Annotated in this window: 183 protein-coding genes; 71 read left to right on the top strand and 112 right to left on the bottom strand. The window is 49.9% G+C overall.

The window, feature by feature from the left end:
- The first annotated feature begins 34 nt into the window (after positions 1-34).
- Together hisS and BM202_RS00890 are read left to right on the top strand one after the other, a co-directional pair.
- The gene (hisS, locus tag BM202_RS00895) at positions 35-1,411 is read left to right on the top strand and encodes a histidine--tRNA ligase (RefSeq protein WP_093822590.1); all 1,377 of its coding nucleotides are present in this window, start codon (positions 35-37) and stop codon (positions 1,409-1,411) included.
- Between the two features lie 84 nt (positions 1,412-1,495).
- Complete coding sequence (locus BM202_RS00890) at positions 1,496-3,469, top strand: KUP/HAK/KT family potassium transporter (RefSeq protein WP_093822589.1); 1,974 nt, start codon at positions 1,496-1,498, stop codon at positions 3,467-3,469.
- A 74-nt stretch (positions 3,470-3,543) separates the two neighbouring features.
- Here the strand turns inward: BM202_RS00890 and cobA are convergent, their stop codons facing one another.
- Both cobA and BM202_RS00880 read right to left on the bottom strand, forming a co-directional pair.
- Positions 3,544-4,296 carry a uroporphyrinogen-III C-methyltransferase gene (cobA, locus tag BM202_RS00885; protein ID WP_093822588.1) on the bottom strand — a complete coding sequence of 251 codons (753 nt, stop codon included), beginning with the start codon at positions 4,294-4,296 and terminating at the stop codon, positions 3,544-3,546.
- A 78-nt stretch (positions 4,297-4,374) separates the two neighbouring features.
- Positions 4,375-6,519 carry a nitrite/sulfite reductase gene (locus tag BM202_RS00880; protein WP_093822587.1) on the bottom strand — a complete coding sequence of 715 codons (2,145 nt, stop codon included), beginning with the start codon at positions 6,517-6,519 and terminating at the stop codon, positions 4,375-4,377.
- A 750-nt stretch (positions 6,520-7,269) separates the two neighbouring features.
- Here BM202_RS00880 and BM202_RS37035 point away from each other — a divergent pair.
- Positions 7,270-8,022 carry a hypothetical protein gene (locus BM202_RS37035; protein WP_093822586.1) on the top strand — a complete coding sequence of 251 codons (753 nt, stop codon included), beginning with the start codon at positions 7,270-7,272 and terminating at the stop codon, positions 8,020-8,022.
- 96 nt (positions 8,023-8,118) lie between these two features.
- On the opposite strand, the gene BM202_RS00870 is transcribed toward BM202_RS37035, so the two are convergent.
- A complete protein-coding gene (locus BM202_RS00870) occupies positions 8,119-8,367 on the bottom strand; it encodes a hypothetical protein (protein ID WP_093822585.1) in 249 nt (82 codons plus the stop codon).
- 40 nt (positions 8,368-8,407) lie between these two features.
- Here BM202_RS00870 and BM202_RS00865 point away from each other — a divergent pair, with 40 nt between their 5' ends.
- A complete protein-coding gene (locus tag BM202_RS00865) occupies positions 8,408-9,472 on the top strand; it encodes a tetratricopeptide repeat protein (RefSeq protein ID WP_093822584.1) in 1,065 nt (354 codons plus the stop codon).
- A gap of 4 nt (positions 9,473-9,476) precedes the next feature.
- On the opposite strand, the gene BM202_RS00860 is transcribed toward BM202_RS00865, so the two are convergent.
- The 4 genes from BM202_RS00860 to menD all read right to left on the bottom strand — a co-directional run bounded on the left by BM202_RS00860 (position 9,477) and on the right by menD (position 14,055).
- Positions 9,477-10,253 (bottom strand): hypothetical protein, encoded by a 777-nt coding sequence (locus BM202_RS00860; RefSeq protein ID WP_143100612.1) that lies wholly within the window; start codon positions 10,251-10,253, stop codon positions 9,477-9,479.
- An 84-nt stretch (positions 10,254-10,337) separates the two neighbouring features.
- Complete coding sequence (locus tag BM202_RS00855) at positions 10,338-10,859, bottom strand: DinB family protein (protein WP_093822582.1); 522 nt, start codon at positions 10,857-10,859, stop codon at positions 10,338-10,340.
- Between the two features lie 79 nt (positions 10,860-10,938).
- On the bottom strand, positions 10,939-12,096 hold the full coding sequence (locus tag BM202_RS00850) for an acyltransferase family protein (protein WP_177236478.1): 1,158 nt from the start codon (positions 12,094-12,096) through the stop codon (positions 10,939-10,941).
- A 228-nt stretch (positions 12,097-12,324) separates the two neighbouring features.
- A complete protein-coding gene (gene menD, locus BM202_RS00845; protein WP_093822580.1) occupies positions 12,325-14,055 on the bottom strand; it encodes a 2-succinyl-5-enolpyruvyl-6-hydroxy-3-cyclohexene-1-carboxylic-acid synthase in 1,731 nt (576 codons plus the stop codon).
- Positions 14,056-14,261: 206 nt separating this feature from the next.
- Here menD and BM202_RS00840 point away from each other — a divergent pair, with 206 nt between their 5' ends.
- Genes BM202_RS00840 through trmB form a run of 3 tightly spaced genes read left to right on the top strand, consistent with a single transcriptional unit; the run spans position 14,262 to position 17,159 of the window.
- On the top strand, positions 14,262-15,206 hold the full coding sequence (locus BM202_RS00840) for an energy transducer TonB (protein ID WP_093822579.1): 945 nt from the start codon (positions 14,262-14,264) through the stop codon (positions 15,204-15,206).
- The gene (locus tag BM202_RS00835) at positions 15,206-16,492 is read left to right on the top strand and encodes a bifunctional folylpolyglutamate synthase/dihydrofolate synthase (protein ID WP_093822578.1); all 1,287 of its coding nucleotides are present in this window, start codon (positions 15,206-15,208) and stop codon (positions 16,490-16,492) included. Before BM202_RS00840 ends, BM202_RS00835 begins: the two co-directional genes overlap by 1 nt.
- A gap of 4 nt (positions 16,493-16,496) precedes the next feature.
- Positions 16,497-17,159 (top strand): tRNA (guanosine(46)-N7)-methyltransferase TrmB, encoded by a 663-nt coding sequence (gene trmB, locus BM202_RS00830; protein ID WP_093822577.1) that lies wholly within the window; start codon positions 16,497-16,499, stop codon positions 17,157-17,159.
- Between the two features lie 87 nt (positions 17,160-17,246).
- Here the strand turns inward: trmB and gap are convergent, their stop codons facing one another.
- Positions 17,247-18,242, bottom strand: a complete 996-nt coding sequence (gene gap / locus BM202_RS00825; protein ID WP_093822576.1) for a type I glyceraldehyde-3-phosphate dehydrogenase — start codon at positions 18,240-18,242, stop codon at positions 17,247-17,249.
- A gap of 1,174 nt (positions 18,243-19,416) precedes the next feature.
- Between gap and BM202_RS00820 the strand changes: the two genes are divergently transcribed.
- The gene (locus BM202_RS00820) at positions 19,417-20,232 is read left to right on the top strand and encodes a 2,3,4,5-tetrahydropyridine-2,6-dicarboxylate N-succinyltransferase (RefSeq protein WP_093822575.1); all 816 of its coding nucleotides are present in this window, start codon (positions 19,417-19,419) and stop codon (positions 20,230-20,232) included.
- A 170-nt stretch (positions 20,233-20,402) separates the two neighbouring features.
- Positions 20,403-20,894: a helix-turn-helix transcriptional regulator gene (locus BM202_RS00815; protein ID WP_093822574.1), complete on the top strand. Its 492-nt coding sequence runs from the start codon at positions 20,403-20,405 to the stop codon at positions 20,892-20,894.
- Between the two features lie 545 nt (positions 20,895-21,439).
- Here the strand turns inward: BM202_RS00815 and BM202_RS00810 are convergent.
- The 5 genes from BM202_RS00810 to BM202_RS00790 form a co-directional block, all read right to left on the bottom strand.
- On the bottom strand, positions 21,440-22,897 hold the full coding sequence (locus BM202_RS00810) for a tetratricopeptide repeat protein (RefSeq protein ID WP_093822573.1): 1,458 nt from the start codon (positions 22,895-22,897) through the stop codon (positions 21,440-21,442).
- 155 nt (positions 22,898-23,052) lie between these two features.
- The gene (gene gyrA, locus BM202_RS00805) at positions 23,053-25,566 is read right to left on the bottom strand and encodes a DNA gyrase subunit A (protein ID WP_093822572.1); all 2,514 of its coding nucleotides are present in this window, start codon (positions 25,564-25,566) and stop codon (positions 23,053-23,055) included.
- 286 nt (positions 25,567-25,852) lie between these two features.
- Positions 25,853-26,302 carry an RES family NAD+ phosphorylase gene (locus tag BM202_RS00800; protein ID WP_093822571.1) on the bottom strand — a complete coding sequence of 150 codons (450 nt, stop codon included), beginning with the start codon at positions 26,300-26,302 and terminating at the stop codon, positions 25,853-25,855.
- 3 nt (positions 26,303-26,305) lie between these two features.
- Complete coding sequence (parS, locus tag BM202_RS00795) at positions 26,306-26,689, bottom strand: type II RES/Xre toxin-antitoxin system antitoxin (RefSeq protein WP_093822570.1); 384 nt, start codon at positions 26,687-26,689, stop codon at positions 26,306-26,308.
- A gap of 71 nt (positions 26,690-26,760) precedes the next feature.
- Positions 26,761-28,332 carry a hypothetical protein gene (locus BM202_RS00790; protein ID WP_093822569.1) on the bottom strand — a complete coding sequence of 524 codons (1,572 nt, stop codon included), beginning with the start codon at positions 28,330-28,332 and terminating at the stop codon, positions 26,761-26,763.
- A gap of 204 nt (positions 28,333-28,536) precedes the next feature.
- On the opposite strand from BM202_RS00790, the gene BM202_RS00785 reads away from it, so the two are divergent.
- Both BM202_RS00785 and BM202_RS38035 read left to right on the top strand, forming a co-directional pair.
- Positions 28,537-29,115, top strand: a complete 579-nt coding sequence (locus BM202_RS00785; RefSeq protein WP_093822568.1) for a DUF4142 domain-containing protein — start codon at positions 28,537-28,539, stop codon at positions 29,113-29,115.
- Between the two features lie 56 nt (positions 29,116-29,171).
- The gene (locus BM202_RS38035) at positions 29,172-29,516 is read left to right on the top strand and encodes a hypothetical protein (RefSeq protein WP_245776470.1); all 345 of its coding nucleotides are present in this window, start codon (positions 29,172-29,174) and stop codon (positions 29,514-29,516) included.
- An 11-nt stretch (positions 29,517-29,527) separates the two neighbouring features.
- Here BM202_RS38035 and BM202_RS00775 read toward each other — a convergent pair whose 3' ends face one another.
- A complete protein-coding gene (locus BM202_RS00775) occupies positions 29,528-29,962 on the bottom strand; it encodes a hypothetical protein (RefSeq protein ID WP_093822567.1) in 435 nt (144 codons plus the stop codon).
- Positions 29,963-30,537: 575 nt separating this feature from the next.
- On the opposite strand from BM202_RS00775, the gene BM202_RS37030 reads away from it, so the two are divergent.
- On the top strand, positions 30,538-30,693 hold the full coding sequence (locus tag BM202_RS37030; protein WP_177236477.1) for a hypothetical protein: 156 nt from the start codon (positions 30,538-30,540) through the stop codon (positions 30,691-30,693).
- Positions 30,694-30,759: 66 nt separating this feature from the next.
- On the opposite strand, the gene BM202_RS00770 is transcribed toward BM202_RS37030, so the two are convergent.
- The 10 genes from BM202_RS00770 to lpxK form a co-directional block, all read right to left on the bottom strand.
- Positions 30,760-31,113, bottom strand: a complete 354-nt coding sequence (locus BM202_RS00770) for a hypothetical protein (RefSeq protein WP_093822566.1) — start codon at positions 31,111-31,113, stop codon at positions 30,760-30,762.
- Between the two features lie 116 nt (positions 31,114-31,229).
- Positions 31,230-32,237, bottom strand: coding sequence for a glycosyltransferase family 2 protein (locus BM202_RS00765; RefSeq protein WP_093823550.1), 1,008 nt, complete (start codon positions 32,235-32,237; stop codon positions 31,230-31,232).
- A gap of 85 nt (positions 32,238-32,322) precedes the next feature.
- Positions 32,323-33,612: a glutamate-1-semialdehyde 2,1-aminomutase gene (hemL, locus tag BM202_RS00760; RefSeq protein ID WP_093822565.1), complete on the bottom strand. Its 1,290-nt coding sequence runs from the start codon at positions 33,610-33,612 to the stop codon at positions 32,323-32,325.
- Positions 33,613-33,693: 81 nt separating this feature from the next.
- Positions 33,694-35,469 carry an outer membrane protein assembly factor BamD gene (gene bamD, locus BM202_RS00755; protein ID WP_093822564.1) on the bottom strand — a complete coding sequence of 592 codons (1,776 nt, stop codon included), beginning with the start codon at positions 35,467-35,469 and terminating at the stop codon, positions 33,694-33,696.
- Positions 35,470-35,590: 121 nt separating this feature from the next.
- The gene (yidC, locus tag BM202_RS00750) at positions 35,591-37,444 is read right to left on the bottom strand and encodes a membrane protein insertase YidC (protein WP_093822563.1); all 1,854 of its coding nucleotides are present in this window, start codon (positions 37,442-37,444) and stop codon (positions 35,591-35,593) included.
- Between the two features lie 111 nt (positions 37,445-37,555).
- Positions 37,556-39,286 carry a CTP synthase gene (locus tag BM202_RS00745; RefSeq protein ID WP_093822562.1) on the bottom strand — a complete coding sequence of 577 codons (1,731 nt, stop codon included), beginning with the start codon at positions 39,284-39,286 and terminating at the stop codon, positions 37,556-37,558.
- A gap of 400 nt (positions 39,287-39,686) precedes the next feature.
- On the bottom strand, positions 39,687-40,343 hold the full coding sequence (locus BM202_RS00740; RefSeq protein ID WP_093822561.1) for a gluconate 2-dehydrogenase subunit 3 family protein: 657 nt from the start codon (positions 40,341-40,343) through the stop codon (positions 39,687-39,689).
- A gap of 5 nt (positions 40,344-40,348) precedes the next feature.
- Positions 40,349-42,094 carry a GMC oxidoreductase gene (locus BM202_RS00735; protein ID WP_093822560.1) on the bottom strand — a complete coding sequence of 582 codons (1,746 nt, stop codon included), beginning with the start codon at positions 42,092-42,094 and terminating at the stop codon, positions 40,349-40,351.
- 137 nt (positions 42,095-42,231) lie between these two features.
- Positions 42,232-44,241 carry a putative porin gene (locus tag BM202_RS00730; RefSeq protein WP_093823548.1) on the bottom strand — a complete coding sequence of 670 codons (2,010 nt, stop codon included), beginning with the start codon at positions 44,239-44,241 and terminating at the stop codon, positions 42,232-42,234.
- Between the two features lie 51 nt (positions 44,242-44,292).
- A complete protein-coding gene (lpxK, locus tag BM202_RS00725; RefSeq protein WP_093822559.1) occupies positions 44,293-45,357 on the bottom strand; it encodes a tetraacyldisaccharide 4'-kinase in 1,065 nt (354 codons plus the stop codon).
- 84 nt (positions 45,358-45,441) lie between these two features.
- Here lpxK and BM202_RS00720 point away from each other — a divergent pair, with 84 nt between their 5' ends.
- From BM202_RS00720 to BM202_RS00710, 3 genes are read left to right on the top strand one after another with little or no spacing between them, the layout of a single operon-like run.
- Complete coding sequence (locus BM202_RS00720; RefSeq protein ID WP_093822558.1) at positions 45,442-46,554, top strand: o-succinylbenzoate synthase; 1,113 nt, start codon at positions 45,442-45,444, stop codon at positions 46,552-46,554.
- A gap of 15 nt (positions 46,555-46,569) precedes the next feature.
- Entirely contained in the window at positions 46,570-48,084 is a 1,515-nt protein-coding gene (locus BM202_RS00715; RefSeq protein WP_093822557.1) for a helix-turn-helix domain-containing protein, read from the top strand.
- Between the two features lie 13 nt (positions 48,085-48,097).
- A complete protein-coding gene (locus BM202_RS00710) occupies positions 48,098-48,472 on the top strand; it encodes a hypothetical protein (protein WP_093822556.1) in 375 nt (124 codons plus the stop codon).
- A gap of 104 nt (positions 48,473-48,576) precedes the next feature.
- On the opposite strand, the gene BM202_RS00705 is transcribed toward BM202_RS00710, so the two are convergent.
- The 5 genes from BM202_RS00705 to BM202_RS00685 form a co-directional block, all read right to left on the bottom strand.
- Entirely contained in the window at positions 48,577-49,182 is a 606-nt protein-coding gene (locus tag BM202_RS00705; protein WP_093822555.1) for a hypothetical protein, read from the bottom strand.
- A gap of 87 nt (positions 49,183-49,269) precedes the next feature.
- Positions 49,270-50,724 carry a TolC family protein gene (locus BM202_RS00700; protein WP_093822554.1) on the bottom strand — a complete coding sequence of 485 codons (1,455 nt, stop codon included), beginning with the start codon at positions 50,722-50,724 and terminating at the stop codon, positions 49,270-49,272.
- A complete protein-coding gene (locus BM202_RS00695) occupies positions 50,699-53,899 on the bottom strand; it encodes an efflux RND transporter permease subunit (RefSeq protein WP_093822553.1) in 3,201 nt (1,066 codons plus the stop codon). Before BM202_RS00695 ends, BM202_RS00700 begins: the two co-directional genes overlap by 26 nt.
- Positions 53,900-54,013: 114 nt before the next feature.
- A complete protein-coding gene (locus tag BM202_RS00690; RefSeq protein ID WP_093822552.1) occupies positions 54,014-55,159 on the bottom strand; it encodes an efflux RND transporter periplasmic adaptor subunit in 1,146 nt (381 codons plus the stop codon).
- A 171-nt stretch (positions 55,160-55,330) separates the two neighbouring features.
- Positions 55,331-55,735, bottom strand: a complete 405-nt coding sequence (locus tag BM202_RS00685; protein WP_143100611.1) for a hypothetical protein — start codon at positions 55,733-55,735, stop codon at positions 55,331-55,333.
- A 208-nt stretch (positions 55,736-55,943) separates the two neighbouring features.
- Here BM202_RS00685 and BM202_RS00680 point away from each other — a divergent pair, with 208 nt between their 5' ends.
- The 3 genes from BM202_RS00680 (at position 55,944) to BM202_RS00670 (ending at position 58,444) form a co-directional block, all read left to right on the top strand.
- Positions 55,944-56,474, top strand: a complete 531-nt coding sequence (locus BM202_RS00680) for a GNAT family N-acetyltransferase (RefSeq protein ID WP_093822550.1) — start codon at positions 55,944-55,946, stop codon at positions 56,472-56,474.
- A 54-nt stretch (positions 56,475-56,528) separates the two neighbouring features.
- Positions 56,529-57,227: an SDR family NAD(P)-dependent oxidoreductase gene (locus BM202_RS00675; RefSeq protein ID WP_093822549.1), complete on the top strand. Its 699-nt coding sequence runs from the start codon at positions 56,529-56,531 to the stop codon at positions 57,225-57,227.
- A gap of 215 nt (positions 57,228-57,442) precedes the next feature.
- Positions 57,443-58,444, top strand: coding sequence for a type I glyceraldehyde-3-phosphate dehydrogenase (locus BM202_RS00670; RefSeq protein ID WP_093822548.1), 1,002 nt, complete (start codon positions 57,443-57,445; stop codon positions 58,442-58,444).
- A gap of 132 nt (positions 58,445-58,576) precedes the next feature.
- Here BM202_RS00670 and BM202_RS00665 read toward each other — a convergent pair whose 3' ends face one another.
- The 7 genes from BM202_RS00665 to BM202_RS38025 form a co-directional block, all read right to left on the bottom strand.
- A complete protein-coding gene (locus BM202_RS00665; RefSeq protein WP_093822547.1) occupies positions 58,577-58,822 on the bottom strand; it encodes an Atu4866 domain-containing protein in 246 nt (81 codons plus the stop codon).
- Positions 58,823-58,894: 72 nt separating this feature from the next.
- Positions 58,895-59,746, bottom strand: coding sequence for an oxidoreductase (locus tag BM202_RS00660; protein ID WP_093822546.1), 852 nt, complete (start codon positions 59,744-59,746; stop codon positions 58,895-58,897).
- A gap of 16 nt (positions 59,747-59,762) precedes the next feature.
- A complete protein-coding gene (locus tag BM202_RS00655; protein WP_093822545.1) occupies positions 59,763-60,602 on the bottom strand; it encodes an SDR family NAD(P)-dependent oxidoreductase in 840 nt (279 codons plus the stop codon).
- An 82-nt stretch (positions 60,603-60,684) separates the two neighbouring features.
- Positions 60,685-61,587, bottom strand: coding sequence for a helix-turn-helix domain-containing protein (locus tag BM202_RS00650; RefSeq protein ID WP_093822544.1), 903 nt, complete (start codon positions 61,585-61,587; stop codon positions 60,685-60,687).
- A 104-nt stretch (positions 61,588-61,691) separates the two neighbouring features.
- Positions 61,692-63,443, bottom strand: coding sequence for an outer membrane beta-barrel family protein (locus BM202_RS00645; RefSeq protein ID WP_245776469.1), 1,752 nt, complete (start codon positions 63,441-63,443; stop codon positions 61,692-61,694).
- Positions 63,440-63,838 carry a TonB-dependent receptor plug domain-containing protein gene (locus BM202_RS38030; RefSeq protein ID WP_245776468.1) on the bottom strand — a complete coding sequence of 133 codons (399 nt, stop codon included), beginning with the start codon at positions 63,836-63,838 and terminating at the stop codon, positions 63,440-63,442. The genes BM202_RS00645 and BM202_RS38030 overlap by 4 nt, the downstream gene beginning before the upstream one ends.
- On the bottom strand, positions 63,808-64,143 hold the full coding sequence (locus BM202_RS38025) for a carboxypeptidase regulatory-like domain-containing protein (protein ID WP_245776467.1): 336 nt from the start codon (positions 64,141-64,143) through the stop codon (positions 63,808-63,810). Before BM202_RS38025 ends, BM202_RS38030 begins: the two co-directional genes overlap by 31 nt.
- Before the next feature lie 268 nt (positions 64,144-64,411).
- Here BM202_RS38025 and BM202_RS00640 point away from each other — a divergent pair, with 268 nt between their 5' ends.
- Complete coding sequence (locus tag BM202_RS00640; RefSeq protein WP_093822543.1) at positions 64,412-64,594, top strand: helix-turn-helix domain-containing protein; 183 nt, start codon at positions 64,412-64,414, stop codon at positions 64,592-64,594.
- A 20-nt stretch (positions 64,595-64,614) separates the two neighbouring features.
- On the opposite strand, the gene ggt is transcribed toward BM202_RS00640, so the two are convergent.
- Positions 64,615-66,357: a gamma-glutamyltransferase gene (gene ggt / locus BM202_RS00635; RefSeq protein ID WP_093822542.1), complete on the bottom strand. Its 1,743-nt coding sequence runs from the start codon at positions 66,355-66,357 to the stop codon at positions 64,615-64,617.
- Positions 66,358-66,762: 405 nt separating this feature from the next.
- Positions 66,763-69,045: an aconitate hydratase gene (locus BM202_RS00630; protein WP_093822541.1), complete on the bottom strand. Its 2,283-nt coding sequence runs from the start codon at positions 69,043-69,045 to the stop codon at positions 66,763-66,765.
- Positions 69,046-69,354: 309 nt separating this feature from the next.
- Here BM202_RS00630 and BM202_RS00625 point away from each other — a divergent pair, with 309 nt between their 5' ends.
- Positions 69,355-69,828: a CHRD domain-containing protein gene (locus BM202_RS00625; protein WP_093822540.1), complete on the top strand. Its 474-nt coding sequence runs from the start codon at positions 69,355-69,357 to the stop codon at positions 69,826-69,828.
- A gap of 184 nt (positions 69,829-70,012) precedes the next feature.
- Here BM202_RS00625 and BM202_RS00620 read toward each other — a convergent pair whose 3' ends face one another.
- The 3 genes from BM202_RS00620 to BM202_RS00610 form a co-directional block, all read right to left on the bottom strand.
- Entirely contained in the window at positions 70,013-70,921 is a 909-nt protein-coding gene (locus tag BM202_RS00620; RefSeq protein WP_093822539.1) for a Nif3-like dinuclear metal center hexameric protein, read from the bottom strand.
- A gap of 106 nt (positions 70,922-71,027) precedes the next feature.
- Positions 71,028-71,498 (bottom strand): Hsp20/alpha crystallin family protein, encoded by a 471-nt coding sequence (locus BM202_RS00615; protein WP_093822538.1) that lies wholly within the window; start codon positions 71,496-71,498, stop codon positions 71,028-71,030.
- A 60-nt stretch (positions 71,499-71,558) separates the two neighbouring features.
- Positions 71,559-71,825, bottom strand: a complete 267-nt coding sequence (locus BM202_RS00610; RefSeq protein WP_093822537.1) for a hypothetical protein — start codon at positions 71,823-71,825, stop codon at positions 71,559-71,561.
- Between the two features lie 468 nt (positions 71,826-72,293).
- Here BM202_RS00610 and BM202_RS38895 point away from each other — a divergent pair, with 468 nt between their 5' ends.
- A complete protein-coding gene (locus tag BM202_RS38895) occupies positions 72,294-73,094 on the top strand; it encodes a CHRD domain-containing protein (protein WP_093822536.1) in 801 nt (266 codons plus the stop codon).
- 98 nt (positions 73,095-73,192) lie between these two features.
- Here BM202_RS38895 and BM202_RS00600 read toward each other — a convergent pair whose 3' ends face one another.
- The 6 genes from BM202_RS00600 to allB form a co-directional block, all read right to left on the bottom strand.
- Positions 73,193-74,425, bottom strand: a complete 1,233-nt coding sequence (locus BM202_RS00600) for a M20 family metallo-hydrolase (RefSeq protein WP_093822535.1) — start codon at positions 74,423-74,425, stop codon at positions 73,193-73,195.
- A gap of 32 nt (positions 74,426-74,457) precedes the next feature.
- A complete protein-coding gene (gene uraH / locus BM202_RS00595) occupies positions 74,458-74,793 on the bottom strand; it encodes a hydroxyisourate hydrolase (protein WP_093822534.1) in 336 nt (111 codons plus the stop codon).
- Complete coding sequence (uraD, locus tag BM202_RS00590) at positions 74,790-75,296, bottom strand: 2-oxo-4-hydroxy-4-carboxy-5-ureidoimidazoline decarboxylase (RefSeq protein ID WP_093822533.1); 507 nt, start codon at positions 75,294-75,296, stop codon at positions 74,790-74,792. The genes uraH and uraD overlap by 4 nt, the downstream gene beginning before the upstream one ends.
- A 100-nt stretch (positions 75,297-75,396) precedes the next feature.
- On the bottom strand, positions 75,397-76,143 hold the full coding sequence (gene allE / locus BM202_RS00585) for a (S)-ureidoglycine aminohydrolase (RefSeq protein ID WP_093822532.1): 747 nt from the start codon (positions 76,141-76,143) through the stop codon (positions 75,397-75,399).
- A gap of 9 nt (positions 76,144-76,152) precedes the next feature.
- Positions 76,153-77,451 carry an allantoate amidohydrolase gene (locus BM202_RS00580; protein ID WP_093822531.1) on the bottom strand — a complete coding sequence of 433 codons (1,299 nt, stop codon included), beginning with the start codon at positions 77,449-77,451 and terminating at the stop codon, positions 76,153-76,155.
- Entirely contained in the window at positions 77,411-78,787 is a 1,377-nt protein-coding gene (allB, locus tag BM202_RS00575; RefSeq protein ID WP_093822530.1) for an allantoinase AllB, read from the bottom strand. The genes BM202_RS00580 and allB overlap by 41 nt, the downstream gene beginning before the upstream one ends.
- A 65-nt stretch (positions 78,788-78,852) precedes the next feature.
- Between allB and pucL the strand changes: the two genes are divergently transcribed.
- The gene (pucL, locus tag BM202_RS00570) at positions 78,853-79,698 is read left to right on the top strand and encodes a factor-independent urate hydroxylase (RefSeq protein WP_093822529.1); all 846 of its coding nucleotides are present in this window, start codon (positions 78,853-78,855) and stop codon (positions 79,696-79,698) included.
- An 81-nt stretch (positions 79,699-79,779) separates the two neighbouring features.
- Here pucL and BM202_RS00565 read toward each other — a convergent pair whose 3' ends face one another.
- Positions 79,780-80,382 carry a CDP-alcohol phosphatidyltransferase family protein gene (locus tag BM202_RS00565; protein ID WP_093822528.1) on the bottom strand — a complete coding sequence of 201 codons (603 nt, stop codon included), beginning with the start codon at positions 80,380-80,382 and terminating at the stop codon, positions 79,780-79,782.
- A gap of 49 nt (positions 80,383-80,431) precedes the next feature.
- Positions 80,432-80,917: a GNAT family N-acetyltransferase gene (locus BM202_RS00560; RefSeq protein WP_093822527.1), complete on the bottom strand. Its 486-nt coding sequence runs from the start codon at positions 80,915-80,917 to the stop codon at positions 80,432-80,434.
- Between the two features lie 280 nt (positions 80,918-81,197).
- Here BM202_RS00560 and BM202_RS00555 point away from each other — a divergent pair, with 280 nt between their 5' ends.
- A complete protein-coding gene (locus BM202_RS00555; RefSeq protein WP_093822526.1) occupies positions 81,198-84,275 on the top strand; it encodes a SusC/RagA family TonB-linked outer membrane protein in 3,078 nt (1,025 codons plus the stop codon).
- Positions 84,276-84,286: 11 nt separating this feature from the next.
- Positions 84,287-85,972 carry a RagB/SusD family nutrient uptake outer membrane protein gene (locus tag BM202_RS00550; RefSeq protein WP_093822525.1) on the top strand — a complete coding sequence of 562 codons (1,686 nt, stop codon included), beginning with the start codon at positions 84,287-84,289 and terminating at the stop codon, positions 85,970-85,972.
- Between the two features lie 105 nt (positions 85,973-86,077).
- Here BM202_RS00550 and BM202_RS00545 read toward each other — a convergent pair whose 3' ends face one another.
- A complete protein-coding gene (locus BM202_RS00545) occupies positions 86,078-86,752 on the bottom strand; it encodes a DUF429 domain-containing protein (RefSeq protein WP_093822524.1) in 675 nt (224 codons plus the stop codon).
- A gap of 192 nt (positions 86,753-86,944) precedes the next feature.
- On the opposite strand from BM202_RS00545, the gene BM202_RS00540 reads away from it, so the two are divergent.
- A complete protein-coding gene (locus tag BM202_RS00540; RefSeq protein WP_093822523.1) occupies positions 86,945-87,811 on the top strand; it encodes a helix-turn-helix domain-containing protein in 867 nt (288 codons plus the stop codon).
- 110 nt (positions 87,812-87,921) lie between these two features.
- On the top strand, positions 87,922-89,100 hold the full coding sequence (locus BM202_RS00535; protein ID WP_093822522.1) for an epoxide hydrolase family protein: 1,179 nt from the start codon (positions 87,922-87,924) through the stop codon (positions 89,098-89,100).
- A 209-nt stretch (positions 89,101-89,309) separates the two neighbouring features.
- Here the strand turns inward: BM202_RS00535 and BM202_RS00530 are convergent, their stop codons facing one another.
- Together BM202_RS00530 and BM202_RS00525 are read right to left on the bottom strand one after the other, a co-directional pair.
- Positions 89,310-90,278 (bottom strand): XdhC family protein, encoded by a 969-nt coding sequence (locus BM202_RS00530; RefSeq protein WP_093822521.1) that lies wholly within the window; start codon positions 90,276-90,278, stop codon positions 89,310-89,312.
- On the bottom strand, positions 90,241-92,547 hold the full coding sequence (locus BM202_RS00525) for a xanthine dehydrogenase molybdopterin binding subunit (RefSeq protein ID WP_093822520.1): 2,307 nt from the start codon (positions 92,545-92,547) through the stop codon (positions 90,241-90,243). The genes BM202_RS00530 and BM202_RS00525 overlap by 38 nt, the downstream gene beginning before the upstream one ends.
- 299 nt (positions 92,548-92,846) lie before the next feature.
- On the opposite strand from BM202_RS00525, the gene tkt reads away from it, so the two are divergent.
- Both tkt and tal read left to right on the top strand, forming a co-directional pair.
- Positions 92,847-94,898 carry a transketolase gene (tkt, locus tag BM202_RS00520; RefSeq protein WP_093822519.1) on the top strand — a complete coding sequence of 684 codons (2,052 nt, stop codon included), beginning with the start codon at positions 92,847-92,849 and terminating at the stop codon, positions 94,896-94,898.
- Positions 94,899-94,954: 56 nt separating this feature from the next.
- Positions 94,955-96,061, top strand: a complete 1,107-nt coding sequence (gene tal, locus BM202_RS00515) for a transaldolase (protein WP_093822518.1) — start codon at positions 94,955-94,957, stop codon at positions 96,059-96,061.
- Between the two features lie 108 nt (positions 96,062-96,169).
- Here the strand turns inward: tal and BM202_RS00510 are convergent, their stop codons facing one another.
- From BM202_RS00510 to BM202_RS00465, 10 genes are all read right to left on the bottom strand, one after another.
- Positions 96,170-97,594, bottom strand: a complete 1,425-nt coding sequence (locus BM202_RS00510) for an FAD binding domain-containing protein (protein WP_093822517.1) — start codon at positions 97,592-97,594, stop codon at positions 96,170-96,172.
- A gap of 136 nt (positions 97,595-97,730) precedes the next feature.
- Complete coding sequence (locus tag BM202_RS00505; protein ID WP_093822516.1) at positions 97,731-99,083, bottom strand: uracil-xanthine permease family protein; 1,353 nt, start codon at positions 99,081-99,083, stop codon at positions 97,731-97,733.
- Between the two features lie 68 nt (positions 99,084-99,151).
- A complete protein-coding gene (gene preA, locus BM202_RS00500) occupies positions 99,152-100,420 on the bottom strand; it encodes an NAD-dependent dihydropyrimidine dehydrogenase subunit PreA (RefSeq protein ID WP_093822515.1) in 1,269 nt (422 codons plus the stop codon).
- An 81-nt stretch (positions 100,421-100,501) separates the two neighbouring features.
- Positions 100,502-101,857, bottom strand: coding sequence for an NAD(P)-dependent oxidoreductase (locus tag BM202_RS00495; RefSeq protein WP_093822514.1), 1,356 nt, complete (start codon positions 101,855-101,857; stop codon positions 100,502-100,504).
- Positions 101,858-101,926: 69 nt separating this feature from the next.
- A complete protein-coding gene (locus BM202_RS00490) occupies positions 101,927-102,793 on the bottom strand; it encodes a nitrilase-related carbon-nitrogen hydrolase (protein ID WP_177236476.1) in 867 nt (288 codons plus the stop codon).
- Positions 102,794-102,907: 114 nt separating this feature from the next.
- A complete protein-coding gene (hydA, locus tag BM202_RS00485) occupies positions 102,908-104,290 on the bottom strand; it encodes a dihydropyrimidinase (RefSeq protein WP_093822512.1) in 1,383 nt (460 codons plus the stop codon).
- Positions 104,291-104,356: 66 nt separating this feature from the next.
- Positions 104,357-105,877, bottom strand: a complete 1,521-nt coding sequence (locus BM202_RS00480; protein ID WP_093822511.1) for an NCS1 family nucleobase:cation symporter-1 — start codon at positions 105,875-105,877, stop codon at positions 104,357-104,359.
- Positions 105,878-105,973: 96 nt separating this feature from the next.
- A complete protein-coding gene (locus BM202_RS00475) occupies positions 105,974-107,017 on the bottom strand; it encodes a nucleoside hydrolase (protein WP_093822510.1) in 1,044 nt (347 codons plus the stop codon).
- A 112-nt stretch (positions 107,018-107,129) separates the two neighbouring features.
- Positions 107,130-108,479, bottom strand: a complete 1,350-nt coding sequence (locus BM202_RS00470) for an aminotransferase class III-fold pyridoxal phosphate-dependent enzyme (RefSeq protein WP_093822509.1) — start codon at positions 108,477-108,479, stop codon at positions 107,130-107,132.
- 43 nt (positions 108,480-108,522) lie between these two features.
- On the bottom strand, positions 108,523-109,980 hold the full coding sequence (locus BM202_RS00465; protein ID WP_093823547.1) for a CoA-acylating methylmalonate-semialdehyde dehydrogenase: 1,458 nt from the start codon (positions 109,978-109,980) through the stop codon (positions 108,523-108,525).
- Positions 109,981-110,088: 108 nt separating this feature from the next.
- Between BM202_RS00465 and BM202_RS00460 the strand changes: the two genes are divergently transcribed.
- The 3 genes from BM202_RS00460 (at position 110,089) to BM202_RS00450 (ending at position 113,816) form a co-directional block, all read left to right on the top strand.
- Positions 110,089-110,559: an Lrp/AsnC family transcriptional regulator gene (locus tag BM202_RS00460; RefSeq protein WP_093822508.1), complete on the top strand. Its 471-nt coding sequence runs from the start codon at positions 110,089-110,091 to the stop codon at positions 110,557-110,559.
- A gap of 172 nt (positions 110,560-110,731) precedes the next feature.
- The gene (locus tag BM202_RS00455; RefSeq protein ID WP_245776466.1) at positions 110,732-111,793 is read left to right on the top strand and encodes a family 43 glycosylhydrolase; all 1,062 of its coding nucleotides are present in this window, start codon (positions 110,732-110,734) and stop codon (positions 111,791-111,793) included.
- A 139-nt stretch (positions 111,794-111,932) separates the two neighbouring features.
- Complete coding sequence (locus BM202_RS00450; protein ID WP_093822507.1) at positions 111,933-113,816, top strand: heparinase II/III domain-containing protein; 1,884 nt, start codon at positions 111,933-111,935, stop codon at positions 113,814-113,816.
- Positions 113,817-113,906: 90 nt separating this feature from the next.
- Here BM202_RS00450 and BM202_RS00445 read toward each other — a convergent pair whose 3' ends face one another.
- Positions 113,907-114,284, bottom strand: a complete 378-nt coding sequence (locus BM202_RS00445; RefSeq protein ID WP_177236475.1) for a DUF4349 domain-containing protein — start codon at positions 114,282-114,284, stop codon at positions 113,907-113,909.
- 286 nt (positions 114,285-114,570) lie between these two features.
- On the opposite strand from BM202_RS00445, the gene topA reads away from it, so the two are divergent.
- Positions 114,571-117,237, top strand: a complete 2,667-nt coding sequence (gene topA, locus BM202_RS00440) for a type I DNA topoisomerase (protein ID WP_093822505.1) — start codon at positions 114,571-114,573, stop codon at positions 117,235-117,237.
- Between the two features lie 111 nt (positions 117,238-117,348).
- Here the strand turns inward: topA and BM202_RS00435 are convergent, their stop codons facing one another.
- Complete coding sequence (locus BM202_RS00435) at positions 117,349-117,921, bottom strand: hypothetical protein (protein ID WP_093822504.1); 573 nt, start codon at positions 117,919-117,921, stop codon at positions 117,349-117,351.
- Between the two features lie 299 nt (positions 117,922-118,220).
- Between BM202_RS00435 and BM202_RS00430 the strand changes: the two genes are divergently transcribed.
- The 3 genes from BM202_RS00430 to BM202_RS00420 all read left to right on the top strand — a co-directional run bounded on the left by BM202_RS00430 (position 118,221) and on the right by BM202_RS00420 (position 121,825).
- Complete coding sequence (locus tag BM202_RS00430; protein WP_093822503.1) at positions 118,221-120,506, top strand: glycoside hydrolase family 20 protein; 2,286 nt, start codon at positions 118,221-118,223, stop codon at positions 120,504-120,506.
- A gap of 111 nt (positions 120,507-120,617) precedes the next feature.
- Positions 120,618-121,325 (top strand): SIR2 family NAD-dependent protein deacylase, encoded by a 708-nt coding sequence (locus BM202_RS00425; RefSeq protein ID WP_093822502.1) that lies wholly within the window; start codon positions 120,618-120,620, stop codon positions 121,323-121,325.
- 71 nt (positions 121,326-121,396) lie between these two features.
- A complete protein-coding gene (locus tag BM202_RS00420; protein WP_143100610.1) occupies positions 121,397-121,825 on the top strand; it encodes a hypothetical protein in 429 nt (142 codons plus the stop codon).
- A gap of 35 nt (positions 121,826-121,860) precedes the next feature.
- Here the strand turns inward: BM202_RS00420 and BM202_RS00415 are convergent, their stop codons facing one another.
- The 5 genes from BM202_RS00415 to BM202_RS00395 form a co-directional block, all read right to left on the bottom strand.
- Positions 121,861-122,433, bottom strand: coding sequence for a chemotaxis protein CheB (locus BM202_RS00415; RefSeq protein WP_093822500.1), 573 nt, complete (start codon positions 122,431-122,433; stop codon positions 121,861-121,863).
- Positions 122,415-123,224: a CheR family methyltransferase gene (locus BM202_RS00410; RefSeq protein ID WP_093822499.1), complete on the bottom strand. Its 810-nt coding sequence runs from the start codon at positions 123,222-123,224 to the stop codon at positions 122,415-122,417. The genes BM202_RS00415 and BM202_RS00410 overlap by 19 nt, the downstream gene beginning before the upstream one ends.
- Positions 123,225-123,233: 9 nt before the next feature.
- The gene (locus BM202_RS00405) at positions 123,234-123,599 is read right to left on the bottom strand and encodes a response regulator (protein ID WP_093822498.1); all 366 of its coding nucleotides are present in this window, start codon (positions 123,597-123,599) and stop codon (positions 123,234-123,236) included.
- A gap of 90 nt (positions 123,600-123,689) precedes the next feature.
- Entirely contained in the window at positions 123,690-127,319 is a 3,630-nt protein-coding gene (locus BM202_RS00400) for a response regulator (protein ID WP_093822497.1), read from the bottom strand.
- Between the two features lie 40 nt (positions 127,320-127,359).
- Positions 127,360-128,928, bottom strand: a complete 1,569-nt coding sequence (locus BM202_RS00395) for a sensor histidine kinase (protein WP_093822496.1) — start codon at positions 128,926-128,928, stop codon at positions 127,360-127,362.
- A gap of 354 nt (positions 128,929-129,282) precedes the next feature.
- Here BM202_RS00395 and BM202_RS00390 point away from each other — a divergent pair, with 354 nt between their 5' ends.
- The gene (locus BM202_RS00390; RefSeq protein WP_093822495.1) at positions 129,283-129,615 is read left to right on the top strand and encodes a hypothetical protein; all 333 of its coding nucleotides are present in this window, start codon (positions 129,283-129,285) and stop codon (positions 129,613-129,615) included.
- Between the two features lie 213 nt (positions 129,616-129,828).
- The gene (locus BM202_RS00385; RefSeq protein ID WP_093822494.1) at positions 129,829-130,191 is read left to right on the top strand and encodes a hypothetical protein; all 363 of its coding nucleotides are present in this window, start codon (positions 129,829-129,831) and stop codon (positions 130,189-130,191) included.
- A gap of 11 nt (positions 130,192-130,202) precedes the next feature.
- On the opposite strand, the gene BM202_RS00380 is transcribed toward BM202_RS00385, so the two are convergent.
- Together BM202_RS00380 and BM202_RS00375 are read right to left on the bottom strand one after the other, a co-directional pair.
- Positions 130,203-130,622 (bottom strand): hypothetical protein, encoded by a 420-nt coding sequence (locus tag BM202_RS00380; protein WP_093822493.1) that lies wholly within the window; start codon positions 130,620-130,622, stop codon positions 130,203-130,205.
- A 209-nt stretch (positions 130,623-130,831) separates the two neighbouring features.
- Positions 130,832-132,433, bottom strand: a complete 1,602-nt coding sequence (locus tag BM202_RS00375) for a CehA/McbA family metallohydrolase (RefSeq protein ID WP_177236474.1) — start codon at positions 132,431-132,433, stop codon at positions 130,832-130,834.
- 146 nt (positions 132,434-132,579) lie between these two features.
- Between BM202_RS00375 and BM202_RS00370 the strand changes: the two genes are divergently transcribed.
- Both BM202_RS00370 and BM202_RS00365 read left to right on the top strand, forming a co-directional pair.
- Positions 132,580-133,116, top strand: a complete 537-nt coding sequence (locus BM202_RS00370) for a DUF2911 domain-containing protein (protein ID WP_093822492.1) — start codon at positions 132,580-132,582, stop codon at positions 133,114-133,116.
- A 262-nt stretch (positions 133,117-133,378) separates the two neighbouring features.
- A complete protein-coding gene (locus BM202_RS00365) occupies positions 133,379-133,846 on the top strand; it encodes a protein-tyrosine phosphatase family protein (protein ID WP_093822491.1) in 468 nt (155 codons plus the stop codon).
- A 52-nt stretch (positions 133,847-133,898) separates the two neighbouring features.
- Here the strand turns inward: BM202_RS00365 and BM202_RS00360 are convergent, their stop codons facing one another.
- The 5 genes from BM202_RS00360 to BM202_RS37025 form a co-directional block, all read right to left on the bottom strand.
- Positions 133,899-135,674, bottom strand: coding sequence for a DUF885 domain-containing protein (locus BM202_RS00360; protein WP_093822490.1), 1,776 nt, complete (start codon positions 135,672-135,674; stop codon positions 133,899-133,901).
- A gap of 149 nt (positions 135,675-135,823) precedes the next feature.
- Positions 135,824-136,714: an FHA domain-containing protein gene (locus BM202_RS00355; protein WP_093822489.1), complete on the bottom strand. Its 891-nt coding sequence runs from the start codon at positions 136,712-136,714 to the stop codon at positions 135,824-135,826.
- A 39-nt stretch (positions 136,715-136,753) separates the two neighbouring features.
- Complete coding sequence (locus BM202_RS00350; protein ID WP_093822488.1) at positions 136,754-140,719, bottom strand: FtsW/RodA/SpoVE family cell cycle protein; 3,966 nt, start codon at positions 140,717-140,719, stop codon at positions 136,754-136,756.
- 244 nt (positions 140,720-140,963) lie between these two features.
- Complete coding sequence (locus BM202_RS00345; RefSeq protein ID WP_093822487.1) at positions 140,964-141,506, bottom strand: hypothetical protein; 543 nt, start codon at positions 141,504-141,506, stop codon at positions 140,964-140,966.
- 58 nt (positions 141,507-141,564) lie between these two features.
- On the bottom strand, positions 141,565-141,711 hold the full coding sequence (locus tag BM202_RS37025; RefSeq protein ID WP_177236473.1) for a hypothetical protein: 147 nt from the start codon (positions 141,709-141,711) through the stop codon (positions 141,565-141,567).
- A 239-nt stretch (positions 141,712-141,950) separates the two neighbouring features.
- Between BM202_RS37025 and BM202_RS00340 the strand changes: the two genes are divergently transcribed.
- Positions 141,951-142,376 (top strand): response regulator, encoded by a 426-nt coding sequence (locus BM202_RS00340; protein WP_093822486.1) that lies wholly within the window; start codon positions 141,951-141,953, stop codon positions 142,374-142,376.
- A 202-nt stretch (positions 142,377-142,578) separates the two neighbouring features.
- Positions 142,579-145,179 carry a Kelch repeat-containing protein gene (locus BM202_RS00335; protein WP_143100609.1) on the top strand — a complete coding sequence of 867 codons (2,601 nt, stop codon included), beginning with the start codon at positions 142,579-142,581 and terminating at the stop codon, positions 145,177-145,179.
- Between the two features lie 74 nt (positions 145,180-145,253).
- Here the strand turns inward: BM202_RS00335 and BM202_RS00330 are convergent, their stop codons facing one another.
- From BM202_RS00330 to BM202_RS00280, 11 genes are all read right to left on the bottom strand, one after another.
- Positions 145,254-145,715: a putative quinol monooxygenase gene (locus tag BM202_RS00330; protein ID WP_245776465.1), complete on the bottom strand. Its 462-nt coding sequence runs from the start codon at positions 145,713-145,715 to the stop codon at positions 145,254-145,256.
- Positions 145,716-145,760: 45 nt separating this feature from the next.
- Entirely contained in the window at positions 145,761-146,318 is a 558-nt protein-coding gene (locus tag BM202_RS00325) for a carboxymuconolactone decarboxylase family protein (protein ID WP_093822484.1), read from the bottom strand.
- Positions 146,319-146,330: 12 nt separating this feature from the next.
- Complete coding sequence (locus BM202_RS00320) at positions 146,331-146,876, bottom strand: (R)-mandelonitrile lyase (RefSeq protein WP_245776464.1); 546 nt, start codon at positions 146,874-146,876, stop codon at positions 146,331-146,333.
- A gap of 31 nt (positions 146,877-146,907) precedes the next feature.
- Positions 146,908-147,465, bottom strand: a complete 558-nt coding sequence (locus BM202_RS00315) for a DapH/DapD/GlmU-related protein (protein ID WP_093823537.1) — start codon at positions 147,463-147,465, stop codon at positions 146,908-146,910.
- Positions 147,466-147,472: 7 nt separating this feature from the next.
- A complete protein-coding gene (locus BM202_RS00310) occupies positions 147,473-147,868 on the bottom strand; it encodes a (R)-mandelonitrile lyase (protein WP_093822483.1) in 396 nt (131 codons plus the stop codon).
- Between the two features lies 1 nt (position 147,869).
- Positions 147,870-150,110 carry a xanthine dehydrogenase family protein molybdopterin-binding subunit gene (locus tag BM202_RS00305; RefSeq protein WP_093822482.1) on the bottom strand — a complete coding sequence of 747 codons (2,241 nt, stop codon included), beginning with the start codon at positions 150,108-150,110 and terminating at the stop codon, positions 147,870-147,872.
- Positions 150,111-150,112: 2 nt separating this feature from the next.
- Positions 150,113-151,162, bottom strand: a complete 1,050-nt coding sequence (locus BM202_RS00300) for an FAD binding domain-containing protein (protein WP_093822481.1) — start codon at positions 151,160-151,162, stop codon at positions 150,113-150,115.
- Positions 151,159-151,803 (bottom strand): (2Fe-2S)-binding protein, encoded by a 645-nt coding sequence (locus tag BM202_RS00295; RefSeq protein WP_093822480.1) that lies wholly within the window; start codon positions 151,801-151,803, stop codon positions 151,159-151,161. Before BM202_RS00295 ends, BM202_RS00300 begins: the two co-directional genes overlap by 4 nt.
- A 97-nt stretch (positions 151,804-151,900) precedes the next feature.
- Positions 151,901-152,944, bottom strand: a complete 1,044-nt coding sequence (locus BM202_RS00290) for an NAD(P)-dependent alcohol dehydrogenase (protein ID WP_093822479.1) — start codon at positions 152,942-152,944, stop codon at positions 151,901-151,903.
- A 115-nt stretch (positions 152,945-153,059) separates the two neighbouring features.
- The gene (locus tag BM202_RS00285; RefSeq protein ID WP_093822478.1) at positions 153,060-153,938 is read right to left on the bottom strand and encodes a helix-turn-helix domain-containing protein; all 879 of its coding nucleotides are present in this window, start codon (positions 153,936-153,938) and stop codon (positions 153,060-153,062) included.
- Between the two features lie 165 nt (positions 153,939-154,103).
- Complete coding sequence (locus tag BM202_RS00280; RefSeq protein ID WP_093822477.1) at positions 154,104-154,628, bottom strand: DUF4269 domain-containing protein; 525 nt, start codon at positions 154,626-154,628, stop codon at positions 154,104-154,106.
- 370 nt (positions 154,629-154,998) lie between these two features.
- Here BM202_RS00280 and BM202_RS00275 point away from each other — a divergent pair, with 370 nt between their 5' ends.
- The 11 genes from BM202_RS00275 (at position 154,999) to BM202_RS00225 (ending at position 173,542) form a co-directional block, all read left to right on the top strand.
- The gene (locus BM202_RS00275) at positions 154,999-155,589 is read left to right on the top strand and encodes an RNA polymerase sigma-70 factor (RefSeq protein ID WP_177236472.1); all 591 of its coding nucleotides are present in this window, start codon (positions 154,999-155,001) and stop codon (positions 155,587-155,589) included.
- Between the two features lie 134 nt (positions 155,590-155,723).
- Positions 155,724-156,986, top strand: coding sequence for a FecR family protein (locus BM202_RS00270; protein WP_093822475.1), 1,263 nt, complete (start codon positions 155,724-155,726; stop codon positions 156,984-156,986).
- 181 nt (positions 156,987-157,167) lie between these two features.
- Entirely contained in the window at positions 157,168-160,656 is a 3,489-nt protein-coding gene (locus BM202_RS00265; protein WP_093822474.1) for a TonB-dependent receptor, read from the top strand.
- A gap of 45 nt (positions 160,657-160,701) precedes the next feature.
- Complete coding sequence (locus BM202_RS00260; RefSeq protein ID WP_093822473.1) at positions 160,702-162,234, top strand: RagB/SusD family nutrient uptake outer membrane protein; 1,533 nt, start codon at positions 160,702-160,704, stop codon at positions 162,232-162,234.
- Between the two features lie 297 nt (positions 162,235-162,531).
- Complete coding sequence (locus BM202_RS00255; RefSeq protein ID WP_093822472.1) at positions 162,532-164,454, top strand: SGNH/GDSL hydrolase family protein; 1,923 nt, start codon at positions 162,532-162,534, stop codon at positions 164,452-164,454.
- 161 nt (positions 164,455-164,615) lie between these two features.
- Positions 164,616-166,724 carry an outer membrane protein assembly factor BamB family protein gene (locus BM202_RS00250; protein ID WP_093823535.1) on the top strand — a complete coding sequence of 703 codons (2,109 nt, stop codon included), beginning with the start codon at positions 164,616-164,618 and terminating at the stop codon, positions 166,722-166,724.
- 66 nt (positions 166,725-166,790) lie between these two features.
- Positions 166,791-167,705, top strand: coding sequence for a hypothetical protein (locus BM202_RS00245; protein ID WP_245776463.1), 915 nt, complete (start codon positions 166,791-166,793; stop codon positions 167,703-167,705).
- Positions 167,706-167,750: 45 nt separating this feature from the next.
- The gene (locus BM202_RS00240) at positions 167,751-169,115 is read left to right on the top strand and encodes an enolase C-terminal domain-like protein (protein WP_093822471.1); all 1,365 of its coding nucleotides are present in this window, start codon (positions 167,751-167,753) and stop codon (positions 169,113-169,115) included.
- Between the two features lie 125 nt (positions 169,116-169,240).
- Positions 169,241-170,518, top strand: a complete 1,278-nt coding sequence (locus tag BM202_RS00235) for a glycoside hydrolase family 99 protein (protein ID WP_093822470.1) — start codon at positions 169,241-169,243, stop codon at positions 170,516-170,518.
- Position 170,519: 1 nt separating this feature from the next.
- Positions 170,520-172,085, top strand: a complete 1,566-nt coding sequence (locus BM202_RS00230; protein WP_093822469.1) for a glycoside hydrolase family 43 protein — start codon at positions 170,520-170,522, stop codon at positions 172,083-172,085.
- A gap of 179 nt (positions 172,086-172,264) precedes the next feature.
- Positions 172,265-173,542 carry an MFS transporter gene (locus BM202_RS00225; protein WP_093822468.1) on the top strand — a complete coding sequence of 426 codons (1,278 nt, stop codon included), beginning with the start codon at positions 172,265-172,267 and terminating at the stop codon, positions 173,540-173,542.
- Positions 173,543-173,602: 60 nt separating this feature from the next.
- On the opposite strand, the gene BM202_RS00220 is transcribed toward BM202_RS00225, so the two are convergent.
- Entirely contained in the window at positions 173,603-175,483 is a 1,881-nt protein-coding gene (locus BM202_RS00220) for an aldolase/citrate lyase/malate synthase family protein (protein ID WP_093822467.1), read from the bottom strand.
- A 52-nt stretch (positions 175,484-175,535) separates the two neighbouring features.
- Complete coding sequence (locus tag BM202_RS00215; RefSeq protein ID WP_093823531.1) at positions 175,536-176,696, bottom strand: YncE family protein; 1,161 nt, start codon at positions 176,694-176,696, stop codon at positions 175,536-175,538.
- Between the two features lie 231 nt (positions 176,697-176,927).
- Here BM202_RS00215 and BM202_RS00210 point away from each other — a divergent pair, with 231 nt between their 5' ends.
- The gene (locus BM202_RS00210) at positions 176,928-177,275 is read left to right on the top strand and encodes a hypothetical protein (protein ID WP_143100608.1); all 348 of its coding nucleotides are present in this window, start codon (positions 176,928-176,930) and stop codon (positions 177,273-177,275) included.
- Positions 177,276-177,461: 186 nt separating this feature from the next.
- Here the strand turns inward: BM202_RS00210 and BM202_RS00205 are convergent, their stop codons facing one another.
- From BM202_RS00205 to BM202_RS00195, 3 genes are all read right to left on the bottom strand, one after another.
- Positions 177,462-179,486 carry a beta-L-arabinofuranosidase domain-containing protein gene (locus BM202_RS00205; protein WP_093822465.1) on the bottom strand — a complete coding sequence of 675 codons (2,025 nt, stop codon included), beginning with the start codon at positions 179,484-179,486 and terminating at the stop codon, positions 177,462-177,464.
- Positions 179,487-179,549: 63 nt separating this feature from the next.
- Positions 179,550-181,529 carry a glycoside hydrolase family 127 protein gene (locus BM202_RS00200; protein ID WP_093822464.1) on the bottom strand — a complete coding sequence of 660 codons (1,980 nt, stop codon included), beginning with the start codon at positions 181,527-181,529 and terminating at the stop codon, positions 179,550-179,552.
- Between the two features lie 103 nt (positions 181,530-181,632).
- Positions 181,633-182,877: an exo-beta-N-acetylmuramidase NamZ family protein gene (locus BM202_RS00195; protein ID WP_093822463.1), complete on the bottom strand. Its 1,245-nt coding sequence runs from the start codon at positions 182,875-182,877 to the stop codon at positions 181,633-181,635.
- 91 nt (positions 182,878-182,968) lie between these two features.
- Between BM202_RS00195 and BM202_RS38655 the strand changes: the two genes are divergently transcribed.
- Positions 182,969-183,091 (top strand): hypothetical protein, encoded by a 123-nt coding sequence (locus BM202_RS38655; RefSeq protein ID WP_262507652.1) that lies wholly within the window; start codon positions 182,969-182,971, stop codon positions 183,089-183,091.
- Between the two features lie 86 nt (positions 183,092-183,177).
- On the top strand, positions 183,178-184,032 hold the full coding sequence (locus tag BM202_RS00185) for a DUF2911 domain-containing protein (protein ID WP_093822461.1): 855 nt from the start codon (positions 183,178-183,180) through the stop codon (positions 184,030-184,032).
- 81 nt (positions 184,033-184,113) lie between these two features.
- On the opposite strand, the gene BM202_RS00180 is transcribed toward BM202_RS00185, so the two are convergent.
- The 6 genes from BM202_RS00180 to BM202_RS00155 form a co-directional block, all read right to left on the bottom strand.
- Complete coding sequence (locus BM202_RS00180; protein ID WP_093822460.1) at positions 184,114-185,883, bottom strand: prenyltransferase/squalene oxidase repeat-containing protein; 1,770 nt, start codon at positions 185,881-185,883, stop codon at positions 184,114-184,116.
- A 175-nt stretch (positions 185,884-186,058) separates the two neighbouring features.
- Positions 186,059-187,678, bottom strand: coding sequence for a RagB/SusD family nutrient uptake outer membrane protein (locus BM202_RS00175; protein WP_093822459.1), 1,620 nt, complete (start codon positions 187,676-187,678; stop codon positions 186,059-186,061).
- A 20-nt stretch (positions 187,679-187,698) separates the two neighbouring features.
- Entirely contained in the window at positions 187,699-191,112 is a 3,414-nt protein-coding gene (locus tag BM202_RS00170; protein WP_177236470.1) for a SusC/RagA family TonB-linked outer membrane protein, read from the bottom strand.
- 9 nt (positions 191,113-191,121) lie between these two features.
- Positions 191,122-192,117 (bottom strand): FecR family protein, encoded by a 996-nt coding sequence (locus BM202_RS00165; RefSeq protein ID WP_093822458.1) that lies wholly within the window; start codon positions 192,115-192,117, stop codon positions 191,122-191,124.
- A 46-nt stretch (positions 192,118-192,163) separates the two neighbouring features.
- On the bottom strand, positions 192,164-192,847 hold the full coding sequence (locus BM202_RS00160; RefSeq protein ID WP_093822457.1) for an RNA polymerase sigma-70 factor: 684 nt from the start codon (positions 192,845-192,847) through the stop codon (positions 192,164-192,166).
- A gap of 120 nt (positions 192,848-192,967) precedes the next feature.
- A complete protein-coding gene (locus BM202_RS00155; RefSeq protein WP_093822456.1) occupies positions 192,968-195,133 on the bottom strand; it encodes a glycoside hydrolase family 20 zincin-like fold domain-containing protein in 2,166 nt (721 codons plus the stop codon).
- A gap of 305 nt (positions 195,134-195,438) precedes the next feature.
- Between BM202_RS00155 and BM202_RS00150 the strand changes: the two genes are divergently transcribed.
- Both BM202_RS00150 and BM202_RS00145 read left to right on the top strand, forming a co-directional pair.
- Positions 195,439-198,579: a SusC/RagA family TonB-linked outer membrane protein gene (locus BM202_RS00150; protein WP_093822455.1), complete on the top strand. Its 3,141-nt coding sequence runs from the start codon at positions 195,439-195,441 to the stop codon at positions 198,577-198,579.
- A 35-nt stretch (positions 198,580-198,614) separates the two neighbouring features.
- Positions 198,615-200,153: a RagB/SusD family nutrient uptake outer membrane protein gene (locus BM202_RS00145; protein ID WP_093823527.1), complete on the top strand. Its 1,539-nt coding sequence runs from the start codon at positions 198,615-198,617 to the stop codon at positions 200,151-200,153.
- 156 nt (positions 200,154-200,309) lie between these two features.
- Here the strand turns inward: BM202_RS00145 and BM202_RS00140 are convergent, their stop codons facing one another.
- A complete protein-coding gene (locus BM202_RS00140) occupies positions 200,310-201,038 on the bottom strand; it encodes an NUDIX hydrolase (protein WP_093822454.1) in 729 nt (242 codons plus the stop codon).
- 216 nt (positions 201,039-201,254) lie between these two features.
- On the opposite strand from BM202_RS00140, the gene BM202_RS00135 reads away from it, so the two are divergent.
- From BM202_RS00135 to BM202_RS00110, 6 genes are all read left to right on the top strand, one after another.
- Positions 201,255-202,139 (top strand): alpha/beta hydrolase, encoded by an 885-nt coding sequence (locus BM202_RS00135; protein ID WP_093822453.1) that lies wholly within the window; start codon positions 201,255-201,257, stop codon positions 202,137-202,139.
- 44 nt (positions 202,140-202,183) lie between these two features.
- On the top strand, positions 202,184-203,029 hold the full coding sequence (locus tag BM202_RS00130) for an alpha/beta hydrolase (RefSeq protein WP_394333775.1): 846 nt from the start codon (positions 202,184-202,186) through the stop codon (positions 203,027-203,029).
- 27 nt (positions 203,030-203,056) lie between these two features.
- A complete protein-coding gene (locus BM202_RS00125) occupies positions 203,057-205,096 on the top strand; it encodes an alpha/beta hydrolase domain-containing protein (protein WP_143100607.1) in 2,040 nt (679 codons plus the stop codon).
- A gap of 7 nt (positions 205,097-205,103) precedes the next feature.
- Positions 205,104-206,399, top strand: coding sequence for a CitMHS family transporter (locus tag BM202_RS00120; RefSeq protein ID WP_093822450.1), 1,296 nt, complete (start codon positions 205,104-205,106; stop codon positions 206,397-206,399).
- A 109-nt stretch (positions 206,400-206,508) separates the two neighbouring features.
- Positions 206,509-207,831, top strand: a complete 1,323-nt coding sequence (locus BM202_RS00115; RefSeq protein WP_093822449.1) for an acyclic terpene utilization AtuA family protein — start codon at positions 206,509-206,511, stop codon at positions 207,829-207,831.
- Positions 207,828-208,139 carry an AtuA-related protein gene (locus BM202_RS00110; protein ID WP_093822448.1) on the top strand — a complete coding sequence of 104 codons (312 nt, stop codon included), beginning with the start codon at positions 207,828-207,830 and terminating at the stop codon, positions 208,137-208,139. The genes BM202_RS00115 and BM202_RS00110 overlap by 4 nt, the downstream gene beginning before the upstream one ends.
- 5 nt (positions 208,140-208,144) lie before the next feature.
- Here the strand turns inward: BM202_RS00110 and BM202_RS00105 are convergent, their stop codons facing one another.
- The 3 genes from BM202_RS00105 to BM202_RS00095 form a co-directional block, all read right to left on the bottom strand.
- The gene (locus BM202_RS00105; protein WP_093822447.1) at positions 208,145-208,681 is read right to left on the bottom strand and encodes a hypothetical protein; all 537 of its coding nucleotides are present in this window, start codon (positions 208,679-208,681) and stop codon (positions 208,145-208,147) included.
- Positions 208,682-208,852: 171 nt separating this feature from the next.
- Positions 208,853-209,791, bottom strand: coding sequence for a hypothetical protein (locus tag BM202_RS00100; protein WP_093822446.1), 939 nt, complete (start codon positions 209,789-209,791; stop codon positions 208,853-208,855).
- Positions 209,792-209,976: 185 nt separating this feature from the next.
- The gene (locus tag BM202_RS00095; protein WP_093823525.1) at positions 209,977-211,875 is read right to left on the bottom strand and encodes an AAA domain-containing protein; all 1,899 of its coding nucleotides are present in this window, start codon (positions 211,873-211,875) and stop codon (positions 209,977-209,979) included.
- Positions 211,876-212,034: 159 nt separating this feature from the next.
- Between BM202_RS00095 and BM202_RS00090 the strand changes: the two genes are divergently transcribed.
- The 3 genes from BM202_RS00090 (at position 212,035) to BM202_RS00080 (ending at position 214,082) form a co-directional block, all read left to right on the top strand.
- Entirely contained in the window at positions 212,035-213,039 is a 1,005-nt protein-coding gene (locus BM202_RS00090) for an N-acetylmuramoyl-L-alanine amidase family protein (protein WP_245776462.1), read from the top strand.
- A gap of 106 nt (positions 213,040-213,145) precedes the next feature.
- Positions 213,146-213,460, top strand: coding sequence for a hypothetical protein (locus BM202_RS00085; protein WP_093822445.1), 315 nt, complete (start codon positions 213,146-213,148; stop codon positions 213,458-213,460).
- A gap of 184 nt (positions 213,461-213,644) precedes the next feature.
- The gene (locus BM202_RS00080; RefSeq protein WP_093822444.1) at positions 213,645-214,082 is read left to right on the top strand and encodes a hypothetical protein; all 438 of its coding nucleotides are present in this window, start codon (positions 213,645-213,647) and stop codon (positions 214,080-214,082) included.
- A 155-nt stretch (positions 214,083-214,237) separates the two neighbouring features.
- Here BM202_RS00080 and lepB read toward each other — a convergent pair whose 3' ends face one another.
- From lepB to BM202_RS00045, 7 genes are all read right to left on the bottom strand, one after another.
- Positions 214,238-215,407 (bottom strand): signal peptidase I, encoded by a 1,170-nt coding sequence (gene lepB / locus BM202_RS00075; protein WP_093822443.1) that lies wholly within the window; start codon positions 215,405-215,407, stop codon positions 214,238-214,240.
- 188 nt (positions 215,408-215,595) lie between these two features.
- Positions 215,596-216,879, bottom strand: a complete 1,284-nt coding sequence (locus tag BM202_RS00070; RefSeq protein ID WP_093822442.1) for a serine/threonine-protein kinase — start codon at positions 216,877-216,879, stop codon at positions 215,596-215,598.
- Positions 216,880-216,887: 8 nt separating this feature from the next.
- Entirely contained in the window at positions 216,888-218,459 is a 1,572-nt protein-coding gene (locus tag BM202_RS00065; RefSeq protein ID WP_093822441.1) for a serine/threonine protein kinase, read from the bottom strand.
- Positions 218,459-219,919, bottom strand: coding sequence for a PP2C family protein-serine/threonine phosphatase (locus BM202_RS00060; protein ID WP_093822440.1), 1,461 nt, complete (start codon positions 219,917-219,919; stop codon positions 218,459-218,461). Before BM202_RS00060 ends, BM202_RS00065 begins: the two co-directional genes overlap by 1 nt.
- 181 nt (positions 219,920-220,100) lie before the next feature.
- Positions 220,101-221,099, bottom strand: coding sequence for an FHA domain-containing protein (locus BM202_RS00055; protein ID WP_093822439.1), 999 nt, complete (start codon positions 221,097-221,099; stop codon positions 220,101-220,103).
- A 119-nt stretch (positions 221,100-221,218) separates the two neighbouring features.
- Positions 221,219-221,680, bottom strand: a complete 462-nt coding sequence (locus BM202_RS00050; RefSeq protein WP_177236469.1) for a tail fiber domain-containing protein — start codon at positions 221,678-221,680, stop codon at positions 221,219-221,221.
- Positions 221,681-221,772: 92 nt separating this feature from the next.
- Positions 221,773-222,024: a hypothetical protein gene (locus BM202_RS00045; RefSeq protein ID WP_093822437.1), complete on the bottom strand. Its 252-nt coding sequence runs from the start codon at positions 222,022-222,024 to the stop codon at positions 221,773-221,775.
- A 262-nt stretch (positions 222,025-222,286) separates the two neighbouring features.
- Here BM202_RS00045 and BM202_RS00040 point away from each other — a divergent pair, with 262 nt between their 5' ends.
- Positions 222,287-222,517 carry a hypothetical protein gene (locus tag BM202_RS00040; protein ID WP_093822436.1) on the top strand — a complete coding sequence of 77 codons (231 nt, stop codon included), beginning with the start codon at positions 222,287-222,289 and terminating at the stop codon, positions 222,515-222,517.
- A gap of 42 nt (positions 222,518-222,559) precedes the next feature.
- Here BM202_RS00040 and BM202_RS00035 read toward each other — a convergent pair whose 3' ends face one another.
- Positions 222,560-222,787, bottom strand: coding sequence for a DUF6965 family protein (locus tag BM202_RS00035; protein WP_093822435.1), 228 nt, complete (start codon positions 222,785-222,787; stop codon positions 222,560-222,562).
- Between the two features lie 165 nt (positions 222,788-222,952).
- Between BM202_RS00035 and dinB the strand changes: the two genes are divergently transcribed.
- Both dinB and BM202_RS00025 read left to right on the top strand, forming a co-directional pair.
- Positions 222,953-223,993 (top strand): DNA polymerase IV, encoded by a 1,041-nt coding sequence (dinB, locus tag BM202_RS00030; protein WP_093822434.1) that lies wholly within the window; start codon positions 222,953-222,955, stop codon positions 223,991-223,993.
- Between the two features lie 192 nt (positions 223,994-224,185).
- Positions 224,186-224,413 carry a hypothetical protein gene (locus BM202_RS00025; RefSeq protein WP_093822433.1) on the top strand — a complete coding sequence of 76 codons (228 nt, stop codon included), beginning with the start codon at positions 224,186-224,188 and terminating at the stop codon, positions 224,411-224,413.
- 64 nt (positions 224,414-224,477) lie between these two features.
- Here BM202_RS00025 and BM202_RS00020 read toward each other — a convergent pair whose 3' ends face one another.
- Positions 224,478-227,717, bottom strand: a complete 3,240-nt coding sequence (locus BM202_RS00020; protein WP_093822432.1) for a PAS domain-containing protein — start codon at positions 227,715-227,717, stop codon at positions 224,478-224,480.
- A 231-nt stretch (positions 227,718-227,948) separates the two neighbouring features.
- On the opposite strand from BM202_RS00020, the gene BM202_RS00015 reads away from it, so the two are divergent.
- The gene (locus BM202_RS00015; RefSeq protein WP_093822431.1) at positions 227,949-229,124 is read left to right on the top strand and encodes an acyltransferase family protein; all 1,176 of its coding nucleotides are present in this window, start codon (positions 227,949-227,951) and stop codon (positions 229,122-229,124) included.
- Positions 229,125-229,168: 44 nt separating this feature from the next.
- Here BM202_RS00015 and BM202_RS00010 read toward each other — a convergent pair whose 3' ends face one another.
- Complete coding sequence (locus BM202_RS00010) at positions 229,169-229,348, bottom strand: hypothetical protein (protein ID WP_093822430.1); 180 nt, start codon at positions 229,346-229,348, stop codon at positions 229,169-229,171.
- A 680-nt stretch (positions 229,349-230,028) separates the two neighbouring features.
- Here BM202_RS00010 and BM202_RS00005 point away from each other — a divergent pair.
- A complete protein-coding gene (locus BM202_RS00005) occupies positions 230,029-230,463 on the top strand; it encodes a hypothetical protein (RefSeq protein ID WP_143100605.1) in 435 nt (144 codons plus the stop codon).
- The last annotated feature ends 223 nt before the right edge of the window (positions 230,464-230,686 follow it).

Here is a 230,686-nt window from a genome sequence, read left to right as displayed (position 1 = left end):
TACTTTATTTCGCCCCCGTCCGTAATTTTGCGGCATGCAAAAACCCACAGTACCTAAAGGCACCCGTGACTTCGGGCCGGAGCAAATGCGCAAACGGCTCTTTATTTTCGATACCATTCGGCAAACCTTCCAACGATTTGGTTTTCAGCCCCTGGAAACGCCGTCCATGGAGAATCTCACTACGTTGACGGGTAAATACGGTGATGAAGGCGACCAGCTTCTCTTTAAAATCCTGAATTCCGGCGATTTTGCCGGTGGTCTGACCGAGGCTGACTTACAGGCCGGTTCTAAAAAAATTACCCCTAAAATTGCCGAAAAAGGCCTTCGTTACGATCTGACGGTACCGTTCGCCCGTTACGTGGTGATGAACCGGAACGCGTTGACAATGCCGTTCAAACGGTACCAGATGCAGCCCGTCTGGCGTGCCGACCGACCGCAGAAGGGACGGTACCGGGAATTTTATCAGTGCGATGCTGACGTAGTAGGAACGGATTCACTGCTTTGCGAAGCCGAAATTGTGCTGATGATTCACGAGGTATTCCGGAATTTAGGTGTTCTCGATTTTACCCTTAAAATCAATAACCGCAAAACTCTGGCGGGCATTGCCGAGGTCATTGGTGAGCCGGGGCAGGAAGGGCTGCTGAGCGTGGCGATTGATAAACTCGACAAAATCGGCATGGAAAAAGTGCTGGATGAACTTCGTGAGCGTGGTTTTTCAGAGGAGTCGATTCGCAAACTTGACCCCTTATTTAGCTTTGGTGAGCTTGATAGGCTGCAGCTATTAAATCAACTAAAAACGTGGCTCACTACGTCCGAAACCGCCCAACAGGGCATTGCTGAACTGGAAGAGACGCTTCAATTTGTAGATCAGTACGGTCTAACTGATTCTCGTATTGAAATCGATCCGACCCTGGCGCGCGGGCTTTCCTATTACACCGGCGCCATTTTTGAAGTAAAAGCCAACGGCGTTTCTATAGGCAGCGTTAGTGGGGGTGGTCGATACGACAACCTGACGGGGACGTTTGGTATGCCAGGCCTGTCGGGGGTGGGTATCTCATTTGGCGTGGATCGAATTTATGACGTCATGGAAGAACTGAACCTGTTTCCAGCCGGTGCCGGGCAGGGCACCCGCCTGCTGCTTGTTCCCTTTGACTCAGCCGCCCGTGCGGTAGCGTTGCCGCTGTTGAGCCAACTGCGTGCATCGGGTATTACCGCAGAAGTATACCCTGATCTAGCGAAAGTGAAGAAAATGCTCGACTACGCTAACGCGAAGGCGATTCCATATGTCGTGTTAATTGGTTCGGAGGAAGTACAGACGGGTTTGCTATCCCTGAAAAACATGGTGACCGGTGAGCAAACCAAGACAACCGCCAGTGAATTGATACAGTTACTGAGAAGTACGTCATTTTAATGCAGATTTAATACCCTGTAGCGGTTAGAATACGGTTTATTTACGGTACCGGTTCACGTAAATAGATGGGTGTCTATCTCCCGTATGTCGTCTTATTCCATTAATAAAGTATCCCCACAAGGTCTGCTGATCGCCATTGGTATCGTTTTTGGTGATATAGGTACGTCCCCTTTATACACGCTGGCCGCCGTTATGCGCGGCAAGGAGCTATCCGAAACGCTGGTGCTGGGCACGCTGTCGTGCGTGATCTGGACACTGACCCTCCAGACAACGATCAAATACGTAATTATTACCCTCCGCGCTGACAACAACGGCGAGGGGGGGATTTTTTCGCTCTATGCCCTGGTGCGTAAGTTTTCAGGACGCTGGCTCATGTACCCGGCTATTATCGGTGGGGCGTTCCTGCTGGCCGACGGACTGATCACACCACCCATTTCGGTAGCGTCGGCTATTGAAGGTCTATTGATTTTCGATCCGAAACTCAATACGGTGCCGATTGTCATCGGGATTCTGATTGCCCTGTTTGTGAGCCAGCAGTTTGGCACGCAGCAATTAGGCCGGTTGTTTGGACCGGTTATGCTGGTTTGGTTTACCTTTATCGGCGCTATTGGCTTCTATGCTTTATGGGCACATCCCTCGGTCCTGAAAGCCATCAACCCACTATACGGTGCTCGCTTATTAATGCAATATCCCGGTGGTTTCTGGCTGTTGGGGGGTATTTTCCTCTGTACAACCGGAGCAGAGGCACTTTACTCCGACATGGGCCATTGTGGCCGGGGTAACATTCGGGTGAGCTGGGCCTACGTAAAACTTACCCTGCTGCTTTCCTATGCCGGACAAACGGCCTGGCTCATGCAGCACCTGGGCACCCGGTTAAGCGAAACCAGTCCATTTTACAGCATTGTGCCGGCTCCTATCGTCGTATTCAGTATTATTCTGGCGACCATGGCGACCATCATTGCCTCACAGGCCTTAATCAGTGGCGCCTTTACGCTCGTTGGGGAGGCCATGCGGCTAACTTTCTGGCCTCGTCAACGCGTGGCGTATCCGTCAGATGAACGGGGTCAGCTATACGTACCCTTCGTGAACTGGGGGCTGATGGTGGGGTGTATTTTGATCGTATTGCACTTCCGCGAGTCGAAAAACATGGAAGCGGCTTTTGGCCTGGCCGTTACCTTGACGATGCTCATGTCCACGATTCTCATCAACGCCTACTTGCGGCATAAAAAGGCAAATGCGGTTTTCACTGTCCTGATTACTGGGGTTTTTCTGATCGTTGAAATCACGTTTTTAGCGGCTAACCTGGTTAAGTTTGAAGAGGGCGGCTGGATATCGGTTACGCTTGGGGTGCTGTTGATGGCGCTGATGTTGTTCTGGCATCAGGGTGAGTCAATCCTGAAAACGTTTATTCAGTATGATTCGCTGCCGGGTAACCTGAACGTCCTGAAAGCCCTCAGCAATGACCCGTCAATCCCCAAATTCGCTACGCATCTGGTGTATATGACCACCGCAGAGGATGCTAAGGAAATTGAGTCGGAAATTCTTTATTCCATCCTGAACCGTGCGCCCAAACGGGCTGATATCTACTGGTTTATCCATGTTGTTGTCGAGGATGATCCGTATGGGATGCGCTATAAAGTAGATACATTAGCACAGGAGGATGTCTACTTTATTACGTTCTTTTTAGGCTTTCGCGTGGAGCCACGGATCAACCTGTTATTCCGGATGGTTGTGTCGGAGCTGGAAAAAAATAAGGAAGTAACGGTGGAAAGCCGGTATCAATCGCTCAATGTACACCGCGTGCCCGGCGATTTTCGATTCGTACTTTTTAAGCGATTCTTGTCCTACGACAATGACCTGTCGATTGGTCAGCAGATTATCATGAATGGCTATCTGGCCCTTAAATATATTTCTCTGACCCCCCAGGCGACTTACGGGCTGGATACCAGTAATATTGTCGTTGAGGAAGTTCCCCTGGTATTGGCCACCCCTAAACTGTTGCCTTTAGAGCGCATCATCCCCAAACAGACAAATCATAGTCACGCTGGAAAATTCTAATTAAAGTGTCACCGGTTTCAAGCCGACGCAAGTAATCGAATCTTCACTGCGCCGGGTTGACACCCGGTATTACCTTAATTAGATGTATTAGCCAGTTGAATGGCTGTTGTGATGTCGGTTTGTGCCAGGGCGGCCACGTTACCAATCACGATGATGGCCGGATTGCCAATCGTACCCGACGCTACTTGTTCTTCTATAGTCGATACGCGCCCGACGATCATTTGCTGGTCGGCTAACGTACCATTCTGGATAATCGCCACGGGGGTTTCGCCTTTGCCGCAGTTTGCAAAAACAGCGGTGATCTCGGCCAACTTATGCATACCCATCAGTATAACAACCGTGGCCGATGACTGGGCTGCCAGCTGAAGGTCAGTAGAGAGTTGTCCGGCTTTCGTGGTTCCCGTTACGACCCAGAAACTTTCCGAAATGCCCCGAGTCGTCAGCGGAATGCCGACGGAAGCGGGCACCGCGTAACTACTCGAAATACCCGGAATGACCTGGGTTTCGATCCCATGCTGACGGGCAAACTCAATTTCCTCATACCCCCGCCCGAACACGAACGAGTCTCCGCCCTTGAGCCGTACAACGTGTCCGTATTGTTGGGCATAGTGCACGATCAACGGATTGATGTCTTCCTGCATACACGAATACGCGCCCCGGCGCTTGCCTACATACACCTTAAGCGCATCAGGGTGGCAATGGTCGAGCAAATCGGGATGGACCAGTGCGTCATACATAACCACATCGGCCTGCTGTAACGCCCGAATTCCTTTTACCGTTATCAGGTCCGGATCGCCCGGACCCGCGCCTACAAGAGTGAGTTTCATAGTTTCAATGATGAATTATGAATGATGAATTATTAGGCGGTTCTAATGCATTTATCATTTATCATTCATAATTGAATGCTAGCTGTCCTGCGCCTGGGTTAAAGCCTGTAGTTCGGGAAGGCCTTCCAGTTCAATCTGGGCTTCCCGGTAGGTCTGAACCGCTTGTAAGAAGGCTTCTGCCTGTGCAATAAACCGGTGGGCAAATTCTTCCGACGGCTCTTCCTTATTGATACTGAATACCAACGCTTTAAACTCGCCTTCCGCCTGGTGAAAATCGGTTTCGCCAGCGAAGGTTTTATCAAAATCGCTCACAATACCGTGTTGTGTGTTGGTTGGAATGTCGCGGCTCATCAACGCGGCCCGTGCGCCCGTTATGTATACATTGTACGTATGATACAACGCATCGGCCCAGCGGCTTTCGGTAATCGCTTCCCGTGCCCACCCTAATTTCTCGGCGGCTTCGGTTAACGTAGTGGCCACCAGGTCAATCAGCACGCTGGCGCATTCGCCAATACCGACTTCCGTAACGTACTGTTCGGTATGGTCCCAGTCAATGTAATCGCTGTCGACCAGCGTTTTCAGATCGGCCAGCGGCTTCAGGAGCTGATAAAAATAGTTTTTACCCTGGCGAGCGTAGTAGTCACTGTAGTATTCGCCGTCCAGGCTGTTCGCTTCAGCGTCACGTAGTAAAACCCGTAGGGAGTCGGGGCCGCGTTTGGCCGGAATCTTAATGACCTTATCGGCAATCAGCCCTTCGCCTTTTCCGTTGAAACCCCCACCCAGCAATACCTGCAGGGCCGGTAATACGTAGGCACCATTTTTGAGTGAGGAACCATGATAACCGATGTTGGCAACCGAATGCTGCCCGCAGCCGTTCATGCAACCCGAAATCTTGATTTTGATGTCGTCGTTGTAAACCAGGTCCGGAAATTCGTCGTGCATCATCCGTTCCAGGGCCCGGGTGATGCCGTAACTGCTTGAAATAGCGAGGTTACACGTATCGGTGCCGGGGCAGGTCGTAATATCGGCGGTGGTGTCGAAGCCAGGATCAGCCAGACCCAGTGCGTCAAGCGCGTCGAATACAGCCGTAAGATCCTCCGGCCGGATATAGCGTAGCAAATAACCCTGGTTTACCGTTACCCGAATGTCATCGGCCGCATATTGCTTCACAAGCTGAGCAAGTGCCCGGGCGGTATCCGAATGCATGTCGCCCAGCAAAACCCGTAGCTGCACGGCATACCAGCCCGTCTGCTTTTGCTCGAACACATTGGTCTTGAACCAGGCGTTCAGTTTTGGGTTTTCGGTCTGGAGAACGCAGTTACTGACCTCCGGACGGTTTGAATATTGTTTCGAATCCAAAGACGGTAAACTGTCAATGGTAAACGTTTTGTTTTTCAACGCCCGTGTTTCTTCGTCTACCCGACGTAGCAGTTCGTCCAGCCCAATGTCATTCAGCAGGTACTTCATCCGGGCTTTGTGGCGTTTCTGACGTTCGCCGTAGCGATCGAATACCCGAATAACGCCTTCTATAAATGGAATAACGCGGTCTTCTTCCAGAAATTCAAAGGCCGTCTGCGCCGAAAAAGGTTGCGCGCCCAAACCCCCACCGAGCATTACCTTGAAACCCTGTTTGCCATCCTGAATACGGGCCACTAACCCTACATCGTGCATATACCCATAGGCCGAATCCTTTTCACTCGATGAAACGGAAATCTTGAATTTCCGACCCATGTCCTGGCAAATTGGATTGCGCAGGAAATAATCAAAAATGGAATAGGCGTAGGGAGTAATATCGAATGGCTCTTCGGGATCGACACCTGCCCGAGCCGAACCTGTTACGTTCCGAACGGTGTTGCCACAGGCTTCCTTGAGTGTAATGCCGGCGTCTTCGAGGTCGGCCCAGAGTTGGGGCGAGTCAGCCAGTTTGACAAAGTGTAGTTGAATATCCTGCCGGGTAGTCGCGTGGAGATTGCCTGTCGCATAGGTATCCGATAGATCGGCAATGCGAACGAGCTGGTCGGCCGTAATCCGTCCGTGGGGCAGTTTGATGCGAATCATCTGCACACCAGGTTGCCGCTGGCCATACACCCCCCGCGTGAGCCGGAATTTCCGAAACGCTTCATCGGCTATATCTCCGGAGCGGAACGAACTGATTTTCTGTTCAAGGTCCAGAATGTCACGGCGGGCGGCTTTGCTTACGTTGTCGGTTAGTAGGATAGACATAATGGTATGTAGTCTATAGGATTTATCAACTTATTTCTTAAAACGAAACGCCGGGTTACTCCGGCGTCTTATACATGTACAAATATAAAACCTATTGGCATTGATTAAGTTCGACGGGTGCCCAACTTCTGGTTATGGACGATAAGGAGCGGTTATACAAAGTTAGGGCCTAATAGGCATAGGCATAGGCAAAATTTATTCCCTATACATGAGCCGGATACCTTTACTCTCCGGTGAGCATAAGTTTGAACGGGTGCTAAAAAACCCGTCCCTGTAATTAGCCACTAGATAAAAAACCCGTTTTATCCTATGGTATTATGCATATTTCTGTTGCTTCTGGCTCCGTGCTAATCCTCTCATTTTACTGGTTATCAGCCGGATGAGGGACCGAGACAGGCATTGAATGAAGCAATGCCTGATGCGCTTGTCAAACAGCAGCCTGGTTTAGTTAGTTATACCCATGATCGACTGGTAAAGAGCACCTGGAATACATTCAGCCAATAACGCTGTGCTGACCAATGATTGGTATTGTTTTATTATCCGATACGATAGATATAGTCTGTTATAGGCTTATTGATAGGGTTTAGTACTATTTTTAGTTTCAGGTGCGCTTACCTAGAATCAATTGTTGTATTTTTGAAAATGGGTAGAATACAAAAGATTGCTGTATATTGACGATTTTTGCAAGTCATCGATCCAGATTACTTGTCGGGCCTTTTCATTCTAAATTCATTTTTAACTTTTAAAACTATGAAAGTACGTTTTTCTCACTTTGTTACATTCGGAACCGGGCTGGTAGCCCTGTTGCTCATGCTTGTTATTTCCTGTAAAGGTCCCGAAGGACCTGCCGGACCAACGGGTGCGACTGGAGCAACAGGTGCGACTGGAGCAGCAGGTGCAACGGGCCCTGCCGGAGCCAGTGGTGTAGCGGGTGCCACCGGGCCAATGGGTAATGCCAATGTTGTTTACACGGATTGGAAGGCCGTTGATATAAGCGGTACTGTTTTCAAATACCCGAACCTTAGCCGGGTTCAACTGGTGCCGGCAAGTACGTCAAATACCTTGCTTACAAAAGACGCGATCGATAGGGGCGTCATTTATGTCTACTATAAGTTTGGACAACTTACGTTCGATCAGACGTCCGGTTATACGCTGGTAGAACGTATCAAGCAGGACACCGTAACAGCCGCCGTCAAAATTCCCGGTCGTACGACCAACAATATCAACGATTACACCAGGTACCAGATTGTTACGGATGTTCTGGGCCAAAATTACTTTTCGCCGAAGATCTTTATATTTTCAGGTATTCTGAACACCTCTTCGGGCACATATGATCCAATTCCGGAACTGTTGTTTCAGCCAGATCAGGTATATCGGACCATGCTGGCTACCTATCCGCAATATCGTATCGTCGTAGTGTACGGTAGTGTAAAAGGTCGTGTGGGGGCGGTTGATTTCAATGATTATGCCGCCGTTAAACAGGCCTTTAACCTGCCTGACTAATAAAATAGATGCCAAAAAAGATCGGTCGATGAGAGGAAGGCTCTTCTCATCGACCGATCTTTTTTGTTCCTTACTGAACGTAGTAGTAGGTATCAATCAGAATACATCGTGTCTGTTGCCCGCTTCCTGCCAATCGGTATCCATTTCTCCAAATCGTTTTGTGACCCGATCAAGAAACGGCTCGTCGAGCATCTGGTGCACAGCGGTGGGGTCAACCATATCCATTTCGTTGATCTTGTACGTTTGTTCATAGGGGCCTGCTTCGATTTTGACGATATATTTACCGTTCCAGGCGTAGAGTCCAATACGGAAGTGAGGGTGTGGTATATCCTGAACGAAACGCATGGTAACAATGATTAATGAGGAATGATTACTAGTTTTGACAATGGGGTATAGACTGACAAAGGTAGACAACTCTTTCTGCCACTCGTTCATTTGGGTATTCATCATTTATCATTCATCACTAATCAACCTTTCCTGCTCCAATACTACCGATGAAGCGGCTCAGTTTTTTCTGAAAGGTAATGTACAATTGCAGAAACGCGAGTATCGGGAAGCCATCCGGTATTATTCGGAAGCGCTGGCGAAAAAGCCTGACTTTGCGGATGCGTACAGTAATCGGGGGTTAGCAAAATTTCGAAACGACGATCGGGAAGGTGCCCTCGCCGATTATACCCGGGCTATCGACGCCGACCCTGATTTTGGCACGGCTTATTTTAACCGGGCAGAGGTTCGCCTGGAAACCGGTGACGTTTCGGGTAGTCTGGCCGATTTACAACGTATCGAAAAACAGTATACAGATTCTACCTTTTATCAAACCCGGCTGGGCGATACGTATGTACGGCTCAACAAACCGGCAGAGGCTCAGGCAGCCTACGACCGGGCCGTTCAGCTCCAGCCAGATAACGTAGAAGCCCTCACGAATCGGGGTGCCTTATTTTTCAGTCAAAAAGCTTATGAACAGGCTGATCAGGACATTCGGCGGGCGTTGCAACTAAATCCTAATCAGGATGCCGCGCTGAACAACCAGAGTTTATTACTGGCTCATGCCGGAAACTACGCTGAGGCTCTCACTTATGTAGAGCGGGCATTAGCCGTACGGTCGAATCAACCCTATTACCTGAACAATAAGGCGTTTCTACTCCTGAAACTGGATCGCCCAACCGAAGCGGTGCCCCTGGTGCAGGAATCCCTTCGGCTCGACGGTCAGAATGCCTGGGCGCATCAAACCCTGGGGCTCTATTTCCTGAGCGTTAAAGAACCGGACAAGGCACTCCCCGAATTCAGACGGGCGGAAAAGCTGGACGCAGCCGTCGACGAGTTGTATTATGCCATTGGCCTGGCCGAATGGGCAACCGGGAATAAAATGGCGGCCTGCGCGGCCTGGCAACGGGGCGAATCAGTCGGTGATCTGTCGGCCAAACGCGAGCGTGTGCTCCGTTGTCGGTAAATTTTTAATAAACGTAGCGAATAACACCGGATATCATTGAGCAGAGGAGGGGGTTATTTACTTTTGTCTCTTCACTGGTCAGACGCCCCTGCGCATCATACGTTTTCTCTACCAGCGAAATTTGTTCGGTCGAGTTAGGCAGGTATTCGCTGATTTGACGGCGATTGTCGGCAAACCGATGCTCAAAACGCCGGAACACTACGTCGTTGGCCCCATACCAGGTTTCACGAATGAGCGTGTTGTTTCGGTATTCGTTAACAACCCGACGATTCAGAGTATGCTGGGCATCGAACCATTTCTGCTCCGTTTTTTTACCGTCCTGAAATGTGTAGTCAACTGTACCTGTTAACACGCGCTGCTCCGGGCTGTGTTGGTTGAAATACATCTGTTCCTGGCTCAATACCCCGTTGGTATACACAAAGGTGGACTCGTTGTAGGGGACCCAGGTGGTTGTATTCCCGTATTTCCCATAAGTAACTTTGCTACTAAGCTGACCGTTCGGGCTATACAGGTAGTCGGTATACCCGAACCGTTCCATCTTGCCGGAAACCGCGCGACCAAATTGTTCCATACGGGCTACTTGCCCGGTGGAATTATACGTATAAACTTCTTCGCTGGATGGGTTTTCACAATTAATCGAACCGCAAATCAGCTTTTTGGTCATGGATGCTTCGTCTGTATACGTACTCAGTTGCGGGTCGATGCCGAAGGTCGATGCGTCATTGGGTTGGCAGGCCATCCCGCCTAAGGATACAAAAAGGAGAAGTAGATAGGTTTTCATCGTCAATAAGGGCGTAGTGTACCGTAGAGACCTTATTTTGTACGCTCCCGTTGGAAGGCTTCCTCCAATTTTATACCTTTTTTATCAGGAAGCTAAGGCCAGCCTGATGTGAGCCAGGTGATGTTGTACATGCCAGGCCGACATGGCCAGCGCCTGGGCCTGATCAACCCAGAACTGACGCACCGGATTGTAATAGCGAATGGCCAGCGTTGTGCTATCCAGTGATTTTGCCAGGCAAACGTATCGACGGTTGACTCCGTCAAACAAGAGAAGCGAATCCTCAATGGGGGCCGTGGTTGCATCAGCCGTAGTAGCCCAGGCATTCATATCAATCATCGTCGCTGTTTCATAGTCAGGTTCCGTGAGCGCTTTCTTCATGCGGAAATAGTGAAGTAGCTGTATGTCGGCAACATGATGCACCAGCTGCTGGATGGTCCAGCTACCTTCCCGATACGTTCTGGCTAAGTCATCGGGGGAGAGGTGTTCGACTAATTGCCGGTAATGAGATGGACTGGTTTCAAGCACCTCAATAGCGTATCGACGTTCGTCGGGGGTGTAAGTTGGCTGAAGAACCAGGGGGCCGATGGGAAACTTACGATCCTGCATAAGCGTACGATTGACTAATGGCTACAGTAAATGAGTCGTACTGGTTGGGAATATGGTTATTGACTATCTTCTGGAACATTTACGAAACCAGGCTTTTTTCCGAATGCTTGGTTTTCTTCGTAAGTTGGTTCAATTTGTTACGCATGGGTAATTCTATCAATTTATAGGTCAGCGTAGAAATCAATAGGACAATCGTAATATAGGCAAAACTGTACATCCATAAAACAGGCATACTCGCATTGAGGGTAATGGATGGAAAGCGCTTTATGTAGATCAACAGGAAATACATAATCGGCAGATGCATTAAATATAATGAATAAGAAATATCACCCAGAAATAAGAACGGTCTCAGATTCAGAAAGGCATTAGCCGCTCCCGTGTTATACGCACTCATCAACACAATAGCGGCAAAAAGAAGTACCGTGATCGTATCCGGTATATTGATGCTTAACGTAATGAAAACCAGCGCTACCATACCTGTCCATAAAAGACTGCTTTTCAAGGTGGCGAAAAGCCATTTTATTTTATACAGGTCATAGATAAGCATACCGAAAAGGAAACCGAAAAAACACCGGATAAATCCATAGTCGTACGTAACATCAATCGAGTTTACTTTGGTCAAGTCAGGATAAGGTGAGTTTACCGTAGACAACGGGTGTAAGTAGTAACTAATGAACAGATAACCAGCCATAATGAAAGATAAGATACCCCATCGTTTCCAGGGCGTTGTTCTTTGGAAGAGCAGTAGCAGCAGGGGAAAGAGCACATACATCCACCATTCTGTACTTATCGACCAGGAAGGAGCATTCCAGCTAAGAAATGGATGCACGCCCAACCCATGGATTAATAAAAGATTGGTGGGAATTGCGTTCAGGTTATAGAGCTGATGGTCGAATGTAGTTAACGTATTGCTTGCTTTATACCAGAAGTAGAAAGCAAGCATGCATAAAAACGAGAACAGGTGTAACGGGTAAATGCGGGCAAAGCGCGCCCACATAAAGCGTTTAAATAGGTGCAGGTTGCTATTCGCCGAAAACGAATGTCCATAGACATGCACCATGATAAATCCACTGAGCAGGAAGAAAAAATCAACCCACAGATACCCCTTTCGTATAAAAAAATGGCTACCTGCCGGGGCTAGTTTAAAGCAAATGGCATCAATGTGCAGAAAAATAACCAGCAGGGCCGCTATTCCCCGAAGCGAGGTAAGCGAGGAGAGATAAGTAGTTGGTTTCAAAAATAAAGCTTCACAGCGGCTGTTTACTCCTAACTTGGTTACAGCCGATCGTGTTATAGAATGATAAGGTTGAAAATTACTAACAAAAAAGTTTGGTAGTCATATTACAACAGGAATACTTCATATAAACTGAGTAACTGGGACGACCAGCCATTTTCTAATCGTATATCATCTTGAAAATGCTCACCCATTAACTATAACTACAGGTGTAGTTTAAAGACTAGTCGATTATTTTATAGTCGTCTTGTAAGCCAGAAATTGTTCCTGGTTAATAAACTTATCCGTTGAAATCTCCAGGAGTTTAGCATGTTGACCCGGTTGAAAAAAATCAGGTAGGAGGGAACCTAGTGTTTCGAGCGAATCGCACACCTGATACGTTAGGTGTGCATCTTCCGCCGTATTACGGGCGGTGTACCCGTGCGGTGTTTCGAAATAGGTTTCCAGTTCCGGCTGACGGCTGGGGCCGTCAATGATTCGGAAGATATGTCCCCCATCATTATTGAGTAAGACAATCCGCAGGTTGGGGGGTACCGGTGCCGACCAGAGTGCATTACGGTCGTAGAAAAAGGCGACATCTCCAATCAGGACGGTCACGATCTGATCCGTTGCCAGGGCGGCACCCGCTGCCGTACTCAAACAGCCGTCAATCCCGCTAACCCCCCGATTGGCCGAGACGCTGATTTGTTGCCTTTCATGAATCCCGCAGAGGTTAGCATAGCGTACGGGCATACTATTGGCCAGGTGGAGTATAGAGTTGTTGGGAAGTTGTTCCAGCACAACCTGAACGGCCGACCAGTCGGTGAGCGGGGTATCGGGTTGATTGAGCGTTTTGTCAATGTGTTGGGCAGCCTGTCGGTCAAGAGCGAGCCATTGATTCAGGTATTCGTGACTATCATCGTCATCGTCGCCCTGGAGAAACCGCTGGTAATCGACATCGGCAAATAGTTTTTCCAGGAACAGCAGCGGGTCGGAGGGTATCAGTGTAGTCAGGCTCTGGAACGAATCCGTGATCCGGTCAACCATGGGCTGTATGTGCCAGTGCTGATGAGCCGGGTATTTCCGGAAGAAGGTTTTTAGATTTCGCGTTAGAAACGAGTTGCCGATGGTTACGAGCAGATCGGGACGTAGCATGTTGCCTGTTTCATCATCTAACGGTGTTAGGAACGTATCAGTATGGGTAATAAACAACTCATTAACAGGGATATTACCGGTAATTTCGCCAACAACTGGAATACCTAGCTCTTCGCTTATTTTTCGGAGTATACGTAGCAGATTCGGGTCTCTTGGAAGTTGTCCCACGGCGATTAATATCCGTTCGCTACGTTCCCATACTGTAAGAAGCTGATGCCAGGTGTCGGGAGCCAGGGTTGGTATTCCTGTAAGCGTATCAATAGTGCGTACACGCTCGAACTGGAACGTTTCCCCGGCTGTTGGGTAAAAGGGTTCCCGTAGCGGGATGTTCACGTGCACCGGCCCTGCGGGATAAGACCGAGTTAAGGTAATCGCTTCGTTGATCGACCGCTCGATGAACCAGCTGGAGTCGGGGTGGGCATAATCGGCAGGCAGATCATAACTACGTTTTACCTGCGACCCGAATATCCCCGGTTGATCGATGGTTTGTCCATCCTGCTGGTAGAGCCATTCGTGAGGCCGGTCAGCGGTGAGGAGCAGGAGGGGTACCTGCTGGAAAAACGCTTCGGCTACCGAAGGAGCCAGATTATAGACTGCACTCCCTGATGTACAAATAACGGCCACCGGTTTCCGACTTTGTTGCGCTATTCCGAGGGCGATAAATCCGGCTGATCGTTCATCTGCCACCACCCGGATGCGTAGATGAGGATGTCGGGCAACGGCTAGTGTGAGTGGCGCCGATCGGGAACCGGGCGAAACCAAAACATCAATAATTCCTTTCTGGTAGAGTAATTCGGCGATGTTGACGATTGGTTGAAGAATAGGCATACTAAAATCTGGACATTCGGGCTGCAAATTGCAAACATAATTAGTAAAGATTACTAAAGCAGCCGGTTAGCGTGGGTATCTATCCGGTATTTTCTGTTACTTTGCTTACTCAGAAATTAATCTGCTCAGTGGTCAATATAACGAAGCGGACATTGCCAGCGTTATAAGACCATAACCGATCAAAAAGACTAAACCATACGTACTGTATGACCCGTATAACATTCGAGAATGAGGACGACATTCGGGTGAAATCCTTAGCCGGTGCGCTTATTATCAACGTACTTTTAATCGCGTTGTTATTACTTGTTCACCTTTCGCAAACCGTTCCTAACCCGCCCCCAATCCAATTCGTGGAAGTGAATTTCGGTACGACAAACCGGGGGAGTGGTCGAATCCAGACGCATAACAAGGCGTCGGATTCACCTGATCCGGAGGAAAAGAGACCCGCTGAGAAAACCCCGAATCCCAAGGTCAACACAACCCCACGGATTGAGAAAACCCACGTAACGCCCAGTCCGAAAGTTGAGGATGCGAAACCGGCTAAGACCGTTACGGAGAAACCGGTGATTGCCAGTAAAACCGAAAGTCCCGTTACCGTACCCGATCGGCCTGAACCTAAACGCGTTGAATCGCCCAAGGCAACGGCTCCGGTCGAGAAGGTGGCGCCCCTGGCTCCGCCCAAAAAAGTGGAAACGGTGAATAATGATGCACTTTTTAAAAAATCGTCGGGCGGGGGGGGCTCGAACGGCACCATAGGGAAAGCCTCCGGCACCGGGGGCAACAATAACGGCGACGATGCCAGTGGGGTAGGTGACAAGGGAAATCCCAACGGCAAAATTAATGCAAAGGAGTTTTACGGTACACCGGGCGGTGCCCCAACAGGAGTCGCCTTTGACGTATCGGGCTGGTCGATGGCCAGTAAGCCAAATGTCAATGATGACTCGGATGAAACGGGTAAAATTGTCTTTAAGATCACGGTAGATGGTGATGGCGAAATTACGTCCGTTCGGCAGTTGCAAAGTACAGTAAGTCCTTCTGTCGGGGAAGCGTACCGGAGAGCGGTTCAAAAACTCCGGCTTCGTCCCAAAGGAGGAGCTACTCCCCCTACATCGAGCGGCACCATTACGTTTATTATTAAGTCTAAAGATTAATGCAATACCCGGAAGCAATCGACTATCTATACAGTCGGCTCCCCGTTTTTCATCGGATTGGTTCCAAAGCGATTAAGCCGGGATTAGGGAATACGCTCGCCTTGTGTGAAGCGCTTGGCAACCCTCACCAGAAGTTCCGCAGTATTCACGTAGCGGGAACGAACGGGAAAGGGAGCACCTCACACATGCTGGCCGCCATTTATCAACTGGCGGGCTACCGGGTGGGTCTGTATACCTCCCCCCACCTGAAAGCGTTTACCGAGCGTATCCGGCTCAATGGCCAGCCGATTGGGGAGGACGTTGTTGCTGCGTTTGTAACAAAGCATCGGGCATTAATTGAAACCATTGAGCCATCCTTTTTCGAGGTAACCGTGGCTATGGCATTTGACTTCTTTGCGCAACAGGCCGTTGAGGTGGCTATTATCGAAGTGGGGTTAGGGGGGCGACTCGATTCGACGAATGTTATAACCCCTATGGCTTCGGTCATTACGAATATCAGCTACGATCATACGGACATTCTGGGTGATACGTTACCCCAGATTGCGGGTGAAAAAGCAGGTATCATCAAAGCAGGCACACCAGTGATAATAGGAGAGACCCAGCCTGAAACGGTTGACGTTTTCCGGGACGTAGCGGTATCGCTTCAAGCCCCCATTACATTCGCCGATCAACAGTATGCGGTTGAGGACAATGGTGTTGTCAATGGATTTCGACAAGCGACTGTGTCACATGGTGGGGTTTCTCCCCGGACAATTGAACTGGATCTGCTGGGTAGCTACCAACTCCGTAATCTGGCCACGTTGCTAACAACCGTCGAGGTGTTACAATTGCAATTGCCGGTATCAGCCGGTGACGTAGAAAAGGCATTAGCCGCTGTTACGTCGTTGACCGGTTTGAAGGGCCGTTTCCAGACGATTCAAAACTCTCCGCGTGTTATCGCCGACACAGCGCATAATCAGGCGGGTTTAGTCGCGTTGTTCGAAACGGTCCAAACACTACCGTATGAGGTCCTGCGCATTATCATTGGTATGGTAGCCGATAAGGAACGTGCTAACGTGCTGGCGACCCTGCCACCAACGGCGGTGTATTACTTTTGTCAGGCTAACACACCCCGTTCGCTGGCGGCTACTGATTTGCAGGTTGAAGCCGCTGAGGTGGGTCTGCTGGGTGACATATTTGCCGACGTTAACACGGCCCTTGCTGTAGCGCTACAGCAAGCCTCTCCCAACGATTTAATTCTTATAACGGGCAGTAACTACACCATTGCCGAACTAATCGATTTATAATACCTTGACGCGTCGTAAAAACCAGTTCTTTCTGCAAAATGCCGAAAGTAATAATGTTATTGAAATAGGTAAACCACTTTATAAAACCATCCGTGGTCGCTGGCGCGATGATTATTTCAGGAACGAAAATCCCATTGTCCTGGAACTGGCGTGCGGTAAAGGCGAGTATACTGTCGGCCTGGCACAGGCTTTTCCTGAGACTAATTTTATTGGCGTAGACATTAAGGGTGATCGCATTGCCCGAGGCTCACAGGCCGCCCAGACATTGGGGCTGACCAACGTAGCGTTTCTACGTACAGACATAAATTTCCTGGCTGAATTTTTTCTGGAGGGGGAGGTAAATGAAATATGGATTACATTTCCTGATCCACAGCCCCGCCCTAAGCAGGAGAAACATCGATTGACTCATCCACGTTTTCTTGAGCTTTATAAAAAGCTACTCGTGTCGGATGGGATGTTGCATTTAAAAACAGATAATCCTGAGCTATTCGCGTATAGTTTGGGCACCGTTAGTCAATTGGGATTTGTAAATTTACAATATACAACTAACTTATATGAGTCTTCATTGAATAATTTACATTTAGGAATTAAAACTAGATACGAACAATTGTTCTTTGCTAGAGGATTTACAATCAACTATTTACAATGTAAAACGGGTGCAGTTTAACAAACTACACCCGGTTACTATATAAATGTAAACCTACAATTGTACACAACTGTAAATTTACATATCTGTTCTTATTGAGTTGTTCACTTAACTAAATAGCTTTACAATTAAATCAGCTACGCGGCTAGAGTACCCGTACTCATTATCATACCAGCCAACAACTTTTACGAGCGTACCGTTGGCAGATGTCAATTTAGAATCGAAAATGCAGGAGTGAGAGTTGCCCACGATATCGATAGATACAATCTCATCGGTGCAATACTCCAGATACCCTTTGAGCGACGTTTCAGAGGCTTCCTTGAGGGCATTGTTGATTTCTTCAACCGTAGCTTCTTTTTTCAGAATGACTGTCAAGTCAGTTAATGAGCCATCCGGCGTTGGCACACGTAATGCATAGCCGTCCAGTTTTCCTTTTAACTGGGGTAATACTAATCCTACAGCTTTCGCAGCGCCCGTTGATGTTGGTACAATTGATAAAGCAGCAGCCCGAGCCCGACGTAGATCGGAGTGAGGAGCGTCCTGTAGATTTTGATCGGCGGTGTAGGCGTGGATTGTCGTCATGTAGCCCTTTTCAATACCGAATACATCGTCCAGAACTTTTGCCATTGGCGCCAGGCAGTTGGTGGTGCAGGAAGCATTCGATACGATCGTTTCGTTCCCGGTTAGTGTATCGTCGTTGACACCAAGAACAACTGTAGGAATGTTGCCTTTTGCTGGAGCTGAAATCACTACTTTTTTAGCACCGGCCTCCAGATGCTGGCCAGCACCTGCTTCATCAACAAAACGTCCCGTTGATTCTAATACTACATCAATATTTAATTCTTTCCAGGGTAGTTTTTTAGGATCACGTTCGGCATATGCATTGATACGTGTTCCATTTACGGTTAGGCTCTCGTTATCTGAAGCGACTTCGCCATTAAATTTCCCATGTACAGAATCATATTTCAGTAAATGAGCCAATGTTGCGTTGTCTGTAAGGTCGTTTATAGCTACGATCTCAATGTTTTCTTTTTCTAGTAACTTTCTGAATGATAATCGTCCAATGCGGCCGAATCCATTAATAGCAACACGTATTTTTTCCATGAACAGAGAAAATTGGTTTGTTTTCGTGACAAATATACGGATTAAATAAGGTACGTAATAAACCGAATAAGTAATAGTATTTAGCAAAATAGGAGAGGTGCTTTAGTAAAACGGTAAAATTTTGCGTAAATATTAGTAAAACATAGCCGAATTACTAAAAATACTAGCAATGTTAGTAATTTATACTAATATTGCTAGTATTTTCTATTTAGTATGCTAATTTGTTGTTATTTTACTAAATAGTGTTCTCATTGTTTTACTAATTAGGTAGGGGACTACTTACTACTATCCACTAATTAAGATATACTTTTATGTCTCTTTATCTAATTACGCTTTCATACCGATTCAAACTTATTAAGCGCAACTAATACTAAATTCTGAAGTCGATTCAATGGATCCTATAAGTAAGTTTGTCTACTTAGTCAGATAATGATTAATTCAAACATACCATGCCGTATTCTAAGAGACCGTAGCCATCATACGTATAATTAATCGTCAAATCGTTACTAGAGAACTATAAGTACGTCTTTGAGTGTGGAGAATGCTTGAACTGTAACCAGATCCAGATGAAGAGGTACTTTTAAATAGTATTACAATCGGATGCAGAAGTGTTCGTCGCCAATATATAAGCTGTACACTGCAAAGTGTACAGCTTATTAAGATTATGGCACGCCACCACCAGCGTAAAAAGAAATTATTAATGCTACGTTACTAGTACGCTCAAAACGCTCCCTGTAGAAGCTACTACTTTATAAAAGAATATTGAAATTAGCTTGTGCTCTTGTGACTCATCAATAGTCATCATAAGTGACCGTCACCAGCTCTGTTAGTAAAGTATGGATCTATTTTCAGAACCACCTAGATGCTTTCTGCACCGAATCCTTATTTCCATAAACTTTACCATTCGTTCAGTGTTAATCATGCCTGTTCGATGTATTGTTCACAAGTTCTGAAACCCGGTAGATCATAGGGCATTCGGCTAGATAAAAAGGGGCATTAAAAAAATATTTAAACCATATATTTCAACTATACACGTCTAATGATTACCTTTGAATCAGCTTAATAGAGTGAACCAATAGAATGTTTTATATACCAAAGAAAATTTTGCTGATATATATAATATACTGATTACCAGAAATTTATATTGATATATATAAACAATTACTTTATCTTAATGACCACCGAAATAGAGAACATCTGGGCTAATAGAGAACTGTTAGCGAATCCCGAATCAATTCAACTTATTCGAAACGTAATTGATCAATTAGATAGGGGAGTACTCCGGGTTGCAACTCCTCCAGCCGACGAATCCAGCAAGTGGACGGTTAATGAGTGGGTAAAAAAAGCTATCTTACTCTACTTTGTTAGCCAGCAAATGAAGGCCGAAGAAGTGGGTATTTTTACCTTCAATGACAAGATTCCCTTAAAAACAAATTTTGCCGAAGCGAAGGTTCGCGCTGTTCCGCCAGCAGTAGCCCGCTACGGTTCCTACCAGGCACCCGGCGTAATCCTTATGCCATCGTATGTAAACATTGGTGCGTATGTAGATGAGCGTACCATGGTTGATACTTGGGCAACGGTTGGCAGTTGCGCTCAAATCGGAAAAGACGTTCACCTAAGTGGCGGTGTAGGCATTGGCGGTGTACTAGAACCACCCCAGGCAGCTCCGGTTATTATTGAAGATGGTGCTTTTATTGGATCGCGCTGCATTGTAGTCGAAGGAGCTCATATTGGTAAAAGGGCTGTACTGGGAGCAGGGGTAACTATTACAGGCTCGTCCAAGATCATTGACGTAACTGGTGCTAAACCTATCGAGTATAAAGGATTTGTACCGGCTAATTCTGTGGTAATTCCTGGAAGTTATGCTAAACAATTTCCTGCTGGTGAATTTCACGTACCCTGTGCTATTATTATTGGCCAACGAAAATTGTCTACAGATCTAAAAACCTCGTTGAACGATGCGTTACGTGAAAATAACGTATCAGTGTAATATAGACTATAGGTTAACTTTCTAAACTTTACATAAATACATACATAGTTAAATTTTACAAAGGCGCACAAAAACATGGTGCGCCTTTTATATTTGTAAATTATATTACTTGTAAACTACATAAATAATTTACGTTTATATTTGTCATTCAACAGCTAAATATTACCACCATGGGCATTAATGATAAAATTAAGCAGATTCTAATTGATAAAAATTTGACGCCGTCTTACTTCGCTGATGAGATTGGTGTGCAACGATCTAGCATATCACACATTCTTTCTGGTCGTAATCGCCCTAGCTTCGATATTATTCAAAAAATAATTCGACGATTTCCTGAGTTGGGCTATGAGTGGATTATGGAAGAAGAAAATCAATTCACCACGTCTCCATCAGGGTACCCAACTCGTAGTGGCTTATCGGCCATGCGATCGACACCTGATCAATTTGGCGCTGGACCAGCACCGGTTTCCTACGCGCCACAACCTATTACTATTCGGAGTCAGCGCAATGAGATTCCACCAGCGGGTGTCTCAGCATCGGCATTCGTAGAACCTTCTGCACCAGTAATAGAACAGCCTGTATTGACTAATGAAAAAAAAGTAGAACGAATTTTAATTTTTTACACGGATGGATCATTCCGGGAATATACTCCAACAAACTAGTCGACCCTAAATGTCAATAATTATTCGAATTTAAACGGAGGCAATAGAGTCTACTATACACTAGTGATATTAGCCACTTAGGCATTTAGCTTTATTTTATGCGTATCTGATAGCGTGTTGACAACAACCCTAATAATAAGCATAATAATCCTGAACGTATTGCTCTGCAAAACTAATTGTAGCATATCTAAATGACATGTCTTAATGTAAGTTCGTTTGAAATCCGGCTTGCCTATCACACTTATTTTCTTACTTCACATTTAACCTTAGTTTACTAACTCGTGGCTTTTAAATTAATACGTTCGCTATCATTAGGTTATAAAACTTACTCCGCTACTGTTTTTAAAAAGCCCCTTTTAAGCTCACAGAGGCCATTTTATTAATAAAATACGTAACTCACTGTAAAGCAATGCTTTAGTGTTCCACGTGGATTCTACGTTAGTTATCCATAAAGTAACGTACCACTTTTGTTGTATAATTTATATTATGTTAAGTAAATTGGTTAATAAATAGGGCCAATACTTATAGTACCGGCCCTATTCCTCTTACTTACTTTCGATACATACGATCTTCTTCTCTTCGTACTGCTTCAAAATATTTTCTGTATTCGTTAAATTATCCGTCAGCTCAGGTTCGTCTTTAACCGTTTTGGCTTTCTGGAAGTAAGGTAACGCCTGCTTGAATTTTCCACACACTTTACCATCCGCTTCTTTACCGACTTTACTGTATTCAGCCATATCCATTTTATCAACAGCCTTCTTAAGTTCAACCGCTTCATTGAATGCAAAAATACCCATCGCATAATTGGCATCGTAATTGTTTGCATCCACTGCCAATGCCTTCTCCAGGTATTGCTTCTCCAGCGCTTTCGTTTCTGCTTTTTTCTGTTTCAGCTCTGCCAATCGTTTTTCCGAATCAGCTGCGGCACCCGCATTAGCTGCTGCGGCTTTTGCATCTGCTTCCAGCTTGGTCATTTCCGTTTTCTGCTCAGCTAATTTTTTCTGAACATCAGTTAGCTGGCGTTTCAGATCGGCATTCTTTGGCTGTTTTTTGATCAACCCACCCAGCCGGGTAATTTCGCTGTTGTAGGCATCGATAATGCTTTTGCTGTCTGTCAGTTGCTTGGCCGTGTTACCGCCCTTTTTCGTATCCCCTTCGAGTTTACGAATTTCTTCGTCTCCTTTGCTCGCAATGTTGTTATAGACAATCGACAGGTTTACTAGATTCTGCACATTGTTAGGATCTTTCTCTACCATCGCTTTCATACCCGTAATGGCCTCATCCATCCGGTTCGATGTCAGCATCAGATTGATTTTCTCATTAGCCAGATCTTTATTGCCCGGCGCTAAGGCGATACCCTTATCCAGTGCAGCTATAGCTTTATCAACTTCGTTATCACCCCGATAGAGCATCGCCAGCGAACCGTAGATAGCGGCATCTTTCCCACCCCCGGCTATGTACTTTTCTAACTGTGTCTTCGCTGTCGCATTGTCTTTAATTTGCTGCGCAGCGATGGCCGTGTAAAGGGGCGCTAACGTATCTTTAGGGTTAATTTCACCCGCAACCGTCATTGACTTCATAGCATCGGCGTAGTTTTTAGCCTGGAACTTGGCTACCCCCTGCTGCATGAAAGCACCATACATCGCCTGACCTTTCAATGCTTCTTCCGCTTCTTTGGCTAATTTACCAGGACCACCTTTTTTGTCCTTATCCAGCTCTATGACTTTTTTGAAGGCATCGTAAGCCGTTGTTGCAGCCGCCGAATCAATTCGAATATACTGGCCAGCAATGTTCTGATACGTCTTAGCCCGATCCATCCAGGTACTGGCCTTGGCAGAAGCTTTAGGATCTGCAATATCTTTATCGCTTTTTTCCTTTTCCTTCTTAAAGCTATCCATGGCTGCTTGATCTAACGCCGACGCGCCAGCGCCCGCAGCCGCTTGCTGTGCGTATGCACCTACCGATAGGCAACACGCTACGAGGATTACAAAAACTTGTTTCATGTTTTAAATGGGGTTGTGTTTTCTTTTCAGAAACGAAATTACGGAATCTGTCTGTATAAGCATGACTTGACCTAAATTGTTTGAGCCGCCCAGCTCGACGATTAAATCAACTGGACGGCTCAATGTACTGGACACTAGAGGCTGTTAATCAACGACTAGTCAACAATAGGTTCCGGTTCAGACGGCGTTACCTCCACGCCTTCTTCTTGTTTTATTTTTGTTACGGATGATATTTCATCCCCGTCGCGCAGACTAATCAAGCGTACGCCCTGGGTATTCCGGCCAATGACACTAATGCTGGCAACGGGTGTCCGGATCGCAATCCCCGATTTATTGATAATCATCAGATCATCATTATCTGCTACGTCCAGCACGGCCACCAGGCGACCGACCTTCTCCGTTATTTTCAACGTACCGACCCCTTTAGCACCCCGGTTTGTGATACGGTACCCGTCAATATCAGAACGTTTCCCGTATCCATTCTGGGAAACGACCAGCAATTGGGCATCGGTAGACGAGATGCAAACCATCCCCACTACGTGATCTGTCGTATCGTCATCATCGAGCGAGATACCCCGTACCCCAGCCGCGGTACGTCCCATCGGACGAACACGACTTTCGTGGAACCGGACAGCTTTACCCGCACTGGAGGCAATAACAATGTCGTTATCGCCATTGGTCATGCAAACGCCCAGGAGTTGATCATCCTCATCAATGGTAATGGCAATGATCCCATTCTGCCGCGGACGTGAATAGGCTTCCAGCATGGTTTTCTTGATCGTCCCCTTGCGTGTGCACATCACAATGTAGTTATTGTTGATGTAATCCTCGTTCTTGAGATCCGTTACGTTAATGACCGCCCGCACTTTATCATCGGATTCGATATTGATGAAATTCGCCAATGGCCGACCTTTCGATGTTCGTGTACCTTCGGGTAATTCATAAACGGGTAACCAGTACAGACGCCCTTTCTGCGTAAACGCCAGCAGGGTGTTGTGCATGGTGGCCGTGAACAGATGCTCTGTAAAGTCTTCTTCCTTGGTACCGGCCGCCTTCGCCCCTACTCCACCCCGGCTCTGCGACCGGTATTCGGTCGTTGGTGTCCGTTTGATATAGCCTTCATGCGAAATGGTAATCACCATGTCCTCATCGGCAATAAGCGACAGGTCACTGATGTTGCCATCCCCAAGCGGGTTAATCTCCGTACGGCGTTCATCCCCATAGCGGGCACGGATGTCAGCGAGTTCATCTTTTATAACCTGCCGCTTGCGTTCTTCACTGGCCAGAATTTCTTTGTAGTCGGCAATCTCACGCATCAGCTCGTCATACTCTGCCTGAAGTTTATCCCGCTCCAGACCAGTCAGACGCTGCAAACGCATTTCAAGAATCGCTTTGGCCTGTAGCTCGCTCAACGAGAACTGCTCCATCAACCCATTTTTGGCGATGTCAGCATCGCGCGACGAACGGATCAACGTAATGACCGCATCAATATGGTCGAGCGCAATCAGGAGACCTTCCAGAATATGCGCCCGCTTTTCAGCTTCCCGAAGTTCGTACTGTGTCCGGCGCGTTACTACTTCGAAGCGGTGTTCGACGTAATACTTCATCATATCTTTCAGATTCAACAACAACGGCCGCCCTTTCACAAGTGCTACGTTATTGATGCTGAAAGATGATTGCAGGGCTGTATGCTTATACAGGTTATTCAGTACGACGTTCGGAATGGCATCCCGGCGAAGATCATAAACCACCCGAAGGCCATCCCGGTCCGATTCATCCCGGAACGCCACAATGCCCTCGATCTTCTTATCATTGATGAGTTCGGCCGTTTTTTCCAGCATTTCTGCTTTATTGACCATATACGGTACGTCCGTTACGATGATCTGGGTTTTGCCCCGATTTTCTTCAATCGTCGCATGCGCCCGCATCACCACCCGTCCCCGACCGGTCTTAAAGGCCGACTTAACGCCCTCCATCCCGTAGATCGTAGCCCCCGTTGGGAAATCAGGCGCTTTGACGTACTGCATCAACTCCTCAACCGTAATATCGTTGTTGTCAAGATAAGCCGTGATGCCATCTACAACTTCGGTCAGGTTATGAGGTGCCATATTGGTAGCCATACCCACCGCAATACCCGACGATCCATTGAGCAACAGGTTCGGCAATTTGGCCGGCATAACCGTTGGCTCTTCGAGCGAATCATCGAAGTTGGGTTGAAAGTCTACCGTTTCCTTATAAATATCGGTGAGCAGTTCTTCCGCTATTCGCTTCAACCGGGCTTCGGTATACCGCATAGCGGCCGGAGAATCACCATCAATAGAGCCGAAGTTTCCCTGACCATCGACCAGTGGATACCGTAGCGACCAGTCCTGGGCCATACGAACCATGGTCGAGTAGACAGAGGCATCACCGTGTGGGTGATATTTACCCAACACCTCCCCAACGATACGGGCTGACTTCTTATGTGGTTTGTTGTAATTAACGCCCAGTTCAGCCATTCCGAACAACACCCGGCGGTGCACCGGCTTCAGGCCATCACGAACATCGGGCAACGCGCGGGAAATGATAACCGACATTGAGTAATCAATGTAGGCACCACGCATTTCGTCCTCAATGTTAATGGGAATGATGTTACTGGGGGATTCGAGGTCGGGGTTTTGTTCCGCCATGTGTTCAAGGAGTTTCTCAGAAAATTACTATTATGGCTCACACAATACGTGTAAACCACGCTATACACAAATATACAAAAATTTCAGGAGAAAACAGAATAATCCCGTAAATACGCCTTATAATGGCCTAAAAAAGGCACAAGAATAGCCGGTCTATGTAGCCCGTGAGCCGCTCATCGGACCGTTTTATCATCTAAATGAAATACAATTCTATTTCAACTAAAACGTATCAAATCAAGTACGGTAGATTTTTACGTTACTGGTCGATCGACTAAGGGAAATTCCCCTAGGATTTAATCCGTGGATCGAATATGAAGGGCTCCACACCGACTAATTTGATATGGGGAAATTCAGGGTGAGCTGGATTCAGGAGGTAATTACACTCATTGGCAATGATGGCCGATGGTACGCGCATAACGGCCGACTGGCCTTTCCGAAGCCACTCCCCTCCTATCTGCTGACAGGCATCGTATTGGCTAAAGTCATACCAGTCAGGTGGTAATCGGTCAGGGTCAATAATCTCGACGGACAGAGTATCGGGAATATCAATACTCATCACCCGAAAATTATCCAGCAGGCCCTCCCCACTGCGGTGCACCACGTTTTCGAGGCAGGCAAGCGCCCGCGTAGCTGCCGTGTAAATAACAAACTGACCCCGACCATTCCAGCGGGCCGCCCCACCAGATGCCACCAGCCGATCGGCGTATATCGCCTTTGTAATTCGATAGACAAGCATTCGTCAGGCCAGGTCGCCGTATTCAATGCGGATGACTTCGTCCATAACCAGGTCAATCCCACCCGACGTATGCAACAGATCGAATGGAATCTGATTCCCTAACCCATACGCTGGCTTGTCCATCCACCGCCGGAAGGCACTACCCGTACCGAAAACGGATTCACCCGTTTGAAACAGCGCCATGATTTTAAGTATCTTCTCGCTATCCTGCGGATTAAGCTTTTTTTGCTCACGTTCGTAACGTTGGAACGTCTTGAGCGACGTATCGAAAACCTCCGCCAGTTGTTCACGTTTATAGCCCGTCAGGTCAGCAATCTCGAAGAAATGAGTCGCCGGAACACCTTTGAGTGCCAGGAAAACAAGGGCTGTGCGATCTGGAGTAACCATACAATAAAGGTAGGAATTTTGTCTGAATAACTCAGAAATTTGTCCAATAGTTCGTCTTGCTTCTGTTCAGGTCACCTACGAAAGGCCCTGGCTAAACGACCTGACATGTCAGGTCGTTTAGCCAGTTTGCTTACACCAAACAAATAGTAATCTTCGGCCGTAATGGACCCTTCAAATTTTTTGACGCATGTAAATACATACACTCCGTCACGAGTGCGCAGGGTGTCTTTCTCCCCCACATACGGATTATGACCCGACTCGGGTAGCGAATGATAAGACATGATTAACAGGGATGGCGTGTGCAATTGGCTGAAACCTATATGTCTTGCATACGTAACGGAATCAGCCTGCCTGTTCAACGTATCGTTCCAATTGCTTTTACTAAAAAGAACATGAGAACCATATTCCTGAATATCCAGGTAGTAAATTGGTTTCTGCAAATACCACCTCACCGCCGTCAAATAATCCTGAAACACACCTGACACAACGACATTTTCAGGATAATTTTTCTGAATGTAGGCCGCTACGTTTTTTGCCATTGAAAAGGGATATCGTATATCTCTGTATAGGGCATTGACACCAGCCATCACCTGGATAATAAGAACCAGGATACCAAAATATCCAATCGTTACGTTCCCCGTCTGATCGCCCGGCCGCTTATCGGCCTGAATCCAGTAGGCAGCCAGTAGAACAATCATATAATGCCCAAAATGCCGTAAATTTCCCCGGGGTTTTACGTAGGTAAAAACAAAAATAAACAGGATCGACGCACATAAAATAACCAGGGCGACTCGGTCTTTGGGCATCGAGAAAACCGCCATTATGAGCAGAATAAGCCCTAGTATTAGTTTAACCGTCATATCAAACGGAAAATAGGACTGATTCCAGAAGTGATAAATAGAAAAATCGGTTAGGGGCAAAAAGCCATGCGCTATACCAGCCAGCGCAAAGAGCGCTGTTTCTCCCTTAAATTCATTTGTCCACTCATTCAGAAACCCCGAATCGGCTGGTGGCATCGCGCGCGAGGTAAAAAATATACCTGTTAGAATAAAAAACGCGGCAATAAGGTGCTTGCCTGTCAACGGCCACAGAGATTTGGCCTGGTATTCTTCTACCAGTAAGCCGAGTGACAGGCCTAACCCGACCAGAAAAGCAAAAATATTGGTTTGAAACAACACCAATAGCAGGCCACTAACTAGCAGGAAATTCTTATGCAGGTTTTTCCATACTACGCAAATCAAACAGATCAGCAAAATGCCTATTTGATAGTTACGACTAATGGCTACGTATTCGTAAATAAAATAATAACTGAATAAAATAAGTATTTTTTCAAACAGAGTAAACGGACTACGAAAAACAAGGAGATAGGCAGTCGCCACGGCTAAACAGCCATGAAGTACCTGTATGGCCACGGGATTGGTCCATAGTTTGGCAACCGGCCAGACCAAAATAAACCAGAGCATAGGATGCCCTTCATAGCGGGCATTATGTACTAAATCAGGCAATGTAGCCGCACTGGACACCAATCCCCAGGCTTGCAGTTCATCCCGCCACATCTCATGCTGCCAGAGCACGTAACCCGCGATAATACAGTATACAATAAAAATAGCCCAATTGGCTTTCTGGTTAGAGGCAGACGACATGAACAGTGGTGTTTCTGGTATAGAGGCTATCTGCAATATCTACGAAATCACCTCAAAATCAAGCCTTTATACGCCACCGGTCTAAAATCATCAATTAGTCTAATTAATAAACTGTATAGTCCAGTGAGTTTGCCCCCTGACAAGGTATTCGAAACCTAACTCGTTGTTAATGGTTGTATAGGTAATTCACCAATCAATCACGTTATGAAAAAGATAAGTTTGATGCTGTTACTAGCCGCTAGTACGTTGAGTTTCCAGGCTTGCAGCGACAAAAAGAAAGAGAGCACGGATAGCGTTGAAAACGCAGAGAATGCCAATGACGCCAAAGAAGATGCCGGGACCGGTCAGCCAGAAGACACCAATGAGTTTGCGGTGAAGGCCGCCAATGGTGGAATGCTGGAGGTAGAACTGGGTCGGTTAGCGCAGGAAAAAGCCCAGAGTAAAGATGTGAAGGACTTCGGGGCCATGATGGTAAAAGATCATTCGAAAGCCAATGATGAGTTTAAAGCCATAGCTACCCTCAAAAACATTACGTTACCCTCTACGCTGGGCGAAGATGAACAGGAGCACGTGAATGAACTGGCTAAATTGTCAGGGAAAGAATTTGACAAGAAGTATGTCAGCATGATGGTTGACGACCATAAAGAAGACATCGACCTGTTCAAGAAAGCAAGCGAAGACGAAAAGAACGATGCAAGTATCAAGGAATTTGCCGCAAAAACACTGCCAACGCTGCAAAAACACCTGGATGCGATAACAGCAATCGACAAGAAAATCAATTAAGAACCGAATAGCAAAATCCCCGAATGAGTCATTCGGGGATTTGACTAGTATATCTTATGAAAACGATCCTGGTAGCAACCGGTCTTTTGTTAACAATAGGCTTTGCACAAAAAAGTTGGGCGCAGTCGACCACAGGTGGACGTAGTGGCGGCTCAACAGCTTCGACCGGTACAGGTTACCTGACTCCAGGAAAACGCCCGGCCACAAGCAATGCCGCCAGCATGACCATTGCTGACGAAGGTGCTTCACGGGCTTATATGTATGTGCCCCCCACAAACACGACTAATCGCGCTACCTCACCAGATGGTTCGGCTCCTGCCTCCAGGAAACAAGCCGCTCTTAAAGCAAAAGAGGGTTCGGCGGGCAAATCGTCAGAGAAGCGGAATCCGCACCAGCCCTAAGTAAGCAACGCTTATTTGTAAATCTCATCATCAACGATCTGCATAAGCTGTTGATTCAGGCCTTTGATCGATTTAGCCGTTTTCTCGACAAACAAGCCATAGTATTCTTCCAGTGGCGCTTTTTGGCGAATCAGCGACTCTTTAATTTCTAAAAAAGCCCGCGGATTCAGGTACTCGATATGCAGCCAATCCTCCTTTTTTAATAGGGTAAACAAGTCTTTGATCGTTAGGTCTCCATTGGGTTTGGAGGCCGGAACAATCGCTTTGGTATTGACAATACGGTACAAAAGATCACGGGTATTAATCGTGAGTTTCAATCCTTTCACCTGTCTATCTACCAGACAATTAATGAAGTCGTTTCTTCGGGTGGTTTCCTTTTCAACAGTATCAGCTATGGTCAGCAGGTCATCAAACGACAGTAAACGTATGCGCTGCGATAAAGTCATATAGTAGGTGAGTTATTACGGCCTGTTTCCTATTTTTGAGTTACAATAATACTAAACTAAAAGAAGGTATTCATGACGTACTCGCATTCAAGAAGAAACAGGAAGAACGCATTTGGCATTATAAAATAAAACGGACACTATCTTATATCTACCCAACTAATCGACTCACATACAGACAGTTAACAACACACCACATCAGATTATACTCTTTCATATAAAATACACTATGTACATCAGACAAGCCAATTTATACCCTCGATCGTCTAGTTGGTACGATTGTTAAAATATAATTATCCTTTTATAGTCTATGCATAAAATCGGGTTATCAAAATAAACAAATACAGTAGTAGTCAATTTAAACCGATCAAAGTTTCGTTCCTACCTGGAATCAGTTACTGACTTACCAATAACTCCCTGCAACAAGCGTCTGGCTCACTACGTTTAGGGACTTTTTTTTAGATATCAGCCACTATCATTTACTTTTTCCTGTAAAAACGCTATTTTTGCGTTTTAATCGCTCCCACCTCAACGGGTTTGGCGAATTGATTTGAACTGATATATAAAAAGATACAATCATGGGAGTAACGGAATTAAAGCGTAAAGCGCGTCGGAATCGGGCCATTGCTAACAACAAGACCAATGCCATCAAGCAATTGTTGCGTAAGCCAACGATCAAAAATGTGGATATAGAAGCCATCAAGGCATCATTCGCCGAGAAGAAAGCAGCCTAATCAGGCGACTAATAAGTACTAGGCTTTTTCATAGCGGTACTTACGTATTCAGCCAATTATAGCGTATCAAGCCTCGCCCTTAGTCGGCGAGGTTTTTCGTTTTTGGCGAAATCGACTCCATTCACGATCCCGCTTTTTAAGTTCACGACGCACAAACCGGCGGTAGTCTAACTGAGCCCGATACCGGACTGCCTGACCGAACAGCAACAATCCTCCGTTAATCAGAATAAGGCTGTAGGCACCCCACAAAAACCACTGCCGAAATGGAGCGCCGGCATATTTAGCATCCGCAGCGGCACTAAACACACACAAGCCCACACTAAACAGGAGCAGACCCACGGGAGCGGCTATCAGTCCCTTTGTGCGCGTACTCATCTGTTTAACTAATCGTTGACCGGGTGGTTTAGCAAGCTTTGCCATAGTGCGCTGTATCGAATGTATGTTTCTGAATTGTAAACGACGAACAAGCCGAATTTACTATTATATTCGATACAATGGCAGGAATTAGTGGCAATTGACGTAGTGATCGGATACGTTCATGACGGATACTCCAGGCTGGCGCCCGTTTCACGAAAGCCTTTCGGTTCCCTCAACTTCTTCCAACCTTCGCTTAAAAAGCCCACTCCATATCCCGTCAGTTGCACGAACGTGGCGACTACGCTCAAAAAACCAACGTTCAGGTTTTTCTCCTTGCGCGTAGCATCCATGAAAATAAGTAGAGTAATCAGTACCAACGCACCGATTGCCAGCCCGAAGAGTACTCGACTAATCAGTGCCCAAACAGGTATTGACACTAAAAACAAGGTAAATAGCGACGGTATCGCATGAACAAGTTTTAACTCAGCGGGATAGTAACGCGAGATGTTGATGCGGGAGCGCCCAAAAAAACGCAACTGGCGAAAAAACTGGCCGAAGTTTGTCCGGCGTTTGTGGTAAATGAACGCCTGCGGAATGAGTCCCGTCGTAAAACCGTTTTCGATGATCCGGATGGCAAACTCGATATCCTCACCCATCCGACTCATTTTATACCCACCTATGGTCTCCCAAACGTTTCGGGACAGCCCCATATTGAAACTACGGGGATGATACGTACCACCCAGGTTTTTCTTGCTCCCTCGAATGCCACCCGTCGTAAAGGGCGACGTCATCGAATAACTGATGGCTTTCTGTACGGCCGTGAAATCAGGATGAGCCGCGTCGGGACCACCGTAGGCATCCAGCCAATCGTTGGTAAGACGTTCGTTGACAACGGAAAAGTAGTGCTCGGGGATCAGCGCGTCGGAATCGAAAATAACAAAATAGTCGCCCGAGGCCCGTTCGAAGCCATAGTTGCGGGTGAATCCCTGCCCGGAATTTTCTTTAAAGAAGTAGCGAATGGTGAGCTGGTTTGCAAACTCCGCCACAACTGTATCCGCCTTGTCCTGGGAACCATCTTCAATCACCAATACCTCGAAATTCCGGTACGTCTGCCTGGTCAGACTAGACAGTAGCTCACGAAGTTCATCGGGACGATTAAAGACAGGGATGATAATGGAGTAGCGCATCTTTTGAATGATGAATGATGAATGATGAATGATGAATAACTGCCTTTCGACAAAATCATTTATCATTCATCATTCATCATTCACCTTAATTATTCATCATTACCTGCAGGCTTTCTTCATTCGCTCGAATTACCTGATCAATCAACGCATCCGTTAAAGCAACTGACATAAAAAGACTCTCGAACTGCGACGGCGCCAGATACACCCCCCGATCCAGCATGGCATGAAAATACCGGCCAAATGCGGGCAGATCACAGGTCTTGGCGTCGGTGAAGTTCGATATAGACCGCTCAGACATGAACAGGGTGAACATCGACCCGATATGATTGATGGTATAGTTCAGCCCGGCCTTCAGCAAACCAGCCCGAAAACCAACGGTCAGTTTCTCTCCAATTTCTTCCAGGCGGGTGTAGACGTCCGGATGATCATTCAGATGATGCAGCATGGCCAACCCCGCCGACATGGCAATTGGATTTCCCGAAAGCGTACCAGCCTGATAGACAGGGCCAGCGGGCGATACCATGTTCATAATATCAGCCCGGCCGCCATAGGCGCCAACGGGCATACCCCCGCCAATAATTTTACCCATCGTGGTCAGGTCGGGTGTAATACCGAACCGTTCCTGAGCCCCCCCTTTCGCCAGTCGGAAACCGGTCATCACCTCGTCGAAAATCAGGACGACGCCATGTCTATCGCAGAGGTCGCGGATGCCCTCTAGAAATCCCGGTTCAGGCAGTACGCAACCCATATTACCCACAACGGGTTCCAGAATGATGGCGGCCACCTGGTTGTGGTTGTTATCCAACAACGCTTCAACAGCTGCCAGATCATTAAAGGGCGCGGTAAGGGTATCAGCAGCAGTGGCTTTGGTCACGCCCGGGCTGTCAGGAATCCCCATCGTCATGGCCCCACTCCCGGCCGCAATCAGGAATGAGTCACCGTGGCCGTGGTAACACCCCTCAAACTTGATCATCTTGTCACGGCCCGTAAATCCCCGTGCCACCCGAATAGCGGCCATCGTAGCCTCCGTACCGGAATTGACCATACGCACCTTCTCCACGGAAGGAACCATCGTGGTGATCAATTCAGCCATTTCAACTTCCTTTCGCGTGGGTGCGCCAAACGAAAACGAATGCTGAATGGCATCGCGAACGGCTTTTTCAACGGGTTCAAACGCATGGCCCAGAATCATTGGGCCCCACGAGTTGATCAGTTCAATATACTGGCGTCCATCCTCATCATAGAGGTAAGGCCCTTTAGCTGATTTAATAAAGATGGGTGATCCACCCACCGCCCGAAACGCCCGAACCGGTGAGTTAACCCCACCTGGAATCAGCGTTTTGGCTTTTTCAAACAGTTGCTCGCTCGTTGTCATATGCTGAAAGAGCGAAAGAGCAAAAGAATGAAAGAGCGAAAAACTGTATAAGTCAATTCACTCGTTCACTCTTTTGCTTGTTCACTCATTAATTTTCACAAACCGCCCGTCTTCATACTTCACAATGGGAACGATCTGGTTTTCATTAGTTTGTGTATAATCAAATCCCGACAGTAAATAGTCGTCCGTATCAGAACGCAGATTGGCCCGGTTACGTAATTGGGTACCATTTTTAGCCAGCTGTCGGCCAAAAAAAAGCATCATATCGTAGCCTTCACTGGAAAAAACAGAGGGAATGGTGTTACGCTTCGCTACGTACTCTTCCTCAAACGCAATGACCGGCTCCCGGGATGAATCAATAAAGTCGGGATAAAGCAAATACAACTCCCGACGTGTGAACGTTGAGAGTGGACTTCGATAAAAGTCAAAAGCCGAAGCCGTGGCAATCAGGGGACCACTCACTTTCCGGCGACTTAAGGCATCGAGCAGACGCCCCCCATCCTCGTCATTGCTACTGGCAAAGAAAATATGCCCCAGACTAACGGTTGCCGTCATGTTCGCCGGACGCGCAGTCGTGACTGGTCCGGCGGGCTGCATGGCATTGGCCATCATCTGGGCGTTACCACTTAGTTTCCGAAAGTCAATAACCTGAAAATTCTGCCGCTTCAGTTCATTCTGATACGCGACGGCCATTAGTGAATCCTTGCGGGACGTACCAAAATAAATGGCGGCCCGGCGCCCCATGTTGAGGTTAATGGCTTGTTCCGCTACTTTTAGCGCCTGTTGATTCACGGACGGTTGCGCCAGAAACGACATCGGCTGGTTGGCAATCAACTCACTGCTTGTTGCCGTAGGATTCAGCAGCAGAATATTTTTCTGATTGGCATAGGCCGCTGCAATCCGGTTGGGTTCGACGTAGAGCGGCCCAATAATCATATCTGTCTGGGCAAACGTCGGACTATTCACCAATTCCAGCGTCTTATTCGCATCGTTGTCAAGGTCATAGGCAAACAGGTTCACCGTAATCCCTTCTTCCTGCAACTGCGCTTTCGCCATTTTGATGCCGTCGTACAGATCGTATACGTATTGATTGGAGCGCCCCCGTTTCTCAGCATCGAACTCATCCAGCCGAAACGGGAACATCACCGCTACGTTATAATACCCTTTCGGGCGCGCATTACGACTCGGCTGCATCACTGCCGATGCCGGCCGGTTAGCCGAAGAAGCCGTCGTACTGCTGGTAGACGTAGCGACCACGCCCGGTACCCCAAACCGATTCGTGAGCCGATCGGATAGCTCCAGATCATCCTTATCACTGGCCGTCCGCTGAATCAGGTCGATCAACGTCAGCCCAACAATTCGATCATTCGGAAAATCCCTGTTCAACTGCTTCAAGCGGTTCAGGTCTGTAAGGCGCGGTATGAAATTCTGTTCGAGTTTCGTTACGTCCGGCCGCAGCGTCTGGTCACTTATTTGCTGAATGGCGGTCAGTGCATCTTCGTACTGCGTCAGTTCCATGCTCACAGCCGCGAACAGATAATGGGCATCGTCCAGCTTGCGCCAGTTCGGGAAACGCGTCATTAACTGCTTCAGCATGAGCCGGGACTGACTGTAATTCTTCTGCCGAAACGCGGCCAGCGCGTAGTGATAATGGGCATAAGGAGCTAACGGACTCTCCTGCTGCGTGAAACTATTCAATTCAGATTTGGCTCGCTCATAGTCGCCGGCCTGTATCAGCTGCACGGCGGCCTTATACCGTTTCTGAGCATCGGCAGGTACCTGCGCATCGGCAACAGGCCCATCCAAAAGTCTCCAAAAAGTGATTATTATGGTTAGCCAATAAAGCTTACTAGTCATAAATACTAAGCGTTCATACACAAAAGCAACGCGAGGGCGTTGCTTTTGTTCTAGACAATGGTTTGATGAAGATATGACGTGTGCGTTTCTGCCTCGTAACATGGTTCATGCCACATTGATCTTATTTTTTCTGCCTGGCTCTTTTTGAAGCTTCGTCAGCCTGTTTGCGGGCTTCTTCCGCAGCGGCAAGCTGCTTCTGTAGTAGTGCCTGGAATCCACCGGGTTTCTTGCCCAGACCAGCGGCATTTTTCCGGCGGTTTTCGTCCAGCACCGCTTTGATTTTATCCTCGTCGACAAACCGGCGGATAAGCTGCTGTTGTAAGATCGTCACTACGTTCGAAACAAAGTAATAGAACGTCAAACCGGCTGGATATGAATTCAGCACGAACATGAACATGAGCGGGAAGACGTAGCTCAACGCTTTCATGTTAACCGGACCCGGCTGTGTTGGGGTTGTCTGGTTGTTGTAGTACGCGTAGGCGATGGACGAAGCCGTCATCAGCACCGTAAACAAACTTAGGTGACTGCCAATAAACGGAATGGCCGGGAACGTCAGGAACGCATCGTAGGTCGAAAGGTCATTGGCCCACAGGAATGATTTCTGCCGCAACTCAATCAGGTTCGGGAAGAGCATGAACAGGGAGAACAGGATCGGCATGGTAGCCAGTACCGGTACACAACCGCTCAACGGACTAACGCCCACTTCCTGATACAACTTCATTTGCTCGGCCTGCTGCTTGGCCATGTCATCGCCAACACGTTCCTTCATTTCGTTCAGCTCCGGCTGCAGCACCCGCATCTTCGCCATACTGACGTACGACTTGTAGGTTAACGGGGTGATGATCAGCTTCACGAAGACGACCAGCGCAATAATCAGCAGGCCATAATTCGAGATAAACTTCTCCAGGAAGTTAAATACCGGCACAAAGAAGTACTTGTTAATTGGCTTCAGGACCGAATACCCCAGGTAAACGTTCTGATCGAATTCGGGGGCTACGCTGCCCAGCAATTGAAAATCGTTCGGGCCGTAGTAAAACTTGTAATTCCCTTTGCCCGCTTTCACGTCAGCCATCGGCAGAAAAACGTCAGCCAGGGCGGTTTTCACCACGCTACTGTCAGCGGGATCAGCCAATGCCTTGAAGCTAGCTTTTTGTAAGGGGGCATTTTTAGCCACAAACGCCGACAGGAAATATTTGTGCTTGATGGCAAACCACTGGACGGGTTCTTCCAGGGTAGCTTCTTCGCTGGCTTCACTCTCCTTCAGTTTATCGAAATTATCATCCGCCGTCAGGTAGTCGATCGTAGCAGCCCGGCGATTATTGGCCAGGTCATTCTCGTACTGCCGCATCTTGTCCTCCCAGAAGAACCGAATATTGCCATCCGCTACGGCATTGCCCAGACCATTCAGTTTTAGGTCATAATCCAGTACGTAGCCTTCGGCCGGTACCGTATACACCTGTTCGACCGACTGACCCGGTGCAATCTCGGCCCGGAACGTTACTGTCTGTGGCTGGCCGTTTACGGTACTATTCTGAGCAGTTGTCTGGTAATAGAGTTTATGCAGATCGACCTTTCCCCGATTCGTTGGCAATTCGAGGAGCGTTTTGCTGCTTTGCTCATCAATCAGCATCAGCGGTTTCTGATCGAAGGTTTTGTAGTTTTTTAACACAACCTCTTTCACGCGTCCCCCCAACGTACTGAAGGTCACTTTAATCTCTTTATTCTCAACCACAATGTCGCGGGCTTCACCAGTAGCCACCCTGGCAAAATCACCAAATTGTGCCTGCGCAGCGGCTGAATCGAGTGGTTGCTCTGCTTTACTGATGGCAGCGGCCGCACCAGATGCCGTCGTCGGTTTGGTAGTCTGTGTTTTTTGGGCCGGTTCCTTTTCGGGCGCGGGTTTCGGTACCAGAAGCTGATAGCCGACCAGCATCGCCAGAATCAGGACAATGCCAATAATTTGATTACGATCCATTTAGTTTTAAGAAGTCAGTCGACAGTCTTCAGTCCATAGCAGCCAGCAGGCTCACGACTATCGACTGAAGACTGTCGACTTTTTTTTGCAAAATTACGGCAATCTGGCCGCTTAATCAACCACATCAGCAGTTTCTACACGGGCCACCGTGGATTCGGCGGTAGAAATGTCGGATGTAGCGAGTGCTGAGCTTGATTCAGAAGTATTTCGTTTCTGCTGACTATAGGTGAGAGCAGCCCGCACAAAGTGCACGAAAAGCGGATGCGGGTTCATAACGGTGCTTTTTAGCTCTGGGTGAAACTGGACACCCACGAACCAGGGGTGATCTTTCAGTTCAACAATCTCGACCAGGCCTGTATCGGGATTGATACCAGTCGGACGAAACCCGGCTTTTTCAAACGCATCCAGGTAATTATTATTGAACTCGTACCGATGGCGATGGCGTTCACTGATCTGGGCTTTGCCGTAAATCTGGTGGGCCATTGAGTCCCGCTTGAGTTTACAGGCATAAGCGCCCAACCGCATCGTCCCCCCCTTGTCGGTAACGTTCTTCTGTTCCTCCATCATGCTGATGACGGGGTTAGGCGTATGAGGCTCCATCTCGGTCGAATGCGCATCCTCAATTCCCATTACGTTACGGGCGTACTCGATCACGGCCATCTGCATACCCAGACAGATACCCAGGAACGGAATACCGTGCTCGCGAACGTAGCGAACGGCATTAATCTTCCCTTCGATACCCCGTTCGCCGAATCCGGGTGCCACGAGCACCCCGTCCAGTTGCGCCAGTACGTCGGCACAGTGGTGTTCGTCGATCAGCGTTTCGGACTGAATCCATTCTAGTTGCACTTTGCATTCGTTCGTAGCTCCCGCGTGGATAAACGATTCGGCAATGGATTTATAGGCGTCGTGTAATTCGACGTATTTACCCACCAGCCCGATTCTGACGGTGTCCCCCGGATTCTTGAGCCGACCCAGAAACGCCTTCCAGGAATCGAGGTCGGCATCTTTGTCATTGTACAGGTCCAGCATGTACAACGCCCGCTGATCGAGCCGCTCTTTCTGCATCAGCAACGGTACGTCGTAGATTGTCTCGGCATCGATGGCTTCAATAACCGAACTCACCTGCACGTTACAAAATTGCGCGATTTTTCGGCGGATGTCCTGCGGAAGCGGGTGTTCGGTACGGCAGGCGATGATGTCGGGCTGAACCCCGTTTTCGAGCAACATCCGAACGGAGTGCTGGGTTGGCTTGGTTTTCAACTCACCCGCCGAACGGAGGTACGGCACCAGTGTCAGGTGAATGACGAGCGTATCTTTTTCCCCCAATTCAAACTTCAACTGGCGGACCGCTTCCACAAAGGGTAACGACTCAATGTCACCCACGCAGCCACCAATTTCGGTGATGACGATATCGTATTCACCCGTTTCGCCCAGCAGCCGGATGTTTCGCTTGATTTCATCGGTGATGTGCGGTACAACCTGCACCGTTTTACCCAGGAAATCGCCCCGCCGTTCGCGGGTAATAACGTTGTTGTAGATACGTCCGGTGGTGATGTTGTTGGCCTGCGACGTTGGTCGGTTCAAAAACCGCTCGTAGTGACCCAGATCAAGATCCGTTTCGGCTCCGTCGTTGGTCACATAGCACTCGCCGTGTTCGTAAGGATTAAGGGTGCCGGGGTCGATATTGATATACGGATCGAATTTCTGAATCGTTACCGTAAGCCCCCGTGATTGAAGCAATTTTGCCAGCGAAGAAGCGATAATGCCCTTGCCCAGTGATGAAGTTACCCCGCCCGTAACAAAAATATACTTTGCGGATTTTGGTCCCGTAGCCGCCATGATTGAAACCTGTTTAGGTCGTTACGGGATGTAAAGGTACAGGAAAAAAGGCGGATTGGTCGAATGAAAAACGCAAAAAGTTAACGGCCTTCAGTTAAACAGTTGGCAGTCAACGATCTGTTTACAAATATTCATTTTGTGACCTAATTATCAGAAAGTCCAAAATTACTATTAACCAAAAACGCTGACTGTCTACCTAAGTCGGTGGCTATTGGTGAGGCAGGTTGCCGCTTCGAGGAAGTAAGTAATCGGCTTACGCCTGGAATGAATTAATCATTGTTTATGGCGCCTTGACGTTGTTTCCACTCGTTATTTCCTGATTTCACAAGTCCTTATGAAATAAAAAGCGGTCCCACTCAGTGAGTAGGGCCGCTTTTTTAATGATACACTTGACGTTCGATTACTTTTTATAATCTTCCGGCCAATCCTTCTTTATCTCACGTTCTTCGTAGGCAAGTCCGTATTGCTTCAATACGTCCTCCGGAACGCCGTCCCATTGGTTAGGCGTATTACCCACATAGCCAATATCCTTAATGCCCATCTGGCTTGTAAAAAAGCCAGAGGCTGTCATATTGCGCATAAAGCTGAAAAAAGATGCTCCCTGCGTCATATCGGGTTTAGCCTGCGATGGATAGGCAATCTGCTCCACCATATCGATCTGCTGTGCTTTGGTGCAGAGGGCAAATTTCTTTCCGTAGCGTTTAACACACGTATTGTCGAGCCAGCGAATCCCCCCCCGCATGGGTGTCTGGTTCCTGGGCTGGTCTTTCATCATAAATTCGATGAAAGCCGGTACACCCGCCTGCGAGGCACTCCCGGATTTTTCATCGGCCGGAATGATGATGTCACACAGTATGGTTACGGTCTGCAGCTCGTGCGCGGTAAAGAACTTTTCGGCGTTCAGTTTGGCATCGCGCTCTGCTTCAAACTTCTGCCGACCACCCGGTACTTTTAACGGCTTAACATCCGGTGGGGCGGGCACGGCGGCTTCGACAGGATTGACAGCCAGACCGAAACCAGTAAGAGAAATGGCTTTTAAGGAATCTCTGCGTTTCATTTCGGTTAAATATTTTTCTGTTTGACCTGATCAATTAAGTATTCGCTCGTCCGCATGGAGGCCGCCAGAATCGTCCACGTTACGTTCTTGTCGCCCTGCGAAACAAAGGGAGCCGCATCCACAACAAACAGGTTTTTCACGTCGTGTGCCTGCTGCCATTTATTTAGCGCCGATTTGTTCGGGTCGTTGCCCATACGAACCGTGCCAACTTCGTGGATGATTTTTCCGGGCGCTTCCAGGCCGTAATTGTTCTCAGGACCAGGCTTATTACCCAGTGGCGTGCCACCCATCGAGGTAATGATCTGCTCGAAGGTATCCTGCATGTGCTTGGCCTGCTTGATTTCATAGTCCGACCATTTGTAATGAAACCGTAAGGTCGGAATCCCGTATTTATCGACGGAGTTCGGGTCAATTTCGCAGTAGTTGCTTTCGAGGGGGACGGGTTCGCCCCGGCCAGCCATGCCCACATAAGCACCGTAGAATCGACGATAGTCGTCTTTTAAACTCGCGCCATAGCCGCCACCGGGTTTCATTTTACCATCGCGGCCGGGGAACCGACCGTTCATGTTCTCGATGCCACCACCAAAGCCGTAGCCGGGCATACCCATGCCACCACCGTATTCAATGTGGTACCCACGCGGAAAATCTAACTTCTTGTTGTCGAGCCACCAGGGCGTAAATACGTGCATACCGCCCACGCCATCTTCATTGTAGCGTTTGCGATCCATCAACGCAGGAACGAAACCGGAGCGGCTGGCACCCGTTGAGTCGTTCAGGTATTTACCGACCACCCCACTACTGTTAGCCAGTCCCTGCGGAAAGCGGGATGATTTAGAGTTGAGCAGAAGCCGGGCCGACTCACACGTACTGGCGCTCAGGATAACAGACTTTGCCCGCACAGTCACCTCTTCCAGGGTCCGGGTATCTACGTAGCTAACACCTGTAGCCAGACCCGTTTGCGGATCGGTTAAGACTTCACGGGCCATAGCGCCGTTGATAAGCGTTACGTTCCCGGTTTTAACCGCCGGAATACACAGCACCGACGAGGATGAAAAGTCAGCATAAGCCTGGCAGGCGCGTCCGCACTGGCTGCAGTAGAAACACGAACCACGCTCGTTGTTGATGGGCTTGGTCAGGATACTTAACCGCGATGGGATAACAGGAATGCCAATACTCTGCGCGCCTTTCCGCAGCATCAGTTCATGCAGACGGGGTTTGGGTGGCGGCAGAAAGTAACCGTTTGGTTCATTTGGGAAATTCTCAATCGAACCAAAAACGCCGATCATTTTATCGACCCGGTCGTAGAAGGGTTTAAAATCCTCATACGTAATTGGCCAGTCATCGCCCACGCCGGTGAGGGATTTACGGCGGAAATCGTCGGGACCGAACCGCATGGAGATACGCCCCCAGTGGTTAGTACGTCCACCCAGCATCCGGGAACGAAACCAGTGGAACTCAGTACCCGGTTTGGCCGAATACGGTTCACCTTCAATTTCCCAGCCACCCCAGGCGGCATCAAAATCACCAAAAGCCCGTGTGGTACTTGCCCCCCGCCGGGGCGACTCCCACGGCCATTTCAGTTGTGTAATGTACTTCGGATCGGCTGGGTCAAAGTAGCCGCCCGCTTCCAGCAGCACGACTTTCGCCCCGGCTTTTGCCAGCGTGTAAGCCGCCATACCTCCCCCGGCCCCCGAGCCGATAATGGCGACGTCGTACTGGACTGGAGCTTTTTGAATCTGAAATGGGTCCATGTAGAAATTAAAAATTTATTGGTTCTAGTCAAAAAACAAGCTAACAATACTTAGTCAAAGCCAACGAGACACGCAATTGTCTTTTAAATAATTTAATAAGTAGCATTTCGTTTTTCCTTACCTGTTGTCCAGATAAATTAATCAAATAAATACCAGTCGACACCAAAGGCAAAGCCCCGTCGCATTTGCAAATAGTCGGGTGCCACAAAATAACCCGGCGAAAAGATGCCCTGATTGGCGTGGGTCAGTTTCACAAACAAGCGGGTTCGGTTGATACGTAGATTTGCGTAGAGATCAGCCAGCACAGCCCCTTCGACAGCCTGCCGGTTCTGAAGATAAAACTGCTGATTGAGTGGCATATACGCATCGGCATAATAGGACGACTTATAATGTAAATCAATCCCGGCCTGTATATACAGGACTTTGGCGTAGAGGAATTCATACTGCAGGCGTGTATTGACAAACAAAGGCGGTGTCCGCAAAATATCCGTCCGCGACTGAACCGTGTAGTAGGCCTGCCCGGAGAGCAAAAATTTACCAAATTGCAGGTGATACCCCAGCCCGGCTCTGAGCACGCTGAACGAACCAGCGGCCTGGCGGGCCACAGCGGCCGTATCGAAATAGGTGTAGTTACTGAGCAGGTAATAATCCAGCCCCGGTTCGATACGTAGCTGTTTATACCGAAGGTTCAGTTTCCCGTAGGCGTGGTTATAACCGCGTAAGTTGAAGTCATTGCGCCAGATATAAATCATGCTTTGATAGCGCTCCTGTAACAATGTTGGGTTCACTAGTTCCGATGAGTACCCAGCGGTCAGGAACTTACTTTCCAGCTGACCCTGTAGCCGGTAGCCCCCTGCAACCTGATATTCAAGTTCGGCGGTGATCCGGGACAGGCTGTCGGGAAAATAATAGCCTACCCACCCACCCAGGAACGTTTCTGTACGAGGAATTTCATACTGGTTATAGGTCGTACGAGAAGTGTTATAGAGTGTGGTCTGCTTATAGTTCCGGACGCGCAGGTAGGCCCGGTAGTTAAATGATGCGCCTTTATATTGTGCAATGCCTTTTAATCCAAATTGATTTTCCAACAACCGAAAGCGCGTATGCTGCTCAATGCGGGACGTATCGCCCAGAATGGACGGGTAAAAACGCAGGGGAGAATCGCTGCCCAGCGGGGTAATCGACTGATTTAGCCGTAAGGTATCGTCCTGGTAAAAATTCTTCTGGGTCTGGTAATCGAATCGGTGGTAAACCTGAAACCCTTTGTCGAGCACGTATTGATGGTAGGCATGGAGGTCGTTTCGAATTTCCCAGCCGTGCGGGCCGTGTAATGACGTACTGCCGCTCCGCAAGCGGGAATCACCGGTGTAGTTGTAGATGATGATGGACCCGTCTGTGCTCTGCCCCGGCAACACGCCCCCCTGCTCATCAAGGCTGTGATTCATGTTTTTAAAGTGCGCCAGCAGGGTATACTTGTCGTTTTTCGAGCGGTAGTTCGTGTGTAGCAACAGTCCCCAGTTCTGGGCCAGCAATTTATACGTATCATTGGTGCCGCTGGTACCAAACTGTTTCTGCGACGTAAACCGCTGTACATTAAAGCCAACGTTCAGGCGGGGATTGATATTCTGGGCCATATCGAAGCGCAGAATATTCTGATTGTTGCCACCCAGGGCAATGTACATATCCGTGAATGGCGATTTCGTATCGAAGTACTTCACGTCCATCGTCTGGTAAGCGTAGGGCGAAAACACGTAATAACCAGACTGAGCCCCTAACTGCTGCGGCTCCTGCACAAACACGGGGCGCATAGGCGTTCCAAGGTCCCCTAAATCCTGGTATAGATTCTGATACCGCTGTACGTAGGTATACCGGTGCACATCGTCCATGGTGGTATCCATGGTGTAGAGTTTCCGGCGGTTATTGAAAATATCGCCCTCCAGCACGTAGCGCGTTGACTTCGGACCATAAATTACCTTCGTCGAGTCGTCGATGATCCCCTGTCCCCGGTTACCCGTCGTTGAGGTCGGCATGGCCTGCCGCCCCCCGAAACTATTGGGATTCTGGGTAGGTGAGCCCGGAAATTGTTGCGCCCGGCCAACAAGCGCTAGACCCAGTATAAAAAGTAAGGCAAGAAAACTCCGATTCATCAGCTCAAAAGTACACCAAAACGGCGGATGGCCGAAATCCGGCGTCATCAGTTAACGATTTTTAAGGGTATGTTCGTCTAGAAAGGCCATAAATTGGGCTTCATGCCCTGGTAAAAATTGCATGGCCACCGGCAGGTAATACAACGGGAGTTTCTCCCGTTCAGTGGGCGTTAGCAGGGCATCCAGTTTTACCCAGTCTTTCTCGGTTGTCAGGATCGCCGTGTCAGCCGGTAACGTGGCCAGCAGCTCATCAAGATTCGCTCGAGTGTATGTATAGTGGTCCGCAAACCGGTAATGATGATGGAGGTGAAATGCTTGCCGAACGTAGTGCTCCAGCGGATCGGCATTGGCCAGCCCCGACACGAGGATAACGCTGGTCAGGCTGGAGTTGACCCGATGATCAGCGAACGAAACGGGCGAACTGTAGTGCAGGCCGGCAAAGAAAATGGGCGTTTCTGGGCGGGCATATGGCCGGATGCGGGACGCGATACGTGCCTGCTCCGTGGCCCACAGATTCGGGGGACATTTGGTCACCACAATCCCATCGGCCCGTCGAGCCCCCTTCCGTCGTTCCCGCAATCGACCGGCCGGAAAGGGGTAGTCGTCGTAAAACGGCCGGTTGTAATCCATCAGGAGAATAGTCAGGTGCGGCTGCACGGCCCGATGCTGAAATGCGTCATCGAGCAGAATCTGTTGGGTGTCAGGATGCCGTTGAAGTAAGGCTTCAATAGCCTCGACCCGGCGTTCCCCCACGCATACGCGAACCAGGGAACTAAACTTACGGTAGAGCTGGAGCGGTTCGTCGCCAATGGTCGCGGCCGTATCCGAATTGGTTGCAATGCGAAATCCCGTCGTGCGCCGACCGTATCCCCGGCTGAGTGTGGCGGTTTCTTTGCCCTTGTCTGAACCCGTCAACTGGTACCATTTAATCAAAAATTCGACCATTGGCGTTTTTCCTGTACCGCCCACTGTTAAATTACCGATACCCACAGTATAGACGGAGGGACGTATCGCTTTTAATAACTGATTGTTAAATAGCCAATTACGAAAATCGGTTACTAGTCCATATAGTCCACTGAGTGGCAAGAGCAGCCATTGGCTAAACAAATGCTTCATTAATAATTTCGTAATATTGCCCGCTTGAGCAGTCAAAAGTAGTACTTTTAGGACTGGGAATACCCGTCCTCACCGCCCGGTACAATGAGTTTAAAAGTCGACTACCTAACATACACGTTGCATTTTCGCTTCGAAGCGGGTACGTCGCGCGGCACCCTTACGGAAAAAATGTCCTATATTCTTCGGGTCTTCGATGACGACGATCCGGCGGTTGTTGGGTATGGTGAGTGCGGGCCACTTAAAGGATTAAGTTATGATGACCGGCCTGATTTTGAGGATACCCTGCAACAGTATTGCCAGGAATTCAATGAGTTAGATCTTCAGCTGTTCAGCTGGAACGTTCCCATCGTGCTTAATCAACTCATCAGCCCCCGATTTCCGAGTATTTTGTTCGGTTTTGAAACGGCCATGCTCGACTTTCTGGGGGGTGGGCAACGTATCATTAAAGCATCGGACTTCACGGCGGGGAATCGGGCCTTACCCATCAACGGCCTGATCTGGATGGGCAGTCCGGCATTCATGCGGCAGCAGATTGACGAAAAACTACAATCGGGGTACACGACCTTAAAGCTTAAAATCGGGGCCCTTGATTTTGATCAGGAATGCGACCTGCTGGCCATGATACGGGACCGGTTTACCGCCGACCAGATTACCTTGCGGGTCGACGCCAACGGTGCGTTCCAGCCCGGCGAAGCCATGGCAAAACTTGACCGACTGGCCACCTACGATCTCCACTCGATCGAGCAACCGATTCGAGCTGGACAAATCGACCTACTGGCCGACCTCTGCCAGCACTCGCCGGTGCCCATTGCGCTCGACGAGGAATTGATTGGCCACATGGAATACGTGAACAAATTCAAACTGCTGAAAAAAATTCAACCTCAGTTCATTATCCTCAAACCAACGCTATTGGGTGGTTTACACCACTGCGATGAATGGATCGAGGTAGCCGGACGACTCAATATTGGCTGGTGGATTACATCGGCCCTGGAATCGAATATTGGCCTGAACGCCGTGGCTCAATACACGGCTCAGTTCAAGCATTTGTTGCCACAGGGACTGGGAACGGGTCAATTATACCATAATAACGTCGATAGTCCGTTATACATTAACCACGGGTGTTTACACTATGATCCGGCCCGGCCCTGGAACTTCGACTCCCTTGCGGTTGATAAATCCGGAGCGGCATCCCACTAATTACCTACCTATCCGTTGAATCTTCCTACTGATCATATCCGCCTGCTGTTTGGTCTGAAACTACGCCAGCTTAGAATCGACAGAGGCCTGTCGGTCAGTGAGTTGGCACAAAAGGCCAGCTTATCGGTTTCGTACGTAACCGAAATTGAAAAGGGGCGTAAGTACCCAAAAGCAGATAAGATTTCGGCCCTAGCCAATGCCATGCAGGTGGACTACGATACGCTCGTATCCCTGAAACTGAGCAAGAAACTGGAGCCCATTTCGGATTTACTGCGGTCGAAATTCCTGACCGAGATTCCACTCGAACTCTTCGGCATCGATCCATCTGATCTGCTTGAATTGCTGGCCGAAGCGCCCGCTAAAGTCAGTGCCATGATCCGGACGTTCATGGACATTGCCCTGAGCTATAACATGAGCGTGGAGCGGCTGTACCTGACCATGTTACGTTCGTATCAGGAAATGCACGACAATTATTTCCCGGATATTGAAGCCGATGCCGACCGATTTCTGACTGAATTTTCGCCACTAACCGGCTTATCATCGAACCCCATCGTTAGCGAAACGTTACTGGCAAACTTGCTTAAAACACGCTATGACGTACGAATTGAGCAGTTTGATCCACTCGCCAATCCAGAATTGGAGTCCCTTCGATCGGTCTATCGTCCCGCGCATCGAACCCTGCACCTCAACGCCGGACTGTCCGAAGAGCAGCGGGCGTTTATTCTGGCACGGGAAGTAGGGTTCCAGTTCATGAACCTGAAAAATCGACCGTATACGTATTCGTGGGTCGAAGCGGAGTCGTTCGAGCAGATGCTCAATAATTACAAAGCATCGTATTTTGCCGGAGCGATTCTCATTCGCCGGGATACCCTGGTGGCGAAACTGACCGAACTGTTCGCTCAGGAAAGCTGGAGCAACGACGCGTTCCTGCAGCTCATTACCGACTTCGGTGCCACGCCCGAACGGTTCTTTTACCGATTGAGCAACGTACTGCCGAGCCATTTCGGCATCGACCAGTTGTTTTTTTACCGCTTCAACCATACGGCCGGGCAAACGACGTTTCAACTGACCAAAGAGATGCATTTGTCGCGGCAACAGGGTCCGCGCGGTATCGTGGACGAGCATTTTTGTCGGCGGTGGATTGCCTGGACGATCCTGCAGGAGCTTCAATTCCTGCAACAAAACAAGGGGTTCGACCGTACCCTTTGCCGGGCGCAACTGTCAGAATATGCCGATTCTGGTCATCAGTACCTGATTATTTCGGTAGCCCATCCGTTTCAGCCGCAGGTTCAGCAAAACATGAGCGTTTCCATGTGTTTTGCCGTAAACGACGCCCTGAAAAGCAAGATGAAGTTTCTTAATTCAGCGAAGGATATTACCGCCCTCCACGAAATCCCCTTTCGCATCGTGAATCAAACCTGCGAACGATGCGGCATTTTCGACTGCCGTGAGCGCGTAGCGGCCCCTACCGTCTTGCAGAAAAAGCGTCAGTTTGCCGCGGTGAAGAAGGCGATGGAAGCCTTGAAATAAGCCAGACGTTCTCATGAAATCCATACTACGCTATTCACTCCTCGCCGGCATCGCTGCGTTAGCTGTGCTTATGATCATTTTCTATCAGGAATACATGGGCGAAGACACGGACCCTGCCACGGAGAATCAGGCAAATCCAGTTATCTATTCGCGGCTGAACGCCATCGTTACGGATACGGCAAGCCGTAAGGCGCGACCCAATTCAGCGGTCACTTCACTCAAAATAACCTACACGGATATTGATACCAAAGAAGTGGCTAGTTTTCAGATGAATTATCATTCTCAGCCAGCCATTGCCATTGGCGACACGGTGACCAAGGATAAAGGGGAAAAGCTCCTGCTCCTCTATAAAAAGGGGGGGACGATTGTAACGGTACCGATTGAATAAACCAGATGAGCTACCGGTTGGATGGCTAGCTCAGTAAACATAAACCGGGGCCAAAACCGTTTATTGCAATAAACGGTTTTGGCCCCGGTTCAGTCAGGCGTCCTTTACTTCATTTTGGGAATGCCGATTTGCAGGCCGACATTGACCGTAAAGAACTTCGAGGTCTGGTCAAAATTCACGTTACCGATCGTACCAACATTCGTGCTGCCATTCTTATTGCCAAACATGATATTGTAGGCACCTTCGGCAAAAATCCCCAGATTGCCGAAGGCCAGCATAAGACCCACCTTGGGCGCGACACCCGCATTGGTCGAATTGATTTTGCTGCTTTCCTGCCCGTTGAATTTGACTCTCGTTCCAACGGAATAAGCCCCTACTTCGGCGCCAATGTAGGGCCGTAAAGCACCTTCCGTAAAATAATAATCAACCATTGCCGTAATGGGAATGATAGCGGCTGAATATTCCAGTGTTTGCCCTGCGGCTGAAATACTTCGGCTTTCGCCAAAGGCTTTCACGCCAATCCCCACATCCAGCTTTGACCCAAGAAAAATCTTGGCATTTAAACCACCTCCATAAATCGTTTTCGAATTTTGAACATCCGAGAAGGCTGCGGACCCATTGATCCCAACCGAAAACTGAGCAAATGAAGGGGTCAACCCCAGCAGACAAAATGCTAAAACGGCAATAAAGCCACCGTAAATCCTTTTCATTGTGAATTTTGATTAAATAAGTGAACAGTTTGTAGGCAATAACCGCCAAATGATACAATAGTTTAAGTGAATAGAGCGTGTATTCTCCTACTCCCATCCGCCACCCAGTGCCCTGTATAAGCCAACCAGCGACAGAAACTGGGATCGTTTCGTTTCGATCAGGGCCAGTTCGGCGTCCAGCACACTACGTTGGGCGGTGATCACCTCCAGATACGTAGCATAGCCATTCACAAACAACTCATTCGACGTAGTAGCCGCCTGCCGCAGCACGGCCACTTCCTGCCGTTGCAGTTCCGCTACGTTCCGGTAGTTGTCCAATCCCTTCAGGCTGCTCACCACTTCGCTAACGCCGGTCAGAATCGTTTTTTGATAGGCAAAATAAGCTTCCCGACTCCGGGCAACGGAAATCGTATAATTTCCTTTCAATAACCGGCGATTAAAAATAGGGGCCGCCAGCCCGCCAATGGCACCAGCCGCAATGGACGCCGGGTCCAACAGCGAGGACACGCGAAAAGCATTGAAGCCTACGTAAGGCGTTAGCGTCAGCGAGGGCAGAAACTCGGCCTGGGCCACGGCAATATCAACGTTGGCGGCCTCCAGTTCGCGTTCTGCCTGCCGAATGTCGGGCCGACGACGTACTAATTGAGACGGCAGACCAGCCAGTATCTGAGCTGGAATTTTCTGATCTTCGATAGATTGCCCCCGGACGATCGGCTGCGGATACCGACCCAGTAACGTATTTAACTGATTCTCGGCGTCAACAATCTCCTGCCGAACCCCGCCCTCCCGACTGCGGGTGTTTAACAATTGCGCTGTAAACTGCTGAACGGCCAGCTCCGTGACGCGACCGGCGGCTTTCTGTACGTTCACCAATTCGACAGCCCGTTGCTGTAGCGCTTCATTCTCCCGAATGATCTCCAGCTCGGCATCGAGCGCCAAGAGCGTATAATACAGCCGGGCCACTTCACCGGTGAGGGCCGTTACAACCAGGTTTCGGCCTTCCTGCGACGCCAGCAAACGCGTGTAGGCAGCCTGCCGACGGTTGCGGAGTTTGCCCCAGATGTCCAGTTCCCACGAACTGCGCAGTCCGAGAAAGAAATCGGGTGTGGGGTTGGGAATGCGACTCTGACCGACTATGTTTTCGGATAGATTCGTATCGAAATTCCCCACGCCGTTCAGGGTATATTTTCCGTATCGGTCGACTCCGGCTGCAGCGACGGCGTTCACGCTCGGCAGCAATGCACCCCGGCTGATCTGGAAACTGGCCTGCGCCATCTCGATACGCTGGAGCGCCATCCTAAGATCAGGGTTTTGGGTCAACGCTGTATCGATTAGCTGCACCAGATTTTTATCGGCAAAGAGAGTTTGCCGGGGTAAACGCCCGATTGTGGTGGAGTCATCGCTGCCCGCAAACGATACGGGTAGTGAAACGTCCGGCATTTTCGGTAGCGTGTGCATAACCCGGCAACCACTCAGGCTGACCAGAAAAAGAAGCAAACCGAGACGATAACCTATTTTAGGCTTGTTCAAGTAAGGCACCATTTGTTTTTGTTGATGGGATAGTCGGCAACGATTCGTCGTCGGTGGGTGGGGTTTTCGATGCGAAGCGCTGCGCCAGTTTAGCAAACAGAATATAAAGGCCCGGCACTAGCACCAGCCCAAATATGGTACCAATGAGCATGCCGCCCGCAGCCGCCGTACCAATGGATCGGTTACCTACTGCTCCGGCCCCAGAGGCAATACAGAGCGGAATCAGGCCGGCGATAAAAGCCAGGGACGTCATCAGAATAGGTCGTAACCGCGTGACAGCTCCCTCAATAGCCGCCTTCACAATGGGAAGTCCCTCCTGCTGACGCTGGTTAGCAAATTCCACGATCAGGATGGCATTCTTTCCCAGCAAACCGATGAGCATAACCAGCGAAACCTGTGCGTAAATGTTATTTTGCAGCCCCGCCAGTTGCAGGCACAAAAACGAGCCAAAAATCCCCGCCGGTAACGACAGCAGTACCGACAAAGGCAAAAACAGGCTTTCGTATTGCGCCACCAGCAGTAGGTACACGAAGATCAGACAGAGCAGGAAGATATAAATGGCCTGGTCGCCTGACAAAACTTCCTCCCGCGACATGCCCGACCATTCAAACGAGTAGCCACGCGGCAGTACGTTCGCGGCCACTTCCTGAACGGCATTCAGAGCATCGCCACTGCTGTAGCCCGGTGCCGGGTCACCGTTGATGAGAGCCGACATGTACATGTTATAGCGGGTAATCTGCTCCGGCCCATACACCCGCTTGAGGCTGATAAAGTTGGAGAACGGCACCATTTCACCAGCTTCATTCTTAACCCGCAGCGCCAGTACGTCCTCTGGCTTGGCCCGGTATTCGGGCAGGGCCTGCACCATGACTTTATACATCTGCCCGAAACGGATGAAATTGGAGGCATAATAGCTCCCCATCAGCGTTTGCAGCGTGCCCATCGCATTGTCAATCGAAACGCCTTTCTGAGCCGCCTTGTCCTGATCGACCTGCAACAGATACTGCGGAAAACTTGGGTCGAAACTCGTAAACGCGTTTCCGATTTCAGGCCGTTTTTTTAAGGCCGCAATGAACTCATCGGCCACTTTTTTGGTCTTTTGCAGATCGCCTGTGCCCGTACGGTCGAGCATCCGTAGTTCAAAACCGCTGGAATTCCCGAAGCCGGGAACGGTGGGTGGCGGAAAGAACTGGATGCTGGCATCCTGAATGGTCCGGGTTTTCTCTTCCAGCGCAGCAATAATTTCTTCCATCGTTTGCGTCCGCTGATCCCAGGTTTTCAGGTTGACCATCCCCATCCCGTAAGAAGCCCCCACGCCATCGGTCATCAGACTATAACCCGCCAGCGTCGATACGTTCTCGACGGCGTCCATTTTCGACGCGACCTGTTGAATTTTGTCCAGTACATCTTCGGTCCGTTTGACAGTTGCCCCAACTGGAGTCGTTACGTTCACGTAAATCATACCCTGATCTTCGGTTGGAATGAATCCACTGGGCAGGAAGGAACTGATGCCCCAGGTACCGGCCACGAATACCAGAAACATCGCCACCGTTACCAAACCCCGGCTGGCCACCCGTTTGAGCAAGCCCTGGTAGCGACCCGTTAATTTGTCGAAGCCTCGATTGAAACTGGCAAAAAAACGTCCCAAAAGGTCCTTTGGCGCATGGCCGTGGGTGTTACAGAGTAAGAGCGCGCATAAAGCCGGGGTTAACGTAACGGCATTGACACCGGAAATAACAATGGCGACCGCCAACGTTAGCGAGAACTGGCGATAGAAAATCCCGACCGGACCCGACATAAACGCGACCGGCACAAACACCGCCGACATGACCAGCGTTATCGCCACCAGCGCTCCGCTGATTTCTTTCATGGCGGCAAACGTAGCGGCTCGTGGCGACAGATGGCCAGCCCCGCTTTCGGCCATTTTGGCGTGTACGGCTTCCACGACCACGATGGCATTATCGACTACGATACCAATGGCCAGCACCAGCGCAAACAGCGTGAGCAGGTTAATCGAAAACCCGATCAGGCTCATGAACGCAAACGCACCGACCAGCGCAACCGGCACCGCCAGCGCGCAAATCAGGGTGGAGCGCCAGTCTTGCAAGAACAGAAACACGACCAGAAACACCAGCACGAATGCCTCAATCAGCGTGCGAATAACTTCGTGAATCGAAGCGTCCAGAAAGCGCGATACGTCATAGGCGAAGTTGTAGGTCATGCCGGGCGGGAAGTTTGTTTTCTTTAACTCCGCCATGCGGGCTTTCACGTTGTTGATTACGTCCCGGGCGTTGGAACCAGGACGTTGTTTGAGCATGATCGACGCCGACGGTCGTCCGTCGGTTTTGGACAGCACGTCGTAATCCAGCGACCCGAATTCAACCTCGGCCACATCTTTCAGGCGCAAAATCGAGCCGTCTGGTTCGGCCCGCAGCACAAGATTTTCGTATTGTTTGGGCTCGAAGAACTTTCCGCTATACCGCAATACGTATTGGAGCATATTCGGCTTCCGGTCGGCACTTTCGCCCGCTTTTCCGGGGGCAGCCTCCACATTTTGTTTCCGGATGGCCGCAATCACTTCGTCGGGCGATACGTCGTAGGCCGTCATCCGGTCGGGTTTGAGCCAGACGCGCATCGAGTATTCCCGCGAGCCCATGATGTCGACGAAGCCTACGCCATCGATCCGCTTGAGTTCGGCCAGTACGTTGATGTCGGCGAAGTTGTAAATGAACTTCTCGTCGACCGACGGGTCTTCGCTGAAAATATTGAGGTAGAGCAGCATGCTGTTCACCTCTTTCTCCGTCGACACACCCGCCTTGATGACTTCTTCGGGCAGCTCATCAAGCACCGTAGTAACCCGGTTCTGAACGCCCATTGCCGCCAGATCGGGATCGGTCCCCACGTTGAAAAACACCTGAATAATCGTACTGCCATCATTGCCTGACACCGAGTTCATGTATACCATGCCCGGCACTCCGTTGATGGCCCGTTCCAGCGGCATGGCAACCGCTTTAGTGGCCACTTCGGCGTTAGCGCCTGTGTATTTGGCCGTTACGGTAACGGAGGGCGGAACAATGTCGGGAAATTGCGTGACCGGCAAGCCCGTCAGCGCCAACACCCCCAGCAGCGTGATAACTACCGAAATCACCGCCGATAGCAGCGGTCTTTTTATAAATAAATCAAACATAGAAAAACCGTTTACAGTGGTCGGTTGGGTTTACGGTTTCTGGTATACGGTGGGCTGCCGCATAAATAGCGCGCGGCAGCCCACCGTATACCAAAACCGTAAACCAAAAACCTGTTATTGTTTAGCAACCGTGTTGGAAGACGATACCGTATCGGCAGTGAATGCTTTGGGAATGATCAGCATGCCATCGCGGATGTTCTGAATGCCTTCGTAAACGACCCGCTCACCTGCTTTTAGACCCGACAGGACAATGTAGTTGCTGTCTACCCGTCCCTGCGGCACGAAACTTCGGGTTTTCACTTTATTGGCCGCATCGACCACATACACATAGTTCTTGTCCTGCACCTCAAAGACCGCTTTCTGAGGCACCAGCAGGGCATCATTGACCGGGTTGGTCAGGCGAATTTTACCGGAAGAGCCGTGCCGGAGCAATTTGTTGGGGTTCGGGAAACGCGCCCGGAAAGCAATCGTTCCCGCGCCTTCTTCAAAAACGCTTTCCATCGTTTCGATACGTCCTTTGTAGGCGTAGGGCGTCTCATCGGCGAGCAGCATTTCCACTTCCTGGCCATTTCGACCGTCGCGTTTGGGATTCTTTTTGAGGTAATTCAGGTATTCTTTCTCCGATACGTCGAAGTAAGCATACACATCCCGCACGTCGGAAACGGTGGTCAGCAGGGCACCTTCCTCGATTAAGCTCCCCATCTTGAACGGAATCCGGTTGATCGTACCATCGAAAGGGGCTTTGATACCCGCATGCGACAGCCGTAGCGCGGCTGTCGCGCGAATCGATTTCATTTCGTCAATCGCGGCCCGTGCGGCTTCCAGCTTGGCTTTCGCCAGGTCCAGTTCCGACGGCGAGACGATCTTTTTGTCGACCAGCAACTGCACCCGCCCCATTTCAACTTCATCGGTTTTGGCTTTGGCGACGGCGCTTTTGAGGTTGGCACTCGCCCGGTCAAATTCGGCCTGGTATTCGGCTTCATTCAATTTGAACAGTAACTGCCCTTTGTGAACCGTCTGCCCTTCGTCGACGTAAATTTTTTCCAGAAAGCCGGATACACGGGCCCGGATCTCGACGTTTTGGGTGGCTTCTAACCGGCTCACGTAATCCCGTTTCAGCGTTGTTGCCTGTCGGGTCAGTTGAACCACGGGCAGTGTCAGTGTCTCCGGCGGCTCACTTTCCGCGTCTTTGTCCTTGGTGGCGCAACCAACCAGCAGTAAACAGACCAGCAGGGGCATCCGACTTACTTTGTTTTTCATGAATAGTGTGATAAATCAGCAACAGCCACTTGAAAAACCACATGGATTTTCAACTAACCAGATCACTGGAAATTGACAAAAAAAGAACGTAGCAAAAAAGGTAGGGAAACGATATGAATCGTTTAAGCAGCTCATCTAAAACTCAACACGTCGATGCGTCCGAGCGTTGGCTTAGGCTCTATACTGAGGGGGTGGGGCAATAATCTCCGACACGGCTATAGGCATGTGTGCGGGTCGAAATACTAAGGTACCTCTCGTCAGATAATGAATTGACGGCAACAGGGGAGTAAACCGGAACAGTTGCGTGAACGCGTAGTCCTGTTCCTGTTCGGCAGCTTCAGTCTCGTCGTCCGGGTCATCATGCTCCGGGATCGCATCCGCCATACCCAGGCATTTTTCCAGCACAAACTCACTGATACTCTCTATCTCATTGATCGACAAATCCTTGTGGTACGTAGTGGCCCGACCTGATAGCGTAGTCCTATCAGGCGTATCTATGCTAATATTGAGGACGTGAAGCGCCATCAGAAAGCATAGGATTCGGTACACCAGAAAATTTCGTCGACGTATGTTCATACCGGCTAGAAAAACAAATTTACACCGGTTCATTAAAAACACATTAAAAAAAGAAAGATAAAACGCCAGGCTTCTTATTAAACTTCTTAAAATATAACTATATCAGGAATTGGTTCAACTGAGGAGTTTATCTAATCAGTCATTAGCCTTACTTTTAGCCAAAGCGCCCGTTTAATTAAGCCAGGGGCACGGTAGCTCATCTTCATGTATGACTTTTCTGCGAATCACGGCTGAACATCCACATCTGGCCACTATCCAGACCTGGTATGAAACATCATTTCCAGCGAACGAACGACGCCGTTTTGATGCGCTACGTCAGCTTCTCCCCTACTCCGATATGCATCTGTGCGCGTTGATCGATGAGGATCGGCTCGTTGGATTTATCATCTACTGGCAATGGCCGTCTGTGGTGTTTGTTGAGCATTTTGCCATTGATCCAACCCTGCGTGGCAACCAGTTAGGCCAGCGGGCGCTCGACGAGCTACTACGTATCGACAGCCTTTATTTCATTTTGGAAGTCGAACTGCCCCAGGACGACATCGGTCGCCGACGGATTCAATTTTACGAACGACAGGGTTTTTCGCTCAATCCATTTCCGTATGCGCAACCGCCCTACGAAGTGGGTAACCCGCCCATACCCATGCACTTACTATCTATCCCAATTATGCCCAGCCAGGACGAATTTGATACGATAAGCGTCTTGATTAAAGAGCGGATCTACGAACGGTTTTATCATTAATTACAGATTGGAACAGCTATCTTGTCAAGCTAAACACAAGCTATCTTATCGTTTATGGCAACCATTTTTCTAACGGGCGCATCAGGTGGCTTAGGCCATGTCGTCACACAAACCCTGCTAAATCAGGGGCACCGGGTTATCGCTACGGTTCATTCCGCCACGAATACCCGCCAGCGATCGGCCGACTCCCCTGGTGAACTGGTTTCGTATCCCGTTGACCTAACCGATGCGGTGGCGGTTGATACATTGGTGAAACAGGTAATTACAAACCACGGCCCTATCGACGCGGCTGTGCTGCTGGCGGGCGGGTTTACGCTGGGTTCGTTGCTGGAGACGGATGCCGCGCAGATCGATACTATGCTAACGATGAACTTCAAAACAGCCTACAACGCTGTGCAACCGATTTTTGCCCACATGACCCAGCAACCGACCGGTGGCCGGTTTGTACTGATTGGTGCCCGGCCGGCGCTGGACGTGCAGTCGGGGCAGCATCTGGTTGCCTATGCCCTGTCGAAGTCACTGCTGTTCCAGTTGTCGGACATCATCAATGCCACCGGTAAGCCGAACAGTATTGTTTCGACTGTTATCTTGCCCAGCACCATTGATACGTCCACAAATCGGCAGGCTATGCCGGACGCTGATTTTACAACCTGGGTCGATCCGCAGGATTTAGCCGACATGATCACCTTCGTTCTCTTCGACAAAGGCCGCATCTTACGCGAACCTGTCCTGAAAGTCTATAATCGGGCCTGAGTTTGGCAGCCAGTCGGGTGGGATTTCCAGACGGTCCTGCTTCCTTTCCACAAGTGAGATTTTGGGACATTCATAAATTAAGACAGGCGATTTGGTAACTGTAGATGCGTTTAACGTGTTGACTTTATAAGACGATGACAATCCCTTCAGTCCCTGTGCAGGATTGATTCTGACATCTTACACTACTTAAAACAAACCATCTAATCACAATCAGTATGAAACGTATTGCCTTGTACGGGTTCGGCCGAATTGGACGGCAGTTCCTTCGGATTGGTCTTAGTAACAACTTGTTTGTTCCCGTTTCTATTTCAGACATTAAAGATGAGGCTACCCTGGCGGCTTTATTTGAAGTCGATACCAATTACGGTCGCTGGACAGAGCCGGTTTCGGGCGGAGAGGGCCACATTACGGTCGGTGATCGAAAAATTCCGTACATCAATTCAGCCAAAGAGATCCCGGATTGGGCAGCACTAGGCGTCGATCTGGTCGTTGACTGCACAGGCCGGGCCACCACCCGCGCCGGGGCACAGGCTCACCTCGACCGGGGTGCCAAGTACGTATTGGTCAGCGCCCCCAGCAAATCGCTGGCCGATTGCGACGCGGTCTTATTGAAAGGCATCAACCTGGATTCATTCGATCCGGAAACCCATAAGATAATCAGCATGGCCAGTTGCACGACCAATGGGCTGGCGTCGGTGGTGAAAGTCATCAAAGAAAACTTTGGCATCACGTCCGGGCTCTTCTCGACGGTTCACTCCTACACCAACACACAGTCCCTGACCGATCAGCCGATGAAAGACCGGCGCGATTCGTGGGCAGCTGCCGAAAACATTATTCCTTCGTCGTCGGGAGCCGCGCGGGCGTTGCAGTTTATCTGGCCCGATCTCAAGATCACCGGTAAAGCGTATCGGGTACCAACCCGCACGGGCAGCATCGCCGAATTAAACCTGCTTACCGAAAAACCCTGCACCGTGCAGGAGGTCAACGACGCGTTCCGCAAGGCGGCTGCAGAAGGTCCCCTGAAAGGGGTGATGGACGTATTGGAAGGCGAATGGGCCTCGTCGCGCATTGTTGGTGACCCGCATTCATCCATTATTGATCTACCGCTGACCATGAAAGAAGGCGATCTATTGTCGGTAGCCGCCTGGTATGACAACGAATGGGGCTTTTCGAACCGGCTGGCTGAAGTAGCCGCGTATCTGGCCGAACGGATTTAGGTAAATCCCCAGAAGTACATAGCACTGAAAGCAAAACGAGTGAGCAGGAGTTTGTAACAAACTTCTGCTCACTCGTTTTGCTTTCACTCTATCAGTATGTTGCAAAGACAGTACTTCTACCAAACCCAGGCGTTAAGTCGTTCCTTCTTTGTAAAGGACCATACCGGCATGATAAAGAATGCCATCCCGAAAGTCGCCATCAGCCGTAAATCCGGTATCGTCTACATACTCAATGTGGTCTCCCTCCAGCGTATAACGACCCTGATACGCGCTTTTTCTGGAACCTCTGGCTTCATCGTACCGACCATTCGGCAGAAGTTCATGACGGATATATCCGTCTTTAGTGACCCAAAGGCCAATGTATGTTTTAGTTTCCATGAACCTATAATTTCGCATAAAGCGCAAGGCAGTATACTCATAGTCAATACCTTACGATTTTTCGCCTAATTTTTAGACATCAACGGTAAAACCAGTTGACACCGTTACGTCCTTCCAGTTTTCCAGGTCGTTCTGAACGGCCTTTATTTTCACATAGGCCATATCGTAGGCATCCTGGCCCAGAAATAAATGCATCGGCGGGTTTTCTACCGATGCCAGTTGGATCAGAGCGGCCACGGCTTTTTCGGGATCGCCCGGCTGATTCCCGGCAATCTCCATCTGGTGAGCCGCCTGCGACTGCCGGACGGCTTCGTAAGCGTCAATCTGGCGAGTCGGAACGCCCAACGAACTGGAGGAAAGAAAGTCCGTTCGGAAGTAGCCCGGCTCAACCACCGTTACGTTGATGCCGAACGCGCTGGCTTCCGCAGCCAGCGACTCCGAGAAACCCGCAACGGCAAACTTGGTGGCACAGTAAATGCCAAATCCTGGAAATGTACCCGTGAAACCCCCTATGGATGAGATATTAATGATGTGCCCGGCCTGTTGTGCGCGTAGATGCGGCATAACATTCCGGATGACGTTCAACGAACCGAACACATTCACATCGAAATTTTCGCGCGCTTCCTGATCGGTCAGTTCTTCGATACTACCCAATAAACCATAGCCCGCGTTATTGACCACGACGTCGATACGACCAAAGTGTTCAATCGTAGCGTTGATAGCCTCTGCCACACTGGTTTCGGTTTTCAAATCGACGGCCAAAGGCAGAAAGCGGGCATCCGTAGAACCAACCGCCTGGCGCAGGTCGTCGCGGTTTCTTGACGTAGCGGCTACGGAAAAACCGTTGTCCAGCAGTTGTTTAACCAAGGATAGGCCAAGACCTTTGGAGGCTCCGGTAACGAACCAAATTTGTTGCGTATTCATAAGTGTGTTTTGTTTTTTAATTGGCAAAATCCGTTGATTTAGTCAGTGCTTCCTGACGTGTAAAGGCGTTGTTAAGCAGGTCAAGCTTGTTCATCGCCCGCTGGTAGGCATCGCTGCCCAGAAGTAAATAAAGGGGGGGATTGGGCTGACTGGCAACCTGAATCATGGCCGCTGCGGCTTTCTCGGGATCACCGGCCTGGGCCCCATCCATTGTCAGGTACTTAGCGTGTGACGCCCGAACTCCTTTGTAAGCGTCAAGGGGATGCTCAGCCAGCATGAGGGAGTCGGGCGTAAGGAAACTGGTGCGAAAGGCACCCGGTGCGACAACCGTTACGTTGATACCGAACGAATTAACGTCCTGAGCCAGCACTTCGGACAAGCCGACGACGGCAAATTTTGTGGCGGCATAAACTGCCCAACCCGTGTTGCCCGCGATACCGGCAATGGACGAAATGTTGATGATGTGCCCGGACCGCTGGGCGCGCAGGTACGGCATTACCTTCCGAATCACGTTCAACATGCCAAATACGTTGACATCAAAACTGGCTCTGGTTTCCTGATCCGACAGTTCCTCAATGCTACCACCGATGCCGTAGCCTGCGTTATTAACGACTATATCAATACGATTGAAGGTATCATGGGCTTTCTGAATAGCCAGCGCAACACTTGCCTCGCTGGACAGATCAGCGTGTACCGGTAAGAAGGTGGCGCTGGGTGGACCAACAGCCCTGATTAATTCGTCCTCATGTCGGGACGTAGCGGCTACGGAGTGGCCAGCCGCCAGCAATTGGTTGACTAGGCTAAGGCCCAAGCCCTTAGACGCCCCGGTAACAAACCAGACTTTTTCATTGACCATAATTCTGCTCGTTTAACGAGAGCAAAATTAGTGGGCGTCGGCGCGGTGGTACTTGCGCCATTCAAACGGATACTTGCAAAATTCAAACAGTGCGATACGCGGAGGGTGTCAATTGGGTTTGCTTTTTGAAAAAGTTATTGAAATGGGCCGGTTCTTCGAAGCCGAGGCTGTAGCTGATTTCGGCAATATTCCAGTCGGTATGCTTCAGTAAGGCTTTGGCTTCACTCGCCAGGCGTTCCGCAATATGGTCGGTCGTGGTTCGGCCGGTTGTTTCCCGGATGGACCGGTTCAGGTGATTGACATGTACCGAAAGCTGCTGCGCAAAGTCGTTGGCGGACCGCAGCTTAAACCGCTGTGCAGGCGATTCGATGGGAAACTGACGTTCCAGCAATTCCGTAAAAACGGCCGTGATCCTAGATTTGGCATCGGCGTGCTGGTACAGTGTTTCCGAGGGTTGCATTTTGAGCGCGTAGTGAATCAACTCCGTTACGTAGTTCCTAAGCAGGTCATACTTATACTGGTAATCCCCGTTCAATTCATCAATCATTTTCACAAACAACTGACTAACGTGTTCATCCTGAGATGGCTCAAGCAGATAAGAAGGTTTACCACCCGCACTAACCATAGGTAATTCATGCACGCTACCCCGAATTTTCTGGGTAAAAAAAGCCTCTTTGAAAATACAGAAAAAGCCAGTCTTATCGTCCGATAGTGACTCCCAGGCATAGGGCACTTGGGGGTTAAAAAACATGAGTGTCGACCCCTCGATCTCGATGCTCTTATCCGCGTAGTGGTATACGTTTCGACCCCGGATCAGGCTGATCTTGTAAAAATCCCGACGGCTATACTGTACGGGTACGGCCGTTGGCCCAATACAATCTTCTAATCGAAATACATTAAAATGCCCAATATCCTGTTGCAGGTTATCGGGTAACCAATTGAATTTCTTTTGATAGAAATCTTCCAGTGTTTCAATTTGTGCCATACGGCAAAATTATATAATTCAAACCAAGATGCCTACTATATAGCTTCAACAAGGCTCAGGAGTTTTCCGAAAAACGGGCACCGCCCTCATCAGGAATACCGTAGTTAAAATTCTTTGTCACCAAACTCATTCGTCGGCAATTTGGCCGGTTTGCTACGCTGGCGTAGGGAATAACTGATATTGATCAGGAGGATGTCGCGTTCCTGGATGTAATTGGTCGTTGTATAAAAATCCTGACCACGGGTCGTAATACGTTGCTCGTTCGTCGGTAGCCTGCCCAGTCCGATGTTCTGCCATTGCAACATGACCGCCAGCCGGTTTTGTACGAAACTTTTCTTGACGGAGAGATTCGGCACAAAGAATCGCGAGTCTTCTCCCTGAGCCGTAATGCGTTGAGACAGGTAGTTCAGGTTGGCTTGCAGTACCCAGGTGGGTGAAGGCTGAACGGTCGTGTTGGCATTGAACGAATAAGCCCATGCCTGGTTGTTGAATACCACTGCATTCTGAAACAATTGTCCGGCAATTATGGATCGATACACCGTACCACCGACATACAGCTTCCAACGTTTGGTAATGGTTAGATCCATCGTTACTTCGAGGCCCAGCCGCTGTGCCCGACCCGCGTTGGTATAGATACGGTTCAGAATGGTGTCAGCAAAAACGCTGTTCACCCGATTCACGATATGTTGTATGTTTTGATGGTAAACCGTTGCCTGTACTGTATTTCGGCCCATGATCCGTGTCATACTCAATTCACTCAGGTCTACAAACTCGGGAAGCAACGCCGGGTCGCCCTGTTCGAGGGTTTCCGAGTGTTCGCGTTCGGGCAGTGGGTTGAGGGCTAGATTGCTTGTGCGCTGTACCCGGCGGCTGTAGCCGAATCGAAATTGCCAGGCGTCTTTGGGCCGATATACGACATTCAGCGACGGAAACAGGTTGTTCAGGGTAAGGGGGTACGCCTGCCCTTGTGGTCGGATTTCTACCTGCCGTTCAGCCGATTCGACGCGCAGACCAGCCGTGTATTCCAAGCTTTTCGATTTGTGGCCGTACTGGCTGTACAGGCTGTGAATCTGGTTGTTAATACGGGCCTGACCCGTAAAGGCGCTGACTTCCAGGAGCGGTAGCCCTCGCCCGTTTTGTTCTAAAAACCGATAATTACCATCATCCTGCTGGTTACGGTATTGATAGCCCGCTTCGAACCGCCCGCCCGCCAATGGCCAGGTCGCATCGATATTGGCCCGGACATTGCCGATCGGGCGATCGGTGGTGGTGCGTGTATATTGCAGCGTGTCGCGCGTGTCCGTCCGAAGCAGGTTAAGATTACGGGTGAAACCATCCAGGTAATCATATTCATAAAGTACACTCGCGCTCAAGTTAGCTTTGTTGGCAAAGGTATGGGTGTAGTCGAGGTTAGCCGTGAAAAATTGACCCCGCTTACGAACCAGGTTGGCATTGTAGTAAGCTATCTGACTGATACCGAATCCCGTTTGCTGATCCTTCCTGCGGTTATTATAAAATAAATCAGCGGTGCGGTCTTCGGTGCGATACCCATAAAATAGGCCTCCCGACCATACATCCGTTTTAGTGGGCGTAAAGCTGACGGCCAGCCGGTTGGTAAATGTATACCGGTCAAAACTTCGCTCGCCCAGGCTTGGAAACTGTGTAAACCGGTTGCCCAGCGTCGTGTTCGCATCGCCCTCGCGCCGACCGGCCAGGTCACTACGTAGATAGGCCGAACTCAAGGTCCAGTCCCAGCGGGCCGACCGGTAACTGAGCGTCACGTCAGTGCCATACCGAACCGGTTTTTGGGTATTTCCGAAATCATTCAGACTGGGCAGGCCTTTCTGGACATTCACCAACACCGATAAACCCAGGTCGGCCCCCGACTTGGTGGTGATGGCGATGATACCCGCCTTGCCATCGGGGCATAGCGGGCCGAGGGCGTCGTGATCACGTCAATGGACTCAATCGTGTTGGCGGGCAGTTGGTTGAGCAATGTCCCCAGATTGGCCTGTACGTGTTTTCCGTTTAACAGAACCAAAAAACCGTTGGCTCCCCGCTGGGTAACTTCGCCCTCGGCGTTCATACTGATACCCGGCAGGTTACGTAGCAAATCTGTTGCTGTGCCACCCACCGCCGACCCAAAATGCGCAGCCCGATATGTTTGCCGGTCGGCTTTTACCGTTAAGTCGGCCCGCTGCCCGGTGACAACAACCTCGTTCAGTTGATTCTTCGCGAGCTCAAGCAGCACCTACCCGCATTGAAAACGTCCCCACACTTGAGCGTTACGGGCACGACCTGGGGTTTATAGCCCAGGAAAAACGTTTTAAGCTGATACTGACCCGGCGCAACATGGGTAATATGAAAAACACCTGCCGAGTCGGCAAGGGCGCCTGTTACGGCTACCGAATCTGCTTTACGATACAGGGCCACACTAACGAAAGGAACGGGTTTTGACGTAGTTCCGTCAACAATAACCCCCGTTAGCGCCACTTGCCCCAGCGCCAGATGTCCACCACTCGAAAATAAGAGCAGGAAGAGGAAACGTAGTTTCATATTGATAAGCTAGTCGATTGTTATAATGCCGAGCAGCTATTATTTGTTTATTCCCTAGTTTACCAATAGGTTGCCATTCCTGATTTGGTCCGTCAACGCATCTCCTTCTCGTCCGTTGTGATGATACGTTGGTGTAGCGCACGGCTGCCTGAATCGCCCCGCGATTAATCAGCCACTTGGGTGGTCTATAACATTTTACGTTAACAAATCCTTGATATACTGTAAGCGGTATGCTCTTCAACCGAGAGATTGACAACTTACCGGACTCATGCCCAAGCACATACAAGGAACCCTATTTTATACCCTCCCGGAAGCAGCCATAGCGTTGCACATCTCGGTTGGCAAGTTAAAAAGCTACTTAGACCAAAGCAGACTGACCAGCGAACGGATTGGCCGAACCGTGTTGATTCGGGAAGAAATTCTGAGCGCTTATCTGGCTAAACGAACGTAGTTCAGGCCATTTGGCAGGTTCTAGTATCCAGCGGCCTGCCCATCTTTACGCATTTCGCTCGCGCCCCGATAAATTCGGTTCACGGCATCCCACTGAATGGCCTGATACCCACCAAAAAAATCCGTCCCGGTCAGGTGATGCCCGCGCTTTTCAAGCTCCGTCCGTACATCGGCCGAAATTCCGCTTTCGAGCGCCAGCCGTCCGCCATCGGTCATGAGTCCGCCAATGGGCTCCCCACTGCCGGAATGGCTAAACCGAGCCGCATCGCCCGCTTCCTGAACGTTCATGCCAAAGTCAATAATGTTGCACAATATCTGTACATGACCCTGGGGTTGCATAGCACCACCCATGACGCCAAAACTCAGAAACGGCTCACCATTTTTGGTAACGAAGCCCGGAATGATGGTCGAAAATGGGCGCTTGGCTGGCCCGTAAACGTTAGCGTGGTCAGGTTGCAGGTTAAAGCTTGTCCCTCGATTATGAAACACAAACCCCAGTCCGTCGGGCACCATGCCACTGCCAAACTCCAGCATATTGCTTTGAATCAATGACACCATGTTACCCTGATCATCGGCAACGGTCAGGTAGACCGTATCGCCGTTGCGCAGGGTTGGCATGCCAGCGTCAATTCGTTCGGCGGCTTTCTTCGGATCAATCAGCTTGCGTCGCTGAGCGGCATATTCTCTGGATATCAGCCAGTTGAGGGGTATTTTACTAAAGTCGGGATCGGCATAATAACGCGCTCGGTCTTCAAAGGCTAACTTCTTGGCTTCCACCAGCACATGGAGATAATCGGCGCTATTATGGCCCATTGCTTTCAAATCAAACCCTTCCAGTACGTTCAGCATTTGCAGAACGGCAACGCCCTGTCCGTTTGGGGGCAATTCGTACACGTCATACCCGCGGTAGTTGACCGACACCGGCTCGACCCACTGGCTTTGGTGAGCCGCCAAATCAGCTTTGCGGAGATACAAACCCGCCCGTCGGGCGTAGCGGTCAATGGCATCGGCGATTGGGCCATTATAAAAAGCATCCCGCCCACCGCTGGCAATTTTTTCATACGTAGTGGCCAGATCCGGATTACGAAATACCTGTCCTTCAGTGGGTGCTTTTCCATCAATAAGAAACGTCTTACGAAAATTAGTAAACTCGTTGATAACTGCTTCCTGCGCGGCAAGTCGTTGAGCCGCCACCTGCCAGGAGTAGGCAATCACCTGAGGAACGGGAACCCCTTCCCGCGCATACCGAATGCTGGGTGCCAGTAGCCTGGCGACGGGCAATTTGCCGAACCGTTTGTGCAGCTGAAACCAGCCATCCACGGTGCCCGGCACCGAAACAGACAGCGGCCCGTAAAGTGGAATCTGCGTACGGCTTCCTAAGACATCTTTCATTGCCTGATACGTCAACCCGTTGGGCGATCGTCCACTGGCATTCAGGCCGTAAAGTTTTCGCTCCTTTGCCGACCAGACAATGGCAAACAAATCGCCCCCAATCCCGCCATTATTTGGTTCAACCACGCCCAATGCCGCATTGGCCGCGATGGCGGCATCGACGGCTGTGCCACCCTGCTTCAATACGTCCAGACCAATCTGGGTAGCCAGCGGATGGCTCGTAGCCACCATACCCTGCCGTCCAAGTACAGGACTTCGGGTGGCAAAATTGAATCCAGTTAGCCGGTCACCTTTACCTGTCTGCTGCCCATGCAATCGAGCAGTAGTCAGCATTATCACGATCAATACGTACCCGAAATATAAAATTTTCATCTGACGATAATTGGTAGGGAGCTTTGCCGAGCTCCGTAACCTGATTCGAAGTGGTGTCACGGATCGTTGCGTAGCTCTTTAGTTATTTAGTCTTACGTACAACATCCCCTTCATCATTTCTTTTACGGCATGATCATCAGCTCTGGCTGTAATCGCCACACCCGTCAATAAAGGATTATGAATGCCTGTCGACGTCAGGCAGACACCCTTCAGGTTGATCAAGGTAGACAGGCATTGTCAGGAAGTCATCAATTGTGGATGAAAAAACGACGTATGTAAAAGCGTTGATTTCAGTTTTTTTTACTGTGCGAGCCCGCAAACTCCTGACCTTGTATCCCTAAAACAGGTCGGCCGATTGTCAATTGACAATCGGCCGACCTGTTTTACTACTAAAAATAGGGTTGCTTACGCGCTCTGCTTCATCCGAATAATGTTCAGGGCAGCTCCCGCTTTGAACCACTCGATTTGCCCCTGGTTGTAGGTGTGGTTAACCAGAAACTCGTCTTCGCTACCATCTGCATGGTGCAGAACGATTTCGAGCGGACGACCCGGCGCAAATTCCGTCAGGCCTTCGATGTCGATGGTATCATCCTCCTGAATCTTGTCATAATCAGCGGGGTTAGCGAACGTCAAGGCCAGCATACCCTGCTTTTTCAGATTCGTTTCGTGAATCCGGGCAAATGAACGTACCAAAATGGCCCGAACACCCAGGAAACGGGGCTCCATCGCTGCGTGTTCGCGGGATGAGCCTTCGCCGTAGTTTTCGTCACCTACCACGATTGACCCGATGCCAGCGGCTTTGTAAGCGCGTTGTACAGCCGGCACTTCACCGTATTCGCCCGTCAGTTGATTTTTTACGCTGTTGGTCTTCTCATTGTAGAAGTTCACGGCGCCAATCAACATGTTGTTCGAAATGTTGTCGAGGTGACCACGGTATTTCAACCACGGACCCGCCATCGAAATATGGTCGGTTGTGCACTTGCCTTTCGCTTTGATCAGCAGTTTCAACCCTGTCAGATCGGTGCCTTCCCAGGGAGCAAACGGAGCAAGAAGCTGTAGCCGGTCGGAGGTTGGGCTAACGATAACCGAAACGCCCGAACCATCTTCAGCGGGCGCCTGATAGCCAGCGTCGTCGACAGCATAGCCTTTTACCGGTTGCTCGATACCCTGCGGCTCATCCAGTTTCACCTGCTCGCCGTTTTCATTGGTCAGCGTATCGGTCATGGGGTTAAACGTCAGGTCACCGGCAATCGCAAACGCGGTTACGATTTCGGGCGAGGCTACGAAGGCGTGGGTGCTGGCGTTACCATCGTTCCGTTTGGCGAAATTCCGGTTAAAGGACGTAATGATCGAGTTTTTCCGGGTTGGATCGTCCATATGACGAGCCCACTGCCCAATGCAGGGACCGCAGGCATTCGCCAGCACAACCCCACCGATTTGTTCGAACGTATCCAATAGACCATCCCGTTCGGCCGTAAACCGAACCAGTTCAGAACCCGGCGTCACGGTGAACTCCGCTTTGGTTTTCAGATGCTTGGCGGTTGCCTGAGCGGCAATAGACGCCGAGCGGGTCATGTCTTCGTAGCTTGAGTTAGTGCAGGAACCAATCAGACCAACCTCCAGCTTAGCGGGCCAGTTATTTTCTTTAACCGCTTTGGCAAAGTTAGATAACGGCCAGGCCAGATCGGGCGTGAATGGGCCGTTGATATGGGGCTCCAGTTCCGACAGATTGATTTCGATCAATTGATCATAGTAGGCCGCCGGATCAGCATATACTTCCTCGTCCGAACGAAGGTCTGCTTTCACGGCCTGGGCAGCATCGGCAATTTCGGCCCGACTCGTAGCCCGGAGGTAATCGCCCATCTTGTCATCGTAGGCGAAGATCGAGGTAGTGGCACCAATCTCAGCACCCATGTTACAGATGGTCCCTTTACCGGCGGCCGACAGCGTTTCGGCGCCTTCGCCGAAGTATTCGACAATACAACCGGTGCCCCCCTTAACGGTCAGGATACCCGCTACGCGAAGAATAACGTCTTTTGCCGACGACCAGCCACTCAGTTTGCCGGTCAGTTTAACCCCGATCAGTTTCGGCATTTTCAGTTCCCAGGCTAAGCCCGCCATCACATCGCAGGCATCAGCCCCACCGACACCGATGGCGATCATGCCCAGTCCGCCCGCCATTGGCGTATGCGAATCGGTACCGATCATCATGCCACCCGGAAATGCGTAGTTTTCCAGCACCACCTGGTGGATGATACCACCGCCTGGTTTCCAGAAACCAATACCATATTTATCAGAGACAGACGCCAGAAAGTCATAGACTTCTTTGTTCTTGTTTCTGGCAATATCTAAATCCTGCTCCGCTCCTACTTCGGCCTGAATCAGGTGGTCGCAGTGAACCGTTGATGGAACAGCTACCTTTGGCCGACCGGCCTGCATGAACTGCAACAGGGCCATTTGAGCCGTTGCATCCTGCATGGCTACACGGTCGGGTGCGAAATCCACATAGGCTTTACCGCGCTCAAACGATTGAGTCGGTTGGGCCGACAAACCAGGCCCAGCAAATAAGTGGCTGTATAAAATTTTCTCCGACAGGGTCAGCGGTTTGCCCACTGCCTGCCGGGCTGCTTCGACGCGTTCGCCGAGGTTAGCGTAAACGCGCTGAATCATGTCTACATCAAAAGCCATAGCAAGTAGGAATAAAAAAACAGGTTACTAAAAGAACATTCTATAATGACAACCAATGAATTCATAAAATGGATTCTGGTTAACGGGTCAAAATTAGAAGATTCTCGGTCGTTTTGGAAATAATCGTCTAAATGGGTGGCGGAACATTACCATATCGAGTAGTAAACGAGCCATTTTATCCGTTTAATGGCGATTTTTTTATGGCTTGAATAGATAATCAAGCTATCTTGGCAACTAAAATAGCGCTGAGCGGTTAAAAGCATTACTGATCATCTGCCTTATTCGTTGACGCACAGACACTAACTGATTATGAACAAAAAAAGCACTCTCCTATCCATTGCAGCCCTGCTAACAGTAGGGTTAGCCCTAACCTCCTGCCTTGACGACGAGAATCCGTACACCGTAGGGCTGGGCGTAACGCCACCAACTATGTTAACGGCTACCCTGAACGGCGCTGGAGAAAAACCCACGTCAACGACGGTGGCGGCAACAGGCACATTTACAGGCAGTTTGAATACGACAACCCGAGTATTGAGCTATACCGTAACGTATCAGGGATTTACGGAACCCCTGACAGGTGGTCACCTGCACAAAATTACCGCAGCGAATGGCACCGGACCCGTTGACATTCCCTTTCCATCATTAACGAGTCCAATCATTGCCACCACTGCGGCTCTTCGGCAGGGCCAGGTGGACAGTCTGGTGGCGGGTCTATACTATGCAAACCTACATACCGCTACGTATCCAGCGGGTGCCATCCGGGGCGATGTCAAAAAGCTGTAGTATAAAGAGATTTCCCATTACCTAAAAAAGCCGACTTGCTACGTAGCAAGTCGGCTTTTTGTAATTCGTAGCTACTACATTCAATTACCCCCAACCCCCTGAAGGGGACTTAGGTTGAGAATAGTCGAGCTAAGTCCCCTTCAGGGGGTTGGGGGTAATTGAAACACCAAATATTCCCGTCAGCTCATTCGTAGGTGAATGGATTACCTGAGGGAATGTAGCTGATGGGCAGATTGGGTAACTGAGGCTTCAGCCAGGGAACCAGCCACGCCATCCCGGCAGCTTCACTCATAATATGACCGAGTACAACCAGAGAAATCGTTTGTCCCTGCCGTCGTGCATCCCGAATATACTCGGGCGTTTCCCACTCGCTGGCTTCTCCGCATAAAACAACGTCGGGTTTGGCCTGCTCGATTGCCGCGATCTGATTTCGCCCGCCCGCGGCTCCCGGCAGCAACAAAACCCGCTGACAACTCTGTGCCCTGTCGCCAACGACCCGAACCATTTTGATGTCCAGTTTCTCTTTCACCTGCGTTATGAGCTGATGGAGGGGTGTAGCGGGCAGCGTCAGTACGCCCCGGCTCTGTGCATCAACGTACTTCTCCCAGCCTAAAGCCGACAGCATGCCTGTCCAGATGCCATCCGGCCGGTGGGAGTGCCAGTAATCATGAAACCGCCAGACAGCGATGCCGTGTTTGGTCAGCAGTTCCTGCTTGTGCCGAAAAACGGGGTCATTTTTCAACCAATCGGTTTCATCGGCGTGATTATAGAACGTCGGTTCGTGCGCAATGATGAAGTTAGCCCCGGCGGCAATGGTTTTTTCAATTACTTCAATGGTTGCAAACATCGTTGACACGATGCCGGTCACCTTTTGGGACGCGTTGCCTGATTTTAACGTATCGACCGTCTTGGGAAACGGCGCATTGGGAATTGTTTTAAGAATAATGTCCATTACCTGGCCAACTGTGAATGACGGTGGGGTTTCCCGAGCGTGTCGGGCCTGCGTCAGGATGGGCGTGTTTATGAACATTGACGTCCCTGCGGCTTTAGTCAGGGTGGCGACAAATTTTCGTCGGCTGGGTTTATGGCGCATGTTGGTCTACCTGTTTTAAGCGCCAATAATAACCAACTTTAGCCACAAAAAAGGCCAGACCGTATCATCGGTCTGGCCTTTTACTTGAGTTCACTACCTGTGTAGCTTAGCTCACCGTGATGGTTTGCGCCGGTTTATTCGTAGCTGGATTTTTGGGCAGTGTCACCTTCAGAATACCATCCGCATAACTCGCCGAGATGCTTTCCGTGATGACTTTATCGTTGAGTTTAAACGACCGCTCAAACGACCGGTTGCTGTGCTCCTGATACGTGTACTTGCCTGCGGTAGCTGGCTGATCGTCGGCTGGTTGATCGGTCCCCTGATACGAAATGGCCAGTACGTCGTCTTTTACGGATAACGTTACGTTCTCTTTGGCCAGACCGGCCGCAAATAAAGAGATGGTAAATTCGGTATCCGTTTCCTCAATATTTACCGGTGGCTTCTGATGAAATCCGCCAGCGTGGCGTCCAAAGAAACCACCGAATTTACCGCGGCCAAAGGGACCACCAAATCCTCCGCGACCCATTGGGCCACAACCACCTTTATTACCTGATTCGAATGCGTGTTTATTATACATGTTTGTGTTTTTTAGTCTTGTGTTTACTGATTTTGTGGGATTGTTTTTTATTGTTTTGACTTAAGCGATGGGGATAATACGGCCAACATTACCCCGGTTCACACCCGACCGAAAGGCTGGGTTGTCGATCGAGATCATGTCTGACGATTGCCAGTCACCGCGACCTAGCTGACCAAATCTTCGTCGTCCCATCAACCGCGGACCGACTACCCTGGCCAGCAGGAACAGGCCCGCGCCAACTAAAAGGATTTTAAGAATGAGTGTTAAAAGAAACAGGGCCAAACCGACCGCCAGCGCTACAGCCGCTACTCTCCAAATGATGTTCATGTTGTTTATAATTTAATGGGTTACAAAGTCCTGTTGATCCGGAAGCCGATTGAGACTGAAATAAGCGGTAGAAATTCTGACCTTTTTTCAGCGCCCTCGCTTCCTGCTTTGGGGCTTTAGTAGGGATGACGGTGATGTCTTTGCTTTTACTTTAAAAAATCACAAACTTTTTTTGGGGACATACCTGAACAAGTATACTTAGACTAAGTACTTCCTGCAATTACTAACCGTGCGCAAAAGGTTTAGCCTATTGATTATCAATAATTTGGTCTATCTTGGTAGCGAATTCATTCTACCTAGTGAAAATTTTTAACTTATGTAAAAATAAACAGCTGTGAAAGACGTCCAACTCGGTACAGACTGCGTTAATACTGCCGAATTCAACTGCCCGAACGGCGCTTTTTAGTGGCTATTTGCCAATCATTTCCTGTATTTTTTCATCCCTTACCAATTAACTACATCAAAAAAATGAGCAAAAAATCTACCCTCCTGTCAGTAGCCGTCCTGCTTGCCGTAAGCTTTACTCTTATGTACTGCAATGACCACCAGACCTTCCCGGCAAACGCAAAAATCCAGTTAGTAACAACCCTGAGCGGAGCGGGAGAAAAACCAATCTCCGTTGTGTCGCCGGGTATGGGTTCGTTTGTTGGCACAATCGACCGGGCGACCCGCGTGCTGAGTTACACCCTGACGTATTCGGGCATTACGCCCACCATGGGACACCTCCACCGCATCACCTCGGCCAATGGCACGGGACCCGTCGAGATACCGTTTACCAGTCTGGCTTCACCCATTATTGGCACCGCTACGCTGGCTACCGACTCTCGGGTGGATAGTCTGATCAATGGATTTTATTACGCCAATTTGCATACACCCATGTATCCAGCGGGTGAAATTCGGGGGAATGTCCGGGTGAACGGGCAAATCAAATTAACCGCTACGTTGAACGGTGCCGCCGAAAAACCCATGCCAACCCCGTCGGCAGCGACCGGTGCCTTTGTTGGCGTAGTTGATCCAACCACCCGCGTTTTGAGTTACACCGTTACGTATTCAGGCATCACGCCTATGATGGGACACCTTCACCGGGTCAATGCGGCCAATGGCACGGGACCCGTCGAGATTCCGTTTACTAGTCTGACCTCTCCCATCATTGGCACTACTACGTTAACCACGGCCACTAGGCTGGATAGCTTGTTCAATGGCTATTACTACGCCAACTTACACACCCCCACGTATCCCGCTGGCGAAATCCGGGGCGATATCAAGTAGTTTTTTAAACGCTTCAACACAAAAAATCCCTGCCAGGACTGGCAGGGATTTTTTGTGATACAATTTACTACGTTGCTTTCTTAAATTCGGAAGACGGATCAGCCAACAATGTTCAGAATTGTCAGGTACAGCACTTCGCTGCCCAGGGCCAGATCTTCGTACGAAGCATACTCCAGTGGGTTATGGCTGATGCCATCTTTACAGCGAACGAAGATCATCCCGTAATCGCAGGCGTCCGACATCACGAGCGCATCGTGAAAAGGACCGCTTACCAGTTCCGGTGCCTCTAAACCTAAATCAACGCAACTGGCGCGAATCGTGTCTTTGATCCAGTCGGCGCAGTAACTTGATTTGATGTCGGTATCGACGGTCAGTTCGTAGGTGAGTCCGTGTGTTTGGGCGATGGCTTCGATTTCGTCTTTCAATTGCCGTTCGCATGTATCCCGACGCGCCATCTCAATATCCCTGAATTCCATCGTCATGTTCACTACTTCAGGAATAATGTTCCGGGAGGATGGAAACACATTTAACGTACCGACCGTACCGACGGTTGGCGCGGGCGTAAACTGCGACGCGATTTCATTAACGGCCACAACGACTTTGGCCGCTCCCAGCAACGCGTCTTTACGCAGTGGCATCGGTACAGAACCCGCATGCCCAGCCATGCCTTTCAGATTCAGGCTCAACAAAAGCGGGCCGGCAATGCCACTGACAATGCCAATCGGCTTGTTTGTTCTATCTAAAATCGGCCCCTGCTCAATGTGCAGTTCAATGAAACACCGAATGCTGCCGGGGGCGTATTCATCATCCTTGAATCTGGTAATATCGCAGCCAAAGTCGAATAAAGCCTGTTCGCGCGTAATGCCGTCCTTATCTTGTCGCTGTAGTTCGCCTTCTTCCAGTTTCCCTAAAATCCCCCTCGATCCAAAGAGACCTTTGTTGAATCGCCAGCTTTCTTCATCGGCGAAGGCAATCACGTCAATACTACTGTCGGGCACGATGCCTTTTTCGGCAATGGTAATAACGGCTTCAATCGCGCACAAAACGCCCGCAATACCATCGAACCGACCCCCATAGGGCTGCGTATCCAAATGCGAGCCGGTCATCAAAATGGGCGCATCTTGATTTTTGCCCCGGAGCCGCCCGATTAGATTTCCAAAGCTGTCGATACGTACCGTCAAACCCGCGGCTTCCATCCAGCCTTTGGCGTGTTCAAACATTTTTTTCTCCAGGGGCGAATGGGCCGGGCGACACATGCCCGTTTCACCAATCTTGCCGATCTCACTAGAAACCTCAAAGAAATGCTGAAGACGTTCTGCGTTAATTTGCATTTTAAAAAGATTTAGTAGTTCAGGCGTTACTGTCACGACCCGCGATAGGTGGAATACCCAAATGGATTTACCAGGAGCGGGACGTGGTAATGCTCGCCGGTCGTTATCTGAAATGGTATCTCGATGTATGGGTAAAAGGTAACGACCGCAAGCTGCTCGAAATAGGCACCGGTTTCAAACCGAAGTTTGTAAATGCCCGTTGGCAAGATAGTTTCTTTAGGTAGCAAATCACCGATTCGCCCATCCGCATTCGTGAACCCGCGCGCGATTTCGGTCCATTCTCTGAGTTGCTGATATAAAACGATACTGACCCCTTCGGCTGGTTTGCCACGGGTTGTATCGAGAATATGCGTGGTGATGAGGCTCATTGCGTGAGTAGTTTTTCCAAACGTATTTTAGTAATCTTATTCTGCTCCTGCATGGCGATCAGGATTTCCGTTTCCGGACTGTTCGATAAGCGTGCGTTCAGGAGGTCCAGCATTTCGTCGGCTGATTTTCCGGTGGCGCAGACGATAAAAATATACCCGAATTTCTCCTCATACCGCCGATTCCCTTCCGATAAATCTTCTAACACCTGTAGTGAGGCTACCGAAACACCCGACTGTTCACCTGCTGCCCAGGCTTTTGTCGTAGCAAATTTATCCCGTAGTGAACTGATATCGCCAATTTTTGGATGGTGCGTGAATGCTTCCCGCCAATCGCTTTCGGAACAGGCAAACCAGATGATTTCCGCTTGTTCAAACAGGCTTTCTTTACTCTCGACGGGAAAGATTTTGGCCAGCTCATTCACCCAGGCCGTTGATCCGCAACACGTAGCAAGCGCTTCTTTTAGCTGGGGAAGCGGCAGCTGATTTAATTCCGGCAGTATCATCAGAATATATATTAAACACAGAGCCACAGAGAACACAGAGCAATAAATATTTGATTTTTTCTTTGTGTTCTCTGTGGCTCTGTGTTTAAATTTCTTTTTTTCAAACAGTTGTTGGAAAGCGGTTCACATTCTTGTAGTAAATATAAACCGCGGGTTCTTTGCCCATCGCCGTGAACCACTGCTGACAATAGGGCGCCATCCAGATCGAATCCCCTTTTTTGATCGGATACCAATCCTGATCGAGCCTATACACGCCCTGCCCCTGCAAATAAATCAGGCCGTGTTCCATGATGTGTGTTTCGACCAACGGCAGGTGCCCGCCCGGATCATAGGTAAAAATATTGACCGCCATATCGAATGACAAGTCATCGGGCAGTAACACCTGCAAACGTAAGGCCGGATCACCCATATACATAGGTCCCGCTACGTTGGCGGCATCCCCAAAAATCACCGGCGGTACGTCGTAGCCATCAAGCTTTTCGTAGACTTTATGGAATGTGAGCAGTTGAGTACCCGCTTCCGGTTTATCGAACGTATAGGATTTGCCAATGGGGATGTAAACGAACTGGCCGGTCGTCAACATGTCAGATTGCGTGCCAACGGTTGCCCGGCATCGCCCACTAATGACGTAGAAAAATAGTTGCGACGCTTTCGTTGTGCCAACGAGTTTGCCGTCCCAATTCATCGTAATGAGCGTCTGGCACAGGTTGGCACCCATTTGCTCATTGATAATGACATTGACCGTGCAGTTGTCCCAACCGGGCACCCGACTATTGATGTATCCGTCGGGACTAATGACGGCGTGGTTGCGTTTGACTACGGATCGGGTAAGGGCTGATATTTCCATGTAGTTTTATTATCGATTAGCCAACTTCCCGAAAGTTTCGAACCGCCGGGTAGCCCCGTTTCGGGATGTTTCAAGTTCAATTATATGATTCATAAACGTATCGGCAACGCGAAGGGTGGCGGCCATATCGCTCAGATCCACATCTTCCAACGGATTGTGGCTGATGCCTTTGAAGCAACGCACGAATAACATGGCAATGGGCGAAACCTGTGAAATTGGAACACCATCGTGTCCGGCACCACTCACCAACCGAATCACGTCATAATGGCTTTCGGTTATTGATTGCGCAAGTAGTTCATTCATGGCCGGATCACAAGCGACCGGCGCCGTTTCCTGAACCAGATTCCAGTGGAAACTGATACTCCGCTCAGCGCAGATATTGGCACATACTGTTTGTATGCTTTGGTAAGCTGCCTCCAGCGCTGCTACGTCATGACTCCGCACATCCAGACTACAAACAACTTCGCCGGGAATGACATTACTGGCGGCATTCACTACGTTCAGTTTGCCAACCGTAGCGACCAGATTATGTGTATTGATAAAGCCAAACCGCTCGACTTCCAGAATAAATTCGGCGGCCGCGCACAACGCATCCTGACGCATATCCATTGGCACCGTTCCGGCATGACCGGCCATTCCAGTGAATGTAATTTCGACTCGCTTCTGTCCGGCAATGGCGGTTACCAGGGCCATCGGCACATTCCGTTCATACAATACGGGCCCCTGTTCAATATGAATTTCGAAATACCCTAACCAATCGTCGGATTTAACCGCGTCGTTGACCAACTGAGAAAGTACGCCACCCATTGACTGAATGAGATCGCCTAATGACGTACCGGATTCGTCTTTCCTATCAAGCAGAGATGTATCAAACGAACCCGCGACGACTTTGCTGCCAAGGTACGTCGTGTGAAAACGAACGCCTTCTTCATCACTGAACGCAATCAGTTCCAACGTAAAGGGCAGTGTTTCTCCTGATCGAATCAGGTTTTCGATTAGATCAAGGCCCATCAATACGCCCATTGGTCCGTCGAACTTCCCGGCATTGACGACCGTGTCCATGTGCGAGGCAATGACAAATGTCTTCGCCCCAGCTATCGGACTCACGAACCGGCCTCTTACGTTACCAATGGCATCCACCCGCGTTTGCAGACCAATACCCTGCATCCATGTCTGAATCAGGCGACTCCCCTGCTGAAAGGCAGTCGTGCCAAACGTGCGGTTAACGCACGTCGGATCGTCACTGATGGCCGCGAGTTCGTTGATTTTAGTCAGTACGTTTTTTGCTCGTTTCTGATAGTCTGTCATTTTGTTGATAGATCACTTTCCCGGCCTTTAACATCACCATCTCGCCATCCTCAAAAACCTTCACCCCACCCAGATACGTTTGCTCAACGATGCCGTATAGTTCTTCGCCCAGATACGGGGTTATTTTGTGTTTATGCAGCACATCTTCGGCTGAAACGACAAACGAATCGTCTGGACTCCAGACAACTAGATCAGCATCGTAGCCCACGACGATACGTCCTTTCCGGTGCGACAGGCCCGCTAACTGAGCCGGTTTTTCGGACAACCATCGGGCCATATCGGTTACGTCAAAACCTCGCTGCCGGGCGGCCGTCCATAAAACGGGCAACGCCAGTTGCAACGACGCGATGCCTCCCCAGGCGGTCATGAAATTGCCCGTTGGCATTTGCTTTAGATCGGGCGGGGCGGGCGAATGATCGGTGGCGACAAAATCAATGATGCCACTACGTAATGCTTCCCACAACTGATCGTTGTTTTCTTTTTCCCGAATGGGTGGCGCACATTTGAATTGCGTCTGCCCATCCTGAATCATTTCGGCGTTGAAAAACAGGTAATGTTGACCCGTTTCGACCGTCAGCGGCAACCCTTTTTGCTTCGCCCTGGCAATCGGTTCAATCGAATTGGCTGATGACAAATGGACAATGTGCGTCCGGCAATTGTGCTCTTCGCACAGCCGGATCATCATGGCAATGGCGGTATCCTCCCATTCTTTTGGCCGGGATGACAGGTAATTTTGATACGACCGATTATCGCCGATGGCTAATTTTTCGTCTGTCGATAGTTCGCAATGCACCAGTAGAGGAAGGCCATGCCGGGCAATGATGGGCATTGCTTTGCGCAAATCAGCTTCCGTCACGTTCGGGAAATCGTCGATGCCGGAATGCGTCAAAAATGCTTTGAAACCCAGTACGCCTTTGTCAATCAGCCGCTCAATTTCGTCGGTATTGCCCGGCACGAGTCCACCCCAGAACCCGACATTCGTATGCAATTGTCCGCTGGTGGCGGCAATCTTCTGGTCGAACGCCTGCGCCGTTGTCGTTACGGGCGAGGAGTTCAGCGGCATATCCACGAGCGTTGTTAAACCGCCGACAATGGCGGCACGGGTTACCGTATCGAATCCTTCCCAATCGGTTCGGCCGGGTTCGTTAATATGGACGTGCGGATCGATCACACCCGGCATCAGTACGCTATCCTGAATATCCAGTACGTCCCCGCTGAAATTCTCCGGCAACTCCGCCCGAATATCCACAATCAGGCCATCTTTCACCAAAACGACCGCCTTTTGAATGCCCGAAGAGGTAAGCACTTTATTTCCTTTAATCGCCAGATCGACCATACGGCTAAATAGAAAATTAATGGCTATACTAGTGGTCAATACTACCCAAAACAGCCGAAACAACCATGAAGCTTACCCTGAAAAAAAATGCATACGGCAAGAACGCGGTCAACCTATCAAAAATCATTCGGCACGCTAACTATCATGAATTCAGACAGATCTCGGTCAACGTATCGTTGGAAGGTGACTTTGAAACCGCCCACACGCTCGGTGATAATTCTAAAATTTTGCCAACCGATACGCAGAAAAACACGGTATACGCACTGGCTAAAGAACACTTTGTCGACTCCATCGAGAATTTTGGCCTGTGCTTAGCCAATCATTTTGTCCAGAATAATCCGCCGGTATCGCAGGCTACCATTGAGATAACGGAGCATCCCTGGACGCGGATGACCTTCGATAATGAGCCGCATCATCATGCGTACGTGGGGGGTGGTTCCGAAAAACGTACAACCACGATCGTTCAGACTGCCGATGGCATTACCGTTACGTCGGGTCTCAAAGATCTGCTGATTCTGAAAACAACGGATTCTGGTTTTGAAGGCTACATCAAAGACCAATTCACGACGTTAAAAGAAACGGCGGATCGCATCCTGGCGACCCAATGCGAAGCCAACTGGATATATACCAGCCATGACCTTGACTTCACTGCCCTTTTCGAGAAAATCCGCGAAACACTGTTAAAAACCTTTGCCCATCATAAAAGCCTGTCGGTGCAGCAAACCTTACTGGCGATGGGGTCGGCGGTGCTGGAAGAAAATGACGTAGTAAATGAGATTAGCCTGATCATGCCCAACAAACATCACATTCCGTTCAATCTGGAACAGTTCGGCCTGGACAACAAAAACGAGATTTTCATCGCCACCGACGAACCGTTTGGGTATATCACAGGCACGGTGACGAGGGAATAAGTGGCAACGTGTTCTTACACACGTAGTGTCGGGTTTACATGTTCGCTACTACGTGCAAAAAGGAAATTTGATTGTATATGCTCACCCGTTAAATAGCTTATGTCGTTTAATTTCTTTGCCTTGTCTGAGTCTCACAGAATGATAAAATGAAGGCACGTCATTAGTCCATTTTTTCAATGTCAAAATGATCGCAATAATTTCAAGCCTTGTCATTATGCCAACCCAAAAGAAAAGCTCAAATAAAATACCAGATTGACACTTGATTATAATCTCAACTAGTGTTGCGAATAGCAAGAGCGTCCATATTTTCGCGCCAATGGAATGTGTCGCAACTTCCTTCTTAAATTTTATAAAACTGACCACATACGTCAGCCCTTCAAACCCTAACAGTATTATCAGTTTCCATGAATTTAATTTAAAAAATTCTGGGCACTGCAAGTAGGTAGCCGTTGCAACAGATATAAAAAATAGTTGATCAATAGACGAGTCTAAACGCCTTAGATTCTGCGTTGATACGTTGATTGATCGTGCAATAATACCATCAAAAATATCGGTCAATAAACCAATGGTTAAAAGCGCAATGGCAATGAATTTATACTTCTCAACATGCATCAGACTTAGTAGAATAATTATCAACCCGATCAAAAGTCTGGAGTAAATTAAAATAATTGGGATTCGATGCATACGGGTAAAGGTTTGTGGCAAAAGAAGCTTTTAATTAAGAATCCCAATCTCACAATTTCCGATACATAATATACGCGTTTGTCAAGCCATGTTGCCTATGATTAAAGGCTTCGGGGATTTCGCCGATTATTGTAAATCCTAGCGTTTGCCACAACCGCACGGCGCGTTCGTTGCTTTTGATAACGATGTTGAACTGCATGGCTTTATAGCCCAGTCGTTTCGCTTCTTCCAGCGAAAATACACACATAGTTTTCCCAATCCCCTGCCTGGCTGCGCTCGCCAGGGTCATGTAGCTTGCATTGGCGATGTGCGAACCCAGATCAGGCTGGTTGTCTTTCAGAACAAACGTTCCTGCTACGTTGCCGTTCAGGGTCGCCACATAGGTGTGCTTATCGGGACCACACCAGTAATCCAGCATTTTCTCTCTTGACGATTCCGGGTCAAAAACGTACGTATCACCCCTCGAAATCACCTGCTGGATAATCATCCAGATCTGGTCATGGTCAGTGGCTGCGGCTTTTCTAATGTCAATCATTTGGCTATAGTACGGTTTTTATACATGTCATTTAAGCTATCTCACGCCCATTTCGTATAGGTCTATTTACTTAGCAGGTAATAATAACGTAACAATCGAGATGTCTGGCTTTTAGCCGCTTATACACTCATTTACAGTAAGTATCCAACTCTTGGACTAAGGACATTTAACTATTTTTTATTGTATTTTTCTGGGTATTTTTAATTTTAATTTAATACTTGCGGGTTCTTTCCAGATTTTATCAAAAACAATTTTTCATTCTCTACTAACTTCTACAATTATGAGACTTTTTTACCTGTCTCCTCCATTCTCCCGAAGATGGAGCGTATTGTATTGCTTTTTACTGGCAATCAACTCACTAACTGCCACTGGTGAAAACCTGTCAACGACTTCTCCACAAACACGCTATGTTAGCACCAATAAGCCCGTAGCAGACATTACCATTAGCGGACGCGTGACGGATGCTGCAACCAACGAAGCCCTTGCCGGATGCAGCGTCCTGTTAAAAGGAACCCAGAAAGGCACAACCACCGACGCAAAAGGCGAATACAAAATCACTATTCCCGATGGTGGTCAGGCCGTGCTGGTATATGGGTTCATTGGCTTTGTTTCGGAAGAAGTTCAAGTTGGCGGACGTAGTACCATCAACGTAGCCCTGAAGGCGTCGGCGTCCGAATTATCGCAGGTGGTCGTCATCGGTTACGGCAGCACGACCAAACGCGATATGACCGGCTCGGTAAAGTCGATTAAAAGTGCGGATTTCAACCGGGGAATCATCAACTCGCCGGAGCAACTGATTCAGGGCAAAGTGGCTGGCGTTAACGTAACGTCGGCCAGTGGCGAACCGGGGAGTTCGCAGAGCATCACGATTCGGGGGCCGGGTGGTGTTCGTACCGGCAGTACGCCCCTGTTTGTACTGGACGGCATTCCGCTCGATAACTCCAGTACGGGTGGCACAACCAATCCCCTGACCTTCCTGAATCCGCAGGATATCGAATCGGTCGACGTATTGAAAGATGCCTCGGCAACGGCTATTTACGGAGCGCGGGGTGCCAACGGTGTCGTATTGATTACCACCAAAAAAGGGAAAGCGGGAAGCGCTACGTTCAATTTATCGTCCAGCCTGGGGATTTCGAAGATGGCCCGACCGCTGAAGGTATTTTCGGCGGACGAATTCCGAACACAGGTAACCGCCCTGGGCGGGATACTGGATGATAAAGGTGCAGCGACCAACTGGCAGAAGGAGATCAGCCAAACCGCTTATACCCAGAATCATAACCTGTCGTTCAGCGGTGGCGCCGAGAAATTGACATACTACGGTTCGTTTGGTGTACAAGATCAGCAGGGTATTCTAAAAAACAGTTCGCTCAAACGCTACACGGGCCGTATCAACGTATCACAGCGGTTTCTGGAAGACCGGCTCACGGTAGACGTGAACCTTACCGCTTCGCAAACGAACAACCAGCGGCCACCGAGTGGTAGTTCGGTGGGTAGTGGCGCGGGCGTTACGGTTATTGGAAGTGCCATTTCGGCCAACCCAACCTACGCGGCTTATGACGCCAATGGCAATCCATTCCAATATCAGGGAGGCACGAATCCGCTCATTACGCTGAATCTGGAAAAAGACGTAACGACCATCAATCGGGTGGTGGGGAGCATCTCGCCTTCGTTCAAAATCCTGCCGAATCTGGTCTACAAACTCAACCTGGGTGTCGATAATTCCAGTTCGGTCCGTGATTTACAAACGCTGGCCAACGCGGTGCCGCAACAGGATGGGCGGCTGGAAAGCATCTATCGAACGAATCGCAACACACTGATCGAAAACTACTTCACCTATACGTTGGCAAAATCCAGCCATAACCTAACCGCGTTAGTGGGCCATTCCTACCAGAAATTTTTTGTTCAGGAGCGCGACTGGAGCATCAACAAATTTCCGATCACGCCCGTTGAGCCCATTTACAATCCGGGCCTGGGCCAGGATCTGACGCTGGCCAATAACCGGCCAACCGGCTCTGCGCTGCAAAACGAACTTCAATCGTTCTTCGGTCGCCTGAATTACCAGTTCAACGATAAATACCTGTTGACCGCTACGGTGCGGGCCGACGGCTCATCGAAGTTTGGGGCGAACAATAAATACGGCGTGTTCCCATCCATCTCGGCGGGCTGGCGCCTATCTGACGAAGCTTTTCTGAAGTCGGGACCGTTTAGTGACCTGAAACTGCGGGCGGGTTGGGGTCAAACTGGAAACCAGGAAATTCCAGCCAAAATTACACAGGCCCTCTATACGGCGCAGGTATCGGGCACAACGAGTTATCCGCTCGACAATACAACCAGCTACCCGGCGGGTATTTCGTACACCCGCCTGGCCAATCCCGACATTCAGTGGGAAGTATCCTCGCAGGCGGATGTAGGGCTGGATTTTGCCTTGTTCAAGGGCGCCCTGTCGGGGTCGGTCGATTATTTTAACAAGGTATCTAAGAAGATTCTGCTGGAAGTAATTCCGGCCGATCCTATTCAACCGGCTAGTACGTACTGGACCAACGTACCGAACATGAGCATTTCCAATCAGGGAGTTGAAATCGACCTGAACTACCGGTACCTCAGCCAGAGCGGTTTCCGTTTTGACATCGGTGGTAACCTGACTTTCATCAAAAACATTGTCCGCAACTCGCCGTACTCGGTCATTACGTCGGGTTCAGCGCAGGGTTCGGGGTTGACGTCGGCTACGGTTAACGGATACATCAACGAGCAACCCATCGGTACGTTTTTTCTGAAAGATTTTACCGGTTTTGATGACAAGGGCATTAGCACCTACCGCGACACGGACGGCGATGGGATTGTGACGGACAAAGACCGGATTGCAGCAGGCAGTGCCCTGCCAACCAAGCAATTTAACATTAACACGAGTCTGGCCTACAAAGGCTTTGACCTGGCAATTAATTTCAATGGCGTGTCGGGCAATAAGGTGTACGACAACACGGCCAATTCAAATTTCTACAAACTTCGCCTATCAAAAGGGCTGAATACGACGGCTGAAGCCATAAAATACCCGAATGAGTCCATTAACAACTCGGCACCGGTATCGACACGCTTCCTGAAAGATGGGGCTTTTTTCCGGCTCAACAACCTGGCGCTGGGCTACAGCCTGAGCCCAAAGCTGATCGGTATGAATCGCTGGATCAATGCCATTCGGTTCTCGGTGACGGGACAGAATCTGTTCGTCATCACCAACTATGACGGCTACGATCCGGAAGTCAACACCGACCGGACGGTCAACGGCATTTCGTCGTACGGCATTGATTACCTCAGTTATCCCAAAGCCCGATCGGTCGTTTTTGGCCTCAACCTCACTTTTTAACACCGAACGCCATGAAAAAAATAATTCTCTCGCTACTCGCGCTGGTCAGCCTGGCCAGCACCTATAGCTGCACTAATCTTACTGAAAACGTACTCGACGAAGCGTCGGTATCTGGTCTGTCCGACAAGCAGTTGGCCGATGGTAACATCGCGCCCGTTTATGCGCAGTTGCCTAATATTTTCCTGCACACCAATTATTTCAATCTTCAGGAAATCTCGACCGACGAGGCTATTCTGCCGTACCGGGGCGGCACCGACTGGGGCGACAATGGCATTTATCTGGCGATGCACCAGCATACGACCACCAGTACCGACCCGAACCTACTAAGCACCTGGAATTATCTGGTACAGAGCCTGTCGCGTTCTGTTTCGGCCATCAATACGTTGCCAACACTCAAAGATCCGAGCGCCAAGGTTTATCTGGCCGAAGCCAGAGGAATGCGGGCGTACTATTCCATGGTGATGCTCGATCTGTTTGGTGTTGTCTTTGTAAAAGATGACCCTCAAGCCAACTCGGCTGTTCTGCGTGGAGATCCTGCCTACAACTACATACTGAGCGAGTTGCTGGCGGTAGAACCCGATTTACTGCCCACCGTTGGGCCCGGCCGGTTGAGCAAGGGCGCGGCCTGGGGACTCCTGGCCCGCCTGTATCTGAATGCGGCCGTTTATCGCGATCGCTACGCGAGCCAGTTTACGTTCCCGGCGGCCGACATGGACAAAGTTGTCGAATACTGCGACAAGATCATTAACTCGGGACAGTACCAGTTGTCGCGGGATTACTTCTCGCTTTTCAATCAGACGAACCACGACAACAAGGAGTTGATTTTTGCCGTCGATCAGCGGGCCGAGCTGAACGGCAATAACCGCCTGGCGTATTTCTCGCTTTCCGGCGATCAGTTCCCAATTCCGGCGTTTCCGGCGGCCAATGGTACGGATGGTCCAGGCATTACGCCCGATTACTACCGCACCTGGGTAAATGCCTACGGGGCAAAAGACCCGTCGGTCGATCCGCGCTTTTATAAACAAAACCTGTCGATCTACTCCAATCCCGGCGATTCGTGCGTAGCCGAAGCGGATTTCAACGTCAACCGGGGGATTTTGCGAGGGCAGCAGTATGGATTGATTCGGGTGAACGGTGCCTTTCTAAAATGCCCTGATGGTAAGTATAAGGTCGGCAGGCTCTTCAATGTAACGCGCAACCGGCCAACACTTCCCGTAAACTTTACGGAGCAGATTAACTACACCGTAGCAGGCAGTGACTACAATACGGGGTATCGGGTGGAGAAATACGAGTTCAGCAAAAAGTCGACCAGCGGTCGTAACCTGGGCGACGCCGACATCGTCATCGTTCGACTCGCCGACATCTACCTGATGCGGGCCGAAGCTAAGCTCCGCAAGAGCAACGATGCCGCCGGTGCCCTCGCCGATGTAAACACGGTACGTGCCTCGCGCACCCTCACAACTCCGCCCCCCGCGCTGACTATCATGAGCCTGGATTTACTGTTTCAGGAGCGTGGGTTCGAGTTCTATTGGGAAATGCTTCGCCGTACCGACATGATCCGGTTCGGTAAATACGAGGGCACCTGGACAGAAAAAACCAACACCGATAAGCAGAAGCGGATTTTCCCAATCCCCCAGACGGCTGTCGATGGCGCGTCTAACCTGCCCGGCTACCTGGTTCAAAATCCTGGCTATTAGGCCATAATCGTTACATAACCGTTTATAAAAAAGCCGTAAGCTGTACTCAGTTTACGGCTTTTTTATAAACGGTTCACCGGAATACTCTCCGATTTTTTCAGGCTATCAACTTTCGAGACGAGGGAGGATAAGGTAGCCTTCCAGCTCATTGCCCAAGGCTTCATAGCGGTTGGCAATATAAAAACAGCCGACGATGGCTGACGTAATCGCGTCGAGTTCATCATGGGAAACCCCAATCTGATCGAATGAACCGCTCAGGCCAAACGCCTGTAATCCTTTCACCAGCAGTGGAATACTTTTTCCTTTCCGGGGAATCCCTAGCACATCCTGAGCACCGCCTGGATAGCTTTCGATTACGGCGAATCCCCTGCGTCTAAATTCGTTGGCCAGTTGAATGCCCCGTTCAGTAAGTTTCTGCATACTTCGAATCAGGCAGGGGTATGATCGGATGCCCTTTTTTAACATGGCCCGCTCGCATTCACGCAGGATACCGAATTCCTGGCGACCTGGGTCCGTATCGTACACACTAATCCGACCAGCCGGTAGGGATAGCGGGGCATCGATAGAAATGACCGCTGGATTTTGCCGAACCGTTGCCTCTATTATGTCAAGATCGGTAAAAATGGTCCGGGTGGCAACGTGGCCATTGGTCAACGTAGCCCATCCGCACTTCTTTTTTTCAGAACCCGTGAGGTCGATCCCGACAACCGTCGTATCGCTTATCCCGACTAAGTCAGCATACATTACATCAGGTCTCGGAATACCCTCGTTTTTATCCATTGTTAATTAGTCGCCTGCCGTTTGTCTTTTATTGGGGATTACCCCTATCGAAATCGCAACAAAATTAACCTGGGCTTCGGATAACAGTTGCGCTGAATAACCTCGCGATACGCTAAGTTCAGGCTGATCCATAAAACTCCCCGTCTCGTAAATCGTTAGGTTGGAGATCAGTTTTCTTCAGGAACTAATACTATGAAAAAGCCAGCTATCGAGACAGTTGATCTTTTTACTCACCTGGTAGACCCAAATTCATCCACCAGACGTTCATCCTTTTTTCTGGCAAATCAAGACAGTTACCGGGCCGCCAACCTTGAATTCCCGTTCCGAAATTCCTTTTATGGAATCGGTATCACCTATTCGGGTTATAGCGGGCATGTGCAGATTGGCAGTGCTACGTATCCCGTGCAGAAAGGGAGTTTAATTACGATTGGGCCGGGCACCGTATCGAAATGGGCTACTGACTATACATCAGAGCACGATACCGTCTTCTTTACCGAGGAGCTATTTCACAGGACGATCAAGCTGACTGATTTAACCAGGCTTTCCTTTTTTAAGCCGGCCGGTCGGCATGTGATCATGCTGGAACAGGAGACGCAGGACCGCATGAAGCTCCTCTTTGATGCCGTTAAATCTTTCCAGACCGATGACGCCATCATACCGGGTCTTGTTTATGCCATCCTCCAGTTTGCTATCCAGTGCCACAATCAGCCACGCCCCACGGCTCAGCCCGTAAATGCGACCCGCTACGAAGCCATAACCCAGGAATTTACTACCCTGCTGACCCAGCATTTTCGTAACCATCGAACCGTTCATTTTTATGCAGATAACTTGCATATCACACCCAAATACCTGAGTGAAGTGCTTCAGCAAACAACCGGCAAAACCGCCAAAGAACATATTACCGAATTTTTGGTGATAGAAGCGAAAAGCCTGCTTAAACAGACGGATATGACGGTTCAGGAAATCGCTTCCTGGCTGGGTTACACCGATGCATCCTATTTTACCCGGCTCTTTAAGCAACAGGTGTCCGTATCTCCCTTAGCTTACAAGCAGGCTTAGGCTACATTCAGCCTATTTGTCCGAAAAAACTACCTTTTTATCCGTGATTTCGCTATAGGCTCTCCTGCTTTTGCCGCTTATTTTTAACATCAAAAAACGCCTTAAACCCAATGGTACACCCTTTTACAATCAGCGTCGATCCGGCGATACTCAAAAACCTACAGGACCGATTAGCGAGCACCCGCTGGCCCGATCAGGTTGACAATGAGCAGTGGCAAGCGGGTACGAATGAAGCTTATTTGCAACAGCTCTGTACGTATTGGCAACACGATTTTGACTGGAAAAAGCAACAGGATTATTTAAATACGTTTTCGCATTTCAAAGCGACGATCGATAACTACGGGCTTCATTTTATTCATCAAAAGGGGGAAGGAAACCAGTCAATCCCGTTGCTCATGACCCACGGCTGGCCTGATTCCTTTGTTCGTTTCCTGAAAATCATTCCATTACTAACAAAGGCAGATGAAAACGGGCTTTCTTTCGATGTCATTGTTCCGTCGATTCCGGGGCATGGTTTCTCCGATATCCCAACTGAAACCGGCATGAATAATAAACAGATTGCCAGTCTCTTCGCCAAACTGATGACTGATGAACTAGGCTATACCAAATTTATGGCCCACGGTGGGGATGCGGGCAGCGAGATTACGGAACAGATCGCTTTGTATCACGCCGATTCGTTGCTGGGTATTCACCTGACGGATATTCCTTACCACCACATTATCGTTACGGATGAGACTAAACTGGGACGTAATGAAAAGAAGTATAAGGAAGACGTAACCCAGTGGCAGCAGACGGAAGGAGCTTATAATGCCGTTCAAAGCACGAAACCCCAAACGCTGGCCTATGGGCTAAATGATTCACCCGCTGGTTTGGCCGCCTGGATTATTGAAAAATTCTACGCCTGGAGCGATTGTGATGGCGATCTGGAAAGCTGCTTCACCAAAGATGAATTAGTAACCAACATAACAATCTATTGGGTAACCCAGACGATTAATTCGTCCTTTCGGCGGTATCGGGAGACAATGACCGATATGATGCAGGAAATGTTTAACCCCTTACAAAAACTGAATCCATTCGATAAAACCGGAACAAAACCAAATGTACCAACGGCCGTTGCGCAATTCCAAACGGATCTTTTGCCTCCGCAAGACTTTGCGAATCAGTTTTTTTCCATTCACCAGTGGAATAAAATGCCAAAGGGGGGCCACTTTGCCGCTATGGAACAGCCTGACCTGTTAGCTGATGATATCCGCGCATTCGTGCGGACCTTAAAGGTAGCGACGCCGTAATTGTAGGATTCAAAACAGGAGCAGGCATTCAGTCTTTAAGACAACAATCGTTTACGAATAAGCGCAAATCCACCTGATTAAACTTGCAAAATTTCCAGGCATCCATTCACATACCGCCTGTGGCCAGACTTTGTCGGTCGAAAAGACTCAATAAAAACCCATTCATTTTGTAAAAGACAATGTCTTTATTTTCGTCCGCGCACCCTAATTTAGCCCGCGTTTTTCACCTGAATAATCTCCGCAGCGATGCTGACCGCAATTTCTTCGGGTGTCTGGCTGTTGATGGCCAACCCAATGGGTGCGTGTAATTGACGGAGTGTCTCGTCAGGTATGCCTTCGGCGCGGTATTCGGCGAATAACTTGTCTATTTTAGTCCTGCTGCCCAACACGCCGAGATAGGCAAACTTTTTATTTAGTAACGGCCTGATCGCCAGATCGTCCGTTCGATAACCAAATGTCATAACCACGACGTAGTGACTGGTGCCCGGCGGAATCAAATCAGCCAGTTCGTTGTAGCTGGTAACCACGATTTTCTCGTGTGCTACGTTGTTCAGACTCATTGTGTAGAGGTCTGGCCGGTCGTCGAACACGCGGATATAGAAATCCATTCGGCTCATCTGTTCGGAGAGCGCCAACGCGCAATGCCCTCCGCCGATAATAAATAACTGGTTTTTGTACCCGATTTTCTCCTGATAGACCCATGCCTGCTCCGACTGCATCCTGAATTGAAAATCGACTTCGGGCCGTTGATCGGCAATGAAATTGATTCCGGCAGGCGACAGTTCGAGTGTGCCGTTTTTGTGCTGTTCCAGACAACGGATTATCGCCTGAATCGCCGACGTATCGCTCGGTTGAATCCGGTAGATCAGGATCGTTTGGTCGCCCGAGCAGATCATACCGCTCTGGTTATGGGCCGCACTTTTGTCGTGGTACTGGGTTCGGATGGACAGTTCGGCGGCACTTCGCTGGAGCTTTTCTTTCGCCATCTCGACAAATTTGTGCTCCATGATGCCACCGCCAATGGAACCCTCCATATCACCGGATGCATTGATAGCCATCAGAAAACCCTGTCTGCCCGGACTGCTGCCATGACTTTCCAGGACGTAGAGCAACATAACCGGCAGGTTCTGCCGAAGACTGTCAGCCAGTAACTTCCAGGCCTTTAACGGTTTGATCATTGGCAAGTATCAGGGCAGGATTGACGTCGTATAAAGCCAGCAAGACTTTTTCGGGCGTCATGGGGGCATCAAAAGGGATAGTAGTCGTCGGGTTAAAGGCGAGAATGGCATTACGTAACGCGAAATAAGCGCCAATGCCGTACATCAGCGGGGGTTCACCCACGGCTTTTGAACGAAAAATAGCCAGGTTATCCTGCTGGGTTTCCAGAAAATTAATCGCGATTTCTTTGGGAACTGAGTAAATATCCGGCACTTTGTAGGTCGATAACGCATTGGACCTCAGACGGCCCGATTTATCAAAAACAACTTCTTCCATCGTCATCCAGCCAATGCCCTGCACGATGCCGCCTTCAATCTGCCCCCGGTCAATCATCGGGTTCATGCTGGCCCCAAAATCGTGCACCACTTTAACGGCTTCCATCTCATACGTGCCCCGCAGGCAATCAACCGTCACGTCGACAAGGGCGGTGCCGTAGACGTGATACGCGAACGGATGCCCTTTTTCTTTGGTGGCATCGTAATGAATATCCGGCGTCGAATAGTGCGCGTGTTCCGACAGACTTACCCGTTTGGCGTAGGCTTCCATCACGAGTCGCTGCCAGTACCAGTCCGTCTTTTTGTCCCCCAAATAAATGTACTCATCCTGCAGGCTGATTTCGTCAACGCGAACCTGCAAGACATCAGCGGCAACCGCTTTCAATCGATTAACAATATCAGTGCAGGCAATCTGGACGGCCCGCCCGTTCAGGTCGGCGGTGGCGCTGGCGGCCGAGGGCGACGTATTGGCAATTCGATACGTACTGGTTGACTGGAGTTTTACCCGTTCTGGCTGAATCGAAAACGTCTGAGCCGCTACCTGTAACATCTTGGTGTTCACCCCCTGCCCCATCTCGACCGCCCCCGTGCTAACGCCTACGCTGCCATCGGTGTAGACGTGCACCAGTGCCCTAGCCTGGTTCATCCGGGTATTCGTAAACGAGATGCCGAAACAGACCGGCATGAGCGCTATGCCTTTTTTATAAAGAACATTCGCGGCATTGAACGATGCTACGTTATGGCGGATGGTCTCAATATCATATAGCTCTTCTGCTTTGGTCCAGCAGGCGTGGGCTTCGCTTTCAGCCTTTTGTCCGTAGGGAAATTCGTCACCGGTTTTGTTCAGGTTTTTCGCCTGAATGACAGCCGCATCGACCCCGAGCGATTCGGCCGCTTTGGCAATGGCGGCTTCGATCACAAACATGCCCTGTGGCCCGCCAAATCCCCGAAAGGCCGTATTGGGCGGCAAATTCGTTCGGCAGCAGAAGGCCGTTGCCGTGACGTTCGGAATGAAATAGCTGTTGGTGCAGTGAAACAAGGTTCGTTCCATTACGGCCGGCGATAGATCGGCAGCGGCACCGGCATTCTGATAAAACGTTACCTCGTATGCAATGATTTTCAGATCGTTATCCAGCCCGATTTTGAAGTCGGAGGAATACGGGTGACGCTTGCCGGTCATGGCCATGTCTTCCAGGCGGTGCAGCGAATATTTGACGGGCTTTTTCAGGATATGCGTGGCCAGCGCACACAAAGCCGCCCACATATTAGCCTGATCCTCTTTGCCACCAAATCCACCGCCCAGCCGTGTTACGTCCACGTCGATCTGGTGCATCGGCAAGCCTGACGATTTAGTAACGGCACGCTGTACCGCCGTTGGGCCCTGGGTGGACGAATACAGCTTGATACCGTTGTTTTCCTGCGGAATGGCGTAGGCCCCCTGCGTCTCGATGTATAAATGTTCTTGCCCATTCGTGTCGGCAACACCCTCAAAAATATAAGTGCACTGCTCCCAGGCCGCAGCGGTTTCACCGAGCCGGAACGTTCTTGGCCGTACGATCAACTCGCCTTTTGCCTGCGCGTCGCGCGGGTCTGTAATGACGGGTAAAGGCTCAATAGTGACCGTTATTTTTTTAACAGCCGCCCGGGCTTCGTTGTCAGTTTCCGCCAGCACAAACGCAATCGGCATACCGCAATAATGGACGTGGTGTTCAGCCAGCAGGGGTTCGTCGGGCACAATACCGCCGATCTGGTTTTCGCCTGTTACGTCCTTGTACGTCAGAATCCGCACGACACCGGGCATGGTTTCGGCTTCCGTGAGGTCCAGGCTTCTGATGATACCGTGTGCAACCGGCGAACCGAATGCCACCCCGAACAACGTACCACGAATCAGCGGAATATCGTCCAGATAAATCGACTCGCCCCGTACGTGCGTGCTGGAATCTATGTTCTTCATTGGCTTCCTACCGCTTTTATTACGATCCCCTGTTTATCAAAATTACAGGAATCAACGTAAATTCCTAATCGAGTTACGTATGGGATAGCCGAAACGCAATACGTAGCAAGTATATGGAAACGCTAAACGTTTAGACCATTCAGACTATATCTCTCCATCAACCCCCTTTCTGTCAATTTTCTATATTTTTTTAAATCCAATCCGGCTGTAGGGAGTTACTTATTGAATAGACGTTGCTGATGTGCTATTGGCATGTCCTTAGTAGCTAGTATTTCTTCAAACCTCCAATCTATCTGGTCATGACAGACAAGAAACTCGAACTTGACCTCGATCAACTCAGTATTAATACCATCCGGCTCCTGGCCGTTGATGCCGTTCAAAAAGCCAACTCAGGTCACCCTGGTCTGCCCCTGGGCGCAGCACCGATGGCTTACGTGCTCTGGTCGCGTTTTTTACGCTTTAATCCCAAAGACCCGCACTGGCCCGACCGGGATCGGTTTGTTTTGTCGGCCGGCCACGGGTCAGCGTTGTTGTATAGCCTGTTGCATCTCTATGGTTATGATCTTTCGCTCGATGACCTGAAACAGTTCCGACAGTTGCATTCCAAAACGCCCGGTCACCCAGAATCGAACCTGACCGCGGGTGTAGAAGTGACCACCGGACCGCTTGGTCAGGGTTTTGCCAATGGCGTGGGCATGGGAATGGCCGAAGCGCATCTGGCCGCTACGTATAACAAGGAAGGGCATACTCCCGTCGATCATTACACCTACGTCCTCGTCAGTGATGGCGATCTGATGGAAGGGATCGCGTCGGAAGCGGCTTCGCTGGCCGGGCATTTAAAACTGGGCAAGCTCATTTATCTCTACGACGATAACCTGATCTCGCTCGACGGCCCGACCGATCTGGCGTTCACCGAAGACCGGATGGAACGCTTCGATGCCTATGGCTGGCACACCCAGCACGTAGCGGATGGCAACGATTTAGATGCCATCGAAGGCGCGATCCGGGCGGCTCAACTTGAAACCGAACGACCTTCCATTATTTCGGTTCGGACGATTATCGGCTATGGCAGCCCGCAGGAGGGCACGAGCAAAGTACACGGGAGTGCGCTGGGTGAAGAGAACGTACGGAAAACCAAAGCGTTCTTAGGCTTCGATCCCGATAAATCGTTTGTCGTACCCGACGAAGTGCGCGATTTTCTGCATGAGCCGGGTAAGCGGGGGGCCAAGCTCCAGGCCGAATGGCAAACGAAATTTGACGAATACAAACGTCAGTTCCCAGATGAAGCCGAGCAGTTTCTGCTGTCATTTGGCGGAAAACTGCCTGAAAATTGGGATGCCGATCTGCCGAAGTTTACCCCCGCGGATAAAGATATGGCAACCCGGCAGGCATCGGGCAAAGCCCTCGAAGCCCTGAAAAAATCCGTCCCCTTTTTGTTTGGCGGATCGGCGGATCTGGCGTCATCGAACGAGATGCCGACCAAAGGTGATGTGAGTTTCCAGCCGGGTCATTACGAAAATTCGAACATCTGGTTCGGTGTCCGTGAACACGCGATGGGCGCAGCGATCAATGGCATGGCCCAGCATGGTGGGGTGCATCCCTACGGCGGTACGTTCCTAAATTTCTCGGACTACATGCGGGGTGCCATTCGGTTGACCGCTCTGGCTGAATCAAAAGGAACCTTCGTGTTCACGCACGACAGCATCGGTCTGGGCGAAGATGGCCCCACTCATCAGCCCGTTGAGCAGGTCGTTTCACTACGTACCATCCCGAATATTATCGTGATCCGGCCGGGCGATGCCAATGAGACGGTAGAATCCTGGCGCGTAGCGATGACGCAGCCCAAAACCCCGGTCGTCCTGATTCTGGGCCGCCAGAAACTGCCCGTTTTCGATCAGGAAAAATACGGCTCAGCGCGGGGCGTCGAAAAAGGGGCTTACATCCTCAGCGAAGCCGACGGCACGCCCGAGCTCATTCTGATCGGAACCGGTTCGGAGGTATCGCTGGTATTGAAAGCACAGGAAGAACTGAAAAAACAGGGCATTCAGGCGCGGGTCGTTAGTATGCCGTCGTGGGAGTTATTCGAACAGCAGGATCAGGCCTACCATCACGAGGTGTTACCGCCGTCAGTTCGGAAGCGGCTGGCCGTTGAAGCGGGGTCACCCATTGGCTGGCATAAGTACGTAACGGATGAGGGATCTACAATAAGTATGAACCGGTTCGGACTATCGGGTCCCGGCGAAGAGGTGATGGCGTATTTTGGCTTTACAGTCGATAACGTGGTGAAACAGGCAAAAGCCGTCCTGAAAGGTGAAGCACCGGGCATCGAGAAAAAGGAAGTGCTGTCCTAAAAGCAGTTGTGGCAATAAAACACGACTTAAAATCCAAGAATATAAATTACTTAGTCATGGAAAATAACGTAAAAAAGATTCACGATTTTGACCAGAGCATCTGGCTGGACTTTATTGACCGGAAAATTATGGACACGGGTGAGTTGCAAAAACTCATTGACGAAGACGGTGTTCGCGGGCTTACCTCCAATCCGGCTATTTTCGAGAAGGCCATCAGCAGCGGTTCCGACTACGACGAGGATATCAAAAAGCTCGCGCAGGAAGGAAAAAGCAACGAAGACATATTCTATGGTGTAGCTATTGCTGATATCCAGCGGGCCGCTGATCTGTTTAAGCCAGTTTATGGAGAAGAGATTCAGGGCGCCGATGGGTACGTAAGTTTGGAGGTATCTCCACATCTGGCTCTGAATACGGATGGTACGCTCCAGCAGGCCCGCACTTTGTGGAAAGCGGTGGATCGAAACAACGTCATGATCAAGATTCCCGGTACGGCGCCGTGCCTTCCCGCTATTCAGCAGAGTATCAGCGATGGCATTAACATCAACGTTACGTTGCTGTTTGGCCTGGAACGCTACGAAGCCGTTGTCAACGCTTATATTTCGGGTCTGGAAGAACGGGCGAAAGCCGGACAGCCTATTGAGCAGATTGCGTCCGTGGCCAGTTTTTTCCTGAGCCGAATCGACGTACTGCTTGACCCGATGCTGGACGAAAAAGGATTGGGCGATCTGAAAGGCGAAGTAGCGATTGCGCTGGCCAAGAAAGCTTACGAAATCTATAAGCGCGAATTCAGCAGCGACCGATTCAAGCAACTGGAAGCCAAAGGTGCAAAGCCCCAGCGACTTCTGTGGGCCAGCACGAGCAGCAAAAATCCAGCGTTTTCGGATGTCAAGTACGTAGAAGCGCTGATTGGACCAAAAACGGTGGACACGATCCCGATGGAAACGCTCGAAGCCTTCCGCGATCATGGCAACGCGGCATCCCGCTTAGAAGACGATTTGGATAAAGCCACGGAGACGTTGGAACGCGTAGAGCAGGCAGGTATTTCGCTCAAGGCTATCAGCCAGCAACTTGAAGATGAGGGCATTGAAAAATTTAATAAGCCGTACGACAAACTGCTGGATGCCATCAACACGCAGAAAGAAAAGTCCCTGGCGGCTGCCTGATAGCGTTTATGGGTGTATTGCCGATCGGTACGGTCGGCACTTAATAAAAAAGCCGTTACTACAGACAATCGCTGTGTAACGGCTTTTTTCACGTAATGTCAGTCTTAACTATTTCGCCGTCGCAGGGATCAACCGTTCTACCTTCATTGCCGGGAATAGCTTTATAAAATGCGCTTTGATCAACTGACTGAGCAGTAACCGCTTGTAGGCTTCGGTTCCGCGGGCGTCGCTGATGGGCGCGATTTCGGTTTGAGCGATGACGATGGCGTCGAGAATCAGTTCTTCGGTCAACAGTTTCCCGGTTAGAAATTCAGCCGTTTTTGTTAACTGTTTCGGAGTAGCTGCGACACCTCCGGCGGATAATTTAACGTTGATCAGTACGTCGTTTTCGGCCGTAATGCGAATGGCGGAGTTGACGCTGGCAATGTCGAGGTGCGTTCGTTTGCTGACCTTTTCGTAGTTGAACCTTGTGTTTGAATCGGGCAGATCAAAGCGAATTTGCTCCAGATTTTCTTCGGGTTGTTTATCGAGTGTTTTGTAGCTTTTGTACAGATCACGTAGCGGTAGCTCCCGCGACGTGGTGCCATCGCTGAATGTCAACGTAGCATCCAGCGCCAGAAAGAAGATCGTAAAATCGCCGATGGGTGACGCATTGATGAAGTTGCCGCCGATGGTCGCCATATTACGGATGGGCGTCGACGAGATCAGTTTGGTGTAGGCCTTAAAATCAGGGAAGTATTCCTGTATCACGGGCGACTCGATCAGATCGGTCACCGTCGCTGACGGGCCAATCAGGCATTGATTTCCTGCCTGTTGAATGCCTTTCAATCCGGGTTGATCAAATAGAAAACGGATGGATGCCTCCTTGATTTCGTCGTGTTTCTGGACGTACAAATCCGTTCCGCCACCCACCCGCTGAGCGGCTGCATTTTCGTTTGTCAGTTCACCATTCAGGTTTAACGACAGTGTTTGCAACCGCTCCTTCATGTTGAAAAAGTACGAAGGCAGCATGGCCTTCTTCACCGCAAATTTTGCCGGATCTTCGTCCTGACGTTGCACCAGCAAATCAGCCACCCGAGCAGCCGCCCGCTCAATGGATTTATAGCCTGTACATCGGCAGATGTTTCCATCAATAGCGGCAATGGCATTCTCTGAAGTCGGTTCTTTTTTACTCAGGCAAAATGCCGCCATCGATACCACAAAACCCGGTGTGCAAAACCCGCATTGTGTCGCCGATTCGTCGGACATGGCCTGCTGAATTGGATTCAACTCGGCCATATTAAGTCCTTCAATCGTCACGATATGTTTGCCGTGTGCATTACCCAGCGGCATCAGGCAGGACGTAGCGGTTCGGTAACGCAATTCGCCGTTGTTCAACTCACCCACAATGACGGTGCAAGCCCCGCAATCGCCCTCGCGACAGCCAATTTTTGTGCCCGTCAGGTATTGATTATAGCGAATAAAATCGAGCACTGGCGTACCGTTTGGCATCGCCGTACTGACTTCTTTATTATTTAAGATGAATTTTATCAAGGCTAAATACGCGAAAAACTGATTTGAACACAGAGGCACAGAGAACACAGTGTATTAGATCCAATATTTTGTTCTCTGTGCCTCTGTGTTCAATAATATATTTTCTTAAAACGCTGATACTAGCGTTTTCTCTGAGTTAAAGCAATTCGGCGGGTCCTTCTTTCAACTTCTTTTGATCGCTACTTGGTATGAGCAGATTGAGCAGCAATGCCACCAATCCACCAGCCGAGACGCCTGACTCCAGGAACGTTTGAACCACGCTCGGCAGTGTTTCTAGCCACTCCTCCTGCGAGGGAACGCCAATGCCGACACCTAACGAAATCGCGGCAATCAGCGCATCCCGTTGCGACAAGCCACCCGCCACCATCAACCGCAAGCCCGACACGGCTACCAGCCCGAAAAGCATGATCGCCAGGGCGCCCAATACGCTGGGCGGCATCACGGTGATCCAGCGACCAACCGGCGGAAAAAGCCCCAGACAAAGCAGGACGATCGCCATGATCCAGCCGATACGTCGGGCGGCAACACCCGTCATCTGGATAACGCCGTTGTTCTGCGCGTAGGTTGCACTCGGAAAACCACCGACCAGGGTCGAGCCAATGCAGGTCAGTCCGTCGGCTAAAATACCCCCGCGAATACGAACCCAATGATCGGGACCATCGGTCGGTAAGCCAGACAGTTGGGACGTAGCGGTAATGTCGCCCATCGCTTCCAGCACGCAGACGAGGTAGATAAACGCAAATGGAAACAACAGCTCCCATTTGAAAGCCAGACCGTGCGGAAACAGTTGGGGCAACGTAATCCAGGAACCATTACTTTGGACTGGACTTTGAAGCCAACCCATCATCCCACAAATTGTATAACCCGTAATTACGCCAACCAGTACAGCCGCCATCCTCGCCCAGGCTTTGCCAATTGACTGGGCAACAACCATTACCGAAATAACGATTAGCGCAATCAGTCCCCCGCTCCAGGCAGGAGCCCCTTCAGCGGGTAATCGGGCAATACTTCTCATGCCTGTCGGAATCAGCGAAAGCCCAATCAATAAGACAACGATCCCCGAAACCAATGGTGTGAAAACGCGTTTCAGTTTGGGTAAAAAAGGCGCTAAAACAAGTTGCACGGGTGTTGCAGCCAATGACATTCCCACCATAAGCGATAGCCCGCCTGTTGTTCCGGCCTGAATCAGCGGGGCCAGAAAGGCAAAACTGGTGCCGGTAATGCTGAGCAACCCGGACCCAACAACCCCAAAACGCATTGTTTGCAGGAACGTACCCAGGGCCGATGCCACCAGCGCCATGCTGACGAGGTAGGCTGTGTCCTGCTCACTAAAGTGCAGAATACCCGACAAAATCAGCGCGGGCGTGATCGTCCCTACTACCATAGCCCCAACCTGCTGTAGACTAACCAGGAGCGCCGGCACCAAAGGAACCTTGTCTTCCAGGCCGTAAACGAGACGGGTAGATTGGGCGTTAACAGGTTCGCTCATAAGAGAATGATGAAGTATGAATTATGAATGATTTCTGGTTGTATCATTATTCATCATTTATCATTTTGTTAATGGTCGTTCAGGGGTAGTCCGCGCCGTTGAAACTCTTTCCAGTTTACGTAGTCGTCGCCTTTGCGTTGCTCCACCATCGTGATGCAGCTATCGACAGGACATACCAATTTACATAAATTACAGCCTACGCACTCATCTTCTTTGATCGAATACGTATTGAATGGGTTGCCAAACGACAGATTGATGGACTGGTGCGACGTGTCTTCGCAGGCGATGTAGCACAAACCACAATGAATGCACTTGTCCTGGTCGATGTTCGCAACGATGTGGTAATTGATGTCGAGATCTTCCCAATGCGTGATGGTCGGCACCGATTTGCCAATGAAATCATCAAGGGTTTTGAAGCCTTTTTCGTCCATCCAGTTGTTCATGCCGTCAATCATATCGTCAACAATGCGAAAACCATGTTTCATCGCGGCCGTACACACCTGCACGTTTGAAGCACCCAGCAACATGAACTCCACCGCATCTTTCCACGTACTGACACCGCCAATTCCTGAAATGGGCATGCGGGCCGTCAGTGGGTCCTGGGCAATAGTTGTCAGCATTTTAAGGGCGATTGGCTTAACCGCCGGACCACAATAACCACCGTAAACGGACTTGCCTGCTACGTATGGATTTGGCACAAACGTATCCAGATCGACGCCCGTGATCGACTGAATCGTGTTGATGAGCGACAGCGCATGCGTGCCCCCCTCAACCGCAGCCCGACCCGTTGGCACCACCGAATGGACGTTGGGCGTTAGCTTGGTAATGACCGGAAGCGTGGCTTTCTCCATCACCCACTCGACCACCATTTTGGCAATCTCTGGGTCCTGCCCAACGGCTGCACCCATGCCTCGTTCGGTCATGCCGTGCGGACAGCCGAAGTTGAGTTCGAGCCCGTGGGCACCCGTATCTTCGACCTGCGCGATTAGCTCATGCCATTTCTCGCGGGTGTTGTCGGCCATGAGCGACACGATCATAGCCCGGTCGGGAAACAGGCGGACACACTCGGCGATTTCGCGGAGATTGATGTCCAGCGGTCGGTCGGAAATGAGTTCGATATTATTGAATCCCATCATCTTGGTTCCGCCGTAATCAATCGACGAATACCGCGACGATACGTTCTTGACCTGGCTCCCCAAAGTTTTCCAGACAACCCCGCCCCAACCAGCTTCGAAAGCCCGCAGTACGTTGTATTGTTTATCCGTCGGCGGGGCACTCGCCAGCCAGAACGGGTTAGGCGATTTGATGCCGAGGAAATTTGCGCTTAAGTCAGCCACGTTATAAAGAGTGAAGGAGCGAAAGAGTGAAAGAGTGAAAGTTGCTTATGCCAGCGTTTATCGAACCAGCGAACCGCTCTTTCACTCATTCGCTCTTTCGCTCTTTATAAAACCTAGTATCGCCTTAGCACCATCTTTTCCCGCCTGTACGGCATCGACTACTTCTTTGCCACCGTTGACGCAATCACCACCCGCGAAAACGCCCGGAATGTTAGTGGCACAGCTTCCGTCGATGGCAATCTTACCGTTCCAGTTAGTAATCGCATGGCTGCTCACCAGTCCTTCGTAGGGAACCTGACCAGCCGCTTTGATAACCATATCGACGTTCAACGTAATGGTTTCGCCCGTCTCAACCGGCGACCGACGCCCGCAGGTATCAGGCACGCCCAATTCCATTACGTTGCAGATCAGTTGGGTAACCTGACCGTTTTCGCCAATGATTTCTTTAGGCGACGCCAGCCAGATAATAGTACAACCGTCAAGTTTTGCCAGATTTAGTTCGACTTCGGTACTGGGCATTTCGGCTTGTGTTCGACGGTAAACGATGGTTACCTCTTTGGCTCCCAATCGCTTAGCCTGCGTAGCCGCATCAATGGCGGTCATTCCCAAACCAATAACAGCTACTTTATCGCCGACGGGTATGGACGGATAGCCTTTCTCCCGAATGTCGTAGATGAACCGTATCGCGTCTTCAACGCCTAAGAGATGTTCGCCGGGAATATCCAACTGCCGTGCCACGCCAACGCCGATGCCGATATACACCGCGTCATAGTTCGCCTGTAATTCGGCAAGCGATACGTTCCTGCCTAATTCCTGTTCGTATTTGATGTCAATTCCACCCAGCGACGTAATGAAATTGACTTCATCTTCACAGAATTCGGGCGTCACTTTATAAGCCGCAATACCATAGGTCATCAGGCCACCCCCTTTGCTTTCTTTCTCGTAGATCGTTACGTCAACACCTTCCCGACTCAGGACATGCGCGCAACTCAAACCCGCCGGACCCGCACCAATCACAGCGACTTTTCGACTGGTTGACGGTTTGCGCTGGAACAAGGGCCACTTATGTTCAATCGCTTTTTCGGTCGAATAGCGTTGCAATTTGGCAATCGGGATGGGCAGTTCTTCCAGGAAATTATAGACGCAGGAACCTTCGCACAATTTCTCGACCGGGCAAACTTTCGAGCAGCCCGCCCCCATAATATTGGCATCAAAAATCGTATAGGCTGATCCTTTGATGTTATCGGTGGTAATCTGCTTAATGAATTTAGGTATGTTGATGCTCGTCGGGCAGCTTTTAATGCAGGGCGCATCATAACAAAAGAGACAGCGATTCGCTTCCACCAAAGCTGCTTCGCGCGAGTCGAACGGCGGATGGATATCGCTGAAATTTTGCTCGTACTGCTCAGCCGTTAATCGATTGTTGATGATTGCCACGTTTGTTAATTATGAATGATAAATGATGAATTGCGAATGACGGAAAATCATTTATAATTCATCATTCTTTTAAAGTTCTACCAACTTATCATACGTTTCCGGTCGCCGGTCCCGAAAGAACTGCCAGACGCTACGTACTTCGTCAATGACGTCGAGGTCAAATTCGGAGATGAGCAATTCGTCTTTATCTTCGGAAGCCGTCGCGAAAATCTGGCCGCGCGGATCAACGAAATACGACGAGCCGTAGAAGCGACCGAGATTCCAGGGCTTTTCTTCGCCAACCCGGTTAATGCACCCCATAAAATACCCGTTGGCGGCTGCATGAGCGGGTTGTTCGAGCTTCCAGAGATACTGCGACAAACCGGCCACCGTCGCTGATGGATTGTACACAATTTCGGCACCGTTCAGGCCAAGGCAACGCGCCCCATCGGGGAAGTGACGGTCGTAGCAAATGTATACGCCAACTTTTGCGTACATCGTCTGGAAAACGGGATATCCCAGATTGCCGGGTTTAAAGAAAAATTTCTCCCAGAAGCCGGACGTATGTGGAATGTGATTCTTGCGGTACTTGCCCAGATAGGTACCGTCGGCGTCGATCACAGCCGCCGTGTTGTAGAGTACACCAGCCTGCTCTTTTTCATAAACAGGAACGATGATCACCATTTTGTATTTTTTGGCATACTCGGCCATCCGGTCGGTGGTTGGTCCGGGCACCGACTCCGCCGAAGCGTACCACGCGCTGTTCTGGCCCGGACAGAAGTAAGGCGTATTGAAAATCTCCTGCAAACACAGAATCTGCACGCCTTTTTCGCCAGCCTCTTCGATGAGCGGAATGTGTTTCTGCACCATCGCTTCCTTAATTTCCTCAATCGTGCCTTCCCCTTCGGTCTTCGGCAGACTCATTTGTATCAATCCGGATCTAATAATTCGTGGCATGCTTACTTGTGGTTTAGTTATTTAGCAGAGGGCATTGGGTTAGGGGAATTGGGTAAATACGCGGCAGTATTGGCAACATTAACCCTGTGTCCTAACCTCCTATTCCCCACGCGTTTATATCTTTCCGCTCACTTTACTACGTTTAATAAACTGGCCGTATCCTCTATCAATCAGGCATTTATTATCGTCAATGGCCATCTGGCCACGCAGCAGAACGGTCTTTACTTTCCCGGTTAATTCCCAGCCTTCGTAACCCGAATAATCAACATTCATGTGGTGCGTTTTGGCTGAAAGGGTATGCGTTTCGTTGGGGTCAAAAATGACAATATCGGCGTCACTACCAATGGCAATTGTTCCTTTGCGCGGAAACATGCCGAAAATTTTGGCGGGGTTTGTACAGGCCACTTCCACGTATTTGTTCAGTGTAATTTTGCCTTTGTCAACACCTTCGCTATAGAGCAATTCCATCCGATTTTCGATGGCCGGATGCCCGTTCGGAATCTTCGAGAAATCGTCTTTGCCCATTAATTTCTGCTCCCACATAAACGGGCAATGATCGGTGGCCACAACTTGTATAAGCCCCTGATTAATACCCGCCCATAGCGATTCCTGATCTTTTTTCTCCCGCAAGGGCGGACTCATTACCCACTTGGCACCTTCGAAGTTTTGCTCGTAGAGAGATGCGTCAAGAACCAGGTATTGAATACAGGTTTCGACAAACACTTTCTGATTGCGCCGGGTTGCGTTCCGAACGGCATTCAGGGCACCTTCGCAGGTCATGTGGACGATGTAACCGGGAACACCGGTGTAGTCGGCCATGTCGGCAAAACGGCCGCTGGCTTCGGCTTCAGTCACTTCGGGTTGCGAGAGGTAATGATACAGTGGGGCAGTTTTGCCTTCCGATTTATGTTTGGCAACGAGGTAATCAATGACATCGCCGTTGGTGGCATGAACCGTAACCATACCGCCCTGCTTTTTCACTTCCTGCATCAGGCCAATCATCTGGCTATCGTCGATCATCAACGCACCTTTGTAAGCCATGAACGTTTTGAACGACGTAATACCCTCGTTCTCAACCATCTCTCGAATTTCAGCCTTTGTATTTTCGTTAAAATCCGTGATGGCCATATGGAAGCTGTAATCACCAACGGTGGTTCCTTTGGCGCGGGAGTTCCAGTCAGCGAGCGCTTCCTTTAGTGAATGTCCCTGTTTTTGTAGGACGAAATCAATAACCGTTGTGGTGCCACCATGCAAAGCTGCGCGGGTACCCGTTTCGTGCGTATCACTCGAAAACGTACCCATAAACGGCATCGCCAGGTGAACGTGTGGGTCGATACCACCGGGAAATACCAACTTACCCGACGCGTCGATGGTCATATCAGCTTTTATAGGCAGATCTTTCCCGATGGCCGAAATCGTTTCGCCCTCAATAAAAATATCGGCAATGTAATCGTCAGCAGCCGTAATAATTCGACCGTTTTTAATAAGTACAGACATGTTAACTCCCAGTGTTCTTTACCAAGAAATCGTTTAAACCTACTACCATATCATTTCCAGAGTTCGCTATGCATTTAGCGATAAATCCTCTGTGCTCTTTGCGCTATATCTTGCATCTTTTGCGTTTATATTTCCTCTCATCAATCCCAAATACACAAGCCCACTCACAAAAAAACCAACGAACCAGGCATAGTTATAAAGCTGTGAAATCCAGCCGGGAACGCTGTCTGCCGGAATGACTTTAATGGTAATTAGAAAACCCGGAATATTGGGCAAAATGCCCGCTAGCAACGCAATGATGGCGGCTGAATTAAACCCGTTTTTAAATTGATAAATGCCGGTTTCGCTGTACAAATCGGTGAGCACTAATTTCTGTTTCCGAAGGAAGAAATAGTCGGCAATCATGATACCACCAACGGGTCCGAGCAAGCTGGAATAACCGACCAGCCAGGTAAAAATGAAACCCGTCGGATCGGCGATTAGCTTCCAGGGGAAAATCAAAATACCAATGACACCGGTGATATACCCCCCTGTCCGAAAGTCAATTTTTGAGGGAGCCAGATTGGCGAAATCGTTGGCGGGACTAACAATGTTGGCCGCAATATTGGTCGCCAACGTTGAGATCGCCACCGCAATCATGGCGACGCTTACGAGAACTTTACTGTCAAATTTTCCGGCCAGAACGAGCGGGTCCCAGATGGTGGTGCCGTAAATGATGGTCGTCGCCGACGTAACGACAACACCGATGAATGAGAACAACGTCATGGCGGGTGGCAGCCCAATTATTTGCCCGCGTACCTGCGCCTGCTGACTGGTGGCATAGCGCGTAAAATCAGGGATATTTAGCGATAACGTAGCCCAAAACCCAACCATACCGGTTAAGGCCGGAAAGAAAAATGCGAAGAATTCCGCCGAAGTTGCAAATTTAGCCGGTTGCTCCAGAATGGGCCCAAGACCGTTTCCGGCTGAAATGGCCCACCAAAGCAGTGCTAACGCGGCAACAGGTAGAAAGAACGCCTTGAATACCAGCAGTTTCTTGATGCTTTCGACGCCGAGATAAACGACGTACATGTTCAGCAACCAGAACAGGAAAAAGCAGATGGCCGGACCCGTTTGCAACCCAAACGAAGCGGGAAAAACGGTCGGCAGCGTCTCCAGCGACGGAACCCATAACCGAAGCATCTGGTAGATGGAAAATCCGCCAATCCAGGTTTGAATACCGAACCAGCCACATGCCACGATGGCACGTAGTAAAGCTGGAATATTCGCGCCACTGGTGCCGAAACTGGACCGTACCAGCACCGGAAATGGAATGCCGTATTTGGCCCCGGCACGTCCATTTAAGACCATCGGAATCAGTACGATGCTGTTACCGAGAAAGATGGTAAAAATGGCCTGCCACCAGTTCATACCGCCCTGTATGAGCGAACTGGCCATCATATACGTAGGAATACACAGACTCATGCTGATCCAGAGTGCCGCATAATTCCACGTATTCCATGTCCGTTTCGATGCGGGAATGGGCGCTAGATCCTCGCTGTACAGGGCGGACGATTCGTCTACAATTGCTTCAGTAAATTCCTGCATAAGTTTTCGGTTTACGGTATCCGGTTTTTGTTGGGCTGACGCATGAGCCGTTTCGCGACAGCCACCAAAAACCGAATACCGTAAACTACAAATTATTCAACTCATTTTCAACGTATCAAATACCATTTTCTTGAACTTCGCTTCGTCAGCCTCGACGCAGATGGTTGCATTGGGCGGTTTGCCCCAGACACCGAGTTCGTCGATAGCCAGTGCGCCGAGCGTTAACTCGCCCCGCGTTTCGACATCTACGTAGCGCGATACGGTCTGCGTCACCAGGGTCGGGTCAATAACGGCGGCAATGGTAATGGCGTCGGGGTGATTGGACCCGTTCATCTTCTGGTGCTCTTTGCAATACTTCCGACGGACTTTATTAATCTTCATAAAAAAGTCGCTGTATTTCGTGCCCAGCTTTTCCACGTTCGCGTAATCGTCATCGGTAAAAACCGAGCTTTTTACACTCACATCAAAACCAACCGTTGTAAGTGGAATCCCTGATTGGAAAACGATACGAGCCGCTTCGGGATCAACCCAGGCGTTGTACGTAGCACTCGGATTGATATTGCCATAAAACTTGTAGAAGCCGCCCATGAAATAAAGCGCCTTGATCTTTTTGGCGATGGATGGTTCTTTCAGTAATGCCAATGCTACGTTGGTCAATGGCCCAATGGCCACAATCGTCAGCTCGTTTGGGTACTTTTCAACCAGTCGAATAATGGCATCAACGGCGTGTTCTTTCTCCGGCTTTTGTTGCGGGTCAGGAAAGAATGAATCGCTCATGCCATCGCTGCCGTGCACGTATTTCGCGTTTCCGTGAACCTCCCGAACCATGGGACGCGCAGAGCCTTGAAAAACAGGAATCTGGCCGTTCTTTCCGGCAATTTGCAGCGTGTATAATGCATTTTTCGTTTGCTGGTCAAATCCAACATTGCCGCACGTAATAGTAATGGCTTCGACTTTCAACCTGGGCGACGTAACAGCCATCAGCACCGCTACGGCATCGTCTGTTGCGGTGTCGCTGTCCAGAATAATTCGCTTAACGGGGTCTGCTTTTCCAATTGACGCAAACGTTGTAGTGGGTAGTAAAGCCGAGGCCGTTCCGACCGAAAGTGTCTTAATAAATTGGCGTCTGGCTGTGCGCATTTTAGAATGATAATGTTGAAATTCTCTATTGTCAGTAAACCCCCAACCCCCTAAAGGGGGCTTAGGTTGCGAATAAGTTAAGCCCCCTTTAGGGGGTTGGGGGTTCGATAAATCACTCCACTACGTATTCGTCGGCAATTTTCAGCGCTTCGCTAATGATCGCTAAACCTTCATCGATTTGGGCCTTCGTGACACACAGCGGTGGTGCCACGAACACGTAACTCCAGCGGACGAAGGTGTACATACCTAACTCTTTTATTTTGGCAGCTACTTTGCTCATCACAGCCATTTCTTCCGGCCTGGCGTTGAAAGGCGCCATCGGTTCTTTGGTTTTCCGGTTTTTAACCAACTCGAAACAGCCAAGTAGACCCGTATTTCTAAAATCGCCGATGCTCGGATGCTTCTGCATCAAAATTGCAGCTTGTTCATCCATGTATCTGCCCATTTCGACGGTGTTCTCGATCAGATTTTCGTCCTCATATACTTTCAGGGTTTCCAGCGCAGCCGCACAACCCACCGGATGGGCGGCATACGTCATGCCCGTTGCTAACACCGTATCGTCATAGCGGGAAGCGATTTTATCCGTAACCATCAGGCAACCAAACGGAATGTAGCCACTCGTAATGCCTTTGGCCATCGTGACCATATCGGGTACAATGCCGTGGTTTTCAAAGCCAAACCACTTACCGGTACGCCCGAAACCGCTCATGACTTCGTCCATGATGATCAGGATGCCATGCTTGTCGCAGATTTCCCGAACGGCAGCTAAATAGCCAACCGGGTATTGCAGACAACCCGACGTGCCCGACTCGCCTTCCAGCATAATGGCGGCAATATTGCCCGGTCCTTCGTAAGCAATGACCCGCTCCAGATGTTCCACAGAATCCGTAAGCATGCTGGCTTCGTCGTGGTTCCAGCGATATTTGTAGGGAATATCGATGTGCACGAAATTGGGAGCCTGCTGCGAATCGTCGGTGAGTTTGCGGGGGTCACCACCCACCGATAACGTACCATACGTAGCGCCGTGGTAGGATTGGTAGCGACTCAGGATTTTGTGTCGTCCCGTATACAAACGCGCCAGTTTAATTGCCGCTTCATTGGACGTAGCACCGCATAAGGTGAAGAATGCTTTGTTCAGATCGCCGGGGCAGATTTCGGCCAGCTTCTTGCCCAGCTCACCCCGAACTTTTGTTACGCAGTAGGGCGTCACGTAGCTCACTTCCTGCATCTGCCGAACAACAGCTTCGGTAATCCGCTGATTACCATGCCCGATGTTCACGTTCATTAGACCCGACGAAAAGTCGATGTAGCGTTTGTCGTCGTAGTCGTACAGGTAAACACCTTTGGCGTATTTTACCGCAATCGGCGAAATGCCTTTCTGTTTGCTCCAGGCAAACACGGTGTAATCGAAGCTATCCTGAAGGACTTCCTGCGTTTCGGAAAGTGTTGCGGTGTCAAGCATGTCAGTTTATCGTTTTCGGTTTAAAACTTTATCAAAGTTGAAATTAACTCATCCAGTTTATGCCCGCTTCGGGGTTCCACTTAGTCGTGCTTTTCTTGAGTTTTGTCCAGAATTCGATGGAGCTTTTGCCGGTGATGTCCCCTACCCCGAAGCGGCTATCGTTCCAGCCACCAAACGAGAATGGTTCGCGCGGAACCGGTACACCCACGTTGACGCCGACCATGCCAGCGCTGGCTTTGTCGATCACGTAACGCGCCATCCCGCCATTTTGGGTAAATACGGAAGCCGCATTTCCGTAGGGATTGGCGTTCTCGATGGCCAGCGCTTCATCGACGGTATTCGTCCGCATGATGCTGATGACCGGCCCGAAAATTTCTTCCTGCGCAATCGCCATATCCGGCGTAACATAGTCGATCACTGTTGGACCAACATACGTACCGTTTTCTTTACCAGCTACCGTTGGATTGCGGCCATCGACGAGCACTTTTGCGCCCTGCCTTTCGGCATCGGTAATGTACTGTTCAATACGTTCCTTGGACGCCCGGTTGATCACAGCGCCCAGACTGCCGCCGGGAATCATCTTTTGCGCTTCCTCGCAAAGTTTCTCAATGATGTGATCGACGGGACCAACCGCTACCATCGCCGAAGCCGCCATACACCGCTGACCCGCGCATCCCGCCATCGACGCTGTAATGTTTTGAGCCGTCATGCCCGGAATGGCATCGGGCAAAACGATCAGGTGATTTTTGGCCCCACCCAACGCCAGGCAGCGTTTGTAGTTGCTGGTGGCCCGTTTATAAACAGCTTTGGCAATTTTCGTTGACCCAACAAACGAAACCGCTTCGATGCCGGGATGGTCGCAAATAGCTTCCACTACGTCCTTATCACCGTGCACAACGTTGAAAACGCCCGCTGGCAAACCCGCTTCCTGCAACAACTCCGCTAATCGGCCCACACTTAACGGCACTTTCTCCGATGGCTTGAGAATCATGCAGTTGCCCAGCGCAATAGCGTTTGGTATGGTCCAGTTGGGCACCATACTCGGAAAGTTAAACGGCACGATGCTGGCCACAACCCCCAGCGGTACATGTTCGGTGCGACACTCAACCCCCCGACTCACTTCCAGAATTTCGCCGGTAACGATCTGGGGAAGCGAACAGGCAAATTCAGCCAGTTCAGCGCCTTTTTCGATTTCGGCAACGGCTTCTGCGTAGGTTTTCCCATTCTCTTCCTGAACCAGCAGAGCCAGTTCATCTATATTTTTCTCCAACAGGGCTTTATAGCGAAAAAAGACCTGTACTCTTTCTTTGATCGTTGTCCGGCTCCAGCCCGAAAAGGCCGCTTTGGCAGCCTTGACCGCAGCATCCAGATCACTGGCAGTCGATAGCGGAACCGTTGACAGAAATGTACCATCTACTGGCGAAATCACCTCCAGCGTTTGATCGGTTGTTGCGTCGACAAACTGGCCGTTTATGTAATTCTGAATGGGGGTATACTTCATGGTTTTGTTGTATATCTGCATTTTTTGCAGAAATAAGATGTGCAAACTAAAAATTATTTAGATAGTAGTCAAATTTTAGCAATAATTTTACAAGACAAAAGTACGCCAATGGAAAAGACGCAAAGCACGCTGGATGAGTTAGACTTCGCGATACTGTCATGTCTACAGAAAGACGGACGGATGTCATTCACAGAAATTGCCGAACACTTGAATGTGTCAGTTGGCACCGCCCGCACCCGCCTGAACCGATTAATTGAAGACGGAGTAATTAGTATCATCGGGCGGGTTGACCCCGATAAAGTTGGCTTTAAGGCTTACGCGCACGTGGCGGTATACATACGGCCTGCTACGTTGAAAGAGCAGGTTGCTCAAACCATTTCGAAAATGCCGGAAGTTAGTTTCCTAGCCAGTACGTCGGGCGATTATGACTTGGAAGTTGACGTTATGTGCCCGACAAACAACGACCTGGTGGAGTTCATCAACGAGATTTCAACGATTGAAGGGATTTATCAGACAAAAACGACGCTCTATTTTAAGGTCTATAAATACGCCCAACCCGATTTGAATTTGCTGAAGTAATTTACTCAACCCTACTTTCTATCATCCCTCCTGCGTCGGGATGACAAACAATCTTATAGTAATTTATTTCTTAAAGGCTGCGAAATTCTATATTTCGCAGCCTTCTTTTTTATTCATCCTATTCCTTAACCATTAGATGTTAAGTAACAATCAGCCGTTGATTGCTTGACTATTGAAAAACGTAGCGCCTACGTATCAGGCTGGCTACACGAAACGCAATTCTCAGGAATATATGTCTCTAAAACTTGTCTATATCAGTTTGTTTGTAGCGTTGGCTGGTGGATTACGCCTGCCCGTAGCAGCCCAAAACATCCGTCCCAAAATGCTATTTGGCGACACTACGTACCGTAAACCGGGCTATTCAAAAGATCCGCACGTTATTCGGTTCAAGGGTCGCTACCTGCTCTATTATTCGGTGCCGATGGGCAAAGATTCTACCGGCGCCGACATTTGGGGCATTGGCATTGCCAAAAGTCCGGATTTAACGAACTGGCAGAAAATTGGCGAAATGAAACCGGTTGCCGACTATGAGAAAAAAGGGTTATGTGCGCCCAGTGCCCTCGTCCGCGATGGAAACGTGCATATCTTTTACCAGACATACGGCAACGGGCGTAAAGATGCTATCTGTCACGCGGTTTCTGCCGATGGTCTTCATTTTACCCGCAATGCCACCAACCCAATCTTTCGCCCTGCCCTATCTGACTGGTCCTGCGGGCGGGCTATTGATGCGGAAGTCTACAAGTTTAAGAACCAGTATTTTCTGTATTTCGCGACTCGCGATACGTCCTATAAAATTCAGCAGTTGGGCGTAGCCATAGCGCCCGCAACGACCAACTTCAACCGGGAGGACTGGAAACAGGTCGCCACCGATGGTCCAATTTTGAAACCAGAACTCCCCTGGGAAGGCGAGTGCATCGAAGCACCGTCCATCATTCAGCGGGGTAATGAGCTGGTCATGTTCTACGCCGGGGCTTATAATAACTGGCCGCAACAGGTTGGCGTAGCTAGTAGTACAGATGGTCTGCACTGGAAACGGATGCAACCGGAGCCGTTTCTAAAAAATGGGGCGCCGGGCAGTTGGAACGCCAGCGAATCAGGGCATCCGCATATTTTTCTGGACACTACAGGAAAAACGTACTTATTCTTTCAGGGCAATAACGACAAAGGAAAAACCTGGTTTTTGTCGAATATCCCCATCACCTGGAACGGTAAAAAACCAGTCCTGAACCCTTAATCAGGTATTTAAACAGAATGATTATCCACAGAGAATACAGAGCTTTAAAGACCTGGTTTTAAGTATTTTAAGTTTCTGTATTCTCTGTGCCGCATCGGCGGACCGCTCTATGGACAATAATAACTCTCTCAGAAGCTCAATGATGACGAAAATCTCCTTTCTTAATATAATAGCGTTTCTGCTTTTATTCCCCTTCTTCGTTTGGGCGCAGGTCGATCGGGTTGGATCAGCCAGATTTCCGGACCATCCGCGAATTCTCTTACTGAAAGGCGAAGAGGCTTCGATCAACAAAACCGTAAGCGCTGACAAAACCTGGGGGCAACTGAACCAGGCCATCCTGACGGAATGCGACGCGATGCTTGCCCTGGCTCCCTTAGAACGTATTAAAATTGGCAGGCGGCTGCTTTCAACATCCAGAGAGGGATTGCGCCGGATATTTTATCTGGCCTTCGCCTACCGCATGACCCACCAGGAAAAGTATTTAAAACGCGCAGAGCAGGAATTGTTGGCCGTATCAGCCTTCAGCGACTGGAATCCGACTCACTTTCTGGACGTTGCCGAAATGACGATGGCCGTTTCCATTGGGTATGACTGGCTGTATAATGACCTGTCGGCCCAATCCAGATCGGCGATAAGAGAAGCCATCCTGAAAAAAGGCATTGAACCGTCACTGGATACTAAATTCAACAGTTGGCTCACCGTTACCAACAACTGGAATCAGGTCTGCAATGCGGGAATAGCCTATGGCGCGATGGCTATTTATGAAGATCAGCCGGAGCTTGCCAAACGTATCATTAACCGGTCGATCGAGTCGATTGTGCTGCCTATGGGCGATTATAGCCCCAATGGTGCCTACCCCGAAGGGTACAGTTATTGGGGCTACGGAACGAGCTTTAACGTAATGTTCATCAGTGCACTCGATAAATTGTTCGGTACGGACTTTGGCCTGTCGCAAAAACCGGGTTTTTTAAATTCAGCGGGCTATATGGAAAACATGACTGGCCCAACCGGTGACGCGTTCAATTACTCAGATTCGGGTCTTACCGGGGAATTGCAGCCAGCCATGTTCTGGTTTGCCAACAAGCTAAAAGACCCGTCGTTGCTCTGGGAGGAACGTCGTTACTTAACAAACCCGGCCGAAACAAAACGGCAGGTCAAGGACCGGCTGCTGCCCGCTACGTTGTTGTGGAGCAATGGCATTAGTATGAACGCCATTCGTGCGCCTAAATCCACTATGTGGGTTGGATCGGGAACCACACCCGTTGCCATGATGCGGACATCCTGGACTGATCCGGCAGCGATTTATGTCGGATTTAAAGGCGGCAGTCCCGGCACGAATCATGCCCACATGGACGCCGGTTCGTTTGTGATGGACGCGGACGGTGTGCGCTGGGCCATGGATTTTGGGATGCAGAGTTATGAAACGCTTGAATCGAAAGGTGTCGATCTGTGGAATAAAACCCAAAACTCACAGCGCTGGCAGGTATTTCGCTACAACAACTACGTCCATAACACGCTAACCATCAACGATAGTCTCCAGCGCGTCGCGGGAAAATCGGAGATTACCAGCTCATCGAATACGCCTTTGTTCATGAATGCCACTACTGATCTTACGGCTGTTTATAAAGGATCTGTGGCGAAAGCCAAGCGCGGCATTGCCATCATGAATAAGGACTACGTTGTTGTTCGGGACGAGCTGGAAACCCTGCCGACAGCCACAACCGTTCGCTGGACGATGCTGACATCCGCTACAGTTACCGTGAATGGGAATAAGGCCGAGTTGACGAAGGATGGCAAAAAACTAACGTTACTTGTACAGGAACCGGCCACGATCGTGTTGAAAACCTGGTCAACCGACCCGCCCCACGAGTATGATGCGCCCAATCCGGGCACAATGCGGGTCGGTTTCGACGTAACAGTTCCCGCTAATGCGAAAACAGCGCTCACGGTATTGCTTATTCCTGAAAAAGCCGCCAAGAAAATAGCCACCAACGTACAGCCATTGGACCAATGGCCACACTGAATGTATAAGCTAAAAATCAACCGCAAAGATCGCTATATTAAAAAGATTATATTAGCATGATTTCAGGATTAAGACCAGCAACGCATCGAATCAATCGGCAGCGATCCGAATTGTCAGGGCATTTTCGATGCTGTTATCAGTTTTGGTTTCGTTCGAGCATTCCAGTTGCCTACCCGCTTTCGGTACGGCCTGTTCAATAGTTTTTCCCGATGCCGCAAAGTCATTCACGTGAATGCGCAGCTGAGCATTCCGCATAAACTGCCGGTTGATAACAACTCGTGGCAGATTCTGTCTTGGTTGTAAAGACGGCAAAGGCTCCGTTTCTTCAGCCGATTGCGGAGAGGCAGGCAATTTCATGATGGCCATTTCAGCGGTAGGGCCCAGATTTACCTCCTTCAGTCTGGCTTTGGTCTCAGCCTGCCAGGCTGTAGTGGTCAGTAATAAGACGAATAGTAAAAAATTATTCATACCGGTTAGATGCTTGCTGATACCAATCTCCATAAGCTGATTTTAGCGATGGAATATCCCTTAAAATAGGTCATACTAGCTCATTTATATGGGTTTTATGGTATTTAACCGAACTGAGAGCTACTACGTGTTGTTACCTATAAACAAGTGCTCCGAGAAGCTAACAATCCTCCACTTTAACATCGTTTCACAAAACTTGTCTTGCACAAGTCAGTGCTTTTGCGTCTATATTTGGCTCGATTCGTGGTATAAGGCAGCGGAGACCGTTTCAACTTAATAATCGATTATGTCGAAAAACTTAGTCATAGTGGAATCGCCGGCGAAGGCGAAAACCATTGAAGGCTACCTGGGCAAGGACTTCACCGTGAAATCCAGCTTCGGTCACGTACGCGATTTGCCCAAAGACGGGCTTGCCGTAGACGTACTGAACGGCTTCAAGCCATCGTACGAAGTTTCGCCAGACAAGAAAAAGTTAGTTAGTGAATTGAAATCGCTTGCCAAGGCAGCCGACGAAGTTTGGCTGGCAACGGATGATGACCGCGAAGGCGAAGCCATTTCGTGGCACCTTAAGGAAGCACTCGGTCTGCGCGACAATACCAAACGGATTGTTTTTCGTGAAATCACGAAGACGGCCATCCAGAATGCCATTAAAGCACCCCGCACGATTGACGTCGACCTGGTGAACGCTCAGCAGGCCCGGCGTGTACTCGACCGGCTGGTGGGTTATGAACTGTCGCCGGTACTGTGGCGAAAGATTAAAGGCGGCAGCACGGGTTTATCGGCGGGTCGTGTACAATCGGTTGCGCTGCGGCTGGTGGTGGAACGGGAACGCGAAATTGACAAACACTCGGCAAAATCGTCGTTCAAGGTGACAGCGCAGTTCATCGTTGACGGCAACAAAGTGCTGAATGCCGAACTGCCCAAGAACTTTGCTACATCGGTAGATGCGCGCGCCTTTCTGGAGGCTTGTATTGGTGCTACGTTCACGATTAAGAGTTTAGAAACGCGTCCGGCAAAAAAGACGCCCGCGCCACCGTTTACGACGTCGACGCTGCAACAGGAAGCCTCGCGCAAGCTGGGGTATTCGGTTGACCGTACCATGCGCATCGCGCAGAATCTGTACGAAGCCGGTAAAATTTCGTACATGCGGACTGACTCGACGAACCTGTCGCAGGAAGCGATTGATAAAGCTGTGGCCGAAATTGGCTCGGAGTTTGGCGAAAAATACATCCAGACCCGGCAGTTCAAAACTAAAAATGAATCGGCTCAGGAAGCGCACGAAGCCATTCGGCCGACAAACTTCAACGACCGGAGTGCGGGTGGCGACCGCGACCAGAAACGGCTGTATGAATTGATCTGGAAACGGGCGATAGCGTCTCAAATGTCAGACGCGCAACTCGAACGCACAACGGTGACGATCAGCATTAAATTTGCGAATGGCGTAACCACAACAGTTCAGACTAATATAGACGATAGCCCATTTGCAGAAACCCCTACTACCGGCAAGGCACAGCCATTTCCGAATGAGCTTGTTGCTCAGGGTGAGGTGATTAAGTTCGACGGATTTCTCCGCGTCTATCTCGAATCGAAAGATGATGAGGACGACGAAGATGCCAAAGGTATGCTGCCTCCGCTCACGATCGGGCAAGTGCTGAACCTGGGCCAGATGAAAGCCACCGAGAAATTCACGCGTCCGCAACCGCGTTATGCGGAAGCTTCGCTGGTGAAGAAGCTCGAAGAAATGGGCATTGGTCGTCCTTCGACGTACGCGCCAACGATTTCGACGATCATCAACCGGGGCTACGTTGTCAAGCAGGACAAACCCGGTCAGGAGCGTAAGTACGTCGAGTACACACTTCAGCAGAATCAGGTCAACGAAACCAGTGGTAAGGAAACGTTCGGCTCCGAAAAAGCCAAGTTATTCCCGACCAACACCGGAATCGTGGTGAATGATTTTCTGGTCGAATATTTCCCCGACATCGTCGATTATAAGTTCACCGCGACGGTTGAAAAGGAGTTCGATGAGATTGCCGACGGACGCATGAACTGGCAAACCATGCTGGGCAGTTTCTACGGTGATTTCCATAAGAACATTGAAGACATTCAGGGTTCCTCGATTGTATCGTTCAAAACCGGCGCCCGTGATCTGGGGCTTGACCCACGAACGGGCAAGAAGATTTCGGCCCGCCTGGGTAAATACGGTGCCTATGCGCAAATTGGCGAATCGACCGACGACGAAAAACCGCAGTACGCCAACCTTCGCGATGGTCAGTTGATTGAAACCATTACGTTACAGGATGCGCTCGACTTGTTTACCCTGCCGCGCGAAGTCGGCTTCTTTGAGGACAAACCCATGACCATCGGCATCGGTAAATTTGGGCCCTACGTGAAGCATGACGACAAGTATGTATCGCTAACGAAGGAAGACGACCCGTACACGATTGACGAGGAACGGACGATCCAACTCATCCAGCAGAAACGGGCCGAATCGGTCAGTGAAGCGCTGGGCGAGTTTGAAGGCAAACTAGTCTCGACGGGTAAAGGTCGCTTTGGTCCCTACGTTAAGTTTGACGATAAATATGTTTCGTTACCGCGTAATGAATCGCTGGCGGAATTAACCCTCGAACGGGCCATCGAACTGATTCAGGCCAAGCGGGTAACGGAAGCTAATAAATACATTAAGGAGTTCCCGGAAAATCCGGCCGTAAAAGTCGTAAATGGTCAATACGGTCCGTATCTGGCCGTTGGCAAGCGGAACGTCAAAATCCCCAAGGACATTGACCCTGCTACGTTAACGCTTGAAGATTGTCTGAAACTGGCGGGCGACGAACCAGCGGGTAAGGCTCCGGCAAAAAAAGGGGCAGCAGCAAAAGCACCCGCCAAAGCAAAAGCGACAACTGCAACCGCCAAAAAACCGGCAGCTACGGCAAAAAAAGCAACGGCAAAGAAGTAACGTAGTGATTTCCGAATTCAAATAAAAAGGTTGACTTGCCGTAAGTCAACCTTTTTTATTTTCGTAAACATAATTATTGGTTCATTATGATTGCCGGCATAGGCGATTTAACTAAATCCCCAATACGCCAACTAGTATCCCAAGCGCCCCTACCAGGCTCAAAATTATACCGATAAAGGCGACTGTGCCGGTGCCCGCGAACAGCATGATTAAGCCCGCAATCAACAGCACCGCGCCACCGATCAGTTTCCCCGTGTTAAGCATCGCTTTTTCGGGATGATTCGGGGCCAGTTGCTTGCTAATCTGTTTGTTCATTTTCTTGAGCACTAACCGCTCCATCAAATTCATTTTACGCGGAGCAGTCGTTGCCTTCGGGCTCATCGTTCCAGCGACCGAGGTCAACAGATTGGTCAACCTAACCATACGCTTGGTCACGTTTTTTTTGGTAATTAGTCTACTATCGGTGCTGGCATAGGCTTCAGGCTGAGCAATCGTGGTGGCCTTCACAGGTAGCTGGTTCAGTGTTGTAATCGCCTGAACGGGTGTTGCTACTGGCTGCGGGTTGGCCGTAGCGAAAGATTCCACAGGTCCACGCTGAAAATAAGCGACCGGACGGCTACAGGAAGAAAGTACCGCGATGCCGAGAAGCGCAGCCCATAGGTGTTGAGTGAACGTAGAGGTCATTAATCATTCTTGTTTTTAGAGTAGACATTATCGGGCTTTTTGACCGCATCTATCCAGACGGGTTAAGCTACAGGTCAAAAAACCCGTGTCACGAAGTAAAGCGGTTTTTCAACCGCAACCGCGCGTCTACACTATTTCTAATCTCTTCTTAATGACCCCACCCATCCAGACAGGTTCACTTTAGTGGTAATCCAGGCTTGTTAGTATTGCCCTACCGGTAGGTCTTTTATTTGGTGCCCTTTCGAAAAATCATCGCTATTTTGCCAGCTAAACCATCACATCGTCGCTCTACCAGCCGCATGAAATACCTGCTTTTCCTTTTATTTGTCACCAGCACTGCATTTGCTCAAACGGATAATCAATATAATCTAATCCCCTTCCCGGCCCGATTTGCCGGACAAAACGGACAATTCATCCTCTCGACCAGCACACGCGTTGTTGTAGCTCCGGGTACAGATGCCAGCGTTAAGGCAGTAGCCCAAACGTTTATCAGTCAGGTCAGAACGGCTAACGGATTAGCTCTGACGATGGTGCCAACCAGCCCGGTGTTAGCGAAAGGGGCGCATATTTTTCTGTCACTAAACAAAAAACTGGCGCTCGGTGATGAGGGCTACAAACTGACCGTAACGCCCACACGCGTTCTGGCCGAAGCATCTACGCCAAAAGGATTGTTTTATGCGGCCCAAACGATGCGACAGCTCTTACCAGTAGGCTCCCAAAACTCTTCGCTCACCATGCCAGCCTGCGCGATCACCGACAAACCACGCTTCGCTTACCGGGGCCTCCATCTCGACGTATCGCGGCATTTCATGCCAGTTTCGTTCGTCAAAAAGTACATTGACTTACTGTCAATGCATAAACAAAACACATTCCACTGGCACCTGACCGACGATCAGGGATGGCGAATTGAGATCAAGAAATATCCCAAACTAACGCAGATTGGCAGCAAACGGGCCGAAACCGTTGTAGGTCAGTACTTCCAGAATTACCCGCAACAGTTTGACGGCAAACCCGTTGGTGGGTTTTATACGCAGGAAGAAATCCGGGACGTAGTGCGGTATGCGCAAAGCCGGTTCGTAACGATTGTACCCGAAATCGAAATGCCTGGCCACGCCTTAGGCGCCCTGGCCGCTTACCCCGAATTGGGTTGTGAGCCAACCAAAGCCTATCAGGTAGCCACGAAATGGGGCGTTTTTGATGACGTCTTCTGTCCATCCGACAAAACGTTTGGCTTTTTGCAGGACGTATTGACCGAGGTTATAGCCCTGTTTCCCGGAAAATACATTCACATCGGGGGTGACGAATGCCCGAAAACGGCCTGGAAAAACAGCGCGTTTTGCCAGGAGTTGATGAAGAAAAATAACCTCAAAGACGAACATGAACTACAGAGCTATTTCATCCGGCGCATTGAGAAGTTCGTCACCAGCAAAGGCCGGGCCATCATCGGTTGGGACGAGATTCTGGAAGGTGGCCTCGCGCCTAACGCTACCGTGATGAGCTGGCGTGGTACCGAGGGCGGCATTGCGGCAGCCAGGCAGAAACACAACGTAGTGATGACGCCCACCGGCACCTGCTACATGGATTACTACCAGGGCAACCCCGCCACCGAACCATTGGCGATTGGTGGCTACTTGCCGCTCGATCAGGTATATGCCTACGAACCCATGCCTGCTGAACTGTCGCCCGCCGAGCAAAAATACATTCTGGGTGTTCAGGGAAACATCTGGACGGAATATACGCCCACGCCCGAAGCGGTTGAATATATGGTCTTTCCGCGAGCGATTGCCATTGCAGAACTGGGCTGGATGCAGGCCGGTCCGCATAACTTCGAGGATTTCGCGCAACGACTCAAAAACCACCTGCCCCGGCTCAGCGGAGTCAATTACGCCAAGAGACTGTTCGATATTTCAGCGACCACGCAAGCTAACGATCAGGGCCAAATTCAGGTAGTCCTTAAAAAGCTGGATTCCGACAGCCGGATCTTTTACACGTTGAACGGCAAGGAACCCAATACACAAAGCACGGAATACATTGGGCCAATCACGCTCACAAAAACCACGGCGCTTCGGGCCATCACCCAAACGGGCGGCCAATTGACCCAAACGTTTACGCTCCATAAAGGCAAGAATAAGCCGTATACGTATACCAGTGCACCCAGCCAGACCAGCGACCCCAAAACAGTCAAACTTACCGATGGCGTTCGGGGAGAGACACCGCGTGACCGGCGACAATGGGTAAGTTTTTCCGGCTCGGATATGGACGTAACGGTTGACCTCGGGGACGTAACGAGTGTCACGAAAGTGTCATTGAATTTCCTGAAAGTCATTTTAGAGAAAAACTTCCCGCCCACGTCCGTTGACATTGCGCTATCAAAAGATGGTAGCGACTACAAAGAAGCCATTGCCCAGCCCGTTAAGTATGAGCTAAATGGTCCCTGGGATATTCTGCCCGTCGTGGCCGACTTCAAAACAGCCCGCGCGCGCTACGTCCGGATTCGGGCGAAAAATGCGGGGGTCTGCCCCACCGGACACCCGAACGCTGGTGAAAAAACGTGGTTCGCCACGGATGAAATTGTAGTAGAGTAAATTTTAAAACACACAGTTACTGAGAAAAACAGAGTGCACAGAGACAAAAACTTTGTTACCTCTGTGCCAAAACTCTGTAACTCTGTGTTTAAATCTCTTTATCTTATTGTTATGGGAACTCGCAAAAAAATCGTCGTTTTATCGGGTGCAGGCATCAGTGCGGAGAGTGGCATTCCAACGTTCCGTGCCTCGGATGGACTTTGGGAGAATCATCGCATTGAGGATGTGGCCACGCCCGAAGCCTGGGAACGCAACCCGGCGCTGGTGCAGGATTTTTATAACCAGCGACGCAGGCAGGCGTTCACGGTTCAGCCCAACGCGGGGCATCTGGCCCTGGTGAAACTGGAGGAGAAATACGACGTAACGATCATCACGCAGAACGTCGATAATCTGCACGAACGGGCGGGTTCCTCAAAAGTGATTCACCTGCACGGCGAGCTGTTCAAATCACGTAGCACCAAGTACCCGACCCTGATTTACGACATTGAAGGCTGGGAATTGAAAGAAGGGGATCTCTGCGAGAGAGGCTTTCAGTTACGTCCACACATCGTCTGGTTTGGGGAGGCCGTGCCCATGATGGACGTAGCACTGGACATTACCAACGAGGCTGATTTACTGATCGTTGTGGGCACATCGCTGAACGTATACCCCGCGGCTGGCCTGGTCTACGCCGTCCAGGATGGCGTTCCGATCTACGTCGTGGACCCCAACATTCCCACCATGCACAAGCGCCCCAACGTCACGTTCATCGCCGAACCCGCAACTGTAGGGTTGACGGAGTTGGCCGATGAGTTGTTGGGAAAATCTCAGATAACATAGTTGACTTAAGCCAGTTTGTAAAGTAGTAGCCATAAAGGCAATGATCAATTTATAACGGCAACGAGTGTACTATGAGAAGATCATTTTTTGTGCTAATCGCTATTTTATTTATAGGTGGAACGGCTTACGCGCAAACGAAAGTGGCGAATTATTCCTACGGAAAACCCGGAACGGATACGTACGAGCAATTAAGTTTCTGGGTGAAAGATGGAAAAAAGAGTAGCATTGATTACAATTACGGCAGAGACCGGAAAGAAGTTAAGCTTCGCTACGCAGGTAGATATGAAGCAAGCTTTAAAGTCCAGTTTCCGAATAACACTACTCTAACCGTAAATCCCAAAGGCACTACGTTAATCGTGGTTAACACTAAATCCAATTACGCAAAAACGTTTGTCTGGGAATACGAAGGACCTGTCAACGGGATTGGTACGTTTTGTGACGTCTGTGCTCAGGATGAGAAAGAGGCTATGCGGCTTATTCGAACCTATTATTTCAGATAACAGTCTATTTTTTTATTAGGTTGGCTTAAAACACGCTACGTTAGCAGCGTGATCATCTCCGATACGTCCAGTACATAATCAACAGGCATGGTCAGCATGGCCTGCCGGGGCATAAAGCCAACCTGGGCGGATTCTGGCTGTTGAACGGCAATGTACCCGCCCGCTTTTTTGATGGCTTTGAGTCCATTCGTACCATCGGCGTTGGCGCCAGACAGCAATATCCCCAGCAACGAAGGGCCGTATACATCCGCAGCCGACTCGAAGGTTACGTCGATGGACGGGCGGCTGTAATTTATTTTCTCGGAATCATCCAGCGAAAATGTTCCGTCCTGTTCGAGTAGCAAATGATAGTCGGCAGGAGCCAGGTAGATGTTGCCCGGCACAATGGGATCTTTGTCATCTACTTCTACGAGCGAAATGCTGGTTTTGAGCGCAAACAGATTCGCCAGGTTGGAGTCGGCCGTATTTTTCCGGTGCAGGACGATGATCAGGGCATAAGGCAAGGGAGACCGCAGAGCCGGTAACAGGCTCAGCAACACGTCGATACTACCGGTAGAGCCGCCAATCAGTACAGCTTTGCAGCCCTTAATTACTTCATTTTCCGCCATATCTTTTCGGAATCAACCTGTTTGAATTTCGCCTGGATGGTGGAGAATTTCAGGGTTTCCTTGGCCCCTAGCGCCAGGTAGCTAAGTGGCCCCAAACTCTCATCAAACAGCGTCAACACGCGCTCCTGCAATGCCTTATCAAAGTAGATCAGTACGTTGCGGCAAAGGATCAGATCGAACTCATTGAATGAGCCATCCGACACGAGATTGTGCGTCGAAAAAACCATCTTTTCGGCCAGCTCCTCCCTGAATTTCACCCGGCTATACTGGGCTGTGTAGTAGCTGGAAAAATCAGCTGTCCCCCCCGAGTGTATGTAATTTTCGGAATACTGCTTCATCGGGGCCAGCGCGAAAATTCCTTTGCGGGCCGCTTCCAGCACTTCCGGGTTCAGGTCCGTGGCATACAGCAATGATTTGTGTAGCAGCCGGGCTTCCCGGAGTAAAATGGCCATCGAAAACACCTCTTCGCCCGTTGAACAGCCCGCATGCCATATCCGGATAAACGGCTTGGCGGATAAGGTTGGCAACACTTCGGTTCTGAGCGTTTTATAGAATTGAGGATCACGAAACATTTCCGTAACGTTCACTGTCAATTCCTCCACAAACCGCTTTATGTAATCCGTATCGGACTTGACCCGATACCGCAATTCAGCAAAACTCGGAAACTTGTCTAACGCCCACAGGCGGTTGATACGTCGTTTCAGCGAAGCTCTGGAGTAATGGGTAAAATCATACCCGTGAAGCTCATAGAGATCATTCAGCAATAAATCAATTTCGTCCTCTTCAATCATGATCAGCCGTTAAATAGTCGACAGCAATTGCAACAGTCGATCCACATCAACTGGCTTTGACAGGTACTCCGTTGCGCCGGCCCGGAGGCATTTTTCCCGATCGCCCACCATCGCCTGTGCTGTAACCGAAATGATCGGCGTGTCTTTTCGCTTTTCCAGATTTTTGATCCGTGGAATCGCTTCATAGCCATCCATTTCGGGCATCATCATATCGATCAGAATGGCATCGACTACGGCATCGGTTCTCAAGATGTCCAACGCTTCATTGGCGCTGAGGCACGACAGACAATCGAACGATTTGGCCTTCAGGGTAGCCGTCATCGCAAAGATATTCCGGGCATCATCGTCAATAATCAGGACTCGTTTTTTAGGCATGTTTGTATTTTTTAACACAGAGAAACAAAGGAATAACGGAGCACACTGAGTTTTTCTTTGTTAACTCTGTTATTTCTCTGTGTTTATAGATTAAGACCGGTCATATAACCACACACGTAGTAACGAAATAAGCTGGTCGATGTCAACCGGTTTGGTGATATAATCAGACGCGCCGGCCTGGATACACTTTTCCCGGTCGCCAGTCATGGCTTTGGCCGTTACGGCAATAACCGGCAAATTCTTCCACTGGTAATGCTCCCGGATTTTTCGGGCTGTTTCGTAGCCGTCCATCTGGGGCATCATCATATCCAGTAACACGACATCAATCGTCGGGTTTTCGTCTAATTTTTGCAGGGCCTCTTTGCCATCCAGCGCCGTGATGACGGTCATGTTATACTGCTCCAGCGCCTTCGATAATGAGAAAATATTCCGTACGTCATCGTCGGCGACCAGCACCGTTTTATTGTCCAGTACCTGGCTCAGACCACCCAGTTTTTTGGTTGTACTACTCCCCTTTTCCTGTTTATTTTCCTCCACCAGATGCAGGAAGAGCGACACTTCGTCGAGCATCCGCTGATACGAATGAGCCGTCTTGACAATGATCGAGTCGGCGTATTTTTTTATTTTCAACTCTTCGGGCATCGACAGGCTTTTACCCGTAAAGATGATGATGGGCAGGTTTTCCATACCCGGATTTTTCTTGGCTTCTTCCAGCGTTTCGTAGGCTTTATTGTCTGGGATACCCATATCCAGAATGACACAGTCCACTTCCTTGCGTTTCAGCGCATCGATACCTTCCGTTACGTTGCTCTTCAGTTCTGAATTGATGTTGAACGTTTCCAGGAAATAGGCTAAAGCCTTGGCATGCTTGGGATTATCCTCAATTATCAGCACTTTCTTGTGCTCTCGATTCAGGACGTATTCGATCTTTTTAAAGACGTCCTGCATCTGCTCGAAGGCCATTGGCTTGTCCACAAAATCAACGGCTCCTTTCAGCAGGCTCTCGTTCTTGAGCTGGTGGGACGACATGATATGCACCGGAATGGGGCGAGTACGCGGATCAGCTTTCAGGGCATCCATCACCTCCCAGCCGCTCATGACCGGCAACTGGATATCCAGCAGAATACCAAGTGGTTTGTAGATAGCCGCCAGTTCCAGCCCTTCGTCGCCCCGAACCGCAACGATGCCTTTGTAGCCTTTTTTACGGGCGTAATCCAGCAGCGATTTTGCAAAGTTCGTGTCGTCTTCAACGATCAGGATCGTCTTGTCCTGCGCTGTAATGGATGCACGGTCATCCGGAATGGCCTCCGGAATCGTCGAACTGAGGTATTGATTTGACGCTGTGGCTGGTTTTGGTGACACTTGCACCTGACTGGCCGGGGATGGCTCTACAGTACGTTGAGGCAGCGTTTTTTGTGCGGGTGTTGCTACGTGTGAACCAGAAACGGGTATGTGAACCATGAATTCGCTTCCCTCATTTACCTGGCTTGTCAGCGTAATTTCGCCCCCCAGCAGTTTGGCCAGCTCACGGCTGATCGACAAGCCCAGGCCGGTTCCGCCGTATTTCCGTTTGGTCGATCCATCGGCTTGCTGAAATGCTTCAAAAATAAGCGGCTGTTTCTCAGGCGGTATGCCAATACCCGTATCCTTAACCGCAAAGCAGAGGGTATTGGCTTTCTGTGCGTCGCCGGAATTCTTCCTGATGGTCAGCCTAACGCTGCCAGTCGACGTAAATTTAAGGGCGTTGGAGAGCAGATTCTTCAGAATTTGCCCCAGTCGCAACTTGTCCGTCTCAATAAGCGAGGGCACATCTGGCTCAACGTGGATCGAAAAGTCAAGGCCTTTTTCTTTGGCCAATAGCCCGAACAGTGACTGAAGTTCGTGGGTAATTTCGGAAACGGGTACGTCCTGATACTCCAGTGTCATCTGCCCGGCTTCTATTTTGGACAGATCAAGAATCTCATCAATCAGCCCTAGCAGGCCATTCCCGGAGGACTGAATCACGCGGGCGTATTCCACCTGGTCGGTATTCAGGTTTTCGTCTGTGTTCTCCGACAGTAATCGGCTCAATAACAAAATGGAATTGAGGGGCGTCCGAAGCTCGTGGGACATATTGGCCAGAAACTCCGATTTGTAGCGGGTTGTCAGCTCCAGCTCGTCGGCCTTTTTCTGAATTTCGTCGTTTTTTTCCTCCAGGAGCATTCCGCGTTCTTCCAGTTCGGTATTGGTCTGTTGCAGTTCTTCCTGCTGAACGCGCAGTTCCTCTTCGGATGCCTGAAGCTTTTGGGCCTGCATTTCCAGTTCCGCATTCAGGTTTTCCATTTCGTTATGCTGCGCCTGCAATTCCTCGGATTGTGCCTGCGTTTCCTCCAGGAAATTCTGCAACTTAATGTAGTCCAGTGCAGCGTTGACGCCAATGGCCATAGCTTCCTGATTGTGTTCCAGAAAGTCAATTTCCAGCGCATTAGGCGGCCGCATCAGCCCTACCTCTATCGCACCCACGCACATATCTCCGTAAACCAGTGGAACGATCACCAGTGAGGACGGACGGGTGTCACCCAGCGAGGAGGTTATGCGGCTATAATCGGGCGGTACGTCCTGAACAATCAGCGTTTTTTTGCGCTCAATTGCCTGTCCAACTAACCCTTCTCCCTGCCGGATGCTCGTTGGCACATGCTGGACGGCGTAGCCACCGGCCAGTTGAAAATTTGCGTCACTGTCAATCAGATACACCGTAGCCAGTGGCGCATTCAGGTAGTCGGCAACTGTGTTGACCAGTTGGATTCCCAACGTTTTCAACTCTTTTTCGCCCCGAATGGCATCACTTAACCTGACCGCTCCATGTTGCAGCCAGTTTCTATTGTTCAAATCAGTGAATGTCTGCTCAAGCGATTCCGTCATCTGGTTGAGCGCCTTTGAAACACGCCCCAGATCATCGTCTTTCGTATCGGGACTACGTACTGCATAATCCCCATCAGCGATTTTCTGAGTTACGTCTTCCATCAGCCCGATCCGTTCGGCCGTCTCAATATATTTTGCTTCATCCAGTTTCTGTTGAGCCAGCCGGTCGTCCAGATCACGCTTGATACGTACATACGTAAACGCAGTGATCATCATGGAGATAATGGCCGCAATGACCAGCAGGAACGGCGTGTAGGTAATATAAATTTGCTGTTGTTCAGTCCGGGATTGAAGCAATTTATTTTCTTCCGCCTTCATCCGGTTGGCAACCGCCCGGAGATCGTCCATAATTTTTTTACCCCGCACCATTTCACGGTGCTGCTCGATGGTATCCCGACTAAACGATCTATTTCGTCTGGTTATATCGATGATACGTTGCATCTGAGTGAATTTAGCTTCGTATAACGTTCTGGCCTGGGCAAGATTCTTTCCCTGAACCGGACTGTCTTCAATCAGGACCTGAAGCCGATCGTCGCTGTTTTTCACCTTTTCATAACTGCCATTGTAAGGTTGCAAAAAGAGCGGATCGAGTGTAACCAGATAACCACGCTGTCCCGTTTCGGCATCCTTCACATAGGAAATGATGTTTTCGGCTTCGAGCAAAACCTGATTGGTATGATTGACCAGCTGGGAGTTGGCAATCAATTTCTGAATACTGTAAAACGACGCCGTTAGACTAATAAGGAGCAAGAGCGTCGAGAAGGTAAAAACAAGTTGTAGTTGCCGGATAACCGAATTTGTCATCGAGGTTTGTGGCATGGTGTTACGTAGCGAGGGGTATGGTAGTTGTAATTAGTGTCTATTTGCTTTGTTCGATAGGTAAAATAAGGATAAACCGGGCCCCTTCATTCATCCGGCTTTGGGCAGAAATGAGACCATTATGTTTCTCAATATTTTTCTTCGTAATGGCCAGTCCGATACCGGTTCCTTCATAGCTGGCCCGGTTGTGAAGGCGTTGAAAAATGATAAAAATCCGATCCAGAAATTTCTCATCGAATCCGATTCCATTATCCTGTACAATGAGTCGACAGTACGTTCCATTGGGCGACGGGCTGGCATCAATTGCCTTATTATCAATCCGCTCAGCGCTGATGCGAATGCGGGGCGCTTCATCTTCTCTGGCAAATTTGAGGGCATTGCTAATCAGATTTTGAAAAATCTGCCGCATCCGGCTTGGGATCGTTTCGAGGATCGGAAGTTCGTCGATGGTGATTATGGCCTTTTTTTGGCTAATGGTATCGTCAAAGTCCAGCAGGATTTCATCCAGCAGGGTATTCAGGTTGGTTGATTGAAAATTTTCGGGTACTGAGAGCTTGGAATAGGCCAGCAGATCGTTGATCATAGTCGACATCCGGGCTGCCGACCGGATGGCCCGATCCAGGTAAGATACCGCATCCGGATTGTCCCGGAGGTACTTTACTTTAATGGTATCACTGAGCAGTTGAATCTTACGAAGCGGCTCTTTCAAATCGTGCGACACCACCCAGGTAAATTGCTGCAGTTCGTGATTCGTACGTTCTAACTCAACATTCTTAAGCAGGAGTTCATTGGTTCGTAACTCAACCTGTTGCTCCAGCAATTCGGCAGCCTCCTTTTGCGAATGAATATCCGTGAACGTGCCGATCCATCGAATCACTACGTCCTGTTGCTTGATGGGAACGATGCGCAGGAGATGATAACAGTACGTTCCGGTACTCAATTCTTTCAGGCGCACTTCCCGCGTGAACTCTTTCCCGTTGGCAAAGGCCGTTTTCCAATCTCCGCACCGCTCATCGTCCGGATGGTTTTCAGGGAAGTCCGTTGCACTGGCTGAATAGCGAAACCAGTGTTCATTCACGTATTCGAGTTTACCCGACGGCGCCATCGTAAAAGCCATCTGTGGCAGCGAGGCCAGGACTTTTTGCAACTCCTCCATACGCTCACTCAGGGCTTCCTGCGCCTGTTTGCGCACCTCAACCTCTTTGCGGAGCGAGTCCTGAGTAGCGCGTAATTCCTGCTGCTGCTCATACAGTTTCTGGAGCGTCTTAACTTTCAGGACCAGAATATCGGGGTCAACGGGTTTGGTCAGGTAGTCAACGCCCCCGGACGTATAGCCTTTGGTAATGAATTTTTTCTCGGTGTTTACCGCCGACAGGAAAATAATGGACGTATCTCTGGCGCCACTGAAACCGGCAATGGCATTGGCCACTTCAAAGCCATCCATGCCGGGCATCTGTACGTCGAGAATAATAACGGAATAGGCGTTTTTAAGTACTTTTTTCAGGGCTTCCTCACCCGATTCGGCCGAATCAACTGAAAAGCGATGCAGTTCGAGAATCTTTTTTAAGGGAAGAATATTTTCCCGTCTATCATCAACAATAAGAATCATGCAAGACAACCAGTTAAAACGTTGAGATAGGGCCGTTACCTGACTATATTCCCCGGAAAGACATTCCATTCGAAAAGTGACGGGCAACCATCATAACGTGAAAAGACATGCTTTCCTGAAAATATCGGGTGAAGATAAAGTAGGGAGGGGAATGCATCCAAATTAGCGTCTATTCAACGGTAATAAATCGACCGTACTCGCTTAATCGGCCAGATTGGTCACTTAATTTCTGGCAAAAGTCGATAATCTTTGACCCGAGAACTGAACAAAAATCAGGTTTTCGTATGATTTCGATCAGGAAATGGGGAAAGCCGTTCAACGTTCTTTGTGTCATCATTTAAATGCACAACGATCATGGCAACCCTCACACACGCAACAACGGATTATTCCAATACCTCCACTACTAACTGGCTAACCAACTATAAAAATTACGTCGATAAAGCCGAGTTCAACCGCATCGGCTGGGCGGCTACGGCGGTGGCCCTTCAGGGCTGTATCCTGTCGCCAGTGCTTCTTTTGGTAATGTTCAATACCGGCGGTGGCGATTGGCAGTTCCTGCTCAGTATGCTTTGCTTTCTGCTGGTAATCGTACCCATTTTATCGGCATTACCCGTAAAATTTATCTTCCCGGCTTTCGCAACCAGCTTGATTTTGCATGTGCTGGTCATACTGATCGATTTGCTGTAAAACTAAATTATTTAGCCCCAACCGGGTAAGTCATGGACTCAATTGGGCCTATGATTTACCCGGTTGGGTTTTACCTGGGTACGTATCAGCCAAAACCCCGCCAAAAACAGCTACTTATTTAGTTATTCCCGCCAGTTATCGACTCCCGCATTGACTCCGTCTTTGCGTAGTGTTGCTTTGTAGTAGTAAGCCTTAAAAACTTAACACAATTCAATGGCAAACGCAATAACTGTAGCCGACGAATGGTCGGTACGTGACCTCGAAGATGGGTCTTCATTAACAATCACCGTCGTAAACTGTACGGAACTGGGCAATCAATCCTTACCGGGTATTCAGGTCGTTTACATGGGAAACACGATCAACTATGAACCACTGATAACGGAACGATGGGCGTATCAGGCCACGAAAAAAGGCGTTGACGAGTACTTACTGGAAGACAATTCCTGGATGGTGCATCAGGATCAGTTCGTAAAAAATTACCTCGTGCTTGGCTCACCCCTCAAAGCCAAAGTGGAAGTTAAAACGCGTAGCTCGAAAGTGATCACGAAGGAATACGACCTTCCCTTCGAGGTGTAGAACGCCTTGTTTTACAACAGATTCAAACTCATCATTCCCGACAGAAACTGAAGGCATCCGTCTTTGATCCGGGAAAATTCGCTGATCAGCAACGTAGTATGTCGCTCAATGGTGGCTGACAGGCCAAAGTGTGCGTTGCCGCAAGCCAGTTCCTGTTTGGCGGGTGAGCAATCGACTCCGTTGCAGATCAGGTCTCGGTGCAGTCGGTCAAGTTTAGTTTGCAGCTGGTTCAGATCCTGATAATAATCGATGGCATCGTGGCGCAGGCTCCGGCAATTGTACTGATCCATTACGTCGAGCAACAGCGTCCTAAGCTGTTGAATTTCCTCCTCCTGCTGGCGAATAATTTGTTGCCAGTGCTGATGTTCCTGATGGCAGGAGATGGTCGTTACAGGTAGCGAAAATAAGTTGGTTGACGGTACGCGATTCATGCCGATGGGTGATTTTAGGGGGTTAACGATTTCGTTTCAGTTGGTTAGAACAGCAAAGGCACCAGGCAACTGTCGCTATTGAGCCATGACAACAGGCCGGTTAATAAGTCAAAGTTGAGCGTTTCTACATCGCCAATTATTGATGTATGTCACTCGGAAAACTGATTTTCGTCAGGTACGTTAGCCAGCGTGCATACAGCATAACATGTTTAGTGCGTACTCAGCCGCTTCCTTAAATCGGCAATGACGTTACGGGTTTCCTCAATGCGGGTTTTGAGTCCCTTTTGATAATACCAGGCCCGCGATTCGGGATTATCCTGCTTCGTTTCCAGCTCCTTCTCCAACTCCTGAAGGTATTTTTCGCTTTGATTCAGGTAACTGCCGGCCGTTTCTGGATTATGAAACCCGCCCCCGTCGATGGTTACGTACACAGGTGTCGTGTGAGCCGCCTGCTGCCCACCACCGTAGCAGCGGGCCGCGAGCCACATGCCCCGTTCGATAGATTTCAGGTTTAGCGTGATAACCAGATGGCTGGCCGATTGCCCCGGATCATTTCTGGTGATACGTCCCAGCACTCGGCCGTGCCCAATGATTTCGAGTGAATCGAGCGGCAATTGCCTTGAATGACCGTAAGCCTGTGCTGTAATGGTCAGCTTATCGCCTGTTTTCAGACTAAGCCGGTCGCCCGGCAAGGCGTTGTTCACCCGAAAATCAAGGATTGGTCCGCTCGTTACAAACGTATGCCCGGCCGCCACTGCCGCCAGCCAGGCCTGGTGACTAAAGGGTCCGTTCAGGTAGGTATAAAAACGCGCATTCCCGATTTGGGCGGATTGTTCCGGCGGACCGTGGTCATGATCGTGGCCGCACCAGGGGAAGTCGGAGCCAGCGGTTGCGGTTAAGGAAAACCCCAGATCGAGCATGTGGTAATAGTGTTTGGTACGTAGTGGCTTGTCCGACACGCAGTATTGAAGCAATTCCAGCACATCCACTTTAGCGCGCAGTCCATCCAGCATCAGGCCCCGATACCCGTGAAAGGACTCGGCCTGATGCGCATAGCCCGTAATACCACCCCGTTTATGCACCTCGTCAAATACCATATCATAGTAATAATAATCCCGTCCGTAACGCACGGATGACGTAGCACCAAAGCCCAGTGCATGACCAATCTCGGGGGTTCGCGGGTCTTCCTGGCCGGGTGTCAGCAGGTAGTTGCCCTGTCGATAAATACCTTTTTCACCGAAAGCGTACTGCGGATAATAGGTTTCCCAGAAATCGCCCATTTTCAGCAAAACTCCCACGTTAATATCCTCAGCCTGAATCCAGTTAAGCAGGGGTTGATTCTCGCGGAGCGACCGCCGAATATGAATATGTCCATCCGCCGAATACCAGCCACGAGTGGTCATGTTGATCCAGCGCGCCAGTCGATACGTTTGCCGGATTTCCTGATCTGGCTTAATCGCCACCGAATGCGTCTGACGCAGGTATTCGTTTCCTTTCGATACGACGAGTTGGTAGGTTCCCGGCGGCAATGTCATGGTAAACGAACCCGCCACATAGAACGAACTATCGGGCTGAAAGGCAAATCCATCGGCATGGTCCCACAACCCATACGAAACAGCTATGGCTTCGTCGGGAACAGCCGCCACCGGTTTGCCCAACTGCGTGATTCTCACCCGAACGGGCGTTAATTTACCCGTAGCTGCATCCCGAATGTCAACGTGCAGCCGTCCCGAACCTGGCGTGTTTCTATCGGTAACGCCAACAGCCCAGAGCAGGAACGTAGTGAATACGGTAATGAGCAATCGAATCATAGATCATGTATTAGTAGAAACCGGTCCGCCGGTCTCTACAAAAATGCAAATACCGCCTGTCAATTTATCGAATCAAATCTGACGGAGAAACCATTAACTTTACCCGGTAAAAAGTAGCTCATCTAAATCAATAAACCAGTTTAACCATGAAAAAAATAATCGTAAAAGGTCTCGTTTTAACAATGTTTGGCCTGTTGTTATCTACGGTAACCTGGGCGCAGGGCGACAAAGCCAGTCGGCCAAGTCCTCCGGCAACAGCTTCCGGAAAGGTGGGCGGAGCAACCATTACCATTACGTATAGCAGCCCATCCGTTAAAGGCCGGAATATCTGGGGCAGTTTGGTACCCTATGGAAAAGCCTGGCGGGCCGGGGCAAACGAAGCGACCATTTTCGAGACCGACAAAGATATTATGGTAGAAGGCAAAAAATTACCGGCGGGCAAGTACAGTCTCTTTGCGGTGCCAGGCGAAAAAGACTGGAAATTTATGTTCAACTCCGAGACCGGCCAGTGGGGCATAAAACGAGGGGGTGATGCGAATATGGACCCCGCAAAAGATGTACTGACGGTTGACGCAAAAGCGGGAAAAGCCGCCAGCATGACGGAGAAACTCAAGTACGACGTAACGGGTAAAGGGTTTGTGCTTACCTGGGAAAATGTGGAGGTTCCCGTCTCCATCAAATAAGGTGCTATTCTATAAAAAGAGCCCGCTGGAAGTTGACTTCCAGCGGGCTCTTTTTTTGATTAAGAAGCCGAAAATAGTCGTGTTTACCACCTTTTTTTCAACCAACACCTACCGTTAACTCTAATCGACATACCATTAAATTAAATTACTCGGTCAGTGTACTTATTATTTCATTAGAATTGCCTATCTCTTTAAAAACAGCATAACAGCAAGTATTTCATATACAACCAGTTATGACACCAAAAACGAAGACAATTAACTAATGGAACTCTACCAAATTACCGACGAAGGCACTTTATTTATCTCTCCCTCTATTGACGATTGGAACCCCATTTCCCAATTAACAATTGACGCTGTATTCAATCTGGATTGTACGCTGGATCAGAATATTCCAGAAGTCATGAATGATACGCTTTACATTTTCTTTCCCTTCGAAGATCAACACCTGCCTGACCTCAAAAAATTACACGATCTAGCCCGGCTGGGCGCCAATTTAATCAACAGCGGCCATCAGGTTTTGTCGCATTGTGGCATGGGCCATAATCGCTCGGCCTTACTGGCGGGACTCGTTCTAACGTATCTGGGCCTGAGTGGCAAAGAGGCCGTTCGTCTGCTACGTGCCAAGCGGCAGGGAGCTCTTTACAATAAAGAATTTGCCGCCTATCTGGAGTCGGTGCCGGCCAATGGAATTCCCCTCAATGTCCAACGCCCTGCCACGATGTTTCAATGATGCATTGAACGTTACAGAGCCGACTAAGACGGTCAGCTCTGTAACGTTCAATTTATTTCTGCCGCTCCGCCCAAGCATCCATTTTGCGTTCCAATACGTCCAGCGGCATACAACCATCTTTGAGAAACTCATCGTGGAAGGCTGCCAGACTAAATTTAGCTCCGAGTTCCTGTTCATATTTGGTCCGTAACGCCCGGATTTTCATCGCGCCAATTTTGTAGGAAAGCGCCTGGCCGGGAATCGCCATGTAGCGTTCAATTTCGGCCGTAGCGCCCTGCTCCGCAATGGGTTCGTTGTCCATCATGTACTTGATCGCCTGCTCGCGGGTCATGTGCTTCGTGTGCAAACCCACATCCACCACCAGACGAATAGCCCGGTGGATCTCGTCGCCCAGAGCCCCCATATATTGATACGGATCGGTATAAAGACCCAGTTCCTTACCCAGCGATTCGCAGTACAAAGCCCAGCCTTCGCCGTAGGCACCGTACCAGGCAAACCGCCGAAACCTGGGTAGACTGGTGTTCTCCTGTTGCAGCGATAATTGATAATGGTGACCCGGAATGGCTTCGTGCAGAAACAGCGACTCCATGCCCGAGGTGACGTTGAACTTGGTCGCATCGGGGATGGGGACGTAGAAAATGCCCGGACGACTCCCATCGGCCGATGCCTGGTTGTATTCGGCACTGGCCGACGCTTCACGGAATTTCTCGGTTTGCCGAATCTCGAATTTTGACTTGGGTGTATTGATAAACTCCTTTTTCAGATTCGGCTCGATCTTGGCCAGAATGGTATTAAACGCATCCAGTACGTCCTTGGGGCTTTTGTATGGATAGAATTTTTTATCGGTTTTGAGGTGCGTAAAAAACTCAGCCAAACTACCGGTAAAACCAACCTGCGTTTTCACTTTCTCCATCTCGCTCTGAATCCGGCTTACTTCCTTCAGGCCGATCTGATAGATTTCCTCCGGCGTGTCGTTGGTGGTCGTCTGAACTTTAACCAGATACTTGTATAATTCCGGTCCCTTCGGCAACACGTCAATCCCCGACGTGGTCCGGGCTTTGGGCAGGTATTCATTCTTCAAAAAAGTGCCTAACTTTTGATAGGTTGGCACGATTTGCTCCGAGATAGCTTTCTTATACGCAGCGGTTAGTCGGGTTTTGTCGGCCTCACTAAACGTCGCAGGCATTTTCTGAATTGGCCCGTAGAACAGGCTTTTTGTGGGATCGGTCACGACCAGATCGGTCATCTGCGGAATCATCTTCACCACCAGACTTTTGGGCAGTACGTTGTTGGCCGCCATGCCTTTACGGAACATAGCGATGGCCGTATCACCCCAAACAGCAAAGGCCGAAACACGCTTTAACCAATCGTCATAATCTTTTACCGTTTTGAACGGTTGCGCCCCTTCTCCACTGCCTAATTGCCCAAACGTCAGCGGCAGACCACCGAACTGGTGGAACGGAATATCTTCCTGATGAAACGGATATTGTTCCAGTTGCAGCTCCAGTTCGCGTTTCAGAATGTCGTAAGAAATCTTGTCTTCATCCGACAGTTTTTCGCGATCAAACGGCTTTAGTTTATTTAGCATAGCGGTATAAAAGCTCTTCGTCTGCGCCAGAAATGCCTGCGAAATGTCATTGGGTAACTGGTCGTTGTAGCGATTGTCGCCCTGGCTGGTAGCCTCCAGGGGAAATAGCTTTAATCGTTGTTCATAGTAGTCGTCCAGAACGGTCGCAAAGCCGGGATCGGCCGTAGAATTTTCGCTTTTGTTGGAGTTGCAACCAATGAGCGTCGCCATAATCAGGGGTAGTAAAATACGCTTTCTCATACGTAGTGTCAGGTGTTTGTTGGAGGTGAAAGGTAAGTTTTAATATTTCGGAAGTAAATGTTTTTGTCCACAGAGGCACAGAGAATTAAAAGTTAGTTACTCTGAAATTTAAATTCTGTTTTCTCTGTGCCGCTGTGGACAATAAACTTTCAATAAAGCTCAAATAACAGCACAACTTCGCCACCCAGCTCAATCTGATCGCCGTGCTGAAGCGGGTAGCCCATGCCGGGAATGTCGGCCCGTTCGATGGTGTCGTCGGGATGGAAAACTTTGGTTTTATTGCCACTGGATGGCAGTCCGCCCGGATCGACAAGGAGCGCGTACCGTTGCTGTGCTACATCGTAACGGATGGTTGCGTGGGAACGGCTCACGGCTCCGTTGCCCCTCCCCTTTTCAGCCGTAAACGCCGGGTCGTCGTCATTGAGGATCACAATATCATTGGTTCGTACCCGCCCCGACGTCGTCTGAACTGAATGCCCCCGCCCAATGCAGAACATGGTTTTCTGGGCTGGATCAAGCGTGTAATCGGTCTGTTCCGTCTGGCCAACCAATGCCGATATGCGGGCCCGTTTGGGCGGGCCCGTTGGTTTCGAATCATCCAGCACAAGTAAACCCAGGTTACCTTCGCGATACGTGCAATCCGGTAGCGCATCTGAATAAAAAGTATACTCAAATCGCCAGTTTTTGGGTAATTTGATATAATTATCAGCTAGTTGCCGACTTAATTCTTTCTGAAATTTGCCCGGCTGACTATCCCATAAAGCAACTCGGTACAGCTCTTCTTCCTCTCCGTTTTCAGGAACAATGCATAGCTTGAAACCCGAAGGCGTCGTTTCCGGCTCATTCTGGTAAGGCCGTAATTTATCGACAATAAACCGGAGTAACTGATCCCGTCGCTGTCCAGCCGGGGGTGGTCCCTGCGGTGCTGGTTTAGGCGTTTCTGCAACGGGTTCAGCCGGTGCCTCCGTCGCGTTGACGGCTGGAGCGGGTTGGGACGGTGTAAACCCGAATAGGTTTTTGACGTTATCGAGAATGCTCATGTTGTTCTATTTGTTTGACCTCGCCGAGTGAGAACCTTGTTAAAAACTCCCCAAATAACCGCGCTGTTTCAGGATTGGCGCAACAACACTGTTTGCCAGTTGTACGGCGTCGGCCGATGATTCGCCCAGCTCGATGCGTACACTAACCACCGTATGCGACCGACCGTCGGGCGTGGGAGCAAAAAACACATACCAGCCATCGTTCCGTCGAACACCCTGCACGATACGTTCGGGCGTTCCCGTTTTGCCTGCTACTTTGGCTATACTAATTTTACTACGTCCCGAGTTCGATTGATCAATCATAAACGATTCCAGTTGCTCAGCGTAGTCTGCCTGACGGGCAATTCGGCTTCCCGCAGGCACGGGTTGCTGGGTACCAGCCCGATTCAGGACGTAGCGCGACGGCTGCAGGATGCCTTTGTTGGCAATGGCACCAGCCATCCGCGCTAGTGCCACCGGGGTTGATGTTAACTGTCCCTGCCCCCACGCCAGTCCTGAAAATTCGCTCCGGTAGCGTCGGGGATATTGGTTGCTGTTGTACAAATTCCGACGAACGACAAACGACGAATCGCGCCAGTGCTGCTCAATCTGGTCACGCTCTTTTGCCGTGCGGGTATCCGAAAATGAGTAGCCACCCACAAAGTCAATGTTCATGCCCGTCGCTAAATACTGGTCAGCCAGTTCGTTATCCAGCTTATTATCGTTGGCGGTGCGAATAAAATACACATTACTCGACCGAACAATTGCCTTACGCATATCCACCGACTCGTTACAGGGTTCCGATTCACGCGTTCCCCGACGAATAATTTCCTCACACGAAATCCGGTAGCTAACATCCGACGCCGACGAGCCAAGTTTGTTGAAGGCGGCCATCGCCGTCAGGATTTTGGCCGTTGACCCAGGAGCCGTTGGGTAGGTCATGCCCAAATCGCGTTCAGTCACGAGATACGGCAATTTCTGTCGGTCCCGGTCAGCCAGCAGCATCGCATCGGGTGTTTGCAGATTTGGCAAGGGGTGCATAGCCGAGGCCAGTACGTCGCCCGAGCCAGCATCCAGCACAACCACCGAAATACGTTTATCGCGGTAGTCGGACGTAGCGAGCGCGTTCTGGATCGCTACCTGTAATTCAGCATTCACGCTTATGTGAAGATCACGGTTCCTGGCTTTGCGCTCTGCCACTTCCCGGCTATCGATTCCTGCCCGCAAAGCCGGTGCCAGTTCACTGTAATCGTAGACCGACAACGTACGTGTTTGCTGAACGGATGGACTAAAGCGGTCGGCCCGGTAGTCGGTCGTGACGAGGTCCAACTTTCGGGGGCGACTGTTGAAGCCTCGTAACTCACTAAGGTGCGTCGCTTCGGCGTAGTAGCCGTTGCTTTGCCCCCAGAAAAGCTGGGTATTCAGGTCGCCAAGCCAGAAAAAAAGCTGGTCGCCGAAGGGATAATACCGCTGGAGCCGTTTCTTCGTCAGCGCCTGAACCTTACCTGCACTTAGTCCGCTTTGCTGTAATTTACCGAGCTGTCGGGTAACCATACCGGGTTCGCTTGTGGCCAGCACCAGCCCATTCCGGTCGTAGATCGTGCCCGCGGCCAGTGCTCTCGTCAGTCGTTCAATACGGGGGTTGTAGCTATACACCGGATCGCCGTTGCGCGTAACCACCCGTGCGGGCCGCACAATGTACTCGCTTCCGCGCCAGCCAACGATGGGTAACAAGTGCCCGATGAGCACCACGACGCCTGCGAGAAACCCGGTGATGCCTGCCATCAGCACTACGTCGTAATGCCTCTCAAGGTATTCGCGCTGAGCCACTTGCCCCGGTCGGTGGGCCACACTAAATACGGCTCCCATCGCCGTCAGGTTAATGATAAGTGAGATTTTTCCGTAGCTCAGAAACGGTACACTGATGCCCGTAAGTGGTAGTAACCCAATGGAACCACCTGCGATAATCAGAAACTGAACACCCGTCGCTATGGCAATGCCAGCGGTCAGAAAAAAGCTGAATGGCTGACCCGCCCGCCGGGCGTGAAGAAAAATCCGATGCAGCAATACGCCGAACAGGAGAAAAACGCATACGACGCCCAGACCACCCAATTCTTCGCCTAAGCTGGGTAGAATCATGTCGGTATGGGCGGCCGGTATGGCGTTGGCAAAGGCCTTGCCCAGTCCCTGCCCCGACCAGCCACCGGAGGCCAGCGCCCAGAATCCGTGTGCCAGATGATCGCCCCCATACACATCATTGTTCCAGGGGTTGAGCCACATCGCTTTGCGGTCGGCCAAGCGGCTCCCCACGAACGGTAATAGATCACCAAAGGCAAACATGGCCATTACCAGTAACAGCAGTACGGGTGCTTCGGCCAGCAACGCCAGCCAGCCCAAGCCGGTTTCCGACCGGGCATCGCCTTTCCAATACATGTAACCAACGACGATGACCAGCGCCAGCAACGTAGCGATCCAGCCCGGCAGTAACCACAACGCTACACCATACCCAACGCCCGTTGCCAGTGTCAGAGGCAGGTTGCCCCGCGCAATGCTGTAGAACAATAAAAACGTAAAACAGACGACCAGTGCCGGCCCCATATCGCCCAGCAACAGATAAAGGAGCATCAACAAACCAGCCCCGGCCAGTGCGCCGAAACTCACGGTAAAACGCCAGCGCAAATCGGGCAATTGTCGGATTTGCTGTTCGTTGGCTGCAAAAAAACCGGCAAAGAAGAGTAACAGCAAGTATTTGGTGATTTCGCTGGGCTGAAACGTCAAACCCAGAATCGATAAGTTTACCCGCACCCCGCTCCCTTCCGGTCCCGAACCAGCTAACAAAGTCAGACCGGCCAGGCCAACGGCCAGCACCAGCCATGTCCAGCCCGATAACCGAACCGACGACCGATTCCGAAACGCAAACAGTCCGTCAAACCACCACGTAGTGTAGAAGCGACCGATATTTAGTTGCGACAAAATGGTCATCCCCACCAGACCAAGGGCGATCCCCTGAACGGTTTGGGCGGCATAGAGCGTGTCCTGCAACGGGTCCTGAATGGCGAGTAACGTCAACACCGATAAGCCGGTGAGCAGCATCAGGATCGGCAACAGCAACGGATCGGGTTGAAAACGCCGAAGTGCCCAGATCCACTGCACAGCCCAGAAGGCCAGGAAAAAACTAAGTACAATTCTCCAGAACTGCCAGCCATACGTAGCAGGCGTCCGAACGGTAAGGGCATGATCTGTTTTGAGTTGTCCATACACCGTCGATCCGATTAGCCGGATGTAATGCGGGCGGGCGTCAAACGAAAACGACTGATCGCGGGCGAGCCGGGCCGTACCGCGTCGACTACCAAACTCAAATCCGGGTTTGAGGGGAACAACGCTATAGCCAGCACCAGACTTCAGGCCCGTAAACGAAAATTGGCCATCGGCCTCCGTACGGGCGTAAATAAATCGATCGGGAAGCGTATCGGGCTGGGCCGTCGCCGGATGCCGTTTGAGCTGCATCAGGACGCCCGCCATGGGTCGATCGTCCCGGACTACCCGGCCCGACATGGCCACCGGACCACTTCCCGTGTTCACGACGGACGGATACGGCTTGGGATTCGTCAACTCCCGATTGTACAGCACCGAATCGAAACCCATCTGTTGACGCGATAACTGCAAGCGGCTTCGAAAATCAGCTCCGCCAACTCGACTACGCCAGGCCACCGGAGCCAGCACCGAAAATTGCCGCTTGTTCAGGGCTCCTAGATTATCTAACGTACCATTCTGTGCGAGTTTGGCGGGCAGCGAGTCGGCCACGAGTGCTACGTCCCGTGGATCGGTGTAGTAATTACCCGTGGTGAGCAACCGTTGAATCGCACCCGGTTTTAGGCCTGTTTCTACCGTCAGCGCCTGACCATTTGCATACGCCTGTTTCGCCTGATTCAGGGCTGGCAATAAATTGATGTATAAGCGGGTGAACAGCAGTAATAGCATGACGGATGCGCCAGGCAAATACAAACGTCCGGAAGAAAATTTCATACAATGATAACTAGTAGGGCGGCAGGAAATTACAAAAAGAGACCAACTAGTCAACTAATCCACTGTTTCATAGCGAATTAACCAAGTAGCTGGCCCTTTAAAAAATTGTACCAAAATTTTTACAACTGAACGAAAAACCAAACGTACTACGTTCGCATCCCCCAGATTTCATAGAATTAACGCGTATCGCAATTCTTTATTCTTTAGTCTGTTAATAACGCCTTTTCGACGTTTATCTTGATTCTTAAAAATCCTTGATCTCTTTACGCGGCTTAAATTCTTCCTTCGGCATGGCCTGAACGTCGCCTGAACAGACGCGGCACAAATAAACCAGTTCTACCGACCAGCCTTTGTCCACGTTGCCTAAGGCCAGACTGATACGCGTTCTTGGTGTCATCCATAGCGTCTGTTTGATCTCCCCCACTTTGGCTGTTTTCCCCGGCCCGTATTTTTCGGTTAATAAGGCGTCAAATTCAGCAGCGGCCGCCACCACATCCGACTGAGTAATGGATGCGTTTACGTAATAATAGTAGGATGCCGAGAGTAGTGAATCGCCGTTAAACTCGTATTCGAGACCCACCATCCGACTACCAATCGGCACCTGAGCATAGATTAGCTTATCGCTTCGGGTGGACGTCGGCTTTTTTTCTTCAGCCTCTCTAACTTGTTTTTTGGAATAGCCCCAGCGTATCTGGCGCAGGTCGGGCGCTGACTGAGCGCGGCTATTTCCGACGGTAGCGACCAGAATCCCCAGTACCAAAATGAGTCGTTTACGACAGATCGGCATACGATTAAACTTGTTCACGTACTGAAATTTGATTCCCTGATCTACTGACTACGTAGCATCATTTCTTACTCTTGGATGGCGGAACCAGGGGCGAAAACCCCGAGTCGCTCTGCTCGTATTTAGGCACTTTGGGGGCACCATGTACCTTGGGAGCCTTTGTAGCCACTTTCTTGATGTTTTTTTTCTGCTTCTCTTCGCGGGCCATGGTCGTAAGTTTAGAGGTATAACGGCTAAGTACGCCAAATCGCTTTATTTAATAGTGAGGGTATCTCATTTTACCCATGTAAATTAGAGTTTCCTTTGTGTTTGTAGAGGATGTGCCTCGTGAAATCGATTCTAATGAAGTGATAAAAAAGCCATTGAATCGGGTTATTTATCTGGGTACAACTCATATGAATTCAAAACCATATATTTATCAATCAATCCAGTAGCTTTCACTAGTATATGTCCTTGCAAGGTCCTATTATTTCTATTGAGGATGACGAAGATGATCAGTATCTGATCGGCCAGGCCATTCAGCGGCTTGGGGTTGTCAATGAGGTGATTTTCTTTGCCAATGGTCAGGATGCCCTGCATTATTTTGAAAACACACAGCAACAGCCCTTTCTGATTTTGTGCGACATCAATATGCCACTTATGAATGGACTGGAACTCCGGCAGTATATCAACCAGAGCGAGTATTTACGGCGGAAGTCCATTCCATTTGTGTTTTTAACTACGGCTGCCAATTCCCAGCTTGTTCGCATGGCCTACGATGCTACCGTTCAGGGATTTTATAAAAAGTCCCCGTCCTATGATGGTCTTTTCCACCAGATCAAGCAAATCATCGAATACTGGAAGAGTTGTTTGCACCCCAACAGCCCACTGTAAGTTTAGCGACGTATTGACCGTAAATGCTATACCCGTCAGATCTGCACAAAATGAACGACGGTAAAGGCAGCAGGTATTCGGTAAATTCGTGATCCCAATACCTTTACCCTCTAGCGCAGGCAGTAAGTACCTGAGCAAAAATATTGTTCACAGAGCGGACCACTCTGTAGACAATAACTGTCATTTTTGCAGGATAACCAACATGATATTGGGATTTAGCAGGACTATCTACGGCGTTTTACTACGTGTATGTTTCTGCACTATAGCTATATTCTTTACGGCTTCGGTTTCGCTAAATGCCCAATCATACGGGTTGCGTTTTGCCGGACAGGAAGAAATACAGGACAATCGCACGTCGTTGAACTTAAGCCCGGAGCAACCACTGTGCCTAAACGGAACCGTTGAGCTAACGTTTGATTTATCCCTTGCCCCGAATTATACCACCTATTTCGGGTACATTTTCAGAATCATTCAGAACGAAAAGCAAAACCTTGATTTACTGTACGATCAAAAATCGAAAAGCTTTAAAATCATTATTGGTGAGCGATTCTCAAAATCCATCATACACATTGATTCGGCACAACTTTTCTACCATTGGAATACCTTCAAAATCCAGCTGGATCTGAAGCGTAAATCACTGCTGGTCTATACGAATAAGAAACTGGTCGTTCAGGAAAAAGTCTCATTTGATGAATCAGGTTGTTTTACGGTTCTTTTTGGCGGTAATGAATTCAGGGAGTTCAAGTCGAAAGATTTGCCGCCGATGAATGTGAAAGACATTGCAATCACTGAAGATGGGCAGCGTACGCATTACTGGCCGTTAAACGAAGCCAACGGAACTAGCGCAACCGATGAAATAGTCGGCAAAATGGCTTCGGTAAAAAATCCGGTCTGGATTAAATCGCTGCACACAGACTGGAAATTAGCCAAACAGTTCAGTGTAAATGGCAGTGCCAGCGTGGCCTTTGACCCCACCACTGAAACTGTCCATATTGTCGGTTCTGATATTCTTTATAGTTATTCCGTTCAGAACCGGCAGGACAAGGTAGTAGCTCACAAAAATCCGCCACCGAGCTTTTTGCCTGGGAATCAGTCCATTTACAACCCGTTCGTTAAAAAACTGTATACGTTCTACGCCGATCAAAAGGCGGTATCTACCTACGACCCCGGCGCCCGCAGTTGGAAAAATGAAGCCATTACGCCCAAGTACACCATTGCCACCGAGTACTGGCAGGCGAATAAATTCATTTCCGGGGTTGATTCTTCCCTGTACATTCTCGGCGGATACGGTCAACTGACATACAAAAACAGCATTCAACGATACCGTTTTGCCGCCCGAACGTGGGAAATTATCCCGACTAAAGACAGTACGTTTACCCCACGTTATTTGGCCGCATTAGGTACTACGTCCAAGGCTGACACGGCCTATGTCATTGGCGGCTACGGTAGTCTGACCGGCGAGCAAATGCTTAACCCAAAAAGCTCGTATGACCTGTTGCGCTACGTAGTGAAAGAAAATTCGTTCAAAAAACTTTATGAATTACCACTTCCGAAAACAGATTTTGCCTTTGGGAATTCGCTGATAATCGATTCAAAATCAAAGCTTTTTTATGGGCTGATCTTCCCCAATCAGCAGTTCAAATCGCAGCTTCAACTCATACGGGGGTCGTTGACCAGGCCGACCTATGAACCCGTTGGCAATTCCATTCCGTATCAATTTCACGATACGCATTCTTTTTCAGATCTGTATTTCTGCCCAGCCAGCCATCAACTGGTTACGGTCACGCTGTTTCGGAGTGAAAAGAACACAACCGATGTAAAACTCTACACAATCTCTTTTCCGCCTAATGAGCTGGAACCGCAGGAATCCGCGAAAAAACGATCTTTTACTACGTATTGGTTTTGGGCGCTGGGTGGTCTTATGGTGGGTATTGTAGCCTTTCTGTATGTCCGGAAGCGCTTACTACCAAAGACGTATCGACCTGAATCAGGCCCACTTCCAGACCAATCAGCCGCATTAAGTCTCCTGACAAAACCAGCCGAACCAACGCTACAGGCTGACGTCGCCAGCCAATCGGTGCACACGGCCAGCGTCTATTTTTTCGGCAATTTTCAGGTGTTCGATCAGGCCAGGAACGACATCACCAAAGCGTTCACCCCCTTGCTTAAGGAGTTGTTTTTATTGCTGGCTCTTAATAGTATTGGCAAACAACAGGGCGTTCCGTCCGAAAAACTCAATGAAATTCTGTGGCCCGACAAGGCCGGTCGTGATGCGAGCAATAATCGGTCGGTAAACATTGCCAAATTGCGGCATATACTTGATAAAGTTGGCGGCTGTTCGCTCTCAAAAGAGTCCGGATACTGGAGCATTACGTTCGATTTCAGGCAAGTCTACGTTGATTATGAGCGCTATATGGGCATCATTACCGATAAAGCAACGCTATCCAAACAGACGATCAGTGAACTGGGCGAAATCACCAAACGGGGTTCCTTTTTACTGAACACGGAGTACAACTGGCTGGATGAATTCAAATCAGACATTTCCAATAAGATCATCAATACGTTTCTCCAATACGCTGAAAACCTGAACATTAGCGATGATCCCGAATTTCTGATTCAACTCACCAATTACATTTTCTATTACGATCCCGTCAATGAGGAAGCGATCGTGATGAAATGCAAGGCGCTGGCCTTGATGGGCAAACATACGCTGGCCAAGAATGCCTTCGAAAAATTCGCCAGAGATTATAAAATCATCTATGGCGAAGATTACCGACAGTCGTTCTCGGCCATCATGGATTGATTTAATCGTTCAGTGTGAGTTGTGCCAACAAACTAATTACCAGACTAGAATACAGCACCCGGTCTAAATCCAGCTCATTTTAACTTTTTAAATAGCTCTGCCATCGTTTCCGGGGTAATAGTATCCATTTCAATCAGCTTTAATGATTTTACCATGTTCAAGGTAGATGTTTTGTAGTGCTGAAAATGAGGTGTTTTCAGATGCGCCTGGTAAGCAGCCTTGCTGGCGTATATTTCCACCAGCCTGATTTGGGTGGGTTTTTCCTTCTCATACATCGGAAAAATAGCAATGACCCCAGGCTCTAGTTTGACCGATGCGGCCGATTCTTCCTTTAGAATGGCTTTGTATTCGTCCAGATGATCGGGCGCGATGTTAATCTCCGCAATACGTACCATCATATCCGGTTCAATGACCGGGACAGCAGGCTTGCCTAGTAATGTGCGTAACGTGTTCGCCTGGGTTCGACTGATGAACGTTTCGATCAAGCCCGCAACCTGGACTAACTGACTTTCGGTAATGCCGGTATTCATTCCCATTTTTAGATGGGCCTGTAACTGGGATGTAACGCCCGACATGGCCGTTCAGGCAGATATGGTTACCAGTTCCCGTTGCTGGTAAGTCAGCACATCGCTGTCGAATACGTCGGCAAAAAGGTGTTCCTTTAAAAATGCATCTATCCGTGGAGCGAATTCACCAAAACCGGGCGCTGGTTTTGATTGGGGCGTTTTCGTTAATGTTTCCAATACTTTTCTACCCTGTTCGTATTTACCGGAACGGTCGTCAGCCAACCGGATTTTCTTGCCCTGCGGGTCCTGAATCCCTTTTGCTTTTCGTTCGTCCAGCACAGTCATAAACGTGTTTATACCGTTCAGACTCCTGGGAAAACCACAATAAGCATATAATTGCACCAGTATTTCTTTGATTTCATTGACCGTAAGACCGGCATCGAGCCCTGTGCTCAACTGCGCTTTCAGCCCGTCCAGATCTCCCGTGGCGGTTAACGCAGAAATGGCGACGATACGTTGCTGCTGGGCATTTAGTCCCTGATTTACGTCGGTTGCCTGCTGTGCATTCATGACCGTTGTGGGTAATAGAAGAACAAAAAGTAGTATTCCGGGCAGCAAGTTGGTTTTAAGCATTACGTCTATTTATTAACGTTTATTGGCTTGATTGTATTCCGCATCCGTGACGGGTTGAAGCCAGTTGACGATGCCTTTTTCGGTGTTTGGGATAATATACAGGTGGGTCATTTTACTGCCGGGACTGGCTCCGTGCCAGTGAACCACATTGGGCGGGCATTTCACTACGTCGCCTTTGCGAATCAGTTGCTTTGGTTCCCCTTTTATCTGGTGGTAACCAACCCCATCAGTGACAATGAGGATCTGCCCGGTCGGGTGAGAATGCCAAAAGGAGCGGGCTCCTGGCGTAAAGGCGACGCTACCAGAAACCGTCGTAAAGATCGAGTCATTGGGAACCAGGCTCGTCACCCAAACGGTCCCCGTAAACGTAGCAGCAGGGCCTCGCGTCGCTGCCTGCGGACCCGTCACGACCTGGGTAATCTGTCCCAGGGCCAAACGAGGAGACGCAACGAAGGCGACTATGATCAACAAGATATGGAGAGCCATGCAGGCTAGTTGCGGGCTGGCGGTCGGATGACCGGTAAAGTAGGTTATTTTGTTGTCGATTGACTGTTTCATGACCGTTTCGTCCGTCTTTCCGTTCCTTCAATTATAGTATTTTCACCACCTTCGCCGGAATTCCGGCAACGACTGTATTGGGCGGTACGTCCCGACTCACCACCGCACCCGCAGCCACCACCGCGTTTTCGCCAACCGTAACGCCCGGCAAAATGATGGCTCCTGCCCCAATCCAGGCATTCCGTTTGATCAGAATGGGTTGGAGAAGGACTGTTTTGCGGTCAGCGGGGTCAAGTGGGTGATTTTCCGACGTAAGCTTGACGCTGGGACCGATCTGCACATCATCTTCAATCGTAATACCACCAATATCCAGAAACGAACAGTTGTGGTTGATAAAGACGTTTTTGCCCAGACGAATGAACCGGCCAAAATTGGTATAAAATGGAGGGAAAATCGTGGTCGACTCGTCTATCCCGGTTCCGATAATGTCACTCAACCGGCTGCGGACTTTGTCAAGCTCGGTGGCCGTGGCGTTCATCTCAACGCATAGCCGGATGGTACGTGCCACGACCTTGCCAAACGTATTGTAGTCAGGATCATCTTTTCGGAGCGGTTCACCAGCCCGCATCCGCTGAAAAATTGGTTCCATGTTGGTTTTATTTTGCGTACTCATGGTCACTTACCTTCTCCAGCCAGGTTACCACCTCACCGTTTAGCTCTTCCTGAATGGCAATGTGGCTCATGGCTTTAGTAGGCGAAGCACCATGCCAATGTTTTTCGTTGGGTTCAAACCAGACTACGTCGCCGGGATGAATTTCTTCAATGGGGCCTCCTTCGCGCTGCACCCACCCCATCCCGGAGGTAACAATGAGCGTTTGACCCGCCGGATGGGTGTGCCAGGCAGTTCGGGCACCCGGCTCGAAGGTAACCAGTGCTCCGGCTGCTTTGGTTACTTCTTTTTTGGCGAACAAAGGGTCGATGCGCACGGCCCCTGTAAACCAGGCTTCCGGTCCTCTGACCGAAGGCTGCATTCCGTTTTTACTGATTTCCATGCTACGTCAGTTTTTGCATTACTTTATCCGGGGTAATCGGCAGGTCGCGGATGCGTTGACCAGTGGCGTTAAAAACCGCATTGGCAACGGCTCCAGCAAACCCGATCAGGGCAATTTCTCCCATGCCTTTGGCACCCATCGGGTTGATAATCGGGTCGGGCTTGTCGATCATAATCGTTTCAATAGCCGGTACGTCGGCGTGAACCGCTACGTGATAATCGGCCAGGTTGTTATTGACAAAACGACCAAATCGGTGATCAATGACGGCTTCTTCGGTTAGAGCCATGCCGATGCCACCCGCCACACCACCAATCATCTGACTGGCCGCCGTTTTGGGGCTGACGATCCGGCCCGAATCCGCCACGCTAACGGCTTTGGTTACACGTACTACGCCCGTTAGCGGGTTGACCCGTACCTGCACGAAATGCACCGAAAACGAATACATCGAATAATTCTGAAGTTGTGGCCCACCTTTCGACTCTTTCGTTCGGTCAATTACGGCCAGGTTGTTGGCCTGCATCAAGTCGCTGACAGCCACCTTTTTCTTCGGTTCGGTTAAGATAGATAATATCCCATCGGCCAGCGTCAACTCATCCGCCTGACGACCGACCAGGGGTCCGCCGTTTTTCGTGGCCAATTCGATCAGCGCCTGTTTGATGCTGGTGCAGGCATCGAACACCGCTGACCCTACCGCCGAGACAATGGCCGACCCACCCTGGGTAGGGGCTTTAGGTAGTGACGTATCGCCGTATTCAACCTTGATGCGATTTAGGGGTACATTCAGTACGTTGTGGGCAATCATCGTCAGCGCCGTTCCGGTGCCCGGTCCAATGTCGGTGACGGCACTCTGCACCGTCAGCGAGCCGTCGGCTTTTAGCAGGACGCGGGCGCTGGCTTCCCACCGGAAGGCATTGAAGGTACCGGTGCTCATACCGTAGCCAATGAGCCAGTCACCCTCGCGCGTACTACCCGGTTCGTTTTTTCGTTTACTCCAGCCAATAGCCTCGGCTCCGCGTTGATACGCTTCTTTCAGGTTTTTGCTTGAATACGGCCGATTATGTTCAGGATCGGTTTCAGTATAGTTGCGCAGGCGGAACTCAATGGGGTCGAGTTTCAGCTTGTGAGCCATTTCGTCCATCGCCGATTCCAGCGCAAACGCTCCTGTGGCTTCGCCAGGCCCACGCATCCAGATCGGAACGCTCCGGTCGAGCCGCACGATCCGGTAGCGAGTACTCACATTGGGGCAGGCGTACATGAACTTGGTCATGTTGACGGTCGCTTCGGTAAAGTCTTCGTAGCTGGCCGTTTCGGCGGTAGCCGCGTGAGCAATGCCGATCAGTTTGCCATCCTGGTCGGCACCCATATTGATCGTCTGCACCGTATACGGCCGATGGCCAACCAGGGTAAACATCTGACTCCGGTTCACCACCAGTTTCAGAGGGCGGCCAATTTTGCGGGCAATGGCTACCACGGCTGTTTCCTGAGGCCAGGTTCGGAGGCCCATACCAAAGCCGCCCCCCATGAATTCGGCGTGTACGTGGATGTTTTTTGGGGCAATCTTGAAAGCTTCGGCCATCGCCTGCTGCGTAGCGTTCACACCTTGTGTTTTGGCGTAGATCATCAACGTATTGGGGCCAGTCCAGTGGGCTAGAATACCATGCAGTTCCATCGGGTTATGCACCTCGATAGGTATGGTGTAATTAGCCTCCAGTGTAACGGGAGCGGCTTGATAAGCATCAGGTTTCCCTCGCAAATAATTACCACCATCGGCCCCCTTTGGCGCAATACCCTCTGCTACGTGTTTTTGCAGATCGGTACGGGCTGTTTGTTTAGAATAAGTCGCTTTGACGAGTGAGGCCGCGTAGGTAGCTCGTTCGTAGGTATCGGCTACCACGATAGCGATGGGCTGTCCGTCGAAGAGAATCTTTGAACTACTCAGTATACGGTAGGTTTCTTCGGTCTTGGGTTTGGGTGCTGGTCCATCCGCTTCACCGCCAACGGGGGCGTCCCAACCTGGAATGGGCGGCATGTTCTGGTGGGTAAACACACCCAGTACGCCCGGTGCGTTTTGCGCTTTTTTGGTATCCAGGCTGGCAATGGTCCCCTTGGCAATTTTGCTACCAACGATGACACAATAAGCCGTGTTAGGGATCTCAAAATCAGCGAAGTAATTGGCTCCGCCGGTCACTTTCAATCGTCCATCTACCCGATCGATGGGTGGATTTTTCGTATCTTTCGTCATGATCAGGCGGTTTTAGTGGCGGTTTTCAGGGCGTCGATAATCGAGTTAGGGGCCAACGTTAGCTTAAAATCATTCTCGCCGTAGCCTTTGGCACCCTGCATAGCCAGTGCAGCCGCCTGTTTGAAATTAGCTTCGGTAGCGGGCTTACCGCGCAGAAAATCTTCAGCTTTGGTCAACCGCCAGGGTTTGTGAGCCACCCCACCCATCGCCAGCCGAACATCACGTATCGTGTTGCCTTTCATATCAAGTGCGACACCCACCGACACCAGCGCGAAGGCATACGAAGCCCGATCGCGCACTTTGAGGTAGTGTGAATTGTCGGAGAATCGGTTCGTGGGCAAATCCACCGACATAATCAGCTCACCCGGTTGCAGCGTATTGTCTTGCTGGGGTTTATCGCCCGGCAACCGGTGAAACTCCCCGAATGGAATCTTGCGGTCACCCTTCGGACCCGATACGTTTACCGTGGCATCCAGCGCAACGAGTGCGATGCACATGTCACTGGGATGAACGGCAATGCACTTTTCGCTGGCCCCGAAAATAGCGTGCATCCGATTGAATCCGCCGATAGCTCCGCAACCCGTCGGCCCGTTGGCCTGTCCTTTGTCGGCTCGGAATCGTTCCGTCGAACCGGCCGCACCACCCGTCTGTACGGGGCTACGCTTGTTACAGGGCATCGAATTATCGTAGAAATAGGCGCAACGGGTGCGCTGCATCATATTCCCGCCCACCGTGGCCATGTTCCGAAGTTGCGCCGAGGCTCCCGCGTTCAGGGCCTGTGATAGTAGCGGAAAATACTTCTTTACTAACTCATTATCAGCGACAGCTGAGTTTTTGGCCGTCGCCCCAATTCGCAAACCGGTCACTGTTTTCTCAATCGTTGCCAGCGGCAGTTTGTTGATGTCGACCAGGCGTTCGGGAATGACGACCTCGCGCTTCATCAGGTCGATCAGGTTGGTGCCGCCTGCCAGAAAGTAGGTGCCTTTTTCTTTGGTCACGGCCGAGATGGCGGCCTTTGGGGTCGTAACCCGCGTAAACTGAAATGGATTCATACCTTGGCTCCTCCCTTTTTTACGTCCATGATCGCGTCGACAATGTTGGCATAGGCCCCGCAGCGGCAAATATTTCCGCTCATGTACTCGCGGACTTCTTCCGGCGTATTGGCGTGTCCTTCGCGGATGCAGGCCACCGCCGACATGATCTGTCCGGGTGTGCAATAACCGCACTGAAAACCATCTTGTTTGATAAAGGCTTCCTGCATGGGGTGCAACGTCCCCGTCGGTCCGCCGTCAGCCAGTCCTTCGATGGTCGTTACTGTACAACCTTCGGTCGTCATGGCCAGCGTCAGGCACGAGTTGACCCGCTGCCCGTCGACATGGACTGTGCAGGCGCCACACTGGCCGTGGTCGCAGCCTTTCTTGGTGCCGGTCAGGTGGAGCTGTTCGCGGAGCAGATCGAGGAGTGTGACCCGTGGTTCGATGCTCAGTTGCTGGGCTTTCCCATTGATGGTCAGCCATAACGGCATCTGCTCGACGGCCAGAGCCACCTTCTCGTGGAGACCGTTGTCAACCACTGTCATTGCCACCGTAGGGGTCAGTGCCCAAGCCGCCAGCGCGGATGACTTCTTTAAAAAAATCCGTCGGGGTGAATTATCGTTGTCGAATCCGTTCCCTTTACGTTCGTTGTCAGCCATTGAGCAGAATTTTTAATGTTGGTAAAAACCACTTTTGCTACGTACGCCGTCACGCCTTATTACGCCGTGTCAAAGAAGACAGTTTATGATGGTCATGCTATAAAGTAGCCATATCGATGACAAACCGGTAGCGCACATCCCCCTTCACCATACGATCATATGCGGGTTGAATATCCTTGATGTCGATCATCTCGATGTCTGAAACAATGTCATGCTCGGCGCAGAAATCCAGCATTTCCTGAGTTTCTGCAATACCGCCAATACTTGACCCGGCAATACTTTTCCGACCAATGATGAGGCTAAAGGCGTGCATGGCTGAAGGCGTTGGAGGAGCACCCACACAGATGTGTACGCCATCAACGTTCAACATCGTCATGTACTGCATGTAATCATGCTCCGCCGATACGGTATCAAGGATGAAATCAAATTGCCCGCTTGCGGCTTCGAGCTGAGCGGGATCAGTTGTTACCATGAAATGATGGGCACCCAGCTTTTGCGCATCAGCTTCTTTCCTGGGGGACGTGCTCAGCACGGTCACGTCAGCCCCTAAGGCTACTCCGAACTTAACGCCCATGTGCCCCAAGCCGCCCAGGCCTACAACAGCCAGCTTATGACCTGGCCCCACCTTCCAGTGGCGTAGCGGTGAATACGTCGTAATGCCGGCACAGAGCAGGGGAGCCGTGGCCGCCAGGTCTAAATTCTGAGGTATGTGTAGTACGAAATCTTCGTTGACGACGATGGTGTTGGAGTAGCCACCGTACGTAGGCGTTTTCTTATCCTGTTCCAACCCGTTATAGGTCTGGCTATTGCCGACCAGGCAGTACTGCTCCAGACCCTGCTGACAGGATTCGCACACGCGGCAGGAATCGACCATGCATCCGGTGCCCGCTAAATCGCCCACCTTGAATTTAGTGACGTGAGCGCCAACGGCAACGACTTTACCTACGATTTCGTGACCGGGAACCATCGGAAAAATGCTCCCGCCCCACTCATCTTTGATCTGGTGGAGGTCCGAATGACAAACGCCACAGTAAAGAATATCAAATTGCACATCGTGGGGCCCTACCTCACGGCGCTGGAAACTCCAGGGAGCCAGTGCTGACTCTTTGGTTTGGGCTGCATACCCTTTTGTTGCGATCATATCAATCGGCTGCCGAAGCGACTGTTTAGGTTTGTCTTCTAAATTTATATACAGACAAAGCTACAGCCGGAAAGAATAGGTCAGATAAAAGTATTCAAACCAATACTTATACATTTCAAACCATCACCAGACGGAAGTTTCGGGGATTGGTACCCGTAAACTTTTTGAAGAAGTTGTTGAAATAGGAAGGATAATCAAAGCCCAGGGCATAGGCAATGTCGGAAATGTTCCAGTCGGTATGTTGTAGCAGGGCTTTTGCTTCGCTCAGAACGCGTTCTGCAATATGAGCCGTGGTGGATTTACCGGTTACCTCATTAACAGCCCTGTTTAGATAGTTGACATGAACATTCAGGCTCCTGGCGTAATCCTGAGCCGTAGTCAGTTGTAACGGACGGGCGATGGTCTCAATCGGAAACTGCCGTTCCAGCAATTCAAGAAAAACAGCGGCCAGCCGGGAACCGGCGTTCTTATGCTGGTCAAAATGTTGCGAGGGCTCTAGCTTCAACGCTTCGTGAATAATTAGGTGTATGTAGTTGCGCATCAGGTCATCTTTGTACGAATAATTGGTCTGCTGCTCCTCGATCATTTTCTGGAAGATTGTATTTAAAAACTCCCGTTGCTGCGGACTTATAATAAATATCGGTGTGCCGCTGAGCTTGAATAAAGGAGAATTTTGCAGACTTTCTGACCGGTCGGACAGTTTGAGGAAGTCCTCAGAAAACAGGCAGGTGTAGCCTACGTAAGTAGTTGAAATCGTTTCCCATGAATAAGGAACGTGTGGATTGCCAAAAAACAGAACCGTATCGTTGTGCTCAAAGCTCCTGTCCGCATAATGGATGATGCTCTGGCCGGTTGTCAGGCAAATTTTGTAGAAATCTTTCCGGCTATAGATGCGGGTGGCGCTACTGTCACATTCTATCTCAAAAACATTGAAGCCTTTTAATTTTAGGTCATTGTTGAACTCCGAAACCGAACGTATTAGTTGATCTGCCATACTCAAAGTTAAGGAATTCAAATCAGCCGACCAATTCAAATCCTGAGTTAGTTGGTTGAAAAAGCTTACCGGGCAACCATCAGTACGCTCATCACAAATCGGTTACTCATGATTATTTGATGAAAACCAATCCGTCATTTATAAGAATACCTCAATTAATATCTATCAAACGTTTTCATACGCCAATAGCTCAACGTATGGATTTCCCTGAAGGCCAAGCAATAGACCGAAAGCCGGTTCGGTCTTGTAGCCTTTTCGTTTGAGGGCAATAATCTCCTGTCGGAACGCTTCATCGCGCTCTGACAGGAGTTTGTGTTCGATCAGCATATGCCGATAGCCCATTTGTTGCCGGGTTGGAATGTTCTCTCCAAAGATTTCAATGTCAAACCCCTCAAGGCTAAAATTAGCCACGACAACGTCCCTGCCCGATGTTGACGACTCCCTGATGCTGAATCCTTTTTCGGAGCTAAACCCATCACGTACCATGGCCGTAAACGTCTGCCTATCGGTCCAGTAGCAGATAATATCGAGGTCGCTTGTTTCAATATCGATGTTGATTGGTATGGTGCCCACCAGGATGGGCGAAAAGGCTTCCAGCTTAGCCAGCACCTGGTATTCTGTCAACACGCCATACGCTTCCCGTTGTCTTGTAGTACCTTCTTTTAGATACTCAATTGTGTTAAAATCCATAGTCGCGTGGAATCTGGTTGACTAGCCATATAAGGCAGTACGCCTGATCTGGACCTGAAAATAAGGCCGGGTCTATTCATCCCAAAGGTATTCAGCTGCGTCGCCGGGTCCTCATCACGGTACATGGTATTATTTAGGGACCTAGACGAAGAATCAGGTAAAACAACGATTCCTATCTCATAATTTCTCTTTTTTTTCCTAAAAATCCCTCCATTACTTACATGTTAAGCATTTGTTAAGGTTTTTTTAAGTATCTGCCATTTACTTAGCATTCGATTTATTTAGAAAAATAATGGTTTTCTGGCAGTCGCTGCGGATATCAACAGCGATTGCTTACAACCCTTTTTGCGTACCTTTACTACGTCATACGATGGGTGTTCTACGGAAGATGTATGCAACGATAAGTGGTCCGGAAGCCACCCCGGATGCGCTTGACCTGGACAGCCTGTTCAAGGAATTCTACGATCGTCTTGTCTACTTTTCTCAACAAATTGTTCGCGATCAGGCCCAGGCGCAGGACATTGCGCAGGATGCTTTTATTAAATACTGGCAGGAACGAGCATTTGTCCTGGCTAATAATGTAGCGGTGAAAAACTACCTGTACAGCACCGTTCGCAATGCCAGCCTGAATGTAATACGTCACGCGAAAGTGGTTGATGACTACCGACTGCAACAGGGAACCAGTGAACCTGAAGAAGCAACCATCATGGATGCCATCATCTCGTCGGAAGTGATTGCTGAAATTCATGCCGCTATTAACGCTCTACCCGAAAGTTATCGGGTCATTTCGGTCATGAGTTATCTCGAAGGGAAAAAGAATCAGGAGATAGCAGACGAGTTGTCGATGTCGATCAATACTGTCAAAAAACAGAAACATCGGGCACTGGAGCTACTAAAGTTACACCTGTCGCCCGAATTATTCGCTCTGCTTATCACCTGGAATGTCCTGCATATAGTATAGTGTCCCTGAAAATCAACGGGATTGAATTATAACTTTAGGCCTTCCCGGTTGTCGTCAAAAAATAATTCATTAAAATTTATATTCCCTTTATCCTATTTCAGATGTCAGGTGTCTCTATGGTGTAACGCAGCACCATGGAAGACTACAGCGGCTATTTCAGGCAAGGCGACCTGATTGCGAAGTACCTCAAGGGCGAATTGAGCCATCCGGAACGGGAAGAACTGGCCGATTGGATCGCCCAAAGCGAGCACAATAGAGCGCTTTTTGAGAAACTGACGGAGAAAGACACTCTTGGTCAGGAACTTGATCGCTTCGGCCCGGGCGATAAAGAAGCGGCCTGGGAACGGATAGCCGCCGAAACAGGGCATACCCAAACGGCGCGTACTACGTATATAGGCACCCGTTTAGGCCAGCTCGTTGCGGCAGCCCTTGTTATTGTCATTTCTGGCCTTCTCGTTTATCAGGTTGTCTATAAGGATACACCCACACAGCCAGTTGCCCAACAGCTAAATGATATTCTACCGGGCGGAAACAAGGCCGTTTTAACCCTGGCCGATGCGTCTCAGATAAACCTGGACGACGCCACCAATGGCGAAATTGCCAGGCAGTCGGATATGGTGATCACGAAAACCGCTGATGGTCAATTAGTCTATGACCTATCCAAAGCAACAGCGGCTTCATCGTCCCAACGAGTTCCAGTTGTTGCGTATAACACTATTACGACACCCCGCGGAGGGAAATTCCGCGTTATTCTCCCCGATGGTAGCAAGGTCTGGTTAAATGCCGCTTCATCGTTGAAATACCCCACTAAATTTTTGAGCCACGAACGGCAGGTCGAGCTAAATGGCGAAGCTTATTTTGAGATTACGCACGTTAAAACGAGTCCTAACGTAGCGCGGCCTTTCCGAGTCTGTTCCGAAGGACAGGTTGTCGAAGTGTTGGGAACTCACTTTAATATCAATAGTTATTCGGACGAGAAAAGCGTCAAAACCACCCTGTTGGAAGGCAAAGTAAAGGTCATAAAAACACTGGCTAACGTATCAAGCAATCGGCCCAACGGGAAGACTGCTTCGGCCTTGATTCTCAAACCGGGTGAGCAGGCGCAACTGGCTTCGGGGAACCGGCCAAACCTGAATTTAATCGCGCAGGCAGACCTGGAAGAAGCGGTGGCCTGGAAGAATGGCCAGTTTCATTTCAAGGACACCGACCTGCCCACGATCATGCGCCAGATTGCCCGCTGGTATGATGTCAAGGTGGGTTATCAGGGCAAAATACCGGACATGAAATTCAGAGGCAGGATTTCCAGAGATGTGCCCCTCTCCCAGATTTTCCAGATTCTACAATTGAGTGGTGTAAATTTTAAACTAGACGGACGAAAAATCACAGTAAAATCATGATCGACAGGGCCGTATCGGGCAAGGCTCGGCACAGCCGCAGGGTATCCCACTAAAAAAAAGCCGGAACGTGTTGCGAGCACATCCCGGCCTGACGCTTAGGATAACCTGCCAGTAACACAGGCAGACTAGTAAAAACTATTGAGCCACAAGCATTTACCAAATCCCAAACCCATACAAAAGTATGAACTATTCTACTTTTTACCTATGGCATTGCCTGGCAGCGCCCTGGGAAAATCTTATGAATTCCCGGCTGACCGAATGCAGTGCGGGCATGAAACGAAAATTGATCATGCGACTCAACATTACCAGTATGCTGATCCTTGTGTCCTGTTTGCATATGTATGCATCAGGCTACAGCCAGCGTATTTCCCTGAATGAACGGAACGCTCCGCTCGAAAAAGTGCTGGATAAAATCGAAAAACAAAGCGGTTATTCCTTCTTTCTGCAAACGGATCTGCTCACGAAAAGCAACAGGGTTTCTCTGCACCTGAAAAATGCTACGTTAGAAAATGCGCTGGACGAACTGTTTAGAAATCAACCCTTAAGCTATTCGATTGTCAGCAAAACCATCGTTATAAAACGGAAAGAAGAATCAGTACTGGAGAAACCGGCGAACGGGTCAGCGCCCCCAACGGCCGAGCTACGAACCGGGCTCCGTTTAGATTCCAGGGCGGAAGTTGCGAAAAAAATGTCGGACATGCTCACGGACAGAGTTCAGAGTTTCAGAAGTGCGCTAGCTCCGATAACGGGCCGGGTTACGGACGAAAAAGGCGAAGGTCTGCCCGGTGTGAGTATTGTGGTGAAAGGCTCTCAACGAGGCACAACCACCGATACGAGAGGGCAATATCAGCTCGATCTGGCGGAACGGAATGTCATTCTGGTCTTCAGTTTCGTCGGTTATGAGAGCCAGGAGGTGACCGTTGGCGCTCAATCCACCCTGAACGTAACGCTAACCGTGAGCGAGAAGGGACTTCAGGAAGTGGTCGTCGTTGGCTATGGGGAGCAGCGCAAAAGCGACGTAACAGGAGCCACCAGTACGGTAAGCGCCAAAGAGATTGCCAAGCGGCCACTCGTTCGGGTCGAACAGGCGTTGCAGGGCACTACGTCCGGCGTGGTGGTAGCCAGCAGCAGCGGGCAGCCCGGCCGTGGGTTGAGCGTTCGCATCCGAGGGGCTAACTCCATTACGGGTTCCAACGATCCGTTGTACGTGATCGATGGATTCATTGGTGGAAACATCGAGTCCATTAACCCCAATGACATTGAGTCGCTGGAAATTCTGAAAGATGCTTCGGCTACAGCCATTTACGGGTCCAGAGGCTCGAATGGGGTGGTACTGATCACGACCAAATCGGGGCAGGAAGGCAAAGCAAAAGTGAATTTCAGTACGTGGTTCAGCCGGGCCAGCATGCCCAAGAAACTATCGCTGTTGAACGCTTACGACTTTGCCCGGACAGTCAATACGCAGTTCGCATCGACGGGAAATGCGCCCGCTTTTTCGGACGATCGGCTGCAGGCCCTTAAAGCCAGTGGCGGCACCGACTGGCAGGATGAACTTCATCAGGAACCGTTGGTCCAGAATTATCAACTCGACGTATCGGGCGGATCGGCAAACGTAAAATATCTACTGTCAGCTAATTATCTCGACCAGCCCGGCCTGATTCTCAATCAGTACTACAAGCGGGCAACGTTACGGGCGAATATCGATGCCAAAATCAATGACCGGATTAATGTTAAATTCAATCTGTCGGCCGTGTTGCCCAATAGCCGGAACACGAATTATTCGGGCGATTTAACGGACCCCTTTACGCAGGCAACGGAATGGGACCCGACTTCCCCCGTTCGCAACCCGACAACGGGTGAGTTTATCCTTACGGCCCCCTACGCGTCGATTCAGTTTAATCCCGTCGCGCGGGCAACCAGCCAGCTCGATGACAGCCGGAATACGAACGTCGCCGGAACCGGCATTTTAACGTATCAGATCATTAAAGGCCTGACGTTTACGACAAACACTACTTATCAGATCGGGTCACCATTCAACCAGTCGTTATTTGGTCCGGGAACGGGGAATGGCGTTTTGTATGCGCAGGTAAACGCATCCCGGAACTGGAATTTCCAAAACAGTAACTTCCTGACATACAAAGCCGATTTTGGCGAGCACGCGCTGACCGTAACTGCCTTATATGAACAACAGCAGGGACAGGGCATGTCGGTTAATGCGCGGGCAAACAGTTTGTCAACCTACGCGCTGGGCTACTACAACCTAAGTCTGGGCACCTCGCAGCAGACATCGTCGGGTTACTCGGCTGATGGCCTGCAATCGTACATGGGCCGGGTCAACTACGCCTACAAGGATAAGTACCTGCTCACGGCCAGCGTCCGTACCGATGGTTCGTCGCACTTAACCCAGAAGTACAGTACGTTCCCCTCGCTTGCGCTCGGCTGGAACCTGGCCAAAGAGGCTTTTCTGGCGAATTCCAAGCTGTTTTCTGACTTGAAAATCCGCGCCAGCTACGGCCAGACCGGTAATCAGGCAGTGGGTGCCTACGCGACCATTGCCCAGGTCACGACGGGTGGCGGTCAACCGGCCTATTATTTTGATGGTACTACGCCCAGTGTGGCTACGCCCCTGGGATCGCCCGTATCGAGCAGCCTGAAATGGGAAACGACCACTCAATACGATGCCGGTCTTGATGCTTCCTTTTTAAATGGGCGTTTGCGATTTACGGCCGATGTGTATCAGAAAAACATCACAAACCTGCTCTATAGCTATCAGGCACCGTTCTATTTAGGTGGTGGCAACTACCTGCGTAACATCGGCAGTGTGGAGAACAAAGGGCTCGAATTTTCGCTGAGCGGGACACCCGTTGCAACGGGCAAACTGCGCTGGACCAGCAATTTCAATATATCCTTCAATCGCAATAAGGTCACTGATCTGGGTGGCCTGGACAACGTGATTGTGAACGGCGTCGGGTCAGCGTTTAACAGCGCATCGATCCTGCGGGTTGGTCGGCCCTTGGGCGAGTTTTTCGGCTACCAGTTCCTCGGCACCTGGAAAACGAGCGAAGCCGATCAGGCCGCCCAATTCGGCATGAAGCCGGGCGACGCCAAGTACCTGGATGTGAACGGGGACCATGCCTACACGACCGACGACCGAGTGTCTATTGGCAACGGTACGCCCAAGTATTCATTCGGCTTTATCAACGACGTGAGTTACGGCAATTTTACGCTGAGCTTCATGTTCCAGGGTACGCACGGCAACCAGATTTATTCGCAGACACTGGCGTATCTGTGGGGTGGCCTGGGTGATCAACGAAACGCCACGACCACCGAAGCCCTGAATATCTGGACGGCCAGCAATCAGACTGACAATCCGGCGTTCAGCAACACCAGCAAGAATTTTAACAATAGCAGCCGCTACGTATACGACGGCAGTTACACCAAACTGAAGAACCTGTCGCTGGCCTATCGCATCCCGGAAACTCTGTTAAGCAAGGCAAAAATTCGCAGCCTCGAAGTGTATGTGAGCGGACAGAATCTGTTCACCATCACCAAATATCCAGGCTACGATCCAGAGGTATCGAACGGTACCAACGCCATCACACAGGGGTTGGAAATGGGCGTTATTCCGAACCCCAAAACCTATACGGTGGGCTTCCGACTTGGCTTGTAAGCGCTATTTGTCAGTTTTTGACCCTAAATCTCAAGAGATATAATTATGAACACCAAATACTCATTACTTCTCGTATTCGTCGTGTTGATTTTGACGGGCGGCTGTCAAAGTCTCACCGAGGACCCCAAAGGCAGCCTGACGCCAGGCACCTATTTTAAAACGCAGGCCGATCTCGATGCATCAGTGGCGGCTATCTATATCCAGTTTGCCCGCGATGGCGCCTGGGGTTTCACCAACCGCAGTACATCTTATTTCGGATCTGACGACTTCACGACTGATCCGGGGCTAAATAAAGAAGACTTTCGCCTGTTCGACCGGCTCAGTGGCGGCAGTGGCAACCTGAGTCTGGTGGCGCAATGGCAGGGCCCGTGGCAGGGTATCTATCAGGCTAACAACGTGATTGCTAACTACGCTAAAGTGGCGTCAACGGACGTACTGAAGAATCAGGCTGCAGGTCAGGCGTATTTCCTGCGGGCATTAGGCTACTATTATTTAGTGCGAACTTTTGGCCCTGTGCCGATCATCCTGACGCAGATCGATGTGAATGACCGCCCGCCCAGAGATCCGGTCGACAAAGTATATGCCGCTATCATCAGCGATTTGCAGAAAGCGAAAGAGTTATTACCTGCGTCTTTTCCGGGTCAGCCGGGCAAGGCAAACCAGATGGCGGCCCGCTCGCTGCTGGCCGATGTGTATTTGACCATGACGGGCTGGCCCCTAAAGCAGGAAAGCAATTACAAACTGGCCGCCGATGAAGCGAACGCGGTGATTCAATCGAATCAGTTTAATCTGAATACCGCCTATGCCACCGTTTTTGCGACGAACAATAGTCCGGAATCTATTTTTGGCCTGCAGTACAACGTCAGCGGTGGGCTTCCGCTACGGAGTGCCGGGTCCTCATCGGTGCCGCTTGATGAAGTGGCGACGAACGGATCGAGCGGGTGGGACGATTATTACCCCGAAATCAATTTCTACAAAAACGCCCCACCCTGCTCCCGGACCGACGCTACGTTTTATACGACCATCAAGTTGCGACAGCCTGACGGCAAAACGTTCAAACTGGTTCCCTGGGATTCTCCCGAAACGCACGCCGGGCATCCATATTACAAGAAGTTCCGGGCGGGGCTGAATGGGGATGGTGTTTCTGAAACGGAAACCGTCATCAACGCCATCAATCCAAGCACGAACAAAGTATATGACATCATTCGCTATCCGCTGGTGCTGCTCGATTACGCGGAAGCTTCTGCGATGGCCGCTGGCGGACCAACGGCGGACAGCTACAAAGCCATCAATCTAGTGCGCAAACGCGCCGGGTTGCCCGATCTGACACCGGGCCTTTCGGCGACTGCGTTCCGGGACGCGGTGGTCTATGAACGCGCCTACGAATTTGCGGGGGAATTTGGCGTACGGTGGTTCGACATCGTGCGGCTTCAACTACTTCCGCAGGTTGTGGCGGCACGGGGTCCCTTAGAAAATCCAATTCCAGCGAACACAAATTTTGCTCAGAAATACCTGGCCCCTATTCCCATCAACGAGATGGCCAGAAATCCGGCCTGGGTGCAGAACGAAGGGTATTAATCATTTTTTTCAATACAAGTATATTTTTTTGAACACAGAGGCACAGAGAACACAGAGTTTTAAAAAGAAATAGAGTCTAATTGTCAATTTTATCAAAGCTTCTAAAACTCTGTGTTCTCTGTGCCTCTGTGTTCAAAAAAATATTAGCAAGTAAATTATCAATAAGGAATGTAGTCAATGATGAGCACCGTAAAAGAATATAAGCCAGCCGAGAAACAATCATCTAAAAGGATTATATTCTTTAAAGCATTCAGCATTTTACTCTCTCTTTTCCTTTTATGCCTTATTGAAATCTCTTTGCGGCTTTTTAATTATGGGCATGATTTACGCTTATTTATTGACTACCCCGGAGACAGGAATTTTCTTGTACTAAATCCGGATGCATCTAAAAAATATTTCACGAATCAGACAATAGCCACGACTGGAAATATCGAGCCATTTAAAAAGAAAAAAGACCTAAATACATTACGAATTTTTGTACTCGGCGAATCCACAACTATTGGGTATCCATATTTTCACAATGGCTCTTTTCATCGCTGGCTTCAGTATCGATTAACCCACACGTTTCCAGACCGAAATTTTGAAATCATTAACATTGCCCTGACCGCCGTCAATTCGTACACCGTCTATGGTTTTGCGAAAGATGTAGTGGATTATGAACCCGATGCGGTATTGATTTATTCCGGCCATAATGAATACTATGGAGCGTTGGGCGTTGGCTCTACCGAGAATCTGGGTGGCAATCCGCAACTCGTTAATACGCTGCTCTATTTACGCCAATTCCGGCTTGTACAGTTAATGACAAACGTCTATGAAACGATACAACCTACGATTAGCGGGAATAAAGGAAACTCGGGCGGAACACGGATGAAGTTGATGGTAGCCGACCAGAAAATTCCTTATGATTCAGAGCTTTACCAGCGTGGCGTCGAGCAATTTCGTCATAATATAAACGCAACGTTGTCACTGTTAGCGCAACATACTATTCCTGTTTTTATCAGCAATCTGGTCAGTAATGAAAAGGACTTGAAACCGTTTGTCAGTTTCCCCGTTGGACGTACCACATTTCCGGGTTTCAACCAGCAATATGCACTGGGCGTAGCAGCTTTTGAAAGGAAAGATTTCTCCGATGCATTTACGTATTTTAAAGCGGCCAACCAGATTTATAACGGGCATGCACTTTGCAATTATTATCTGGGACGAATAGCTTACTTACAGGGCGAGTTCAGTCAGGCAAAAACCTATTTTAAGAAAGCAAACGATCTGGATGGTTTGCGGTTCCGGGCGCCGACTAGTTTCAATGACATGCTCAGCCAATTATGCACCAATTATAAGAATGCACACCTGGTCGACACAAAGGCTACGTTTGAGCGTAAATCAGCGAATGGCATCATTGGCAATGAGCTAATTCTAGAACACGTTCACCCTAATTTATTGGGTTATGCTTTACTTGCTGATACGTTCTATGAAGCGCTGAAAAAAGAAAAGTTTATTTCTGTACCGAAAGAAAAAGAAATAAGTGTTGAGCAACTGCTTCAGGCTATGCCCATTACGAAAGTAGACTCACTGGCGGGACTCTATAAAGTAAGTAACCTTAAAAGAAACTGGCCGTTCAATGAAGTAATGGCTGCTCAGCCATTTACGGTTGAAACAACCGAAGAAAAAATAGCGTATGACCTGACAACTCAAAAAACAGGATGGCTCGAATCCCTCAGTAAATTATACGATTATTACCTGAATAAGCACGACTTTGAAAAAGCCCGGCGAACCGTAGAAGCACTTGTACTTGAATACCCAACGGACGCCCGATACGCTGAAAAAGCAGCCATGCTGAGCGGAGAATTAAAAGACGACAAGAACGCTATTTTTTATTTCAAAAAAGCCTTCGCACTAGTCCCTTCTTTCGATAAAGCCCGATACTTATTTGTGCTTTTTCTCAAACTTGATCAGCCAGAACAGGCCATCCCCTATCTGGATTATGCGATTCAAAACAATACGTCTCAGTTCAACCTGAGCCCTGTCAAAGCGTATGCCGAACAGGTCGTACAACTGAAAAAGAAGCTGGTTAACGATCCGAAAAATGTCGCCATTCTAACTCAAATCGCGAATGCTTACTACCGGATGGATAACAGAGCGGGGGCGGCCAACTACGGGCAAAAAGTTTTAACAGTCGATGCTAATAACAAAGAGGCTCTATCCCTGATGGAACGCCTGAAATAGATGATTTTATACCCATGAGCACACATAAAAAACCAGTTGACAGTAGTCGTAAATTCAACGTACTGAACCGTTTCTCCGCCCGACTGCGGGCGTTTTCTGATTCAACAACACGGAACGTAGCAGCCACTGGGCTACTGCTGGGAAGTTGCCTGATCTACGGCATGCAGGAACGAAACACGGCCGTCGATACGGGTCGGGACTGGCCCAATTATGGGGGTAACAAAGCTGGAAATCGCTATTCGCCCCTCACCCAGATCAACACCGGGAACGTCAAAAACTTACAGGTCGCCTGGATGTACGATGCCTCCGAAAAGCCTGACCCGAACAATCCGGGTCGGCGGAGGGATCGGGCAATTCAGTGCCAGCCGATTGTCGTCAATGGGGTTCTGTACGGCACCACGCCCGAGCTTAAATTATTTGCGATCAAAGCCGGAACGGGTGAGCAGCTCTGGAGGTTTGAACCCTCGAAAAACGACCGACTGAACTCCAACCGGGGCGTCGTCTATTGGGAGAATGGCAACGATAAGCGTATACTCTATACCGTTGGATCAAGTTTATATGCGGTGAATGCTGAAACCGGACAGGGCATTCCCAGTTTTGGTACCGACGGCAAAGCGGATTTGCACGAAGGCCTGCAAACCAATATGGACCACGATGTTAGCAAATTATCGGTCAATGCTACGTCGCCGGGTATCGTTTACCGGAACACACTGGTCATAGGGTCGGCGGTGTCCGAAGGGGGCGATGCTGCACCGGGACACGTGCGGGCTTTCGACGTAGTGACGGGAAAACTGAAATGGGTGTTCCATACGATTCCGCAACCGGGCGAATTTGGCTATAATACCTGGCCGCCAGATGCTTACAAGAAAATCGGGGCGACCAACAACTGGAGTGGCATGTCGCTCGATGAGAAGCGGGGCGTGGTCTATTTTGGTACGGGTTCACCAGCGTCCGACTTCTACGGGGGCGATCGCAAAGGGTCCAATCTATTTGCCAATTGCATTATGGCGCTGGACGCCGAAACGGGTAAAATGAAATGGTATTACCAGACCATCCATCACGACTTATGGGATCGGGACCATCCGTCTCCACCCAATCTAATCACCTTGAAACACAACGGAAAGCTGGTCGATGCGGTGGTGCAGGCTACGAAAGATGGGCTGGTGTATGTATTGGATCGGGATAAGGGCTCGTCGCTCTTTCCGGTCGAAGAACGCAAGGTTCCGGTCAATGGGTTGCCCGGCGAACATCCCTGGCCGACCCAGAAATATCCACTCAAGCCACTGCCACTTTCCCGTCAGGTCTACACCGAAGCCGACATCACCGATCGATCTCCGGAGGCCCATGCCTACGTGAAGGAGCGTTTCCAGAAGATACGTACCAACAATAAGTTTGCGCCACCAAGTACGAACGGTACGTTACTTTTCGGGTACAGCGGTGGAGCCGAATGGGGCGGCAATGCCATCGACCCCGATGGGATTCTGTATCAGAATGTCAATGAAGAACCCTGGGAGCTGATCATGGCGGAACGATCGGGCATGAATAATCAAAACAAGCCACTCACGGCCGGAAATGCACTTTATGTCGCCAACTGCTCGGCCTGTCATGGACTGGATCGAAAAGGAAGTGGCCCTGAACTGCCCTCGCTGGTTGATATTGGCAAAAAACGGTCGGTGGAGGAAATCAAGTCTATTTTGAAAACCGGAAGTGGCCGAATGCCATCGTTCCAGCAATTGTCGGAGAAGGAACGGGATGCGCTCATCAGCTTTTTGCTGAACACCGAAACCGGCCCGGCGAAGGTTACGGCCTCCCCTACCCAAACCAGCAAAAATGGCTTCCCTTATACGCCCGCTTACGTGAGCAAAGCCTGGCAACGCTTCACCGATCAGGATGGCTATCCGGGCATAAAACCACCCTGGGGTACGCTGAATGCCATCGACCTGAATACCGGAAATTACCTCTGGCGCGTGCCGCTGGGCGAGTACCCTGAACTGGCAAAAAAAGGCGTTCCGACAACCGGAACCGACAGCTACGGCGGACCATTGGCCACGGCGGGTGGGCTTGTGTTCATCGCGGGTACGAAAGACGAAAAAATTCGGGCGTTCGATCGAAAAACCGGCAAAGTCGTTTGGGAATACCAGCTTCCGGCAGGTGGTTTCGCGACGCCGATCAGCTACGAAGTGGATGGAAAACAGTACGTTGTCATCGCGGCTGGCGGTGGACGAGGCCAGAAGATCGGCGGTAACTACGTAGCATTTGCTTTAAAATAAACCATGATAAAATCGGCGATACACACCTGCTTTCTTCTCTGCGTACTGGCGGCCCTAACCGTTAGCATGAAACCCGTTCTGGAGATTCCTGAAGCTGACATAACGAACGGGTTGGTTCACGCTCATCTGTACCTGCCCGACGCGGAGAACGGCTATTACCGGGGCACTCGTTTTGACTGGTCGGGGGTGGTGGCCAGCCTGGACTATAAAGGACATACATACCACGGCAAATGGTTCGATACATATAACCCGACTACCCACGATGCCATCATGGGACCCGTTGAGGAGTTTGAACCGCTGGGTTTTTCTGATGCAAAGGCGGGTGATTCGTTCGTCAAGATTGGTGTAGGAAACCTCACCAAGCCCGATGAGAAGCCCTATAGCTCATATAAAACCTATGAAATTGCCAATCCCGGTACCTGGAAACTAAAAAAGACGAAGAATCAGGTCCAGTATAGCCATACGCTTTCCAATACCAACTACGGGTATGAGTACCAGAAAACGCTGGCGCTCACCAAAGGCAAACCCGAACTGGTGATCACGCATAGCCTTAAAAATACGGGCAGTCGTACTATCGAAACGATGGTGTATAACCACAACTTTTTCGTGATTGACCAGCAACCGGCGGGTCCGGATTACGCGGTTACATTGCCACTGAAAAACCTATCAGCCGAAGGCGGAAAAGGCGTTGGCGACCTGGTGACACTTCAGGGCAATCAACTGGTCTATCTCCGTGATATAGGAAAACGGGAACAGGCGTATTTCCCAAATCTGACGGCGGGTAAGCCTGTGGCGTATCAGCTAACCGTTGGAAACACAAAAACGGGAGCCACGGTAAACGTGACCGGCGACCGGGAAATCGCTAAACTGGTGTTCTGGTCTTCGTCAACAACGGTGTGCCCGGAGCCTTATATCAACCTGAACGTAGCGCCGGGTAAGACGTTTAGCTGGCAAATCGCCTATGAATACAGTATAAAGTAGCCGCTTAATTTACTTAACCTCAAATCAGTCAGTCGAAAAACCCGTATGAAAAACCCAGCACTACAGCTAGAATCCAGCCGCCGGAATGCCCTCAAGATGTTAGGCCTAGGCTCAACCGCCGGCCTATTCGGCCTGTTCGAGAGTCCACAAGCCCGGGCTGAAAACCATGTCACACCCGCCTACGCCAAAGGTGCAGCACCCGTTACTATCAAGAGTGTGCGCGCGATCACGACGGCGCCCGGTGGCTCGAATCTGGTCATTGTTAAAGTCGAAACCTCCGAACCCGGTTTGTATGGGCTGGGTTGCGCTACGTTTACGCAACGGGCTCTGGTCGTGGTGCCCGCCATCAATACGTATCTGAACGACTTTTGCGTCGGTAAGGATGTCGACAACATTGAAGATATGTGGCAATCGGCCTACGTTAGTTCGTACTGGCGCAATGGACCCGTTCTCAACAATGCCCTTTCTGGCCTGGATCAGGCGTTGTGGGACATTAAAGGCAAACGGGCCAACATGCCTGTTTATCAGCTTCTGGGCGGCAAAACCCGTATGGCGGTGGATACCTATACCCACGCCAGCGGCCCAACGCCCGAAGCCGTGGCCGACAAGGTGCAGCAGTTTATGGAGATGGGTTTCCGGCACATCCGCATTCAGCAGGGTGGTTACGGGGGCGTGGGCGCCATGGCCGAGATTAAACCCGACTTTAAAGCTGCCGGATTTGCGAAGGAAACCGATGATTTCTCCGATCAACGGACGTACCTGAAACGGGTACCCAAGATGTTTGACATCGTTCGGAAACGTTGCGGGGAAGATATTCAGCTTCTGCACGACATGCACGAACTGGTGGAGCCCATCGACGCTATTAACATGATCAAAGGTCTGGAGGAATACCGCCCCTACTTCATCGAAGATCCGTTCTCACCCGAAAATATGAGCTGGTTCAAGCTACTACGCCAGACGACCTCCGTGCCGATTGCGATGGGCGAATTGTTTAACAACATCAACGAATTCAAAGAGCCGATGGCCAACCAGTTGTTCGACTTTATCCGGATTCATATTTCGCAGATTGGCGGCATTACTCCAGCCATGAAGGTGGCTCGACTGGGCGAATGGTTCAACGTTCGCACGGCCTGGCACGGACCGGGCGATACGTCCCCGGTGGGTCATGCGGCCAATAACAGCATCGACATTGCCGTCTGGAACTTCGGCATTCAGGAGTCGCAGATGTTCAATGACAAAGTGAAGGAAGTATTTCCGGGTTGTCCGACCATTAAGAATGGCTATTATCAGGTGAGCGAATCGCCGGGTCTGGGCATCGACATCAACGAAAAGGAAGCCGCTAAATACCCGATCGGCACCAAATCCCGCTGGACGGTTCGCAAGAGTGACGGTACGTTGCTGAAGCCGTAATGGCCAGATTTTTTTGTTTATGAAGCCCGTTGAAACACTCACATTTCTGTCAATCCGACCGGTCCGCCGGTCGGATTGACAAACAGGCTCATTAAGGCTACACCATTTGAGGCATCCTGAAACGCATGAAAAAAGCTAATCCACTAATTTTCGGCCTGTTACTTTTTTACGCATTCAACAGCCAAAGCCAGCCTGTCAACTACGATGAAACAGGCTGTTTATATACGCGCTACAAAGGGCTGGTGATGGCGGGGTATCAGGGGTGGTTTGCCGCCCAGGGTGATGCATCAGAGCGGGGTTGGCACCATTACCAGAAACAGGGAAAATTCGAGCCGGGCTATGCCTCCATCGACTTCTGGCCGGATGTGAAAGACTACGTTACTACGTATAAAACGGCGTTCCGTTACGCGAATGGCGACAGTGCTTACGTGTATAGCCCTTATGATGAAACCAGCGTCGATCTGCATTTTAAATGGATGCGCGAGTATGGCATCGACGGCGTGTTCATGCAGCGGTTTCTGTCAGAAATAAAGTCGGAGAAAGGTAAACGGCATTTCAACAAAGTGCTGGCCAATGCATTGAAAGCATCGAAAAAATACAAGCGGGCACTGTGCATTATGTACGACCTCAGTGGGGCAACATCGGCCGATATGGAGGTGCTGATTAAGGATTGGAATGAGGTTCAGCAGCTTTTTGCTTTGTTCAACAACAAAGAAAATCCGACCTATCTACGGCACAACGGAAAACCATTACTGGCGATCTGGGGCGTTGGGTTTAACGACAAGCGCAAGTACACCGTTGCTGATATTCAGGGGTTGGTGGATAAGCTGAACAGTCCAGCTAAAAAATACTCGATTCTGCTGGGGGTGCCGTATTACTGGCGAACAATGACGAAGGACACCGAACCATCTGACGGGCTTCATCCGCTCATTAAAAGCGCCGACATCATCATGCCTTGGGCCGTAGGCCGTTATAATCCAACGACTTACGCGTCGGTTTCGGGCAGTACGCTGGTGAATGACATTGCCTGGTGTAAAACAAACAAAGTCGATTATGTACCGCTGGTTTTTCCGGGTTTTAGCTGGGGGAATTTGAAAAACAGCCCCAACGTCTATAACCAGATTCCACGGTTAAAAGGGGATTTCCTGTGGCAACAGGTGGCCGGGGCAAAGCAGGCTGGAGCCGAAAGTCTATACGTGGCTATGTTCGACGAGGTTGACGAAGGAACAGCTATTTTTAAAACCAGAAAAGAAGGTGAGTTACCCTTGAATTCAGATGGTAAATTTGTGGGTATTGAAGCCGATCTTGATTCTGATTATTACCTCTGGCTTACCGGTCAGGCGGCCAATTGGTTTCATGGAAAGAAAGGATACCTTGCTCAAAAACCGTCCAGACGCAACTAGCATGATGTTACATAGTTCAGTCCTTATTCTCTCTTTTCTATTTTCCATTCAGTGCCTGGCGCAGCCATCCAGCCGTCCGGCGGGCCCAACCACTACGTATCGAAATCCGGTGATTGCGGGCGACTTTGCTGATCCGTCGATTATCCGGGTTGGCGATACGTATTATGCGGTCGGTACGTCGTCGGAATGGGGACCGGCTTACCCGATGTATACGTCAAAAGATCTGGTCAATTGGGACTATGTTGGTCCCGTTTTTACTACCCCGCCAGCCTGGACAATGGGCAGCTATTGGGCGCCCGAGCTTTTTCACCGAAACGGTACGTATTACGTGTACTACACCGCCCGCCGAAAATCCGACAAGCGTTCGTACATCGGCGTTGCTTCTACCCGCGACCTCCGCAAAGGTTTCACCGATCATGGTCTGTTGCTCGAATGGACGAGCGAGGCCATCGACGCGTTTGTCCTTGAAGATGCAGGAAAACTGTACATTACCTGGAAAGCGTACGGCCTGGACAAGGGAAAAGACATCGAAATTCTCGGCGCCGAGCTTTCTGCGGATGGATTGAAAATGACGGGGAAAGCCTTCCCGATGCTCAAAGCTGAACGTAACAACTGGGAGTCTGGCGGAGCGGAAGGACAGGCTATTTTCAAGCGAGGACGCTATTATTACATGACCTATTCGGGCAATGCCTGCTGTGGTCCCCGCTGTAACTATCAGGTGGGTTTGGCACGCACCGAAAAGCTACAGGGGCCGTGGGAGAAATACGCTAAAAACCCGGTGCTGTTCAGTGACGACAGCTGGAAATGCCCCGGTCATGGAACCGTCGTGACAACACCCGGTAATCGCTATTTTTACCTGCACCATGCCTACAACGGCACAGATTTTACGTTCGCCGGACGACAGGGCGTTTTGAGTGAACTGGTTTGGGACGACAAAACCCAGTGGCCCGCTTTCCGGTATGGAACCACAACGCCCGCCCAGGCGGAATCGCCACTGGGCGCAACCCAGAAAAAGGACCAAAACCTGATGGTTGATTTCAGCAAATCGGTACCCGACAATTTCTGGGTGTGGGACGTGAGCCTGCCAAAACCAACGTTTAGTATCAAGGACGGGGCGTTGAAACTGGTCAATACATCGGGTAATTCAACGGGCAGCTTTTTGGGAACCGTCATAAAAAAAGGAACGTATACATTCCTTGCCGATGTCAGTCCGCAAAACGAGGCTCTTCAAAGCATATGTCTGTATGGCGACGCCAATAATGCATTAGGGTTTGGGGTCAAGAAAGGGGTGCTGGAACTTTGGCAGGTTAAGGAAGGAGTTCGCACGGTGGTGAAAACACAGACAATTCCCGACGACGTGTCGGCCATTACCTTGCAATTACGTAGTCGTTTCGGTGAGTTCTACGAGTTTGGCTGGTCTGAAAAGGGTGGAAAAACACAGCAGATTTCTAAAGAGCCGCTGGATGGTTCGTACCTGCCTCGCTGGGACCGGGCACCGCGCGTCGGCCTAAGTGTGTCGGGACAAGGCAGCAGCCTCATTCGATCAATCCAGATGAAATATGACTGACTTAATTTTATTGTCCACAAAGTGGTCCGCCATTGCGGCACAGAGGACACAAAGAATTTACCTATTTATTTCTCTGTGTTCTCTGTAGCTCTGTGGACAATAAAATTAAGTCAATCAACTTATGTTACTGCGTATATCTGCGCAACAATCCTCTTTAGTATTCATAAAAGCACGTTAGCATGGAAAAAACCCTGGCACAATCCCGTTGGTATCGCCTGATACCCGTAGCGTTCATCACCTACAGTCTGGCGTACCTTGACCGGGCAAATTTTGGCTTTGGGGCCGCCAGTGGCATGGCGACCGATCTGCACATTACGCCCTCCATGTCCTCGCTGCTGGGATCGCTTTTCTTCCTGGGGTATTTTTTCTTTCAGGTTCCCGGTGCCATTTACGCCGAAAACAAAAGCGCCAAGAAGCTGATCTTCTGGTCGTTGATTCTGTGGGGTGGACTCGCCATGGCAACCGGCATCATCAGCAATGTGAATCTACTGATTGTGATTCGCTTTGTGCTCGGTGTCGTTGAGAGCGCGGTTATGCCATCCATGCTGCTTTTCCTGAGTCGGTGGTTTACCAAAGCCGAACGCTCACGGGCCAATACGTTCCTGATTCTCGGCAATCCAGCCACGATCCTCTGGATGTCGGTACTGTCGGGCTATTTAATCAAAGCCGTGGGCTGGCGGTGGATGTTTATTCTGGAAGGACTTCCGGCTATTATCTGGGCCTTTTTCTGGTGGCGTCTGGTCGCGGATAAACCGAAAGACGCCAATTGGCTGACCGAATCCGAGAAACAGGATATAGAGGCAGAATTACAGAAAGAGCAGCAGGGCATTAAACCCGTCAAGAACTATGCGCAAGCCTTTAAATCCAGAATTGTTATCCTGCTGAGTCTGCAATATGCCCTGTGGAGCATCGGCGTCTACGGCTTCGTGATGTGGCTGCCGTCCATCCTGAATGCCGCTCCCGATATGAACATTGTCAAAACCGGCTGGCTGTCGTCGGTGCCGTACGTACTGGCGATTATCGGCATGTTAAGCGCGTCCTATTTTTCCGACAAAACCCTGAACCGGAAGCTGTTTGTCTGGCCGTTTTTGCTGCTGGGCGCGCTGGCGTTCTATGCCTCTTACCTGGTTGGTGCCGATCATTTCTGGCTATCGTTTGTGCTCCTGATCATTGCCGGTGGTGCCATGTATGCCCCCTACGGACCGTTTTTTGCTATTATCCCCGAAATTCTACCCAAGAACGTAGCGGGTGGTGCAATGGCCCTCATCAACAGTTTTGGCGCGTTAGGGTCGTTTATCGGCTCCTACATCGTGGGCTATTTGAACGGTACAACCGGCGGTTTTGGCGCATCGTATATCTTTATGGCAGGCTCTCTTTTTCTCTCCGCCATCATTACGCTGATCGCGGTAAAAACGCCTGAGCGCCAACCCCAACCCGAGAGACTGGTGGTTCAGTAAGAAATAAAAATAGCGAAGAAACGATACGTATCGTTTCTTCGCTACGCAACAGGTCATAACTCAAAAATCAAGGTTTTCGGTGATCCGTTTGCCTTCGTTGGTAAGCGTATCCATGTATAACCTGATTCGGTCTTTCGCTACGTCCAGGTCGAGGTTATTGAGGTTGATATTCAGCAAATCGATGAACCAGGGCGGTTTTATTTCGCTCAGCATATAAACATCCGCGATCTCACGGGCGATGGGCAACGTAGTGGTTTTCGACGAATCGAAGACATCCTTATTACCCGCCTTCAGGAGCTTCTCGTACTCCTCATCACGCAATCGTTCGTACAAGGCTTCCGTAAAAACATCCCCCGCTTTGGTACCGGTTTCTACATCGTTTTCTGTGAGAATCGCCCCTTTGTGCGCCCACTCCCAGAGAATGCTCAAGCGAATCTCGCCGGTCGCCATGTCCTCCATCAGGTACAGAATATCATCATTCCCGAAGAAATCGGCGGGTTTAAGTGCGGCTGCCTGCATCCCCTGGCCGAAGGCATTGCCGTACTGCAAGGCAACGCTCAGCAGATTACGCGCTCCCCGGATATCCGTGGGCGCCGGTTCGATCAGGATCAGGCCGTCGGCGTCCTGTTGCGTGTAAGTTAGTCGTGGAAATTCTCTCCCCAACTGGTTGGCCTCTCCTATTTCCTCCCAGACCGGCCGGACGATATGCACCATTTTCCAGTGAGCGACCCACTTGCCACTGGCTCCTTCGCGTTGTTCGCGTTCGGCACCAGCTATGGCTTTTTTCATGCTGGCCGAAACGCCTTCTTCTGAACCAACCGGTATGTTGGGCTCCATCCCACCCTGCCACAACGCAAAATTACCGTTGCGGTCCGGCGTATTGACAGCCCGACGCACCCGGTCTTCGTAATTGCGCATGTAGCCATAGGTCATGGTGATGGCTTCGATGTTGGGGTTGATGAAGGTTTTGTCCCACGCCATTGCATCCGATACGCTATTGATGTAATCCCAGCGACCGGTGTTGTAGCCCACAAAGTGTTTGCCCAAAGCCGCCCGAATTTCCATGAGTTGATGCGTCGCTTCGAGTTGCTCGACCAGCACGTACACTTTAACCGTTCCAGACTCCAGTCCGATCTGGGTTTCCAGCGCATCGAGCAACGCACTCCATACACCTGCCTCTTCGGCCGTCTGTATTTTAGGCAGATACAGGACAATTGACGACCCGGCCTGTTGGAGCGCTTTGTAATTATTCACTACGTATAGCGTGGCGTCCACAAGGGAAGCGGCCATCGCCACGCCATCGGTATCGCGAACGTGGCGGTCATCGAGATGCAGACCGCGCGCCCGAAAAATCTTGGTTGTAAAATCCAGTTGTTTCTCCCAGTCCGTGATAATATCCCGTCCCAAAAACGATGTCGACCACCAGTTGATTTCTTCCGAAACCCGCGCGGCTACGGTCAGGAATAGCGGGTCTTTGTGAATGGCCAGTTTCAAATTCCGCTGGTTATCGAGCGACATGGTTGCCACTTGCCCCAGCGCATCTTCGCCATCGAACATCCAGCCATCGGCCCCGGATAACAACGCATACGCTACGTTTCGGATGCTGTTTTCGACCGGCGTGTTGGGTTTTGCCGCGGGCCCGGTTCCCTGAATCCACTGGCGCTTCAGATCAGCGGGAATTACGGACCCTTCAAAGTTGCCTTCGCGCGCATCCTGCACGGTAATGGTTGTTCCGGGAATAGTACTGGCTGGATCAAGAAACGTGATCCGCGTTTGGTTTTGCTGACGGGCAGCCCGTCGCTGCATCCGGGCGGTCATAACCTCTTTAATACGTCTATTAAAGGGAGCCAGCGCCGAAAGCGTCGAAAGGACTTCTGGTGTATATACATCGCTATAGACCTCTTTCAGGTTATCGCGAATCGTAACATTGTTGTCGCTCATATTAAGGGTTAATTCGTACAGAGATAAAAGAAAAACATGGAGTAGTTAAAACTTAATTTTTAGCTACTTTTTTCACCTGACCCAGGCCAAATTGATCACCGGCGGCAACGGCTTTGCCACTGCTAAAATGGATTTCTACCATTTTTTCACTTTGAACCGCATTGAAATCCTGATCCTCCAGCGTGGTGATGATTTTCCGGGTCTTCACATCAATGATATCGCCCGTGGACGGATAGGCATACTTCCCGTCCACGCTAAAGGTAATCCAGCCGGGCATATCCCGGACCAGAATTGACGTTTTCTGAACGGGCGGCATCACGGTATTGTCAAAAATATGAACGCGATTATTAGCCCCGTCGCACAACCAGATTTCTTTTTCGTCGGGGGTCATACCAATCCCATGACTGGGACAGCCATGCCGCTTTACCTCGCCAATGTTGAATCCTTCGACAACAACCCGATGCAGGAATTTTCCTGTGACAAGATCACCGATTTCAAAGCCAAGCAGGCCATTCACATTGACATACACAAGTGTCTGCGCGCCATTGATGGTGAACGGGCGAATGTCGGCGGCAAATGGGCCAACCTGTTTGGCCACGGTATGCGTTCGGGTATCGGCAACGTTGAGCATGGTCGATTTGAGGCCAGCCAGATAAACGAACTTTCCATCGGGCCCGTAAATGGTGTTATGCGCCCCTGAGTTCGTGACAATTTTCTTGATTATATCGCCGGTTCTGGCATCCACAACGGTCCAGAATTCCTTTTCCAGCGACGGCATATAAATGATCGTACCATCGGGCGAAATCGAAATCCGGTCGACGCCCCCTTCGTATGGCTTCTCCCACACCAGCTTTTCGGTCGTCAGGTCGATGCATTGAAGGGCTTCTAACGTACTGATATAAATGCAGTTGGTGGCCAGACTCACATCAACGCCTTTCACATTAGACGGTTTCCCATTTTTACTCAGTCCGCCCGTTTTGATGAATTTCACAAACTTGTGATTGTTGTCAATGTCGAAAACCTGAATGCCATGCCCGCCATAACCCAAGTAGTTCCGAACGCCGGGTGTCACTACGTATAAATAGCGTTGCACTTTGGGCGCGGATTTGCTAAAATTTGTCACAAAAGTATCTTTCGAGGAAATCCAGGCGGTTGTTGATACGAGAAACACCCCGCCTATCAGGAAAAGAAGCCAGTTTATTTTCGCCTTCATATGCGTTACGTTTGAGGTTAACAGGGGATGGGTTTGTCTATTGGTAAGGACAAAACCGGTCAGGTTTACCCGGAGATTTCGGAGAATATTGCGTAAGTCTCTAGCGTTTGGATCGGCAGAAATGGGGTCTGAAAAATGAACCATTACCGGGGATTATATAAATTTCCCGGCGTATTGCTTTCTTTTTCGTTAGCTTTAGTCAATCAATTTTATTTTGTAAAAACAGAATTTATGAGCGATGAAGATTTTCGATCCTATGCCGGTTCCTACCGCAACCTGGTAGTGAGAAGCCTGGGCGAGAAGTACAGCCTGCAGGCACGCGGCTTTGAGACGTTAGTCATTGCCGAACGCGGGCAGTCGCTAAGCGATAAATCGATCACCAAAATGCGAACATCGGTCAAGGGCCTTTTGGTACGTGCTCTGACTAGTCTGACGATCACGCCTGAGTTTCGCTCGTCGGGCAAGCACCTCTCCGGCTGGCAAAAAGAAATCGAAGACGCAGGCCTGGCCACTGAACTAGGGGTGATTTGCCAACGAATCAGTGATTCTATTTTTGAGGCTAAAGTAGCCCTGGCTTAGCCTGTTCAAAAACTATTTTTGTCAGTTCGTTGACACCTAACCCCCTGAAGGGGGCTTAATCTGAGAGTGAGCAAAGCCCCCTTCAGGGAGCTGGGGGTATGGCAAGCCGAGTTTTTGTAATTTCCATAACGTACCGACGTCCATAGATGTCGGTACGTTTGTTTTAAACAACCAGGAAAGTCCCGGTTACCGGCCCACAACCGGAAACTGGGAAATCCGCAGGTTAGTGCACCCATACGGAATCAGTGTAATCTCTTCCTCCTCTTTGGCCGTTTCCAGCATATACGTCACACTGTACGGAATGGGTCCCGTCATTTCATTATATATCTGCCAGGAAGGAATGCGCTTCGCTTTGGTTTTGATGAGCAATGGAGCACTTTCTGGATTCCAGGGATAGAGCGAAACCGGACCTTTCTTTTCGACTCTGTAATTCTCGTCCAGCCTGTTTTCAGCTACCCGTAGCAAGCCGTAATTCCAGGGCGTTGTGGGGTGCATCTCCACATATGAATCACCATAGTCGATGGGATCTTTGTCATTTTTGATCTTCTTAGCCTCCTCCCCAATTTTCAGCGCGTAGGTGAGTGGCCCTCGTTCGACCGACATTGAGTTTTCGTACCAGGTGTTTCTGAAAATATGCATAGGCAGCTCTAATTCAACGACATCGCCTGATTTCCACGCCCGATTGATCTTAACAACCTGATTGCTGGAAGCCTCCTGCCAAACGTTACCGTTGATCTTAACCGACCCTTTTTTGCACCAGGCGGGTATGCGCAGATGGAACGGAAACGTCACTGCTTTTACCGCATCATTGGTACGTAACGTAAACCTGACCGTCTCTTCGAACGGGTAATTTGTCTCTTCTTTAAACGACACTTCTGTCCCGTTTGCTACGTAAGCTTTGACCTCACTTGGGGCATAAATCAGGGCCGAAAGCCCTTTGTCGGCAGTGGCATACCACAGGTTTTGCGTGAATTTTGGCCAGCCCTGGTGCATGTTCGACGTACAGCAGGGATAGCCCGTCAGCAAACCGTAGCACAGGTCGGTGCCGCCGTGGTTAACATCGAAATTACGGGTGTGCCGCGTCAGCATGACCTGATTGGCCTGCTGAAAATACTGGCGGCTCATGTAATCATCGGAAACCTGGGTCGGTAGGGCGTTAAACGCAATTTTTTCTAGCTGGTCCGCATAACCTACGTTCCCGGTAATTTCGAGCATGCTTTCCAGCGAGAACATCATTTCCACCGCCGAGCACAGCTCCGAACCCTGGGTTGGGTTATTCCCATGCAGCGCTTCGTCGCCCCCGTAAAGTCCGTGCGCCATGCCATTGAATTTTCGGATATCCCCAACCCCTTTTACGGTGGCATCCAGGTATTTTTTATCCGGATGATGCTGGTAATAAACGATCGGCTCTTTAATGCCCTGCGCCAGATTAACGCAATGGATGCTGCCTTCTTTAGCCAGCATATCGGTATTCAGGAATGCGTTGGTATAATCGAACGTCTGTTTGTGCAGCAGATCGCCCAAAGCCAGCAAAAATTTATCACCCGTAATGTTGTACAGCCAATACACAATCATCAGGTTGTCGCCAGCCCGATAGCGCGCCCAGAACGTCCAGTGATCGAGTGGTTTCCGCGGAAGTTCTTTCAGTTGATACCTGAAGTAATTCGTCATCAGGGTGATCACCCGCTTGTCGCCCGTTGCGGAATAATACTGCTTCAAAATTTTTAGCATGACCATCTTTGGCCACCAGTCACGGCTGTTGTCCCGCTGGATGCCGGGCTCCTGCGGATAGTCTTTCGAGGGGCCAAAGTATCCATCCGGCTGCTGGCTCTTAATGGCCCATTCAACCCAGGGCTTCGTCTTGGCGATCAGCTCTTTGTCGTCCAGAATATAAGCAAGCGGCAGCAATCCATCGATCCAGTACGGTCCCCGCTCCCACTGGTCGCCATCGCCCCCCAACCAGCCATTCCGTTCATTCATGACCAGCGGATACAGCTTATCAAGATTTCCGGTGGCCCCGTTCTTCTGACGCACCAGCATTTCCCGCAACCACCCATGTGGCTTGATGGCCCCTAGCGGCAATTCCAGATACGGATTCTGGCGTAACGGTGCCCGACTGTTTGTATAGTGTTGAACCGACGTCGTCTTTTTCACCTGTCCCATCGCCGTAAAGGCAAGCGGTAACAAGAGAACGGGTAAACTAATTTTCATATGCATGCGGTCGTGTGTACAAAAAGGTTTCTGCCAGGATTGACAGCCGGGCAGAAAAAACCATTATTCCGTAATTTTTACTTCTTTAATCCGGCTGGGCAACCAGACCTGCATCGGACTTTTTCCACGGTTCGCCCAGGCGTAGTACGGGATGGCCACAATCGTTCGGGGTTTCATTTGTACGGTCAGGCCGTCGGGAGCGGGTTCGGCAACGGATACGTTCGCTTTGATGGAAACCACTGGCTCGTCCAGAACCTGATACGACTGCGTCGCGAACGTAGCGTTGTCCGGCACCAGCATGTTCCAGGCTTTGCCTTCATTATCCGCTCCTTCCACGCAATACACCAGCGGCCCACGTTGCAAGGCAACCCGGTCCTGGTCAGCTTTCACTTCTTTGCGGGAAGCAACCTGACGAACGTCCATGGGCAATCTCACCTCCACAACGTCGCCTTTTTTCCATTTCCGATGAATGACGGCATAGCCTTTTTCTTCCTGATACGTAACGGGTTTCCCGTTTAGCAGCACCTCGATTTTCGCAGCGCTTCTGCTGTCAACGTAGCGGTACAAATTGCCGGGAGCCGGTACGTTCTGCGCCCAGCCGGGCATCCGGATATGCAATGCATACTCAACCGGTTTTGCGGGGTTAGTGGTAATTTTCACAGCGCCTTCCCACGGATAATTCGTTTCCATCTGTACCGGCACGGGCGTCTTGCCCATTGTGAAGGTCGTATTGCTGGCAACGAACAGATTTACCCAGATCCCTTCCTCCGACCGACCGTAAATATAATCGCCCAGCGACGCCACCAGCCGGGCAATGTTCGACGGGCAGCAGGCCGTACCGAACCATTCACTACGTCCATAATTCCCGGCGGACGAAAGTGGGTTGCCGTAGAAAAAACGATCGCCACTCAGGCTCAGTCCGTCCAGCGCGCCGTTGTACAGGCTACGCTCCAGTACGTCGATGTATTTGCTTTCGCCCGTGAGCGTGTTCATCCGCTGGTTCCAGAATACCATACCCACCGACGCGCAGGTTTCGCAGTAAGCCGATTCGTTCGGCAGGTCATAGTCTTCGGTAAAGCCTTCATTATGCCCCGACGAACCGATGCCACCCGTCAGGTACATATTCCGAAAAACAACGTCCTCCCAAACGGTTCTCATGGCATTCATATACCCCTGATCGTTGGTGGCGGCTGCTACGTCGGCGGCTCCGGTGTATTGATACATGGCCCGAACCGCGTGACCGGTGATTTCTTTTTGATCCTTTACCGGAACATCATCCTGGCAATATTTCGGATTTTTCCACTCATCCCAAATCTTGCCTTTGCCGTAGCCATGCCCCCGCTGGGCCAGAAACCAGTCGGCGAGTTTCAGGTAGCGATCCTGATTGGTCAGGTGGTATAATCGCATCAACGCCAGTTCGATTTCCTGATGACCACTCACCCAGGGGCGATTTTTGACCCGAAACGTTGAATCAATATGGTCGGCAAAACGGATGGCGACATCCAGTAATTTTCGTTTGCCGGTGGTGTTGTAGTAGGCAACGGCAGCTTCGATCAGGTGCCCGGCGCAATAATCTTCATGCCGTTCCATATCGGTCCAGCGTTTGTCCAGACCCGTCAGCGTATAATACGTATTGAGGTACCCATCAGGCAATTGAGCCGCAGCAATCTTATCAATCCATTCATCTGTTTTCTGCTGAATAGCGGCATCAGGGTGATTCTTGAGCGAATACGCCATCGCTTCAATCGCCTTATACACGTCGCTATCATCATAATAGATGCCTTCGTGCTTTTCATTTTTGTGGCGGGCGACCTTTTCAAAATTGCGAATGCGGCCGGTTTTTTCCTCCGTCTGCACAATGCAGGCACGTAGCGTTGCCGTGGCGACCTTATCCATTTTAGGTTTCCAGAAGTGGTCCGTAATGGTTACCTGAGAAAACCCGACCGGCTCGAATCGCTGAACAAGTAGCTGAGCATGAGTTGATACGACAGTTGTACCAAGCAAGGCAAGGGTATAGGTCAATTTTCGTCGGGTAGTTTTCATCGTTCGTAAAAACAGGCAGTTGCTGTCTAAAGCATTGTTGCATCCGTTTTTACGCAGGCATCCGAAAGGAGCTGTTTATTTCGGTCTGAATACGAAACCACTACTACGGATAGAGCAGATACTTTTTGCGTAGGGTTTTGAAGTTAGACAGACCCGGTTCCCAGCTTTTTCGAATGTCGGCTTCGGACGTACCGGCGATGATCTGTTTTTTCAGGTTTTCGGTGCCCGCCAGTTTATCGATGCTGTTCATTTGCTTGCTCTGGCTCATATCGAAAAAGCGCTCCTTGTCTGGATACGCTTTGTACATTTCCATCAGCCAGCCCAGGTTAAGCTGCTTGCTTTTACGGAGTTTGCCCACATCGTACTTCCGCAGATCCAGACCGTAGCAGTCCATATTCTGATGAAGTGGCGTTTCGCTCATGCCCTTGAGACTGACCGGCCGAAACGAAAAATTGTACTTTCCTTTGAGCGCCGGAGCACCCAGCACCGTGAAGGGCATATACGTCCCCCGCCCCTGACTGATGATGGTACCTTCAAACAAACAGATGCTCGGATACAGCAGGATCGACTGCTGGGAATTTAAATTGGGTGAGGGCATTACCGGCAACTCGTACGGCCTATCGTGGGTATAGTTGGCCACTTTCACAATGTGGAGTTTGCATTGGGCTTTGTTGGGTAGCCAGCCTTCACCATTGATGAGTTGAGCAAACTCGGCCATAGTCATCCCGTGCGTAATGGGAATTTTATGCATCCCAATGCCCGAATGGAGGTGGTCTTCCAGAATGGGGCCATCCACTACGTATCCATTGGGGTTTGGCCGGTCCAGGATCATCAGTTCCCTGTTGTTTTCGGCGCAGGCCTCCATAACGTGGTCAAGCGTATTGATGTAGGTGTAGAAACGAGCGCCCACATCCTGAATGTCGTAGATCACCAGGTCGACATCGGCCAGGTGTTCGCGGGACGGTTTTTTGTTTTTGCCGTACAGGGAAATAATCGGAATGCCGGTTTTGGCATCGACTTCATTATCCACTTTGGCGCCGTTGCTGGCGTTCCCCCGGAAGCCGTGTTCAGGCCCGAAAATCTTCACGATCTGCACACCCCGACTCAGCAGACTATCCACACTGGGCCGGGCTCCAATGATGGATGTCTGATTGACAACCAGCGCAATACGCTTGCCTTTGAGGTAGGGCAGATACTGGTTTATCTGGTCAGCGCCCGTCAGGATGGGTGCCACTACGTTCGGCCGGGACACGTTGGGAGCTGCTCCCCAAAAAGTCGGCAGGAGTAGCCCGATGATCAGTAGAGCGAGTAGTGGGGACGTCTGGAGCGTTTTAAAGGATCGTGTCATGTATGTAGCGGAATGTATGATAGACCGGGCGAAAACCAGCGTTGCAAAATGCCTATCAACTGATTGTAAGCCCAATTTTACGAAACCTAACTTGAATCCTGGCCATTGGCTACCTCAGATTCTCATTTTAACCGGTATTGCCCTGGCGACGATCTGTTCCTTACCCATGAAAACATCGCTGGCCAATCCGACCAAAGCGCTACGTAGCGAATAAGGTTTTTGACAAACAATTGGCTTGAATCTGTACCTTTGAGGTTCAAAAAACATCTTACAACTCGTTACTTTCATCATTCCTTCATCATGAAGAGCAAAAAAATTCTGCTACTTGCGGCAGCCAGTCTATTTACACTTTGTTCACTCTCAACCGTTCAGGCTCAGCTTAAAGTCCCTGCCGCCAGTCCCGCCCAAACCACCAAACAAAGTTTCGCCTTAGGAGATATTACGCTTGAATACTCCAGACCGGCGATTAAAGGACGAACCATTTTCGGCGATCTGGTTCCTTATGATAAAGTATGGCGTACCGGTGCCAATGCAACCTCTAAAATCACGTTCTCTACGGATGTAAAACTGGAAGGCAAAGAGGTTAAAGCGGGAACTTACGGACTCTTCACCATTCCCGGCAAAACCAGTTGGGAAGTAATGCTCTCCAAAGACCTGAACCTGGGCGCTAATGTTGGAGACTACAAAAAAGAAAACGAAGTCGTACGGGTTCAGGTGAAACCCACTACGTTGCCGTATAAAGTTGAAACCTTCACCATCAACATTGCGGATATTCAGCCTAACTCGGCAGTACTGGAGATTATGTGGGACAAAACCCGCGTTCCCGTTGCCATCACCGCGGATATCGATCAAACGATTGTAAAGAATATCGAAGCGTCGTTGGCGTCTGATAAACCTGCTTATTTTGAGGCCGCCAGTTATTATTACGACACCAACAAGGATTTGAAGCAGGCGCTGGGCTGGGTAACGAAAGCCACCGAGCAAAATCCAAAAGCCTTCTGGGTAATGCTATTGAAAGCCCGGATTGAACTGAAACTGAAAGAAAAAGCCAGTGCGATTGCCAGCGCGGAGAAAACGGTTGCTCTGGCGACTGAAGCCAAAAATGGCGATTACGTAAAAATGGCCAACGACCTGATTGCTTCGGCAAAAAAGTAAATTCCACGTTATAGCATTCATAAAAAACGGCTGACCCTCTCAGGGTCAGCCGTTTTTATTTATAACTCGATAACGCTACGTCTAGCCAATAGAAATTGTATGGGTGAAGGGTGTAAGCCCCGTAAAATAAACGTGCATGCCGGTGGTTCGTAAGCTTCCAAAATGTGAACTGTACATCTCACCTTCCAGCCCCTGAAGTTTGGCGTGTTTAAAAATGCCCGGTCCAAATTTTATCGAATCTTTTCCGTGACTGTATTCTCCAGAACCACTTTCCAGCGCATACGTATCAGGCAATTCATCTAGTTTTTTTAACCCCGACAAACTCCCCCCTTCCCTAAAACAAAATTCAATAGTTACGTGTACGCCTGCTATACCTTTCACGCTGAACGTCAATTGGTTCGATCCGTTTTTCTCTTCAACTGTGATGGTTGTATCCAGAACACTTACATTGCTTTGGGGTCGGTGTTCAAAATCCATTTTGTTCCAGAACCGGCCATCTGTGCTTGGCGCCAATTGGTAATTTCCATCGGCTCTTTTGTATTTCGCCGGTAAGGGCTGATAGTAAGGCGCGGCAAATTTCTGGTGCAGTACATACTTGCCACCAGCCTGTGTAATACCCTGACTGTGGAAATAACCCGTACTGAAAAAATCGGTCGACAGGCGCATGTACTTCAAAATAGCCTCCCCTTTTCGGTACGCAAAAAAGTTGGGACTATTCGACCGGCCCGACGCGATGATGATTGGGAAGTCGTTCCCGCCAAAAATAGTGGTGGTTGTGGTATCGCGCCGGATACGTACCAGATTGGTTGTTTTGAAGAACTTTTCAAATGTAGCCGGTGGTGCTTTGGGCGAAGGAAGCGCTTTTTTAAACAGCGGTTCTTCCAGAAAGGTAACCAGTAAATCCGTGAGGACGCGGGCCTCAAAACCGGGAAGCGTTTCTATGTAGTTGGCAATAGCCGCAAACTCAGGGTTGTTGTCGTGGATGGCCAGAAAGTAGTAATCGTGATAAAAATTCAGAATACTGATGGGCGCATATTGATCCTGCCGTCGCGAATCGACCGTAACCAGTTCGCCGTTGGGTTCAGCGTGATAATACACCAACCAAAGGTTTTTTCGGGCCGATTCGAACAGGGATGGCATCGGCAAGAGTCGGCCCATTGTCACCAGCGCCCGGTCAATTACGGCCGAGTAGTTCATGCTACGTTCCAGAAAATTGCCGTCGTTATCGCAGAAAACACCTTCTGAAAGCCATTCCCGAATCCGTTTGACATAGCCTGGATTCGGATACAGCGCATTAATTTTTGCCAGTGCCGCCGAGACAACCCATCGGTGATTGGGCGTATGAACGCCACCCGTTCGGAGGCCTTCGCCTGCTTTCACGACAAACTGTTTGAGCAGCGTTTTTACTTCGTCCAGTGATGAGTTAGTATTGGTTTTCAAGATTGTTCCGGCTGCACAAAGGGGCTCCAGTATGAACGCGGTATCGGGTGGCGACGCCAGATTGCCAAAATCAAGGGTACCGTCGTCGTGTTGGGCTTTTACCAAAAATCGGATGATTTTTGTCATGAACGGCACCAGTTCGGCTTTCTGGAAATAGGTCGAAGTGGGTTCGCTAAACGCGGCCACCAGATTCGCCAGGTCATAACCCGATCGCCTTTTCACGTCCGTAATATCGGACGCCAGGGCTTTCACCAATTTTGACACCTCGTCGGCATTGGCCGCTACAATCTTTTTATAGAAATCGTCGTCTGTAGTTTTTCCCGCCCACGCGTTCGCCAGAAAGGGCGTCAACGTAGCCATTGTAGCGAGCCCGGCATATTGCAGAAATGCTTTTCTCGAAATGTTTTCCATACTTTATTGAGCACCAACTATAGCGAGCTTTCGTTTGATCGCGACTCATAAGCAAGCCCCGAATTAAGTCAGTTATTTTAATTTAAACACAGAGGCACAGAGAACACAAAGATTTAAAAAGTTTATTTCTTTTTGTTTAAATCTCTGTGTTCTCTGTGCCTCTGTGTTTAAAAAATCAATACCCCGGATTCTGCGTCAGCGCAGGGTTGACCGTGAAAGCCGTAGTTGGGATGGGGAAAATCCGGCGATTTACGTTGGCATCCGTTTTGAAACCCCATTTGCCTTCATACTTCCCAAATCGAATCATGTCATTGCGGTGCCAGGTTTCCCAGGCAAACTCGCGGCAACGTTCCGTGTATATGTCCTCTAACGTTACGCTGCCCAAAGCGGCCGACGTAGTACGGGCTGCCCGCAGTTGATTAACCAGCGAAAGCGCCGTCTGACCCTGCGTTGGCGCACCACCGCGAAGAATGGCTTCGGCTTTCATCAGGATAATATCCGAGTAGCGAAAAACCGGTACATCGTTGTTTTGATTCCGAGACGTAGAGGATGCATCGGGATAGAACTTAATGTTGCGATAACCCATATTCCAGGCAATTTCGTCGTTGCCCAAATCAAACGTAGCAACGTCCTGCCGAAGGATAATTTCTGGCGTCAGATTCACCTGATACGTATACGCAGTTGCTCCATCTGCACCCGTGTAGGTCTGGTCGTAGCCCTTCTTCGTTGTGGTCACGGTTACGGGTGTTACACCATCGTTCATAAATTGCAAACCCGTAAGCCACTGTCCGTTCCGGATATCGTTGGGGTCTTTGAAGTTCGCGTAGAATTCGGGTAATGTACTTCTGGGAGCGCTGGGCGTAAACGGCAAATTGAATTTTTTTGTCTCCGAGCGCGGTACGTCATAACGGGCGTGATACATAAAACCGTTTGTCCCCGGCATTGCACCAGCCGCCGGATCGTAGGGAATGGCAAAAATGTACTCCCTCGCTGTTGGCCCGTTATTCGGGTAAAACATCTGGAGATACGACGCTCTGGGTTCCAGCGAATACTGGCCGGAGTTGATAACGCTGTCGCAGGCCACGACGGCATCCGTATAGCGCTGGGTACCGGTGTAATATTCGGCATTCAGATACATCTTGGCCAGCAGCGAAAAGCCCATGAATTTGTTGGCACGGCCATAGGTAGCCTGTCCCGCAACCCGGCTCAGATTCGGCAGTGCTGCTTTTACTTCCTTTTCAATAAAGCTAAATACCTGAGCACGTGGCAAATTGGGATGGGGGGTGAAATCACCATACGTCGTGTCGATCGGTACGTTGCCATACAGGTCCATCATCATGAAATAGGCCATTGCCCGGACCATTTTCAACTCGGCCAGATTAGTCGGTTTGGCCGCCGAAGAAGCCGGTATTGTCTGGTTTAAGATTGACAGCGCCTGATTGGTGGTGCCAATAACGGTCGACAACCAGGTCCATACACTGTTCGTTGTGCCGTGATCTTTCGTCCAGTTATGGTAGTGCAGCATTAAGTAGCCCTGGTTATCATACCAGTTACCTCCGCGGGCGGGCAGAATGGCTTCGTCGGTAGATAATGACTGGATGAACCAGTAGTCCAGGGAGAAATTACCCCGAAAAGCAGCATACGGCGGGCCCGATGCCTGAATGAACTGTGATGAATTCTGGGGGAAAATATCGGGTGTCAACTCGGTGTTGACCGGCACGTTGACATCATGGCAGGCGGTCGTCAGGTAAACGATCAGTACCAGAAACGCGCCCGAAGAAAGTATTTTTTTCATTGTGTTTTTGGCTAGGCTGTTTAGAAGGATACGTTTACACCCACCAGAATGGTCCGGGTTTTCGGATAGAAATTATTGGCATCTACGCCGGGAGCAATGCCGCCCTGGTTGACTTCAGGATCGATGCCCTTATAGCCGGTAATGACAAACGCATTGTTCACCGAGGCATAGACACGTAGTGATCGGACGTACTGACCCATATTTTTAAAATTGTAGCCCAGCGTTGCGTTGTCCAAACGAACATAACTACCATCCTCAATGAAGCGGCTGGAGTATTTGTAGGAGTTTACATCCGTGGCCGTTTCCCCTGCCACTTCAACCAGAATATTCGTGAACTGGGCGGTGCTGGGCCGGAACAGATCGGCGCGGGTGGCGTTGAAAATTTTATTCCCGAGCACCCCTCTGAAAAATACGTTCAGGTCGAAGTTTTTGTAGCGCAACGTATTGGTCCAGCCGAGCAATAGTTTCGGTTGTGGGCTACCCGAATACTTATAATCAGCTCCGATGACTGGCGTTGTGGTGAGATCGCCTTTCTGATTCACGTACTGCGAAACGCCTTTTTCGTTCTTTCCGGCGTATTGCAGCGTAAAGAATTGACCCAGCGGCATCCCCGCTTTCAAGATTTGCAGCGTGCTACCCGTTTGGCCACCTCCCTCAGGCTGCGTCGTACGAACGGAGTCGCCACCCACAAAAAGCGGATTGGTTAAGCTGGTGATTTTATTGCTGTTGTGCGCCAGATTCAGCCCCGTTGACCAGCTAAAGTTCGTCGTCCGAACCGGCGTTGCGCTTAAACTCACCTCGATTCCTTTGTTGCTCATATTGCCCCCATTGGCGATAATACTACCTACGGGGACGAGAACGGGATTGACACGGTACGAATAAATCATGCCGGTTGTCTCCTTGTTGTACCATTCGACCGTACCGCTCAACTTGCCTTTCAGCACGGTAAAATCAAGTCCAATGTTGGTCGTCGCGGTTTTTTCCCACTGCAGATTTGGGTTCGCGGCCTGGGTTGGCCCATAGGCTGCCGTTTGCACGCCATTGTAGTAATACGTACCGAGGCTCCCCGAAATGAATTGCGCCGTGTAGGCATTGAAACCCGACGAGTTACCCGTTACGCCGTAGCTGGCCCGCAGTTTCAGATCGTCAAACAGGTTCTGATTTTTCATGAAATCCTCCTGATTCACGCGCCAGGCAACCCCAGCCGCCGGGAAATAACCCCATTGGTTGTTGGCCCCAAACACCGAACTACCGTCCCGCCGGATCGAACCCTGAACCAGATATTTGTCTTTGTAATTGTAATTCAGACGGGCGAAATCAGAGATCAACTTGGTTTCCTGATAGATACCATCTGCCCCAAAATTGACCCGATAAGACGATACGGCATAGGGATTACTTAGCGCAAAGTTGTTATAGCCGATGTTATCGACCGGGAAGTTGGTACTGGATGTCTGGAAGCCATCGCCCGAAACCGATCCCTGATACGAGTACCCCAGCACCGCGTTGATGCTGTGGTCGCCAAACTCCTTGTTCCAGGTCAAAAAGGTTTCCAGTACGTTCCGCGTGGTCTGATACGCGTTCCGTAGCGCCGACCCGTTCGTCCCGAAATTCAACAGGCTGTGGACGTTCGGTGGATCGGGGTTGTTGTAAAAATTGGCGCTGTTGTATTGCGTATAATAACTATCATAGGATTCGCCGTGCAGGGACGTATTGTTCTGGTACGACAGATTCAAATCATACTGCAACCCAAACGGGAGTTTCACCTGCGCCGTAAATGACCCAACCAGGTTATTGTATTTCGTATTGTCCTTGGCATGGTTAATCATGGCCACCGGATTGAAATAGCCGGTATTCTGGAAATTCTCGAAGTAGCTGCCGTCGGGATTCGTTACTGGCGAGACGGGCAAGTGGTTGATCATCTGCAACAGTACGTTGTTGCGCAGGGGCGTGTTGTTGGCGTCGCTGTTTGAGTTGGTCACGTTCAGGCCAAACTTCACCTTGTCGTTAAAGGCGTACTGCTCAACCGCCAGCCGGGCAATAACCCGCTTCAGTGAACTTCCCAGTAAAATACCCTGCTTGTCGAGATAGTTGATGCTGGCGCTATACGTACTGTGCTCCGTTCCGCCACTAATGGACAGGTTGTGGTTTTGCGAAATCGCCGAGTTTTTTTCAACGGCGCTCTGCCAGTTGGTATTGGCACCCTTGTCGTCGTTGGGCGAAAATGATTGACCGTTTTTCGTCAGGAAGTCCCGTAGCTGGGTGGCATCCATCATCTTTAACGTACTGGACACTTTCTCCACACCCACGTAGCCACTGTAGGAAATCTGCATCTGGCCTTTTTTGCCCCGTTTCGTCGTCACCATGATGACGCCGTTGGCAGCCCGGTTTCCGTAGATAGCGGTGGCAGCGGCATCTTTCAATACGTCGATCGACGCAATATCATCGGGTGCAATAATCGAAATATCCGCACCGGGCACCCCGTCAATAACGTAAAACGGCCCCTGCGAACTGTTGATCGTTGACGCGCCCCGTAGCACCACCGCCGATGGCGTATTGGGGTCGCCATTGGCCGAGATGTTCAGACCCGGCACTTTCCCCTGCAACAACTGCCCGACGTCGCTGATGGCGCCCCGATTCAGTTCTTCGGGTTTGATGGTGCTGATAGCGCTGGTCAGGTTTTTGCGCGATTGCGTACCATACCCCACCACCACCACTTCATTCAGTGATTTATTATCGGGTAGTAACTGAACGTCTAATGTTGTTCGGTTACCCAGGGCTATTTCCTGCGTGGCGTAGCCTACAAAGCTGAATACCAACGTAGTATTTGCCGTAGGAACGTTCAATTGGTAGCGACCGTCGGCATCCGTATTCGTCCCGCGAATAGCGCCCTTGATCACTACGTTAACACCGGGTAGTCCTTCTCCTTTTTCGCTGGTCACACGGCCCGCAATCCGGATATCGGCCACTACCGTTGTGGGTAATGTGGTTGACAAGGGTTGAATAGCCGAAACGTTTCCCTCTGTTGTTGGCATGAAAGCGGCTTCCGATTGCCCCGAATTCGATGACTGACGCGTTTCTTTGGTTGGGGTTTTAATGACGTAGTACGCCTGTTCGTTGATTTTTTTGACGATCAGGCCATACGGTTTCAGCAACATCTGCAACTGTTTTTCTAATTTCCCCGATTTGAGCCGGGCATCGACCGGGATCGTAATGCCCTGTACGGTCGTTTCTTCAAACAAAATACTGACCTGATACTGGCGGCTCAGGTCGGTGAGCACTTCTTTCAGTTTTTGACTCTCGGCCGGAAGTACCTGCGTCATACGTACTGCTTTACTTTGCTGGTGCGCCAGCACAACTGATTGGGCCAGTGCCAGTTGCTGGCCCAGTAGACCAACCAGAACCAACCCCATTTTAGGTAGATGTAAACACGACATTTTAAAGGGTTATTTAGACGTTCGTAACTCGATATGATTGCGGGTTTTCACAACAGTTAGATTCAGTAATTCAGTCAGGATCTGCAGCAGATCGTCGGCCTTTTCGGCTTTGAAATTGCCGGCAATCCGTCGTTGGGCGAGTTCGGTATCCGTAACCACTACCTGGACACCGAATCGCTCCCGGATTTGCTCAGCGACTTCAGTGAGCGTGGTATTGTCGAAATAAAACCAATGCTCTTTCCAGGCCAGATAGGGCCGGGCGGGGGCCTTCTGTGTCAGTTGGTAGCGCCCCGAATTGGCAACCGTCACTACGTTGCCGGGCTTCATGTAAAGCTGCTGCCCCAGAGGCAATTCGAGCTTCACTTTGCCTTTGTTCAGAAACACGCGTTTACCTCGTTCGCGGGCGTACACAACGAATTCAGTACCCAGCACTTCTATCTGAAAATTACCGTCCGTTCTGACAACGAAACGTTGATTATCAGCTTTGTGCGTTACATTGAACGCGCCCTCCCCTTTCAGAAACACGTCGCGGGTATCGTTGCCAAATCCAAAGCGTGGAACCCGAAGCATTGAGTTGGCATTCAGCGTTACCGACGTACCATCGGACAACTGGAACGTAGTGGTCTGGCCATAAGCGGTTTGGTAAGATTTATACAACAATTGTGAGCGAAAGAGCCAGCCACCCAGCAGGCTCATCAACAATACCGAAGCAGCCATGCTCCACCCCCACCATCGGATCGTACCGGTTGCCGGGCTGTGTTTCACGATCTTCGGTTGCGGGGCAGGCGGATGGGTATTCAGCAATACCTGTTCGAACGACGCCATGGCTTTGTCCGTATCGAGCGCGAATTGGGGCCGCTGCCCTTCCCATTCATCCAGGTACTGAAAATAGGTTTCCTGATTCGCTTCATCGGCCAGCCAGGCTTCAATGTATTTTCGTTGGATGGCCGTGGCTTTACCGTCAAAAAAGTCAAAGACGATGTTTTTTATAAGCGGTGAGTTCATAGCTATAGTATGGTTTGCCAGTTAGACAAGTTGCGTATACATTACCTCACATCCAGGTGGAGACCGAACCAATTGAACCCCAGAAAACCAGCGAAATAAACCAGTCCGTTTTCAATTCCTGACGGAGCTTGCCCAGTGCCCGGATGAGCAGTTTTTCAACGGCGCTGCTGCTGATCTGCAGGTCCTGCGCAATTTCGGCGTATTTCTTACCCTCAATACGACTCAGCAGAAATGCCCGCTGGCACTGGGGCGGCAGACTCTGAATAATCGACTCGATTTTCTGGTGTAGCTCGCTGTAATGCAACATCTGATCGGGCTGTAGCGATACCGGAATAGACTGTTCATCAGCTAGTTCAAGCGAATCGGACTGACGTAATTCCCAACGCAGGTAATTATAGGCCCGGTGGCGAACGGCTTTGTAGAGATAAGCCCTATACGACGTAGTTATCTGCTCAAATGTGCGGTCCTGCCAGAAAACCGTAAATACTTCGGCCACCAAATCTTCGGCGACTTCTTTCGAGTACACAAACCGCACCGCGTGATTGACCAGATTCGGATAATATCGCCGGAAAAGCAGCGCACAGCCTTTTCGGGCATCCTGCGCGAACAGTTGCCGAAGCATCAATTCATCGTCCGTCACGTTGGCCATGTGTTCGGATTGATGATTCACCAGCAGCAGTGGCATGCTGTCGGCTTTAGGTTGATCAGGATATAAAGGCACGGGCTGCATGCAAACGTCCGTTAAGCGGGTAGTACTTAATACAGACAAGTTTGGACTTTATTACCTCACATTGCGCATCAATTATTTTTTTTAACCAAGGCTTAACGGCGGCTATTTTGTTAGTCTGCTTCATTTGCCGGCACTATATTGAGCCTGACGGGCCATCTCAATATCGTTTGCCACGGCCGGCCGTAGCATTGCCCAATGAAAGCGAAGTTTGTTATTTTCCGCCCAGCTGCTGCCTTTTTGCTCCGTCAGATGGACCAGGGGCATATCGTTGTAGAGCGGGCGGGTGATGGCCACCACCGCATCCCAATAGCGCAAAGCGGCTTCCAGATGTTGAACCGCAGCCTGTTTATTGGCCTCTCCACCAGCTAACCGATACGTTTGCAGCGCAACGGCTGCCTTCAGTTTTTCGGCCAGGTGCAAGCCCAGATTGGCCCACACCTGCACATCGGCCACCTCATACTGTAGCGATCGGTTCGAGGATGTATTGATCGGTTTCACGAGCTGCAACGCTTTCCGGCAATCCCGCTCCAGCAGGCCCGCCAGGATGGGTGGCGTAATTTTAGTCGACTCAAACGACTGGCCCGCTAGCTGCGTCTTCACATAATCGGTAACCGATACATAAGCTGGGTCGAGGGTTGGCTGCGTAATTTGCTGCTCGACCGAAATGTAGGAAACGTTCTTTTTGGCATCGTGCGCCATCATTCCCTCGCTATAAAGAGAAAAATCCCAGGTAAAATCGAATGAAGCTGCCAACCGCAATGGCGTCGAGGATGCCAGGGCATAGGCTTCGAGCAACGGTGCAGCCCCTTTTCCATATCGGCGCGTAAATTCAGCGCTGAAAATAGCATCGGGCGTAGCTGGATTATATAGCAACCGACCCCACAGTTCATAAAATAGCCATTGTCGTTCAAAAGCATAGGTCCAGTCGACCGGGCTACCGGGTCTGGTGAAATAATCCTTGGCCGGAATATAGGTTTCCGAGCCAATGAAATACCCACCTACATATGCCTGACTGTTCGCAGCTACGTGCGCCCGAATAAAATCGGGGACACCCCAGCGCAGGCAAAAGAAATCTTCATTCCGGGCCGTCCAGGTGATTTTGTATTTCGTAGGCTCGGGCTTGAAATACGTATCATACAATTTACCGCCATGCACTTTTATCAGGTTGGGGGTCGAGTGGGCATGCGACCAGTTGTATTTCAGATCCGCCCAGATCGGGCCTTCCAGAAAATCCAGATCACCTTCTTCGTCGATGGCTCGCCGGGTTAGCTTTTCGGTGTCGATGCTCGTGATGCCCAACGAGCCGGTGGTGCTGGAAAAGGGAATGCGATGCACCAGTTTGGCCTTCCGGTTTGCCAGGCGCATGCCTTCGATGATCGTTTCTTTCATCCAGTCCTCACGTTGCTGCGGAGACATCCCGCCCATGCCTTCGCCCAGTGTCAGGCCAAAGCCGGTCAGGTCAGGGTATTCCTGCAACACCTGCGTGACACACTCCCGCGTATAGCGTTTGACGATTGCCGACGTATCGCCATTCACAAAAAAATTGTGTTCCAGGTTATCCATCGCTACGTTATGAGCTTTGGCAAATTCCGGACTGACAAAAATGTTGAAGGGAATCAGGTACGTATCAATCGCCCGTTCTTTGGCCATTCGGAAAATCGCCCGGTGCAGCGTTTGCCATTGTGCCAGTTCTTTATCCGTAAACGGGCTGGCCTCCGGAAAATTCTTCGGCCTGATCATGTAGGTGTAAGGATGCAGGTTCCAGAGACTGAGCGCATTGAAGCGATTCTTTACCATCATGTCCAGAAACCGTTCCCAGTAAGCAACATCCCGGCAGGTTTCTACATGCTGATCGAGCGAGTAGCTGTGTCGATACGTATCCCAGGGAAGGTCAAACTTAATGGCACGGAACGGTAAATGGGGTTTTTCAGTCTGTGCTTTAATAGCCGAAAGTGATACGCCATTCTGCATGTCTTCGGCTACCGACAGACACCCATAAATTAATCCACGTGCATCCCCGCCCGTAATGGTCAGTCGCTTGCCCTGTGGTGTTATTGCATACCCTTCGTTTCCCAGCTTCTCACGGGCAATCAACAGATCAATCGTGTACTCAGCCGCGCCTACCGATACGGTGTAGTTATTTATCACCAATACTTTTTTGAGTACTCCAACGGCGTATTGGGTCTGTGGTGCTTGATCAGGCTGATGAATGACAACCCGTTGGGAAAAGCCAGGCGAAATACATCCAAACAGGCCGTAAATCACAGGTATAAGTAGTCGCATCATAGTTAGTAAAAATCTCATCAATAACTAGTTAACTGCTTTTTTCCATAGAAAAACCAGCATAAACAAAGTATTTTCAAAGATTATTAAAGAAAGATTAAAAAAAAGACAGTAATTTAAACAGTCCAATAACTTATACCAATAACCATATACTTGGTTGTCTTTACCACCCTTATTTTACGGTTGTGCCCTGATGCGATAAGCCATTAAGCGTTACTATTTACTGTGTAACAGGCTCGCTCATCCATGCGTACTTCCTGAAATAGTGTTGCTGAGACACATTAACAATCCGTTAACCTTTCCAATCTATGTTCTATCAATGTCTACTTCATTCCCTGGCCCGGAAATTTCTACGGCCTGGCCTTTATCAGCTTTTGCTGATTGCCACACTCACCTCCGTCACCTGGGTACACGCTGCACCCGTTGACCAACCCGTTACGGGTACCATACTGGACGAGAAAGGAAGTCCGCTCGCCGGTGTAAATATTCAGATTAGAGGCACCAGTCGGGGGACCACGAGTGATGTTCGTGGCACGTATCGAATTGAGGTTCCAAACGGGAGCGCCGTGCTGGTATTCAGCTACATTGGCTATAAAAAACAGGAAGTAACGGTTAGTAACCAGGCGACTATCAACGTATCGCTGGAGGCCGATGCAGGTTCACTGGAAGAAGTCGTTGTGGTTGGGTACGGTACCCAGAAGCGGTCGTCACTAACCGGGGCCGTATCGTCGGTAACACCTAAAGAATTAACGGCGTTGCCCGTTCCGAACGTATCTGCCGCGTTGCAGGGGCGGGTGCCGGGCGTATCGGTGGTGAACAATGGCGGACCAGGCAGTTCGCCGATCGTCCAGATTCGGGGCGTGGGTTCGATCAACTACGCATCGGGGCCGCTCTACGTCATTGATGGCGTCCCAACCGGCGACCTGAATAGCTTCAACACCAACGACATTGAGTCGCTGGAAGTGCTGAAAGATGCCAGCTCGGCCGCCATCTACGGCTCACGAGCCGCCAATGGGGTCATCCTGATTACCACCAAAAAAGGAAGCCGGGATGGAAAAGTACGTATCACGCTGGACACATACACAGGTACGCAGAGCGCCTGGCATAAAGTAGATGTGCTCAACCGCGATCAATACGTTCAATACGCTACGGCATTGACCACCAACGCGGGCATTCCGTTACCTTCGCGGCTAAACAATCTGGCAACGCCTATTTATACCGGCGCCACCCAGACGTTCGCCCAAACCGAAACGAACTGGCAGAATGAGATTTTCAGGAACGCACCCATCACGCAGCACCAGATTTCGCTGACAGGCGGGGGTGCCGTATCGCGCTTTTTTGCCTCGGGCAGTTATTTCAAGCAGGACGGCATCATGAAGGGCACCAGCTTTGAGCGGGGTTCCCTGCGGCTGAATTCCGATCATCAGGTGACCAAGTTTTTGAGCCTTGGGCAAACATTGACCTTTGCCTTCAGCAATCAGCGGGGCGAACCAACGGGCGACCGGTCGCAGGTTATGCACGCCATTCGCATGATGCCCTACTGGCCAACCACCGATCCAACAAAAGTAGGTGGTTTCAGTGCACCAACGGCGCTCGATGGCTCCGATCCTGAAAACCCCCTCCGGGCGCTTTCCATCGATTTTATCCGAACTAAATTTTTAAAGGCGTTTGCTACGTTCTACGCCGATGTCAAGCTCACCAGTTTCCTGAAATATCGCTTTAACTATGGTGTCGATTTAGGCTATTCGCTGGGCACTACGTTTCTGCCAATTTATTCGGATGGGTATGGCCAGCGAACCTCCGCTACCGTTTCGGATGCCCGAAGTACCAATATCTCCCAGGTGTTTACCAACCAGCTTTCGTTCGATAAAAGCGTTGGCAAACATAACTTCAGCGCCGTGGTAGCCGCCGAAAATCAAAAAGTATTCAATTCCGGCATCAATGGATCGGGCAACCGGCCAAACAACGATCTCGATGTTATTCAGGGAGTTAGTAACCCTTCCATCACCAGCACCCGGAGCATTACGAATCTGATTTCTTACCTCGGGCGGGTAACGTACGATTATGAGGGGAAATACCTTTTGAGCGCGTCCATACGTCGGGATGGTTCATCGCTGTTTGCACCCGGCAACAAGTGGGGTAACTTCCCATCAGCGTCGGTGGGCTGGCGGATCAATCAGGAGAACTTCATGAAGTCACTCCATCAGTTGTCGGAGCTGAAGCTACGGGCCAGCTACGGTAAAACCGGCTTCAATGGCATCGGAAATTACGCCTGGCAATCGGTGGTGCAGGCCGATGCCACCGCCTATCCATTTGGTGGTACCAACTCGCTGGGCTCTTATTTCAATGCATTAGGCAACACGGAGTTGAAATGGGAAACCACCGACATGGTTAATGTGGGGGTTGATCTGGGCTTGTTCAACAATAAGTTCACGTTCTCAGCCGAGGTGTACAATCGATTCACCGATGGGCTGATTCTGGCCGTTCCCATTCCAAACTCCATCGGGTACACCACGGCACCCGTTGCGAATATTGGCAGCATGAAAAACTGGGGCTATGAGTTCCAGGCAGGCTACAACTATTCGAAAGGTGATTTCCGGGGCAATGTGTCGGCAAACATCGGCATCACCCGCAATCGGGTGTTAAGTCTGGCGACTCCCACAGCGTCAATTTATGCCGGTCTGAATGCTGACTTCGGCGGGTATGACATTACCAAGACCGAAGTTGGGCAGCCTATCCAGTCGTTTTATGGCTATCAGGTAGACGGCATTTTCAAGTCCGTTGATGAAGTATACAGCGCTCCCCGCCAAAATCGACCCGACACGCGGGACACGGATAATCCAGCCAAAAATACGTCGGCCGGTGATATCAAATTTAAGGATATCAATGGCGATGGTAAAATTGACGCCAATGACCGCACGTACTTAGGTAGCTACCTGCCGAAATTCAACTACGGGGCCAACTTCTCGGGTTCCTACAAAAACTTTGATTTCACGCTCTACCTACAAGGGGTTCAGGGAAACAAGATTTATAACGGAACCAAGGTTGTGACACAAGGTATGCTTCGCTTATTCAACGCAGGGACTGCTGTTCTAAATGCCTGGACGCCAACCAATACGAACACGGACGTACCGCGTGCCGTCAGTGGCGACCCCAACAACAACAGCCGCACGTCGGACCGGTTTATCGAAGATGGTTCTTACATGCGGATCAAGAACCTGACGATCGGTTATTCCATCCCAACGACCAAACTCACTGGCCTGACGAAAGGCTACGTAACGAAGGTGCGGGTGTATGTATCCAGCCAGAACCTGCTGACGCTCACGAAGTACACCGGCTATGATCCGGAAATTGGCTCACGGAATAACACGTTGCTCAGAAGTGGTATCGACTATGCAAACTATCCGCAGGCCCGGACCTTCCTGGCGGGTCTTCAAGTTACTTTCTAACTGGTTTTAACGAACCTCAAATCATGAACATTAGTATGAAAAAGTCCTATATTTTTACCGGGATTTTAGTTTTTAGTCTGGCAATCGGCTGTAGCGACAAAGACCTGAATCAGCTCAATCCCAACGCCGTAACAACGGACAGTTACTTTAAAACTGACGCCCAGATTCGTAGCGCCATCAATGGTGTGTACGCGGCCGTTCAGTCTACGAATCTGGTGGCTCGCGAGTGGTTTTTCACCAATGATTTGCGCTCCGACGACGTAGCAGCGGGCGGTGGTCAACTCGAAACACCCCGCAATCAGCTCCTGCTGGGCGTACACGATGCTAATAACTCCTTAGTGGGTTCCGTCTGGACCGGTGCGTATCGGGTCATTCACCGGGCCAACGTCGTGATTGATAACGCAGCCGCATCTACGGGTCTGACGGCAACCGTTGCCACGCAGGCGGTGGGAGAAGCCAAATTTCTTCGGGCCTGGTCTTACTTTGAACTGGTCAGCATGTGGGGCGGGGTGCCGCTCTATAAGAAGTATGTTACGTCGCTCGCCGGATCGGGAGCCCGCGCAACAGAAGCGGAGGTATACGCGTTCATCGTGGAGGACTTAAAGGCGGCTCAGGATGCTTTGCCCGCTACGTACGACGCGACCAATCAGGGGCGGGCGACCAAAGGAGCGGCCCAAATGCTGCTGGCGCGGGCCTATATGCAACAGGGCGACTACACCAACGCGAAAACCGAACTTCAGAAAATTATCAGTTCGGGTACCTACCAGCTCGTTGATGAATATAACGACAATTTCCTCGAAGAAACGGAGTTCAACAAAGAGTCGATCTGGGAGGTGAACTTCCTGACCTCGGGCGGTACGTTCAATTGGAATACCGATGCCGACGGCGCTTCGGCGGGTGAAGAAACCGTGCGAACGCAGGAGTATTCGGGCATCGGCTGGCGGAACATTATTCCATCGAACAGTCTGCTGGCCGAGTTCGAGAAAACGACCAAAGGCGATGCCAAAACCGACCCACGCTACGCTAAATCGGTTTATACGACGGGCGATAAATACAACAAAGACCAATCTGTCCTGACCGACGCGGTTCAGAATGGCTTTAGTTCAATGGTCGACGGCAAGGAGCAGAAAATCAGCTGGCGGAAATTCACCCTGATGTACAAAGCGGGCACGTCGACAACGGGCGGCATCAACCAGCGGATCATGCGGTACGCCGAAACGTTGCTGGCCATGGCCGAGTGTGAAAATGAAGCGGGAAACATTGCCAGTGCCGTCAATTACCTGAACATGGTTCGCAGTCGCCCGAGTGTAGCGATGCCTGCTTACCCGACAGCAAACTACCCCGTGTCAACCAAAGATCAGGTATTCAATGCTATTGTACACGAACGGCGTGTGGAACTGAACGGCGAGGAGATTCGCAACAAGGATATTCTTCGGTGGCGTAAAAATGGGAAGCTAAAAACCGAACCGCTGGCGTATTTCCAGAAAGGCAAACATGAGCTGTTGCCCATTCCTCAGCAGGAGATCGACAACAACCCTAACGTTGGGCTCAAAGGCCAGAACCCGGGGTATTGAGGAAAGCTAGCCTACAAAAAAGACACTGGGTTATCCCGGTGTCTTTTTTAGTTGTTACGTATATGCGCAAATTGATTGTTCAGTTACAGATTCAGGCCTTTCGCTTAGAGCCGTGCCACGGTTCCTAAATTAGTTCAATGAAACCGTGGCACGGCTCTAAGCGAAAGGCCTGAGATTAAACCGATACAGATAGGGAGCCTTATGCGGTGTTCCCGCCCGTCGTTCGGAAAGTCGCTCCAGGCTCCCCGACGCCATTGTTTTTTTGTAAAAATTGCGGGCGTCTAATGGATAGCCTAAAATGGTTTCATGAAGCCGTTGCAATTCTGGAATTGTGAACGCTTCGGGCAGTAAGTGGTTGATAGGCTGATCATTGAGCTGTTTCCGTAGTGACGCAAGTGCCACGTTAATGATGTAATTATGATCGAAAAGAAGTGCCGGTATCTGGTCCAGACTCCACCAGCGGCATTCTTCCGTCAGAAAGTCGGGGGTTGGAACAACTTTCGAGTGATCGACCAAGGCGTAATAGCCGAGGGAAATGGTTCGCTCAGACCAGTTTACGCCCTGAATCGGCAGGTTTATTTTCCGCCAGGTTTCTTCCTGATTGTACCGGACAGCTTCGCCAAAGACGTGAAACTGATGCAGGTAAAGCTCGTTCAGGCCTGTTCGCTCCTGCATGATGCGTTGCGCGGCCACATCAACTGATTCGGCCTTCCGAATAAATCCACCCGGCAAACTCCATTCCTCTGTCCCTTTCCAACGTAGCAGCAACACCTTCAACTGATTTTGGTGAAAACCAAAAATCACCCCATCAATCGACAGGTAATGGATGCATTGTTCAGAAACTTCCTGATAGTATCGGGCGGCCGCAGGATTATATTCAATCATAAAATTCTACAAAATGGCCTTATGCCTTTCTGACATAAAGATTCTTTGCGTAGTTTTGACGTAAAGATAAAAAAGTTCTCATACATACGATTCCAGGTTAGATGATGAGGCTTTGATCGATTCTACTTATTCTATGGTAAGGCGGATCATTTTAATCCTAACAACTTGACAATCAGAAGCTACAAAATCAGTTAGCCTCATTAAAGTTCACCAATTATGCGCTTACCCGGCCTTTTCCTGACGATCAACTTACTGATTCTACCCTTTCTTGCGGCTGGCGCTACCGTTGATTCACTGGACATTCCCAGTGCCGCGATGAAAAAGAAGCTACGGGCGGCTGTTATTCTACCCGCATCCTACCAGACCCCAGCAAAAAGTAAATCAACGTATCCGGTGTTGTATTTGCTCCACGGTGGGTATGGCCACTTTAATGACTGGCTCAACCAAACGCCCGACAAAACACTGCTGCAACGACTGGCCGACCAGTATAACCTGCTCATTGTGATGCCCGAAGGTGAGGTTTTCAGCTATTATCTAGATAGTCCCGTCCTTAAAGACAGCCAGTTTGAAACGTATTTAACTAAAGATGTCATTGATAAAATTGACAATACGTATCGAACCGTTCGCACCAACAAAGGCCGGGTGATTACGGGTCTTTCCATGGGTGGTTACGGAGCGCTGTATCTGGCAACGCGTCATCCCGATCTCTACTGTGCAGCTGGCAGCATGAGCGGAGCGCTGAATCTGGACATGGACAGCTGGAAACTGCCGCCCGATGCTGCCAAAAACATAAAGCTTGAATTCGCAAAGATTCTGGGGCCCATTGAGCAATCGCCGGATCACTACGCGTCTTTCTCGGTTATTAACTTGGCCGACAGGATGAAAACCAACGGGTTGACGCTCATCTTTGACTGTGGTGTTGACGATTTTCTGATTGAACCGAATCGGGAACTACACCGTCGGTTGGTCTTCAACCAGACACCCCACGACTATTCCGAACGACCCGGTGGCCATTCCTGGGACTACTGGGGCAATTCGCTGCCAAACCATGTGCTCTTCTTCAATAAAGTTCTGAAAGCCAACGGGTCCACTGCTCAATAACCACTAGTATGCACAAAATTTCCGTCAAATCTTTACTCGTATTTATGACGTTGATGCTTTCGCTGCCCGCGTTAGCAGCCAGAGTTGACACCCTGGACGTAGTGAGTGCCAGCATGAACCGAACGCTCCGCACGGCCATAGTACTACCGGAACGATACAAGAAAGCGAAACAACCTTTACCCGTGCTCTATCTGCTTCATGGCGGTACCGGCAGTTTCCGGGACTGGCTCACCAAAACAGCTGACAAAACACTACTGCAACGATTGGCAGATCAGTTTAATCTGATCATCGTAACACCCGACGGTGACCCGACCAGCTATTATTTCGATAGTCCACTGGTCAAAACCAGTCAGTTTGAAACGTTTATTTCGAAAGAGTTAATCGACAAAATCGATAATACATACCGTACGGTTCGCGACCGGAAAGGCCGAATTATTGCGGGTCTGTCGATGGGTGGGCACGGCGCGATGTTTATCTCAAGCCGTCATCCAGAGTTGTACGCGGCTGCCGGGAGTATGAGCGGGGTGATGAATATCAACACCGCCACCTGGAAAGTGCCCGCCGATTTTGCCAAATCCCGATCGGAGAATTTCGCCAAATTGCTCGGCCCACCGAAAGAAGGCGATGCCCCCTATCCGGGCTACACGATGGTCACGCTCGCCGACAAGCTAAAAGCCAATAACCTGCCCCTGATTTTCGATATTGGCGTGGATGACTTCCTGATCGAAACGAACCGCGACCTGCACCGTCAGTTGATGGCGAACCAGACGCCCCACGATTACACCGAACGGCCGGGTGGTCACACCTGGGACTATTGGGAAAATGCATTGCCTTATCAGCTACTGTTTTTCAGCAAAATCCTGAAAGCCAATGGTGTATTATCGCTTTAAGACCGTCAGAAACTAACGTTAAATCCCATGACATTCCGCCCATTCCTCCGATTCCTGTTCTGCTTAAGTTCTGGAGTAAGCCTGTTCTTTCCCGCTCAGGCTCGCCTGGTAAAACTGGTCATAACTCGAACTGAACCTTACGAGGCCGGGAAATCAATGGGCGCTGTCGGAAGTTACGAACGGGTATTTGGGCAGGCCTATGGCGAAGTCGATCCCAATCTGTCCCAGAATAAAATCATTCAGGATATTCAACTAGCGCCGAAAAATGCGCGGGGCATGGTCGAATACATATCGGATTTTGTGATGCTACGGCCCACCGACATGAGCAAGAGCAATGGTCTGTTGTTCCTGAGCTTGCCGAACCGGGGTGGTATGTCGCCAGCGGATACAGTACTGCTAAAGCGAGGCTACGTTTACCTGTGGAGTGCCTGGCAGGGGGACGTACTGCCGAGCGACGATTCGCCGGGCAGCAAGCGCCTTACCATGATGGTGCCGGTTGCCACAGAAAATGGCAACGAGATTACCGGCAAAGTCCGTGCTGACCTTGAGGTCGTTACGCCCACCAAAACCCTGAATCTGAGCAGTGGCGCCTTTAGCGGCATGACCCACAAGAGCTACGAAACCGTGAGTCTCGACAATACCGGACTCGTACTGACCAGACGGGTTCACGAAGCCGACGAGCGAATGCCTGTTCCGAACAGCGACTGGGCCTTTGCCGATTGCACGACCGTACCGTTTCCCGGCACACCCAGCACCACGAAGATTTCTTTAAAGGATGGCTTCGACCCAAATTACATCTACGAACTGGTTTATACAGCCAAAAATCCGCTGGTGCTTGGGCTGGGTTTTGCGTCCATCCGTGATATTACGTCGTTTCTGCGCCATGAAAGCACGGATGAAGCAGGCAGTCAGAGTCCGGTTTTGACTGGAAACCTGCGCACAGTTCCCATTCGGGCGACCGTTATGCAGGGCATTTCGCAATGCAGTAATTTTATCCGCTCATTTTTGCAGCTCGGCTTCAACCAGGACGAAAAAGGCCAGCCGGTTTTCGATGGTATCGACGCCCACATCGGTCCCCGACGTATCACGCTGAACATTCGCTTTGGTCGGCCGGGGGGTGGGGGCATGCAACACGAAGACCATCGCTTTCCGGGCACCGACGCGCCCTTCACCTGGGATACAACCACCGATCCAATTTCGGGTATTACGGGCGGCATGCTGGAAACCTGTGGGCAAACGAATACCTGTCCTAAAATTATGCAGACGCTGACGTCGACAGAATACCGGCAGTCAAGAGCGTCGCTGACAACCACCGATTCGTACGGCAAAAAAGACCTCATCATCCCGGATAATGTTCGCATTTATCTGTTTGCCGGCACTCAGCACTCCCCTTTCAGCGCGGTTGATCCCGTCACTGGTTTCACAACGGACCATAACCCGGTTCAGTATGGTCTTCGCGCGTTATTGATTGCCCTGGAACAATGGGTGATGGCAGGAAAACAACCACCTGCGAGCGCCTACCCTACAATTTCGGCCAAAACGCTGGTCGCGCCTGCACAAAAAAGTAGTGGTTGGCCCGCGATTCCGGGTGTACCCTATAACGGACGGGTCAATCAGGTATCGGTGCTGGATTTTGGTCCGGGCTATCAGCAGAAGTACTTGTCAGGCATTTTACAGGAACCACCGAATGTAGTAAAAGAGAACGCCTACACGGTGCTAATTCCTAAAGTAGATCAGGATGGCAACGAGATGGCGGGCATTCGGAACACGACAATTCGCGTGCCGCTGGGAACGTATACGGGCTGGAGTTTACGACGGGCGGGTTATGGCGAAGGCGATCTGGCGTCATTGAATGGCATGTTTATTCCCTTCAAAAAGACCAAAGCTGAACGTATCACAGCTGGTGATCCACGCCTGTCGCTGGAAGAACGCTACGGTACGCACGACGCCTACGTAGTGGCCGTTCAAAAAGCTGCCAACGACTTGGTGAAGGAAGGATTCATGCTTCCTGAAGATGCTCAAGCGGAGGTTGATCAGGCGGCCAAGAGTGACGTATTGAAAAAATAAACGTATCATGCTCTCTGTACTCGGTTTCGCCACGATTGGCATTTTCCTGCTGTTGATTATCACCAAACGATTGTCGGTGCTGACGGCGCTGGTGCTGGTGCCGGTCGTCATGGGTTTTTTGGCAGGATTTGGCCCGAAAGAACTGGGTGAGATGGTACTGACGGGCATAAAGCAGGTAGCCCCAACCGGGATTCTGCTGATGTTTGCCGTACTCTATTTTGGGACGATGCTCGACGTAGGTCTGTTCGATCCGATCATTGCCGCCATTATCCGCTACGTGAAAGGCGACCCGCTGAAAGTCATCGTCGGAACGGCTATTCTAACCATGATCGTTCACCTCGACGGCGATGGTACCGCTACGTTCATGATCGTACTATCGGCCTTCCTGCCGATTTACAAACAGCTACGTATCAACCGGTTGATGTTATCGGGCATTGTGGCTCTGAGCGTCGGGCCGATGCATTTGGTGCCCTGGTCGGGGACGTCGGCGCGGGCTATTTCGACCTTAAAAACCGATGCTCCGCACCTCTTCAATCCCAATATTCCGGCGATTCTGGCGGGGGTTGCCTGGGTATTGTTTGTCGCGTACTGGTTTGGTCTGAAAGAGCGAAAACGGCTGGGTGTCGTCGACCTCCGCTACGTTCATCAGGAAAACCTGACTGAAGAACAACGGCAGTTTCGCCGTCCGAAACTCTTCTGGGTAAATGCCGTGCTGACCATTGCCCTCATCACTACGTTGATGAAAGGCTGGGTACCGGCAGCGGCTCTGTTTATCGTAGCCAGTGTGGTCGCGCTGCTGATCAATTACCCCAAACTCAGCGATCAGCAGAAGGTGGTGAAGAGTCACGGCAACAACATTTTCATGGTGTCGAGTATGATCTTCGCAGCCGGTGTTTTTTCGGGTATCCTGACGGGTGCCCATATGATCGATGCAATGGCAACGTCGGTCGTTTCGCTCATTCCACAACAGCACGCCAACTGGCTACCAACGCTTACGGCCGTAACGAGTATGCCCGCGAGTCTGCTCTTTACACCCGATGCCTATTACTTTGGTGTCGTCCCGATTCTGAGCCAGACCGCAACCCAATTTGGCATCGACCCGCTGGAGATTGGACGGGCGGCCTTGCTGGGGCAAATGACGGTTGGTTTTCCGGTCAGTCCACTCACGGCATCGACCTTTCTGCTGGTTGGTCTGGCCGAAGTTGATCTGGGCGATCACCAGAAGTTTATCCTCAAATGGGCCTTCGGCACTACGTTAGTGATGACGCTGGCAGCCCTTTTAACCGGGTCGATTCACTTATGAAACAGACTTGCTTCGCCATTAAAAATGCTGAACGTGTTACCTCGTTCAGTTCTTCGCTCTTTCACTCCGGTCAGGCGCTCCGGTTCACTCTTTCGCTCTTTATTTTCTAATGAAAGAACGTATTAGAATTGGTTGTGGGGCGGGCTTTTCCGGCGATCGGCTCGAACCGGCGGTTATGCTCGTCCAGCAGGGCCAACTGGATTACCTCGTGCTGGAATGTCTGGCCGAACGTACCATTGCGCTGGCGCAAAAACGCAAACGCCAGGACCCAACCAAAGGCTACGACCCGCTACTGGAACGCCGAATCGAGAGTCTGTTGCCTCACTTGCTAGCTAATAACGTTCGTCTGATCACGAATATGGGAGCGGCAAACCCACTGGCAGCGGCCGAAAAAATCTGCGGCATTGCCCGACGCTTGAACCTACCGATAACCGTAGCTGCCGTGACGGGCGATGATGTATTTGATCAACTTTCGGGTGATGAAACGGCGCTGGAAACAGGCAAGCCCCTGACCGATTCGGGTCCGCTGATTTCGGCGAATGCGTATCTGGGGTCTGATGCGATCCTGCCTGCGCTGGCAACTTCGGCCAGTATTATCATTACAGGACGCGTGGCCGACCCGTCTTTGTTCGTTTCCCCGCTGGTGCATGAATTCGGCTGGTCGCTGGATGAGGCTGACCAGATCGGGCAAGGCACCGTTATTGGTCATTTGCTGGAATGCGCAGGCCAGCTTACCGGTGGTTATTTTGCCGATCCCGGCCGAAAAAACGTACCTGACATGGCACATCTGGGACATCCGTTTGCCGATGTTTCGCGGGATGGCGCAGCTGTGTTCGGCAAAGTAGCAGGCACCGGAGGACATCTGAGCGTTGCCACCGCGAAAGAACAGTTATTGTATGAAGTGATGGACCCGAGTCGCTACATCACGCCCGATGTGATTGCAGATTTTACACAAGTCCGTTTAACCGAAAGCGGCCCCAATCAGGTAAGTGCGTCGGGTGGACGCGGTCAAACCCGACCCGATACGCTGAAAGTAAGCATTGGCTATGAAGCTGGCTATATCGGCGAAGGCGAAATCTCCTATGCCGGATCGAATGCCCTGGGGCGGGCGCAACTTGCCGGATCAATCATTCAGGAACGGCTGCAGGAGCGGTTTACGGATCTACGGATCGATTACATTGGCAGTACGTCGGTCCATCGAACGAACTTTGGCAACTACCCCGACCCCTACGAAATTCGGTTGCGGGTTGCGGGAAAGGCCACCACAGCGCAACAGGCCGCGTTAGTTGGCGAGGAAGTGGAAGCACTCTATACTAACGGACCCGCCGGTGGTGGTGGAGCCCGAAAATACATACATGAGGTAGTGGGCATTGTCTCGACGCTCCTCCCCCGTTTAAAAGCAACGTCTCACGTCACCGTCCTACACGCATGAAACGTAAACTCTATGACCTGGCCCACAGCCGGGCGGGCGATAAAGGCAATACGCTGACCCTGTCGCTAATTCCTTACAGAGCCGAGGATTACGAATTACTCCGTACGCTGGTAACCGCTGACGTAGTCAAAAATCATATGCGGGATATTATCGCGGGCGACGTGATCCGGTATGAATTACCGAACCTGCCAGCCCTCCAGTTTGTGTGTCAGCAAGCCCTGACGGGGGGCGTCACTACGTCCTTAACGATGGACACACACGGCAAAAGCCTGAGTTACGCCTTGCTGGAGATGGAAATTGGCGATTGAATCCACTACGTTTTGTCCTGCTTCAAAAAATCAATAAGGAGCGAAAGATTAAGCGCGCTATAGCCCAGCAACAATACCGGTAGAAGATAAACAAAATAGACGGGCCACGTATAGCTAGTCAGGATGTAGCCATTCCAGTAGTCAGAAAAAGAGTAGGCTGGAAGCTTAGCTAACAGATAGCGTATAGACTGGGTAAAAGGAATAAATAGAAAATAGACAAGGCCCAATACGGGCAGAAAACTAAGTTCATATTTAGCTACAGAAAACCAATCGGCAGCAACGCTCCTGACCTTGAACCAACGATGGACGAGATTGATAACCAGCGTAATTATAATAGCACTAACTACCTCTGGAATAACCATAATTCGAACAAGTAAACTGATGTACTGCCAAAGGCCTCCAGCGGCTTCGATCCGTTGCGATTTAGCCGTATAACTCATACTCCAGGACAGTATTTCTGTAACCAGCACGACTATCAGGATCAGCACCACACTGTTAAGGGGTCTTTTTAGAAAGCTTCGTGAAAGGTGAATTTCGTTCATATCTGTACAGTATACCTAAAATTAATAAAATGCCTGCTACAAGGCTTCATAAGTGGTATAATGAAATAACATTAAGCTAGAATATCGCCCAGTTGCAGGATAAACGACAAGGCCACAGGTTTGAAAACCTGTGGCCTTACTGGAAATAAGTGAATCAGAATTTATGCAGGGTCAATACGTCTCATACTCGAAGCGCAACGTCTCCGTCGTTACAGGGTAGTTTGGGTTAGATGGCGTAATCGTCTTTATGCGCACCGTGGGCAGATTGGCCGCATTATACTGATACTGATACGTGATTGAGTTATCGGTGGACCCGGACGGTGGCGTTTCAGACAATACGTTGTTTTGACTTAACGAAAGTATATTATCTGATCCGCCAAACAGCGCATTAGTCATCAGTGCACCTGGTGATAATAAAATATTGCCAAAACCGCCCACCGCTGAGGGAATCACAAACGCACCGTAGAAGGGGTTTATTTTATCATCGTGCGTGTAGGTAGTCGGGCTAAATCCAGACAAAGGAGGATTCGATCCCGGTGGCATCCCCTGATATCTGATCCCAATAAAACCCCTCGTTTGCGTAAGGTTTTTCCCAGTAAACGTGAATAAATAGCCCCCCTCAACACTGAACCGTGGGTGTGAAAAAGAGACAGTGCTTCCCGCCAGTTGATTGGCATTGTCATAGGTGTAATACCATGACAAATAATTTGGTCCGAGTATACCGGACACCTGACTCAAGCTATTGTATGTGTAGCTATACCCCGTAGTTAGATTGAACTGACCACCCTGGGGACGGGGGTATGGAACTTGTTGTCGCCCCAGCCCTGTCAGTCGATTCTGAGCATCGTATGAGTAAGTATTGTAGATTACTTCAGCCACGCTGCTGTCGGGCGTCTGATAGGATATGATCGAACTGAGCCGGCCCTGCTGGTCGTAGCGAAAGGCACTCACTTTAGGCAGTAAATTGGGTAATTCCTCCGTCAGGGATTTAACACGCAAACGAGACGTCGTCGAGCCGGGCGTAATGTCGGGAAAGCGGTGATCAGAACAGGTTACCAGCCCGCCAGCCACGGCCAGCAGGGTTAGATAATGTAGTACACGAGTTGCCATAGAATGACCGTTTGCGTTTAAAGATGGGAGAAAATCAATCGGATAACGTTCGAACGATGAGGTAAATAGCCTTGCGTAAACATAACAAACCTTACCTGTATAGTCGTGTCAATGTCCCAAATCTGAAAGCATTAGTCCCCAATGTATAAGCGCATGCTTTTCGCAGATGGCCAGTTTTGCAGCCATTACATCCATTCCCAGGCGCTGTGATACCCGTCGTGCGCTTCGGCGTAGGAAACAAAGTCAGCGTAAAAAGCAAGGCTCGACAACGTAGCACTATCGCCCACAATGACCAGTTTTTTCCGGGCACGGGTCATCGCTACGTTCATCCGGCGAACATCTGACAAAAAACCAATCTCGCCGGCATCGTTACTGCGGGTCATGGAGATATACACGATATCGCGCTCCTGGCCCTGAAAACTATCGATCGTGTTGATCGAGATGTTGGCCCGGTACGGTTCCAGTTCAGGCGAATGCAGCAGTTGCTCGTTCAGTACGTTCAGTTGTTGTTTGTAAGGCGAAATAATGGCGATACCTGGGAAATTCTGTGGCGTGTAAAACTGGCTCAATTCGGCCACCAACTGGGTTAGGTGCTTAAACAGCAAAGCGGCTTCTTCTAGGTTCGTTGAACTGGTACCCTCCAGTTTTTCCTCAAATCCGCACCCGGCGGTGTCAATAAACGCGATTGACCTGTCGCCCGAGAACAGCGAATGAGTCGCCACCGACGCATGGGCTTTTACCCGATTATCGTAAAACACCTGCGACGAGTAGCCCATGATGTGTTCGTGCATCCGGTACTGCTCTTCAAGTAACGTAACGGCTTCGGGATGCAACGTCACGCACTTTTCCAGCAAGGTGGTACTCAGCCCTTTTCGCGCAGCTTCAGCCGATTTTATAGTTGGCGAAAGCTGGCAATGATCACCCGCCAGAACCAGTTTCTGCCCTTTCAGAATGGGTATCCAGCAGGCGGGTTCCAGGGCCTGTCCCGCTTCGTCGATGACAACCGTATGAAAATTGAGGTTGCGAATCATGTACTGGTTAGAACCCACTAACGTAGCGGTTATGACCTGCGCTTTCGCCACCAGATCGTCGATGATGTATTGTTCCGTATTCCCGACGTCTTTCATAATCCGGTGGGCTTCATCAAAGAGCGCTTTTCGCTGATCCCGCTCGGCTTTGCCAAAACTGCGCTTGTACTTATGCGCCATGTTCTTGAACTCATTCGCCTGCTTTTTCAGCTTTTTGGCTTCTTTCATCAGGCTATGTTCGGCCATTTTATGATCCAGCGTGAGCGCCATCAATCGCTCTGATACACGGGCGGGATTGCCTACCCGTAATACGTTCAGCCCCTCTTCATGCAATTTTTCACTTAACAGATCGACCGCCGTATTGCTGGGGGCAACGACCAGTATCTTTTGGTGATCCTGCTGAATCAAGGCTTTTATGGCCTGCACCAGCGTCGTGGTCTTACCCGTTCCGGGCGGGCCATGAACGATAGCCAGTTCATTGGCGGCCAGTATATTTTCTACGGCACGAAGCTGACTCTCATTTAATTTTGGAATCGACAGCCTGGGTACATCGGCATGAAAGGTGGGTGACTTCTGGCCGGTCAGGATATTAATTAACCGATTCTGGGGGTTCTCACTAAGGGTATTAGCCGTTTTGAGGGCTTCCTGCATCTCGTCATAACTCTTGTCGTCAAAGAGCATTTCAACACCCAGCTTGCCATCCCGCGACCAGTCGGGCAATTCGTCGGTAAGCAGCGTAATTTTAAGCCGATTGCCGCTTAGGTAGGAAATCGTGCCTTCGACCCGGTCGGTCTTAGGGTCGTGGTTACTAAAAAACAGGGCGGGCATGCCCGAACGCAGTTGATGCGAAATATCCTGATGCGTGGTACGTTCCACTTCGACCGTTACGTAATCTCCCCGACTCATTTCGGAGCCCCTGATGGCAATGGGGTACCAGGTCAGGCCATTGGCCCGGCGTTCGGCAATTGAAGTCGTTTCGGTAAGTTTGCGATACTGATTACGGTCTTCTTCTCGTTCAGCCTTTAATAAGTCAAGCAGGTTTTTAAAGTAATCCATACACAAAGGTAGCCGTTTCTTCAGGCCACTATGTACTGAAATACGTCCATCTACCGTTTTGACAGGGATGTAAGTAGCTGTCAGATTCATTTAGGGCATCTTTCAGACCTACAGCAATCAGGTAACGTATCCATATTTCCATTCTGATCATTCTCTACTTTGACTAGTCCTTTGCCCTCCTTACTACGTTCATTCGCCGGTTTTCTCCTGATAGTCATTGCTTTTCAGGACGTTACCGGCCATCCGGCCGTTACCACGTTCAAGGCTAAAGCAAAAAAAACAACCTGGCATGCTTCTGCCCGTTCAAGATCAGCCAGTAAACGTTCGACAGGGATTACGGCTAAAGCAACCCGCTCATCGGCTCATTCGGTTAAAATGACGAAGTCAGTTAAAACGACTGCGTCTGCCAAGAAAGTCGCAGCCAGGTCTAACGTAGTGGTCATGCCACTCCTGGGGAAACGGGATGCCCACGTAGCTGTCCTGGACAGGAAACTGAGCGGATGCGTCTACTATCTGGCTTCCGGTCATGGCGGCCCGGACCCCGGAGCCGTTGGTCATGCGGGTAAATCGTTACTTGCCGAAGATGAGTATGCCTATGATGTCACGATTCGGCTCGCCCGGGTATTGCTTCAACATGGTGCATCAGTGTATATGCTCGTGCAGGACCCGAACGATGGCATTCGGGATGGGGCCCTCCTACCCATCGACTACGATGAAGTTGCCTACCCGAACCAGGCGATCTCCCATCACCAGACAACCCGGCTCCGGCAAACGACCACGGCTGTAAACCAGCAATTTGCCCGTCACAAGGGCTATCAACGATTCGTAACCCTTCATGTCGACAGTCGAAGCAAAGGTCAGGCGGTTGATGTGTTTTTCTATCATCATCCGGGTAGTAAAGCCGGGCAAAAACTAGCCCAGCACATCCATCGCAAATTCCAGACGAATTACAAACGCTATCGGCCCGCCCGACCTTACTGTGGACGGGTAAGCAGCCGGAGCAGCCTGTATGTTGTCAAGAACAGCCACGCGCCAACTGTATTTATTGAGCTGGGCAATATCCAAAACCAATTGGATCAGCGTCGGTTTTTGCTGGCCGATAATCGGCAGGCTCTGGCCAACTGGCTCTATCAGGGACTGGCATCGGATTATCACACCCGCTAGACAATACGTTTTCTAGGCCCCATTTTCGAAGGTACCGTTCAAAAATAGTGTTAGCTTTTTTAGCTATTTGTATTTTACTTGCAATACAATACAACAACTATATTATATGAACATTCCGATCGAAAACGCAACTTTATTAGCCCCCGAAGTACTGCTTCGGCTTATGTTGTACACCGACAATACCCAGACATTAACCACTCAATTAGCCCCCGATGCCTGGGTCGATTTTGATACGGCTTTTGGACCTACGTTTCAGGCAGGGACTGAACACCGGGTGTCATTAATGAATGCCGACCGCAAGTCAGCGCCCTATCGGGTCGTCGTAGCCCAATCCCCACTTCTTGGGCAGAAACCCCATCCTGACAAAAAGGGTGTTATGGTGCCTATGGCAACCCTATACCTGCTCCCGGCAGCAAATTGATCGATTTTCCGCCGAAAGACAGTCTTTATAGCCTTGCAGGATCAGCTAAAAGGCATCCGGTCCTACGGGGCTATAGTTTAATAGACTACATTATTGTCCATCTTTTTTCATACCAGGATAGTACCACACTATGCATTGGTCCTCATTGATCAGGCAGTGGCTCACCATTAGCGCATCAACTACGATGGTCCTTCTTCTCTTGAGCATTGTCGACACCCCTGACCAAGTCCGGCACTTTCAAACGTATACGGAGCTAGAAGACGCTTTTGAACTAGTGAGTCAATTGAAGGCCACAAATCATCAAATACAACAGGCGTACATTATTGATAAAGGACAACGTATTGAACTTCCCCTGGAGGCTTTTGATGGCGGGCCCTTCGCAGCGCCTATCCAAAAACTGCAACGGGAATGGGAAGCTATTCTGTCAACGCCACTACCCTCGCCAGCGATGGATACGCACAACTTTTTGGTTAGCCTAACCCATCAACGAATAGTGCGTTACAGAGCCTATATCCAGTTTATCGAACATGCGATTACCAACCTGCAACTACTCGTCAACTTACTTGAAGCAAACTTCGTCGATGACGCACAAAAGGATAGATTACTCAATCTTTATAGGTAAATGATACGCATGTATCAACAATGCCTGGCGATGGCCCGTGTCCACCAACAGGCATCCGTCGATCGGTTAGACATGCTGACTTTTTTTTAGCCTGAAACGAAAAAGGCAGAACTCCCATAGAAAGTTCTGCCTTTAGTAAGACGCGGGTACGTAGCTTATTCAATCAGCCGAAACAGGCGATTCCAGCGAACTTTGTGCCAGATGTCAGCCGGAACCGGATCAATGGACATCCAGACGAATACCGCCTTGCCAACGATGTGGTCTTCGGGCACAAACCCCCAATAGCGGGAATCCTCCGAATTGTGACGGTTGTCGCCCATCATGAAGTAGTAATCCTGTTTAAACGTATACGTCGTTATCGGCTGGCCATCGACACTGATGCTGGTTAGTGTTACGTCCACGTTACGGTTAGCTTCGTAGCGTTTAATGACCGGCCCGTACACCGCAATCGTTTGTTTATTGATGGGTATAGTTACACCTTTTTTAGGGACAGCCAATGGCCCGAAATTATCCTGATTCCAGGCGTAGGCGGCTCCACCATAAATACCAGGTGCCAATTCGCCGGGCTTCGCTGGCATGGGTTCAATACCTTTGACCCAATCAAAGTCCTTGAATTTAGCGATGGTGGCAGGCGTCGCATTAACGCGATACCCAACCAGCGTCGATAGTTTGGTCGAATCGTTATATAGCTCAAGTGGCTGCCAGTTTATGAACGGTCCCTCCGGCGATTTGAAATCATTGACAATGTCGTATTTCCGAAAAAATCGCTCGTCGAGTACCTCGGTGGTTTTCACAAAATACGTAGTTTCGGATCGGGCAGGAATGGGAGCGGCTTTTCCGTTGACAACAACCTGCTCCTGGCGTATCTCTACTACGTCGCCCGGAATACCAATGCAACGCTTTATGAAATTGGTCTTCAGATCGGTTGGGTATTCAGGTTCGCCGGGCTTGGGTGGCGGATAATTAAAGACCACGACGTCCCCGTTTTTTACATGCGTCAACCCAGGCAGTCGATAGGATGGAAGCTGAATGGCAGTGCTGTAGGATGGAATCTCCGTGCCCCAAATTTTCTGATGTGTAAGTGGCACCTGCAAGGGCGTTTTCGGCGTACGAATTCCATAATGGAGCTTACTGACAAACAAGAAATCGCCTACCATCAGGCTATTCTCCATTGATGGCGTCGGAATGGCAAAGGCTTCAAAGGTCAAAAACCGGATCAACGTAGCCGCTATCACCGCAAACAGGAGCGAGTCGAGCCATTCCCGAAGGGGCGTTTTTTTGGGTTTGGACGGCTTACCATCAGCCGCCGGTTTCTTTCTGAACATAGAGTAATGAGATGAAAAGATGGAAATCGCTTACTATTGACGAAGAAATATAAGCGGCTGTACTTTGAAGGGAGGCCTATTTTACAGGGATGGTCCTATGACTTGCTGAGTAGAAGGCGTAAGCTCTTTTCTGCCCATAAATATGAGTTTATGGGCAGAAAAGGTGACGTACTAACACTAAATTGATTTTACTGGTGAGTACTTGTCGAATCGACCACGGCTGTCGAGTCGGTTGTAACGGTTGTATTGATGTTCGGAGTGGTGACCGGAGGTGTCGTCACCGCCGAATCAGTACTGGTTTCTTCGACTTGTTCAGGCACTGAAAGCGTTGCCGAATCGGGTGCCATTTGTTCGTCCCCCTCAGAAGAGTCTACCGTGGTCACGGTCGAATCGGGCAGGACGTTTGACCTGGTTTCTTTGGGCTTTTTCGTAAAAATCAGGGTGAGACTAATGATTAGTCCCAGCACAACGAGCCCCAGGAGTATAATCCACCCTCTCGACGTACTGGGTTCATCTTCATAAACTGGTTCATACGATTCTGCCGGTTGAGCCACCGGACTGGGGGCTGTTTGCGTCCGCGTGGATGGACCGATCGGGGTTGGCCGATTGCCGGAACGGTTAGCCTGCAACAGTTCTACATTAGCCTGATTGAGTAGCAGAGCTAACTCTGTTACGTCATTCAGCCGCTCAGCGGGCTCTTTCACTAACGTCCAGTTCAGGAGCAGATTCAGGCTTGGCGGCAGGAACTGGCCCGATGGCAGCGACAGAGCCGGTGGTGCCGTACGTAGCACCTGACTCATAAACAGTGCAATACCCGCACTGTCGGCCATGGAGAACGGCACTTTACCCGCCAGGCATTCGTAGAGCACGACGCCCAGCGAATAATAATCGGTAGCCACGCCCACACCTTTGGGATTATCGAACTGTTCGGGCGATGCGTATTCGTAGGTCATCAGCGACTGACCCGTCATCGTTTGCGTTTGCTCCCGCAGGCGGGCAACGCCAAAGTCAGTTAGCAAAAAATGCAGTTCACCACTGGCGAGCAGTCGGTACAGAATGTTCTCGGGTTTAATATCCCGGTGGACAATGCCCTTCGGGTGAATGGCGTTGAACGCTTCGGCCATCTGCAAACCCAGCCGGATCGTTGTGGCAACCGACAAGGTCCCCTGTTCGTCGATGAGCGTACGCAGGTTGCCGCCCTCCACCCACTCCATCACAATGAACGGCATCGGCATATCGAGTTGCACTTCGCGCACGCGCACTACGTTCGGGTGGCGGATGTCGGTCATAATTTGTGACTCAACCCGAAATCGACGGAGCGTTTCGGCATCCGTATTGACGGTAAAGTGTTTGATCGCCACCAGGTCGCCCGTGTCCAGATGACGCGCTTTCAGCACTCGGGCATTCGATCGACCTAATTCGCCTATTATTTCGTAACCCGGAAAATGTGTGTTGACGCTGACGGTTGGCATCGGCAAAATTAGTTTATCGGCTGTGTTGGGATAGATGTGGTTAACGAATCGGAATCCGACGGAATATCCGGCGATTCATACTTTACGATTTTGCACGAAACCTTGGTTCCCCGGTCGCTGTCTGGAGCGGTCTGCATCGGCGATGAATTCGGAGCCACATTGTTAAAGTACACCTTCTCTGACTTGTAAATCTTCCCATTGTCTTTGATGTAGTTTACCTGAACCAATACGTAGGTAAACGTCAGACGGGTCGGATTTTCCAACTGAAGCTGTACGTTTTTAATTCCACCGAATAGGCCGGTCTTGTAATAAGGCACTTTTACCGTGACGCTTCTAGCCGCCAGCAGGGCTTGCTGTCGCAATACTTCCCGGCGTTGTGCTTCCTCGGCTTCCCGTTGAATTCGTGCCGCAAGCGTGTCCGGCTGCGCATCGTCTGTTACCGAATCACCAGCCATTTGTTGGTCCCCACTGGATGAACCCGTGCCGGATTCAAAAGCTGGTTTCGTGGAGGAGCCAGGCTTTGTGGTGATGTAATACACGCCCCCCAGAATAAGCAATACGAAAACAGCAAAGGCAAAAATTGGCAGACCACCAATGCTTTTTCGGGAAGTCGTCTCCTGAGTTGATACTACGTTGGCTGGCGGCATACCGATTGGTGACTGTGTCCGGGTGGTTACCAGTGGCGCAGTGGCCGTAACCGCTTTTTGCTCAATCCGATTCGTTCGATTTGCCTGTAAATAACCAAGTTCAGCTTGTTTGAGCAACCAGGTCAGTTCGTCGGGATCACTCAAACGATCAGCGGCTTTTTTCGTTAAGAGCCGTTCCAGCAAGTCGGTGAATGGGCTAAGTGATTGACCGCTGGTCGAAACTGTCACTGCGGGCGGAGCTTCTGAAAGCACCTTATTCATGAACGTAACGATTCCCGAATGGTCGCCCATGGCAAAGGGCACCTTCCCGGTCAGGCATTCGTACAGCACGACACCCAGCGAATAATAATCCGTGGCTGGCCCTACGCCTTTCGGATCATTAAACTGCTCAGGCGACGCGTATTCGTAGGTCATCAACGATTGCCCCGTCAACGTGTTCGATTGTTCATGAAGCCGCGCAACCCCGAAATCAGTCAGCAGAAAATGCAGTTCTCCACTGGGCAATGGCCGATAAAGTATATTATCGGGTTTAATATCGCGGTGAACAATCCCCTGCGCATGAATCACCCGGAGCGCGCTGGCCATTTGTAATCCCAGCCGAATGGTCGTCGGTACGTCCAGATGACCTTGCTCTTTGATGAGGTCACATACACTGCCGCCCTCGATCAGTTCCATAACTACATAGGGCAGGTCAGCTTCCAGTTGTACGTCCCGAACCTTAACAATGTTGGGATGCGTAATGCTGGTCATAATCTGCGATTCCCGCTGAAACCGATGTAGCGTTTCGGCATCGGTGTTCAGGGCGAAGTGCTTGATTGCGACCAGATCGCCGGTGTCCAGATGGCGTGCCTTGAGGATGCGGGCGTTGCTACGTCCTAACTCACTCAGCACTTCGTAACCGGGGAACTGGGTGTTGAATCGAACGGTAGACATCAGGGACGTAGTGGTTTAGACGGAACAGGTTGTTTTTGAACCGCAATGGCAATGACCGTATTCAGGCACGTATCCTGCCGAATAACCGCCCGAACGGGAAGACCCACCTGGCTGAAATACACCTTGTTCAGTTGGAGACGGGCCTCACCCGTGGTTTCGATGCCGGTTTCAAATCCACGGATAACCAGATTCGTTAGGCTAACGGCTCCCCGGCGATCAACCCGGAGCGCCACCATAGCGTTCGAGGTATCACGGGGCATAATTACCGTCAGGCGATTACCGCCAAGTATGGCAAGTAACGAATCTGTCAGCGAGAGGGGTTGGTCGATACGTAGTGTATCATCGGATAGAACCAGCCGATGATCGGGACTTCGGTGAGCTGCCTGCACCAGCGTATCCAAATGGGAATTTATTTTTGCCGGTATCGACAAGTCAACGGTATCAGCCTGACCGGTCTCGGTGTGGAGACTATCGCTTGCCAGTCTGGGTTCACCGGATGGCCATGACTGATACCACACGACTCCAGCCACTACACCCACCAAAAGGACGATGAGGAAAATCCATGGGCCCGTTGAAGATCGTTTTTTGGGCGTTGGTACCGGAGGGACGCTGGCGGAAACATTCGGCGCGGACGTAGCAGTTGGCACTTGTTGGGTACGAGTGTCGGTCAACAGAGTCGTGCTTTCCAGGGCAGTTGGTTCGGTCAATTGACTCATGTTTTGGGCCAGCACAACAGTAATATTGTCTTTCCCTCCCTGATCATTGGCCACCCGGATCAACTCAGCGGTCTGGTCTTCCAGCGAAATGGGTCGTTTCAGAACAGCCTTGATCTGGGCTTTTGTAATCATATCCGTCAGGCCGTCACTGCACAACAGCAGTTGATCGCCGGGCAGAAAATCGGTTTCTCCCGATTCCAGAAAATCAGGATCATCGACCCGGTGTTCTGTCGAGCCAACTTCGCGCAGAATCTCGTTCCGGCGTGGATGACGCATGGCTTCTGCTTCGGTCAGTTCATTGGCATCTTCCCGAACACCCACCATCGAATGATCCTGCGTCAGCTTGGTAAGTTCTCCTGATCGAAAACGGTACAGGCGTGTATCGCCAACATGAACGTAGTATAATTTACGCTTGATACTATCGGCGAGAGCTGCCGTCAACACGCAACACATCTGCCCCAGACGCGGGTCCTGCTGGCGTTGGTCATTGATCTGATTGTTGGCAAATACCACTGCTTCCCGTAGCATCGACAGCGGATTGCCGTTTGGCGTTGCCATGTAGCGCTCGATCGACTCCTTAGCAATGGCCGCAGCTCTGTCGCCCCCGGCATACCCACCAACCCCGTCAATGACTACCAGCAACGCGCTGGTATCGGCCCAGATCGTCGTACAAATAAACGTATCCTGGTTGTCCTCCCGACGTTTGCCTACATCGGTTTGACCAGCAATCAGTAATGAATTCATTCGAAAGAGATAAAGTTGGGCTGCTACGATTAACAGCTAAGCAGGATTAGTGCCCGTGAACAATAACCTCATGCAATTGAGTATGGTTTATACTCAGCGGGGTAAATCCTGAAAATGCCTGATAACTAAAAAGACAACAAACAGGAACAATAAAAAGACAAGCAGAAAGTCGATCACGGTGCTACGTATTGCTTTGAAAGGTAAGCGTAACCATGCTGTTCAGTAAAATCTGAGACTTTCCCGGCAGATCAACCCACTGTGGACTAGCGGGTTCACTACGTGGAATCAGTTTTTCGTTCACGCGGGTTTCGTTTCGGCTGAATGACGCGATCTGAAAGGATTGCGTCGCGTCATCATACCGAATCCGGGCGTGGGGATTCGATACGTAGGCCGATTCGAGCAGCAGGTAATTCGGGAAGTGCTGATTGTCGGACTCTTTTCGGGCGACCACAATTTCCCGGTCACGCATCAGGTACGAGGACTCTTTGTTCTGTTCAGCCAGGTAGTAGCTAATTTGTGCCAGGCCCGCATCAAGGCTACGCGGTAACGTAGCAGGTGCCACTTTGGTAGCCCCCGCAGCCGGTACTCGGACGGGGGTGTTCTCGAAATTAAACTTAACGACGAAAGCGCCCGGCTCGCGGAAATCAATTTGCTGAAAGGTGCTGAGATCGACGTCAACTTTCTCATATCGGTTGGTTAACTTCACCCGACGCGTTACATTCACTTTCTCCGATGGGGCGTTGGCTGCTACGTTACCGGGCAGAATGCCGGTCAGCGCCCCAACCACTTTTACATCAGTGGGCGTTACCGGCTCACCAGCGAATTCCCGCCCCGCGCCAAATTTAAAAAACCAGCTCGACGCGACCGGCGACACACGCCCGTAGGCTTCCTTACGCGAATCGATAACTGCTTTAAACGCCTGTACGGCTTCGTTGACCACAACCGGAAACGCGTTCTGCCGATCTTCGTAGGTGTCTGGATGCAGAATAATCAGAAAATGGGCATTGAACAACATACTCGTCCCAACTGACTCCCTGCTGATCGAGTCCTCGAAACTGGCAACGAGTTCGTCCAACATACGCTTGTTGGTAACGGCAGGAACCGGGCTGGTTTCGGTCTGGCTGGCTGGTATAATCAGGTTACTCAATTTACCGAACCAACCACCGGGCTGATTTGCCATGTATTGACTGTTTAAGGAGGTTTTTCCTCCTTAAACGTCTTTTTACCTACTTTCTTTACTAAATAGTCCGCTATTTTATTATTTGGCAGTTCGGATCGCTCCTTCCATCAGCAGACTACTCAGGGATGAAACGTAATAGCCTTGCTACGTGTCGTGTCCTGAATCAGCGCTTCCAGCTTATCAAGTCGTGCCTGGTTTGTCTGCTCTTTTTCTTTTACCTCAGCCAGTTCTGCTTTTAATTGGTTGACTTCGGCGTTGAGATCTTTCACCGCCTGTACTAACGGCATGACGAATAGTGTGTAGCTTACTGTATAATATTTCCCCCCTTCTTCCTGGCGGACACCTTCAAAATTATAGCCTACTGCTTTAGCGGCCTCTTCAACATCCTGGGCCAGAAAACCACTGTGGAGCGCTTTATCTTCGCTGATGTTTGTTAAGGGATAGCCTACAAGCTGAGCTTCCTTAGTTTTATTTATATGATACGTAATTGGGGTAAGCCGGGTAATGAATCTCAACCCAGGCACGACAGCTTTACTATCTTCTTTAATGCGCTTGTCAGAAAGAGTAGAGATCGATTGCACATTGCAACGTAACGAGGTAATAGTATTGTCGCCGAGCACAATTGTATTGCTGGCACTCACAACAGCATTAGCGCCGATAGCTGTCGAATTAGTTAAGTTTGGACTAGCGGCACTAGGTCCTGCAAGGCGACAGAGCCTATAGCCGTATTCCCAAAGCCATCAATATTTTTGAACAAGGCCTTGTAACCCGAAGCTACATTAAACTCACCCGTGGTATTTGCCAGTAAAGCCACGGTACCTATCGCTGTATTGAACGAACCCGAAGAGTTGCTGTTCAACGCCTGAAAGCCTACCGCTGTATTGAAATTACTATTTGTGCTGCCAGCCAGGGCGAAGGTGCCCATGGCCGTATTTCCCTAACCCGTTGCCGCTGGATTTAACGCTAAATAGCCCAGACTAGCATTATAATCAGACTAGCTATGTCTGGTAGAGACTGGAGTTGATTTTACAGTTCCAACAGCCAATTATTCCCTGGCTCAGGCGAGTTGTTTTTCACCCGCTGTGTGACAAAATATATAATTTCCGTCACTACTTAACGTAGCACTAATAAAAAATATGCCATGGCATATTCCGACAAAACATGACTGTGCTTATGTGACTTAGTTAATGAAACCAGCTAAAGAATTTCTACAACGGTACCCGTTGCCTTCCCACTTTAAGCCCGATGATCTTGACTTACTGGCAGCCTTTATGGAGACGTATAGTACATACTGTTGTCTGAACGCCGTCCACGAAACATATCATAAATTGATTGGCCGGATTGATGCCAAATGGGATAAGCGACTGGAAAAACAGGCAAACCGTCTTCAGGAAATGATACGTCAGTACGAGAAATAAGCAGGCGTTCGACATTGGCCTCGACGTCGGATCGATCGATCATTAACGAGGGATTTCCTGCTTCATCAGCCAGTTTCGGACTTGATTCAGCATCAAAGCGGCCGATCGTCGCGACGTGTCAACATCACTCTGTAATTGCTTAATCTGGGAGGACACGGCACCCGGTAGATTGAGAAAAACACTGTACTCATTAATGTGCTGGGGACCAGTCGGTAACGATCGATTGGTAAAGAAATTGACTAATTCCTGATGTTCTGTACTCAATTGCATGCGGCAAAAATAAGGAATAGTTATTTTATGGTTATGATATAGTTGTACTATAAAGTACTTATATTGTCTGATGAAACAGGAATAAACAAGATAAGCTGGTAGCGTATCAGCAACGTAGCAGGTAAGGCGGTGGAGCACGTAAACCGTAAAATCATTCACATTGACATGGATGCTTTCTATGCATCGGTCGAGCAACGGGACAATCCTGACCTTAGAGGAAAGCCCGTGGCTGTGGGGGGTTCCCGTCAACGCGGAGTCGTAGCGGCCGCCAGCTATGAAGCCCGCCAGTATGGTGTACGCTCTGCCATGGCGTCCTCCATAGCCATTCGCAAATGTCCTGATCTCATTTTTGTTAAACCGCGTTTTGAAGTTTATAAAACCGTTTCCCAGCAGATACGGGCTATTTTCGCTCAGTATACCCCACTGATTGAGCCCCTCTCACTGGATGAGGCTTACCTGGACGTAACGGAGAACCTCACCAACAATCCTTCGGCTACGTTACTAGCCCAGGCTATTAAAGACCAGATTAAACAGGAAACCTACCTGACGGCATCAGCGGGAGTTTCCTACAACAAATTCCTGGCGAAACTGGCGTCTGACTATAACAAACCAGACGGTTTATATATCATTAAACCGCAGCACGGACTGGCTTTTGTCGAGTCCTTGAAAGTAGAGCAATTTCATGGAGTTGGTCGGGTAACGGCAGCCCGGATGAATGAGCTTGGCATCTTTACGGGTCTGGACCTTCGTCAGCAGACCGAAGCATTTTTAACGCAACAGTTCGGCAAAGTCGGAAAACATTACTATTCCATCGCCCGTGCTATTGATCTCCGGCCCGTAACGCCAAATCAGGTTCGAAAATCAGTTGGTTCAGAAACCACCTTTGAAGAGGATTTAACAGACTACCCTGTTTTGGCGGCATGCCTGGTTCCGCTCATCGACAATGTGTGGAGCTATTGTGAACGTACCGGCATTTTGGGCAGAACCGTCACCCTGAAAGTTAAATACGCCGACTTTAGCCAGATTACGCGCAGCCGTAGTTCGCTGAGTTTCGTCAGTGACAAAACAACGTTAACACGCCTTGTGCTTGACCTGCTCCAGTCGATCCTGCCGCTCGCTCAGGGCATCCGATTATTGGGTGTTTCGCTCTCCAGCCTCCAGGAAAATACCCGGCCCGTCACCGGGCAATTAACGCTGGATTTGTAAATCAAGCCCAGCGTAGTTTATGGATAAGTCTTATCCATAATGCACTAATCATCAAACGAATAAGACTCTATAAGGAGCAAGTTTAATTCGTAAAATTTCCTTAAAAAATCGCCTGAAAAGGCATCAGATTTGACCCAAAATGGCTACTTTTTTGTTCTTATTCTAGAACGTAAACAACAGAAACGTCGATAAATGGAGTCAACATATCTTGCCAGTAAATTATCACCCTCATCGGACGCTAATCGCTCAGTTCGTCGCAAAACGAATGGTGCCGCAACGGCCGCGTTGCTGATTCAAATGGCTACGGAGTTCCTGACGGCTTCGCCGACCATGCGCCAGCGGGCCAACATTACGCTAATGGACTTGGCCGCTGCCGATAAAGTGCGAAAGAGTTTGTTAAAGACGCCTGTAAAATCCTGATACATTAACATTATTCTGTGTACACACAGAAAGACCGGCTGTGATGGGCCGGTCTTTCTGTATATTAATTTGCGTTGCTTTCTGCGGGTAAGTAAACATCGAACGTAGCACCGGCACCGGGTTTACTGGTAGCGGTAATGGCACCTCCATGATTCGTTACAACTTTCTCGCAGATGGCCAGGCCAATACCCGTCCCAGCGTATACATTTTTGCCGTGTAACCGCTGGAAAACCTGAAAAATGCGGTCCAGATATTTTTCGTCAAAGCCAATCCCATTGTCCGATACACGGATGCGATGGTAGGCCCTGACCGCGCGTGCCGGTTTCACAGACATTGGCAAATCCCGAGCAGATAAAATCTTGGCCTTTACCTGAATGGTTGGGCTTACGTTGGGTTGACGAAATTTTAACGCGTTGCTGAGCAAATTTTGAAAGAGCTGACCTAACTGTAAAGGATCACCCTGGACTTTGGGCAAAGACTCAATAATTACCTGTGCACCCGTCTCCTGAATCACCAGATCCAAATCGTTAACGACTCCCTGAACTATATCCTTGAGCGGCACCGATTCGCTGGTATCCCGTTGGGTAGAAATGCGGGAAAAACTCAGCAGATCCTTGATAAGATTCGACATTCGGCCAGCGGCTACTTGCATACGCTCCAGATAACCAACCCCGTCGCCCAATTGAGCTGCGTACTGGTTCTTCAGCAGATCGCCAAATTGCTGCACCTTACGTAGTGGCTCCTGCAAGTCATGACTGGCAATGTAGGCGAACCGCTCCAGGTTCTCATTGGACCGGATCAGGAGTTGATTGGCTTCTTCAAACTCTTCGTTCGTGGCGGCCAGCTCTTCATTCGTTGTGGCCAGTTCCTCATTTGTGGCGGCTAACTCTTCGTTGGTGGCCTCCAGTTCTTCGGTACGCTCCTGCACCTGCTGTTCCAGGGAAAGTTGAACCTGCCGTTGCTCCGTAACATCCTGGGCCATGCCACTCAGCAACGTGGGCCGCCCATCAGCATCGTAGAATACCTGTGCCTGAGCATGAATGATACGTATCTGGCCCGTCAGTCGGTTGACGATTGGATGCTCATTTTCGTAAAAACCAGGCGATCCCGGTTCGACGGCGTCGGCAATAGCCTTAGCAACGGACTGACGGTACTCATCTGGCAGCGGATTATAGGCTTCATCCAAACTCTTGGTGGCCTTCGAGAAACCAAGCCAGTCCATAAACCGCTCCGAATAATAAAACGTACTGGTTTGAATATCCATACTCCAGGTCGCCAGTTCGGCCAGTTCAACAGCGCCCCGAAGCACCACTTCGGTCTTTTCCACCTGCTGCTTAGCTACCATCAAATCCGTTACTTCGCCCGCCGTATTCATCACCCCATAGACCTGACCTTCCGCATTGAAAAGTGGTGTAAAACTGTAGTTGAAGTAAAAGGGCTGAAGTTTTCCATCCACAACGATATCGACGCGTTGGTTCTTTGCGTGAAAGGGAATACCCGTGTTATACACACGCTCTATCTGTTCATAAATTTCCTGATTTGCCAGTTCCGGAAGTATCTCTGGGTATCGCTTGCCCACTACGTCATTCCCTTTGCCCCATACGTCCATAATGGTCTGGTTGGCGAACTGGATGCGCATGTCGCGGCCGACATAAACGCCAATGGGGAATGGGGCACTTTCGATCAGGCTACGTAAGCTTTGCTCGCTTTCGAGCATGGCTTCTATATTTCTTTTTCCCTCCGTTATATCCTGAAGCGTGCCATTGAATCGATATGCTACGTGTTCATCCGTAAACCAGGCTCTTCCCTTGGCTCGTACTATTCGTTCCTCTTTGGTTACCGGATGAACAAGGGTGTATTCAATATCATACCGACCACCCGATGAGTACTGTAATGCACGTTCGATAGCGTCGGTAACCCGTTGCCTGTCTTTATCAGCAATGACGTCGGTGGCAAGCGTGAGCGGAATTTCCTCTTCCGGTGGCACGCCAAACCACTCTTTTAATCGGGTATTCGCCGTAAACTTATTCGTCGCCGGATTTAAGTCCCAGGTTCCTAGTTCAGCCGCGTCAATGGCAAATTCTAACTGTTCTTTGCTCTCTTCCAGCTTTTTCCGGGCGATAACCTGCTCGGTCACATCGATAGCCATGGCTAAAACAGCATCGACTTCGCCCGCCGAATTGCGCAGTGGTTTATACGTAAAATCAAAGTAGTACGTGCCTAATTGACCATTTATATCCAATTCGGCCGGAGCACCCTTCGATTCATACGTCCTGCCTGTCGCAAACACGTCGTCCAATAACCGCTCGAAAGGTTGACCTTTTAGCTCCGGTATGGCTTCTTCGTGGGGCTTTCCAATAACCGAACGGTCTTTTCCCCAGTAGCTAAGCATAACGTCATTCGCCACGTCTATAATCCTTTCCCGACCGACTAACAGGCAAGTGGCTACCGGAGCTTCTTCGATCAGACTTCGGAATCGCTGTTCACTGGCTTCAATTTGCTGCCGGGCCACAACATCGTGCGTAATGTCCTGAAAGCTTAGCACGACGCCATCATTGAGTTTGACGGCCGTGGTTGAGTACCAGTTGTTCAGCCCTTCGCCGGAATACAGGAACTCCATTCGCCGGGTCTGGCCCGTATCGACAACGGCTTTTAAGCTGTCAAACAAACCTACCTGCTTAAACCCCGAATGCGCTACTGAATAACGCTGCCCCACCAGATCAGTCCGGTTATTAGCCTGTTCGGTAACTCTGTTTACCAACTGGTATTCAAAATCCTCTACGTCTCCCCCATCATCCCGAATGCTTTTGAGAATACTGATGCCATCTGCCGAACTGTCGAAGATGGACTGGAGTAAATCAGCGGTTGACTGGCGCTGCTGCTCGGCCGTTGTTAAGGGCGTAACATCCTGAGCCACACCAGCAAACCGATACACCTGGTTCGCTTCATTGACATAACCCCGGCCCATAAACCGAACCCAGCGTTGCCCATCATCAGCCGCGCCAATTGTGCGAAATTCAACATCAAACGACCCTCCAGACGCTGGGTCCAGCGCCCATTTTACGGCCTGATCTACCCGAGTGCGATCTTCCGGGTGAATATAACGTAGCGCCTGTTCATAGAGAGGAAGTGGAGCGTCGGCCGTTAGTCCGAACAGATTTCGGCACCGATCGTCCCAGTTAATCAGGTTGGTGGTCGGGTCCAGTTCCCAGACGCCAAGCCGAGCTGCTTTTAACGCGAAATCTACATCTAAACGCTCATTGAGCGCCTTTCCCTGATTCAATGGCATAGTTGAGCCAGTCATTGTTCACAATCATTTGCGTAGCAAGTTAACTGTTAAGACGCGCATCTGTTTAGCTTCCCAGGCCAGTAGTCCATCGTTACGTTCGTTTTTACTCGTTTTTATAAAGGCCAGGGCAGAGTGCCTGTATGCTAAAAAAACAGGGTTCAACCGTTCAATAAAACGGGCGAATGAAGTAGTTCGCATTTTTATACCTTGGAGAGGTTTGTTCACTCAACTGACCAACTCCTCTCCATGCTTATTACTACAACTGAACTTCGCATCCTATCTCACCAAAAAGCTCCGGTTAAAGTTTATTTTGAGAACTTAAACGCCATTCGATGTATTGCGGCTTTTCTGGTCGTTGTTCATCATATCGAAGCATTAAAAACTAGAATTCCTATCCCAAACTATTGGAACAATACCATTATTTTATTGATTGGAAGACTTGGCGTAATTCTTTTCTTTGTGCTGAGTGGCTTTTTAATATCCTTTTTATTATTCAAGGAACAGGAAATTACAAAAAATATTGCTATTAAAAATTTTTACATAAGAAGAATACTACGCATCTGGCCCTTATACTATCTGATCATAATTGCTACTTTCTTCATTATTCCATTTATCGATTTTTTCACAATTGAAGGATTCAGCAAAGACGTAGTATGGAGCCATTTATTTGTTAAATTATGCCTGTACGTTATGCTACTGCCAAATTTGGTTTTGAATCTATTCGGCTCAGTTTCTTATGCCGCGCAAACGTGGTCTATTGGCGCTGAGGAGCAGTTTTACCTGGTTTGGCCATTTCTAATGAGGTATGTTAAAAATAAATGGTTCTTACTGTTGGGCATTATAATTGGCTATCTTCTCATAAAATTCTCTTTTCATTTATTACCCACAAACGAGTTTGTTACTATTTTTAATGGCTACTGGATATCAACGCCTATACACTGCATGGCAATTGGGGGACTATTTGCCTTATTGATTTACAAAAATAGTTCTACTTCAACCGTTATTCGTAAACTATTATTTACTACGTCGACGCAAGTAGTCGTATTAGCTACTACGTTTCTTTCTATTGCAATTGGATTCAACTTTCCCCATTTAAATGACGAATTTTACGCCATTCTTTGGGGAATATTGATAAGTAATTTTGCGGCTAATGCGAATAGGCTTTTTTCCATGGAAAATACCTGGTCAAATTATATGGGCAAAATATCATATGGTTTATATATGTTTCATCCGTTAGTAATCGTCTTTTCCATTAAAATATTGCAATATCTTAAAATTGAAAATAATTTTATTTTATATCCCTTGGTTTTCGTTATTTTAATCGCGGTATCGTCACTATCCTATGAGTTTTTTGAGAAGAATTTCATTAATAAAAAAGTAAATTATTCAACTATACTAAGTGGGGCTAATGCAAAAGTGTAGCAGGCGGGTACGCTTCTTATCAATCAACACAAAAAGACATACACTCAAGCCTCTTCCCTGTTTCGCAGAATTCTCGACAATAACCCTGGAAAGAACCGCTTCAGGTGATTGCCATATGTTCCGGAGCCAACAATGTACACTTCTTCTTTCCCTTGCGAAACAGCTCGCAACAGCCGCCCGGAAAATTCGTCGGGAGCCATGCCTTTCTGCTGATTTTCATCCATCTGATTATGTTTATGCCCCGCTGCATCGAGCCAGATTACTCAACTGAGTCTGGACTTGTTGAGCCCGGTAGCGAGTAATGGTTTGAGCCCACCCTAGTGGGTTGAGGAATAAACTGATTTGGGCCATTTCCTGTTGGTGGCACTAATCGAATCGAAACTTGGCTTACTCTTCAGCAGCTTGATTATCGATGAGTTCCTGGCGATGATTGGTCCGCAAGGCTAGTCGCAAGAGCGCCCATCCGTCTGGGATTGACTTAGTAAGCTTCTGACTCATTTTATGAAGTGACTTTAAGTTTGGAGTAGAACTGACTATTCCCTTAATCACTTTTAATGTAGAGCTGCTTGCCAGTCATCCTAGTTCAAAAGAAATCCTGTTTAGCGCCAAATGTTGAGTGAGTCGTATCAATAAGTAGGCCCTCCTGATCTCCTTAAGCTAGATTTCTTGGCAAATATCCTATTAAACCAACGGTACGAATACATATGAATGATGCAACCTATTGAAAATCAGATTATTATAAGTAAATTAGGTCAACCAATCCATCAAATCCTGATAGAGCTTGTCAGCCAAGTTCATTGCCTATTTGCGTTAATACCATCCATCTATAGATTACACAGCTATAGCCTTTGTCTTCACTACGATTGATTTAGAATGCCAAATCCGGGCGTTTTGCTTTGGGGAAGTGGAACTAGAAGTCGAGATGGGTATCCTGGATGATATCATCACCTACGGGAACAGGGTACTAAAGGTCACCATTCTGGAGGCAGGCCGGCTCAGTATTATTCCAATCGAGGAGAAGGAAACGACCTATTTGCCTGCTTTAAGACGACTCCAAAACGAATGGCAGCAGCACTTAACGGACCCGATTAAACTGGACATCCTTTATGGACAAAGACTCCTGGCACTAAAACCCCGACGTATTCGACGGCACCACATCTGTATTGCTCACCTAGAAGAACGCATTGATCAGGCTGAACGCCGGTTTCAACATGTTTCTGCCACTATTCTCCGAGAGCCACACCGAAGTCGAATGCTTTATCAGCTCGAAGCCACCCTTAAGCGCCACCAGCAAACCTTACTCACCGAGCAGGCTAGTCTACGGCGATTCTTGGGCTGAGTACGTAAGGGATAGAAATAGACAGCAGCATAGCTTGGTCACTAATCTTTTTTTCACCGAATTTGGTGGAAACTACTAAGTGGCTAGACCGCTACTTGCTCCTTTTATCAATTTTATCCGCAGGGCTTAGGGGATGGTGGTGGATAAGTTCAAAATGGGTGTATAGGGGGTCTTTTCTGTGGGCGTGTGGACAGCAAGTAATTACGGGCAAAACGCCATTTTA

It is taken from the genome of Spirosoma endophyticum (assembly GCF_900112365.1).
Lineage (GTDB): Bacteria > Bacteroidota > Bacteroidia > Cytophagales > Spirosomataceae > Spirosoma > Spirosoma endophyticum.
This window is presented reverse-complemented; position numbering and strand designations above follow the sequence as displayed.

Bases quoted from the DNA above. Each gene is read 5' to 3' on its own strand.
- hisS (WP_093822590.1), top strand. From the start codon at position 35: ATGCAAAAACCCACAGTACCTAAAGGCACCCGTGACTTCGGGCCGGAG.
- BM202_RS00890 (WP_093822589.1), top strand. From the start codon at position 1,496: ATGTCGTCTTATTCCATTAATAAAGTATCCCCACAAGGTCTGCTGATC.
- cobA (WP_093822588.1), bottom strand. From the start codon at position 4,296: ATGAAACTCACTCTTGTAGGCGCGGGTCCGGGCGATCCGGACCTGATA.
- BM202_RS00880 (WP_093822587.1), bottom strand. From the start codon at position 6,519: ATGTCTATCCTACTAACCGACAACGTAAGCAAAGCCGCCCGCCGTGAC.
- BM202_RS37035 (WP_093822586.1), top strand. From the start codon at position 7,270: ATGAAAGTACGTTTTTCTCACTTTGTTACATTCGGAACCGGGCTGGTA.
- BM202_RS00870 (WP_093822585.1), bottom strand. From the start codon at position 8,367: ATGCGTTTCGTTCAGGATATACCACACCCTCACTTCCGTATTGGACTC.
- BM202_RS00865 (WP_093822584.1), top strand. From the start codon at position 8,408: ATGGGGTATAGACTGACAAAGGTAGACAACTCTTTCTGCCACTCGTTC.
- BM202_RS00860 (WP_143100612.1), bottom strand. From the start codon at position 10,253: ATGAAAACCTATCTACTTCTCCTTTTTGTATCCTTAGGCGGGATGGCC.
- BM202_RS00855 (WP_093822582.1), bottom strand. From the start codon at position 10,859: ATGCAGGATCGTAAGTTTCCCATCGGCCCCCTGGTTCTTCAGCCAACT.
- menD (WP_093822580.1), bottom strand. From the start codon at position 14,055: ATGCCTATTCTTCAACCAATCGTCAACATCGCCGAATTACTCTACCAG.
- BM202_RS00840 (WP_093822579.1), top strand. From the start codon at position 14,262: ATGACCCGTATAACATTCGAGAATGAGGACGACATTCGGGTGAAATCC.
- BM202_RS00835 (WP_093822578.1), top strand. From the start codon at position 15,206: ATGCAATACCCGGAAGCAATCGACTATCTATACAGTCGGCTCCCCGTT.
- gap (WP_093822576.1), bottom strand. From the start codon at position 18,242: ATGGAAAAAATACGTGTTGCTATTAATGGATTCGGCCGCATTGGACGA.
- BM202_RS00820 (WP_093822575.1), top strand. From the start codon at position 19,417: ATGACCACCGAAATAGAGAACATCTGGGCTAATAGAGAACTGTTAGCG.
- BM202_RS00815 (WP_093822574.1), top strand. From the start codon at position 20,403: ATGGGCATTAATGATAAAATTAAGCAGATTCTAATTGATAAAAATTTG.
- BM202_RS00810 (WP_093822573.1), bottom strand. From the start codon at position 22,897: ATGAAACAAGTTTTTGTAATCCTCGTAGCGTGTTGCCTATCGGTAGGT.
- gyrA (WP_093822572.1), bottom strand. From the start codon at position 25,566: ATGGCGGAACAAAACCCCGACCTCGAATCCCCCAGTAACATCATTCCC.
- BM202_RS00800 (WP_093822571.1), bottom strand. From the start codon at position 26,302: ATGCTTGTCTATCGAATTACAAAGGCGATATACGCCGATCGGCTGGTG.
- parS (WP_093822570.1), bottom strand. From the start codon at position 26,689: ATGGTTACTCCAGATCGCACAGCCCTTGTTTTCCTGGCACTCAAAGGT.
- BM202_RS00790 (WP_093822569.1), bottom strand. From the start codon at position 28,332: ATGTCGTCTGCCTCTAACCAGAAAGCCAATTGGGCTATTTTTATTGTA.
- BM202_RS00785 (WP_093822568.1), top strand. From the start codon at position 28,537: ATGAAAAAGATAAGTTTGATGCTGTTACTAGCCGCTAGTACGTTGAGT.
- BM202_RS38035 (WP_245776470.1), top strand. From the start codon at position 29,172: ATGAAAACGATCCTGGTAGCAACCGGTCTTTTGTTAACAATAGGCTTT.
- BM202_RS00775 (WP_093822567.1), bottom strand. From the start codon at position 29,962: ATGACTTTATCGCAGCGCATACGTTTACTGTCGTTTGATGACCTGCTG.
- BM202_RS37030 (WP_177236477.1), top strand. From the start codon at position 30,538: ATGGGAGTAACGGAATTAAAGCGTAAAGCGCGTCGGAATCGGGCCATT.
- BM202_RS00770 (WP_093822566.1), bottom strand. From the start codon at position 31,113: ATGGCAAAGCTTGCTAAACCACCCGGTCAACGATTAGTTAAACAGATG.
- BM202_RS00765 (WP_093823550.1), bottom strand. From the start codon at position 32,237: ATGCGCTACTCCATTATCATCCCTGTCTTTAATCGTCCCGATGAACTT.
- hemL (WP_093822565.1), bottom strand. From the start codon at position 33,612: ATGACAACGAGCGAGCAACTGTTTGAAAAAGCCAAAACGCTGATTCCA.
- bamD (WP_093822564.1), bottom strand. From the start codon at position 35,469: ATGACTAGTAAGCTTTATTGGCTAACCATAATAATCACTTTTTGGAGA.
- yidC (WP_093822563.1), bottom strand. From the start codon at position 37,444: ATGGATCGTAATCAAATTATTGGCATTGTCCTGATTCTGGCGATGCTG.
- BM202_RS00745 (WP_093822562.1), bottom strand. From the start codon at position 39,286: ATGGCGGCTACGGGACCAAAATCCGCAAAGTATATTTTTGTTACGGGC.
- BM202_RS00740 (WP_093822561.1), bottom strand. From the start codon at position 40,343: ATGAAACGCAGAGATTCCTTAAAAGCCATTTCTCTTACTGGTTTCGGT.
- BM202_RS00735 (WP_093822560.1), bottom strand. From the start codon at position 42,094: ATGGACCCATTTCAGATTCAAAAAGCTCCAGTCCAGTACGACGTCGCC.
- BM202_RS00730 (WP_093823548.1), bottom strand. From the start codon at position 44,241: ATGAATCGGAGTTTTCTTGCCTTACTTTTTATACTGGGTCTAGCGCTT.
- lpxK (WP_093822559.1), bottom strand. From the start codon at position 45,357: ATGAAGCATTTGTTTAGCCAATGGCTGCTCTTGCCACTCAGTGGACTA.
- BM202_RS00720 (WP_093822558.1), top strand. From the start codon at position 45,442: ATGAGTTTAAAAGTCGACTACCTAACATACACGTTGCATTTTCGCTTC.
- BM202_RS00710 (WP_093822556.1), top strand. From the start codon at position 48,098: ATGAAATCCATACTACGCTATTCACTCCTCGCCGGCATCGCTGCGTTA.
- BM202_RS00705 (WP_093822555.1), bottom strand. From the start codon at position 49,182: ATGAAAAGGATTTACGGTGGCTTTATTGCCGTTTTAGCATTTTGTCTG.
- BM202_RS00700 (WP_093822554.1), bottom strand. From the start codon at position 50,724: ATGGTGCCTTACTTGAACAAGCCTAAAATAGGTTATCGTCTCGGTTTG.
- BM202_RS00695 (WP_093822553.1), bottom strand. From the start codon at position 53,899: ATGTTTGATTTATTTATAAAAAGACCGCTGCTATCGGCGGTGATTTCG.
- BM202_RS00690 (WP_093822552.1), bottom strand. From the start codon at position 55,159: ATGAAAAACAAAGTAAGTCGGATGCCCCTGCTGGTCTGTTTACTGCTG.
- BM202_RS00685 (WP_143100611.1), bottom strand. From the start codon at position 55,735: ATGAACATACGTCGACGAAATTTTCTGGTGTACCGAATCCTATGCTTT.
- BM202_RS00680 (WP_093822550.1), top strand. From the start codon at position 55,944: ATGACTTTTCTGCGAATCACGGCTGAACATCCACATCTGGCCACTATC.
- BM202_RS00675 (WP_093822549.1), top strand. From the start codon at position 56,529: ATGGCAACCATTTTTCTAACGGGCGCATCAGGTGGCTTAGGCCATGTC.
- BM202_RS00670 (WP_093822548.1), top strand. From the start codon at position 57,443: ATGAAACGTATTGCCTTGTACGGGTTCGGCCGAATTGGACGGCAGTTC.
- BM202_RS00665 (WP_093822547.1), bottom strand. From the start codon at position 58,822: ATGGAAACTAAAACATACATTGGCCTTTGGGTCACTAAAGACGGATAT.
- BM202_RS00660 (WP_093822546.1), bottom strand. From the start codon at position 59,746: ATGAATACGCAACAAATTTGGTTCGTTACCGGAGCCTCCAAAGGTCTT.
- BM202_RS00655 (WP_093822545.1), bottom strand. From the start codon at position 60,602: ATGGTCAATGAAAAAGTCTGGTTTGTTACCGGGGCGTCTAAGGGCTTG.
- BM202_RS00650 (WP_093822544.1), bottom strand. From the start codon at position 61,587: ATGGCACAAATTGAAACACTGGAAGATTTCTATCAAAAGAAATTCAAT.
- BM202_RS38025 (WP_245776467.1), bottom strand. From the start codon at position 64,143: ATGAAACTACGTTTCCTCTTCCTGCTCTTATTTTCGAGTGGTGGACAT.
- BM202_RS00640 (WP_093822543.1), top strand. From the start codon at position 64,412: ATGCCCAAGCACATACAAGGAACCCTATTTTATACCCTCCCGGAAGCA.
- ggt (WP_093822542.1), bottom strand. From the start codon at position 66,357: ATGAAAATTTTATATTTCGGGTACGTATTGATCGTGATAATGCTGACT.
- BM202_RS00630 (WP_093822541.1), bottom strand. From the start codon at position 69,045: ATGGCTTTTGATGTAGACATGATTCAGCGCGTTTACGCTAACCTCGGC.
- BM202_RS00625 (WP_093822540.1), top strand. From the start codon at position 69,355: ATGAACAAAAAAAGCACTCTCCTATCCATTGCAGCCCTGCTAACAGTA.
- BM202_RS00620 (WP_093822539.1), bottom strand. From the start codon at position 70,921: ATGCGCCATAAACCCAGCCGACGAAAATTTGTCGCCACCCTGACTAAA.
- BM202_RS00615 (WP_093822538.1), bottom strand. From the start codon at position 71,498: ATGTATAATAAACACGCATTCGAATCAGGTAATAAAGGTGGTTGTGGC.
- BM202_RS00610 (WP_093822537.1), bottom strand. From the start codon at position 71,825: ATGAACATCATTTGGAGAGTAGCGGCTGTAGCGCTGGCGGTCGGTTTG.
- BM202_RS38895 (WP_093822536.1), top strand. From the start codon at position 72,294: ATGAGCAAAAAATCTACCCTCCTGTCAGTAGCCGTCCTGCTTGCCGTA.
- BM202_RS00600 (WP_093822535.1), bottom strand. From the start codon at position 74,425: ATGCAAATTAACGCAGAACGTCTTCAGCATTTCTTTGAGGTTTCTAGT.
- uraH (WP_093822534.1), bottom strand. From the start codon at position 74,793: ATGAGCCTCATCACCACGCATATTCTCGATACAACCCGTGGCAAACCA.
- uraD (WP_093822533.1), bottom strand. From the start codon at position 75,296: ATGATACTGCCGGAATTAAATCAGCTGCCGCTTCCCCAGCTAAAAGAA.
- allE (WP_093822532.1), bottom strand. From the start codon at position 76,143: ATGGAAATATCAGCCCTTACCCGATCCGTAGTCAAACGCAACCACGCC.
- BM202_RS00580 (WP_093822531.1), bottom strand. From the start codon at position 77,451: ATGACAGACTATCAGAAACGAGCAAAAAACGTACTGACTAAAATCAAC.
- allB (WP_093822530.1), bottom strand. From the start codon at position 78,787: ATGGTCGATCTGGCGATTAAAGGAAATAAAGTGCTTACCTCTTCGGGC.
- pucL (WP_093822529.1), top strand. From the start codon at position 78,853: ATGAAGCTTACCCTGAAAAAAAATGCATACGGCAAGAACGCGGTCAAC.
- BM202_RS00565 (WP_093822528.1), bottom strand. From the start codon at position 80,382: ATGCATCGAATCCCAATTATTTTAATTTACTCCAGACTTTTGATCGGG.
- BM202_RS00560 (WP_093822527.1), bottom strand. From the start codon at position 80,917: ATGATTGACATTAGAAAAGCCGCAGCCACTGACCATGACCAGATCTGG.
- BM202_RS00555 (WP_093822526.1), top strand. From the start codon at position 81,198: ATGAGACTTTTTTACCTGTCTCCTCCATTCTCCCGAAGATGGAGCGTA.
- BM202_RS00550 (WP_093822525.1), top strand. From the start codon at position 84,287: ATGAAAAAAATAATTCTCTCGCTACTCGCGCTGGTCAGCCTGGCCAGC.
- BM202_RS00545 (WP_093822524.1), bottom strand. From the start codon at position 86,752: ATGGATAAAAACGAGGGTATTCCGAGACCTGATGTAATGTATGCTGAC.
- BM202_RS00540 (WP_093822523.1), top strand. From the start codon at position 86,945: ATGAAAAAGCCAGCTATCGAGACAGTTGATCTTTTTACTCACCTGGTA.
- BM202_RS00535 (WP_093822522.1), top strand. From the start codon at position 87,922: ATGGTACACCCTTTTACAATCAGCGTCGATCCGGCGATACTCAAAAAC.
- BM202_RS00530 (WP_093822521.1), bottom strand. From the start codon at position 90,278: ATGATCAAACCGTTAAAGGCCTGGAAGTTACTGGCTGACAGTCTTCGG.
- BM202_RS00525 (WP_093822520.1), bottom strand. From the start codon at position 92,547: ATGAAGAACATAGATTCCAGCACGCACGTACGGGGCGAGTCGATTTAT.
- tkt (WP_093822519.1), top strand. From the start codon at position 92,847: ATGACAGACAAGAAACTCGAACTTGACCTCGATCAACTCAGTATTAAT.
- tal (WP_093822518.1), top strand. From the start codon at position 94,955: ATGGAAAATAACGTAAAAAAGATTCACGATTTTGACCAGAGCATCTGG.
- BM202_RS00505 (WP_093822516.1), bottom strand. From the start codon at position 99,083: ATGAGCGAACCTGTTAACGCCCAATCTACCCGTCTCGTTTACGGCCTG.
- BM202_RS00490 (WP_177236476.1), bottom strand. From the start codon at position 102,793: ATGCCACGAATTATTAGATCCGGATTGATACAAATGAGTCTGCCGAAG.
- hydA (WP_093822512.1), bottom strand. From the start codon at position 104,290: ATGTCTGTACTTATTAAAAACGGTCGAATTATTACGGCTGCTGACGAT.
- BM202_RS00480 (WP_093822511.1), bottom strand. From the start codon at position 105,877: ATGCAGGAATTTACTGAAGCAATTGTAGACGAATCGTCCGCCCTGTAC.
- BM202_RS00475 (WP_093822510.1), bottom strand. From the start codon at position 107,017: ATGCGCACAGCCAGACGCCAATTTATTAAGACACTTTCGGTCGGAACG.
- BM202_RS00470 (WP_093822509.1), bottom strand. From the start codon at position 108,479: ATGCTTGACACCGCAACACTTTCCGAAACGCAGGAAGTCCTTCAGGAT.
- BM202_RS00465 (WP_093823547.1), bottom strand. From the start codon at position 109,980: ATGAAGTATACCCCCATTCAGAATTACATAAACGGCCAGTTTGTCGAC.
- BM202_RS00460 (WP_093822508.1), top strand. From the start codon at position 110,089: ATGGAAAAGACGCAAAGCACGCTGGATGAGTTAGACTTCGCGATACTG.
- BM202_RS00450 (WP_093822507.1), top strand. From the start codon at position 111,933: ATGATGACGAAAATCTCCTTTCTTAATATAATAGCGTTTCTGCTTTTA.
- BM202_RS00445 (WP_177236475.1), bottom strand. From the start codon at position 114,284: ATGAATAATTTTTTACTATTCGTCTTATTACTGACCACTACAGCCTGG.
- topA (WP_093822505.1), top strand. From the start codon at position 114,571: ATGTCGAAAAACTTAGTCATAGTGGAATCGCCGGCGAAGGCGAAAACC.
- BM202_RS00435 (WP_093822504.1), bottom strand. From the start codon at position 117,921: ATGACCTCTACGTTCACTCAACACCTATGGGCTGCGCTTCTCGGCATC.
- BM202_RS00430 (WP_093822503.1), top strand. From the start codon at position 118,221: ATGAAATACCTGCTTTTCCTTTTATTTGTCACCAGCACTGCATTTGCT.
- BM202_RS00425 (WP_093822502.1), top strand. From the start codon at position 120,618: ATGGGAACTCGCAAAAAAATCGTCGTTTTATCGGGTGCAGGCATCAGT.
- BM202_RS00420 (WP_143100610.1), top strand. From the start codon at position 121,397: ATGAGAAGATCATTTTTTGTGCTAATCGCTATTTTATTTATAGGTGGA.
- BM202_RS00415 (WP_093822500.1), bottom strand. From the start codon at position 122,433: ATGGCGGAAAATGAAGTAATTAAGGGCTGCAAAGCTGTACTGATTGGC.
- BM202_RS00410 (WP_093822499.1), bottom strand. From the start codon at position 123,224: ATGATTGAAGAGGACGAAATTGATTTATTGCTGAATGATCTCTATGAG.
- BM202_RS00405 (WP_093822498.1), bottom strand. From the start codon at position 123,599: ATGCCTAAAAAACGAGTCCTGATTATTGACGATGATGCCCGGAATATC.
- BM202_RS00400 (WP_093822497.1), bottom strand. From the start codon at position 127,319: ATGCCACAAACCTCGATGACAAATTCGGTTATCCGGCAACTACAACTT.
- BM202_RS00395 (WP_093822496.1), bottom strand. From the start codon at position 128,928: ATGATTCTTATTGTTGATGATAGACGGGAAAATATTCTTCCCTTAAAA.
- BM202_RS00390 (WP_093822495.1), top strand. From the start codon at position 129,283: ATGGCAACCCTCACACACGCAACAACGGATTATTCCAATACCTCCACT.
- BM202_RS00385 (WP_093822494.1), top strand. From the start codon at position 129,829: ATGGCAAACGCAATAACTGTAGCCGACGAATGGTCGGTACGTGACCTC.
- BM202_RS00380 (WP_093822493.1), bottom strand. From the start codon at position 130,622: ATGAATCGCGTACCGTCAACCAACTTATTTTCGCTACCTGTAACGACC.
- BM202_RS00375 (WP_177236474.1), bottom strand. From the start codon at position 132,433: ATGATTCGATTGCTCATTACCGTATTCACTACGTTCCTGCTCTGGGCT.
- BM202_RS00370 (WP_093822492.1), top strand. From the start codon at position 132,580: ATGAAAAAAATAATCGTAAAAGGTCTCGTTTTAACAATGTTTGGCCTG.
- BM202_RS00365 (WP_093822491.1), top strand. From the start codon at position 133,379: ATGGAACTCTACCAAATTACCGACGAAGGCACTTTATTTATCTCTCCC.
- BM202_RS00360 (WP_093822490.1), bottom strand. From the start codon at position 135,674: ATGAGAAAGCGTATTTTACTACCCCTGATTATGGCGACGCTCATTGGT.
- BM202_RS00355 (WP_093822489.1), bottom strand. From the start codon at position 136,714: ATGAGCATTCTCGATAACGTCAAAAACCTATTCGGGTTTACACCGTCC.
- BM202_RS00350 (WP_093822488.1), bottom strand. From the start codon at position 140,719: ATGAAATTTTCTTCCGGACGTTTGTATTTGCCTGGCGCATCCGTCATG.
- BM202_RS00345 (WP_093822487.1), bottom strand. From the start codon at position 141,506: ATGCCGATCTGTCGTAAACGACTCATTTTGGTACTGGGGATTCTGGTC.
- BM202_RS37025 (WP_177236473.1), bottom strand. From the start codon at position 141,711: ATGGCCCGCGAAGAGAAGCAGAAAAAAAACATCAAGAAAGTGGCTACA.
- BM202_RS00340 (WP_093822486.1), top strand. From the start codon at position 141,951: ATGTCCTTGCAAGGTCCTATTATTTCTATTGAGGATGACGAAGATGAT.
- BM202_RS00335 (WP_143100609.1), top strand. From the start codon at position 142,579: ATGATATTGGGATTTAGCAGGACTATCTACGGCGTTTTACTACGTGTA.
- BM202_RS00330 (WP_245776465.1), bottom strand. From the start codon at position 145,715: ATGGGAATGAATACCGGCATTACCGAAAGTCAGTTAGTCCAGGTTGCG.
- BM202_RS00325 (WP_093822484.1), bottom strand. From the start codon at position 146,318: ATGCTTAAAACCAACTTGCTGCCCGGAATACTACTTTTTGTTCTTCTA.
- BM202_RS00320 (WP_245776464.1), bottom strand. From the start codon at position 146,876: ATGAAACAGTCAATCGACAACAAAATAACCTACTTTACCGGTCATCCG.
- BM202_RS00315 (WP_093823537.1), bottom strand. From the start codon at position 147,465: ATGGAACCAATTTTTCAGCGGATGCGGGCTGGTGAACCGCTCCGAAAA.
- BM202_RS00310 (WP_093822483.1), bottom strand. From the start codon at position 147,868: ATGGAAATCAGTAAAAACGGAATGCAGCCTTCGGTCAGAGGACCGGAA.
- BM202_RS00305 (WP_093822482.1), bottom strand. From the start codon at position 150,110: ATGACGAAAGATACGAAAAATCCACCCATCGATCGGGTAGATGGACGA.
- BM202_RS00300 (WP_093822481.1), bottom strand. From the start codon at position 151,162: ATGAATCCATTTCAGTTTACGCGGGTTACGACCCCAAAGGCCGCCATC.
- BM202_RS00295 (WP_093822480.1), bottom strand. From the start codon at position 151,803: ATGGCTGACAACGAACGTAAAGGGAACGGATTCGACAACGATAATTCA.
- BM202_RS00290 (WP_093822479.1), bottom strand. From the start codon at position 152,944: ATGATCGCAACAAAAGGGTATGCAGCCCAAACCAAAGAGTCAGCACTG.
- BM202_RS00285 (WP_093822478.1), bottom strand. From the start codon at position 153,938: ATGGCAGATCAACTAATACGTTCGGTTTCGGAGTTCAACAATGACCTA.
- BM202_RS00280 (WP_093822477.1), bottom strand. From the start codon at position 154,628: ATGGATTTTAACACAATTGAGTATCTAAAAGAAGGTACTACAAGACAA.
- BM202_RS00275 (WP_177236472.1), top strand. From the start codon at position 154,999: ATGGGTGTTCTACGGAAGATGTATGCAACGATAAGTGGTCCGGAAGCC.
- BM202_RS00270 (WP_093822475.1), top strand. From the start codon at position 155,724: ATGGAAGACTACAGCGGCTATTTCAGGCAAGGCGACCTGATTGCGAAG.
- BM202_RS00265 (WP_093822474.1), top strand. From the start codon at position 157,168: ATGAACTATTCTACTTTTTACCTATGGCATTGCCTGGCAGCGCCCTGG.
- BM202_RS00260 (WP_093822473.1), top strand. From the start codon at position 160,702: ATGAACACCAAATACTCATTACTTCTCGTATTCGTCGTGTTGATTTTG.
- BM202_RS00250 (WP_093823535.1), top strand. From the start codon at position 164,616: ATGCAGGAACGAAACACGGCCGTCGATACGGGTCGGGACTGGCCCAAT.
- BM202_RS00245 (WP_245776463.1), top strand. From the start codon at position 166,791: ATGAAACCCGTTCTGGAGATTCCTGAAGCTGACATAACGAACGGGTTG.
- BM202_RS00240 (WP_093822471.1), top strand. From the start codon at position 167,751: ATGAAAAACCCAGCACTACAGCTAGAATCCAGCCGCCGGAATGCCCTC.
- BM202_RS00235 (WP_093822470.1), top strand. From the start codon at position 169,241: ATGAAAAAAGCTAATCCACTAATTTTCGGCCTGTTACTTTTTTACGCA.
- BM202_RS00230 (WP_093822469.1), top strand. From the start codon at position 170,520: ATGATGTTACATAGTTCAGTCCTTATTCTCTCTTTTCTATTTTCCATT.
- BM202_RS00225 (WP_093822468.1), top strand. From the start codon at position 172,265: ATGGAAAAAACCCTGGCACAATCCCGTTGGTATCGCCTGATACCCGTA.
- BM202_RS00220 (WP_093822467.1), bottom strand. From the start codon at position 175,483: ATGAGCGACAACAATGTTACGATTCGCGATAACCTGAAAGAGGTCTAT.
- BM202_RS00215 (WP_093823531.1), bottom strand. From the start codon at position 176,696: ATGAAGGCGAAAATAAACTGGCTTCTTTTCCTGATAGGCGGGGTGTTT.
- BM202_RS00210 (WP_143100608.1), top strand. From the start codon at position 176,928: ATGAGCGATGAAGATTTTCGATCCTATGCCGGTTCCTACCGCAACCTG.
- BM202_RS00205 (WP_093822465.1), bottom strand. From the start codon at position 179,486: ATGAAAATTAGTTTACCCGTTCTCTTGTTACCGCTTGCCTTTACGGCG.
- BM202_RS00200 (WP_093822464.1), bottom strand. From the start codon at position 181,529: ATGAAAACTACCCGACGAAAATTGACCTATACCCTTGCCTTGCTTGGT.
- BM202_RS00195 (WP_093822463.1), bottom strand. From the start codon at position 182,877: ATGACACGATCCTTTAAAACGCTCCAGACGTCCCCACTACTCGCTCTA.
- BM202_RS00185 (WP_093822461.1), top strand. From the start codon at position 183,178: ATGAAGAGCAAAAAAATTCTGCTACTTGCGGCAGCCAGTCTATTTACA.
- BM202_RS00180 (WP_093822460.1), bottom strand. From the start codon at position 185,883: ATGGAAAACATTTCGAGAAAAGCATTTCTGCAATATGCCGGGCTCGCT.
- BM202_RS00175 (WP_093822459.1), bottom strand. From the start codon at position 187,678: ATGAAAAAAATACTTTCTTCGGGCGCGTTTCTGGTACTGATCGTTTAC.
- BM202_RS00170 (WP_177236470.1), bottom strand. From the start codon at position 191,112: ATGTCGTGTTTACATCTACCTAAAATGGGGTTGGTTCTGGTTGGTCTA.
- BM202_RS00165 (WP_093822458.1), bottom strand. From the start codon at position 192,117: ATGAACTCACCGCTTATAAAAAACATCGTCTTTGACTTTTTTGACGGT.
- BM202_RS00160 (WP_093822457.1), bottom strand. From the start codon at position 192,847: ATGCAGCCCGTGCCTTTATATCCTGATCAACCTAAAGCCGACAGCATG.
- BM202_RS00155 (WP_093822456.1), bottom strand. From the start codon at position 195,133: ATGATGCGACTACTTATACCTGTGATTTACGGCCTGTTTGGATGTATT.
- BM202_RS00150 (WP_093822455.1), top strand. From the start codon at position 195,439: ATGTTCTATCAATGTCTACTTCATTCCCTGGCCCGGAAATTTCTACGG.
- BM202_RS00145 (WP_093823527.1), top strand. From the start codon at position 198,615: ATGAAAAAGTCCTATATTTTTACCGGGATTTTAGTTTTTAGTCTGGCA.
- BM202_RS00140 (WP_093822454.1), bottom strand. From the start codon at position 201,038: ATGATTGAATATAATCCTGCGGCCGCCCGATACTATCAGGAAGTTTCT.
- BM202_RS00135 (WP_093822453.1), top strand. From the start codon at position 201,255: ATGCGCTTACCCGGCCTTTTCCTGACGATCAACTTACTGATTCTACCC.
- BM202_RS00130 (WP_394333775.1), top strand. From the start codon at position 202,184: ATGACGTTGATGCTTTCGCTGCCCGCGTTAGCAGCCAGAGTTGACACC.
- BM202_RS00125 (WP_143100607.1), top strand. From the start codon at position 203,057: ATGACATTCCGCCCATTCCTCCGATTCCTGTTCTGCTTAAGTTCTGGA.
- BM202_RS00120 (WP_093822450.1), top strand. From the start codon at position 205,104: ATGCTCTCTGTACTCGGTTTCGCCACGATTGGCATTTTCCTGCTGTTG.
- BM202_RS00115 (WP_093822449.1), top strand. From the start codon at position 206,509: ATGAAAGAACGTATTAGAATTGGTTGTGGGGCGGGCTTTTCCGGCGAT.
- BM202_RS00110 (WP_093822448.1), top strand. From the start codon at position 207,828: ATGAAACGTAAACTCTATGACCTGGCCCACAGCCGGGCGGGCGATAAA.
- BM202_RS00105 (WP_093822447.1), bottom strand. From the start codon at position 208,681: ATGAACGAAATTCACCTTTCACGAAGCTTTCTAAAAAGACCCCTTAAC.
- BM202_RS00100 (WP_093822446.1), bottom strand. From the start codon at position 209,791: ATGGCAACTCGTGTACTACATTATCTAACCCTGCTGGCCGTGGCTGGC.
- BM202_RS00095 (WP_093823525.1), bottom strand. From the start codon at position 211,875: ATGGATTACTTTAAAAACCTGCTTGACTTATTAAAGGCTGAACGAGAA.
- BM202_RS00085 (WP_093822445.1), top strand. From the start codon at position 213,146: ATGAACATTCCGATCGAAAACGCAACTTTATTAGCCCCCGAAGTACTG.
- BM202_RS00080 (WP_093822444.1), top strand. From the start codon at position 213,645: ATGGTCCTTCTTCTCTTGAGCATTGTCGACACCCCTGACCAAGTCCGG.
- lepB (WP_093822443.1), bottom strand. From the start codon at position 215,407: ATGTTCAGAAAGAAACCGGCGGCTGATGGTAAGCCGTCCAAACCCAAA.
- BM202_RS00070 (WP_093822442.1), bottom strand. From the start codon at position 216,879: ATGCCAACCGTCAGCGTCAACACACATTTTCCGGGTTACGAAATAATA.
- BM202_RS00065 (WP_093822441.1), bottom strand. From the start codon at position 218,459: ATGTCTACCGTTCGATTCAACACCCAGTTCCCCGGTTACGAAGTGCTG.
- BM202_RS00060 (WP_093822440.1), bottom strand. From the start codon at position 219,919: ATGAATTCATTACTGATTGCTGGTCAAACCGATGTAGGCAAACGTCGG.
- BM202_RS00055 (WP_093822439.1), bottom strand. From the start codon at position 221,099: ATGGCAAATCAGCCCGGTGGTTGGTTCGGTAAATTGAGTAACCTGATT.
- BM202_RS00045 (WP_093822437.1), bottom strand. From the start codon at position 222,024: ATGGGCACCTTCGCCCTGGCTGGCAGCACAAATAGTAATTTCAATACA.
- BM202_RS00040 (WP_093822436.1), top strand. From the start codon at position 222,287: ATGAAACCAGCTAAAGAATTTCTACAACGGTACCCGTTGCCTTCCCAC.
- BM202_RS00035 (WP_093822435.1), bottom strand. From the start codon at position 222,787: ATGCAATTGAGTACAGAACATCAGGAATTAGTCAATTTCTTTACCAAT.
- dinB (WP_093822434.1), top strand. From the start codon at position 222,953: ATGGATGCTTTCTATGCATCGGTCGAGCAACGGGACAATCCTGACCTT.
- BM202_RS00025 (WP_093822433.1), top strand. From the start codon at position 224,186: ATGGAGTCAACATATCTTGCCAGTAAATTATCACCCTCATCGGACGCT.
- BM202_RS00020 (WP_093822432.1), bottom strand. From the start codon at position 227,717: ATGACTGGCTCAACTATGCCATTGAATCAGGGAAAGGCGCTCAATGAG.
- BM202_RS00015 (WP_093822431.1), top strand. From the start codon at position 227,949: ATGCTTATTACTACAACTGAACTTCGCATCCTATCTCACCAAAAAGCT.
- BM202_RS00010 (WP_093822430.1), bottom strand. From the start codon at position 229,348: ATGGATGAAAATCAGCAGAAAGGCATGGCTCCCGACGAATTTTCCGGG.